The sequence below is a fragment of the Aeromonas sp. R5-4 genome, from assembly GCF_040908215.1.
GTDB classification, from domain to species: domain Bacteria; phylum Pseudomonadota; class Gammaproteobacteria; order Enterobacterales; family Aeromonadaceae; genus Aeromonas; species Aeromonas veronii.
This window is the reverse complement of the sequence record NZ_JBFODG010000022.1, coordinates 56,271-238,747: the sequence shown is the minus strand read 5'-3', so window position 1 is coordinate 238,747 and position 182,477 is coordinate 56,271. Positions and strand designations below refer to the sequence as shown.

Sequence of the window (182,477 nt, the reverse complement as noted above, 5' to 3'; positions counted from 1 at the left end):
GCATCGGTCAGCACGGTAGAGAAGAAGTGCTCCTGCTTGCCTTCAACGGAGGTGCGGTACCACTTCAGGGTCACTTTCGGCAGCATCTCGCCGGACGCCAGTGCGTTGTACATCAGCGGCACGGCTTTGTTCAGGGCAACGGTGAACTTGAACGGCTTGTGGACACGCTGACCAGCCGGCTGACCGGATTGCGGGTCGGTCGGGACGGTGACGACGTGCTGGAACTCTTGTACCAGCATCTCGTCTTCGTGGCCTTGTACGAAGATGTTGCCGACGGAGTCAGAGGTGAAGGCACCGGCGGTGATATTACCCTGGGTTTTACCTTCGATGCTGATATAACATGGAGTTGGCATGGGTATGCTCCTAAATAGATTGGTTAAACGAGATAGCACTCGACCAACCTTTAGCAGCGACCATGCCACTTTTTTATTCCTTATTTATCAAACAATTACATTCCGCCAGTTCTCGCTCAACGCACGAGCACGCAATAAGTTGCCGAGAGTAGTGAATTTAATCGTGATTACTTGCCTAATCCGTATAAATCACCAGTTGGCGAGCAAGAAGTTGCTCTAAATAGATCATTTCTTCTTTTCAGGGCAAACTTCCAATCCTTTGCCAGTGCTAACTTTCCACTGGCTAAGCATTCTCGGACAGAACAACCAACTTGCAAGTCATCGCCCGCCTCGAAACTGTTTGTCGGTTGTCACTCTGTTAGACTGCACAATTTTCTGTTGCTCATTCATCTTGCAAAGGAGTGTTGGATGTCCGGATGTTCCTGGTGGGATAGATCCACCGGTTTTGCCTTGCTGACCATTGTGCTGTGGGCTTCACTGGCGGCGCTGACGTCACGGGTCACCACCGTGTCACCGCTAGTGCTGGTCGGGCTGGTGCTGTTGTTCTGCGGGGTCGGGGCTTTGCCGTTCTGGCGCCAATGGCGCGCTCGCCCGATTACCTGGCTGGTGACGGTTACGGCATTGCTGCTCTACCATCTGCTGCTCTTTATGAGCTTTCGCCATGCCCCGGTGCTGGAGGCAAACCTCATCAACTACCTCTGGCCGCTCTGCATCATTCTGTTCACCCCGCTGTTGTTGCCCGGCCATCCACTCCATGCCCATCACCTGCTGGCTGGCGCCTTTGGTCTGGCGGGTTCCATGCTGGTGATGGTCGATGGCGAGCTGCAACTGCAGCAGGCCTATCTGCCGGGATACCTGTTGGCGCTCGGTGCAGCTGTCGTCTGGGGAGCCTACTCGGTATTATCACGCCGTCTGCCGCCAGCCCCCGCCGTGGTCACTGCGGCAGCCTGTCTGCCCGCGGGTTTGCTGGCGCTGCTGCTTGCCCGTCTGCTGGAGGGACCCCTGCCGCTCGCGCAGATCCCCACCAGGGACTGGAGCCTCATCATTGGGCTGGCGCTGGGCCCGATGGGGGCGGCCTTTGTGACCTGGTATCTGGCACTGCGAGACGGCGATCCACGCCGGATCGGTGCCCTTGCCTACCTGACACCGCTGCTGAGTACTTTGCTGTTAGTGGCATTGAACGGAGAAGAGCTGACCTCGCGCCATCTGCTGGCCGGTGCACTTATTATGGGAGGCGCCCTGCTCGGTATGCTGGGCCAACGCAACAGCGCTCAGGTATCCCCTGCCAGTTAAGCCGGCAAGATAGGGCTACCTGACCATGCTGTCATAAAAACGCCATCATCCCTGTTTAGGCTCTGGCCACGCTCCCCCATGGTCTGTGCTGACAGGAATTACCCCGTGAAAATCGCCCATTACGCCACCCTATCCTCCCTTGTTTTGTTACTGGTTGCGGGAGGACAGGCGCTGGCCCTCTACCACGGCTGGCAACAGCTTGCCCATACCAATCAGGCCCAGCATCAGCACGAGACGCTGCAACAACTGGTGACAGTGACCCTGCAAAACAGCCTGCGTGACTATCTCAACAGCGGCGATCCACAACAACTGACCGCGGCGGAGAAGATCCGCCAGCAAGCGCTCTCCTCGCTGGTCGCTCAGGATGATGCCGTGGCGGCTCCGCTCAGACAGCAACTCGAACAGATGGCGCAGCGCATCGCGCACGACTATCAGGCCGCAGGCAAGCTCTCGGGCAACAGCCAGTTGCTGCTGCAAAACGCTGAGAGTGAGCTGGGCAGCCAGGCCATGGCGCTGATCCGCTATGGGGAGCAAGGCGCCAGCACGGAACAATCTGCCGCGGCACAACAATATCGCAGCAGCGCAGCCGAGATCCTGGCGGGCCTGCCGCGCCTCGCCCATTTGCGCCAAAGCTATATGGAGCAGGGCAATGAAAAGCTGCTCGAAGGGATCCGCTTCGAGCTGGAGGCACTGCAAAAACAGGCGCAAGCGCTGCAAGCCTTGCCGCTGCTCGGCCTGTATGAAGAGGCGCCCGCCGATGAGTTCACGCTGGGGGAGCCGGTGCGCAAGGAGCTGGGAGAGCAACCACGCAGCGAATTACGCTCGCTGCTGGGCCGCTATCCACAGGAGCTGGCCAACAGCCGCACGGCGCTGCAACAGCAACAGGCTGGCCGCCAGACCGTGCAGCAAGACATCATGGCGATGTTGCAAGCGACCAGACAGATGGGGGAACAACTTGCCCGCGAACGGCAAGCCGTCAATCAGGAGCTGGCCACCATCCTCGGCACGCTGGCGCTCTGTCTGGTGATAGTCGCCCTGCTGTTTGCGCTGGTGCAACGACGCTGGCTGCTCGCCCCCTTGTTGCGACTGCGCGGAGCCTTTCTGCAGCTCGATCAGACGGGGCAGGCCGAGCCGTTGCCTAGCGGGCGCGATCGCAACGAGCTGGCCGATATTGTTGCCAGCTACAATCGGCTGATCGGTCGTCTGCAACTGGACCAACAACAAAAAGAGGGGCAGCTATCAGCGGTATCCCTCAGTCTGCAAGGGATGGTCAGCCAGGTTGACGAGATCCACCACAGCACCCGCACCACCGAACAGGTGGTCGACGAGAGCGGTCAGATGATGGATGAGCTGAACCAGCTGGCCGGAGAGGTCCATCAGGTCGCCGCCGACATCGCCCAGCATGCCCACCATAACGAACAGGCGATGAGCCAGAGCGAAGATCTGGTGGGGAGCATGCTGCACGCCACTCATCAGACCGGACTGGCGATTGACGAAAGCGATGAGGCGCTGCAAGCCCTCACCCGCTCGGTTGCCGATGTGACGGCCATTGTCGATGTGATCGGTCATATCGCTCAGCAGACCAACTTGCTGGCCCTCAACGCCGCCATCGAAGCGGCCCGCGCAGGGGAACAGGGACGCGGTTTTGCCGTGGTCGCCGATGAAGTACGCCACCTCTCGGCCAATACCCAGCAATCCCTCAACCAGATCACCGATATTCTGGGGCGCCTGACCCAATCCGGCGAACAACTTGGCACTGTACTGAACCGGATCACCAACGAATCAAGCCGCCAGCGGGCGCAGGCGGAACAACTGCGCCAGACCACCCAAGCAGTGCGGGAGATCGCCCGCAACACCGCAGTGATCGCCCTGCAGGGGGCCGACAACGCCAAAAGTCAGGAACACAAACTGGCCAGTTTTGCCGATCTGATCGCCCGTATCCATCAGCATGCCCGTCAGGTGAGTCAACTCTCGGTGCAGGTCTCCTCCCATATCCACCATCAGGCGCAGCAGATCCCCCGCATCCTCGGCCAGCAAGGCTGAACCCTATTCGCCCCGCCTCCCCACCAGATCACTTTCCCTCAATCAGAGGGAAAGTTTTTTTGTGGCACAAAATTATCTGTTATCGGCAGGTTAACCGACACCTCTTCCGCCGTACCGGATGAAAACCCGCACGGGCGCTGGCTGCGGCCTCAAGAAAACGCTCTCATCACCGTAATACCTGCCATGAGGCTGTTTACGACCTTGCCCATGATTATTTGCACTCGGTCATACTTTTGAAACGTTGAGGGAACTTTTCATTGATATTTCGCACCGCGAACGTACTCTTGGGGTTGTCCGATAGCCAAGAATCGGAACATAAAAAAACAACATGTGATGATCAGGACTGCCAACTACAGATGTGCCAAGACATCCGGGTTTGCAGGTAGCCAAGACAAGATTTTTTGCCCTTCGGGGTTTTGATTGCAATGCCAATACCGAGCGGTAGGCCCGATGCCAACTGCCGGAAAAAAAAGCTAAGTCCATAAAATCAGGAGCAATAAAAATGGAAAAAGTGATCTTCAAGCGCGCCGCTTTGAGTGCCGCTGTGGTAGCCGCTCTGGTCGCCCCCGGTATGGCGTTGGCAGCTCAGGATATGATGAGCCCGGAATACGGCCAGTCCTATGAAACCTTCGTTAAAGACTCCAAACTGACCGGCGGTCTGTTCTACTTCCAGCGTGATCGTCAGCGCATCGATGGTGACCCGACTGCAGCCAAGAAAGAAGGCAAATACCAGTCCAACCTGAGCCATTCCACCGTTCAAGCCGCTCTTAACTTCAACTCCGGTTATGCCTGGGATACCGTAGGTCTGGATCTGGGCGGCTTCGGTGCCTATGACCTGGCCGTTACCGAAAATCACCCGGTCAACCAGGAGAACGAATTCTCCTTCGCTGGCCGTTCTTGGGGCAACAACGCCAAAGATGGCTCCCCTGAAGGTGGTTTCAGCCTCTCCAACGCAGCGATGAAGCTGAAATTCCTGGACGGCGGCATCACTGCCAAGGGTGGTTATACCCAGCTGTATGTCCCTGGCCAAATCGGTGTTAACTGGTCTTATCAGCCGGGTACCTATCGTGGTGGTCAAGTTGAAGGTAACTTCGGTGGCCTCTACCTGACCTACGCCATCGCTGACGAATACAAGGCCCCCTGGTACAAAGAGACTCAGGTCTTCTCCCGTGCCAAAGCGTGGATGGATCCGTTCGCTGATGAAAACGTCATCGACTACATCCACGGTATAGCAGCCCGTTACACCTTCGAAAATGGCACTGCTGTGACCGGTTCTTTCGGTCAGTCCGAAGGCTACATGGACAGCTACCACTTCAAACTGGCTCACAAGTTTGACGTACTGGGCGGCCTCTCCACCAGCTACCAGTTCTACGGTTCCGAGACCGAGACCTACACCAAGGGCGCTTCCCAGATCGAAACTTATGACGGTCTGGCATGGCAACAAGCTCTGACAGCTGCCTGGGGCATGGGCCCTTACGGCTTCCGTCTGGAAGGTCTGTGGACCAAGGCTGAAGGTGCGGAAGGCAACTACCTGCCTCGCCTGACCCGTGGCTACGCCAACTCCCAGGGCGCCAACGAAATTTGGTGGGATTCCCGCTCCGACTGGAACGCCAACAACGAAAAAGCGCTGTTCTTCGGCGTGACCCGTTCTCTGGATGACCTGGTTGGTGCGCCTGGCTGGTCCGTCGGTGTATCCGGTGCTTACGGTTGGGATATCGAAACCGGTCAAGGCAAGAAAGCAGCCAACGGTGAAGATACCGAATGGGCAGCCAACTTCGATGTCACCTATACCGTGCAGGATGGCAAGCTGAAAGGCACCCTGTTCAAACTGCACTACACCGACTACAACAACGACATCAGCCAGGGCGGCGGTTGGACCGATTACCCCAACATCTTCGCCTCCGAGCACGACGTCAAGTTCCACATCATCATGCCGCTTACCTTCATGTAATCAGGCAATACGATGTCAGCAAACCGGGCCACTTGGCCCGGTTTTCTTTTTACCGGTTGGCAGGCTAACATGCGAACCGGATAAGGGTTTTATCCGCTCACCAGCCCGCACGCTTTTGTCAGCAGTCACAAGGACGCCATCATGCCCCGTTTTGTTCTGATCACCGGTTGTTCCAGCGGTATTGGCCTCGCCGCCGCACAGGCGCTCGGGCAGCACGGTTTTACCGTGATCGCCTCGGCGCGCAAGGCGGAAGATGTGGCCCGTCTGCAGCAACAGGGATTGCTGGCAGTACAGCTGGATCTGGCGGATTCTGCCTCCATCGAGCTGGGTGCCAGTGCGGCGCTCCATCTGGCAGGCGGGCGCCTCTATGGCCTGTTCAACAATGGCGCTTATGGCCAACCCGGGGCGCTGGAAGATCTGCCCACCGAAGCGCTCAGGGAGCAGTTCAATACCAACCTGTTTGGCTGGCACCATCTGATCCGTCAGGTGCTACCGCCGATGCTGGAGGCCAAAGAGGGACGGATAGTGCAGAACAGCTCGGTTCTGGGACTGGTTGCCATGAAGTATCGCGGCGCCTACAACGCCAGCAAATTTGCGCTGGAAGGTTATAGCGACACTCTGCGCCTCGAACTGGCGGGTAGCGGGGTATATATCAGCCTGATTGAACCGGGCCCCATCGATACCCGTTTTCGTGTCAATGCCCGCAGCGCCTTCTTGCGCCACATCGATCCGGCCCAGAGCCGTCATCAGTCGGCCTACCGCCAGACCCTGACGCGGCTGGAAAAAGAGGGGGCCACCAGCGGCTTTACCCTCCCAAGCGAAGCCTGCATCCCGCCGCTGCTCCATGCGCTGACCCACGCCCATCCCAAGGCGCGCTATCCGGTGACCACGCCGACTCGGCTGTTTGCCTTCTTGCGACGGGTATTGCCCACTCGCTGGCTCGATAAACTGCTGGCTAAATCAGCCTGATCCCGTGATTGGCGACCAAGTACCCGGTCGCCCAGGTGGCGTTAGCCGGGTAGCGGCGTCACCTGTCCCGCCAACCTGGTTTGTCCCTCTCTTCAATAGTGCTCGCCATTGCTGTAGTAGGCGCTCTTGACCAGAGGGATCACCTGCACCACCACATAGGTCTGCTCCCCCAGCACCCGTTTCAAATGGCGCGTGATAAGGCGCGCGGCGGCGTCCTGCATCTCTTGTGGCCGCTCGAACCAGTGCAGCTCGACAAACGGAAAACCCGCCTCGGGCTCGCCGTTGCGTATCCAGCAGCTATCAATCCGCTCCATGGTGACAAACTCCGGCTTGCCGCCGGTCAGCTCGCAAAGCTCGGCCAGCAGCGGGCCGCTCAGCTGTTGCAGGGTCTCGAGCGTCACGGCGCGAAAACGAAGATGGGGCATGGCAAACCTCTTGGTTATCTGAAATGAGGACTTATCATAGGAGTTATTGTCAGCAAGAGAAGTCACCCGGCGCACATTAAGGATCCCCATGAGATTTCATCGCACCCTCTTTGCCTTCCTGCTCTGCCTGCTGCTACCGCTGCACGCCTTTGCCGATCCCGCCTTCTATCGGGTGAGCAAGGGCAACCAGCAACACTGGCTGCTGGGCTCCATCCATGCAGGTAAACCAACCCTCTATCCTCTGCCCGAGCCGGTCGAGCGCGCCTGGCTGCAGAGCCGCTCACTGGTGATGGAGGTGGACATGAACAGCATCACGCCGGATCAGTGGCAACAGACCGGCTCCCTCACCCGGCTGGTGGATGGCAAACCGCTCAAGGATCATCTGCCTGCCGAGCTCTATCAACGCACCCTGATGGCGGGGGCCCGCTATGGCATCGACGAGGCGACCCTCGCCACCCTGCGCCCCTGGTTTGCCGCCATTACCCTGACCCAGGCCGCCATGGCCCGCTCCGACTTCAAGAGTGAACTCGGGATAGACCAGCACTTTGCCGTCCGGGCCGCCAAAGAGGGCAAACCGGTGGTGGGCTTTGAGACCCTGCTGGAGCAGCTAGGTTATCTGGCCAGCGTGGGTGATAACCAGACCCTGATGCTCGCCAGCACCCTGGATGAGCTACCGATGCTGGAGAGTGGTTTCGCCGCCGTGATGAAGGCATGGCAGCAGGGGGATGAGGCGACGCTGATCAATCTGCTCAAGGAGGAGATGGCCCCGCCCGCGCTACAAAGCTGGATGGAGCAGACCCTGCTGGCCGAGCGCAACCACAACTGGCTGAAGAAATGGTCCACCCTGCCCAACGAGAGCTTTATCGTGGTAGGCGCCCTGCACCTTTATGGCGAACAGGGGTTGCTGGCGTTGCTGGAGCAGCAAGGGTGGCGCATTACCCCGCTCACCACACCGGGCCCTGTGCAGGTTCGGTAGCAAGGAGTCCAGTGAGAACGATCACAGATCACACTGGTCATTAAACAACCTGCAAGGGAGTTGATCGGGATCATCCCGGACAGGGCAAAGAGGTATTTATCATGCTTGTCATCAACCGGGTGACAGGAGCAATAAAATGGACTTTTGGCTGGACCTGATGTTTGGCAACAGCGTGGGATTGATGTCGATGCTGGTGATTATCGGCACCTTCTTGCTCATCAGCTCTTACGCGGCCTACTTCATCTACAAGGTGATGCACTCGCAACCGCCTCATTCACAGCAACCCCATTCTCAACAACCCAAAGAGGGCAAATAATCCTCTGACCACAGGCGGCAGTTCACACTGACCGCCTGTGCTGTTTTATGGTTCGCGACTGTGATTCCCGGGCCAGGATGCACCAGTGTCCATGCCGGGTGCCCCTTATCCCCTCCCCCTTTCCCCGTTTTCTGTGCCGGTTGCGGCCGTTATAATGGCCCCCACTTTTTCTTATGGGGAGCCTGCCGTGTCTCATAACGACGAACTCTCGCTATTCATGAATGAAGTGGCCGACGTGCGGCCCATTCGCAGCGACAACATCCATCCCCATGCGGCCAAATCCGCCCCGACCGAGGCGCAGCTCGCTCGCCGTCAGGCTGCCACCGCCGAGCAACTCGCCCTCGACCACCTCACCATGGAGGCCATCGAGATGCGCGATCCGCACGAAATCGTCGGCTTCAAGCGTGATGGGGTGCAGGAGGGGGTCTACAAGAAGCTGCGGCTCGGCAAATACGAGCTGCAAGCCAGCCTGGACTTGCACCAGAAAACCCTCAACGAAGCGCGCCAGACGCTGGTGCAGTTCATTGCGGATTGTGAAGTCCGGGATATCCGCTGTCTGCTGATCCTGCACGGCAAGGGGGAGCGCAGCACCCCGCGCGCCCTGCTGAAAAGCTATGTCAGCGCCTGGTTGCCGCAACTGCCCGCCGTCATGGCGATCCACAGCGCCGAGCGTCGCCACGGCGGCAGCGGTGCTCTATACGTGCTGCTGCGTAAAAGCGAACGCAAAAAAGCGGAAAACCGCGAACGGCACCAGAAGCGGCTCGGCTAATCCGCCTCTCGCCCCCACGCCTTTGGCCCGCCTGCATGATGGTGGTCAACGATGCTGCGGCGGTGTTAGCATCGAACGGCCCCGAGCATGCCAGGTACGGGGCGGTATACCATCAGGGACGATAACAAGGACAATCCCATGTCATATCAAAAGCTTGAACAACATCAGCAGCAGATCCACCGCTTTAGCCACCTCGCCGCCATCTGCGGCTGGGATCAGGCGGCCATGATGCCGGAGGGGGGCAACGATGCTCGCGCCGAAGCGATGGCCGAACTCGGTCTGCTGATCCACCAGAAGCGCTCCGCTCCCGAGCTGGGCGACTGGATTGCCAAGGCAGAGAGTGAGCCGCTCGATGAAGTGCAACGCGCCAACCTCGGCGAGATCAAGCGCCAGTGGCAAGATGCCAGCCTGCTGCCCGGTGAGCTGGTCGAAGCGCTATCGCTCGCTGGCAGCAAGTGCGAACACGCCTGGCGCAGCCAGCGCAAGAACAACGACTGGGCCGGTTTTGCCCCCAATCTCGAGGAGGTGGTGAAACTCTCCCGTGAAGTAGCGCAGCTGCGGGCCGATGCGCTTGGCGTGCGCCCCTACGACGCCATGCTGGCCCTCTATGAGCCGGGCATGACCAGCGCACGGCTCGATCAGATCTTCGGCGATCTCGCCAGCTGGCTGCCGGCTCTTATCCAGACCGTGAGTGAACAACAAAAGGGAGATGCCCTGCTGCTGCCGCAAGGCCCCTTCCCTATCCCCACCCAGCAGGCGCTCGGTCAGGAGGTAATGGGGCTGCTCGGCTTTGATTTCGCCCACGGTCGCCTCGATGTGAGCAGCCACCCCTTCTGTGGCGGCGTGCCGACCGACGTGCGGATCACTACCCGCTATAACGAGCAGGAGTTTGTCTCCAGCCTGATGGGCATAGTGCACGAGACCGGTCACGCCCGTTACGAGCAGGGGCTGCCGCGCCATCTGCTGGGTCAGCCGGTGGCCGAAGCGCGCTCCATGGCGATCCACGAGAGTCAGAGCCTGTTTTGCGAGATGCAGCTGGGGCATCATCCGGCCTTCCTCGCGCTGCTGGCACCACGCATTCGTCACCACTTCGGCGAACAGGCGGCGTTTGCGCCGGACAATCTGGCCAAGCTCTACAGCCGGGTCAAGCCGGGCTTTATCCGGGTCGATGCGGACGAGGTGACCTATCCGGCCCACGTTATCCTGCGCTACGAGCTGGAGCGCGATCTGGTGGAAGGGAAGATCGAGGTGGCCCACATCCCCGAGCTGTGGGATGCCAAGATGCAGCAGTGGCTGGGGCTCTCCACCAAGGGCAACTACCGCAATGGCTGCATGCAGGATATTCACTGGACCGACGGCTCGTTTGGCTACTTCCCGAGCTACACCCTGGGCGCCATGTATGCCGCCCAGCTGCGTTTTGCCCTCGAAAAAGAGCTGGGCAGCATGGGTGAGGTGATCGCGGCGGGCCGCCTGCCGGAGATCTTCGGCTGGCTCGGACGCAACATCTGGTCACAGGGGAGCCTGCACAGCACCGACGAGCTGGTGCGCCGCGCCACCGGTGAAGCGCTCAACCCGCACTGGCTGCGCCAACATCTGGAACAGCGTTACCTGAAGTAATGAGCGCAGTAAGCTAACAGCAGAACGGGGCCCTTTTTAGTTGACCACTACAGGGCCCCGTTTTTATGGCGGTCACCGTCACAGCAATGCTGAACAAAGAGAGGATTCAGAGAGGATCAGGGGAACCCAGCAACTCGCGCAGTTGCAGGATATTGCCCTCCGGGTCGAAGGCGTTGCGCACCACAAAGCCGGGCCCCATCCACTGCTGTGGCAGCAAACCGCCGCCGAGATCCGCCGCCTTCGCTTCCGCCCAGGCGAGGCTGGAGACGGTGAAGAACAGCTTGATGGCCCCCTCTTCCCGCAATTCCGGCGGCCGCTTGATAACAACTTGCCCGGAATAAGGCTCGGGAATGCCATGGATCAGCAGCTGGATATCGCTGTTTTCCAGCACCACCAACTGCTCATCCTGACTGCAGACCACCATCTGCAGCAATGTACGGTAAAAGTGGGTCAGCAGGCCCGGATCCTTGGCATAGATCAGGGCACCGGCGCGAGCGGGGCCTGGCATGGAGCTCTCCTCAACAGTGAACGGCTGGGTGGACAGATCTCCACCTTCTCACAGTTGCGCGCCCCGTTCGATCCTTTTTAGCCGCTCGCCAGCCTCACTGCACAAAGTGCCACTGCCGCAGCGCCAGTGTCGGCGGCGGCCCCTGATCTTCGCCCATATCCGCCATGCCCAGCGCCTCGTCATAGTGCACCCCGCCCGCACCGCTCTCGGTCAGGTGCTTGGCACGCACCGCCCCGTACAAACCGCCACTTCCGCTGATCTTCATCTCGGTCAGCGGGGCATAGAGGGCGGCATAGAGCGGGGTATTGCCCGACAGCTTGATCCCATCCTTGCCGCTATACGCGGAATAGATGGAGATAGCGGGCGTACCGCCAGCGGTCAGCCCCTGCTTGACTGCCGTCACCTCGGCACCGGCCCCGAGATCAACCTTGCCGCTGACGATCAGGGTCAGACTGCTCCCCTCGCTCACCGTCAACTTGTTGCTGCCAGTCATGGTGAAATCCTTGTCGATCAGCAGCACCACATCCCCCTTGATGGTGAGCTTGGCATCGGCCCCCATATTGAGGCTGTCGAGCTGATAAATGGTCTGATCCTTGCCAAACACCTCCCCCTTGCCGGGTAGCGGCAGCCCGGGCTTGTGCTGGTTGCTGCTGGTGACCGAGCCGGTGGCGGGATCCGTGGTCAGCACCATCTGCTGGGTGGCGCCCAGCGTCAGCGGGCCATTGATGGGCAGCGTTGCAGGGGGGAACGATTTGGGCAACGCGGCCACATTGAGCGGGTCACACACCTGCCCGGCCACCGGTGGCAACCTGGGATCGTTGCGATACTCGGGATCCAGATACTTCTGGTTCTCCTGATCTTTAAAAAAACCAGCACCACCATAACTGAGTTTGCCGCTGTCGATGCTGGTACCCCAGTCCATGGAGACATTGCCATTGACCGCCACCTGACCACCGATGCGCCCCCCTTTCAGGGTCAAACTACCGCCACCTTTCACATTGCCGGAGACCCGGACAATCTTGTCCGAAGAGGGGGAGATAATGACGTCACTCCCGGCATTCACGTTGCCGGAGATGGGAGAAGATCCGTTCAGGGTCACGGAGCCGGTCGCCCGTACATCGCCCCAAATTGGCGAATTGCCATCGAGCACCACATTGGCCTTGTCGCTGACGGTCGCCACCTTGGCATTCTGGTTAATGTTGGTGCCGCCATATTTGCCCTTGCGCGAATCATAGCTGTCGATAAAACCACTACCGGAGAGGCTCAACCCTTCACACGCCACCACCGAATCCTGAAAGATGAGATTGCCGGGTTCGCGCTTGAGGGCAAACAGGGCGTTGAGGCTGGCATTACCCTCCAGATAGCGGCCATGGCTCTGCAACGCCAGCTTGCTGCCTGTGGAGGCATCCAGCTGTTCGATGCTAAAGCGGCTGCCCGCCATGGCTCCTTCCCCCTTGCCAGGCACCTTCTGCACCAGCCGCTCCCACTCTATCCGCGGTTCGGCGCCAAGGGCCTGATGCAGGGCTCGATAACTCTCGTTCATCCCCTGCTCGGCACTGAGCTGCGCATTGATCTTCTTGTGAAAATTGCCGCTCAGGCGAGCCTGCAACTGGTTCTCCTGAATGCTGGTAAACACCAGCAGACTCGACAGCAGGCTCACTACCAGCACCACCAGCAGTACGGCTCCCCGCTGCCCCTGCAATCCCTTGTTCATCCCGCCCCCCCTACTGTGGCGTTGGCACCGGATGTGGCCAACGCTGCCGCCCAGACCGCCTTGCGGCGGGCCACCTGCACCTCGACTCCCGGCGCCAGATAGCTGGGCAGCCCTTCGGGCAAGATGCGGATATTGACCAGTGCACCCTGCTGGCCGAATTCAAGATCCTGAAGATGTGCCAGCAACAGGCGCGGGCCATCCCCGTCATCGCAACTGAGTACCGGCGGCGTGAAGCGGTACTGCTCGGTAAAATCGGCGGTTTTCTGGTTGCCAAGGCAGGAGAGCACCTGACTGCCCCCCTCTACCTTGAAGGCCAGCGTCAGGCGATCAGGGGTGACCGCTATCAGCTGATCCGCCTGCTTGATACTGTTGGTAAAGGTGAGAGTGGCAAAGCGCAGCACTTCGTTTGCCTGCTCCAGCGCCTTGCTCTGCTCGACCGTGCTCTTGATCGGGGCATAACCGGCAAAAATCGCCAGCATCAGCATCAGACCGAGCACCATGGAGATCATCAGCTCGACGAGACTGACGCCTCGTTGCCGTGAGGGGACGCTCAGCATAAAGGCGGAAATCCTGCGTTCAGCTCCACCCGCTTGGCGCCGGAGACCCGCTCATCCTGCCACTCGATAGCGACCACAAAGTTGTCGCTATAACGGTTCGGCAGCACCAGCCGGTGGCCATCCTGCAGGATGAAGCGGGCAAGAAAATCGGCCTGGGTGAACCGCTCGGGCTTGCGCTGCACTTCACACAGCGAGCTCCAGATCTGCTCCACGCTGTTGCTCGCCTCGATCGTGGCCAGCGTGCTCTGCAAGCTGTAATGCGCCTGCTGCAACGAGACCACCTGCCCCTTGGCGAGACCGAGAAACACCATCACCGCCAACACCATGGAAAGCATGATCTCCACCAGATTGAAGCCCTGCTGGCGGGCAAGTGCGGCGTGTCTCATGAGCAGCTCCCTTGCAGCAGCTGGCCGCTCGGGGCAACGCAGAGCACCCGCTGCTCACCGAGGCGATTGGCCAGAATGATCTCGGCGTGGCTGCTGCTGCCGGTTGGCGCGATCTGGATGGGGTCAAACGGCTTGATCACCACTCCGCCAGCAGGTGCTGCCGCCTTACGCAGCAACTTGCTGTCAGCCATCACCTCCCAGCCACCGTTCTCGGTGCCCTGCAGTACCACCGGCAGGGTCAGCTTGACCGCTTCGCTGCGGGCAAAGCGGAAGGCTGAAGCGAGTTCGGTCGCACTACGATCGAGCCGTTCGGCCGCGAGGCGCTGACTCATGGAGGGCAACCCGACCAATAGCAAGATGGCGGCGATGCCGACCGTGATCATCAACTCAATCAGAGTAAATCCGCGCACATTCATCTTATGATCCCCAGCAGTCATGGCGATTGGCCGCGCGATAACCGGTCTGATCGAGGGTCAGTGTGCCGCACTCATCCTGTTGACGCGTCGTTGGAATGGCTTTGAGCAGGTAGTCGCCAGCATCTTGCTGGCTGTAGCTGAACTGGTAGAAATCCGTGTTGGAAGGGGTGGCAAACGTGTCAGGATAACGGCCCTGTTGGGTATAGATACGTTCGAGGGCGAGCGCTTGCTCCAGCAATTGCTGTTGCGCTTCGTAACGACGTCCCTGTTGCAGATAACCCTGATATGCTGGCAACGCGATGGCCGCGAGAATGCTGACAACCGTCATGGCGATCAACAACTCGATCAGACTAAACCCCCGGCAATGGGGCCATGCCTTACAGTCGTTCACTTATCATCCTTGGCAAGTGTTGTTGTTATTGGTCGGCCCTGGGCCGCAAATGCGATGACTTAATAATCATCAAAAATTAACTGACTCGATTGAACAACACAAAATCGCCACACTCAATGTAAAAAAGATAGTTATGTGATCTGTTATTAATTTTTAAGCAGTTTTCACCGCCACTAATCTCGCTAAGCAAATAAAGCTAGGCCAATCGACATTCGTTATGCCCCCTTCTGTCGAGCCGCGATACATGGACAACAACGGAGCGAAGAGTGAAACCCAACCGTGCAACGAAAGAGTAAAAAAACCTTTCGCCAATTTTTGCTATCCCTGTCCGTTTCTGGCTAGTCACAGCCCCCGAGCCCCCTTACTCTCTTGCCATCTATTCCAGCAAAGCCGCCAACACCATGAATGCAAAGCACAGCCCTGAGTCGTCACCGGATGAGGTGATCAACACCCTCAGCCGCGAACAGTGTCACGCCGCACGGCTCGCCCGCGACGCGCGCTTCGATGGCCGCTTCTTTACTGGCGTGCTCTCGACCGGCATCTACTGCAGGCCAGTCTGCCCGGCACGGCCACCCCACGAGCACAATGTGCGCTACTTCCAAAGCGCCGCGGCCGCCGAGCAGTATGGGCTGCGACCCTGCCTGCGCTGCCGCCCAGAGCTGGCCCCCGCAGCCCGTGGCAATCTGCCGGTTGAACTGGCACGTCTGCTGGCGCGCATCGATCGCGGCGAGCTGGCTGACGGCACGCTCGCTGAACTCGCCGCTGAGGCAGGGATAAGCGAACGCACCCTGCGCCGCCAGTTCGAGCAGCACCTCGGCGCCTCGCCAAAACAGGTGGAGCAAACACGCCGCCTGCTGCTCGCGAAACGGCTGCTGACTGAAACCGGGCTGCCCATTACCGACATCGCGTTTGCCGCCGGCTTTGCCAGCATCCGCCGCTTCAATGACGCCTGGCTCAACGCCTACGGGCTGGCCCCACGCACCCTGCGCCAGCAGGGGCAGCACGCTGACGCGCCAGAACACATAAGTGCGCAGCCGCGCGGCACCCCCCTGACGCTGCAACTGCCCTATCGCCCCCCGTATGACGTAGCGGCCATGCTGGCGTTCTACCGGATGCGGGCAATCCCGGGGCTGGAGCGGGTAGATGGCGAGGTGTATGAGCGGCGCTACCGGGTAGGCGATCGGGTCGCGCTGGTGCGCATCGCGCAGGGCAAGGGGCATAGCCTGCAGCTTACCGTCCATGATCTGCCGCTCGCGGCGCTGCCCGATCTGCTCTATCGAGTGCGCCGGATGTGGGATCTCGATGCCGATATGCAGCGGATCGGTGATCTGCTCGGTCAGGATCCGCTGCTCGCCCGCTTGCAAGCGCGCTGGCCCGGCGTACGGCTGCCTGGTGGTTGGGATGAGTACGAAGTAATGCTGCGCGCCATCGTCGGCCAGCAGGTGTCGGTCAAGGGAGCCATCACCATACTCGGGCGACTGGTAGCCCGTACCGAGGCGCAATTCGGGGTGGCGCAACTACCGGCCCCCGCCCAGTTGTGCGAACTCGATCTCGACGGCATCGGCATGCCCGGCAGCCGCATTCGTACCCTGCGTGGAGTGGCGAAGGCGCTGGCCAGTGGCGAGCTGACCCTCACTACAGCCAGTGATGAGCAGTTGCTGGCACTACTGGGCATAGGCCCCTGGACGGTCTCTTACTGGCGGCTGCGCTGCGGGATGGATACCGATGCCTTCCCCGCCTCCGATCTGGTACTGCAAAAGGCACTAGGAGGCGGCACCAAGCTGCCGGTGAAGGAGGTGTTGACGCAAAGCGCAGCATGGCAGCCATGGCGCAGCTATGCGGCCAGCTGGCTGTGGCATGCCATGAGTGAAGCGCCCGATTTGCTGATCCATGCCACCAGCAATGAACAACAGCCAGATACCCAACAACAGGAGATAACCCCATGATCCGCTACGATATCCTGCCGACCCGCTGCAGCGAGCTGCTGGTTGCCATCAACAAGCATGGTCTGGTGCATGTGGACTTTGTGGCGGGCCTGCGGGCACTGCCCGATATGAGTGGCTGGCAGCAAGATCACGAAGCGCTGGCTCCCTTCCTCGCCGAATTTGACGCCTATTTTGCCGGTCGCTTGCAGCGCTTCTCCCTGCCCCTTGCCGCCCGTGGTACCGCCTTTCAGCAGGCGGTGTGGCAAGCATTGTGCGACATCCCATACGGCGAGACCCGCAGCTACAGCGATATCGCTCGCACCATCGGTAAACCCGATGCGGTGCGGGCAGTGGGCGCGGCGAACGGCCGCAATCCGCTCTCGATCATCGTTCCCTGCCATCGGGTGATCGGCCAAAACGGCAGCCTGACCGGCTATGCGGGGGGATTGGAGATTAAAAAAACGCTGCTGGCGCTGGAGAGGGGCAATTAAAGGAGGGTAGGCAGAGAACCTGCGATAAAAATTGCCCCTTTCCGGATGGAGAAAGGGGCTCATTGATCAGCGTTTCAGGCTGCCCATCACATGCATTTCGCAGCGGTTGCAGTCAAAACGCAGGCGGAAGGTGTCCTTACCCATCTTGAGCGCCAGCGGCTCGGCCTTGAGACCTGGCACCTCGTTCGGGCAGAGGTTCTGGCTATAGCGGATGCAATGCTTGGTGATCATCAGCACCACTTCCCGCTCCTCCTTGTTCGCCTCATAGGCGGGAGCGATGCGCTCCACCCCGTGCTCATGGAAGAACTTTTCGGCCGCGCTGTTCAGCACGTTGCCAAGGTAGGAGAGACGGTGCTGGGGATAGTTGATATCCCGCAGGGCGATGCGTCGCTCGGGGCGCTGATAACTGGCCACCCGCGCCGCCTCCAGCGCAGCGATGCCATCCCGGCGCAAGCCGTTGAGCTGTGATGCGGCGATAAATAGCGGCCTCGTTACTACCAACTCAATCTTGCGCGCCACAAACAGGGTATTGCCGAGCTTGCCAAGTTGATCCCGCGCCTGTTGCAGCGCCCGCTCCGGGTTATCGGCAGGCTGTTTGTCACAGGGAAGCGTCACCGCAGCGCTGATGCCCTGCTCGTCGGTGAGCGTGAGGATCACGCCCTCATCGCACTCTGCCAGCACCATATCGACCCGGATGCGACGATCCGCGCTCGCCTTCTCCAGCATCTTGCTGAACGCCTGATCGTGGTTGCGGTAGATTTCGGTCCCCACCTTTAGCCCCGGCATGCGTTCAGACAGGAGTAACTGCTTACCTTCGACCTTGTTGAGGCGCATCCCCACCAGCTCGTTGTTCGGCTTGAAGAAGCCGAGTCCGTCGCCGTTGTTGAGGGTGACCTGTTTGCCGTCGATCTCGATACCGTCACGGGTCACCTTGGTGACCCGTCCCAGCGGTTCGCCCACGTATTTCGGGCTTTTGGTGGAGTCGATCCCCTGCTGGCGGCCATGGAGGAAGTAATCGGTGCTGCCGCGGTTGAAACTCTTCTTGGGGTCAGGCGTGAAGCTGTAGTTGCAACGGCCAGCAGAGGCAGCCACCAAATCGGAGCGACTATCCAGAATGGCGTCCAGCTTCTGCCGATACCAGGCAGTGACGTTTTTGACGTAGTCGAGCCCCTTGAGACGCCCTTCAATCTTGAAGGAGCGGATCCCCGCCTCGATCAAGGCCTCCAGGTTGTCGGTCTGATCCATGTCCTTGAGGGACAACAGGTGGCTGTCGGCCACCAGCACTTCGCCATCCGGCTTTTGCAGCGAGCAAGGCAGACGGCAGAGCTGGGCACACTCACCGCGGTTGGCGCTGCGACCGGTACGGGCATGGCTGATGTTGCACTGGCCGCTGTAGGAAACGCAGAGCGCGCCGTGGATAAAAAACTCCTGCTGCACATTGGTCGCCGCACTGATCTCGCGGATCTGCGCAAGAGACAGTTCGCGCGCCAGCACCACCTGAGAGAAGCCCACATCCTGCAGAAACTTCACCTTCTCCGGCGTGCGGTTGTCGGTCTGGGTACTGGCATGAAGCGCGATGGGTGGCAGATCGAGCGCCAGCAGCCCCATATCCTGGACGATGAGCGCATCCGCTCCCGCTTCATAGATTTGGTGGGTCAGGCGCCGGGCCTGTTCCAGCTCGTGATCGTGCAGCAGGGTGTTGAAGGCGACAAAGACCTGGGCTCCGAAGCGATGGGCGTGGCGCGCCAGCGCTTCGATATCTTCGATGGTGTTGCCCGCAGCGCTGCGGGCGCCAAAGGCAGGGCCGCCCATGTAGACGGCATCGGCGCCATGGTTGATGGCTTCAATGCCGTAGGCGAGGTTCTTGGCCGGAGCCAGCAGCTCCAACCGGTTGTTGTGGCTTAACGGGTGCTTGTTCTGGTGCATGGTCTCGGGATCAGGGCGGACAGCAAATGGGCGCTACTCTAGCCCATTCACCACCCACATGCCTTGATCCTGCTTAAGGTATCTGCAAAATACAGGATTAGATAACCACCTTGAGTGCCAGCCCGAGCAGAACCAGCCCACTCACCTTGTCGATGACAAAGGATTTGGCTTTAAGCCACGCCAGCACAGGCCCGCGCGAGAGCACCAGCGCCACCAGCACGTACCAGACTGCGTCGATCCCGCCAGCTGTGAGCATCATGATGCCCCCTTCGATCCAACCGGTATCGGCCCGCACAAACTGGCTGAACAGAGCGATGAAGAAGACCGCCAGCTGGGGATTGAGGAAGGCCACCATAAAACCTTCAAAGGCCCCTTGCCTACCACGCAGCTGGTGCGCCTCTTCACTCGCTTCACCACTGGCTGGTTTTGCCAGCAGGGCTTTCACCCCGAGCCAGGCAAGAAACGCTGCACCGCCGTAGCGGATCAGATCAAACAGGATAGGGGTCTGGGTGATCAGGATGGAGAGGCCAAGCGCGGTAACCAGCGCATAGATACCAACCCCGAGGCCGTGGCCAAGCGCGGTGGCGACGCCATGCCCCTGCCCACCCTGCACCGTGTTGCGGATGATCAGCGCCAGGCTCGGCCCCGGGCTGATGGCGCCCATCACGCAGATTGCGGCCAGTGCCAGCCAACTCGTCAGTTCCATGCTTTTCCTCTTTTGTGCTCGATATGATGACCTGCACTCAGGGTACGGGCTGAGCCATTATGCCAGTAGTGAAAGTTATGAATAGAACCCATAACCCATGGCTATAACGCCACACAACTGACCGGGGCTAACCGCCGAGATCGAGCTGCTTGTGACTCTCGCCAACGGTGCGTTGCAGGTGATCCCGCAGGAAGGGGTAGGCCAGCTCGCGAAACCAGCGGTGGGCCGGATCCTGATGGTGGCGCTGATGCCACAGCAGATGATACTGCTGGTCGCGGGTAGCAAATGGCAGATCGACAAAGGTGAGCTCATGGCCACAGGAGAGCTGCCAGGCGATATGAGCCGGAGTGGTCATCAGGCAATCGGTGCGCAGCAACACCTCAACCGCAGCCTGAAAGAAGGGAACTCTGGCAAACCAGCGCCGACTCAGTCCCTGCGGCGCCAATACCTGCTCCACCGGGCTGTCCTTGTCACCACCGCCACTCACCTGCAGGTGAGGCCAGGCGAGATAGTCATCGAGACTCAGCGCCTTGCCTGCCAGCGGATGGTGACGTCCCATCAGCACCGCTAGCCGATCTTCCCCCTGATGCAGACCGCGGATCTGATCCGGTACCTGCTCGGTGATGGTGGAGACCAGATCCAGCTCGGACTGCCACAACTGCGGCAGCTGACGTTTGTCCCACAGGCTGTACTCCAGCGCCGCCAACGGCGCCTCTTTGGCGAGCGCGGCACAGATATCGGGCAGGATATGCTGGGCCACATAATCGGAGGAGGCGAGCTGAAATACTCGCTCGCAGCGGCTCGGGTCAAATCCGGGCGCCTCGTAGAGCCGCTCCAGCGCCCCGAGAGAATCCGCCAGCTGGGCGGCCAACAGTTCGGCCCGTGGCGTCAGCAGCCAGCGTTGCCCCTCCCGCACCAGCAACTCGTCGTCAAACTCGCTGCGCAACTGGGCAAGCTGCTTGCTGATGGAGGGCTGGCTCAGGTGCAGCAGCTCGGCGGCGCGGCTGATATTGCGGGTCTCCAGCAGCACCTTGAGGGTCGGCAACAAGTTGAGATTGGCTCTGAGCAAGGAGATACCCTCATCGGTGGCGAAATGCCTATCTTAGGGCAGAGGAGTCCCGCGCTTTAAGCGAAATTTCCTGCCATGTTCAGCGCGTTGCAGCCCTTTGCGACCAGATGGCGCAGCCGCTCGCCCTGCACATAACCATGACCACAAGATGACAGTGGTTGTCTCGTACGGCATAATTGCACGATTTTCCGCCCGCGGGCGATCCACTTTGAGAAGCGGTAACAAGATGAAATACGCCAATATCACCGGCTGGGGCAAATGCCTGCCTCCCTCCGTGCTGACCAACGACGACCTCAGCACCATCATGGATACGTCAGACGAGTGGATCTATCCGCGCACCGGCATCAAGGCCCGCCGGATCTCCCATGTCAGCACCTCGGATCTCGCCACCCTGGCCGGTCGCCGCGCGCTGGCCTGCGCCGGTCTGGAAGCTAGCGATCTCGATGGCATCATCCTGGCTACCGCCACCCCGGACAACCTGCTGCCAAGCGCCGCCTCTGCGGTGCAAAAGAAGCTGGGCGCAGTCAACGCTGCCGTATTCGACCTCAACGCGGCCTGCACCGGTTTTGTCTACTCCCTCTCCGTCGCCACCTCGCTGGTGCAGACCGGCATGATGAAGAAGGTGCTGGTGATCGGCGCCGAGCGCCTCACCTACCTGCTGGACTGGGCGCGCCGCGATACCGCCGTGCTGTTTGGCGACGGGGCAGGTGCCGTGGTGATCGAGGCAAGCGAACAGGAGTGTGGCCTGATCGCCAACAAGCTGGGCTGTGACAGCGAAGCCCGGGAGATCCTGCACGTACCGAACTTCGGTACTGATCGGGTGCGTTTTGCCGATATCGATGGGCTGTTCACCTTCAACTTCGAAGGTCCGGAGATCTTCAAACGCGCCGTACGCGGCATGGGTGAAGCCACCAGCACAGTGCTGGCGCAGGCCGGTATTGCGCCGGAGCAGGTCGACCTGATCGTGCCGCACCAGGCCAATATCCGCATCATCGAGACCCTCGCCAAGCGGATGAATGCGCCGATGGAGAAGGTGATGGTCAACATCGAAAACTATGGCAACACCTCCGCAGCCACTGTGCCCATCGCCCTGTGCGAAGCGCTGGAGCAGGGCCGCGTCAAGCCGAACTCCTATCTGCTGACCGCTGCCTTCGGTGCCGGTCTGACATGGGGAGCCGCCATCATCAAGTGGGGCGATCGCGTCACCCCCATCAAGGCGTGCGATGCTGAACTCCCCCCATGCGACAAGAGCGCGCTGGAGCTCATCGCCCACGCCGTGGAAGGTTGCCAGAAGGCTCACGCCAACGAGGCGTGATCCTCATCAGGAGCCTGAATCCTCAGGCTCCTTCTCTCCTTTTCATCCCCACCTAGCTCTGCTCCCCACTTCGCAAGCCGCTTGATACGGCAATCGCTGATACAAACAACTCCGATTTGCAGCCAATTAATTTTTTTCCGCTAACCTTATTGTGCCAACTATAAATAAAGAAAAGAGCGTCAAGGGGCACCATGACTGTTTCGGTCCCGCGCCTTTACCTCTTACCAAATAATTGCACAGGGATAAGCTACGTATGGCACAACACAAAAGTGGCGTGAACACACCGCTTTGGGAACCGGTTTGCTGGATTTGCTGCATCGGGCTTGCTCTGCTGAGCTGCCTGTTGCTGCAGCTCGCCGATGCGCTGTCACCTCTCTACCTGCTGCTCAATGTGCTGGTTGGTATTGCCGCCGCGCTCTGGACATCGAGTCACTTCCACCAGCACACACTCCGACATCTTGCAGGAGAGGAACAAACCGTCGCGACCGATCCTCTCGCCCACTCCATCATCGGGCTCGAACAGGTGTGTGAGAAGGCTCTACCTATCTGGTCCCAGCAAATTGAAAGCTCTCGTCAACAAACCGAAGCCGCGATGATTGACCTGACTCAACGCTTCAGCGGCTTGGCCAACAAGCTGGAAGAAGCAGTCAATGCTTCTCATCTGGCAGCCGGAGAATTGGGTGATGCCAATTCTCGTGGCATGGCTGGAGTCTTGAGCGAGAGCCAGCAGCAGCTCAATGAAGTGGTTGCCATCCTGCATTCCGCCCAGGCCAATCGAGACGCCATGCTGGGTGAGATAAAAAGCCTGACCACCTACACCATAGAGCTCAATACCATGGCCATGGATGTGGCCAAAATCGCCTCCCAGACCAACCTGCTGGCCCTCAACGCCGCCATTGAAGCGGCTCGTGCAGGGGAAGCAGGCCGTGGCTTTGCTGTGGTCGCTGATGAAGTGCGCAACCTCTCCCGCCTCTCCAGCGAAACCGCCCAGAAGATGACCGACAAGGTGGATACCATCAATACTGCTATCGGTCGCGCCTTCCAGATTGCCGAAAATGCTGCCGCACGGGATCACGCCTCGGCGCTCAATTCGGAGCAGACAATCGAACAGGTGCTGGCCCGTTTTCGCCATGCCACTGACAGCCTGGCGGAATCCGCCTCCCTGCTGCAAAACGAGAGCACCGATATCCATCGCGAAATCTCCAGCGTCATTGTCTCGCTGCAATTTCAAGACAGGGTCAGCCAGATCCTCAGCCACGTCAGACAAAACATGGAGAGCCTCTCAAGCCATCTGGTTGCTTCGGAGCAGAGCAGCAATGCGACAGGGCCAATCCAGATCGATGCCAATCGCTGGCTGGCAGAGATGGAACTCTCATACGCCACCGACGAACAGCGCAATATTCACCATGGTCGCACCACCCGTTCTGTCAACGCGCAACCAAGTAGCGCCGACATCACATTTTTCTAGGAGAGAGATATGGGCAAAACGATCCTGATCGTGGATGACTCGGCAACTATTCGCCAAGTCGTGGGCATGACCCTCAAGGGCGCCGGTTATGAGGTCATGGAAGCCTCTGACGGCAAAGATGCGCTCAACAAACTAGATGGCAAGAAGATCAACCTGATCATCAGTGACGTCAACATGCCGAACATGGATGGCATCACCTTCGTCAAAGAGGCCAAAAAGCTGGCCAACTACAAATTTACCCCTGTCATCATGCTGACCACCGAGTCTCAGGACAGCAAGAAGCAGGAGGGACAAGCCGCAGGAGCCAAAGCCTGGGTGGTCAAACCCTTCCAGCCCGAACAGATGTTGGCCGCAGTCGCCAAGCTCATCATGCCGTGATCCGGAGCACATCATGCAACTACAGAGTGAGCTACTCGACAACAAGGTAGTGGTGACCATGCCGGACGAGATCACCATTTATACAGTCAGCGAGCTGAAAGATGCTCTCTCGCCCTTATTGCATCAGGGGAACGAACTGGAGCTGAATCTGGCAGCGGTATCCGAGATAGACAGCGCCGGGCTGCAACTGCTGCTGGCAGCGAAGAAGACCGCTCTGCAGCAGGGCACCTCCCTGGCGCTGGTCTGGCACAGCCATGTTGTGCTTGAACTGCTGGAGCTCTGCCAGCTCTCGGCCTTTTTTGGCGACCCCACCCTCATCACCCATGGCGAACGGCCCTGAGCCACCATGACAAGGAGTCACCGTGAGCATCGATCTTGATCAGGCTTTACAAACCTATATCGCCGAGGCACGCGAGTTGCTTGAAGAGATGGAGTCAGCCCTTCTATCACTGGAATCTGACCCTGACAATAGCGAGCTGATTGGTGCCATCTTTCGTGCTGCTCATACCATCAAGGGGTCGGCTGGCCTGTTTGGTCTGCAACCCATCGTCGGGTTTACCCATATTGTCGAGGATCTGCTAGACCAGATCCGCAATCAGCAGCTCACCGTCACCTCTCCTCTGATTAAGGATCTGCTGGAGAGCTGTGACCATATCCAGACGCTCATCAATGTCGTTGCAGAACAGGGCAGCACGTTAAGCGAGGGCGATGCCAACCAAGATGAACGGCTGAGGCTCACCCTCACTCGTCATCAGTGCGTCCCCCATGCCACGCTGCCAGATACTGTGCATACGCCGGAACCCAAGATCGAAAAAGAGGGAGGAATTACCAGCTCCGCCTCCCTGTGGCATATCTCCCTGCGTTTTGGTCCCGATGTGCTGCGCAATGGCATGGATCCAGCCGCATTTCTGCGCTATCTCGGCACTCTCGGAACCATATGCTCGGTGGAGACCATCCATCAGGCGCTACCGGATTGGGAACAGTTCGATCCGGAGAATTGCTACCTAGGCTACGAGATAGACTTCGACTCGCAGGCAGACAAGACGGCCATCAGCGATGTCTTTGAATTTGTCAGAGATGACTGCCAGATCACCATCTTGCCGCCCCACAGCAAGATCGCCGAGTTCATCAACCTGATCGAGTCGCTGCCTGAAGATAGCTCCATGTTGGGGCAGTTGCTGGTCAACACCGGCGCCCTGACGGCAGAGGAGTTAGCAAGCGGTCTGCAGGCACAACAAGCGACCCCGGCAGAACAAGCGCCCAAACTCGGGGAGATCCTGATTGCGCAGGGAGCTGTCAACGAAGCCGTCGTCGATGCCGCCCTGAAAAAACAGAACCAGACCAAGGAGAGCAAGAGCAAAGAGGGCCGTTACGTCAGGGTGCATGCCGACAAGCTGGACGATCTAATCAATCTGGTCGGGGAGTTGGTAGTCGCCAGTTCAGGAGCCAATCTGCTGGCCCAACGCACCCGCGAAAGCCAACTGCAGGAAGCCACCTCGGTCATTGCCATGCTGGTGGAAGAGATCCGTGACAGTGCACTGCGCCTGCGAATGGTGCCTATCGGCGATACCTTCAACCGCTTCCAGCGGGTGGTGCGCGATGTCAGTCAGGAACTGAACAAGGATATCACTCTGGTGATCTCCGGAGCCGAGACTGAACTGGACAAGTCGGTGGTAGAGAAGATCGGCGATCCGCTGATGCATCTGGTCAGAAACTCGATGGATCATGGCATTGAATCGGCAGAGCAACGGCTGCTGGCAGGCAAATCCCCCCGTGGCACCCTGAATCTTAATGCCTATCACGACTCCAACAGTATCGTCATCGAAATTCGGGATGACGGTGCAGGTCTCAACAAAGCCAGGATCCAGCAAAAAGCCATCGAGCGCGGTCTGATCAACCCAACCACCACGCTGACGGATCAGGAGATATACAACCTGATCTTCGAGCCGGGGTTCTCTACCGCCGAGGCGATAACCAACCTCTCCGGTCGCGGGGTTGGCATGGATGTCGTCAAACGCAACATCACAGCCCTGCGCGGCACGGTCGATCTGGACAGCATCCCGGGAAAAGGAACCCGTGTGCAGATCCGCCTGCCGCTTACCCTTGCCATCATCGACGGCTTCCTGGTGCGAGTCTGCGACACCCACTACGTCATTCCCCTCGATATGGTGATCGAGTGCGTTGAATTGACCCAGAGTGCACTGTCCGATACCCAGGGTCGCAATTACATCAATTTGCGTGGCGAGGTGCTGCCCTTTATCCGCCTGCAACACTACTTCGATACCAATGGCAGCAAAGGGAGGCGCGAGAACATTGTCGTGGTCAGCCATGCAGGCAAAAAATCCGGACTGGTGGTGGATGAACTGCTGGGAGAATTCCAGACCGTCATCAAACCGTTGGGGAAATTGTTCCAGCGCCTGCAGGGCATTAGTGGTTCAACCATTCTGGGGGGGGGAGAGGTCGCCCTGATCCTCGACATTCCTTCGCTGATCCAGCACGCAATCACTCAGGAATCCTGTCAGCTCAACAGGTTGACAGTGTCGCGCAACCTGCCTCAATCCAGCATCAACTGAGGGGACCATCATGTTAAAAAATTCCACCATCAAATTGCGTCTTATCGTACTGCTCTGCATGCTCTGCCTGCTGCTGCTGGCCGTTGGCAGCCTCGGGTTATACAACATGCAGAGCAGCAATACCGGGTTGCAGCGCGTTTACAACGACAGGGTGGTTCCCCTCAAGCAGCTGAAGACTATCTCCGACAGCTATGCCGTCTCGATCATCGACAACCTCAACAAGGCCAATGCGGGGCTGATCCCGGCAGAAGAGGCTTTGAAGCAGATACAACAGGCACAGCAGACAATCAAAAACGAGTGGCATCACTACCAGTCCACCACTCTCACACCAGATGAACAGCGTTTGTCAGCCGAGGCGACAACCCTGTTCAACGCGGCCGATACCGATATTGGCAAGCTGGAGAAATACCTCGCCACCCAGCACGGCATGATTACTGGCATGCTGGACACTTTTGACGGTGCCCTCTATGGCTCCATCGACCCGATAGGCAACAAAATCACCGAGCTGGTCAACCTGCAGCTCAATGTGGCCAAGTCGGAATATACCGCAGCGCAATCCTGGTATGACGTGATGCTGCTAACCATGGCGGTGGTTATCGCGGTCGGCATCGCACTCGCAGCCTGGTTTGGCACCCTGCTGATCAAAAGCATCATCACCCCCATCGAACAGGCTCTACGCGTGGCCAATAGTCTGGCCGATGGCAATCTGGATGTATCGATCCAGATAGAGTCCAACGATGAAGCGGGTCAGCTCTTGATGGCGATGGATAACATGGTCAAGAAACTCGGGGCCTTGATCACGGATATCGAGACCTTGGTTACTGCCGCTGTCGAACAGGGCGACTTCAGCCACAAGATTGCGCTGGAGGATCGTCAGGGATATATCAAGCGGGTATCCGAGCTGCTGAATCGCCTCTCCCACGTGACAGATACCAGCCTGGAAGATGTGATGCGCATTGCCACCGCGCTCTCCAAGGGTGACCTGACCCAACGGATCGATGAGCCCTATCCAGGAATTTTTGGCCAGACCAAAGACGGCCTCAACCGGACCATCACTGCGCTGACCAATATCATCGAAGAGGTACGCAACGCCGCCGACAACCTGACCAATGCCTCCAATCAGGTGAGCAACACGGCGCAGGCATTGAGCCAGGCCACCAGCGAGCAAGCGGCCAGCGTTGAAGAGACCAGCGCCTCTATCGAGCAGATGAGCGCCAGCATCAATCAGAACACCGAGAACGCCAAGATCACCGACAGCATGGCCAGCAACTCGGTGCTGGAGGCAACCGAAGGGGGCCAATCCGTTCAACAGACGGTGACCGCCATGCAGCAAATCGCCAAGAAAGTCAGCATCATCGACGACATTGCCTACCAAACCAACCTGCTTGCCCTCAACGCCGCCATCGAGGCGGCTCGCGCCGGAGAGCATGGCAAAGGCTTCGCGGTGGTTGCTGCCGAGGTGAGAAAACTGGCAGAGCGCAGCCAGATCGCAGCGCAGGAGATTGGCGAGCTCTCCTCCGACAGCGTCAGCAAGGCAGAGCGGGCTGGCAACCTGCTGGAGAGGATCGTCCCCTCCATTCGCAAAACCTCTGATCTGGTACAAGAGATCAATGCTGCTTCCGGGGAACAAGCCAGCGCAGCCAACCAGATCAGTCTGGCCATGAACCAGCTTAATCAGGTGACACAGCAGAATGCGGCCAGCAGCGAGGAGCTGGCGGCCACGGCCGAAGAGATGAGCTCGCAAGCCAGCGAACTGCAGCAAACCATGGCCTTTTTTGCTCTGGAGAAAAGTGCGCAGCTCAACACCAGGCCCAATGAAACCGGCCACAAGGGCATGCCTCCCAGAGGCAGTTTCATCGCCCCCCCACAACGGGCCAGCCAGCCCAATCAACCATCATCCCATTCCATTGATGACGCGGATTTTGTCCGCTTTTAACCGGAGGCGACCATGCATACATCCACCGACATCACGGTGCCATCAGCGGCCGCTGACGAGAGCAGTGGCGATGCCCAGTACCTGACATTTCTGATCAACAACGAGATGTTCGCCATCAATATTCTGGGGGTCAAAGAGATCATCGAATACGGCAATATCACTCCGGTTCCGATGATGCCGGGTTTTATTCGTGGCGTAATCAACCTCAGAGGAGCGGTAGTGTCGGTCGTAGACTTGAATGCCCGCTTTGGCAATGCACCTTCGGTCATCACTCGCCGCAGTTGCATCGTCATTATTGAGGGGATGGCCCCGCAGGGCGATGAACCTGTAGGTCAGGATATTGGCGTTGTGGTGGATTCTGTATCGGAAGTACTGGGTATCCCACAAGCAGATATCGAGCCCCCACCCAGTTTTGGTGCCCGCATCCGGGCCGATTTCATCAGCGGCATGGGCAAGGTCAACGGCAAATTCGTCATCCTCATCGATACCGGGAAAGTGTTGTCACTCGATGAGATGGCTCAACTCAACGAACTGGCCCAGCCACAGGCAAGGTTGCCACAAGGCAACCTGCAACCCTCCTGAACAGGCCTACATACTCCACGACATGCAGCATAAGGAAACGCTCATGACCCAATCACTCTTAGGAAAACTCTTCGGAGACAATGCCACCGAAGTGAGGCAGCGGACCCAGTTACTCGACGCAATCGGCCAGCTGCAACACGCAGTCCTGGCAGAGCAGGTTCCAGCACCACTCGATCTTTCCGGTATGGATAGCCCCTTGCGTGAAGTAGGACATGCCATCAACGAGGTGGTCACCTTGCTCAGTGACAAGCTGGAACAGAGCCGCAACGACATTAAAAAGAACCAGATGTTGCTCCATGAGAACCAGCTGGTTCGCAAAGCCCTCGACTGCGCCAGCACCAACGTGATGATTGCCGATACCAACCTCGACATTATCTATATGAACGAGGCTGTGACCGGCATGCTCAATCAGGCTGAGACCGACATCAAGAAAGAGCTCTACAGCTTCAACGCCAATCAGCTGATGGGCGCCAACATCGACAGCTTTCATAAAAATCCCGGCCATCAGCGCGCCATGCTGGCCAAACTCAACAGCACCTACCGCACCCAGATACAGCTGGGGGGGCGCACCTTCTCCCTGATCGCCAATCCGGTCTTCAACGATACCGGAGAACGGTTGGGATCCGTGGTCGAATGGGCCGACAGAACCAAGGAGGTAATGATAGAGAAAGAGATGTCCGACATTGTGCAGGCCGTGATCAATGGCGAGCTGCACCGCAGGATGGAACTTGCTGGCAAGAGCGGCTTCTTTCAGGCGATGGGAGAAGGGATCAACCAGATTGCCGAAGTGATCGACAGCACCCTCAACGACGTCATCCGGGTCGTGCAATGTCTGGCAAAAGGTGACTTGACCCAACAGATTGAGGCGGACTACCCCGGCGTGTTTGGCACCACCAAGGATGCGCTCAACAAAACTATCGCTTCGCTCACCAACATCGTCACCGAAGTGCGCGGCGCCTCTGACAACCTCTCCAGTGCCGCCGAGCAGGTAAGCGCGACCGCCCAGTCGATCAGCCAATCCAGCAGTGAACAGGCCTCCAGCATGGAGGAGACCAGCGCCTCCATCGAGCAGATGAGCGCCAGCATCAACCAGAATACCGACAATGCCCAGGTCACCGATGGCATGGCCAGCAAGGCAGCCAAAGAGGCCGTAGAGGGAGGAGAAGCTGTCAAACTGACTGTGGATGCCATGAAGCAGATCGCCAGACGGATTGGCATCATCGATGACATCGCCTACCAGACCAATCTGTTGGCACTCAACGCAGCTATCGAAGCGGCGCGGGCTGGCGATCACGGCAAAGGCTTTGCTGTAGTGGCGGCGGAGGTGCGCAAACTGGCCGAACGCAGCCAGGTGGCAGCACAGGAGATCGGTGAGCTGGCCTCCAGCAGTGTCGAGATGGCAGAAAAAGCAGGTCGCCTGCTCGATCAAATGGTGCCCTCCATCAACAAGACCTCGGATCTGGTGCAGGAGATCAGTGCCGCTTCGGTTGAGCAATCCACCGGTGTCAGCCAGATCAACCAGGCCATGAACCAGCTGAGTCAGGTTACCCAGCAGAACGCTTCTTGCAGCGAAGAGCTGGCTGCCACAGCAGAAGAGATGAGCAGCCAGGCTGAACAGCTGCAACTGGCCATGGAGTTCTTTACCCTGGAGGCCCACGCCAAAGAAGGTAAAGCAGCCACCTCGCATCTTCACCCCAATACCCGAGGTCGCTTTATGAACGAGAGCACTGCCAACAGTCGGGAACGAGCCGCCACAGCCCAACGCCCCATCGGCGATGGCGATTTTGTCCGGTTCTAGTCACGGGAGAGGCGTTGCCTCTCCCATCTCCGACAACACAGGTAGAGGGACAGTTTTTTGTATCAAACCCAGCTGCATGATGATGAGTTCTCCCGTTTCCAACGCTGGCTTCATCAAACGGCGGGGATAGAGCTGTCTCCAGCCAAAAAGGCGCTGGTAGCCAGCCGCCTGGCTAAGCGACTCTGCCACTATGAGCTGGATAGTTATGACGACTACTTCCAGCTCATCATGAACGATCGCAGCAGCGAACTGCAGCTGGCGCTTGATCTCCTTACCACCAACGAAACCTACTTTTTCAGGGAGCCCAAACACTTCGAGTTTCTGACGCGGGAGATAGTCTCAGCGCTCCCGCCCGAGCAACCATTGCGGGTCTGGAGCGCTGCCAGCTCATCCGGCGAGGAGCCCTACAGTCTGGCCATGACCCTCGCGGAAAAACGCAGTACCTTCAACTGGGAGATCCTGGCCTCCGATATCTCGTCCCGGGTGCTGGAACAGGCGATGAGCGGTCGCTACCCCATCGAGCGGGCGCAAAATATTCCACTGCCCTTTTTGATGAAATATTGCCTCAAGGGTGTGGGCCTGCAGGAGGGCATCTTCATCATCGATCGCAAGTTGCGGGACAAGGTGCAGTTCATGCAGATCAACCTCAATCAGGATCTGCCGGACATAGGCATGTTTGACGTCATCTTCATCAGAAACGTGATGATCTACTTCAATAAGGAGACCAAAGGGCAAGTATTGCAGCGGCTGGTACCCAGACTCAAACCCGGTGGCTACCTGCTGGTGAGCCACGCCGAGAGCCTGCATGGCCTGCACCACGGCCTGCAGCTTGTCTCTCCTTCCATCTATCAGAAGAGATAAGTCATGGCACGGGAGGTGATCCTGCAACCGGGAGAGCTCTTCTTTGGCAAGGAGGATGTGGTGGTCAGAACCGTACTGGGCTCCTGTATTGCCATCACCTTGTGGCATCCGGAGCAGAAGCAGGGAGGAATGTGTCACTACATGCTGCCAAGTCGGCGCAATCCCTCTGCCAAGCTGGATGGGCGCTATGCCGATGAGGCCCTCGCCTTGTTGCTGCAAGCGGCCAGTCACTATCCCGCCCCCATCCATGAATATGAGGCCAAGTTGTTCGGGGGGGGCAACATGTTTACCGAGCCTCAATACGCACAGAGCGACAACAATGTCGCCGCCAAAAATATTCAGGCAGCCTGGCAGCTGACCCGACACCTTGGCCTTGATATCAAGGCTCATCATCTTGGCCATAGCGGCCACCGAAGCTTGCTCTTTGAGCTCAGTAACGGCAGTGTCTGGCTCCGCCATCATCGTCTGCCACATCAACGGGAGTCGCGAGAATGAAGCAGATCCGGGTCATGCTGGTGGATGATTCCGCCGTGGTCAGACAGGTATTGCAAGCGGTGCTGGAGCAGGAGCCTGATATCCGGGTGATCGCCACGGCATCGGATCCCCTGTTTGCCCAGGAAAAACTGAAGAAAGAGTGGCCTGACGTCATCGTGCTCGATGTGGAGATGCCCCGTATGGATGGCATCACTTTTCTCTCCAAGATCATGGCAGAGCATCCCACCCCGGTGGTGATCTGCTCCTCCCTCACCGAAAAGGGGGCCGAGACCACCTTGCAGGCAATGGCTGCCGGCGCGGTGGACATCATCACCAAGCCGACCATGGGGATAAAAAGCTTTCTGCAAGAATCTGCCCACGACCTGGCTATGGCGGTACGTGCTGCGGCCCAGGCCAACCTCAAGCGCGTGGGCAAGCCCTCCTCTGTACCGGTCAGCACCAAACTCAACGCGGATGCCATGCTGGCGCCCAACCAGCACGCCATGGCACAAACCACCGAGCGGCTCATCGCCATCGGCACCTCGACCGGCGGCACCCAGGCACTGGAAGCAGTGCTGACTGCCTTGCCCCGGGTCAGCCCCGGCATTGTCATCGTGCAGCACATGCCGGAGAAATTTACCGCCATGTTTGCCGAGCGGTTGAACGGGGTCTGCCAGATAGAAGTGCGGGAGGCGAGGAACAATGACCGGGTGATCCCGGGGCTGGCGCTGATAGCCCCCGGAGGCAAGCATATGCTGCTCAAGCGCAGCGGTGCCTACTATCACGTCGAGGTAGTCGACGGGCCGCTTATCAATCGCCATCGCCCCTCGGTGGATGTGCTGTTTCGCTCCGTCGCCAAATATGCTGGCAAGAATGCCACCGGCATCATCATGACCGGCATGGGGGATGACGGAGCCCGGGGATTGCGCGAGATGCTGGATGCGGGTGCCAACACCTATGCCCAGGATGAGGCCTCCTGCGTGGTCTTCGGCATGCCCAAGGAGGCGATCAAGCTGGGAGCAGCCCGCCATGTACTTCCCTTGCAAGAGATGCAGTACGCCATCCTCGGCAAGTAATCCCTTATTGCGCGTTTTGACCATAAAAAAATCCGGCTCCCATTGGGGAGCCGGATTTTTTACATCAACCGGAACCTATCCGGTATCAGGCGAGCAGATTACTCTGCAGCAGGCGCTTCTTCTGCAGACGGAGCGGCGTCAGCAGCAGGTGCAGCTGCTTCGGTCGGGGCGTTCGCTTCCTTGATGGAGAGACGTACGCGGCCCTGACGGTCCACTTCCAGTACCTTCACCTTGACTACGTCACCGATGGTCAGGTGGTCAGCCACGTTCTGCACGCGAGCGTCGGTGATCTGGGAGATGTGTACCAGACCATCTTTGCCCGGCAGAATGTTGACGAATGCACCGAAATCGGCCAGACGGACAACTTTACCTTCATAGATGCGGTTCACTTCGATCTCGGCGGTGATGGCCTCGATGCGACGGATCGCTTCCATGGCGGCTTCGTTGGCCACGGCGGAGATACGTACAGTGCCGTCATCATCCAGCTCGATGTTGGTGCCGGTCTCTTCGGTCAGCGCACGGATCACGGAACCACCCTTACCGATCACGTCCTTGATCTTCTCAGGATTGATCTTGATGGTGTGGATACGCGGTGCAAAATCGGAGATCTGGGCACGGGGAGCCTGGATTGCTTCATCCATCACTTTCAGGATGTGCAGACGAGCGCCACGAGCTTGCTTCAGAGCAATCTCCATGATCTCTTTGGTGATGCCTTCGATCTTGATGTCCATCTGCAGCGCGGTCACACCTTCGGTGGTACCGGCTACTTTGAAGTCCATGTCGCCCAGGTGATCTTCGTCACCCAGAATGTCGGACAGCACGACGAAACCTTCTTCTTCCTTCACCAGACCCATGGCGATACCGGCAACGGAGGCCTTGATCGGCACACCGGCATCCATCAGCGCCAGAGAGGAACCACAGACAGATGCCATGGAGGAGGAACCGTTGGATTCGGTAATTTCAGAGACCACGCGCACCACGTACGGGAACTCGGCGGCGCTCGGCATCACGGCAGCAACGCCGCGCTTGGCCAGACGGCCGTGACCGATTTCACGACGCTTCGGGCTACCCATCATGCCGGTCTCACCGACACAGTATGGCGGGAAGTTGTAGTGCAGCATGAAGCGATCGGCACGGTTGCCGGTCAGCTCGTCGATGTTCTGGGCATCACGCTCGGTCCCCAGAGTGGCGACCACGATGGCCTGAGTTTCACCACGGGTGAACAGGGCAGAACCGTGGGCACGGGGCAGAATACCGGTACCTACGCTCAGAGCGCGGATCATTTCAGGATCGCGACCATCGATACGCGGCTCACCACGTACTACGCGACCACGAACGATGCGGCTTTCTAGGCTGTGGAACTCTTCGCCGATCTTCTTGGCATCTTCTTCCACACCGGAAGCGATAACTTGCTCAACCACACGACCCTTGATGGCTGCGATGGTTTCGTAACGGACAGCCTTCTCGGTGATGCGGTAGGCTTCACCCAGTTCGGCGCTCGCCAGCTCGGCAACCTTGGCTTTCAGCGCTTCGTTGACGGCAGGCGGAGTCCAGTCCCACGGCTTGGTGCCGACGGCAGCGGCAAACTCGTTGATCGCATTGATCACGGTCTGCATCTGCTCATGACCGTATACCACGGCACCCAGCATCACTTCTTCAGAGAGGATGGCCGCTTCGGACTCAACCATCAGCACGGCATTGGCAGTACCGGCAACCACCAGATCCAGATCACTCTGCGGCAGTTCGGTAGTGGTCGGGTTCAGCACATACTGACCGTTCATGTAACCCACGCGAGCAGCACCGATCGGGCCGCCAAACGGGATACCGGAGATGGCCAGTGCGGCAGAGGCACCGATCATGGCAACGATGTCGGGGGATACGGCCGGATTCACGGACATTACGGTCGCAACGACCTGAACCTCATTGAGGAAGCCTTCCGGGAACAGCGGACGAATAGGACGGTCGATCAGACGGGAGATGAGGGTCTCGCCTTCGCTCGGACGGCCTTCACGACGGAAGAAACCACCCGGGATACGACCAGCAGCATAGGTACGCTCCTGGTAGTTGACGGTCAGCGGGAAGAAATCACGGCCGTGATCGGCCTCTTTCTTGCCGACTACGGTCACAAATACGCAGGTATCGTCCATGCTGACCATAACGGCCGCAGTGGCTTGACGGGCCATCACACCGGTTTCCAGAGTGACGGTGTGTTGACCGTACTGGAATGACTTTACAATAGGATTCACGTGAATTTCCTTTTTACAATTTGGCTCTTTAAATTCGCGCACAAGTATACTTGATTCGATGCAAAAGGTAAGCGGCGACGCGAATTCTGTGAGGCAGGCAACGGCTTGAAGAGCAATAAAAAAGGGGAACCTGACGGTTCCCCTTTTTCGCGAAATCTGATGGTCGATTAACGACGCAGACCCAGCTTGGCGATCAGAGCAGCATAACGCTCGGAATCTTTACGCTTCAGGTAGTCCAGCAGCTTACGACGCTGGGAAACCATGCGCAGCAGACCGCGACGACCGTGGTGGTCCTTGGAGTGCTCTTTGAAGTGACCTTGCAGATGGTTGATCTGGGCAGTCAGCAGGGCAACTTGCACTTCGGGGGAACCGGTGTCGTTGGCGCAACGAGCGTTGTCAGCAACGATTTGAGCTTTGATCTCAGCATTTAGAGACATGGTAATACTCCAGTAGAGTGTTTAAAGGTTCACAGCCAATCTCTAATTCAGCCGTGAAATGAGGGCGGTATCATAATCCCCCCCGCCCCTTTTCGCAACGATAAAGAGGCGAAACGGGAAAGACGCGCTGATACGCCTGAGGATCACTCCTCGTCGTGATAACGCACCAGTCGCTTGGGAGCGACGCGGCCATCGTCATCAATCTCGCCAACCCCGATGAACTCGCGCTCCGGGCCGACCGTCATGCGAACCTGACCGCTTTGCGGCGCACCCGCCACCTGCACGGCCTGGCCCTGATTCACATAGGCAGCCACAACCGCCAGCATGTTCACCTCGGGCAAGCTTGCCACGGCGGTATCCATCGGCAGCAGCAGCGGATCCAGCTGCTCGCGCGGCGGGATGCTCTCGGCCTTGGCCTGCTCGAAGATGCACTCGAGTTGCTCCAGCGTCAGCATCCGCTCGTACGGATAGCTGGCCACCTGGGTACGGCGCAACTGGGTCACGTGGGCACCACAGCCCAGCACTTCACCCAGATCATCCACCAGAGAGCGGATGTAGGTGCCTTTGCTGCAGTGCACTTCAAGGCGCACCTCATCACCTTCGAAGCTCAGCAGTTTGAGCTCGAATACGGTGATGGGACGGGCTTCTCGCTCGATCTCGATGCCTTCGCGGGCATATTCGTAGAGCGGACGGCCGTTGTGCTTGAGCGCGGAGTACATGGAGGGCACCTGCATGATTGGGCCGCGGAACTGGTCCAGCGCCTCGATCAGGGTACCGACAGCCACTTTCACCGGACGGGTGGAGACCACCTCACCATCGGAGTCGCTGGTGTTGGTGCGCTCGCCCAGTTTGGCGGTCACCTCATAGCGTTTGTCCGCTTCCAGCAGATACTGGGAGAACTTGGTGGCCTCGCCGAGGCAGATCGGCAGCATGCCGGTCGCCAGCGGATCCAGTGCGCCGGTGTGACCGGCCTTGGCGGCGTTGTAGATGCGCTTGACCTTCTGCAACACATCGTTGGAGGTCAGGCCGGTCGGCTTGTCCAGCAGCAGAATGCCGTGCACATCACGGCCCTTGAAACGACGTCTTCGGGTCATCTCAGGCTTTATCCTCAGTCGTGTCATCCGGTGCGGATTCAGCTTCTTCGTCACGGCCGGATTCGGCCATGCGACGCTTGTCTTCACGCACAGTGTTGGTCACCAGGTTGGAGAGACGCATCCCCTCGACCAGGGTCTGGTCGTAGTAGAAACGCAGCTCGGGCACCACGCGCAGACGCATGGCACTGCCCAGCAGACTACGGATATATCCGGCTGCTTCGGTCAGACCCTGCAAGCCTTCCTTGATGCGCTCGGCATCATTTTCCAGCTGCAAGAAGGTGACGTAAATCTTGGCATAGTTGAGGTCACGGGACACTTCCACATCGGAAACGGTCACCATGCCGATGCGCGGGTCTTTCACCTCGCGCTGCAGGATCAGCGCAATTTCACGCTGGATCTGCTGTCCGACCCGACGGGTCCGGCTGAATTCTCTGGCCATATTCTATCCTGCGATAAAAGGGGGCCGCGGCCCCCTATTTTGTCTAACTCTCGGCTTACAGAGTCCGTTGGATTTCAACAGTCTCGTAAACTTCGATCTGGTCGCCTTCGCGCACGTCGTTGTAGTTCTTGACCGCGATACCACACTCGTAGCCGTTGCGAACTTCGTTGACGTCATCCTTGAAGCGGCGCAGGGATTCCAGCTCGCCTTCATAGATAACCACGTTGTCACGCAGAACGCGGATACGGTTGGAACGCTTGACCACACCTTCGGTAACCATACAGCCGGCAACGGCGCCGAACTTCGGAGACTTGAAGACGCTACGCACTTCAGCAAGACCGATGATTTCCTGACGATACTCAGGGGCCAGCTTGCCGCTCATGGCCTGCTTCACTTCGTCGATCAGGTCATAGATGACGGAGTAGTAACGCAGATCCAGGCTCTCGGATTCGATGACCTTGCGCGCAGATGCGTCGGCACGGACGTTGAAACCAACCAGGATGGCGCTGGAAGCAGCAGCCAGGGTCGCGTCGGTTTCGGTGATACCACCTACGCCGGAACCCACAATCTTCACCTTCACTTCGTCGGTGGAGAGTTTGACCAGCGCATCGCAGATCGCTTCCACAGAACCTTGTACGTCGGCCTTGATCACCACGTTCACTTCGGACACTTCGCCCTCGGTCATGTTGGCGAACATGTTTTCCAGCTTGGCCTTCTGCTGGCGAGCCAGCTTGACTTCGCGGAACTTGCCCTGACGATAGAGCGCCACTTCACGGGCTTTCTTCTCGTCACGGACAACGGTGGCTTCGTCACCGGCAGAGGGAACGCCGGACAGACCCAGGATTTCCACCGGCAGGGACGGACCCGCTTCCTTGATCTCGCGACCCAGTTCGTCACGCATGGCGCGAACACGGCCGTACTCGAGACCACACAGAACGATGTCGCCCTGACGCAGGGTACCTTCTTGTACCAGTACGGTAGCAACCGGACCACGACCTTTATCCAGGAAGGATTCGATCACGACGCCGTTGGCCATGCCGTCAACCACCGCTTTCAGCTCCAGTACTTCAGCCTGGATCAGGATGGCTTCCAGCAGGTCGTCGATGCCTTCGCCAGACTTGGCGGATACGTGCACGAATTGGCAGTCTCCACCCCAATCTTCGGACATGACGTTGTAACGGGCCAGTTCGGTCTTGACGCGATCCGGATCCGCTTCCGGCTTGTCGATCTTGTTGACTGCAACAACCAGCGGTACACCGGCCGCCTTGGCGTGCTGGATAGCTTCGATGGTTTGCGGCATTACGCCGTCGTCAGCTGCAACAACCAGAACAACGATATCGGTCGCCTTGGCACCACGAGCACGCATGGAGGTAAACGCCGCGTGACCCGGAGTATCCAGGAAGGTGATCATGCCACTGTCAGTCTGGACGTGGTAAGCACCGATATGCTGGGTAATACCACCGGCTTCGCCAGCAGCAACCTTGGCTTTACGAATGTAGTCGAGCAGCGAGGTCTTACCGTGGTCAACGTGACCCATGATGGTAACGACCGGTGCGCGCGGCTTGGCTTCGGAGGTCTCGTCACGATCGGACAGCACCGCCTCTTCCAGCTCGTTCTCACGACGCAGCACAACCTTGTGACCCATCTCCTCGGCGACCAGCTGAGCGGTCTCCTGGTCGATCACCTGGTTGATGGTGGCCATGGCACCCATCTTCATCATCACCTTGATGACTTCAACGCCCTTGACGGCCATCTTGTTGGCCAGCTCGGCCACAGTGATGGTCTCGCCGATGACGACGTCGCGGTTCACCACGGCAGCCGGCTTGTTGAAGCCGTGCTTCATGGCGTTCGGCATGGCAACCTTGCCGCGCTTGCCTTTACGGGCACGCGGGTTGCGAGAGTCGCGATCATCTTCACGACGACCGGCTTTCTTCGGTGCCTTGGCAGCTGCGGCAGTGCGGCGGCTGGTCTCTTCTTTCCGATCCAACTCGTCTTCTGCGGCTTGCGCATGCTTGTTGGTGGTCAGATGGTAGTCGCTGCTCTCTTTGGCGCGAGCGGCCTCTTCTTCAGCCCAGCGGGCTGCGTTCTGTTCCGCCATGAGACGAGCCTCTTCGGCTTTCTTCGCGGCGAGTTCTTCAGCTTTTTTCAAAGCTGTTTGTTCCTGTTGGCGCTTCAGTTCTTCTGCTTCGCGCTTGGCCATCTTTTCTGCCTCTTGCTGAGCTGTGCTACTGGCTGCTTTGGCGGGCTGTGAAGCCTGTCGAGCCTTTGATTGTGCCTCGATCCGCGCCTTTTCCTCAGCTTCACGACGAGCTTGCTCAGCCTCACGGCGAGCCTTCTCTTCAGCTTCGAGGCGAGCCTTCTCTTCGGCCTCGCGACGAGCTTTTTCTTCTGCTTCCAAACGCGCTGTTTCCTCGGCTTCCGCCTGACGCTGTTCATCTTCCAGCGCCGAGCGTCTTACATAGGTGCGAGACTTGCGCACTTCTACCTGCACTTCCTTGTTCTTGCCGCCAGTCCCCTGAACACTGATGGTGCTCTTGGTCTTGCGCTGCAAGGTCATGCGGGCAGGAGCGGCGACCTCGTCACCTCCATGCTGTTTCTTCAGGTGTGCCAGCAGAGCCTGTTTCTCAGACTCGCTGACCATGTCGTCGGCCTTGCTCTTGCTGATACCGGCATCGACAAACTGCTGGAGAAGACGATCAACCGGTGTGTCGATGTCAGTGGCAAGTTGTTTGACTGATACTTCTGCCATTCATTTTCCTCCGTTTGATCTTACTCGGACTGCTCTTCTCCGAACCAACAGATATTGCGAGCAGCCATAATGAGCTCACCTGCCTTCTCGGCAGTCAGCCCTTCAATATCAGCAAGGTCATCGATACCTTGCTCAGCCAAATCTTCCAGGGTGCCCACGCCACGGCCCGCCAGAGCGTAAGCCAGTTCGCGGCTCAGACCGTTCAGATTGAGCAGCTCTTCGGACGGCTCAACGCCATCGAAAGACTCTTCTTTGGCCAGTGCCTTGGTAGTCAGGGCATCTTTGGCGCGCTTGCGCAGCTCTTCGACCATGTCTTCATCCAGACCGTCGATAGCCAGCAGCTCGTTGACCGGTACAAAGGCGATCTCTTCCAGGGTAGAGAAGCCCTCTTCCATCAGCAGACCAGCGAAATCGTCGTCGATATCTAGGGTGCTGGTGAACAGGTTCATGATGCGGTCGTTTTCGGCCTGGTGCTTGGCACGCATGTCCTCAACGGTCATCACGTTCAGCTCCCAACCGGTCAGCTGGGAGGCCAGACGCACGTTCTGACCATTGCGACCGATGGCCTGAGCCAGGTTGGCAGCTTCCACGGCGATATCCATGGTGTGGTTGTCTTCATCAACGATGATGGAGGCCACATCGGCAGGTGCCATGGCATTGATCACGTACTGGGCCGGGTTGTCATCGTACAGCACGATGTCGGCGCGCTCACCGCTCAGCTCGGCGGAGACTGCTTGCACACGGGCGCCACGCATACCGATACAGGCACCGATCGGGTCGATACGACGATCGTTGGTCTTCACCGCGATCTTGGCGCGGGAACCCGGATCACGGGCAGCGCCCATGATTTCGATCATCTCTTCACCGATCTCCGGTACTTCGATACGGAACAGCTCTTTCAGGAAGTCCGGGCTGGAACGGCTGACAAACAGCTGGGAACCACGGGCTTCCGGACGCACTGCGTAGAGCAGGCCACGGACACGGTCGCCCGGGCGGAAGGTTTCACGCGGCAGCATGTCATCACGGAAGATCACGGCTTCAGCATTGCTGCCCAGATCCAGGATGACGTTGTCGCGGTTACTCTTCTTGACCACACCACTGATGATGGTGCCTTCTTTATCTTTAAACTGATCAACTACTTGTGAACGCTCGGCTTCGCGCACTTTCTGCACGATAACCTGCTTGGCGGTCTGGGTAGTGATACGGTCGAAGGTCACAGAGTCGATCTGGTCTTCAACATACTCACCGATCTGGATATCCGGCTGATCAATTTGTGCCGCTTCCAGGGTGATTTCAGCATAGGGGTTCTCCATCGCGGCTTGATCCGCAATGACTACCCAGCGGCGATAAGTGTCGTAGTCACCGGTCTTGCGATCGATTTCGACCCGAACTTCAATCTCGCCTTCATATTTCTTCTTGGTCGCAGTCGCCAGCGCGGTTTCCAGAGCCTGGAAGATCTTCTCGCGGGGTACCGCTTTCTCGTTGGATACTGCGTCAACGACCAGCAAAATCTCTTTATTCATATCCGATAGCCTCGTTAACCAAAGTTCGGCACTATGTTCGCTTTTTGGATATTGGTGAAAGCCAACACGTCGTCCTTACCATCTACTGTCAGGGTGATCATGTCGCCTTGCACAGCTTTGATTACGCCTTTGAACTTGCGGCGGTTGTTTGTTGCCATCCGAAGCGTTACCGCCGCCTCTTGGCCAACGTATTTTTCGAAATGGGCAACCTTGAACAGGGGACGATCCAGGCCTGGGGAGGACACCTCGAGGTAGTACTCCTCAGTGATGGGATCTTCGACGTCCATGATGGCGCCAACCTGATGGCTGACCTCAGCACAGTTCTCGACAGTCACACCCTGCTCGCCGTCGATATAGACACGCAAGGTGGAGTGTTTACCCGCACGGATAAACTCAATACCCCAAAGTTCAAAACCCAAGGCAACGACCGGAGCCTCGAGCAGATCGGTCAAACGTTGTTCCAACGTAGCCAAAGTCACCCTCCGAAAAACAAAAAAAGGGCATAAAGCCCAGATAGATATCGATTCAGAGTAAATTGCACATAACAAAAAGCCCCGATGTCAAATCGGGGCTTGGCGCTTTACCCTGATTGTCGCCTCGCAGCGACCGCCTTCCTGAGCGTAGGAAATGCGTGAAATTTGGTTGCGGGGGCCGGATTTGAACCGACGACCTTCGGGTTATGAGCCCGACGAGCTACCATGCTGCTCCACCCCGCGTCCGAAATCGTGCGAGATTATAGCCACTTCACTCTCTCGATACAAGACTGACTGGCTATAATACACTCGGTTTCCCGAGCTCACTGCTTAATTGGTGCCGTGGGCGGGACTCGAACCCGCACACCCTAGAGCACTACCCCCTCAAGATAGCGTGTCTACCAATTCCACCACCACGGCAAAACTCTTACTCGGGAACGTCAGTATCTTTCTTCACTGGCGCTTTGGTCTGCTCAACCTGTTGGGTTTGTTGCAGATTTTCCCATTCACTACCCTGCTTTACCTTGTTGCTGGACATAGATCCGAGCACCAGGCTGATAACGAAAAACAGAGTAGCCAAAATTGCTGTTGTTCGGGTCAGGAAACTGCCTGAACCACCGGAGCCGAATACTGTGTTCGATGCCCCTGCGCCGAAGGAGGCGCCCATATCAGCCCCTTTACCTTGCTGAATCATCACCAGACCAATCAGAGCCAGTGAAACCAGCAGATAAACGACTAAAAGAATCTCGTACATTTAACTTGCACCCTTTGCCGCTTCAACAATTCCTAAAAACGCATCGCTATCGAGGCTTGCTCCGCCAATCAGTCCGCCATCAATGTCGGGCTGTGCAAACAAATCTCTCGCGTTGCTCGGCGTTACGCTCCCACCATAGATGATTCTAACTTTCTCACCTATTACCGGAGTATCCTCCGCCAAGCGACCACGTATAAAGGAATGAACCTCTTGTGCCTGCTCGGGTGTGGCGCATTTACCTGTACCTACAGCCCAAATCGGCTCGTAGGCGATGATAGCATTATCGAAAGCCATCGCGCCATTTTTCTCTATGACGATATCCAGCTCTTCAGCGATCACCTCGAAGGCTCTTCTCGCCTGCCTCGCCGCACCTGATTCACCTAAACAGAGGATGGGAATCAAGCGTGCCGCTCTGGCTGCCGCAAACTTCTCTGCGACGATAAAACTGGTCTCACCAAAGAGACGCCTGCGCTCGGAGTGCCCTACCAATACGTAACGACACCCTGCCTCAACCAGCATCTGACACGAGATTTCTCCAGTGTAAGCGCCAGCAGCGTGCTGACTCACATTCTGAGCCCCCAACTGTATTACTTTCTGCTCGTTGAGCAGTGAAGCACTAAAGTCGAGATGCACATGGGAAGGACAGAGAACCACATCTACTTTTCCGTCAACGCCGCTTATGCACTGACTCGTAAACTGCTCTAACTGCGACCTACTACCGTGCAACTTCCAGTTGGCTGCTACAAACGGCTTGCGATGTCCCATCGGCAACTCCCTTGCGAAAGCGGGGCTGATAATATCCAGTGGATGCTCAGCTGACAAGTGCTATTTTTAAATTTTTGAATCGTTTGAACAAGATACAACCAGGGCGGCTAAAAAGCCGCCCTGGTTGTTCATTAAAACGCCGATTCAACCTGCTTGGCGATGCGCTGAGCCATGTCACGTACCTGCTGTTCATGCTCCCCTTCGACCATGACCCGGATCAGCGGTTCGGTACCTGATTTGCGCAACAGTACGCGACCACGACCAGCCAGCTCCTGTTCCACCTTGGCAACCTCAGCCATGACAGCATCAGCGGCCAGCGGATCCTTGCCTTCGGCAAAACGAACATTCACCAGCACCTGCGGGAACTTGCTCATGCCGGAGCGCAGCTTGGCCAGCGGCATCTCGGCACTGCGCATGGCGGTAAGTACCTGCAAGGCAGCCACGATGCCATCACCCGTGGTTGTCTGATCCAGACAGATAATGTGGCCGGAGTTCTCGCCACCGATACGCCAGCCCTTCTCTTCCATCATCTCCAGCACATAGCGGTCACCCACCTTGGCACGGGCAAACGGGATGCCCAGGGTTTGCAGCGCCAGCTCCAGACCCATGTTGGCCATCAGGGTGCCGACTACGCCCCCCTTGAGGCGACCATTGCGCAGGGCATCGCGCGCGATGATATAGAGCACTTCATCACCGTCGATGAGATAGCCGGTATGGTCGACCATGATCAGACGGTCACCATCACCATCAAAGGCAACCCCCAGATCGGCCTTGCACTCCAGCACTTTGGCAACCAGTGCGTCAGGCGCAGTCGAACCGACACCATCGTTGATGTTGAGACCATCCGGGGCACAGCCCATGGTGATCACTTCGGCACCCAGCTCGCGGAAAACCGATGGCGCAATGTGGTAAGTAGCGCCGTGGCCACAGTCGACCACCATTTTCACCCCATCCAGATTCATGTAAGAGGGGAAGGTGCTCTTGCAGAATTCGATATAGCGACCGGCGGCATCATCAATGCGCACCGCTTTGCCAAGTTCGGCCGACTCGACACACTTGAGCTCGTGATCCAGCTCGGCTTCGATAGCCAGCTCGACATCATCGGGCAGCTTGGTGCCGTCGGCGGAGAAGAACTTGATGCCGTTGTCGTAGAAGGGGTTGTGGGAAGCGCTGATGACGATGCCAGCTTCGGCACGGAAAGTGCGAGTCAGGTAGGCAACCGCCGGCGTGGGCATGGGCCCCATCAGAATGGCTTTAAGGCCTGCTGCGGAGAGCCCCGCTTCCAGTGCGGATTCCAGCATGTAACCGGAGATGCGGGTATCTTTGCCAATCAGCACCTTTTTGGTGCCCTTCTTCGAAAGCACCTTGCCGGCAGCCCAACCCAATTTCATTACAAAATCAGGGGTGATCGGGTATTCGCCAACCTTGCCGCGTACACCATCGGTACCGAAATACTTTCTTGCCATTGTCTGTTCTCTTTATTATTTGGAAATAAAATCTTGTCCCGTCATTGCCAGCCAACCGACGCGCAATGCGTCCATGGTCTCCCGTACATCGTGTACCCTGATGATGCGTGCCCCATGCTGCATGCCGATAAGGGCGCATGCCAGACTGCCCGCCAGACGCTCATCCACCGGACGGCCCAGCAGGTTGCCTATCATAGACTTTCGCGACATCCCCACCAATAGCGGCAAGCCATAATCAAGCAGTTCCTTTTGAGCAGCCAACAGCTGATAGTTGTGTGCAAGGGTTTTGCCAAAGCCATATCCCGGATCCAGCAACAGCTCTTCACGACGGATCCCGACCGCCAGACAAGCCGCAATACGCTCATCAAAGAAGGCGCGTACCTCCCCGATCAGGTCGTCATAGTGCGGCTCGACTTGCATGGTTCTCGGCTGCCCCTGCATATGCATCAGACAGACCGGAACCCGCGCTTCGGCCGCGGCCTGCAGCGCTCCAGGCTCTTGCAGCGCCCGCACATCGTTGATCAGATGGGCACCCGCCTTGCAACCCTCCCGCATCACAGCCGCTTTGGAGGTATCGAGGGAGATCATCACATCCAGCTCACGAACCATCTGCTCCACAACAGGAATGACCCTGTCCAGCTCCTCCTGCTCGTTCACATCGGGCGCACCAGGGCGGGTTGACTCGCCACCGATGTCGATGAGGGTCGCACCGTCAGAGACCATCTGGCGCGCATGGGCCATTGCCCGTTCAAACTGGTTGAAATTACCGCCATCGGAGAAGGAGTCGGGCGTCACATTGAGGATCCCCATCACATGGGGACGATCGAGGGAGAGGCTGAGCCCCTTGCTGGTTAACTGCATTTTCACGTCCATCTGATAAAGAAAAACCCCGGGCAAGCCCGGGGTTTGGAGAGTCACAATTATTTGGCCGGAGCATCGTTGGCTTTGTCGATAGTGACATCCGCCACCGGTGCAGCCTCATCGGCAGGCTTGGCCTCGGCAGCCACGGTGGAACCGCCTTGCGGGGTATCACCGTGCTCGTCATGCCAGTTGCTCGGAGCACGTACCTCGCGACGCGCCATCAGATCATCGATCTGTTTGGCGTCAATGGTCTCGTACTTCATCAGCGCATCTTTCATGCTGTGCAACACGTCCATGTTATCCAGCAGGATCTGCTTGGAACGGGCGTAGTTGCGGTCGATGACCTGCTTGACCTCGGCATCGATCACGCGAGCGGTATCGTCGGACATATGCTTGGCCTTGGCCATGCTGCGACCGAGGAACACCTCGCCATCTTCTTCCGCGTAGAGCATCGGGCCGAGACGCTCGGACATACCCCACTGGGTCACCATCTTGCGAGCGATGTCGGTGGCACGCTCGATATCGTTGGATGCACCAGTCGATACCTTCTCGGCACCGTAGATCAGCTCTTCTGCCAGACGACCGCCATACAGACTGGAGATCATCGACTCCAGATGCTGCTTGGAGTGGCTCCAGCGATCCTGCTCCGGCAGATACATGGTCACACCCAGCGCACGACCACGCGGAATGATGGAGACCTTGTAAACCGGGTCATGATCCGGAACCAGACGACCAATGATGGCGTGACCGGCTTCATGATATGCAGTCATCTCTTTTTCGGACTCTTTCATCACCATGGAGCGACGTTCCGCACCCATCATGATCTTGTCCTTCGCCTTCTCGAACTCGGCCATGGAGACCACTCGGCGGCTCTCACGGGCAGAGAAGAGGGCAGCTTCGTTGACCAGGTTCGCCAAATCCGCACCGGAGAAACCGGGGGTGCCACGGGCAATCAGCGCCGGATTGACGTCATCCGCCAACGGAACTTTGCGCATGTGCACTTTCAGGATCTGCTCGCGACCACGGACATCCGGCAGACCGACCACAACCTGACGGTCGAAACGGCCCGGACGCAGCAGTGCCGGATCCAGTACGTCAGGACGGTTGGTGGCAGCGATGACGATAATGCCTTCATTGCCTTCAAAGCCATCCATCTCGACCAGCATCTGGTTAAGGGTCTGCTCACGTTCATCATGACCACCACCCAGACCGGCGCCACGCTGGCGACCGACCGCATCAATTTCATCGATGAAGATGATGCAGGGGGAAGATTTCTTGGCCTGTTCGAACATGTCACGCACCCTGGAGGCACCAACACCGACGAACATCTCTACGAAATCGGAACCTGAGATGGTGAAGAACGGCACCTTGGCCTCGCCCGCAATGGCCTTGGCCAGCAAGGTCTTACCGGTACCGGGAGGACCAACCAGCAGCACACCTGTCGGGATCTTGCCACCCAGTTTCTGGAATTTGCTCGGGTCGCGCAGATAGTCGACCAGCTCCTTCACCTCTTCCTTGGCTTCATCGCAACCTGCAACATCAGCAAAGGTGGTCTTGATCTGATCTTCGCTCATCAGGCGAGCCTTGCTCTTGCCGAACGACATGGCACCTTTGCCACCGCCGCCCTGCATCTGACGCATGAAGAAAACCCAGACACCGATCAGCAGCAGCATCGGGAACCAGGAGATGAAGATAGAGGTCAACAGAGACGGCTCTTCCGGCTTCTCGCCCATCACTTTGACATTGTGATTGAGCATGTCGTTGAGCAGCTGGGGATCCGGCGCAGGGATGATGGTGGTGAATCGTTCACCAGTACGCTTGACGCCATTAATGACCTTACCGTCCATCCGCACTTCACGGATCTGCTCTTGGGTCACCTCTTTAACGAAGCTGGAATAGTCCAGCTGGCGACTGGTGGTATCGCTGGGGCTGAAGCTATTGAACACCGACATCAAAACGACGGCGATGACCAGCCACAGGATTAAGTTTTTCGCCATGTCACTCAAATCAGTAACCTCGCAGACTGACAGTTAACGATGAAGGTTAGGGTACTACAGTTTAAAACCGGTAGCCACAATGTAGACTTCCCGTGATCTGGCGCGGGATGAGTCTGGTTTACGAATTTTGACAGCGGAGAAAAGTTTACGAATTTCATTGAGATAGGCATCAAAGCCCTCTCCCTGAAACACCTTCACTACGAAACTGCCGTCACTACGCAATACCTGATTGCACATGTCCAGCGCCAGCTCGACCAGATACATGGCGCGAGCCTGATCCACCTGCTGGGTACCGCTCATGTTGGGCGCCATATCAGACATCACGACATCGACCTTGTCGGGGCCCACTCGTTCCAGCAAGGCGCCGAGTACAGTTTCCTCCCGAAAGTCCCCTTGCAGGAAATCGACACCAGCAATGGGATCCATCGGCAAAATGTCACATGCGATGACGCGACCCGAATCACCAACCTGTTCAACCGCGAACTGGGACCAACCACCGGGGGCTGCACCCAAATCCACTACGGTCATGCCATGTTTCAGCAAGCGATCCTTGCCCTGGATCTCGTCAATCTTGAAAACGGCACGAGAACGCAGGCCCATTTTCTGGGCTTTTTTGACGTATTGATCGTCGAAATGTTCTTTTAACCAGCGAGTTGAACTGGGGGAACGTTTTTTCTGGGTCATGATAATCGACTTTAAAAAACCACAAGGGTTATTAGTATTAAGGGCTAAGTGGGGGTAGAATACGCCCCTTTCAACCCTGACTTATGAAGAAATTGCGATGATTCTCAACAATAAACAGAAACAGTACCTCAAGGGCCTTGCCCATAGCCTCAAGCCTGTCGTCCTGCTGGGTCAGCATGGTCTGACCGAAGGTGTACTGGCCGAGATCGATCTGGCACTGAACCATCACGAGCTGATCAAGGTTAAGGTTGCCTCTGAAGATCGCGAAATGAAACAACTGGTTATGGATGCAATCGTCCGTGAAACCGGTTCAATCAAGGTGCAAAGCATGGGTCATGTGCTGACCATTTATCGTCAAGCCAACGAACCCAAAATCCAGCTGCCCCGCAAGTAAAAGGAAAGAGCATCGCTCTTTCCTTATTCCACTTCTTCCCGAGTCGCTTGCCAAAGTAGTCGCAAAGCCCTTAACCTGCGATGAATACTTCCGGACACGCATTATGGCTCACCATCCTATTCTGACCGACGATGAGCTGGCCATGCTGCGGGACTTGGGGAGCAATCAGGACACCCATGTTCTGAGTGGTCACCTCGATGCCCCCATGCTTGGCTTGCTGCAAAAAGCCGAACACCTTGTACTCGAAGCCCGCTTCGCAGGCCATCAGCTGCGTTTTCCCCTGAGCTTTACCCAAGGGGAAGATGGCTTCGTCGAGCCCCGGTTATCTGCACCGGTCATCAGGGAGCTGGGATTTGCGCAACCGCGCGCCTGGCGTCTCACCCAAAAAGCCAAACTTTGCAGCGAGCTGGGCCTGTTTCAGGTACTCAGCCTCTCCCTCAATGGACTCATCGTGGAAAATTTGCCAACCGACATGGTGGCCGATACCCCCATCAACGGCGAGCTCTGCATCGAGCAAGAGGCCCCTCTTCCACTGCAGGGACGACTGGTAAGGCGCATCAAAACCAATGCCGACCATGCCACCTGGGCGCTGAGCTTTCAAATGAGCGAGAGCAACATAAAACGGCTGCGCCACTGGTTGTTTCAGCGCCATCAGGACGCCTTTACCGAGGCGTATCTGTCCTGATTTTTATCAATAATCACATAGATAAAGACAAACAGGGGAGCGCAAGCCCCCCTGTTTCATCGTCTGTAGCATTCGCTTAGATATAAGCAACTTCCATCACTTCGTATTCCACATCACCGCCCGGCGTCTTGACGATTGCAACATCGTCCACTTCCTTGCCAATCAGGGCGCGGGCAATGGGGGAGTTGACAGAGATGAGGTTCTGTTTGATATCAGCCTCATCATCACCCACGATGCGGTAAACCACCTCTTCCTCTGTCTCGCTCTTGAGCAGAGTCACAGTCGCGCCAAAAATCACGCGGCCGTTGTTGGTCATCTTGGTGACATCGATCACCTGCGCATTGGAGAGCTTGGCTTCAATCTCCTGAATGCGGCCTTCACAGAACCCCTGCTGCTCGCGAGCGGCATGGTATTCGGCGTTTTCCTTCAGATCGCCGTGCTCACGGGCATCGGCAATCGCTTCGATAATCTGGGGACGAAGCTCGGTCTTGAGATAATCGAGCTCTTCGCGCAGCTTCTCAGCACCGCGAACAGTCATCGGAGTATGATTCATAGTCGAAACCTGGGTTGCTTGAAAATAGAAACTGCGGCCATCTGCAAGGAGGCCGCAGCAATCGGTTCGGATGAGGCATCTTAATATGAAGCCAACACAAAATCCACGTCAGCCCCCTGATGCAGATCCCACTTGCGTCATCGATATTACCCTCGCTTACTTCCCTTCCGGTACGGAAATGGGGGCCGAAACAGTCGGTTTGCCCTGCATGATGGCGATCTCCACCCGCCGGTTCATCCGACGATTTTCCGGGGTCGTATTGGGCACCAATGGTTGGGAGTCCGCCATCCCCTGCACCACCAGTCGCCCCTGATCAAAACCGGGGACCTTCAGCATCTGGTGCGCCACCGCAACCGCCCGTTGCGACGACAGCTCCCAGTTGGACTGGAACAGCTCATCTTCGGTCGCCACGTTGTCGGTGTGACCGGAGATGGTAATTTCACCGGGCACATCCTTGAGCAGGGTCGCGACCTTGCGAATGACAGGCCAGAACTGGGGTTGCAGAAATGCCGAACCGGCCGGGAACGACGCTTTTTCCCTGATCCGGATGATGATCTGCTGGCCCAGCGCCTCAATTTCGATGGCACCGTCCTGGATCTGATCTTTCATCTGCTCGGCGAGGGCTTTGGCCAGGGTATTGGACTGTTCTTGCGCCTTCTTCGCATCCTGCGCGGTATCGCCCCCCGTCTGCTTGCCATCACTCTGGTCCTGACCACCGGCCTGATCCGACTCGCCGGGCAGAAACTCCAGTTCGGTCTGGGTCAGATCGATGGTCTGCTGCATCACGGTATCAATCGGCGTGGGCTCAGGGCGACCGGGCCTGAACTCCTGGGCAATCACCGAGGTTCCCTTGGGAATATCTTTCACCTCAAGGATATTCTGCACTCCGAAAGCATTCTTCATAGAGCCCGCGATCTGCTTGAACTTAAGTACATCCATCTCGGCAAAGGAGAGCAACAGCACGAAGAAGCACATCAGCAGCGACATCAGGTCGGCAAAGGTGCCCATATAGGCAGGAAGACCGGGGGGGGGACATTTGCAGCCAGACATGGTGCCTACTCCGCGCCGGTATTGCGTTTGGACTGGCTCAGATAGTTCTGCAGCATGGACTGGATCACCCGCGGGTTCTGACCATCCTGAATCCCCATTATGGCATCAAGGATCAGGGTACGACTGAGCTTCTCCTCCCCGCTGCGCAGCTCCAGCTTGTCAGCAATAGGAATAGCGATCATGTTGGCCTCAATCGCTCCGTACAGGGTGGTAAGCAAGGCCACCGCCATTGCCGGACCGATCGACTTGGGGTCACTCATATTTGACAACATAGCCACCAGGCCCACCAACGTACCTATCATCCCCATGGCAGGGCCCAGATCCCCAAGGGTACGGAAGACCTTGATGGCAATGACATGGCGCTCGGCTGTCAGGTCGATATCCTTTTCCATCACGGCACGCACCACTTCGGCATCGTGACCATCCACCAGCATGTCGATCCCTTTTTTCATAAATGCATTGGGGATCTCTGCAGCCTCCAGTGCCAGAAAGCCACCTTTGCGAGCCGCATCAGCCAGTTCAACGGCTTTGGCGATCAAATCGTCGAGCTTGTCGCCCTTGTACATAAAGGCTTTGCCCGCCACCTTGAAAGCCAGAAAAAACTGCCCGATATTGAACTTCATCATGGCGATAAAGATTGAGCCAAGAATAGTGATATAGACCGATGGCATATCGATAAACATGCTCAACGAGCCACCAAGGATCATGCCGTAAATCACGACACCGAATCCTAAAACGATACCTAACAAGCTCCCTAGATCCACGTCCCTACTCCTGTCACCGGTTCTTATGTCTATTTATAGTCTGTTGAATTTTCTGCTATTGCGACCCATGCGGCAAGCATGCATCCACTGAGAATGATGGCTCATTATCGGCCAGTTTAGCGAGAGTTTGAGGGGGCAATGCTTTTCTGCCTCCCCCCTGTGGACGGTCGATGTTAATATAAGCCGTTTTTTTCAATCCCCGAGGATGGACATGGCCAGTAAAAAAATCGACCGTCTGAGTTTTGATGCCACTCTGGAAGAGCTGGAAACCATCGTTCATCAGCTGGAACAAGGTTCCCTACCCCTGGAAGAGGCACTCAAGCAGTTCGAGCAGGGCGTTCATCTGGTACGGGCCGGTCAGCAGAAGCTGGAACTGGCCGAACAGAAGATCCAGATCCTGCTCAGTCAAGCCGATGGCAGTGACCAGCTCGCCCCCTTCCAGCCAGAACAAGGAGAGGAGTGAGTGGCGCTGGACCATTTTTCCCGTCTGCATCGTCAGCGTATTGACGACTGTCTGTCAGCACAACTTGAATCCTTGCCCGCCATGGCGCCGCGCCTGCGCGATGCCATGAGTTATGGCCTGCTGCTGGGCGGCAAGCGGGTTCGCCCGTTTCTGGTCTACGCGGTCGGCGAGATGCTGGGCGTCAAGAGCGAACTGCTGGATGGCCCCGCGGCTGCCGTGGAGTGCATCCACGCTTACTCCCTGCTGCACGATGACCTGCCCGCCATGGATAACGACGACCTGCGTCGTGGTCAGCCAACCGTTCACAAGGCGTTTGACGAAGGAACCGCCATTCTGGCCGGTGATGCACTGCAGACCCTGGCGTTCTCCATTCTGGCCGATCACCCCATGCCCGACTCCTTGATGGCCAACCGGGTGCGGATGCTGAGTACCCTCGCCCGCGCCTCCGGCTATCTCGGTATGTGTGGCGGCCAGGCGCTGGATCTGCAGGCCGAAGGGCGCCAGATCACGCTTGCCGAACTGGAGCAGGTACACCGCCACAAGACCGGTGCGCTGATTGAATGCGCCGTGGCGCTCGGCGCCCTGTGCAAAGCCGATGTCGATGACGCCACGCTGGCTGCACTGCAAACCTACGCCGCCGCGATTGGCCTCGCCTTTCAGGTGCAGGATGACATCCTCGACATCACAGGTGATACCGCCACCCTGGGCAAGCCACAAGGTTCTGACCTGGCGCTGGAGAAAAGTACCTATCCGGCCCTGCTCGGACTCGAAAATGCCCGTGAGCTGGCTCGCGAACTGCATGGGAAAGCCTTAACAGCCCTGCAATCCTTGCCCTACAATACCGACATTCTGGAAGCGTTTGCCGATTACATCATCGAGCGAACCCACTAAACGCTGGATAACAGTAACAATATGAGCGTTGATATTAGCAATTTCCCCAACCTGGCCCTCGCGGACACTCCGGTCGAGCTGCGTTCCTTGCCCAAAGATCGGCTGCCGGTGCTGTGCAACGAGCTGCGCGAATATCTGCTGCGCTCTGTCAGCCGCTCCAGCGGACACTTTGCCTCCGGTCTCGGCACGGTCGAATTGACCGTGGCCCTGCACTACGTCTACAACACCCCGTTCGATCGGCTGATCTGGGACGTGGGCCATCAGGCCTATCCCCACAAGATCCTGACCGGGCGCCGTGACCAGATCCACACCATCCGGCAGAAGGATGGCCTGCACCCCTTCCCCTGGCGTGGCGAGAGTGAATACGACGTGCTCTCCGTCGGCCACTCCAGCACTTCCATCGGTGCGGCGCTCGGTATGGCGGTCGCCGCCGAGAGTGAAGGGCTGGGTCGCAAGGTCGTTGCAGTGATCGGTGATGGTGCCATTACCGCAGGGATGGCCTTTGAAGCGCTCAACCACGCTGGCGATGTGCACAAAGACATGCTGGTGATCCTCAACGACAACGAGATGTCCATCTCCGAGAATGTCGGGGCGCTCAACAACCATCTGGCCCGGGTCATGTCAGGCAAGCTCTACACCACCATCCGCGAAGGCGGCAAGAAGGTGCTGGCGGGTCTGCCGCCGGTCAAGGAGCTGGCCAAGCGGGCCGAAGAGCACCTCAAGGGGATGGTGGTGCCCGGCACCCTGTTCGAGGAGTTCGGCTTCAACTATATCGGCCCCATCGACGGCCACGATATCGAGGCACTGGTCGAGACCCTGCGCAACATGCGCAACCTCAAGGGCCCGCAGCTGCTGCACGTCAAGACCAAGAAGGGCAAGGGTTACGAGCCGGCGGAGAAAGACCCCATCGGTTATCACGCCGTGCCCAAGTTCAATCCGGACGAGTGCGCCCTGCCCAAGGCGAGCAGCGCCAAACCCACCTTCTCCGCCATCTTTGGCCAATGGCTGTGCGACATGGCCGCCAAAGACGAGAAGCTGGTCGGTATTACCCCCGCCATGCGCGAAGGCTCCGGGCTGGTGAAATTCAGCCAACAATATCCGGATCGCTACTTCGATGTGGCCATTGCCGAGCAACATGCAGTCACTTTCGCCGCCGGTCTTGCCATCGCCGACAAGAAGCCGGTGGTCGCCATCTATTCGAGCTTCCTGCAACGCGCCTACGATCAGGTGATCCACGATGTGGCGCTGCAAGATCTGCCGGTGCTGTTTGCCATCGACCGGGCCGGTCTGGTGGGCGCCGATGGCCCGACCCATCAGGGGGCGTTCGACATCAGCTTCCTGCGCACCGTGCCCAACATGGTAGTGATGACGCCATCTGACGAGAGCGAATGCCGCCAGATGCTCTATACCGGCTATCTCCATCAGGGCCCTGCCGCAGTGCGTTACCCACGCGGCAGCAGCCTGAGCGATGCCCCCATCTCATCAGAGATGCAGGCGCTGGAGCTTGGCAAGGGGCGTATCCTGCGAGAAGGCAAAGGCACCGCTATTCTGGCGTTTGGCACCCTTCTGCACCACGCCAAAGCGGCCGCCGAAGCGCTGGATGCCACCCTGGTGGACATGCGCTTTGTCAAACCGATGGATGAGGCACTGGTGCTGTCGCTGGCAGCCAGCCACGATCAGTTCGTCACCATCGAAGACAACGCCATCATGGGCGGCGCCGGTTCGGCTGTGAACGAACTGCTGATGCGCAGCAAGCAGTGCAAGCCGGTGCTCAACCTTGGCTTACCGGACCGCTTCGTTGAACAGGGTACCCAGCAGGAGATCTATGCCCTGCTCGGTCTGGACGATGCAGGCATCCAGCGCAGCATCGAAAGCTGGCTGAAAGCCTGACCTGCTGCTAGTTAAAGAAGATACAAGAAGGGCGCCTGATGGCGCCCTTCTTGTATCTTCACTTCTGACCGGAGTTAACCCTTGTAAATCTTCGGGTTAAACACATCCCGCAGCCAGTCGCCCAGCAGGTTGATGACCAGCACCAGCACCACCAGACAGATGCCCGGGAAGGCGGTGATCCACCAGGAGCCGGAGAAGATGTAGTTGAAGCCGACGCTGATAAGCGAACCGAGCGAGGGCTGATCAACCGGCATCCCCAGACCAAGGAAGGAGAGCGCCGCTTCACTCATGATGGCGTTGGCCACCTGCACGGTGGAGATCACCAGAATGGGCGACAAACAGTTGGGCAGAATGTGGCGGAACATGATGCGCGGGGCGCGGAACCCCATCACCTTAGCCGCTTCCACATACTCCTTCTTCTTCTCCGCCAGCACAGAGGCGCGCACAGTACGGGCGTACTGCGGCCACTCGGCGATACCGATGATCACCACCAGCATCATGATGGCGAACTTCGAGTAGAACTCGGAGCCAAAGGTTGCCTGAAAGATGGCGGAGATGATGATCGCCACCATCATGGTGGAGAACGACAGCTGCACATCGGCAAAGCGCATCAGCAGGTTGTCGATACGACCACCGAAATAACCGGCAATCAGACCGATGACGATACCGAGCACCAGCTGCAGCGCCACCGCAAACAGGCCGATGGTGAGGGAGATACGGGCGCCATAGAGGATGGTGCTCCAGATATCCCGCCCCTGGTTGTCGGTACCGAGCCAGAAACGCTCCTCGCCGCCTTCGAGCCAGGAGGGGGGCAACTCGGCATCCATCAGATCAAAACTGGTCTGGTCATAGACGTTGTGCGGGGCGAGCCAAGGCGCCAGCAGCGCCGCCAGCACAAATACCACGAACACCGCAAAGCTGAACATGGCTACCTTGTCCCGCAGGAAGTAGTAGACGATGTCAGAGTTCTTGAATCGTGCCCAACGGCTTGGGCTTGCAGTTACAGCGTTACTCATGCTTACCCCTTGGCAGTCAGGTTAACGGTCGGGTTAATCAACCCGTAGAGCAGGTCGACCAGGGTATTGGTCACCACGAAGATCAGTCCCACGAAGATGACGTAGGCGGTGATGAGGGGCGTATCGACCCGGTGGATCGCCTCGAGGAACAGGAAGCCGGTACCCGGCCACTGGAACACGCTCTCGGTCAGGATGGTGTAAGCCACCATGGTGCCGATCTGCACCCCGCCGACGGTGATGACCGGCAGCATGGTGTTCTTCAGAGCGTGCTGATAGTAGACCTTGTTGTTGTCCAGCCCCTTGGCGCGGGCGAATTTGACGTACTCGGAGGAGAGCTGCTCCAGCATCTCGGAGCGCACCAGCCGGATAAACAGCGGCAGCATGATGGAAGAGAGGGACACCGCCGGCAGGATCAGATGCAGGATACCGTCCCAGGTGAAGAAGCCCGACTCCCAGCCCAGCAGGTTACGGGTCTCGCCGCGGCCATAGGCAGGCAGCCAGCCCAGCTGGATGGAGAAGAGGTACATCAGCATGATGGCGGTCAAAAATACCGGGATCGAGATGCCGATACTGCTCCCCGCCATGATGATCTTGGTGGGAATGCTGCGCGGGCGGATCGCCGAATAGACACCGAGTGGAATGGAAACCACCACGATGATGAGCGCGGCAGCAAACACCAGCTCAAGGGTAGCCACCAGCTTGTCGAGGATCACCTCGAGAGCGGGTCGCTTGAAGAAATAGGAGGTGCCCAAATCCCCATGCACCGCATTTTTCAGAAAGCGGCTGTATTTGATGAGGAAGGGATCGTTAAGGCCCATCTTCTCGCGCAACTCGTGACGCTGGGCTTCGGAGACGGATTGTCCCACCAGCTCACGCAACGGGTCACCCAGGTTGTCCTGGATGGAGAAGGCGACCAGGCTGATGACGAACATCACTATCACGGCCTGATAGAACCGTTTCAGCAGGAATGTAAACATGCTTGTCCTTCTACGTGGCCTGTGTCGTGGCACAGGCTTCTGTTAGTGGGCGGAGTGGCCAGCTGACCACCCCGCCCCGTCCTTCCTTGCGACGTTCTCTTACTTGCTGACCACCAGGTCACCCAGGTAAGGGAAGTTCATCACGTTGACCACCGGCTTGATGTCGACGTTTTTCTTGGCGCCATAGGCCAGATCTTCCCAGTGCAACGGCACGTAGGCAGCATCTTCGATCAGCATGGCTTCGACCTTTTTCAGCATCTCGGCACGTTTGGCCGGATCGGTCTCTGCGTTGGCATCCATCACCAGCTTGTCAGCTTCGGCGTTGGCATAACCGGCGCAGTTGTACTGACCCATACCGGTCTTGGCGTCCTTGGTGAAGGTCAGGAACTCGAAGAAGTTCGCGGTATCTTCGGTGTCGGAGTGCCAGCCGATCAGCTGCATGTCCGCGGCGCACTTGTCAAACTCAGGCCAGTACTGGGCCACCGGCATGGTCTTCAGATCCACCTTGATGTTGATCTTGGCCAGCATGGCGGAGACAGCCTGGGCAATCTTGACGTCGTTGACGTAGCGGGCAGCCGGGGAGATGAAGGTCATCTTGAAGCCTTTCTCGTAACCGGCCTCTTTCATCAACTCCTTGGCCTTGGCCAGATCATACTGGGGCACCAGCGCCTCGTTGTGACCGGCATAGCCTTTCGGGCTCAACTGGCCAGCAGGGGTACCGAAGCCCTTGTTGATCTTCTCGACGATACCCACCTGGTTGATGGCGTAGTTGATGGCCTGACGTACACGCTTGTCTTTCAGCGCCGGGTTGGTGTTCTGGTTCAGCTCGATGATGATGGCGCGGGTACCGGACAGGGTGACCAGCTGGGAGTCCTTGCCATTCTTCACGCGCTCCAGATCGTTCGGCGCAACCGGATAGATCATGTCCACGTCGCCACCCAGCAGGGCAGCAACACGGGTCGCATCTTCCTTGATCGGCACCACTGTCAGGTTCTCGACGTTACCCTTGGAGGCCTTGTCCCAGTAGTTGGCGTTGCGGGCATAATCCAGCTTCACACCCTGCTCGCGGAACTTGACGGTGAACGGGCCAGTACCGGAGACGTGGGTAGAGGCGTAGGAGTCGCCGTTTTTGACGATCTCGGCCTTGTCTTTGCCCGCTTCGGTCTTGCCGGTGTAGAACTTGGAGTCCATCGGGAAGATGTAGGTGACGGTCTGCAGCACCAGCGGGAACGGCTTGGCGGTGACGAGATCCACGGTGTAGTCATCGACCTTCTTCACTTCGCTGATGGGATCGAAGATCGCCTTGAAGTCGACGGAGGATTTCAGGCGGTTGACGGTCCACACCACGTCGTCAGCGGTGAAGTCGTTACCGGAGTGGAACTTGACCCCTTTGCGCAGGTGGAAGCGGACGGTCTTGTCATCGACACGCTCGAACTTCTCGGCCAGACGGGGCTCGAACTGCAGGTCCTGGGTGTAACGCATCAGGGGATCGAATACCAGGTGCGACATCTCCAGGGTCTGACCGGAGAGCTGCTCCTGCGGATCCAGCGAAGTGGCGTCAGAAGCGACACCCACCTTGATATCAGCGGCTGAGACACTGAAGGCGAAACCGGCGGCAAACAGCGCCAGGGCAATCTTGGACAATCCTTTCTTCATCTTGTTCTCCATGCTTTTGGCTTTCTTATGACACTTTTTTTGACAAGCAGACCGGCGCACCGGCGCTCTCCTAGCTTGCGATTTCCAGCCCCTCGCGGGACATTCCCTTGAACTCCGGCATGAGGGAGATCAGCTTGCGGCTGTACTCATGCTCGGCATTGGTAAAGAGTTTCTCGGTCTCGGCCACTTCCACCAGATGACCGTGCTGCATCACCCCGATGCGGTCGCACATCTGGCGGATCACCGGCAGATCGTGGCTGATAAACAGCATGGTGAGCTGGAGCTCCTGCTGCAGATCCTTGAGCAGGTTGAGGATCTGGGCCTGCACCGACACATCCAGCGCCGAAGTCGGCTCGTCGCAGATGAGAAAGCGCGGGCGAGTGGCCAGGGCGCGTGCAATGGAGATGCGCTGGCGCTGGCCGCCGGAGAACTCGTGGGGATACTTGACCCCGGCACCACGACCGAGACCCACGTGATCCAGCAGATCGCCGACGATCCCCTCGATCTGGCTCTCGCTGCTCGCCAGCTGATGGAAGCGGATCGGCTCGGCAATGATGTCGCGCACCTTCATCCGCGGGTTCATCGACGAATAGGGGTTCTGGAACACCATCTGCATCTGGCGACGCAGCGGGCGACGCTCGCGCTCGCTCTTGAGGGCGGTGAGATCGATCCCCTCAAAGAAGATTTTGCCGGTATCAGGCGGATAGAGACCGGTGATGGCGCGGGCAATGGTCGATTTGCCGGAGCCGGACTCCCCCACCAGACCGAAGGTTTCACCCTCGAAGATCTCGAAGCTGATGTTGTTGCAAGCGCGTACATACTGGCGGCGGCTCGGGAAGATGGAGTCCTTGGTGACGAACTTCAGATCGACATTCTCCACCCGCAGCAGCGCCCCTTCATAGGCACGCTCGTCCTGACTCTGGCCGAGCCAGTGGGTCTTGAGGTCAATATTGGTATCCGGTGCACTGGCATCCTCGATATAGGAGACCAGCGGGAAACGCACCAGCTTCACATCGGAGCGAGGTACCGCCGAGATGAGGCTGCGGGTATAGGGGTGATTGGGGCTGCCCAGTACCTGTTCGGTCAGGCCGAACTCCACCAGATCGCCGCGATACATCACCGCCACCTTGTCGGTAACGTTGGAGACCACGCCCATGTCATGGGTCACCAGCATGCAGCCCACCTGACGCTCTTTGCAGAGGGCGCGGATAAGCTGGAGGATCTGATCCTGAATGGAGACGTCGAGTGCTGTGGTCGGCTCATCGGCGATGATCAGCTCCGGATCGCAGGAGAGCGCGATGGCGATAACCACCCGCTGACGCATGCCACCGGAAAACTGGTGCGGATACTGTTTGATGCGCAGCTCCGGCTGCGGGATACCCACCGCCCCCATCAGCTCCAATGCCTTGGCAAAAGCGGCTTCGCGAGAGAGGTCGGTATTGGCCAGAATGGTCTCCACCAGCTGATGCTCAACGGTGAACAGCGGGTTGAGGGAGGTCATGGGGTCCTGGAAGATGAACCCGATACGGGAACCACGGATGGCCCGCATCTCGTTCTGGCTCTTGCCGGAGATGAGCTCGCCATTGAGATAGATATCGCCACGGGCGATGCGGCCCGGCGGGCTCAGGAGATCGATAACGGCGTTGCCGATGGTGGACTTGCCGGCGCCGGATTCACCGACCACCCCGACAATCTCACCCTTTTCGATAGAGAAAGAGAGATCCTTCACCGCGGCCAGCACCCCGTAGCGGGAGGGGTACTCGATCCGCAAGTTCTTTACTTCGAGCAAGGACATGTTTACCTCTGCGGGGGACATCCGTCCCAAATAATTCGTCCGTAAATCAGCCGCAGATGCCGGTTGTTACCTTGGGCAATATTTGCTCAATCCATGAGGCAGCGAAACCAGCGATCCGGGCGGGTTTTTTGCATTTTTTTGGAATAACCCGCGAGTAACTTAGACGGTTTGACCACGGGTGTAAATGATTGAGTTATACAATTCCGCAATGTTTTGTGCAGATAACCACCAATTCGGCAGAGATAAATGATGATTTTCATCACACAAATGGCCGGTGCGTCCGTACATCTATTGGTATCATTACTTTAATTTCAACAACAACGCAACAAGCAGCATTTATCACTATTTCCAAAACAACCACCAGCCCCGAATGAGTAGTGAATATTTATGTGAAATGGATGATAAACGGCAGCATATGCCGATGAATGAAAATTAAGCAGATATAAATCGGGGGATGCCAGAACGGTCATCCCCCGGAAGGGGGCTCTCAACCGAGCCAGAATGCCAGTAATTGCATACAAAACAGGGCGAACAGGCCGGCGATCAGATCGTCCAGCATGATGCCCAGGCCACCGTGGATCCGGCGATCAAACCAGGAGATGGGCCAGGGCTTGAGCACATCAAACAACCGGAACAGCGCAAAGCCCGCCACCACCCACTCCCAGCCGGCTGGCGCGGCGATCATGGTGACGCCAAAACCGATCACCTCGTCCCAGACGATGGCGCCGTGATCCGGCATGCCGATGGCATCGGTGGCGCTCTGGCAGATACGAATACCGACCACAAACCCAACCGCCAGCAGGGCGATAAACCAATAGGTCGGCAGCCCGCTCACCAGCAGATAGAGCGGAATCGCCGCCAGGGTGCCCATGGTGCCCGGCGCCTTGGGGCTGAGACCGGAACCAAATCCCACCGCCAAAAAGTGAAGCGGATTTTTCAGATCCAGTCGTGTCAGCTCGGGCTTTATCCTGAACAAACTCATGCGAAGTGATCCCACCCTTTCAGTTGCAACTCGACCGCTTGGTCGCCACGCAGGTAGTCGATGCCCGGCTCGCCCGCCACGATGCGGCCGATGCGGCTGAACTTGACCCCGCTGTGAGCCAGCGCCGTATCGAGCGCGCCGCGATGCTCCTCCGGTACGGTAAAGCAGAGCTCGTAGTCATCGCCACCGGCCAGCGCCAGTTGCCACGCCTCCTGCTCGCTCACCGCATCCTGCAGCACCGGCGAGAGCGGCAGCAGATCGAGATCGATCTGGGCCCGCACACCGGACGCCTTGAGGATATGGCCGAGATCCGATGCCAGACCATCGGAGAGATCCAGCGCACTGCCCGCCAGCCCGCGCAGCGCCTGACCGGCCAGAATGCGGGGATGGGGGTGGTCGAGCCGTGGCAGCACAGCTGCCAGCTGGTTCTCGTTGAGGGTGCGTTTGCCCAGCAGGTGGGAGAGCGCCAGCGCGGCATCACCCAGAGTGCCGGTCACATAGATGCCGTCACCGGCTTTGGCACCGCTGCGCATCAGAGCGCGCCCGGCAGGCACCGATCCCTTCACCGAGATGGTGATGGAGAGCGGCCCGCGGGTCATGTCTCCGCCCACCAGCGCCACATTGTAGTACTCGGCCAGCTCCAGAAACCCTTCGGCAAAACCGGCGACCCAGCCTTCGTTGATGGCAGGCAGGGTCAGCGCCAGCGACACCCAGCGCGGCTCGGCCCCCATGGCGGCGAGATCGGAGAGATTGACCGCCAGCGCCTTGTAGCCGAGATCCACCGGATCCATGTCGGGAAAGAAGTGTACGCCGCTCACCAGAGTGTCGGTGCTCACCGCCAGTTGGGTATCGGGGGGCAGGGTCAGCAGGGCACAGTCATCTCCAGGGCCCATCACCACGTCCTTGCGGGCGTGGGGGACCTTGAAGTACTTATCAATCAGCTCAAATTCACCCATACAGTAAAAAGCCAGCAATAAGCTGGCTCCTCTCTTAGATGCTGACGGACAGCAGGATCAACGCTTGTTCAGCGATTTGATCACCTTGTCCAGTACACCGTTGACAAACTTGTGGCTGTCATCGGCAGCAAAAGCTTTGGCCAGCTCGATCGCTTCGTTGATGACCACACGCGGCGGTACATCATCACGACGGGTCAGCTCGTAGGTCGCCAGACGCAGGATCGCCTTGTCCACCATGTCCACTTCATCCAGCGGACGGGAGAGGAAAGGTGCAAACACCTTGTCCAGCTCGCTGCAGTGGAGGGCTACCCCGAACAGCAGATCGCGGAAATAGTTCAGGTCTACACCCTTGGTGTCCTGATCGATCTTGAACTGCTCTTCGATGTCACCCACGTTAGCCTTGGTCATCTGCCACTGGTAGATGGCCTGGGTGGCGCAATGGCGGGCTTTACGGCGCTCAGACGGTTTCAATGTACTTCTCCTCGTTACACGTCCAGTTCTTTCAGGACGTTGATCATTTCGAGCGCTGCCAGTGCAGCCTCTGCACCCTTGTTACCCGCCTTGGTACCTGCACGCTCGATGGCTTGTTCAATGTTTTCAGTGGTCAGCACACCGAAGGCAACGGGAATTTCATATTCCATCATTACCTGGGCCATGCCCTTGCTGTTCTCGTTTGCCACCAGGTCGAAGTGATAGGTGCCGCCACGGATGACAGTACCGACCGCCACGATGGCGTCGTATTGACCACTCTTGGCCAGCTTCTTGATGACCAATGGCATTTCAACCGCGCCCGGCACTTTTACCAGTGTCAGGTTGCTGTCCTGCACTTGACCTTGACGCTTCAGTACGTCCACCGCGCCGTTCACCAGACTGTCGTTGATGAAGCTGTTGAAACGGGCAACAACAATAGCAACGCGCGCCTCAGGAGCGGCGATATTTCCTTCGATAACCTTCATTGGAAATCCTGTATCTGTGCAATCAAAAGGGCCGGAGTCAAAAGTGCGCACATTCTAGCACAACAGACCCACGACAAAAACTAGCTTCATAACTCCGACAAATTCCATCTATTAACTTTTTTCACAGCCAGCCAATAAGACCCATAATACTCCCCCCCCCACAACCGCATCGTTCCAGTGCGGTAAAATAAAAACACACTGAAAGGAGTTCGAAATGTTGTATTTAAAACGTGCGGCATTGATATCTGCAATCATCGCAGCTATATCGCCTCACGCAAATAGCACACCACGCATTATTGGCGGCAGTGGTACTACCGCTCCAAGCTGGATGGTTGCCATTGGGGAAAATGTTAACGGAACATGGTTCAACTACTGTGGCGGTACTCTTATCGATCGTGAGTGGGTCGTCACAGCAGCCCATTGCGTAGAAAACCCGCAAGTAGGCAAGATGGAAGTCGTCATCGGCGTAACTGACTTGAGCAAATCCCATCAACGGACTTCGATTGATCAAGTTTTGATGAATACCGAATATCTGGTCAATCGCCTGAAATCCCTCGGTTTTGATATTCCAACCTTTGAAAAAGATATTGCCCTGCTGCACTTGGCAACACCCACAGCCAATGCTCCTATCACTGTGGCGCCATTAAATACCAAAGACACATGGGGTGGGCCAACTCAACTACGAACCTACGGTTATGGCGGCATCAATCCGCAGGCCACTATTGACAGTCCAGTACTGCAGACTATTGACCTCCCTTATCAAGGCGACAGGGACAGATGGTATGGAGACACAACCCTGAGCCATATCTTTGCCGGGCAGACCGTGATGCAGGACTCCTGCAAAGGCGATAGCGGGGGGCCATTGGTTTATATGGGACAGCTGGTCGGCATCACTAGCTATGGGGCCTTTCCATGTGCTTCCGGAGCCGCAGGGGGATACACTTATGCACCTGCTTTGGCTGATTGGATAAACGAACAAAAACACAACATTACCATTACATCACTACGCGGACTGAATGTTCCGGCAAATCAGAGCCGCTGGGCAGAATATAGACTAGTCAACCGCACCATGTTCAGCGCAACCCTGAGTGATCTGGTAACTACTGCACCTGGAATAGCCAATAACTGTAATGTTGAACTAAAACCGGGCCAAGATTGCACAATTCGCGTTCGTTTCGATGGCAAATACGCTGTTGACTCTATTCGTGCCGAAATCATTAGTATGAAAAGTACCATTGCTGGACGAGCTTCAACACTTGAAGCAGCACTTATAGGTATCACAACAAAAGAAGAACCAGCCCCCATCCCTGAACCGACACCGCAACCCGCCCAACCCTCCCAGCCGACAACCACATCAGGTAGTGGCGGTGGCGGCGGTGGTTCTATCGGTCTAGCAGCCCTGTTACTAATACCAATAGCCTGGCTGCGGCGTCGCCGTTGAAACCAACGAAAAAAAGATGACGCCATGGCGTCATCTTTTTTATCCTACAAAGATTAATTACTCGCCGATGTACTCAACCACTTCCAGACCGAAACCACCGAGGGCATGGTACTTCTTCGGTGAGCTCAACAGGCGCATCTTGCTTACGCCAAGGGCCTTGAGGATCTGGGAACCCACACCAACCCGGCGCGAGGTGCCCTGCCACTTGGCTCCTTCCGGTGCTAGCCCCTTGTCGGCGGCTTCAAAACCCTTGACCCTAGCCAGCAGCTCGGCGCCATGGGATTCCGCCCCCAAAATCACCAGCACGCCGCCCTCGTCAGCGATGCGAGCCATGGATTTGGGCAGCGGCCAGCTTCGGGCGGCGTGGCGGTCGGTCAGCAGCAGATCGCTCAGCACATCATGCAGGTGCACCCGCACCAGGGTCGGCTGGTCGGCCTGCACCTCACCCTTTTTCAGGGCAAAGTGAACCTGATTGTCGATGGTGTCGCGGAAGGTGATGAGGTCGAACTCGCCAAACTCGGTGGGCAGCTTGCACTCGGCCACCTTTTCGACAGTGGTCTCGTGCTGGTTGCGGTACTCGATAAGGTCGGCGATGGTGCCAAGCTTGATGCCATGCTCCTCGGCGAAGATCTCCAAGTCAGGACGGCGCGCCATGGTGCCATCTTCGTTGAGGATCTCGACGATGACGGCGGCCGCCTCGAAACCGGCCAGACGGGCCAGATCGCAGCCCGCTTCGGTGTGACCGGCACGGGTCAGCACGCCGCCATCCTGCGCCATCAGCGGGAAGATGTGGCCCGGCTGCACCAGATCGGCCGCCTTGGCATTGGGCGCAACAGCGGCCTGCACGGTCACCGCACGATCGGCGGCGGAGATACCTGTGGTCACCCCTTCTGCCGCCTCGATGGAGACGGTAAAGGCGGTGGAGAACTGGGCATTGTTGCGATCCACCATCAGCGGCAGCGCCAATTGCTTGCAGCGATCCTGGGTCAATGTAAGGCAGATGAGGCCACGGCCGTAGCGGGCCATGAAGTTGATATCCTCCGGACGGACGCAGGAGGCGGCCATGATGAGGTCCCCTTCGTTCTCCCTGTCTTCGTCATCCATCAGGATCACCATCTTGCCAGCCTTGATATCGGCAATGATTTCCTGGGTTGTGCTCAGCGCCATGGGCTACTCCATCAGTGTGCTTGGGGGTTGAGCCCGCAGGCTCAACGCAAATGCGTGTGTATGTTGCTCTAGATTGGGGCTAGCGGCTCCATTTCAATCAGAGCGGGATCACAGAAAATCGTTTTGGGGGCCAGATTTAGCGCACACCGTCAGAGAAAACCGGCCTTGGCCAGCGTCTCCATGGTCAGGGTCGAGGCGCTGCTCTCCTGACTTTTTCCCATCATCAGCCGCTCCAGATAGCGGGCGATCTGATCCACCTCGAGGTTGACCTTGTGGCCCGGCTTCCAGCTGGCGATGGTGGTCTCCTGCGCGGTGTGGGGCACGATAGTCAGGCGGAAAAGGTCCCCCTGCACCGCGTTGACGGTGAGGCTGATGCCATCCACAGCAATGGAGCCTTTCTCGGCGATATAGCGGGAGAGCTCGCTCGGCGCCTTGATCCAGTACTCGATGGAGCGGCCGCTGCTGGAGACGCTTTTCACTTCCCCTACCCCGTCTACGTGGCCGGAGACCAGATGGCCACCGAGGCGGGAGGTGGGCATCAGCGCCTTCTCCAGGTTGACCCGATCGCCCACTCTGGCGGCGGCAAAACCGGTGCGTGACAGGGTTTCCAGCGACACGTCGGCGGTATAACTCTTGTCGCCGAGCGCCACCACAGTGAGGCAGACGCCGTTGGTGGCGATGGAGTCGCCCAGTTTAACGTCACTGAAGTCGAGATGCGGCGCATGAACAGTGAGGGCCATGTCGTCGCCCTGACGGCGCAGTTCGGCCAGGGTTCCCACCGCTTCGATAATTCCGGTAAACATGCAGATCACCTTGCTGATGACGGGGCAGATTATGCCCCCTTGAACATTGATAAATCAGGCTATTTTGGCGGTAATGCGAATATCCGGCCCCACCATGCGCACATCCTTGATGGCGAGCTTGGGGGCCTGGAACAGCCGGGTCAGACCCGGCAGATGGAACAGGCCGCGCCCTTCGTCACCCATCAGTTTGGGCGCCTGATAGAGCACCAGCTCATCCACCAGCCCTTTTTCCAGCAGAGCGCCGCACAGCCGTGGCCCCGCCTCGACCAGTACCGAGTTGACGTTCTGTTTGGCCAGCAGCATGAAGAGGCTAACCAGATCCAGCTTGCCATCCAGCAGCGGCAGCTCCAGCTGCTGCACCCACTCGGGCCACTCGCCAGACGCCTTGTGACGGGCCAGCAGCACTGGGCTCTCGCTCTGGAACAGCGGCAAGTCGGGTGTGAGGCGGTTTTGCGAGTCGACGATGACCCGCAGCGGCTGGCGCAGGGTCTCTTTGGGATAACTTGCCTTGACCGAGGGGGGAAGCTCGTCCCAGCGCACGGTCAGAGAGGCACCGTCAGCCAGCACGGTTTCGGCGCTGGAGAGCACCGCATCGTGGCGGGCCCGCAGCCGCTGCACGTCACGGCGCGCATCCGGGGAGGTGATCCACTGGCTCTCGCCGCTCGCCATGGCGGTGCGGCCATCGAGGCTGGCCCCCAGCTTGACGGTCACCCGCGGGAAGGCGGTACGCATCCGCTTGAAAAAGCCCGGGTTGAGCGCTTCGGCTTCACTCGCCAGCAGGCCGAAATCGGTCTTGATCCCCGCTTCGGAGAGCATCCGCAGCCCGCGTCCGCCCACCTGGGGATTGGGGTCAACCATGGCCGCCACCACTCGGGCTACACCGGCCTTGATCAAGGCTTCAGCGCAGGGGGGAGTACGGCCGTGGTGGGAACAGGGTTCGAGGGTCACATAAGCGGTGGCGCCACGGGCGTTGTCACCGGCGGCGCGCAGGGCGTAAACCTCGGCATGGGGCTCGCCCGCCTTCTGATGCCACCCTTCGCCAACCGCCACGCCATCTTTGACCAGCACGGTGCCGACGCAGGGGTTGGGGGCCGTGGTGTAGCGACCGCGGCGGGCCAGTTCGAGGGCCCGACTCATCCATTGGTAATCATCTTGACTAAACATTCGGGCTCCTTTGACAACACATCTCGGCTTTACGCAGTATCGTAGGTTCGATTAGCGCAGCGTAATCGGACGCGGCAACATGGGTGAGAATGGCGGTTTACTTCTCCAGCTTGGCAATCTCTTCACCGAACTCGCGAATATCTTCGAAGCTGCGATAGACGGAGGCAAAGCGGATATAGGCCACCTTGTCCAGACTCTTGAGCTCATCCATCACCAGATTGCCCACCAGCTCGGAGGCGACTTCGCGCTCGCCGGTGGCACGCAGACGGGATTTGATATGGTTGACCGCCTTTTCGATGGCCTCCATGCTCACCGGCCGCTTCTCCAGCGCCCGCAGGATGCCGGCACGCAGCTTGTCTTCGTTGAACGGCTCGCGGGAACCGTTGGACTTGATGACGCGGGGCATCACCAGCTCGGCCATCTCGAAGGTGGTAAAACGCTCGTGACAGAGCAGACACTCACGACGGCGGCGCACCTGATGGCCTTCTGCCACCAAGCGGGAATCGATCACCTTGGTATCAACCGCACTACAGAATGGGCAATGCATCGGACCTCCGGCGTTAATGGAACAGGGACCGGCCCGGCGGGCCAGGATCTAGGTCGGCCAGTGTAGCACGGCCATCCAAAACCGGTAAAAGCCAGAAAAAACAATGCCACCCGCAGGTGGCATTGGTCTCAAACCGGATGGTCTGACTTATCAGCCATAAACCGGGAAGCGGCGGCAGATATCCAGCACCTTCTCGCGCACGGTGGCCAGCACGGCATCGTTATCGTGGTTGTCCAGTACGTCGCAGATCCAGTGGGTCAGCTCGATGGACTCGGCTTCCTTGAAACCGCGGCGGGTAATGGCCGGGGTACCGATCCGCACACCGGAGGTGACGAACGGGGAACGCGGGTCGTTGGGCACGGAGTTCTTGTTGACGGTGATGTTGGCTTTGCCCAGCGCAGCGTCAGCATCCTTACCGGTCAGCTCGCGGCCGATCAGATCAACCAGCATCAGGTGGTTGTCGGTACCGCCGGAGACGATCTTGTAACCGCGCTCGATAAAGGTGGCAGCCATCGCCTTGGCGTTTTTCACGACCTGAGCCTGATAGGTCTTGAACTCGGGCTCCAGCGCCTCTTTGAAGGCAACGGCTTTACCGGCAATGACGTGCATCAGCGGGCCACCCTGACCACCCGGGAAGACGGCGGAGTTGAGCTTCTTGTAGAGCTCCTCGTCGTCAGCGGCGGAGAGAATCAGACCACCGCGCGGACCGGCCAGGGTCTTGTGGGTGGTGGAGGTGACCACGTGAGCGTGGGGAACCGGGTTCGGGTAAACGCCAGCGGCAATCAGACCAGCCACGTGGGCCATGTCGACAAACAGGTAGGCACCGACCTTGTCGGCGATTTCGCGCATGCGGGCCCAGTCAACGATGCCGGAGTAGGCAGAGAAGCCACCGATCATCATCTTCGGCTTGTGCTCGACAGCCTGACGTTCCATGTCGTCGTAGTCGATCTTGCCGGACTCATCGATACCGTAAGGCACGATGTTGTAGAGCTTGCCGGAGAAGTTGACCGGAGAGCCGTGGGTCAGGTGACCACCGTGGGCCAGGTTCATGCCCAGTACTGTGTCGCCCGGCTGCAGCAGGGCCATGTAGACGGCACTGTTGGCCTGGGAGCCGGAGTGCGGCTGCACGTTGGCGTAAGTGGCACCGAACAGCTCTTTGGCGCGCTCGATAGCCAGGGTTTCGACCACATCCACATACTCGCAACCACCGTAGTAACGCTTGGAGGGGTAACCTTCGGCGTACTTGTTGGTCAGCTGGGAGCCCTGGGCTTCCATGACACGGGGGCTGGTGTAGTTCTCAGACGCAATCAGCTCGATATGCTCTTCCTGACGACGGGTTTCGTCTGTGATGGCCTGCCACAATTGCGGATCATAATTGGCGATGGTCATGTCACGTTTCAACATCCGTTTCTCTCCTGAAAATCGTTTGCGCGTTAGGTGAAGTGGGCGCGGGCATTGTAACGTGAGCTGGATCAAAGAGACAGTCCAACCACCTAAAAAAATGTTGAATTTATGTTGTAAAAAGCAAGATTCCCTCCCAGTTCAATACTCTGGCCGCTCCGCCAAACGGCACATTTTTCATCCCGCTGCGGGCGGGCAAAACCCGAAGGGGATCACAACGCCCTCTTTATCCATCCTGTAACATATTCATTCGAAACAAATTTAATGATGATGGAGCTGATTGCAGCCATGCATCCGAGGGGCTGCACCTAACCGGAGGAGTTCAAGATGGACCATCTGCTGACATTCGTGATCCTGGCTGTCTTTTTTCTGTTCTACTGGGTCTACTACACCAGCCAACGCAAACATCTCCCCACCACCTCGTGGGATCAACTCCCCACCAAAGCCGAATATCTGGCGGCCCACCCTGAATCAGTCGATGGCGACATCATCTTCTGTTATCACTGCGGCCACCACGAGTTGCTGGAGGTAGGTATGGTGCACCTGACCGATTTTCGCCGGGAATGGGTCTGCGCCAAGTGCAAGCAGGTGCTATTTCGGGAGATCGAATAACGGCGCAGGGGCTGGCCACCCTCCCTAAACGCCGTACATCGCCAGCAGGGATCAGAACGGCGCATCCCTGTTGGCCACCAGCCACTGCTGCAACCCGCTCAACGCCGCGTCAAATTGCGCCCCGATTGCCGCAGCCTCACCGCCCCCCGCCTCAAGAGCAGCACAGTGGCTGGCAAATTCGGTCAACCCCAGCGCCAGCGCACTCCCCTTGAGCTTGTGCGCCAGCTGACGTTGCTCTTTCCCCTCACCCTGAGCCAACTTATCTACCAACACCCGCCCTTGCGACTCAAACAGCGCGACCAGCTGGCGGATCCGCGCCATGCCGAGCAGGGGCAGATCGGCATCCAGCACCGGATTGGCCCACTCAGGCTGGTTAGTTGGGGGCACGGCTACTGATAACTGCGCCTGCGGCTCGATAGAGGCGCCCTCTTGCCGAAACAGCTGATCGATGGCGTTCGCCAGCACCGCCAGCCGCACCGGTTTGCCGACAAAATCGACGAAGCCGGCGGCAAGGCAGTGGCGGATATCCTCCGGATACATCTGGGCCGAGATGGCGATGGCGGGCAGCGGCCGCTCATGCATCTCCTCGCTGATGGCTGCCAGATCCTCGCGCAGGGTCATGCCGTCCATATCGGGCAGATTGATATCGAGCAGCGCCAGCTCGAAGGGACGCTCGGTCACCAGCGCCAGCGCACTGCGACCATCCTCCGCTAGGGTGACGCGATGGCCGAGGCGGGTCAGCATGCCGTGCGCCACCAGCCGGTTGATCTCGTTATCCTCTACCAGCAGGATGTCACGGGACTGGCCAAGGTGCAGCGGTTGCGCCTCGGCAGGCAGCTGGGCACTCGAGCGTTGCAAGGGCAGGCTGAAGCTGAATTCACACCCCTTGCCCGGTTCGCTGACAAGGTTCAGCTCCCCCCCCATGGCAGTCACCAGCTTGCGGCTGATTGCCAGCCCCAGTCCAGTGCCGCCCTGATGGCCCACGTCCCGCGTACGCTGGCGAAACGCCTCAAACACCGCCGCCTGCTCATCGACCGGAATGCCGGGGCCGGTATCGCGCACCACGAAGCGGATACAGGGCTCGGCGCAAGGGCCGTGGCAGACAAGAGGCGCCACCGTCAGGGTAATCTGGCCACGGGCGGTAAACTTGACCGCATTGCCGAGCAAGTTGCCGAGCACCTGGCGCAGCTTGCCCAGATCCCCCTCGACCACAGGCGCCAGCTCGGGCGCATATTCCAGCGCCAAAGTGACCCCCTTGGCCGCCGCCTTTGGCCGGAGCAACGCGCTCAGCTCATCCACCAGCTGGAACAGGGGGAAGGGTTCGCGGCGCGCCTCCACATGGCCCGCCTCGATCTTGGAGTAGTCGAGAATGTCGTTGAGGATCTCCAGCAGGGATTCGCCGCTGTGCTCGATGGCGGCCAGATAGCGCTGCTGGGTTTCGCTCAGGTGGGTATCTTCCAGCAGTGTCAGGCCACCCAGAATGCCGTTCATCGGAGTGCGGATCTCGTGGCTCATGGTGGCGAGAAAAACCGACTTGGCGCGGTTGGCCTGCTCTGCCTCGGCGCGGGCCTGCCGCTGCTTCTCCACCTCCTCATTGAGCCGCTCGTTGGCGTGGCTGAGCTGGCCGGTGCGCTCCTCGACCCGCAACTCCAGCTCGCGCTGATAGCGGCCCAGCTCCACCGCATTGTCACGAAACACCTGCAAGGCCCGCCCCAGCTCCGCCAGCTCATCGCGCCCGGAGTTGGCGATCGGCTCAAGGGGGGCCAGATCCCCGCGTGCCAATCGGCTCATCCCCGCCACCGCCCGTTGCAGCGGCCAGACGATCCGGCCGTAGACCATGCGCCACATCAACAGCATCAGTAGTAGCAGGGTGAGCAAGCCAATGCCCATCAACGCCTGCTCCAGCAGCCTGAGGCGCTGACTTAGCGCCTGCTGGCTCTGCCCCAGCGAATCGCGGGCACGGCTGACCAGCTCTCCGACCTGCTGGTTGAGGCTGCTCATCAGGGCCTCATTGGCATTGGCCAGCACCCTCAGCGCCTCCCCCTTGCCGAGCCAGTCGCTGCGCAGTTGTACCAGCTTGTCGCTCTGCGCCAGCACGGTCAGCGCCTGCTCCACCGCCTGCCGGCGGGCCGGATCGGTCACCGCCCCGGCCCGCAGTTGCAAGATGGCCAGCTCCCGCTGCCCCTCTTGCAATAGCGTTTGCAACTGTTCCTGCCGTTCGCTGCGCCACATCTCCTCGATGCGCTGCTGCTGCATCAGGGTGCGATGGCGCAGCTCGGTCATCTGCTCCAGCCAGTCGAGATCCTGCTCCAGCAGGCGGTCCAGCGTCCGGGTCGCCTGCGCGCCTTGCTGTTGGTAGAGGGAACCCAATCCCGCCACCATCACGGTTTCGGCGTTCTCCATCTGGCTGCGCGCCAGCTCGGCGATCTGTCCGGCCGCCGCCACCAGACGGGCCCGCTGCGCCTCCCCCTGCGCCATCAGGGTCAACCTTTCCCCCACCAGCCAGCCCTGCTGGCCCAGATTGCCGATAATGCTCTGACTGAGCTGATCGAGGCTTGTTGAACCCTGCCCACGGCCGAGTTGCGCCAGCACCTGTTGCAGTTGTTGCCCCTGCAGGGTGAGCAAGCGTCCCTGATGTTCCCGCTCCTGCTCGCTGGTCGCGGTGGCCAGCAGCCGCGACGCACTCTGGATCTCGCCGCTGAGGCGAGAGAGCGTGCGGGCCAGATCCTGATCGGCCAGCGTCTGCTGCACCCCTTGCTCTAGCTGGCGCAGATGGCTAAGCCCCACCCAACCCAGCAGGGAGGCACTCAGTGTGAGTAATGCCATCAAGGAGAAGGCCAGCAGCAACTTGCCACCCAGGCCGGAAAAGATTCTCACGGGAAGTCCCTTGGTTGTGGTCGGCTTTGACCGGATAATATGGCCCAACACTTTAACAAAACCCCTGACCATGCGAAGCGTCTATCTCTCCCCGTTGTTGCTGATCTGGTTGCTAATGCTTCCCCGCGCCGCCCTCGCCTTTGCGGTCGATATCTGGCCCGGCGGCGAATTCAGCGGCCAGCCGCTGCGCCAGCAGTGGCCGGAACCCGCTGCCGCAACCAAACCGCTGACCCTCTGTGCCCTCTACCCCCATCTGCGCGACGCCTACTGGCTTTCGGTCAATCAGGGCATGGTGGACGAGGCGAAGCGGTTGGGAGTCAAGTTGCAGATCCACGAAGCGGGGGGCTATGGCGCCCTCGCCGAGCAGCGCCAGCAGTTGCTGCGCTGCGTGCAGGAAGGGAGCGACGCCATCTTGCTCGGCGCGGTGAGCTATCAGGGCTTGCGCGAGGCCATCAAGGTCACGCCGCTGCCGGTCTTTGGGTTGGTCAACGATCTGCCGAGCGGTCTGGTGCAGGCGAAGGTGGGGGTCTCCTGGTACCAGATGGGCTGGCAAATTGGCCACTGGCTGGCGCAGCGCCACCCCGCCGGCAGCAAGCCGGTCTCGGTCGCCCTCTTCCCCGGCCCGCAGGCGAGTGGCGGCAACAACTTTGTCGAGCCGGGCTTTGCCGACGCCATCAAGGGGAGCGCCATCAAGCTGGTCACCACCGAGCGCGGCGACAACAGCCGGGAAATCCAGCGCACGCTGGTGCAGCAGACGCTGGCCCGCTATCCCGACCTCGACTATCTGGTGGGGGGCGCCATCGCCGCCGAAGTGGCGGTCAACGAGCTGGCGCAGCGCCATCTCGACAGGCCCCAGGTGCTGAGCACCTACTTCAGCCACGGGGTACAGCGGGGCCTGCGCCGGGGCAAGATCCTGGCCGCCAACAGCGATCAGATGCGGCTGCAGGGGCGCCTTGCGGTCGCTCAGGCGGTCTGCCTGCTGCAACACCCTGATGCCAATGCCGAGCAGTGCCCGCGGGTGATGGGGCCACCCATTCTGACGCTGCCTGCACCGCTGACCGACCCCGCCGATTCCCTCTCGGATGGTGCTTTTCGCCCCGTCTATCGGGTCGAATAGCCGTTCCAAATCCGATCAGCACACTCAAGGAGAAGAGATGAAAGAGTTACATGCCAGCTGCCTGTGCGGCGCCGTCGCCCTGACCCTGCCGGATCAGTTCGACTATATGGGGAACTGCCACTGCAGCGAATGCCGCAAGTTTTCAGGGGGAGATTACGCCTCGGTCGGCGGACTGGATGGCAGCAAGGTCACCATAGTGAAGGGAGAAGAGGCCATCGGCCGCTACCGGAAATCGGCAGAGACCACCCTGGCCTTCTGTCGTCACTGCGGCTCCAGCCTGTTCAGCCAGAAGAGCAGCAGCGGCAAGATCAACCTGCGCCTCGGGGTACTGGACGATGTGCCGAGCCAGCGACCCGCGTTTCACATCTTCGTCGGCTCCAAGGCGCCCTGGCACCAGATTGGCGACGACTGCCCGCAATTTGATACCCGCCCGCCGGTCTGATACCCGGTCAAACAGGTCAAGGCCACCGCAACGAGGTCAGGAGGCTATCTCACCGGCAAACAGATAGCCTTCACCATGGACGGTGACAAACAGCTGGGGATCCCGCGGATCCGCTTCCATCTTGCCGCGCAGCCGCCGGATCAACACGTCTATGGTGCGATCGCTCGGGCCATCGCCGCGATGGCTGATGAGGGTCAGGATCCGCTCCCGACTGAGCACCCGCCCGGCATGGGCGACAAAGGCCACCAGCACTTCATATTCGGCCTTGGTCAGACGCACCGGCACCCCGTCCTTGCTAAGCTGGCGGCGGGGAATGTCAAAACGCCAGGGGCCGAAGCGCACCGCATCGTCAGTGACCGCAGGCTCGCTCGGTGCGGCGGCCGCCAGCGAGATCCGCCACAGCAGATTCTTGACCCGCACCAGCAGCTCCCGCAGCTCGAACGGCTTGGTGACATAGTCGTCGGCCCCCATCTCGAGGCCGACAATCCGGTCCACCGCATCGCTGCGGCCGGTGACCAGAATGATCCCCACCGTGCTGCGCGCCCGCAGTTCACGGGTCAGCAGCAGACCATCTTCCCCCGGCAGGTTGATATCCAGCATCACCAGATCGACTGTTTGTTCCGCCAGCACGGCGCGCATCTCCTGGCCGTTTTCGACCGCCGTCACCCGATAGCCCTCCCGCTCGAAATAGCCGGTCAGCTTCTCGCGGGTAACCGCATCATCTTCAACAACCAGAATGTGGTAGCTCATGGGCAGGGTTCACGATGGTCGACAAGGGAGGATTATTCTATTCACATTTTGTCATAAATACCCCTATTTCATTAATTTGTGGCGGCAGCCCTGTTCACAACGCCTCCCTATCATGGCTCCCATCAAAAAAGTGATGTGAGAGAGCATGATGAAAAAACTGTGGCACTTCCTGCGCACCCCCAGCCGTCGCTGGTCGGTACTGGCGCTGCTTCTGGTGGGCGTCGGCGTCACCCTCGCGGGCACCGTCGGCCTGCACTACGGCTTTGAGAAAACCAGCAGCCTCGAATTCTGTATCTCCTGCCACTCCATGAAAGACACCGTCTATCCGGAGTACAAGGAGTCCATCCACTTCAAGAATGCCTCAGGGGTACAGGCGGTCTGTACCGACTGTCACCAGCCGAAGGATTTCGTCGGCAAGGTGGCCCGCAAGATGGAGGCGGCCAACGACCTCTATCAGGAGTACATAGGCCACAGCATCGACACCCAAGAGAAGTTCGAGGACCGGCGTCTGCATCTGGCCGAGAAGGTGTGGGCACGGATGAGCAGCCAGAACTCCAAGACCTGCAAGTCCTGCCACAGCTACGACAACATGGATCACGCCAAGCAGTCCCCGGCGGCAGCGCTGGCGATGAAAGATGCGGCGGCGAAGAACATGAACTGCATCGAGTGCCACAAAGGCATCGCCCACGAACTGCCCAACATGGCGGGCGGCTTCCGGGCCACTTACGCCACCCTGGTTAACGACGCGCAAGAGGCGCCAGCCGCCGAGACCCTCTACAACCTGGGTGAAAAAGATCTCTACGCCAGCGAACAGAGCACCGACCCGGTCGGCAAACTGCTGCCCGCCTCCCGTATCGACGTGGTGGACCGCAGCGGCGATCGCCTCAAGGTGACCATCGAAGGGTGGCGCGAGAGCGATGGCAAGGGCCGGGTGCTGAGCGAATATATGGGCAAGCGGGTCTTCGTCGCCACCATCCGTGACGAACTGAAAGCGAGCGAGAAAGTGCTCAAACAGGAGACCGACAGCGCCACCCATATCAAGTGGGAACAGGTTCAGGTGCAGGCCTGGGTCGATGGCAAGGGCTTTGAGTCCTCGCTCAAGCCGATCTGGGATTACGCCGGCGAGATGTACAAATCCACCTGCAACTCCTGCCACGGCGCGCCGGATCCCGCTCACTTCACTGCCAACGGCTGGATCTCGGGGCTCAAGGCGATGTCTGCCTACTATCGCCTGAGCAAGGAAGAGGAGCGCACCCTGCTCAAATACCTGCAAAACCATGCCGCCGATACCGGTGGTCAGGGCAGCCACTAAGTCCGGATTCGAAAGAGGAATAACAAGATGATAAATATTTCCCGTCGTGGTTTTCTGGGTGGCTTGCTGGCCAGCGGTGCCTCTGCCCTGATCGGCCCCTCCCTGCTCGGTCGCGCCGTGATGGCCGCCGAGTCTGGCGACAAGCTGGTGCAGTCCGGCTCCCACTGGGGCGCCTTCCGTGCCCGGGTGGTCGATGGGCGCTGGGTCGAGACCCAGCCGTTCGAGCATGACAAGCACCCCACCGACATGCTCAAGGCCTTGAGTGAGGTGGTCTACAACCCCTCCCGCATCCGCTACCCCATGGTGCGACTGGACTGGCTACGCAAGGGCCACCAGTCCGACACCAGCGAACGCGGCCAAAACCGCTTCGTGCGGGTCACCTGGTCCCAGGCGCTCGATTTTTTCTATCACGAGCTGGAGCGGGTACAGAAGACCTATGGCCCGAGCGCCCTCTATGCCGGTCACTCCGGCTGGCAGTCGGTGGGCAAACTGCACTCCGCTGGTGCCATGCTGGGACGCGCCATGAACCTGCACGGCACCTATCTGGCCAAGGCCGGTGACTACTCCACCGGTGCCGCCCAGGTGATCCTGCCCCACGTGGCGGGCGCCATGGAGGTGTATGAACAGCAAACCTCCTGGCCGCTGGTGCTGGAGCACAGCAAAACCATCGTTATCTGGGGCTCCGATCCCATCAAGAACCTGCAGGTGGGCTGGCTGGTGCCGGATCACAGCGTCTACGACTACTGGGCACAGCTGAAAGAGAAGGTAGCCAAAGGCGAGATCCGGGTGATCAGTGTCGACCCGGTCAAATCCAAGACCCAGAAGTACCTCAATTGCGATCAGGTGACCCTGAATCCGCAAACCGACGTGCCGCTGATGCTGGGCATCGCCCACACCCTCTACAGCGAGAAGCGCCACGATGAGGCGTTCCTGAAGAACTACACCACCGGCTTTGACAAGTTCCTGCCCTATCTGCTGGGCACCAGCGATGGTCAGGTGAAGGATGCCGAGTGGGCCGCCGCCATCTGTGGCGTACCAGCCGAGACCATCCGCGAGCTGGCACGCGCCATGAGCAGCGGCCGCACCCAGCTTATCGGCGGCTGGTGCGTGCAGCGCATGCACCACGGCGAGCAGTACGCCTGGATGCTGGTGGTACTGGCCTCGATGATTGGCCAGATCGGCCTGCCAGGTGGCGGTTACGGCTTTGGCTGGCACTACAACGGGGCGGGCACCATCACCTCCAGCGGCCCCATCATGTCCGGTTTCAGCTCGGTCATTCCCGGCGTTAAACCACTCCATGACGGCGACTGGAAGGGCTACTCCAAATTCATTCCGGTGGCCCGCTTCGTCGACTGCATCCTCAATCCGGGCAAGCAGATCGCCTTCAACGGCCAGACCATCACCTACCCCCACATGAAGATGGCGGTGTTCTGCGGCAACAACCCGTTCCACCACCAGCAGGATCGCAACAAGATGGTCGCGGCCTGGCGCAAGCTGGAAACCGTGGTCAGCATCGATCACCAGTGGACCGCCAGCTGCCGCTTCGCCGATATCGTGCTGCCCGCCACCACCACCTATGAGCGGGATGACATCGAGCAGTGGGGCTCCCACTCCAACGCGGGCATTCTGGCCATGTACAAGGTGGTAGAGCCGCTGTTCGAGGCGCGGGATGACTACGACATCTTCGCCGATCTCTGCCGTCGCTTCGGTCGTGAGGCCGAGTTCACCGGCGGCAAGAGCAAGCTGGAGTGGATCCAGAGCATCTATGACGACGCCCGCCTGCAGGGTCGCGGCATCGGCATTCGTCTGCCCCGTTTCAGCCAGTTCTGGCACGGCGAGGGCTTCGTCACTTTCCCGGCGGGCCAACCCTGGGTGCGCCACGAGTCGTTCCGTCAGGAGCCGGATCTGGAACCCCTCGGTACCCCGTCTGGCCTTATCGAGATCTACTCCAAGACCATTGCCGACTACGGCTATGGGGATTGCCCGGGCCACCCGGTCTGGATCGAACCCTACGAGCGCTCTCACGGCGGGCCGGGCAGCAAACAGTACCCGCTGCACCTGCAATCCTGCCACCCGGACAAGCGGCTGCACAGCCAGCTCTGCTCCTCCGACAACTATCGCGCCACCTACACGGTGCAGGGTCGCGAACCTGTCTATATGAATCCGCAGGATGCCAAATCCCGCGGCCTCAAGGACGGCGATCTGGTGCAGGTGTTCAACGGTCGCGGTCAGGTATTGGCCGGTCTGGTGGTGAGCGATGACTACGCCCCCGGCGTGGTGCGCATTCAGGAAGGAGCCTGGTATGGCCCGCAAGAGGGTGGCAAGGTCGGGACTCTCTGTACCTACGGCGATCCAAACGTGCTGACCGCCGACATCGGCTCCTCCAGCCTGGCGCAGGCCACCACGGCCCATACCGCGCTGGTGGAGATCGAGAAGTTCCGCGGACAGGCGCCCGCCGTCACTGCCTTCGGCGCGCCGGAATCGGCCAAGGGCATCGACCCCATGTTCCCGGCACTCTGACCCCTGGGGGACGAAAGCGCCCCCTTGAGTTTCCTTTATTTTTAAAGTCGTTAGAATCGGGAGCCATCAAGGCTCCCGATTGCCATCCACGGAGGAAAAATGCAGGAATTTATGGCTACCAGCGAACGCCGGGCCGAACTCTACTGGTGGTTCTCCACCCTGTTCGCCGCCGAACTCAGTGATGAGCAGATCGCCGAATATGACACCTATGATGTGCGAAGCTTCCTGAAAAGCCTCTCCACCCTGGATCCGATGCGCGAAGCCGTGGCCGAGCTCAACGATGCCATCGCCCGCCTGCTGGTGCGCCCGGATCGCCAGCTGGAACTCGCCGCCGACTTCGCCGGCCTGTTTCTGGTGGATCCCAAACAGGGCGCCCTGCCCTATGAATCGCTCTACCGCGGCGGTGCCAAGCTACTGATGCAGGCCCCGATGGCCGAGATGCAGGCCCGCCTCGATCGCCTCGGCATCAATGTCAGCGATAAATACAAAGAGCCTGCCGACCATCTGGCCATCGAGCTGGATCTGATGGGCAATCTCATCATCCGCGCGGCGGAAGCCAAGAGCGCAGCCGAGCGGGAACGCTGGCTCGACGAGCAGGAAGCGCTGCTGCACGGGCATCTGCTGGGGTGGTTCGACAAGTTCGAAAGCGCTTGTCGCGCCGCCGACCGATTTGGCTTCTACGGCGCCAGTGCCCGTCTGCTGGGGGTCTTCCTCAAGATGGATGCCAACTACCTCTCTCTGGTCAAACCGGCACCGTCTGCCGACTGAGGCCGCGATGAAGACAGCCCTGCTTCTGATTGCATGCTGGCTGCTGGCCCTGATCCCGCTGGATCAGGGCATTACTCCCCTGATCGCGCTGCTGTTCAACCCGGATCGCGAGCTCTACGGCACCGCCCAGCTCACCGGCTTTGCCGGCATCCTGCTCACCCTCTACCTTGCCAATCTCGGCGTCGAGGTGGTGTTGCGCCGCCGCTTCCAGATCGCCGGCATGCTGGCGCTGCTGGCCGCCTGGATCGACTTCATCAACAGCAGTGGCAGCGAGTCGCACTTCCTGCTGCTCTATCTGCTTGCCCTCCCGTTCCATCTGCTCGGCTGGCTGGTATTTGTGCGCGGTATTCAGGCGTTTGGTCGCCAGAAGGGATAACCACTCGCCCCCTTTTTCCATCCTTTTTATCAGGTTTTTCTGCCTATTCTTGCCGTCAAAACAACCAGATAACTCCGCTTGACTCCCGGCCAAACAGTTCGTGCCATACTGACAACTGATGCAAGTGATAAAACAATCAATGCCGAGGTCATCATGGATGGGAAGCTTTTCAACGCCGACACCGAGGCAATGTTGACCCAGCTGTCAGATCACACCGTCCTGGAACAGCTGATGGATAATGCCCCTCTGGGCATCGGCGTCTTTGACTGCGAATTTCGCTACCGTAAAGTCAATCAGGTGCTGGCCGACATCAATGGCAAAAGCATCGAGGAGCATCAGGGCAAGCATCTCCGAGAGGTGGTTCCCAAGCTGGCCCCGACCCTGGAGCCCATGTTTCAGCAGATCATGCGCAGCGGCATGCCCTACGTGGATATCGCCATCACGGGCCAAACCGCGGCGTACGACAGCAGCTCCCGCCGCTTTCAGGCCACCTACAGCCCGATGCGTGATGAGAAGGGAGAGCTGAACGGCATCCTCGCCATCGTACGGGACATCACCGAGCAGTACGAAACCGAACAACGGCTGCAGCTGGCAATGCGAGCGGCCCAAATCGGGGTGTGGGAGTGGCACGTTGCGGAAGACAGACTGCTGTTCGACGGCCAGATTGAGCCGCTGCTGGGCATCGAGGCCAACCAGTTCCACGGCGGGCTGCAAGCGTTCGTCGACTGTTTTGAACCGGAATCTGGCAGCCAGCTCAAGGCCGCCCTGCAAAGTCATGACCCCATCCATCTCACCCTGAGCTACCTCACCGCGCTCAACGAGCGCCACTGGGTCGATATTCATGCCGACCATGTCCCCGCCACCGAGTCGGTCGGCCACCGGGTCATGGGAGTCATTCACAATGCCACCGCCCGCCGCCGTCAGGAGGAGCGACTCCATCAGGCCAACGTGGTATTCGATACCACGGCCGAGGGGATCATCATCCTCGACAGCGAGCACCATATTCTGTCGGTCAACCCGGCCTTCACCATGCTGACCCAATACAATGCCGAGGAGGTGATAGGCCGCACCCCGGATATCATCATGCATCCCAGGCGCTACACCGACCTCGACTATCCCTGGTATCACCTGCGCCCCGGCAACAACGCCTGGCATGGCGAGATGGTTTGTCTGCGCAAGGATGGCAGCTACTTCTCCTCCTGGCAGCAGATCAGCGCTGTCTATGACAACTTCAACAACACCACTCACTATGTGATCGCCCTCTCCGACATCAGCGCCATTCGCAAGGTGGAGGCCGAGCTGAATCACCTTGCCTATCACGATCCCCTGACCGAGCTGGGCAATCGCCATCTGTTGCAGGAGCGGCTGGCCCTTGAGCTGAAAACCGCGCAGCTCAATCGCAAACGGTTGGGGCTGCTCTTTATCGATCTGGATGGCTTCAAGCTGATCAACGACAGCCTGGGCCACGGGGTCGGCGATGAGCTGCTCAAGCGGCTGGCAGAGCGGATCCGCGGCTGCCTGCAGCACAACGATTTGGCGACCCGCCTCGGGGGAGACGAGTTTCTGGTGCTGATCCCCTATCTGGAGGAGCCTGACGAGCTGGCAGCCCTTGCCAATACCCTGCTGACCGTGTTGCGTGAACCGGTTGAGCTGGCCCATGAGCTGGTGGCAATCTCGGCAAGTATCGGTATTGCCATCTATCCGGATCATGCTGACAGCCCGGAAACCCTGGTCAGTGCCGCCGACAGCGCCATGTACGAGGCGAAAAGTCAGGGGCGCAACGGATTCCAGTTCTATACCCCCTGCATGGCGGCTCGAGCCCGCGAGCGAATGCAGATTGAGCAGGGTCTGCTCAAGGCCCTGGAGCTCGAACAGCTCTGCATCTTCTATCAACCCATGACCAATCTGGCCAACGGCCACCTGAGTGGACTGGAGGCCCTGCTGCGCTGGCAGCATCCCAATGAGGGAATGATAGCGCCGACCCGTTTTATTCCGGTGGCAGAGGAGTGCGGCCTGATAGAGAAAATTGGGGAGTGGGTGATGCGCAACGCCTGCGAGCAGGGACAAAACTGGCTGGCCGCCGGACTGCCGGTGCCTCGCTTGTCGGTCAATGTGTCGGTGCGGGAGATGCGCTCCCCAGGCTACGTTGAACGGGTCGCCGCTATTCTGGCCGAGACCGGATTTCCGCCAGAACGGCTGGAGATAGAGGTGACGGAGAGCATCATCCAGCGGGTCGAACAGAGTCTGGATCTCTTTACCCGCCTGAAAAATCTCGGCGTTCAGATTGCCATCGATGACTTTGGCACCGGCTTCTCGTCACTGAGTCTGCTCAAGACCCTGCCGATCGATCGCATCAAGATAGACCGGGCGTTTGTGCAGGCATTACCGGAAGACAAGAACAGTCGGGAGCTCTGCCGCACCATCATCAATCTGGCCGACAGTCTGGATATGGAGGTCACCGCCGAAGGGATTGAAACCAAGGCACAACACGCCTTCTTGCAGTCACTCAACTGCGGCGAAGGACAGGGCTATCTGTTCAGCAAACCACTGCATGTTGAACATATGGGAGATCGCCTGCATCAACGCTACGTCTCATAGTGGCAGGCAATCATCATCACCAGCCGGGAGGCATCCGCCTCCTGGCTGCCGACCGGATTACCACTCAATCTGCAAGCGGGATTCCCAACCATCATCACGATCATTGAGCATACGCGTCAACGGTGATTCGCCAGCATAACGGGGGGCTGGCTCGCTGAAGGTAAGTCTGGTACCAGGCTCTTTGGCCTGCCATGCATGACCAAGCTGATCGGCCACCCGATCCCGCAGCGCAGGTGAGGCCTCCTGATGGGTGAGCGCAAACTCTTTCGGGGGTTCGCCAGCGGGCACTGGCGCATCAAACTGCCAGAGGGATGCACAGAGCAACAAAGAAAACATCATGACCTCCAATTAATCGACACGCCCCCTTTTACCCACTCGCCGATTAATTGTCACTCTTTGTCCTGTAACCAACTGTTGCCGCCTATCCAAAAGTCTAATTGCCCCCCGCCACCAAAGGTATAAGTTGTTAAGAAACCATTAAAAGATCTATTCAAAGGAGTGACAGATGAGCGAGAGCAAGGTCTACCCGGTCAAACCCCACATCAGCAGCAATGCACTGCTGGACAAGGGCGACTACGCCGCCATGTATCAGGCCTCCGTCGAGGATCCCGATACCTTCTGGGGAGAGCAGGGAAAAATTCTCGACTGGATGAAACCCTATAGCAAGGTCAAGAACACCTCCTACGATCCGGGCCATGTCTCCATCAAATGGTTTGAAGATGGCCAGCTCAACGTCTCGGCCAACTGTCTAGATCGTCATCTCGCCGAACGTGGCGACAAGGTCGCCATCATCTGGGAAGGGGACAACCCCACCGAAGATCGCAAACTCACCTACCGCGAACTGCACAGCGAAGTGTGCAAGTTTGCCAACGTATTGAAAGCCCAAGGGGTTCACCGTGGCGACGTGGTCTGCCTCTATATGCCCATGGTGCCCGAAGCCGCCATCGCCATGTTGGCCTGTACCCGCATCGGCGCGGTACACAGCATCGTATTCGGCGGCTTCTCGCCGGAAGCACTGGCTGGTCGCATCATCGACTCGGGCTCGCGCATCGTGATCACCGCCGACGAGGGACTGCGTGGCGGCCGTCCGGTACCGCTCAAGAAAAATGTGGATGAAGCGCTCACCAACCCGGATACCCAGGTCAACAAGGTGATCGTGCTCAAGCGCACCGGCGGCAATGTCGCCTGGCACAACCACCGCGACATCTGGTGGCATGAAGCGACCGCCGCCGTCAGCAGCGACTGCCCGCCCGAGGCGATGAACGCCGAAGATCCGCTCTTTATCCTCTATACCTCCGGCTCCACCGGCAAACCCAAAGGGGTGCTGCACACCACCGGCGGCTACCTGGTCTATGCCACCCTCACCTTCAAATATGTGTTCGACTACCACGAAGAGGATATCTACTGGTGTACCGCCGATGTGGGCTGGGTTACCGGTCACTCCTATCTGGTCTACGGGCCGCTTGCCAACGGCGCCACCACCATCATGTTCGAAGGGGTGCCCAACTACCCGGCCACCAACCGCATGAGTCAGGTGGTGGACAAGCACCAGGTCACCATCCTCTATACCGCCCCTACCGCCATCCGCGCCCTGATGGCCAAGGGTAACGAAGCGGTCACCGGCACGTCACGCCAGAGCCTGCGCATCATGGGTTCGGTGGGTGAGCCGATCAACCCGGAAGCCTGGGAGTGGTACTACCGCACCATTGGTGACGAGCGCTGCCCCATTGTCGATACCTGGTGGCAAACCGAAACCGGCGGCATCCTGATTACGCCGCTGCCCGGCGTCACCGACCTGAAACCGGGCTCGGCGACTCGTCCCTTCTTCGGGGTGCAACCTGCGCTGGTGGACAACATGGGCGAGCCGCTGGAGGGAGCCACCGAGGGCAACCTGGTGATCACCGACTCCTGGCCGGGCCAGATGCGCACCGTGTTCGGCGATCACGAGCGGTTCGAGCAGACCTACTTCTCCACCTTCCCGGGCCGCTACTTCACCGGCGACGGTGCCCGTCGCGACGAGGACGGCTACTACTGGATTACCGGTCGGGTGGATGATGTACTGAACGTCTCCGGCCACCGCATGGGTACCGCTGAAATTGAATCGGCGCTGGTGGCCCATCCCAAGATTGCTGAAGCTGCAGTGGTGGGGGTTCCTCACGAGATCAAGGGTCAGGGTATCTATGCCTATGTCACCCTGATCGCCGGGGAAGAGCCGAGCCGCGAGCTGCACAAAGAGGTGAAGGAGTGGGTGCGCAAGGAGATTGGCGCCATCGCTACGCCGGACGTGATCCACTGGGCGGAGGGGCTGCCGAAGACCCGTTCCGGCAAGATCATGCGCCGCATCTTGCGCAAGATCGCCACCGGTGAGACCGACAGCCTGGGGGATATCTCCACCCTGGCGGATCCGGGCGTAGTAGACAAACTCATTCGCGAGAAGTCGGAAGCAGCCTGATCCCGCTTCGTTTGTTGCCCAACAAAGCCGGCCCTGTGCCGGCTTTATCGTTTCTCATCCGCCAGCAAACAGCAAGGTGGCAGCCACGGAGCCTTGTCGACCGAAACGTGCAATAAACAGCCAGATGTAGAGATTAGACCAGTAAAATGCTGCTAATTTTCACGAAATCAATATAATTGCGAAATCTGTGTGCCAGGGCACACCGATTTGCGCAGAAAATGGCTAGATTTCTGGTAGTCCACAAGATAGCTGATAGATAGCAGCATTATCATCGAGGATGTACTCAATATGTCGCAAAATCACCGAATTCTCCTGCTCAACGGACCAAACCTGAATCTGCTGGGCAAACGGGAACCGGGTATCTACGGCAGCAAGACGCTTGATGAGATCGTCGCCGATCTGAAGCTTAACGCCAGCGAACTCGGTGTCACTCTGGAACATCTGCAATCCAACGCCGAACATGAGTTGGTCGGCCGCATCCATCAGGCCATGGGCCAGGTGGATTTTATCATCATCAATCCAGCCGCCTTCACCCACACCAGCGTCGCCATTCGCGATGCGCTGCTGGGTGTCGCCATCCCTTTTATTGAGGTTCACCTGTCAAACGTCCATGCCAGGGAGCCGTTCCGTCATCACTCCTATCTGTCTGATGTCGCCAAAGGGGTCATTTGTGGTCTGGGGGCCGATGGCTACCAATTCGCTTTAACCGCGGCCGTGCACCATCTGCGCGCGGCTTGATAATCACTGATCAGATAAAGAAGAAAGAGAATGCTAATGGATATCCGCAAAATCAAGAAGCTGATTGAACTGGTTGAAGAGTCCGGCATCGCCGAACTGGAGATCTCCGAAGGTGAAGAGTCCGTTCGCATCAGCCGCAACTTCTCCGGTCAGGTGACCACCGCCATGCCGCAGATGATGATGCAGCAAGCCGCTCCGGTTGCCGCACCTGCCGCTGCCGCCCCGGTTGCCGCCGCACCGGCCGCAGATGCCGCCCCGAGCGGTCACCTGATGCGCTCCCCGATGGTTGGCTCCTTCTACCGCTCCTCCAGCCCGGATGCCAAGCCGTTCGCGGAAGTGGGTCAGCAAGTCAATGTCGGCGACACCCTGTGCATCGTCGAAGCCATGAAAATGATGAACCAAATCGAGTCTGACAAGGCCGGTGTGATCAAAGCGATCCTGGTTGAAAATGGTCAGGCCGTCGAATTTGACGAGCCGCTGTTCATCATCGAATAAGGGAAATCGCCACCCATGTTGGACAAAGTAGTCATCGCCAACCGCGGTGAAATTGCCCTGCGGATCCTGCGCGCCTGTAAAGAGCTCGGGATCAAGACAGTGGCCGTTCACTCCACCGCCGACCGGGAGCTCAAACATGTGCTGCTGGCCGACGAATCCATCTGTATCGGCAGACCGGCCAGTACTGAATCCTACCTCAACGTCCCGGCCATCATCGCCGCCGCCGAGGTAACCGGTGCCGTGGCCATCCACCCGGGTTACGGCTTCCTCTCCGAGAACGCCGATTTCGCCGAAGTGGTCGAAAAATCCGGCTTCATCTTCATCGGCCCGCGCGCCGAGACCATTCGCCTGATGGGTGACAAGGTCTCCGCCATCGAAGCGATGAAGAAAGCGGGCGTACCGTGTGTGCCGGGCTCTGACGGCCCCGTCGACAACGACGCCAAGCACAACGCCGCCATTGCCAAGCGCATCGGCTATCCGGTGATCATCAAGGCCGCCGGTGGCGGTGGTGGTCGCGGTATGCGCGTGGTGCGCAATGAAGCGGAACTGGCGGGCGCCATCGCCCTGACCAAATCCGAAGCAGGCCAGTTCTTCAAGAACGACATGGTCTACATGGAGAAGTACCTGGAAAACCCGCGCCACATTGAAATTCAGGTGTTGGCAGACGGCCAGGGCAACGCCCTCTATCTGGGCGAGCGTGACTGCTCCATGCAGCGTCGCCACCAGAAAGTGGTGGAAGAGGCGCCGGCGCCCGGCATCACCGCCGAAATGCGCAAGTTCATCGGCGAGCGCTGTGTGCGCGCCTGTATCGAGATCGGCTACCGCGGCGCGGGTACTTTCGAGTTCCTGTACGAGAACGGCGAGTTCTATTTCATCGAGATGAACACCCGTATTCAGGTTGAGCATCCGGTCACCGAGATGGTCACCGGTATCGATCTGATCAAGGAGCAGCTGCGCATCGCCGCCGGTCAGCCCCTGTCGATCACCCAGCAGGATATCCGCATCCGTGGCCATGCCATCGAGTGCCGGATCAACGCCGAAGATCCGGCCACCTTCATGCCCTCTCCGGGTCTGGTGCAGCGCTTCCACGCGCCGGGTGGTCTGGGCGTGCGTTGGGACTCCCACATCTATGCCGGTTACAAGGTACCGCCCCACTACGATTCGATGATCGGCAAGCTGATCTGCTACGGCGAGAATCGTGACATTGCCATCGCCCGCATGCGCCATGCGCTGGACGAGCTGGTGGTGGAAGGGATCAAGACCAACGTACCGTTGCAAAAAGAGATCATGAAAGACGAAAACTTCCAGCACGGTGGCACCAATATCCACTATCTGCACAAGAAATTAGGTCTGTAAGGATCGCTGATAGAGACCGGACTTCCGGTGGAAGTCTGCTCCGCAAGGAGCCTCTGCTGAAAAAGGGCCATGGCGACATGGCCCTTTTTTGTTATCCTTGCGCCCCTCAAATTTGTCGGAGGCCAAGGTGAACCGTTTTGCTCTCGCCCGCCGGGAAGCAGCTTTCTGCCTGCTGCTGACCCTGTTCTACTTCTTTGCCTGGTATGGCACCGCCTATTTTATCCCGCTCCAGCTGGAGTTGTGGGGGCTGCCACTGTGGTTCCTGCTCAGTTGCATGGTGATGCCGCTGCTGTTCATTCTGCTCTGCGCCCTGATGGTGAACCGGCTGTTTGTGGAGATCCCCCTCGATACCCACGCCCCTTGCGGCAAGGAGTCATCCCATGAATCTTGAGTTGATGCTGCCGCTCGTCATCTATCTGGTGCTGGTGCTGGGGGTGGGTTTCTGGGCTAGCCGCCATCGCGCAGAAGGCAACTTCGTGCAGGAGTACTTCATCGGCAACCGCAGCATGGGCGGGCTGGTGCTGGCGATGACGCTGGTGGCCACCTACACCTCGGCCTCCTCCTTTATCGGTGGGCCGGGCGCGGCCTACAAGATCGGTCTGGGCTGGGTGTTGCTGGCGATGATCCAACTGCCCACCGTCTGGCTCACTCTGGGGGTGCTTGGCAAGAAGTTCGCCATCATCGCCCGCCGGGTCAATGCGGTGACCATCAACGATATGCTGTGGGCCCGCTACCAGAGCAAGGCGGTGGTGATCCTCGGCTCCGTTACTATCATCCTCGCCTTTATCGCGACTATGGTGGTGCAGTTTATCGGCGGCGCCCGCCTGCTGGAGACCGCCACCGGCCTCTCCTACCAGCAGGGGTTGATGCTGTTTGCCAGCTGTGTGCTGCTCTACACCATCATCGGCGGCTTTCGCGCGGTGGTGATGACCGATGCCCTGCAAGGGATCATCATGCTGATCGGCACCGGCGCCTTGCTGGCGGGAATTCTGATTGCCGGTGACGGCCTGCCGAACCTTATCCACCAGCTCAGGGAGATCGATCCCAAGCTGGTGAGCCCGCAAGGGGCCGGCGACATGTTGACCCAGCCCTTTATGCTGAGCTTCTGGATCCTGGTCTGTGTCGGGGTGGTGGGGCTACCCCACTCGGCGCTGCGCTGCTTTGGCTATCGCGACAGCAAGGCGCTCCATCGCGGCATTCTGATCGGCACCGTGGTCAGCGCCCTGCTGATGTTCGGCATGCATCTGGCGGGTGCCCTTGGCCGCGCCATCCTGCCCGGCATGGACAGCCCGGACAAGATCATGCCCTCCCTGATGATGGAAGTGCTGCCCCCCTGGCTGGCCGGAGTCTTTCTGGCGGCGCCGATGGCGGCCATCATGTCCACCATCGACTCCCAGCTGATCCAGGCTTCCGCCACTCTGGTGAAGGATCTCTACCTCAACTATCTGAGTCCAAAGCAGGAGAAGCTGGAGGTGCGCATCCCCCGCCTTTCCCTGCTCTGCACCCTGATCCTCGGCACTCTGGTGCTGCTGGCGGCGTTGCAGCCCCCCGAGATGATCATCTGGCTCAACCTGCTCGCCTTTGGCGGCCTGCAGGCGGTGTTCCTCTGGCCGCTGGTGCTCGGTCTCTACTGGTCACGGGCCAACGGCCCGGGCGCGCTGGCCAGCATGGTCAGCGGCATCGTCAGCTATGGGGTTCTGAGTCAGTGGGGGATCAAGCTGGCTGGCCTGCACGCCATCGTGCCAAGCCTCACGCTGGCGCTGATGGTCTTTATCACGGTGAGCCTGTTAACGGCACCGCCCTCGCGGGAAGTGCGCGAGCTTTTCGGGCAGAAATAATAAAAATATAAATTAGGGGTTCCAAAACTATCCCCAAATAGGTGTTTTCCGGTTAAACTGTGCGCCAAGTCACAGAACGTAGCCGCTGTATGCCCGTTAAAGCCACTCGACAAGTCGTTACTCAAGCCCTGCAGCGGCTCGGTTATGCCCTGCTGCTGCCCGTCTCCATCCTGCCGATGGCGGCGTTGATCTACCGGCTTGGGCAACCCGATGTGCTCGATTTGGCGGTGCTCTCCCTCACCGGTCAGGCGATCTTCAGCCAGATGCCGCTTATCTATGCGGTGGCGATCGCCTTTGGCCTGAGTCGGCAAGAGCTGGGCGGACAGACGCTGGCGGGTGCGGTCAACTTCCTGCTGCTCAGCACCGCCTTCAATACGCTAGCCCCCAACCTGCACGCCGACATGATCTGCGGTCTGCTGGCGGGGCTCACCACTGCCATCATCTACCCCTGGGTTCACCAGCAAACACTGCCCCGCTGGCTGCAGATCGCCAAGGGGGAGTTTCCCAGCCTGCTGGTGTCGGCCTTGGCCTGCCTGCTGATCGCCATCCCCCTCTCGCTGCTGTGGCCGCCGCTGGAGCGCGGGCTGACCCTGCTCACCTCCGAGCTGCTTACCACGCCGTTTGGCGCCTTCTGCTACGGCACCCTCAACCGCTTGCTAATCCCGCTCGGGCTGCATCAGGTATTGGGTAGCGTCATCGGCCTTGGCGAGAGCAACCTGCAGGCGCTGGCCACCGCCCAGCCCCTTCATGAAGGGTATGTGGCCGGTCTCTACCCCATCATCATGTTCGGCCTGCCGGGCGCCTGTTTTGCCATCTGGCTGCACCGCCAGCGGATGCAGCGGCTGCCGCAGGGCGGGCTGCTGCTCACCCTGGCGCTCACCTCGGCACTGGTGGGTATCACAGAGCCCATCGAGTTTCTGTTCGCCTTTACCGCCCCCTGGCTGTTTCTCGCCCACGCCCTGCTGACCGGGCTATCGCTCGCTGTCTGTAGCGGGCTGGGGATCAAGGTGGGCAGTTACTTCTCCGCCGGTCTGCTGGATCTGGTGCTGAGCTATCAGGCAGGGGAGCACAGCTTCTGGCTCATTCCGGTCGGTATCCTGTTTTTCGTTGCCTACACCCTGCTGTTCTATCAGCTGCTGGAGCGCGCCCCCCTCAGCATGCCGAGCAAGCCCATCGCGGTGGAGCATCCGCGCCTTGCCAGCGTTGCCCCCTCAGACCCGCAGATGCTGGCGATCCAGTACCTCAAGGTGCTAGGCGGGATGGACAATCTGGTGGCGATGAGTGTCTGTATCACCCGCCTCAGCCTGCGGGTGCGCGATATTTCACTGGTGGATCAGTCACGCCTGCTGGGCCTGGGCTGCCTCTCCTGGATCCAGCTCAACGACCACCAGCTGGTGCTGGTGCTGGGTCCCAGTGCCAGCCTGATTGAAGGGCAGATCCGCATGCTGGCGGAGCGCCAGTCGGTCCCCCTCGGCCTCAAACCCAATCAGGAGTCGGCCAGCCAGAGCAGCTGGTAACTCAGGCGAACGGCAACCGCTCGGCCACGAAATCCATCAGGGTGCGCAGGGCGGGGGCCAGATGCTCCCGACTCGGATAGATTAGGTAGAACGGGTTGGCCGGTATGGGCTGATCCGGCAACACCTTCTGCAGCCGCCCCGCCGCCAAATCCCCTTCACAGACATGGTGGGGCAACAGGGCAATCCCCCCGTCATGAAGCGCCATCTCCCGCAGCGCCAGCAAGCTGTTGCTGACACAGGCCCCCTGTGGCCGCCAGCCCCCCTCCTGCAATGGCCACACCGGCATGGCCGAGTGCACCAGACAGGCATAACGGCCCAGCTCGCTCAGCTGTTGCGGCATGCCGTGGGCCGCCAGATAGGCGGGCGCCGCCACCAGATGGCGCGCCACCTCACCGATACGCCGACAGATGAGGCTGGAGTCTTTCAGCGGCGCCGCCCGCAGCGCCAAATCATAACCTTCCCCCACCAGATCGAGCTGTTCATCGCTCAGGGTCAGTTCCAACACCACCTCGGGATAGAGGGCGCGAAACTCGGCGAGGATCCGGCCAAGCAATAGAGTACCGGTCGCCTCGGGGGCAGTGATCCGCACCCGCCCCGCAGGGGCAGATCGCAGCCGTGCCATCGCCAGATTGGCGCTGCGGGCCAGTGCCAGCAGCCCCTGACAGTGCTCCACATAGAGCTCCCCCTGCGGGGTCAGGCTCAACCTGCGGGTGGTGCGCTGCAACAGCCGCACCCCGAGCTGGGATTCGAGCCGCGAGATCTTCTGGCTCACCGATGACTTGGGCATACCAAGCAGCTCGGCGGCTCGGGTAAAGCTCCCCTGCTCCACCACGGTGGCGAACAGCCCCATCAACTCCAGATCGACATTGTTCATATATTCAAACAGTCTTTACCGATTACCCATCTTAATCTTGATAATCAACCAGACTAGAGTGAGTGGCAATCCCGAACACAGCGATTTGAAAGGAAAAACCATGAAAGCCATTGCCCTGACTCACTATCTGCCAAGCGACCACCCCGACTGCTTCATCGCCGCCAACCTGCCCGATCCGGTCCCGGGCCCGCGGGATCTGCTGGTACGGGTCACCGCCACCTCTGTCAATCCGGTAGATACCAAGGTGCGCTCCCCCAAGGCCAAAATTGAAAGCTCGCCTCGGGTACTCGGCTGGGATGCGGTGGGGGAAGTGATCGCCACCGGCAGCGAAGTTACTCTGTTCAAGGCAGGCGACCGAGTCTGGTATGCCGGTGATATCAGCCGCCCGGGCAGCAACAGCGCCCTGCAACTGGTGGATGAGCGCATCGCCGCGATCGCCCCCACCACCTTGAGCGATGTGGAGGCCGCCGCCCTGCCGCTCACCGCCATCACCGCTTGGGAGACCCTGTTCGAGCGCTTCGCTCTTACCCGCGAAAGCCGTGGCAAACTGCTGATCATCGGCGGCGCCGGTGGCGTGGGCTCCATCGCCATCCAGCTGGCCCGCCAGCTCACCGACATGGAGGTGATTGCTACCGCCTCCCGCCCAGAGAGCCGCGAGTGGTGCCTCGAGATGGGCGCCCATCAGGTCGTGAACCACCACAAGTTGCAGGAGGAGCTGACCGCCCTTGGCATCACTCAGGTCGATGCCATCTTCTGCACCAACGCCACCGCCGAGCACTGGGCCACCATGGCCGGGCTGATCCGCCCGTTTGGCCATATCTGCACCATCGCCGAATCGAGCGAGCCGTGGGATCTCTCCTTGCTCAAGAGCAAGAGTGTCACCTTCAGCCAGGAGTTCATGTTCACCCACTCCCTGTTCCAGACGCCGGACATGATCGAACAGCACCGCCTGCTCGGCCGGGTGGCGGCACTGGTCGATGAAGGGGTATTGCAGACCACCCTGACCAGAACCATCCCGTCGCTGACCCCGATCACGCTGGCTCAGGCCCATGCCGAGGTGGAAGCGGGCCGTATGGTTGGCAAGCTGGTGATCGACATGAGCGACTTTGCCAACTAAGCCCTCCAACGCACCATGATGGGATAAGTTCACCAAGGAGATGCCCCAAACGGGCACAATCAGCGGCACTCATGACAGCCTGTGGCAGGCCAACGTCCGACAATCAGCCAAAAAAGAGGCCATTTCGCGAGAAATGGCCTGAATACCTGAACATTGGGGTAACAATCACACACATATCCTTATGCAGGACATATTAGTCTTTGCATCTGGCGTGCCAACAGCAGCATGAATGCGCCAAAACGGCGTCAGCCCGTCCTTGAGCAAGGTGCCGACCTTGCTCTTTTTTTATCTGGCAGACTGTTTACCAGGCAAACAAGTGCAGATAAAAAAATGCCACCCGAGGGTGGCAGTGAAAGATGACGGAACTTGAGCAAAGCGTTCAGCGAAAACCGGTCGTCTTCGCCTGCATAGAGCAATACAGGAACCGTGCCAATCCGGCAAAAGCCCCCGCATCCCTCCACGTCATGGGCAAACCACGACAGCACTGCCCCATGATGGTAGAATCTCGCGGTTTCACATTTATGAAGAGTCGACGCCATGCCCTGGATACAAATTCGAATCAACGCCACTGCCAAGACCGCAGACAAGGTGAGCAACATGCTGCTGGGGCGTGGAGCCCAGGCGGTGACCTTTATGGATGCCAAGGATGTGCCCGTCTACGAACCCATGCCCGGTGAAACCCCGCTCTGGGGCGAGACCGAAGTGATGGGTCTGTTCGATGCCGAAACCGACCCGGCTCCCACCATCGCCTTCTTCCAGCAGATCTTCGGCGAAAACGTCGGCTACAAGGTCGAGCAGCTGGAAGACAAGGATTGGGTGCGCGAGTGGATGGATCACTTCCACCCGATGCAGTTTGGCGAGCGCCTCTGGATCTGCCCGAGCTGGCGCGATGTGCCGAACCCCGATGCAGTCAACGTCATGCTGGATCCGGGTCTGGCCTTCGGTACCGGTACCCACCCCACCACCGCCCTCTGCCTGCAGTGGCTGGACGGCCTCGATCTGACCGGTAAAACCGTGGTCGACTTTGGTTGCGGCTCCGGCATTCTCGGCATCGCCGCCCTGAAACTGGGTGCCGCCCGCGTCATCGGCATCGACATCGACCCGCAGGCCATTCAGGCCAGCCGCGACAACGCCGCGCGCAACGGTGTCGCCGACCAGATTGAGCTCTATCTGCCAGCCGACCAGCCGCAAGATGTCGAAGCGGACGTGGTGGTTGCCAACATCCTGGCCGGCCCGCTGCGCGAACTGGCTCCACTTATCGCCGGCCACGGCAAGCCGGGCAGCCTGATGGCTCTCTCCGGCGTGCTGGAGAGCCAGGCTCCGGAGCTGGAAACTATCTACGGTCAGTGGTTCGAGATGGACCCGACCGCCGTCAAGGAAGAGTGGTGCCGCCTCTCCGGCCGCAAGCACGGCTAAACATAGCTCCCGCTCTCAAGGCGGCAAGTCAGCATCTTTATTAAACAAGAGCACCCGCGGGTGCTCTTGTTGTTTCTCCCTCCTTTCCCACTCTGGGGGACGGTTCACGCTTCTCTGGCCAATGAGGGATTAACATCGTTCTTCCACATCATTGGGGCCCTGCCATGATCGAATACCAGAAGATGATTTGCAGCCAACCGTACAACTGCATGACACCCGAGTTGGCCCAGTTGCGCCGGGAGGCGGCACGGCGCTATCGCCGTTTCAATCAGGCGGAAGAGGAAGCAGAGCAGCGGGCACTACTGGCGGAGCTGATTGGCGAATTGGCTGAGAATGCCTTTATCTGCCCGCCCCTCTACTGCACCTATGGCCGCCACATCCACCTGGGCAAGGACTCCTACATCAATATGGGGGCCACCCTGCTGGACAATGCCCCCATCCGCATCGGCGCCCATGTGATGATTGGGCCAAATGTGCAGATCTATACCGCAGCCCATGCGCTGGAGGCCGACAAACGGATTCAGGGCACAGAGACGGCGCTGCCGGTCACCATTGAAGACAAGGTCTGGATTGGTGGCGGCGCCATCTTGCTGCCCGGCGTCACCATAGGGCGGGAGGCGATCGTCGGCGCGGGCGCCGTAGTCACCAGAGATGTACCGGCCGGTATTCGGGTTGTCGGCAACCCGGCCCGGATCCTGCCAGCCAAAAACAGGTCATAAGGCTGCCAACCGGGCTGCATTTTGATGCCGCCATCAACTCACAACAACCCCGCCTTCCCATAAAAAATAAAGCCCAATGTCACGAAGACGTTGGGCTGTTAAAAGGTGCTACGGAATTGCGACTCTCATCGCAGAAAAATTAGAAGGAGTGCCCTTCTAAACTGGCCGGGAGATATTAGCGAATGCGCAAACGTTTTACATAGTGAAATACAACAGGATTGCGAGGTACATCGCACTATTTAAATAATTACCTGCTATGGCGCGCGAAGCCTCTTTGACCCATTTATTTTCCCCAATCACTCTGGTTACTATTCACGGTTAAACAGAAAAGCCCCGATTTCTCGAGGCTTTGCTTCTCTCAACCGCAACGTGGCCGAGGAGTCAGAAACGGCGGACAAACTCATCGAGCGGCAGCTCGCGCAGTTTGCGTGCTTCCAGCATGGGAGTACCGAGATAGAGGAAACCCACCAGCTGATCCTCTGCCGCCAGTCCCAATCCCTTGTTGATCTGCTCATCGAAGATAAACCAGCCGGAGCGCCAGATGCCGTTGAAGCCCTGCGCCTGCGCCGCCATCTGCATCGCCATCAGGGCACAACCTGCAGAGAGCTCCTGCTCCAGTTTCGGCACCTTGGGGTGATCCTGATAACGGGTTGCCACGGCGACGACCAAGGGCGCCCGCAGTGGCGCTTCGCTGCACTTCTTGATGCTCTCTTCATCTTCGCCACGGGCACGGGCCGCCTCGGCCAGCAGCTTGCCCAGCCGTTCGCGCCCATCCCCTTCAAACAGAATGAACTGCCAAGGGGTCAGGGTGCCGTGATCCGGCGCGCGCAGGCCCGCCTTGAGGATATTGTCGAGCACCTCACCGCTCGGGGCGGGATCGGCGAGACGGCCACAGGAGTGGCGATTGAGCAACAGGGTGAGGGCATCCATGGGCAATTCCTTCTCTGGGGCAATGATGGCGCTACCTTAGCACAGCACCGAATGAAGAAAACCCCTGAGGCTCAGGGGTTTATCGCACTATAAAGGACAAGAGAGCACAGTTGGCTAGATGACCGCAGCCAGTTCGGCGCCCTGTCTGATCGCTCGCTTGGCATCCAGCTCGGCAGCCACGTCGGCTCCGCCGATGATATGCACCGGCTTGCCTGCCGCCTGCAACCCGGCCTGCAGTTCTTTAAGGGGCTCCTGCCCGGCGCAGACGATAACCTGATCCACCGGCAGACACTGCTTGGTCTCGCCCACCTGAATGTGCAAGCCCTCGTCATCGATCCCCAGATATTGCACCCCGGAGAGCATCTGCACCTTGCGGTTCTTGAGCACAGTACGGTGGATCCAGCCGGTTGTTTTGCCAAGTCCGTCACCCACCTTGCTCTCCTTGCGCTGGAGCAGCCAGATCTGGCGCTCGGGGGCGTCGATTTCAGGAGCCGTGAGGCCACCGCGCTCGCCAAGCTGTTTGTCGATGCCCCACTCCTTGAGCCAGTGATCACGGTGCCCATCGGCATCCATCTCCACCTTCTTCTCTACCAGATACTCAGCCACATCGAAACCGATGCCGCCAGCGCCGATCACCGCCACCTTCTGGCCGACCGGTTTGTGATCCCGCAATACATCGAGATAACTCATCACCTTGGGATGCTCGATCCCCGGAATATTGGGGGTGCGCGGACGAATACCGGTAGCGAGGATCACCTCGTCAAAACCGCCGCCGAGCAGGCTCTCGGCACTCTGGCGCTGGCCGAGATAGAGCTCGACGCCGCACTTCTCCAGCCGTTTGGCAAAATAACGCAGAGTCTCGTGAAACTCCTCCTTACCCGGGATCTGCTTGGCAAAATTGAACTGGCCGCCGATTTCGCTGGCCTGATCGAACAGGCTCACCTGATGACCGCGCTCGGCAGCGTAACAGGCGAACGCCAGGCCAGCCGGGCCCGCCCCCACTACCGCCAGCTTCTTGGGCTGGGGCACGCGGCCAAAAGTCAGCTCGGTCTCGAAACAGGCGCGAGGATTGACCAGACAGGAGGCTCGCTTCTGCTTGAACACATGGTCGAGGCAAGCCTGATTGCAGGCGATGCAGGTGTTGATCTCGTCCGCACGGTTCTCGGCCGCCTTGATGACAAACTCGGGATCCGCCAGGAAGGGGCGCGCCATGGAGACCATATCCGCCTCGCCCCCCGCCAGAATCCGCTCGGCCACCTCGGGGGTGTTGATACGGTTGGTAGTGATAAGCGGCACCTTGAGATGCTTTTTCAGCTCGGCGGTCACCCAGCTGAAGGCGCCGCGCGGCACGCTGGTGGCGATGGTGGGAATGCGCGCCTCGTGCCAGCCGATGCCGGTGTTGATGAGGGTCACCCCCACCGCTTCCAGCGCTTTGCCAAGGGCAATCACCTCTTCCAAAGTCGAGCCCTGCTCCACCAGATCCAGCATGGAGAGGCGGAAGATAATGATGAAGTCGGTGCCGACCCGCTCGCGGATGGCGCGGACAATCTCCACCGGGAAGCGCATCCGGTTTTCACTGCTGCCGCCCCAGCCATCGGTGCGCTTGTTGGTGCGCTCGCAAATGAACTGGTTGATGAGATAACCTTCCGAGCCCATCACCTCGACGCCGTCATAACCGGCCGCCTTGGCCAGCGCTGCTGTAGCCGCGAAGTCGCGAATAGTGCCGCGGATCTGCCGCTCGCTCATGGCGCGTGGCTTGAACGGGGAGATGGGGGCCTTGAGGGCACTCGGCGCCAGACTGAACGGATGATAGGCGTAACGACCGGCATGGAGGATCTGCAGCGCAATCTTGCCCCCCTCCTGATGCACGGCGCTGGTCACCTTTTTGTGCTTGCTCACCTGCCAGGGGAAGCTCAGCTGGGAGCCGTGAGGTACCAGCCGACCGCGCAGATTGGGGGCAATGCCGCCGGTGACGATAAGGCCTACTCCACCACGGGCGCGCTCGGCATAAAAGGCAGCCAGCTTGTCAAAACCGCCCTTCTCCTCTTCGAGGCCGGTGTGCATGGAGCCCATCAACACACGGTTGCGCAGTTGGGTAAAACCAAGGTCGAGCGGGGTCAGCAAGGTCGGATAGCGGCTCACGATGCCTCCAGTTAATTTTTTGTTATCAAACTGAGGCTAGAGTAAAGAATCGAAAATTCTTTTTCAAACAAATGTTTGGACAATTTTTCAGCGAACAGCCGTGCCCTGAACGAAGATAGGCGGGATCCGCCAGTCGGAAATGGCAATTTCGCCCGCAACTGGTTAATAATGGCTCTTCTCTACCCATTAACAGGGCGATAACGCGACTATGTCTATTTTCAAAGGTCTGGGTTGGTTGTTCCGCAGCCTGTGGCGCCTGCTCAATTTCACCCGGCTGATGCTGGTCAATCTGCTGTTTCTCATCGTAGTGCTGGTCATCGTCTTCAGCGTCAGCCAGAAAGAGGCCCCCAAGGCGCCCATCGAAGGGGCGCTGACCCTCAATCTCATCGGCGTGCTGGTGGAGCAACGCTCCCAGACAGATCCCACCGTACAACTGCTGCGCCAAATGGACAGCAGCGATGAGCAGCCGAGCGAGATCGTTCTCTCCGACCTGCTGTGGGCCATCAAGAGTGCCAAGGATGACGAGCGCATCAAGGCGCTGGTGATCAAGCCACAAGGGCTGCAGGGAGCCAACTTCACCAAACTGCAGGAGGTGGCGAGCGCCATCGACTCCTTCCGGGAGAGCGGCAAACCGGTGATCGCCATGGCCGACTTCTACACTCAAGGCCAGTACCTGCTGGCGGCCCACGCCGATCACGTGCTGCTCAACCAGAGCGGCGCCGTGGTGATTGAGGGGCTTGGTGTCTACCAGACCTACTTCAAGTCGGCGCTGGAGAAGCTCAACATCACCCCGCATGTATTCAAGGTCGGCACCTACAAATCCTTCGTCGAACCCTATACCCGCGACGAGATGTCCCCCGAGAGCAAAGAAGCAAACCAGCGCTGGCTGGATCAGCTGTGGCAATCCTATGTGGCTGACGTAGCCGAGCAGCGGGAGATCGAACCCGATGCGGTCGCACCGGGCAAGGAGCGCTTCCTCGAGCTGCTGCGCAAGGCCGGTGGCAATGCCGCCAACTATGCCCTCGACAACGGTCTGGTGGATCAGCTGGCCACCCGCGACGAGATGACCCAGGCGGTCATTAAAGAGGTGGGTGAAGCGGACGATCATGGCTGGAAAGGGGTCGGCCTGAAAGAGTATCTGGCTGCCATTCCGGAACAATATCCCCAGAGCGGCAAGGATGAGGTGGGTCTGGTGGTCGCCAGCGGCGCCATCATGGATGGCGTACAGCCTGCCGGTACCATCGGCGGTGATAGCCTCTCCGATCTGCTGGCCGATGCCCGCCGCGATGACAAGGTTAAAGCCGTGGTCCTGCGGGTTGACAGCCCGGGCGGCAGCGCCTTCGCCGCCGAGCAGATCCGCGCCGAGCTGCTGGCCCTGAAACAGGCTGGCAAACCGGTTGTGGTCTCCATGGGCAGCTATGCCGCCTCCGGTGGCTACTGGATCTCCGCCGATGCGGACAAGATCTTCGCCTCCCCGACAACCCTCACCGGCTCCATCGGGGTATTCGGCATGTTCGCCACCATCGACAAGGCGTTGGCCCAGTTCGGCGTGCATACCGACGGGGTTGGCACCACAGATTACGTCGGCGTCGGCCCGACCCGCGCCCTGCCGGAGCACGTCAGTCAGGCTATCCAGCTGAGCGTGGAAGATACCTACCAGCGCTTCATCGGTCTGGTCAGCAAGGGCCGTGGTCTGAGCCCGGACGAGGCCGAGAAAGCGGCCGAAGGGCGAGTCTGGACCGGCGAAGATGCCAAGGCCCTGGGGCTGGTGGACGAGTTCGGCAATCTGGATGACGCCATCAAGGCCGCCGCCGAACTGGCCAACCTCAAAGAGTGGCAGGTGACCCCCATCGAGCAGGAGGAATCCACCAAGGACAAGTTCCTGCGCCAGCTGTTTGACAGCAGCGCCCAAGTGCTGGCCCCTCAGTTGCAGAGCTGGCTGCCGGCAGGATTTGGCAAGGCATTGGTGGAAGTGAACCGCAGTCTCGACCCGCTCACCCGCTTCAACGATCCGCAAGGCACCTACGCCTTCTGCCCGGTCTGCGTGCAGTAAGCAAGCGGTGACTCCCCCATAAAAAACGGCGACCATCTGGTCGCCGTTTTCATTATTCAGCCAGTGCGCGCGGCACCGCCAACTTGCTCAATCAGGGATTGAGGCGGGTCGGCATACCACTGCGCTGTTCCAGCACCTGCTTGACCACGTTGGAGTCAGACTCGGCGTGAGCGATGAAGCGGGTGATGGCCGGTGTCATCGGGAGCGGCACGGAGGCGGTGGAGTTGAACTCCTCCTCGGTGCGCGACAGCGGCTCGTGTACTTCCATGTAGCGACCGCCATCCGGCTCGACCGTGGTCTTGACCGGCTGGTTGACGAACTGGACGCGGGTGCCGACCGGCACGTTGTCGAACAGATACTTGATGTCGTCAGCGCGCAGACGCACGCAACCGCTGCTCACCCGCAGACCGATACCGAAGGTGGCATTGGTGCCGTGGATGGCATAGAGGTTGCCGATATAGAGGGCGTGCAGACCCATGGGGTTATCCGGACCGGCTGGCCATACTGCCGGCAGAGTCTTGCCCTGGGCGGCATAGCGGCGACGGATGTTCTCGGTCGGGGTCCAGGTCGGGTTGGCGCGTTTGCGCTCTACCTTGGTGATCCAGTTCTCCGGGGTGTTTACCCCCAGCTGACCGATGCCGATGGGCAGCACTTCCACCACGTTCTTCCCTTTCGGGTAGTAGTAGAGACGCATCTCGGCAACGTTGATGACGATCCCTTCGCGGGGCGCGTTGGGCAGGATCAGCTGGTGGGGAATGATCAGGGTGCTACCCGCCTTCGGCAGATAGGGATCAACGCCCGGGTTGGCTTCCATGATGTTGGTCAGACCCAGCTGGAAGTCAGCAGCGATCTGCTCCAGCGGACGGTTGTCCGCAGGCACCACGTATTCCTGGTTTTCACCGATCAGGCGGCTGTTGGCCGCAGGCAGACGGTACTCGACGGCGGCAGCCTGCTGGCTGACCAGCGCAAAAGTGCATAAAAGGGCCGAAGCGGCAGTGCGAAGGGGATTCATAAAATTCCTGTGTGGTTTCCTGTACCAAATGGGCCGGGGGCCGTCTCATCCTCGGTCTGCCGGTGGCGGGTCAACCTGCCCCACGACGCCAATAACCGAGCGCGCATTCTTTCCTGAGTCGGCCAAAATTTCAACTTCCATATGTTGCTTTTCTTGTTAAAAGTAGCCGTTTTCGATGTGACGCTTATCAACAGGGCAAAAGCCACACTGGCAAGTCGCAGCAAAGAGAAAGATGAATGGCACGGCCCGCCTGGCAGCGAGCCACCCAAGCCCCCGTCAACCACAGCGCAGCGCCACCTTGCTTCACGGTTGCAGCAGTGGTTAAAACGTTTGTCGCATCTGGGGAGATAGACCAATGTCGACGGAGGCTCTTTATTGGCATGAAGAGGGATAAAACCGTGCGTCGGCCACCCGCCGGTGCTGGCAGCCACCATAAAAAAACCGCTCCGAAGAGCGGTTAATGGAGCCACCAGGCAACCATAAAAGGGACTACAGGTAGTTGTCATTGGAATTACTGGACGGCTGCCTCTCCGGTGCCACTCTGCTCTTTGAGGAAGCTGATCCACGGAGATGCCCGACCGCTGACGTTGCCATTCTGAGCCGCCTGGGTGAAGGCGTTGAGGGCCTCCTTCGGCTTTTGTTGCTCAAAATAGGCGACCCCGGTCAGGAACTTGAGATCCGCACGCTGTTCACCATTGGCATTGGCTGCCGGTTTGGCGGCCAGCGCCACCAGATCCTGATAGCGCTTGCTCTGGATCATCATGCGCGCCATTTTCAGCTGCAATTCGGCGCTCGGGGCCAGCTGGTAGGACTTGGCCAGGGTGTCGATGGCCGGATCCAGCTCCTTGGCCTGATGCCAGTAGTTGGCCAGGGTCTTGTAATTGCTGGCGCTCTGCTCAATCACCCCGTCCTTCATCCCCTTCTCCATCACCCGTGCGGCGCGATGGGGAATGCCGGTGAAGGCGAGGTAGTTGGCGAGGCGCTGCAGCTCGGCGGCCTCGGTCAACATGCCGAGGTTGTAGGCCGACTCCAGCGCCGCCAGCGCCTTGGCATCGTTGCCTGCCTGCATATGCATGGCCGACAGCTGGGTCCAGTACTTCTTCTTCTCCGGGAACATGTTGACCAGAGAGGTCAGCACCTCGGTCGCCGGTTTGTACTGTTTCAGCTCGTAGTGAGCGCCCATCTTCAGCAGATACCAGGACTCCGGCGCTTTACCTGCCGACAGCTTGATCGCCTGATCCACCGCCGGGATCGCGTCACGGTACTGCTTGAGCTGCACGTGGGCGTTGGCCAGCGTGATATAGGCATGGGAGTTGGGCTTGTCATCCTTGCCCTGGTTGGCAAACCACTCCTTCATGGTCTTGATCGACCCCTGATAATTACCCTCCGCCATATAGAGCTGGGCCAGGTTGTAGCGCACCTGCTGGGCCACCGGTGGCGGCAAGCCACCTGTCGCGATGGCATCGGCAAAGTACTTGGTCGCCTGACCGTATTTCTCCTGCTGGGCGGCTACGAAACCGAGAGTCTGCAATATGACCCCCTTGTCGTAGACCCGCTCGCCCGCGCCGGAGAGCGCATCTTGCAGCTTGGCATTGGCCTCACCGTATTTCTTCTCGGTGATCAGCTCCTGCGCCTTGTTGACCGCCCGATAGGCCCGATCCGACAGGGCCGGCTGCTCGGCGGCCCAACTGGCGGTGCTGAGCAGCACCGCCATGGCGACCGGGGCGAGGATCATCTTGTGTAACTTGTTCATCGCCACCTTCCTTAGTTGACCGCAAACTCGATCTCTTGCTGCATACGGCTCGCCTGCGGCTTGCCATCCACCATGGCCGGTTTGAACGTCCACTTGGCGATGGTTTTGCGCGCCTCTTTGCCTAGGTCATAGCTGCGCGGCTCTTCCTTGACGATCCGCACGTTGCTGACGGTGCCGCGCTCGGTGACGGTGAACTCCACCAGCACCTTGCCGGAGGCCAGCCCCGCCAGAGCCGCCTTGCGGGGCATCATGGGCTCGAAGGTTGCCAGCGGAATAGCGCCGTTGTTGCCACCAACGCCGCCACCACCGCCGCCGGTGCTGTAGGCACCCAGCGCGTTGCCACCACCGATGTTGACCGGGATGTCGAGCTTGGGCATGTCCATCGGCGCGCTCTCCATCTTCGGCCTATCCGTGCTGGCCACCTCCATCTCGGGAGGCGGCGGCGGACGCTTGGGCGGCGGCGGTTTGGGCAGCTCCCGCTGTTTCTCTTGCAGGGTCTCCTGGGGCTTGAGGCGGATGAAATCGGTCATGGTGACGTCATCCTTCTCCACCAGCTCCCGGTGATCCGGTGTGATCAGCTTGTTCATTCCCAGAAACAGAAAGAACACCACCACACAGGAGACCGCCAACGATATCAGGTATCTCATAGGTCTCTCTCCGGCATCAGCTGCTCTTGTCTGCCGCGATGGAGATGTTCTGGACACCGGCCATGCGGATCTGATCCATGACCTGCACCACCAGACCGGAACGGGATTCGTTATCGGCCTGGATCACCACGGCGCTCTCCGGGTTTTCGGCCCGCAGCCGCTCGATGTTGGCGCGCACCGCACCGACCTCGACCACCCGCTTGTCGACCCAGACCTGACCGTTTTCGCGCACCGCGACCATGATATTGCCCTTCTTCACCGTCTCGGCCGTGCTGGCACTGGGACGGTTGATCTCGACACCGGATTCCTTGACGAAGGAGGTGGTGACGATGAAGAAGATCAGCATGATGAACACTATGTCCAGCATGGGGGTCAAATCGATAGCCGCCTCGTCAGCACCGCTGTCGCTGTAACGTTTTCTCATAGCAGAAACTCCTTGCTTGTTCTGTGCCCCCGGCAGGCCATGCCTCGCCGGGGGTATGCATCCTGCATCAACCGTGTTTCAGGTTGTCTTCCAGCTTTTGCACCGCCAGTTTGGCCTTGTGATCGAGCTGGTTGACAAAAAACAGGCCGGAAAGGGCGGCGATCATGCCCGCCATGGTCGGTACCGTTGCCTTGGAGATCCCCGATGCCATCGCCCGCGGCGAACCGGTGCCGGTGATGGCCAAAGTGTCAAACACCTGCACCATCCCCACCACGGTCCCGAGCAGCCCCATCAACGGGCAGAGAGCGATCAACACCTTGATGACCGGCATCCCCTTGTCCACCGCCATGGCGACCCGTGAGACCAGCTCGCGCCGGATCTGCTTGGCAGACCAGGAGAGATGATCGGTGCGGGCCAGCCAGGTGGCCTTGGTCTGCTTCACCTGCTTGGGGTAGACCGCCATGAAGTAGAACCAGCGCTCCAGCAACAGGGCCCACATCATCAGGGTCAGGAAGAACAGGGCGACCAGTACATCGCCCCCCAATCCCAAAAACCGGCGGACCGACTCGACTTCTTCAATCAACCAGAACCACATGGGTGACTCCTTACGCTGCGGCTTTGGAGGCGTGCAGACGTTCCTGATAACGGGCGACGAAACCGGCGCTCTGCTCTTCCAGCACCTGGATCAGACGACGGCTCTGGGTCTGCACTATGGTGTAGAGGAACAACATGGGCACGGCGACGACCAGCCCCTGCATGGTGGTCACCAGCGCCTCCGAGATACCGCCCGCCATCAGCTTGGGATCGCCGGTACCGAACAATGTGATGGCCTGGAAGGTGGCAATCATCCCCACTACGGTACCGAGCAGGCCCAGCAGCGGCGCGACCGAGGCGATCAGCTTGATGATGCTGATGCCCTTCTCGAACTTGGGCACGTTGCGCAGGATGATCTCGTCGAGCTTGGACTCCAGATCCTCGATGTTGTCACCGCGATGGCTCTGGTAGGCTCCCAGCATGTCACCAATGGGGTTGCCCTTGATGATCTGATCGGATTTCAGCTGCTTGCGCATGGACGAGCCGATCAACGACAGGCGGATACCGCAGAAGATGGCCAGCAGGGTACCTATGACCCCCAATGCCAGGATCACATAACCCACGGAACCACCCTGATCGATACGCTCCTTGAGGGTCGGGGACTGTACCAACAGGGAGAGGATCACGCCGCGAGACGGGTCGATAAAGATGGGTTTGACCCCGTCACCGCCCTGTTCAAACTCGGCGATCGGTTCCAGCACCCCCTTGTCAGGTTGACGGGAAAGCTGCTCGAACTTGCCGGTCTCCGGCACGAAGGTGAGGTACTTGCCTTCGGAGACCGTGTTGAACTCACCGATCTGGGTGACCGTCTTCTCGGCCTGGTTGCCTTCGCCGTAGACCACGGTCGCCGGGATCTGGCTCACCTTGCCACCGTCCACCATGCGGCTGAGGGTGGTGGTCCAGAACGCTTCCAGATCGTCGCTGGAGGGGAGCTCTTTACTCTCGGCCAGACGGGTCAGCAGCGCGGTCTGTTCCGGATGCTCGACCCGACGGGCGGAGGCGTTGAAGATCCCCTTGAACTCACCGGCGAACTGACGCAGTACGCCGAACATCTCGCCCATGTTGCCGGAACGCTGGCGCAGGGTTTCGGTCAGTTCGGTCAGCTGCTTGTCGTTGGCATCAAAGGTCGCCTTGAGCTGCTCGCCCTTGGCGGTTTCGGCTGCCAGCTCGGCCTTGGCCTTGGCCAGCAGCGCCCCCTGCTCGTTCTTGTCAGCCAGGAAGCGGGCTTCCCGCTCCTTGTTGAGTTGGGATTCGCTCAGGCTGGAGGCCTTGACCTGGTTCAGCAGCGCATTGAGATCCACCGGTTTTTCGGCGGCGGTCACCGGCAGGGTGACCAGGGTTGCTCCCGCAATCAGGGAGGCAATCGCAAGTTTGATTCCTTTCATGATGCTTTCTCCGCAGTTTGAACCGGCAGCTTGATCAGCGCGGGAGGCGCCTGCTTCTTGGCGATGCGAAGGCCCTGTTCAACCGCACTGCGATACTCCTGGGGCAACTCTTCCCACTGGCGAGTCTTCTTGTTCCACATCCCGGTTTCATTGCCATCCGGGGATTGATAAAGCAGCGCGATGCGGCCAACGCGCAGGAACTCGTAGGTCTTCTCGCTGCCATCCTTGTCCAGGCTCGCCTTGTAGGCCTCGATGGTGCGGCTGAAGCCCTCCTCGATCTGGTAGGCCTCCAGGATCTTGCGGTATTTCTCGGAGATGGTGACATCGGCCCGGTTCATCAGGTCGGTCAGAGCCGCCACGCGGTCCTCGCGCTCGACCTTCTGGAACGGCAGATCCAGTGACACAAACTGCTCGAGGGAATCGATCATCTTGAGCATCAGGGGCACCACTTCGGTGCTGGTCTGGTCGATCTGGGCGATCTGCTTTTGCATCGACGCCAGCTCGGCGCTCTGGGACTCGACCATCTTGCTCACCTGCTCGTTGTAGGTGCGCAGACTGTCGACCTGACGCAGGGCGGCCTTGTACTGGGCCAGTGCGGATTCGGCAGATTCGGCATAGCTGTCGATCTTCTGCTGGGAAACTTTGGATGCGTTGTCGGTGGCGGCTTGAGCGTCCACGGCCTGACCGGCAGTGGCGGCACTCAGATTGAAGCTGGTCAACAAGGCGGCCGAAACCAGGCTGCCAAGGAGCGCTTTCTTCATTGTAATGGTCCTTGTCTTCATAGGATTACCCTATCTCCGTAACTTCCTTGGACGTTGGGCACAGCCGGCCCGACCGGGCCGGCTGAGGTTGTATATCAACAGGGTTGATTAGAACTTCTGGGTGTAGTCGATGTAGTAGACGCGACCGTCGATGCCGTAGAGGTATTCATCGTAAGTGAAACCATCGTTGGACAGGGAAGGCCCGCGGTTGAACATGTTCTTCACACCGGTCTGGATCTTGGCATTCCAGCTGGTATCAACCGCCACGTTCAGGTTCCAGATTGTGTTGGAAGCGATATGGCCCTCTTCCTTGTCATCCACATAGTCCTGACTCTGGGAGTCGATATAGTTGGTGCTCAGGTAGGTATCCAGATTCCACAGCTGCGGGAAGTTGGCACCGATCCCGGAGTTGAAGCGGAAGTCGGGTTTGCCATTCCAGCCCTTCTTGTCGACCATTGGGCCACCAGCAAACAGGCCTTCCTCATATTTCAGGATGTAGCTGCTGCCAAAGTCGTAACGCAGGGTGAAGGAGTTGAAGTCGTACTTGTAGTCCGCCTTGAAGTCGATACCACTGGTCTTAAGCTGCCCCAAGTTGACCATGCCGGCATAGACCTTCTCGACATCGCCGTTGGCATCACGGATGACGTTCGGGTTGCTGCCGGTATTGAGCTCCTGATAGAACTGGGTCTGGGTGTTAGCCAGCTGGATCACGTCATCAATCTTGATGTAGTAGTAATCGAGCGACAGGTTCAGGTTGTCCAGCGGGTTGTAAGCAGCACCGATGGTAAAGGTGTCAGCCGTCTCTTCCTTCAGGTTCTTGTTGGATTGACGTGTTGTCTCGTACTGCGCTTCGGAACAGTTGGCAATGCCATTGGCCTGGCAGTAGACATAGTCCTTGGCAAAGTCCGCTGACTGGGCATCCGCCGCATAGAGATCGTTAAGACCCGGCGCGCGGAAAGACTGGGACCAGGAGGTACGGAACATCAGCTGGTCGAGCGGTTGATAACGCAGACTCGCTTTGGGCGAGAAGGCGCTGCCAAAGTCGCTGTACTTGTCATAACGACCCGCCAGGTTCAGTTCGATCTGCTCGGTGATGGGGATCAGACTCTCGATATAGGTGGCAAACACATCGCGCACACCACCACCGGAGTTACCGGATGAACCCAGTACGTTACCCGCTTCGGACTGGCTGTCATAGGTATCGGAGTAAACCCAATCGTTATACTCGGCCCCAAGATACCAGCTGACCGGGCCAGCGGGCAGTTCGCCCATATCCCAACCTACACCGCCGTACCACTGGAAGAAGTCCATCTTGGAATTGCGGCTGGTGGTATAGGAGAGATCCTTGGTAGCCGCATCAGAGAAGCTGCCATTAACGAACTTGCCGGTATTGACCTGAGTTTCCACAGCGGGGGCCAGCACATACCCATTACCAGTACTCTGGTTATCTGTTTTGGAATACATGTAACCGGCATTCCATTCCAGATCGCCTACCGCTTCGGTCGGCACCACCCCTTCAAAACCCAGGTTCAGGGTACCGGTCAAGTCAGTCACATCGTTGTCACGGGGACCGACGTTGTTAAAGCGGTAGTAAACGGTCGCGGCCTTGGCGGTGCTGAAGTTGTTGGCAGACAGCACTGCTGCGCTTTCAGGGGTGGAACCATCCACGGTAAAGGCACCGGCAGCTGGCGCGAAGCGGCCAAAACTGGTGACGCGGGAACCAATCATCTGTGGCACGAAATCCACATTGTCGTTGATATGGTAGCGCCCGTTGAGATAGACGGTATCGCGGGTACGAGAAGCAGTCTTGGCAGCGACCTGGGCAAAGTCGAAGCGGCAAGCCGTGCCCTTGGTGACGAAACCGGTGCCGGTACCTTCACAGTCAACTCCCTTCAGGGTACGGGTAACCGTCTTGCCGGTAGTGGCATCCACTCCCTTGATATTGCGGCCATAGAGACTCGGAGCAGTTGCCCCCTCTTTCGCCAGATAGTCGCGATCCTTGTAATAGATCTCGTCTTTCACATCGTGCTCGTAGACCATCATCAGGGAGCCTTTCTCACCCGAGATGCCGCTAACGATGGAACCACTCTGCTCGTCACCACCCTCTTCGGTCGGTGAACCAATACGTCCCTGGAAAGTCAGCCCTTCGAAACCCTCTTTGAGGATCACGTTGATAACGCCGCCAATGGCATCAGAGCCATACAGGGCGGAGCCACCGTCCAGGTTCACTTCCACCCGCTCAACCGCCGCCATGGGGATGGTGTTGAGGTTGATGGCAGTGCCGCCCATGGAGGGAGAACCGGCGATACGCTTGCCATTAAGCAGCACCAGCGTGCGATCTTCACCAAGGCCACGCAGCCCTACTGTGGCTTGTGATTGGGCGGAACTACCGGAGGATGGGGAGAAACCACCAAAGGAGTTGTAGGAGGCCTGTTTCAGATAATCGGCCACAGTCTGCTGACCAGACTGTTCAATTTGGGCCTTGCTGACAGAGACAACCGGAGTCGCCCCCTCAACATCAACACGGGAGATACGGGAGCCAGTGACTTTGATTTTCTGCAGTTTTTCGACGTTCTGCCCTTCTTCGGCAGATACGGATGGGGCCGCCGCAAGGCTCGCCAAGGCGAACGCAATCGCAGCAGAGATTCTGCTCTTCCTAAGCATCGCTTATATCCTTCCTGGTTGTTTATTGTTTGCTTCCTGATACCGCCCTCTTTGGAGCGATGTGTAAGGCTTATCAATCTTTGACTAGCGACGTCAATGGAGCTGGGGGGCGGCGAGGTCGGACGTAGAATAAGCGGAGTGTATTAATTTTGACCGGCATAATTAGTGAATAATTCTGCCAAAAACAGCTTGCGCAATGTAAAGACATTGTTAAATGGCGTAAATGGCGCTGAATTAAAATTTGATGAACTTATTAGTTAACGTGCTGTCCGTTTATATCTTATTTTGATTTATCGGCATTAATAAGAATAAAACACTAACTTCATGAGGGTTGCACCTGACCGCTCCCATGGGGATAACAGATAAAATCGTCGAGATGATATCGTTTTCCTTCAATTTCACCGCTCAAACAAAAACACTATTAATCAATAACTTAAAAACACCAAAAACTCAAACAAACAGCTGTTTATATTTTTTAAAATAATGTTGAGCAGTAGCGTTTTGTTTTGATTTTCACTTTTCAGATAAAAAACGTCATTTTTCGGTGCTTTTGGTCTCAGCGGGTCATTTGTCCCAGTTTTCCATTTCCTTGTACTTGATTTTTGTTGCAGAGCTTTTACAGTGGCCAAGCGGATTGTCTGCTGTTTGGCAACCAATCCAGCGCGTAATGCCAGGAAGGACAGGCCCGTCACCGGATTTGACTGGCCGCAAAAAAGAACAACAAGGACGAGGTTCCACCATGCTGTCGTATTTCCTACGCCGGATGCTTTTGATCATCCCGACGTTTCTCGGTATCACCCTGCTCGTCTTCACCATCACCCGTTTCGTGCCGGGCGGTCCGGTCGAACGCATGCTGCTGCAAGCCCAGGTTTCCCAGAATGAATCCGGCCGCTCCAGCGGCAGCAAGGGGGCGCAGGCCCTCTCCGATGAACAGATCGAGGAGCTCAAGGCCTTCTATGGCCTCGACAAGCCCATGCTGGTCGCCTACTGGGAGTGGCTGCAGAAGCTGGCGGTGCTGGATCTGGGCGAATCGACCCGCTACTACGAGCCGGTGTGGGATCTCATCAAGGAGCGGCTCCCCGTTACCGCCTTCTTCGGGCTGGCAACCTTTCTGCTGAGCTATGCAGTCTCCATTCCGCTGGGGGTGGCGAAGGCGCTCAGACACAACAGCCGCTTCGACTCGTTGAGCTCCATGCTTATCTACATGGCCTATGCCCTGCCCGCCTATGTGGTGGGGATCTTCCTCATCACCGTCTTCGCCTTCCATCTGGAGTGGCTGCCGATGGGCGGTTTTCCGGGGGATGATTTTGAGTACATGGAGAGCAGCTGGGATCAGATCCGCACTGTCTTTGCCCACGCCCTGCTGCCGCTTATCGCCTACGCCATCGGCGATTTCGCCATCCTTACCATGACCATGAAAAACAGCCTGATGGAGAACCTGTCGGCCGATTATGTGCGTACCGCCGTGGCCAAGGGGTTACCGTTTCGCAAGGCGGTCACCGACCACGCGATGCGCAACAGTCTGATCCCCATCGCCAGTCACCTGGGGTCTGTGCTCACCGTTTTCTTTGGCGGCTCCTTCCTCATCGAGACCATCTTCAACATCGACGGTATCGGCCTGCTCGGTTACGAGGCGATCGTCGAGCGGGATTACCCCACCGTCATGGGCATTCTGGCCATCACCTCCATGCTGATGCTGATTGGCAATATCGTCTCCGATATCTGTGTTGCCCTTGTTGATCCGCGCGTGCGGTTTGGAGACTGACCATGAAGCTCAATCCGGTTACCTTGAAAAAACTCAAGCGCTTCAAGTCGATCAAGCGCGGTTACTACTCCTTCATCATCTTCACCACCCTGGTGCTGCTCTCCCTGCTGGCGGAGCTGCTGGTCAACAGCCGGGCACTGATGGTGAGCTATCAGGGCCAGCTGCATTTCCCCACCTATGGCGATGTGATCCCCGGTCAGCAGTTCGGGCTCGATTACGAGTACGAAACCAACTACCGCCAGCTCAAGGCCAAGTTTGCCGCAGAGGGCCAGGGCGACTGGGTGCTGCTGCCGCTAGTCCCCTGGAATCCCTACGAGCAGGATTTCAAGGAGGATGCCTACCCACCCTACGCCCCCAGCGCGGCTGAGCGCCACTTCCTCGGCACCGACACCAGCGGCCGAGACGTGCTGGCGCGACTGGTTTACGGCTTTCGTATCGCCATCGGCTTTGCCTTTATCGCGCTGGCGGCCAGTTACGCCATCGGAGTCACCATCGGCTGTCTGATGGGCTTTCTCGGCGGCCGCTTCGACCTCATCCTGCAACGCTTTATCGAGATCTGGTCCCAAGTGCCGTTTCTCTACGTCATCATGATCCTGGTGTCGCTTGCCAAGCCCAACTTCGGCCTGTTTGTCGCCATCAACGTGCTGTTCGGCTGGATGGGGATCACCTGGTATATGCGTACCCTCACCTACAAGGAGCGGGCGCGGGACTACGTGATGGCGGCGCGGGCGCAAGGGGCGACCACCGGGCGGATCATCTTCAACCACATCCTGCCCAACACCCTGATGATGATCGTCACCCTGGCGCCGTTCGCCGTGGTGGGCAATATCTCCACCCTGACGGCCCTCGACTATCTGGGCTTCGGGCTGGCACCGCCGACCCCGAGCTGGGGGGAGCTGCTCTCCCAGGGCATCAACAATCTGGATGCCATCTGGATAGTCAGCTCGGTGGTGGCCGCGGTGAGTCTGGTGCTGATCATGGTCTCCTTTATCGGCGAGGCGATCCGCGAGGCGTTCGATCCACGCAAATTTACCCGTTACCAATAAGCCAGCCGATGCCAGCGCATCGGCAGGCGCCGGATAACGAACAGTGATAAATGAAGGACGGGCCGCCGCCATCGGCGGTCCCGGGAGCAAGGGATAATCCCGTTATCAATCAAGACCCCCAGTGCAGGGGCCAGACCTGGAAGTCAAACATGAAAAATAAAATCAAATGGATAGGTGCTCTCTTTGTGCTGTTAAACGGATCCTGGGTCTGGGCGGCCAGCCTGCCCGCGGATCTCAAATGGGAGACCAACGACACGGATCCTGTGTTCGCCTCCCCCAAGGCGCTGCCGGGCGGCAACCTCAATATGTTTGTGGAGAGCTTTCCGCTGACGTTCCGCACCGTGGGGCCTGACTCCAACGGATCGTTCCGTTCCTTTATTCTCGATAACCAGTTGCGACTCATCAGCTTTCACCCCAATACCGGCAACCCCATCCCCTCGCTCGCGACCCACTGGGCCATCGCGCCAGACAGCCAGACCGTCTACTTCAAGCTGGATCCCCGCGCCAAATGGTCGGATGGCAAGCCGGTCAATGCCGATGACTACACCTTCGGCTACGAGATGATGCGCTCCAAACACATCAAGGGGCCCTGGTTCAACAACTACTACACCACTGAAGTAGTGGCGGTAGAGAAGATCGATGATCACACCATTATGGTCAAAGCGGGCAACCGCAAGGCCAAGATGGACCTGCTCAACACCACCGAGCTGTGGCCCCAGCCCAAGCACTACTACAAGCTGACCCCCAACTGGGTGAAGCAGTACAACTGGGCCGTGGTGCCCACCACAGGTCCCTACGTGATCAGCGACGTCAAGAAGGGCAAGTCGGTTACCTTCAGCAAGCAGAAGGATTGGTGGGCAAAAGACGATCGCTATAACCAGCACAGATTCAACATCGACACCATCAAGGTGCAGGTGATCCGCGACCACAACATCGCCTTCCGCCACTTCCTGAAAGGGGAGATCGATACCTTCGAGATGATCCTGCCCAACTGGTGGCATGAAAAAGCGGTCACCCCGGAGTACAAAAAAGGCTACGTGCAGAAGGTAATGGCCATGACCGATACCAAACAGGGCGGTCAGGGTGTGCACCTCAATGTGGCCAACCCCAAGCTGGCGGATGTGAACGTGCGCCTCGGCATCCAGCACGCCTTCAACATCGACAAGATGATCGAGACCGTGCTGCGCGGCGATTACGACAGAGCCACCACCTTCGACTCGGGCTTTGGCGAGTTCACTGACATCACGCTGCCGGAGCGGGCTTATGACATTGGCAAGGCGCGGGAGTACTTTGCCAAGGGCGGCTACAACAAGCCGGGGCCGGACGGCATCCTGCAAAATGAGAAGGGTGAGCGGCTGACGCTGGCGCTCACCTACACCAGTCAGGAGCACTCCAAGCGACTGACCGTGCTGAAAGAAGAGGCCAAGAAAGCGGGTCTGGATCTGGAGCTCAATCTGGTGGATGGCGCCACCGGCTTCAAGGTGATGCTGGAGAAGAAACACGAGGCGGCCTGGCTCGGTTGGGGCGGCGGCGGTCTCTATCCGCAATATTGGGAGTTTTTCCACTCCGCCAACGCCAACAAACCGCAGACCAACAACCTGTTCAACGTGGCTGACAAGGAGCTGGACGCGCTGATCGACGCCTACAACGTCGAATTCGACATGGCCAAACGGGCCAAGCTCTCCCAGCAGATCCAGCAGCGCATCTATGACCTCGCCATCTTCGTGCCCGGGGTGCAGCTCAACTATGTGCGGGCCAGCAGCTGGCGTTATGTGATGCTGCCGGAAGTTCCTGCCACCAAGAACACGCCGGATCTGCTCTACTGGCCGATGGACGGTTATCCTCACAGTAGTGGCGGTCTGCTCTGGCTCGATCCCAAGGTGAAGGAAGAGACCCGCAACGCCAAGGAGGCAGGGGAGGCGCTGGCGCCCATCAACCTGCTCGACAAGACCTATGCACGTCATTGATATTCAGGCCATTGCGAAGGGAGCAGCCGTTATGCCCAACACTCAGGCCCCCATTCTTGACGTACCGGATAACGGGGGGGAGTTCGCCGTTGATCACGGCCAGCACCAGGCCCCAATCCTCGAAGTACGCGATCTCGAGGTGGAGTTCGCCGTCGATGACGGCAAGATCAAGGTGCTCGACGGGGTCAGCTTCAAGGTGGCCCCCGGTCAGACGCTGGGGATCGTCGGCGAGTCTGGCTGTGGCAAGAGTGTCACTTCACTCGCCATCATGGGGCTCTTGCCCAAGCCCCATGGTCAGGTGGTAGCAGGCTCCATCCGCTTTCAGGGGGAGGAGCTGCTGTCGCTTGCACCAGATCAGATGTACAAGGTGCGCGGCAACCGCATCTCGATGATCTTTCAGGAGCCGATGACGGCCCTCAACCCGGTGCAGACGGTGGGGGAGCAACTGATGGAGGTGTTTCGCCTCCATCGCCCCGAATATGACAAGGCCCAGCGCAAAGCCGCGGCCATCGCCATGCTGCAGAAGGTGGGGATCCCTGAGCCGGCCCAGCGCTTTGCGGTCTATCCCCACAACCTCTCCGGCGGCATGCGCCAGCGGGTGATGATCGCCATGGCACTCTCCTGCGAGCCGGACCTGCTTATCTGTGACGAGCCGACCACGGCCCTGGATGTCACCATTCAGGCCCAGATCCTCGAACTGATGAAAGAGCTGCAGGCCCAGACCGGGATGGCCATCATCTTTATCACCCACGATCTGGGGGTGGTGGCGGAGCTGTGCGACGAAGTGGTGGTGATGTATGCCGGGCGGGCGGTGGAGCAGGCCGACGTGTTCGAGCTGTTTGACCACCCCCGTCACCCCTATACCCACGGCTTGATGAGCTCGATCCCGCGCCTTGAGGATGAGCCCAAGAGCCTGCTCAAGACCATCAAAGGACAGGTGCCTGCCCTGCACGAGATGCCCGCAGGCTGCCGCTTCTCCAACCGCTGCCCCCATGCGACCGATCTCTGTATCAGCGCCATTCCGGCGGTGGAGCAGTTAAATCTGCGCCACCATGTCGCCTGTCACTACTGGAAGGAGTTGACCGCATGAGTACTCTGTTATCGGTCAGGGATCTGAAACAGCACTTCCGGCTGGGAGGCGGGTTCCTGCGCAAACAATATACGGTTCACGCGGTGGATGGCATCAGCTTCGATCTCAAGCAGGGGGAGACGCTGGGGCTGGTGGGTGAGTCGGGCTGTGGCAAGTCCACCCTCGGGCGCAGTCTGCTCAAGCTGTTCGAGCCGACCGCGGGCACCATCACCTTCGAGGGGCGCGACATCACCGCCCTCAGCCCGAAGGAGATGCGCTCCCTGCGTCAGGAGATGCAGATGGTGTTTCAGGATCCTGCAGAATCCCTCAACAGCCGTCACACTGTGGGCCAAATTTTGGAGGAGCCCTTCATCATCCACGGTAAAGGCAACACTGAGCAGCGGCGCGGCTGGGTGCAGGAGTTGCTGGCAAAAGTGGGCCTGCCGGGCAGCGCCGTGGATCGCTACCCCCACGAGTTTTCCGGCGGTCAGCGCCAGCGGATCGGCATCGCCCGCGCCATCGCCCTCAAGCCTAAGCTGCTTGTGTGCGACGAGGCGGTCTCGGCCCTCGATGTCTCGGTGCAGTCACAGATCGTCAACCTGCTGCTCAGCCTGCAGCGGGAGATGAACCTCTCCATCATCTTCATCGCCCACGATCTGTCGGTGGTCAAACACATCTCGGATCGGATTGCGGTGATGTATCTGGGACGGATCGTCGAGCTGGCGGATGCCCAGTCGCTCTATCTGGCGCCGCGCCACCCCTATACCCAGGCGCTGATCTCCGCCATTCCGGTGCCGGACCCGCGCAGGCGCAGCCAGCGCATTCTGCTGACCGGCGATGTGCCCTCCCCCATCTCGCCGCCAAGCGGCTGCCACTTCCACCAGCGCTGCCCCCATGCGACCGAGTTGTGCAAAAGCAAGGCGCCCAAGCTTGAGGCGTGTGATGAGTCCCATCATCAGGTGGCCTGTCACACCCCGCTTGCTGTTGGTGGTCACGCCATCAGTGACAACGCCATGAGCAGCGACAGCAGGCTGGAGCAGGCGAGCTAGGCGCAGCGAACAAACATCAGGGTAGAAACAGACGAGGCGGCCATCAGGCCGCCTCGTGCTATCGGGTCACGCTTGTCTTATCGAGCCACTGCCGCAGCTTGTCAGGCAATCTGGTAACGGCCCGGCTTGTGGTTGAGTGTCAACACCAGATTACAGATAACCGCCGCCACGATGGATAGCGCCAGGATCCAGAGCTGCACCACGAAAAACGAGGCAACAACAATGGCGCAATCGAGCCCCATCTGCAGCTTGCCCGCCCGGATGCCAAAGCGATCCTGAATAAAGAGCGCCAGAATGTTGAAGCCCCCCAGACTCGACTTGTGACGGAACATGATGAGCAGACCCATGCCAATCAGGGTACCGCCGATCAGCGCCGCATAGAGGGGCTCTATCTTGCCGATCTGCAATACACCGTTGAGGTGATCGGTCATGTAGGAGACCGCCGCCACCGAGACAAAGGTGTTGAAGGTAAAACGTGGCCCCATCCGCAGCCATGCCAGCGCATAGAAGGGCAGGTTGATGCCGAAGAAGAGCAGGCCGAAGCTGATGCCGGTCACCTTTTGCAGCAGCAGCGCCAGCCCGGCTGTGCCGCCAGTGAGCAGACCAACCTGATGAAACAGAAAGATGCCGAGGGAAACAAAGCCGGCCGCCGTCAGCAGGGCCAGCACATCCTCATAAATAGGATGGGCAGTGCGAATCGAGGTGTTGTCCATAACCTGTATCCAAGCGAAGTAAAGAGAGAGTGTCTGTCGCCTGCCGTTGCGGGCGGGCTGCGAGCCCTGTCCACAGGGCTTCGTTATGGGGTCCAGTCTATTTTTTGTGAAAAGGATCACAACAGTCAGGCTGAACGCCCCATTCTGGTGCCTGTCATCTGGCATTGACACTCGCTGCACCAAGATGCAGCATGCCGCGGTTTAAGCGCGCCATCCCCCCATTCACAGCACGAGGCACTTTTCATGAAGGTCACCATTTTTGGCACAGGCTATGTCGGGCTGGTGCAGGCCGCCGTTCTGGCCGAGGTGGGCCATCAGGTCTGCTGCGTGGATGTGGATGATGAACGGATCGCCGCCCTCAGGCTGGGGCAGATCCCCTTCTATGAGCCGGGGTTGGCCCCGCTGGTCGAGAGCCATCTGGCCAGCGGCCGCCTGAGCTTCACGGTCGATCCCGCCATTGCCGTGGCACACGCCGACCTGCTGCTGATCGCAGTAGGTACACCAGCTGATGAGGATGGCTCGGCCGACCTGCAACATGTGCTGGCGGTGGCCGACACCATAGGCCGACTGATGAGCCGCCCCAAGCTGGTGGTGACCAAGAGCACAGTACCGGTCGGTACCACGCAGCAAGTAAGGGAACATATTGAGCAGCAGTTGGCCATGCGTGGACTGACACTCACCTGCGAGGTGGCCGCCAATCCCGAGTTTCTCAAGGAGGGAGCGGCGGTCAACGACTGCATGCGGCCGGACCGCATCATCATCGGCTGTGACAGCAAGCGGGCGCTTGAGCAGTTGCGCGCCCTCTACGCTCCCTTCAACCGTAATCATGACCGGATCGTGGTGATGGATCTGCGCAGCGCCGAGCTCACCAAATACGCCGCCAACGCCATGCTGGCCACCAAGATCTCTTTTATGAACGAGATGGCGGCCCTCGCCGAGCAACTGGGGGCCGATATAGAGGCGGTGCGCCAGGGGATGGGGGCAGATCCCCGCATCGGTTACCACTTTATCTACCCGGGCTGCGGCTACGGCGGCTCCTGCTTCCCCAAAGATATCAAGTCGTTGCGCCATACCGCGGCGAGTGTCGGCTGCGACGCCCCGCTTTTAGCGGCGGTCGAGCAGGTCAACCAGCGCCAGCAACAGAAGATGGCGCAAACCCTGCTGGCCCGCTTCGGCCCGGATCTGCGCGGCCGCACCTTCGCCCTGTGGGGGCTGGCGTTCAAACCCGGCACCGACGATATGCGCGATGCGCCGAGTCGCCCGCTGCTGGCCGCCATCTGGGCTGCCGGTGGCCGGGTGCAGGCCTTTGATCCCAAGGCGATGGGGCGTGCCCGCCAGATCTACGGCCAGCGGCCGAATCTGCTGCTCTGCCCGACTCAGGAGGCGGCACTGGAAGGGGCCGATGCCCTGCTGATCTGCACCGAGTGGCAGGCGTTTCGTGCCCCCGATTTCCAGCAGCTAAAGGCCCTGCTCAACCAGCCCGTCATCATCGATGGCCGCAACCTCTATGACCCCCGCCAGCTCAGTGAGCTCGGGTTTGACTATCACGCCATCGGGCGGCCACATCTTCCCGCCAAAAAGCAGCCTGCCAACACCAGTTGCAACCCGGAGACTCAACCATGATCTATCTGATCACCGGCGTCGCCGGTTTTATCGGTTTTCATGTAGCCAGCCAGCTGTGCGCCGCAGGTCATCAGGTGGTGGGGATCGACAACCTCAACGACTACTACGAGGTGAGTCTGAAAGAGGCGCGGCTGGCCCAGCTGGCCAGTTTCCCCCATTTTCACTTCGAGCGGCTGGATCTGGCGGATCGCGAGGCGATGGCGGCTCTCTTTGCCAGCCACCGTTTCGAGCGGGTGATCCATCTGGGGGCGCAGGCGGGGGTGCGTTACTCCATCGAAAATCCGTTCGCCTATGCCGACAGTAACCTCACCGGCATGCTGACGGTGCTGGAGGGGTGTCGTTACCACGGGATTCAGCACCTCATCTACGCCTCCTCCAGCTCGGTCTATGGCATGGGGGATCAGATGCCCTACTCCACTGCGCAGCAGGTGGAACACCCGGTCTCCCTCTACGCCGCCACCAAGAAGAGCGGCGAGCTGATGGCCCACGCCTATTCGGCGCTCTATGGCCTGCCAACCACAGGGCTGCGCTTCTTTACCGTCTACGGCCCCTGGGGCCGCCCCGACATGGCCATCATCAAGTTCACCCGCGCCATCCTCGCGGGTGAGCCCATCGACGTATACAACCACGGCGATCTCAGCCGCGACTTCACCTACATAGACGACATAGTCGCGGGAATCCTTGCCGTCGCCGATCAGCCGCCCCGCCCAAATCCCGATAGGCACGCCAGCGAGCAGAGCGCGGCCGAGAGCGCCGCCCCCTACCGCATCCTCAATATCGGCAACGGCCAGCCGGTGCGGCTGCTCGATTTTATCGAGGCGCTGGAAGAGGCCATCGGCAAACCCGCCATCAAGCGGATGCTGCCGATGCAGGCAGGTGACATGCACACTACCTGGGCCGACAGCGAACCGCTGCACACCCTCACCGGCCTGCGCCCCGCCACGCCCCTCAAGCAGGGGGTTGCCGAGTTTGTCCGCTGGTATCTCGACTACTACCAGCCCGACCGCTGACGAGCGCGGGTAGCCCCTCGGTCATTGATGAGTTAATCAGATACCACTGATGCCCCGCGGGTTTTAGGATGGCTGAACGCACTGTCTGCGCACCATAGCGAGGATTTGAGATGCAATCACAGGAACAGGGTCTGATCGATGGACTGTTCGACCGCCTCAAGCAAGCGCAAGCCAGGGATAGCAAGCGAGACCAACAAGCGGATCAGCTGATCCGCCAGCATCTGGCCCAGCAGCCCGATGCCCCCTACTACATGGCCCAGGCTCTGCTGATCCAGCAAGCAGCCCTTACCCGTCTCAACGAGCGGGTCAAGGAGCTGGAAGCCAGCCAGAGCGCACCGAGCAGCGGCAGTTTTCTCTCCGGCCTGTTTGGTAGCGAAAGCAGCCCGCCCCCGCGCTTTACGCCTCCACCGGCAACCGCTCCTGCCCAGCCCGCATCACGTGCCAGCTCATTTTTAGGGGGCGCCCTGCAAACCGCCGCGGGTGTGGCCGGTGGCGTCATGTTGGCCGATATGATCGGCGGACTGTTTCACAGCAACCGGCCCGAGGAGATCATCGACATCATAGAGCCAGCGCCCATCGTCAATCCGGTCGATGCGGAACCGGTACGCTGGGACGGCTGGGATTCACCTCCCGATGTTGGCAGCAGTTTTCTCGACGACGATAGCCAGAGTGGCGGCTGGACCGACAGTGACGATAACAACGGCGGTTTCTTCTAACCGTCAAACCATTACTGGCCCCGCATCTGGCGGGGCCCAACTCGATACGAAACCCATGACTATGGAAAGTGTGATGACACCACGGACCGGCAGCTGCATGACGCGATATAATCACTTCGCTTCGTGCCACCCGGGAGATACTCCCGACCCCAGGCGCTCTGTCCGTGGCCATGCAACACCCCCATGACGACAAGGAGCCACCTCATGATCCGAACCCTTCTCCTGATTGGCGCCGCCATCGCGGCCTATGCCCTGGCCCAGAACCACACCCTGCTTCCCCTTATCAGCATGTTGATCCTGCTTTCGCTCTGGGTTGTCAGCGAAATTGGCAGCTTCTATCGCGCGCTTCCTCCCGCCGACCTGGATGAGCATGAGTATCACCACGACTTCTAACCCGATGAAAAATGGTATGAAACTCTCGCAATGCCGTTAGTTCCATACCATTTTGCTCTCTGAAATCCCCCCGCTATAACAACAGGATCCACTGCCTTCATGGCGATGGCAGCCATGTTCCTCTATATCTTCTGTACTCAAACAGGAGATAACCCATGAGGCACATCAGCGAAAACGGACTGTTTTTGCTGCTTTTTTTGTCGTTGTTACTGGCAGGTACGCCGCGGGCGATGGCACAAGGCAGGGATTTCAGACAGGCTCCCAAGGCGCTAACAGCGATCAAGCAGGGTCAAGTTGCCCAGCAACACGGTCATCTGCAAAAAGCCATCGCCCTCTATTGCGTGGCCGCCAGTACCGGCAACCCGGAAGGATATTTCCGGATCGGTCGCCTGCTCGCCACCGGCCCTGCCTCGGTGCGCAGCGCGAAAATGGCCAACAGCTATCTCGCCATGGCGATGCGCCTTGGCAACCAGCAGGCCAGCCGCTACTACAACCCGCGGGTCGGCAATGCCCCCATGGGCGATCAGTGCGGTGTCGGCATGCGCGGCGGACAAGGGAGTTATTTCGCCCTGCCCAGCACATCGTTCAATGTCGAGGCCTATCTGGCGCGCCAGTCACCGGGCAAACAGAAGCTGGCCACCATGCTGCGCCACGCAGCCAAGCGCCATCAGGTCGATGTGCGGCTGGTGCTGGCCATCGCCATTGCCGAATCCAACCTCGAAAGCCGCGCCGTCTCCGCCAAGAATGCGCAGGGGGTGATGCAGCTGATCCCCGAAACCCAGCAGCGTTTTGGTGTCACTCAACCCTTTGATCCGGCCCAGAACATCAAGGGTGGAGTCAGTTATCTCAAATGGCTGGATCGCTGCTTCGATGGCGACTGGGTACTGATCTCGGCGGCCTACAATGCCGGGGAAAAAGCGGTGGAACGCTATGGCGGGATCCCACCCTATGACGAGACCCGGGAGTATGTGAAACGGGTGCTCTACTTCGCTGGCCACAAGCAGCCCTGAGCGGGGGGTCAGGAGCTCGCCCGATCGGAAGGCGGCACACGCCTCTTTCTGCGGCCACTGTGGCGGCCACGCCCCCAATAATCGAAGCCATAGTGGCGGTAGTAACCCACCAGATTGCTGACCAGAAACAGCCCCTCCATCAGCGCGGCGACCGGTGAGCCCACCAGCAGGTTGTTGACCAGCCAGCAGAGGGTGCCAAGCAGCATCCAGCGCCGCAGTTGGCGATCATCCGGGCAAAACGCGGCCCGGGTTTGCAGCAGGCTGGCCAGCAGCCCGATCAATGAGAGCAGGCCCTGATAGGTCGCCAGCGCAGCCGCACAGGCCAACCCCATGAAAAACCACATCAATATGCGGCGAACCAGCCAGATACTCACCAGAAAGCGCACGCTGGCCAGCAGCAACAGGCAGGCGGCCGACCACTGCCCGAGCAGGGCAAAGTGACCGGCATTGAGGGCACAGGAGAGGGCCAGACAGGCCAGGATCCTGCGGCGATCCCGCAACTGAAACGACAACAGATCGAGCAACAAGGCCAGGCTCACCACCAGTTGCGACCACAGAAACAGCGACATCATCCACACCTCGTCTGTCATTTGGATGACGCAGCATGAAGTGGCAACCAGCAGGTGGCATTAACCCGTGTTAATGCGCCTGCGGATCCGTGACAGGGTGACCGGGCTGATGCCGATGTAGTTAGCAAGCTGCACTTGGGTCAGTCGTGCAGGCCAGTGGGGGAAGGTGTGGCAGAGCTCCCGATAACGCTCTTCGGGGGAGTGGAGCAGCAAAAACGCCTCCTTGCGCTCCTTGTAACCGAGCTGCTGACGCAGCAGGGCCATGCAGACCGGCTGCCAGATGGGCTCATCCAGCAGGGCGATTGGCACCCGCACCACCTGCAACTCCGTCAGCGCCTCCAGCTGGTAGCGGGCGGGCGACCCCGTGAGCCAGCTGTCGTAAAGCAGGCAGAGCTCCCCCTCGAAGTAGAACTCCTTGCAGCGCTCCTGCCCATCCCGGGTGTAATGGCTGGCACGGGCGATGCCCGCTTCGATATAGAAGGCAGCCTCCTGTTCGGCCCCTTGCGCCAACAGCACCTGACCGGCGCGCAGCGTCTGCCGTGGCAAACGCTGACAGAGGGATTCGCTCAAGGCAGCGTCCAATCCCATTGCACACAAAAAGGTGGCAAGCAGGGGGGCTTGAGGAGATGGGTTCATGAGGGCTCCGGAACAAAACGGCAGCCCACATCATGCCCAAATTGCACGACTGATGCAGCAAGGCGTGACCCTGTTGGCAAAGGGGGGACATAGCCGGGTGCCGCCTTTGCCCCCCCTCGTCCGTTGGTTTACAATCGACGGGTTTTTTGGAACCCGGTTGACCTGTGTCGACCTGGCCCCACCACGACATCAGTCTGTTAATGCCAAGACATTAACCTGCTGAAAAGGAAGAGAATTAGCCAATGGCTCAATTTATTTACACCATGAACCGGGTCGGCAAGGTAGTGCCGCCCAAGCGTCATATTCTCAAGAACATCTCCTTGAGCTTCTTCCCGGGCGCCAAGATCGGCGTGCTGGGTCTGAACGGCGCCGGTAAATCGACCCTGCTGCGCATCATGGCAGGCATCGACACCGAGATCGAAGGGGAAGCCCGTCCGCAGCCCGGCATCAAGATCGGCTACCTGCCGCAGGAGCCGAAGCTGGATCCGGAGCAGACCGTACGCGAAGCGGTCGAAGAGGCCGTTGGCGAAGTGAAGCGCGCCATGGCCCGTCTGGACGAGGTCTATGCGGCCTACGCCGACCCGGATGCCGACTTTGACAAGCTGGCCCGCGAACAGGGCGAACTGGAAGCCATCATCCAGGCCCAGGGTGGCCACAACATGGAAAACCAGCTGGAGCGTGCGGCCGATGCCCTGCGCCTGCCGGCCTGGGATGCCAAAATCAAGCACCTCTCCGGTGGTGAGCGCCGCCGTGTGGCGCTGTGCCGTCTGCTGCTGGAAAAGCCGGACATGCTGCTGCTGGACGAACCGACCAACCACCTGGATGCGGAATCCGTGGCCTGGCTCGAGCGCTTCCTGCACGACTACGAAGGCACTGTAGTGGCCATCACCCACGACCGTTACTTCCTCGACAACGTGGCGGGCTGGATCCTGGAGCTGGACCGCGGCGAAGGTATCCCGTGGGAAGGCAACTACTCCTCCTGGCTGGAGCAGAAGGACGCCCGTCTGGCGCAGGAAGCCAGTTCCGAAGCGGCCCGTCGCAAGTCTATCGAGAAAGAGCTGGAGTGGGTTCGTCAAAACCCGAAAGGGCGTCAGGCCAAGTCCAAGGCCCGTATGGCTCGCTTCGAAGAGCTCAACACCAACGACTACCAGAAGCGCAACGAGACCAACGAGCTGTTCATTCCGCCCGGACCGCGCCTCGGTGACAAGGTGGTGGAAGTGGCCAACCTGCGCAAATCCTATGGTGATCGGGTGCTGATCGACGATCTGTCGTTTGCCATTCCAAAGGGTGCCATCGTCGGCATCATCGGTCCGAACGGTGCCGGTAAGTCGACCCTGTTCCGCATGATGTCGGGTCAGGAGCAGCCGGACTCCGGTTCCATCACCCTGGGTGAAACCGTGGTACTGGCCTCTGTCGATCAGTTCCGCGACAGCATGGATGACAAGAAGACGGTATTCGAAGAGGTCGCTGACGGTCAGGATATCCTGCGCATCGGCAACTACGAGTTCCCGAGCCGCGCCTACATCGGCCGCTTCAACTTCAAAGGTTCCGACCAACAGAAGCGGGTTGGCGAACTCTCCGGTGGTGAGCGCGGTCGTCTGCATCTGGCCAAGCTGCTGCAGACCGGCGGCAACGTGCTGCTGCTGGATGAACCGACCAACGATCTGGATATCGAAACCCTGCGCGCCCTCGAGAACGCCCTGCTGGAGTTCCCGGGTTGTGCCATGGTCATCTCCCACGACCGCTGGTTCCTCGACCGTATTGCCACTCACATCCTGGACTATCAGGATGAGGGCAAGATCGAGTTCTTCGAAGGTAACTTTACCGAATACGAAGAGTGGAAGAAGAAGACCTACGGCGCCGAGGCGATCCAGCCCCATCGCGCCAAGTACAAGCGCATCGCCAAATAAGGCTGACTGCGTGTTGAGGGGAGCTTCGGCTCCCCTTTCTCTTGCCTTTTGACTTACAATCCTAGACGGATGCCTTTGCATGGATGTAGCACGATGACGACCCCCATAGAGAAAAAACTCACCATCCAGATCCGGGTTGAACCGGGTTGCCTCGGGCCGGATGGCAAGGAGCACATAGAGACCTTCTGTGCCGCTGCCGCCAAGATTTTTGCCGCCGTGGAGCCCGAGCTGGTGAGCTGGGTGCTGATCCCCCGCTACGACAAGCAGTTGCCGGAGCAGGAGTTCTTTCTCAACGATCTCAAGCTGAGCGAGGAGCAGGCCAGTCTCTTTCTGCGCCGCTTCGGTCGCGAGCTGGGTGAGGTACAAGACCGGCTCGATTCTGTGCTGGCCCAGCTGGTCGAGCGCTACTTCAAAACCCTGTAAGCCCCCCATTTTCGATAAAAGGTTCTCTGCTGAGAACCTTTTTTCATGCTCAAAAAGCAAACGTTTGAATTTTTGCTCTATTCATTGATCTGCTTCGCAGATCCGGGGTTTGTAAACGGCGTCGCCTGTGTAAAAATGTGCGCGCTGTCACGGTATCAGGACGAGTCTGGTTACTTAACCGCCAGAAACAGGGCAATTTACCCCGCATGGATGGGATAGCCCGTTCCCCTGCTGCTTATTTCACGTCACCTATTGGAATCCAACATGAATCAACAACACCAAGCTGCCAATCAGGCCGCCGGGCAAGGATTGCTTGAGCGCCTGTTTGCCCTGCAAGGCCATGGCACTACCGCCCGCACCGAAGTGATCGCCGGTATCACCACCTTCCTGACCATGGTCTATATCGTGTTCGTCAACCCGCAGATCCTCTCTGCTGCGGGCATGGACACCCAGGCCGTGTTCGTCACCACCTGCCTCATCGCCGGTATCGGCAGCATCCTGATGGGCCTGTTGGCCAACCTGCCGATCGCGCTGGCCCCCGCCATGGGCCTCAACGCCTTCTTCGCCTTCGTGGTGGTCGCCGGCATGGGTTACTCCTGGCAAGTGGGTATGGGCACCATCTTCTGGGGCGCCATGGGTCTGTTGATCCTCACCCTGCTGCGGGTGCGCTACTGGCTGATCGGCAACATCCCGCTCACCCTGCGGGTTGGCATCACCGCCGGTATCGGTCTGCTGATCGCCCTGCTCGGCCTGCACAACGCCGGGATCGTCGTGGCCAGCCCCGCGACTATGGTGACCGTGGGCAATCTCACCTCCCTGCCCTGCCTGCTGGGTCTGCTCGGTTTCTTCCTGATCTGCATCTTCTCCGCCCGCGGCGTCCACTCCGCCGTACTGATCGCCATCGTGGTCACTACCGGTCTGGGCTGGCTGTTTGGCGATGTCACCTTCAAGGGCTTCGTCTCCATGCCCCCCAGCATCGAACCGGTGTTCGGCCAGCTGGATCTGATGGGCTCGCTCGATATCAGCCTCGCCGGGATCATCTTTTCCTTTATGCTGGTCAACCTGTTCGACTCCTCCGGCACCCTGATCGGCGTCACCAACCGCGCCAAGCTAGCCGATGACAAGGGCCACTTCCCGCGCATGAAACAGGCGCTGATGGTGGATAGCGTGAGCTCCGTCGGCGGCTCTTTCATGGGCACCTCCTCGGTCACCGCCTTTATCGAGAGCAGCTCCGGCGTCGCCGTCGGCGGCCGTACCGGTCTGACCGCCATAGTGGTCGGCCTGCTGTTCCTGCTGGCGATCTTCTTCTCTCCGGTCGCCGCCATGGTGCCGGCCTACGCCGCCGCTGGCGCCCTCATTTATGTGGGCGTGCTGATGTGCTCCGAGCTGACCCGGGTGAAGTGGGAAGATCTGACCGAAGCAGTACCGGCCTTTATGACCGCCGTCATGATGCCGTTCAGCTTCTCCATCACCGAGGGGATCGCCGTGGGCTTCATCTCCTACTGCGTGATGAAGGCAGGTACCGGTCGCTGGCGCGAGATCAACCCCTGCGTGCTGGTGGTAGCCCTGCTGTTCGTCCTGAAGTTCGTCTGGGTCGACAGCCACTAAGCGGCACTCTGTCCCAATAAAAATGCCAGTCAGCTGACTGGCATTTTTTTATCCGAAACTATTCTCGGCCTGTGCGCTGGCCATAAAAAATCCGAAACCAGTGGTTTCGGATTTTTGCTATTCAGCATATGGCAGAACAGGGTTATCTCCTCGTCTGCCACATCGGCAGCACTTACTCGGCAGCCATACGGGCTTCGATGTAAGCAAGCGCACGGTCGATACGAGCGAGAACACGCTCTTTACCTACCAACGCCATTACGGCGTCGATGGCAGGGGACTGGCCCAGACCAGTGACGGCCACACGCAGCGGCATACCAACCTTGCCCATGCCCTGACCCAGCTCGGCGGCGGTCGCTTCTATCAGCTCGTGCAGCGCTTCGGTGGTCCAGCTATCCAGTGCAGCCAGCTTGGTCTTGGCCAGAGCCAGCGGCTCGGCAGCAACGCCACGCAGGTGCTTCTTGGCTGCCGCTTCGTCGATCGCCTCAAAATCTTCGAACAGATAGCGGCTCTGGGCGGCCATCTCGACCAGGGTGTTGCAGCGCTCGGCCAGCAGGGTGACCACGTCGGCCAGCGCCGGGCCATTGCTGGTGTCGATCTTCTGGTTTTCCATGTGCCATGCCAGATGCTTGGCCACATAGGTCGGATCCAGGCTGCGCATGTAGTGGTTGTTCAGCCACAGCAGCTTGTCGGTGTTGAAGGCAGAGGCGGACTTGGAGATGGCATCCAGGCTGAACAGCTTGATCATCTCGTCCAGGGTGAAGATCTCCTGATCGCCGTGGGACCAGCCCAGACGTACCAGATAGTTCAGCAGCGCTTCCGGCAGATAGCCGTCGTCGCGGTACTGCATCACAGAAACGGCACCGTGGCGCTTGGAGAGCTTGGCGCCGTCGTCACCCAGGATCATGGAGACGTGGGCAAACTCCGGCACCGGCGCGTTCAGCGCCTTGTAGATGTTGATCTGGCGCGGGGTGTTGTTGATGTGGTCTTCACCACGCACCACGTGGGTGATCTCCATATCCCAGTCATCGACCACTACGCAGAAGTTGTAGGTCGGCGCGCCGTCGGTACGGCGGATGATCAGATCGTCCAGCTCGGTGTTGGCGAACTCGATGCGGCCACGGACGTGGTCATCGAACACCACGGAACCTTCGGTCGGGTTGCGGAAGCGGATCACGTGCGGCGCATCGGCCGGGTGATCGTGGGCGTGGTCGCGGCACTTGCCGTCATAACGGGGCTTCTCGCCGTTGGCCATCTGGCCTTCACGCAGCGCTTCCAGACGCTCTTTGGAGCAGTAGCACTTGTAGGCGCGGCCATCGGCCAGCATCTCGTCGATCAAACCGTTGTAGCGATCGAAGCGCTTGGTCTGGTAGTAGGGGCCCTCATCCCAGTTCAGCTCCAGCCATTCCATGCCCTCAATGATGGCGTCGATCGCCTCCTGAGTGGAACGTTCCAGGTCGGTATCCTCAATACGCAGCACGAACTCACCGCCCTGGTTCTTTGCAAACAACCAGGAATAGAGTGCGGTACGGGCACCGCCGACATGCAAAAAGCCGGTCGGGCTGGGAGCAAAACGGGTTTTGACTTTCATCTTTAAGCCTTGTGTAGAGGGCCTTGGGCCAATTCGTTAAAAAAACCGTCGCATTTTAGCACCGACAATCACGGATGGGAAAACCATGACGCCATTGCGGGCTAAAGTAGGGGATTAAATCTGTCGCCATTTGTATCTGTAACCCGATATTTGAAGAGGATCGCAAAACAGAAGCCCCGTTTCCGATTTGCTATGCACAATGCTGGAGAGCTGCCTCCTCCGGTCGATACCCAAATAACGCTCACCACACTTCTCACGAACAAGGAAGAGACGATGCAGTTCCGTTCTATCCAGAATCGCATTCTAGTGATGGCCGGGATCGCCATGACCGCAGCCCTGGTCATCCTGATCCTGCTCAACCAATACTCCGGCCAACAGACCCAACAACTCACCATCAGCTCCAGCCGTGAAGCGCTGCAGCAGGAGGCATGGCAGAAGGTCAGCGCCAATGCCCGCGCCGAGGCGGCCACCATCACCCAACTGCTGCAAAAAGGGCTCTCCTACACCCAGCAGATGGCCAGCGCCCTCGCCCTGCAACAACAGGGCAAACTGCCGCTGGATCGCCAGCAGGCCACCGACCTGCTCAAAGCACAGTTGGCGTTGGAGCCCCAGCTTTATGGCGCCTTTGCCGGCTTCGAGCCCAACGGTTTCGACGGTCAGGATGCCAGCTTTGCCGGTCAGACCGCGCTCGGTAGCGACAGCAAGGGGCGCTTCGTGCCCTACTTCTATCGCGACAAGGATCAAATCGGCACCGATCTGCTGCTCTCCATCGAAAAAACCGACCCGGACGAATTCGGCAATCCCGCCAACGACTACTACGCCTGCCCGAAACGGGAAGGGCGCTCTTGCCTGATCGATCCTTTCAAAGTGGATATCAACGGTCAGCAGGTGCTGGTGAGCACTATCACCACCCCCATCATGGTGGATGGTCAGTTCAAGGGGATCGCCGCGCTGGATCTGGCGGTGGACTCTATCAGCCGTCAGGCCAAGAGCCTCAACAGCAATATCTATGACGGCAAGGGCGAAACCCTGATCGTCAGCGCAGCCGGTGTCATCACCGGCACCAGCGGCGATGCCAGCCTGCTCGGCAGCAGCGCAAGTAAGGTGCTGGGCAACCAGTGGCAACAGTACCTGAAACCAGAAGTTCAGCGTCAGGAGCTGGACGAGTCATTTCGTATTTCCGTCCCCATCATGGTACCGGGAATGAGCCGCAACTGGGCCATCATCGTCACCCTGCCCTACAAGGTGGTACTGGCGGGCGCCGATCAACTGGAAAGCCAGCTCAATGAGATGAACCGGGCCGCGGTGACCCAGCAATTGGTGGGCGCCGTTATCGTACTGGCGCTGGCGCTGGCCACCATGCTGGTGATTGCACGCAGCATCACCGGCCCCATCCGTCAGATGGTCAGCCTGGTGGATGACATCGCCGATGGTGAAGGGGACCTCACCAAACGCCTCACGACCCGCTCGGTGGATGAGCTGGGGGATCTCGCCAAGGGGATCAACCGCTTTATCGACAAGCTACAAGGGTTGCTCGGGGATGTGCTCAAGACTGCCAGCGAGGTGAACCGCTACGCCGGTGACACCGATCGCATCGCCGGTCAGACCGACAACAACCTACAGCACCATCAGGCGGAGATGGAGCAGATGCTGACCGCGGTACAGGAGATGTCCTACGTCAGTCAGGAGGTCGCCACCCACGCCAACAATACCGCCGACTCGGCCAAACAGGCGCAAAGCGCCGCCGATCAGGGCAAGGAGCGCTTCCAGCAGGTGATCCAGTCGATGCACAAGGTCGCGGCAGAAGCCGGTAAAGGGGCCGAAGTGGTGGAAGGGCTGGCTCACGACAGTGCCCAGATCACCAGCATCCTCACCGTCATTCAGGGGATTGCCGACCAGACCAACCTGCTGGCCCTCAACGCCGCCATCGAGGCTGCCCGGGCTGGCGAACAGGGCCGCGGCTTTGCGGTAGTCGCCGACGAGGTGCGCAAACTGGCGGGCAATACCCAGCAGGCGGTACAGAACACCCAGGAGTTGATCGAGAAGATCCGCCTCAGCTCCACCAATGCAGTCAACGCCATCACCCAGAGCCAGCAGCTGACCCATCAGGCGGTGGGCGAGGCGGATCTGGCGGAAGAGGCGCTCGGCAGCATCTACCAGGCCATCTCCACCATCAACGACATGACCTATCAGATCGCCTCCGCCGCCGAAGAGCAGAGCTCGGTCTCAGAAACCGTCTCCGGCAACCTGTCAAAAACCAACGCACTGGCCAACGACATTGCTCAGGATGCGACCGAAACGGCCAAAGCCAGTCAGGCATTGCGTCAAGCGGCCGACAAATTGCAGCAATTATTGGGTCAATTTCGTCTCAGCTGATAATTTTCCGCCTCAGGACTCTCCCCCTCGGGGGCGAGTCCGTTTACCATAGGCGACGAATTTGCCTGATGGCAGGCAATGTAGTGAGAGGTAAATGCCGTGCCCACCCCGGACCGTCGCCCACGAGGCCATAACAGACGAGCCCAGCAGCGTCGCCAAGACGAATCACAAGGATCCCTGCTCCATCGCATCAATGCCGCGACCCTGTCCCTGCGCCAACGTTTTGGCCAAGGGATGAGCAACCTCGGCCAACGCCGCCAGGATGCCAAAGCAGGCAAATTCAAGCAGTCCAGCCCGCTGCCCCGCAAAAACACCATAGGTCTGCTGATCCTGCTCCCGCTCTGGTTGCTGGTGCTGGCCTGGGAGCCAGCGCCATCCGCCCCCAAAGCCGCCCCTTCCGGCTCGCTGGAAGTGCCGCTGGCCGTGCCTGCTCAAGCTCTAACTGTCGGCAGTGGCGCTGCAGGCAGTGCGCCCGCGGCAGCCAAGCCGGTCGAAGAGAAGGTCAACGGCACCTGGCTGCAACACGATGTACAGGCGGGTGAGACCCTCTACTCCATCTGGCGTAAATTCGAGTTGCCGGGTGCCGAGCTGAGCCGCCTGATCGCCATCGAGGGGCCGGATCGTCCCCTGACCCGCCTGCAATCGGGCCGCTCTATCTTCATCCTGGTGGACGACACCCGCCGCATCCAGCGGGTGGAGATCCGCTCCTACGGTCAGGCGGTTTACCGCTACGACCGGCAGGGCGAAGGGTTCGCCCTCAAGGAATAACAAAAACGGGAGGCGCTGGCCTCCCGTTTTTTTCAGTCAAATATCTTCAAATAAGCTACTGACTTCACAATATTTTTAGCTTGTTCAAAAAACGAAAGGGGTCAAATTGACAAGGATCGGCGCTAACGTACAATCGTTTGTGCTTTAGACAGGGATTGTTCTGCGTGCTACTGGGACAAAGAGACGTGGTCAGTCATGAGCCAACCCCTGCTTGCAAGGCAAATGCAGCCCAGCACGGGCTTAGTTTCATTTTGTTATTGATAGGATTTAGCACATGTCTGACATTCGCACCGGCCAGGTAAAATGGTTCAACGAAACCAAGGGTTTTGGCTTTATTGAACAATCCCAGGGTCCGGACGTATTCGTTCACTTCTCCTCCATCCAGAGCACCGGTTTCAAAACCCTGGCTGAAGGTCAAAAGGTCCAGTTCACTGTGACCCAGGGCAAAAAAGGCCCTCAGGCTGAGAACGTTACTCTGGTCTAAGCCCGCGCCAGTGAATCATGCAGGAGGAGCCAAGGCCCCTCCTCTTTTTTGCCCGCAATTCTTCCTGCCAACCACCTTTCCCTCGTAAAACCCGCACAATGAACCCGTACCACCTTCCTGTTCGCAGGAGGTGGCAGAGACACGCTGAGTAAACACCAGATACGACAAAGCATCGCAGTGCGATGTGAGGGGCAATTCAGAGGGATTATGAAAACGTCGAAGAGAGATTGGAGCGGGAAACGAGACTCGAACTCGCGACCCCGACCTTGGCAAGGTCGTGCTCTACCAACTGAGCTATTCCCGCAACAGAATGTCATTTACAAGTGATTGGAGCGGGAAACGAGACTCGAACTCGCGACCCCGACCTTGGCAAGGTCGTGCTCTACCAACTGAGCTATTCCCGCAACGGAATGTCACTTACAAATGTTTGGAGCGGGAAACGAGACTCGAACTCGCGACCCCGACCTTGGCAAGGTCGTGCTCTACCAACTGAGCTATTCCCGCAACAGAATGTCATCTGCAAGTGATTGGAGCGGGAAACGAGACTCGAACTCGCGACCCCGACCTTGGCAAGGTCGTGCTCTACCAACTGAGCTATTCCCGCATCGGAATATCACTTACAAATTTTTTGGAGCGGGAAACGAGACTCGAACTCGCGACCCCGACCTTGGCAAGGTCGTGCTCTACCAACTGAGCTATTCCCGCAACAATTTGGTTGTCTTGAGGCTGGCTGATGATTGGAGCGGGAAACGAGACTCGAACTCGCGACCCCGACCTTGGCAAGGTCGTGCTCTACCAACTGAGCTATTCCCGCATCGGGCTGGTTTGCACCAGTGCCATCATCAGATTTTTGGAGCGGGAAACGAGACTCGAACTCGCGACCCCGACCTTGGCAAGGTCGTGCTCTACCAACTGAGCTATTCCCGCAACTACCTTAAAACAGGCCGTACAGCATTTGGTTGCTTGCGCTACTGTACGGGAGCCGAATTATAAGAGCAGTCATTCCAATTGCAAGGGCTTTTTTGTCTGGTTGCGCGCGTTCGCTCAAAAGCTGGCCGAACTGTCGATTTTAGCAGCCAGTGTATGACAACCCCTTGCCGGGGAATCAGATCTTGAAGACGTGGCTGCGATAGAACTGCAGCTCGGCGATGGATTCGCGGATATCGTCCAGCGCCTGGTGGGTGCCGCTCTTCTTGAACTGATCCAGCAGTTCCGGCTGCCAGCGGCGTACCAGCTCCTTGATGGTGCTGACGTCGACGTTGCGGTAGTGGAAGAAGGCTTCCAGCTCGGCCATGTGCTTGACCATGAAGCGGCGATCCTGACCGATGCTGTTGCCGCACAGCGGGCTGGTACGCTCCGGCACCCACTGGCGAATGAACGCGAGGGTCTCGGCAATGGCTTTCGCCTCATCGTGCTGACTCGCCTTGACCCGGGCGACCAGACCGCTCTTGGTATGGGTGTTGACGTTCCAGTCGTCCATCTTGGCCAGCTCTTCATCACTCTGATGAATGGCGATGACCGGCCCTTCGGCCAGTACGTTCAGATCCTTGTCGGTGACGATGGTGGCAATCTCCAGTACCACGTTCTCTTCGGGGTCGAGACCCGTCATCTCCATGTCGATCCATACCAGGTTCTGCGCGCTGACTGTCATGATTGCTCTCTCTATTGGGAGGAATGGCGGAATTTTGCCAATTTGCATGTATCATACTGGCTTTGGATCTGTTCATAAACTGGCGAATCGAGTGGCAAAGAAAGCAAAACTCAATCTGGGTCAACAAAGGCGCGTCCAGGCCAACCGCGAACGGCGGCTGCAAAAAGATCACACCACAGTGGTGGATGACACCCTGTTTGGCCCCGCCATCGAAGGGGTGGTGATCAGCCGTTTCGGTCAGCACGCAGACGTGGAAGCGGTCGATGGCACCATCCACCGCAGCAACCTGCGGCGCAGCAGCATCAGCAGTCTGGTGTGCGGCGACAAGGTGGTGTGGCGTCCCGGCCTCAATGCCGCGACAGCGGGCGTCATCGAGGCGGTGCATCCGCGCCACTCGGTACTGACCCGGCCGGACTTCTACGACGGGGTCAAACCCATCGCCGCCAACATCGACCAGATCATCATCGTCTCGGCGGTGATGCCCGAGTTCTCCACCAACATCGTCGACCGCTATCTGGTGGCCGCCGAGGATGTGGAGATCCGCCCCCTCATCGTGCTGAACAAGGTCGACATGCTCGATGATACCGCCAGAGCGCGCATCGAGAGCCAGCTCGAAACCTACCGCAAACTCGATTACGAGGTGCTGCTGGTGAGCTGCGAGAGCGGCGAAGGGCTGGATGAGCTGAAAGCCGCACTGACCGACAAGATCAGCATCTTCGTCGGCCAGTCCGGGGTGGGCAAGTCATCGCTCACCAACGCCCTGATGCCGGGGCTGGATGTACTGACCGGCGAGATCTCCGAAAACTCGGGGCTCGGCCAGCACACCACCACCACGGCGCGGCTCTACCACTTCCCGAGCGGCGGCGATCTCATCGACTCCCCCGGGATCCGCGAGTTCGCCCTCTGGCATCTGGAGGCCGACCGCATCACCTGGTGCTTCGTCGAGTTTCGCGACTACCTGGGTGGCTGCAAGTTCCGCGACTGTACCCACAAGGACGATCCCGGCTGTGCCCTGCGCGCCGCAGTCGACGCGGGCGCCATCAGCGCCGATCGCTTCCACAACTATCACCGCATCCTGGAAACCATGCAGGAAGCCCGTCACGGTCGCCAGCAAGCGCGCCTGTGACCCTAATAAACCTACGTTGATGATGAACATGAGCATTACTGACAACCTGAAAATTGCCGGTCAATACTGTCTGCCCAAGCACGCCCTCTCCCGTCTGATCGGCAAGTTTGCCGCCGCCGAAGCGGGCAACATCACCACCAAGGTGATCGAGGCTTTTATCAAGCAGTACAAGGTCGACATGAGCGAGGCGCTGCACGAGAGCCCGGCCCACTACAAGAGCTTCAACGAGTTCTTCACCCGCGAGCTCAAGCCCGGTATCCGTCCCGTGGTAGAAGATGCCATGACTCTGGCCCTGCCGGTGGATGGCACCGTCAGCCAGCTCGGCCCGATCCAGCAGGGTCGCATCATTCAGGCCAAGGGCCACGACTACAGCGCTCGCGAGCTGCTGGGCGGCTATGAGGATCTGGTTGCGCCATTCAAGGATGGCGACTTCGCCACCATCTATCTGGCGCCCAAGGATTACCACCGCATCCACATGCCGCTGGACGGCGTGCTGGAGAGCATGGTGTTCGTGCCGGGGGATCTCTTCTCCGTCAACCCGCTCACCGCCGAGAACGTGCCTAACCTGTTTGCCCGCAACGAGCGTGTGGTGGCCACCTTCCGCACCCCGCACGGCCCGATGGCGCTGGTGCTGGTCGGTGCCACTATCGTGGCCAGCATCGAGACCATCTGGGCCGGCAATATTGCGCCGACCAAAGAGAAGAAGGTGGTGCGCTGGGACTACAGCGGCGACGAGGCCATTACCCTGCAAAAAGGCGCCGAGATGGGCCTGTTCAAGCTGGGCAGCACCGTGGTCTGCCTGTTTGGCCCGGGCATGCTGGCCGGTTTCGAACCCCATCTGGCCAACGGGGTCACTACCCGCATGGGTCAGCCCTTTGCCAAGCTGGCGGAGCAGGCATGAGCGAGCAACCGAACGCCTCGCAGAAGAACAACCCGCTGCACGGGCTGACACTGGAAGCCATCGTCACCGCGCTGGTCGAATACTACGGCTGGGAAGAGCTGGGGCAGCAGATCAATATCCGCTGCTTCACCGATAATCCCAGCATCAAGTCCAGCCTGAAGTTCTTGCGCAAGACCCCCTGGGCTCGGGAGAAGGTCGAAAGCCTCTACCTCTACGTCCAGCGCAAGCAAGCCAAATCGAAGAAGGAAGGGCAAGATGGCCTTTAAGATTACGTACACCTATAAAAAACAGGCCAAAGAGATCGGCTACGCGAACGACAAGTTCCGCAGCATCTACGACGCCATCGCCGCTGCCGAAGGGCTGGATCTCACCAGTTTTCACGCTATGGAGGCCCAGCTGGCTCAGGTTTGTCGCCGTGACAAGAAAAGCGTGAAGGATTACCAGGAGAACTACTTCAAAGAGTTGGGATTCTCCAACATCGTCATCGAACGGGATCTTCAGGAGTAACCATGCGCACCTTGACCCTGATGGCCGCCTCTCTGCTGCTGGCGGCATGCAGTACACCGGAACAACATCTGGTTGGCAGCGATCGCGACAGCCACGGCTGTATCGGCAGTGCGGGCTATCAGTGGTCAGCACTGACAGGCAAATGTGTGCGCCTGTTTGAAGAGGGTATCCGGCTCAATCCAACCGATGCCAGCCAGACCAGCAGCGCCTTCGTGCTGTTTAATGCCGATCAGACGCAGGCCGAACTGCATCTACCAAGCGGCGAGCTGCTTGCGCTGACCCGTCAAGGTGCAGAGGGCAACTGGTCGTGGCAGGGTAGCGGCTACACCCTCTTCATCTGGAAGGGTTATGTGCTCAAATCAGGTGACAAGGCGCTCTATCACGGGGAATAACCCCGAGGAATAGCGCACGGCGTGGTATCGGCGCGATGCCAGCGAAAAAAATGCCGACCCTGTGGTCGGCATTTTTGTTTTTGCAACAGCCTGTTATCAGGCACGGCTGAGGTAATCGGCCTGCCCTACCCACTTGTAGCTGGTGAGCTCGGTGAGCCCCATGGGGCCACGGGCATGCAGCATCTGGGTCGAGACCGCCACTTCGGCGCCCAGACCAAACTGGCCACCATCGGTGAAACGGGTGGAGGCGTTGACATAGACAGCCGCCGAACCGGCCCCGTTGACGAAACGCTCGGCGTTGGCCAGATCGTTGGTCAGGATGGCATCGGAGTGGCCGGCGTTGTGTTCGCGCATATGGGCCAGCGCCTCGTTCACATCCGCCACCAACTTGACCCCCAGGGTCAGCCCGAGCCACTCGGTATCGAAATCCTCCGGCCCCGCCTCGCACAGGTTATCGGCACCCGCCAACTGCGTCATGGCGTTGGGCGCGGCCACCAGCGTCACCTTGCGCTCGTTCATCAGCGTCACCAGCTGCGGCAGGAAAGCCGAAGCGACTTTCTCGTGTACCAGCAGAGTATCGAGGGCATTGCAGGCGGAGGGGCGTTGCACCTTGGCGTTGTCGATGACCGCCAGAGAGCGCACCAGATCGGCACTCTCGTCGACGAAAATATGGCTGATACCGAACCCGCCGATGATGACCGGGATGGAGCTGTTCTCCTTGCACATCTTGTGCAGGCCGGCACCGCCACGGGGGATGATCATGTCCACATAGCGGTCGAGGCGCAGCAGCTCGCCGACCAGCGCCCGATCCGGGTTGTCGATGTACTGCACCGCCGCCTCGGGCAGACCGGAGGCCGCCAAGGCATGCTGGATCACCCGCACCAGCTCCAGATTGGAGTGGAAGGTCTCGCGCCCGCCACGCAATATGCTGGCGTTGCCGGTCTTGAGGCAGAGGCTGGCGATATCGATGGTGACGTTGGGGCGCGCCTCGTAGATGACGCCGATAACCCCGATGGGCACCCGACGACGGGAGAGCCGCAGGCCATTCTCCAGCACCCGGCTATCCATTTCGGCGCCGACCGGATCGTCCAGCGTGATCACCTTGCGCACATCTGCCACGATACCGGCCAGCCGGGCCGGATTGAGCAGCAGGCGATCCAGCATCGCCTCTGACAAGCCTGCCTCACGGCCGGCGGCGATATCTTTCGCGTTGGCGGCGAGGATCTGCTCACTGCGCGCCTCCAACTCGTCGGCGATGGCGGCCAGCGCCCGATTCTTCTGCGCCGTGCTGATGGTAGCCAGCTGATAGGCGGCTTCACGGGCCGCCAGCCCCATTTTCTCCAGACTCATCTCATTTCCCTTTGTTCATGCCGTGCCGCCCTGATTAGAGCAGCACCATATCGTCTCGATGGATGGCTACTGAACCATATCCATAGCCCAGTACCTGCTCAATCTGATCCGAGTGGACGCCACGCAACTTCTCCAGCTCCAGATGGTCGTAACGGCAGATACCGCGCGCCAGCTCGGCGCCCTTGGGATCAAGAATTCGCACCACATCGCCTCGAATAAAGTCACCCTTGACGGCGACAATCCCCTTGGGCAGCAGGCTGGAGCCTTTATCCTTCATGGCGGCGACAGCCCCCTGATCCACATGTACTTCGCCGTGAGGGGGCGGGCCTGCCAGGATCCAGCTCTTGCGCCCTTCCAGCGGGGACGCCAGCGCCGGGAACAGGGTGCCAATCCGCTCGCCCTTGGCGAGACGGCCGATCACCTCCGGCATCTGGCCGGTCGCGATCACCACGTTGACGCCGGCGCGGCGCGCCACATCGGCGGCCTGCAGCTTGGTAGCCATGCCGCCGGTGCCGAGGCCGCTGACACTGTCACCCGCCAGCGAGCGCAGGGTATCGTCGATGGTCTGTACCTCTTCAATGAGCTGGGCGTCGGGATTGGTGCGCGGATCGGCGGTAAAGAGCCCCTTCTGGTCGGTCAGCAGGATCAGCAGATCCGCATCCGCCAGAATGGCGGCCCGTGCGGAGAGGTTGTCGTTGTCGCCCACCTTGATCTCGGCGGTCGCCACCGCGTCGTTTTCGTTGATGACCGGAATAATGCGGTGATCAAGCAGGGTGCGCATGGTATCGCGGGCGTTGAGGTAGCGCTCCCGATCTTCCAGATCGGCGCGGGTCAGCAGCATCTGGCCGATATGCAGACCGTAGAGGTTGAACAGATCCTGCCATACCCGAATAAGCTGGGTCTGACCAACCGCCGCCAGCATCTGCTTGTTGGGCAGGGTTGGCGCCAGTGGCGGGTGACCCAGATGTTCACGCCCGGCGGCGATAGCCCCTGATGTGACGACCACGACCCTGTGGCCGTGACGGTGCAAGGCCGCACACTGTCTGACCAGCTCGACCATATGGGCACGATTGAGCTGGGAAGACCCCCCTGTGAGCACGCTGGTGCCCAACTTGACGACTATGGTTCTGTTTTCCATGGGAGCATAAAGGCTAAAAAAGTAAGGAATATCTTTATACCCACGGCTATGGAGGCCTGCAAGGCAATTAACGCAGGGGTGAGGAGATGGGGCAAAGCCCGGATGATTGCGGTCGGAAGGGAAGATAGCTGACTGATGGCCCGGCAAACAGCGGGATGCTGCTCGCCGGGCATCAGGGATCAAGCGGCGGTCACGGTCAACTCATTGGTGACCTGATCCGCTGGCGCTAACTGGCACTCCAGTGCCGTCAGTTTGTCGCTGATGAGCTTGTAGAAACGGTTGAGAGTCCGCTCCACTTCGACCTGGTGCTTCTTGGGGATCGGCTTGTCCAGCCACTCACCATCAGCATTGTAGAAACCGAGCTGATAGTGGTAACGGAAATGGTGATCGTCCTGCTCCAGCACCAGCCACCAGCCCCAGAACTCCCGTTTGTCCGGCGCCGGCTTGGCGCTGACACAGACCGACAGGCAGTCGAAACGATAACGCCCCTCTTCGCAGAGATCTTCGCGCAAATAGGGGCCAATGGCAGCAAACTGCCTCAGCAGTCGCTTGTAGGTCACTCTTTCAGACATGTTAACCTCCCTGTTAAACAAGCCGCGCCACCTCGGGATGGCGTCAGTTCTTTAGCGCAATGTCAGGTACACAAATGCTGTTTCAGCCACTCGACGATTTCGTCCAGTGCCTTGTCATACACCTCCAGCAAAGGCTGTTTGTCGAATACGATGGCCTTGCCGTTACGACTGGCCGCCGCCAATGCCCGTACATCCTGCTCGGGACAAATAAAATCTCGCTTGTGTCCAATACTCAATATCGGCACTGAGGTGCGAGTCCCCAGTAATCCTTGTGTTTTAAGTGAAAATACCTGGCACTTGGTACGCATGCCATCCCACTGCGCCGCATCCGCCCCCAACCGGTTGGCCAGACTGTCCCGCATCATGCGCGGGCACTTGGCAAACTGCTCCTGATTGGTAAACACCTGATTGACCCCGGCGCCGACACAAACCACGGTGCGCAGCTTAAAGGGTTCGATAAAGGCCAGTCTGGCTGCGATATTGCCCGCCAGACGCATCCCCACCATGGCGATACGCTGATGATCGACCCAGGCCACTTCGGAGAGGTAATGGAGCACCGCCTGATGGAGACGGCTGGTATCCTGCACCAGCGGCCAATGCTCGGCATAGCCGACCCCGGGCATATCGAGGGAGAGCATGCCGATACCGTTGGGCTCGAGCCGTTTGAGATAGAAGTTGAGGAAATCGAGCTGCAGGGAGTCGATCCCGCCGCTGATGATCACCAGCGGCACCGGTTTTTCGGTCGTCGGCAGGTGGAGATAACCCTGAATATGCTTGCCGCGAAAAGGCACCTGGATTTCTTTGAGCGGCACCTTGAACAGGCGGCCCGCCTCGCGATAGGCCATGTTGCCAAGCAGCTGGGCCTGATCCGCCAGCTCATCATCCTTGAGATGGGGATAGCTGGCGATGGAGTAGTAGCGCACCGCCTTGAGCAGCTGCTTCAGGGCGCCAGAAGTATCCCCCGTCTCGTGCAGTTCGCGGCCCTGCTTGAAATAGTTGCCAGCCACCTGGCTCCATTCGTAGATCCAGTTGCCGGGCACATAGCCCTTGATGGTATCGAGATAGCAGTCATGGGTGCGCTCGCCGGTCGCCATGGCGATGCGGGCCAGGGTCTGCTCCACTTCGATGGGATCAGCCCCCTGCCAGGTCCAGGAGGGGCGGCGCAGCAGGCGATACCAGCTCTTTGACATGGAGCCGTCGATAAACATCTCGTCTGACTCGGCTTGCGCCAGATCAGCCGCACTGGAGTTGGAGATCTCGGATGTTTCCAATACCTTCTTGACGCGGGTAAAGAGCTGTTCGGTCAGGTTTAGGTCTTCGTTCAAGTCCAAGATAGTGTCCCATTCATATCAGGCAATAGCTCATCTTAACCACTTTTACTGCCCATCAGCCACCCTGCAACAGATTGATACACAAAAAAACAGGGCTCCAAATTGGAGCCCTGTGAAACCATTATTGCCGGTTGCGACCAATGGACGCAGCGAGCGTCACATCCCGATCCTGTTACTTTTCGTCGCAGATCGGTGTGGCGAACTCCAGTGCCATATCCCACGGCTGTTCAATCCAGGTATCCTGCGGGATCGCCACTTCGAAATCGTCCAGCAGCGCTTCGCCCATCGGCTTGGCAAAGATCGCGATGAACTTGGCTTTAGGGTAGAGCTCGCGGATCGCCTTGGCGGTAGTGCCAGTGTCCACCAGATCTTCCACCACCAGCCAGCCTTCGCCGTCACCGGCGGTGGTGGCAGCCTTCACGACCACCAACTCGCGCTGGCTGTCATGGTCATAGCTGGAGATGCAGAGGGTTTCCACATTACGAATGCCAAGTTCACGGGCCATCAGGGCTGCGGGCACCAGACCACCACGGCTGACCGCGATGATACCTTTCCACTGGCTGACAGGCAGCTGACGACGAGCCAGACGGCGAGCTTCACGTTGCAGGTTGTCCCACGACACATAGAACTTTTTCGGCATGTTATCTATCTCGAATAGTTATTTAAAAACAATCACTTAAAATAACAACATCCGCAATTATCCCTGCGGATGCCAGTAAATGGCGGCCCTTGCCCGACTGAATTCAGATTGCACTTCGGCTGCCTCAGGGCTAAGCCTCGGCAGCAAATCTGATAACAATGGAAGCAAGATGGGCTTATCCGGCGATCGGTTAGATGATGTGTCCAAACCGCGGACAGGCTGTTGGGCCGATATGATAGCACCGTTTGCAGAGAAAATGCCTGGCAAACGTATGCCAAAAACAGGAAAAATCGGCATCCCCCTCTCCATTCGGCACATCTCGAGCGCCAAACGACTAACCTGCCGTCCCTGCTGCCGAGTCCAAATGGGCCGTGCGGCAAATCGCAGATAAAAAAATAGCAGGGGGAGGATTTACCTCACGCACCTGCTGCTTTCTCGCCTCTGCCTGGTTGGGCAGCTCGTCTTAGCGACGAGTGACGAAGGGGTTAGGGTAGCTGAAACCCTGGGTATACAAAGAGGGGGCAAACCAATAGGTTGAGTTGCTGCCTGGCATATTGAAACTCCTGATTGCTTAACAAGTTACGTACCTTTAATGCGGGCTCAAATCCTTGAACGAACACTCGGTTCCATGGAGGCGCACTTGCTTTGCTTCGGTTCCCTGGAGGCTTTCATCGTCATCCTGACGGGTGGCGAACCACGGGAGCTAATTTACCAGTCGGTGCGTTAAATTCAATATTTTTGTGATATCGGTCACACATTTTCTTTTCTATCGGTCAGCGTCGTCCGAACCTGACGATCGTACTGCCTGGTTGCCATCAGCCAGCACAAGCTGCCTGCGATTTGCGCTGATTGCTCACATTTTTGTGTGATTGACTGTATTATCGTTATCCTCTTCCCCGGCCCGCTGATGGGGCCCTGTTAATTCCGTGCTGGTAAGGAGTCCCGACGTGGCACAGCTTAGCTCTCTCTCTCCCAAACTGATTTGGCATTTCTTCGAACAGATCTGCTCCATCCCCCACCCTTCCAAACATGAAGCCAAACTGAGCGCCTGGATCATCCAATGGGCTCAAGGGGAAGGTCTGGCGGTCAAGCAGGACAAGGTCGGCAACATCATCATCAAGAAACCGGCCACCCCGGGGATGGAAAACCGCAAAGCCGTGGTACTGCAAGCCCACATCGACATGGTGCCGCAGGCCAACGCAGACACCAAACACGACTTCGCGACAGATCCCATCGATGCCTATGTGGATGGCGAGTGGGTCACTGCCCGTGGCACCACCCTGGGTGCCGACAACGGCATCGGTATGGCCGGTTGCCTGGCAGTACTGGCTGACAAGACCATCAAGCACGGCCCGCTGGAAGTGCTGCTGACCACCGACGAAGAGACCGGCATGACCGGCGCATTCGGTCTGGAAGCGGGCTGGCTGGAGGGCGAAATTCTGCTCAACACCGACTCCGAAGAGGATGGCGAAGTCTATATGGGCTGCGCTGGCGGTGTGGATGCCAATATCCGCTTCCCGCTCGAGCTGGTTGATGCTGCTGAAGGTGAAGCGTTCGAACTGGCGGTCAAAGGGCTGCGTGGCGGTCACTCCGGTTGCGATATCCATCGCGGTCGTGGCAACGCCAACAAGCTGCTGGTGCGTCTGCTCAAAGCAGCCGAGCCGCTGGGTGTTCGTCTGGCCGAGATCCACGGCGGCACTCTGCGCAACGCCATCCCGCGCGAAGCCCGTGCCACCCTGCTGGTGCCCGCTGCCAGCGTAAACGAGTTCAAGGCGCTGGTTGACCGCTATACCGGGATCTACCAGACCGAACTGGCCGCCACCGAGCCGAACCTGACCGTGCTGGTCAACAGCGCCGCCAAACCGGCCAAGCTGATGAGCGTCTCCCTGCAGCAGCGCCTGCTGGATGCCCTGATGGCCTGCCCGAACGGTGTGATGCGCATGAGCGATGCCATGCCCGGCGTGACCGAAACCTCTACCAACCTGGGGGTCATCAAGACTCAGGATGGCGAAGTGTACGTCCAGTGCCTGATCCGCTCCCTGATTGACTCCGGCCGCGAGAGCATCGAGCAGATGACCCGCTCCCTGTTCACCTTGGCAGGCGCCAGCTGCGAATTCACCGGTGCCTACCCGGGTTGGGCGCCGAACGTGGACTCCCCCGTCATGGCGCTGGTACGCAACAGCTACCAGACCCTGTTTGGCACCATGCCCAACGTGATGGTGATCCACGCTGGTCTCGAGTGCGGTCTGTTCAAGAGCGCCTATCCGGAGTGGGACATGGTCTCCTTCGGCCCGACCATCCGCGGTGCCCACTCCCCTGACGAGAAGGTACATATCCCGGCGGTCGAGCGTTTCTGGCAACTGCTGGTGCACGTGCTGGAAGCGATTCCGGCCAAATAACCCGGCCTGCGCCACACGGCAAAACAAAGCCCCGCACTGCTGCGGGGCTTTTTTATTGTCTGTTCCAACCTGACGTTGGCGCTTACCGGATGCCGCGGGCCTCGCGGATCCACTCCCAGGCTTGCTGGATCTCCTGGGTCTTCTCCTTGGCCATCTCCATCATCTCCGGCGGCAACCCTTTGGCGGCCAGCTTGTCCGGGTGATGCTTGCTCATCTCCTTGCGGTAGGCGCGCTTGATATCCTGATCGCTGTCGCTCTCGCTCACCCCCAGCAACTGGTAGGCATTCTTGAGGCGATCCGCAGAGGGTGCCGCCTGCCGATACTGCTGACCACCGGAATGGCCCCCCTGATACTGGCCATGGGCCTGATTGAAGAAGTTCATCTGCGCTTCGGCCATCGCCAGAATGCGGGCCAACTCGATGCGGCTGAAACCCAGCTCGTCGGCAATGGTATGCAGAATGGCGCGCTCGCCCTCCTCCACCTGCCCGTCGGCAAAGGCCGCCTGCAACTGCACTTCGAGGAAGAAGCGCAGGATATCGCGCTGCCCCAGACTGGCACGGCGGAACTCGGCCAGGGTCTCGCGCAGCGGGAAGTCGGCCTCCTTACCGAGACGAAACGACTCCTGCGCCCGGGCACGCTGTTCGCCCGCCAGCCGCATCCGATCCATCAGGTTGGAGGCAACCCGGATCTCCTGCTCGGTCACCTGGCCGCTTGACTTGGCGATATGGCCCATCACCGAGAAGGTGGCATGGAAGAAGACGGCTTGCTGCTCCTGACTCGGACCACGACGAAACGCCCCCTGCAGCCCCATGCCACGGTCGAAACGGTGGCCGATCCAGAGGCCAATCAGTGCACCGATGATATTGCCGAGCAGAAAACCGAAGAAGGCGCCCAGCACCTTACCCCAAATACGCATGGTTCAAGACCTCTTGAAGTTAATGAGTGCGGGCCTGGAGCTGGTCATCCAGCTCGCGCAGTCGATCGACCGTGCCGATATCACGCCACTCGCCAGCGAGCAGGCTGCCGCCCACCCGCCCTTGCGCCATCCAGTCACGGAGCAGGGGCGCCAGCTTGCGGGCGCCGCCCGCGAGACCGGCAAAGGCCGCCGGATCATATAGTCCGACCCCGCTGAAGGTAAACGCTGGCGTATCCATGACTCGCCCCCCTTGCAGGGCAAAGTCCCCGTTCGGGTGCTGGGGCGGATTGGGCACCAGCCAGAGGTGGGCCAAATCATCGCCAAGGGGCTGGCTGACCAGAGTGTGATAATCGAGATCGAGCCAGGTATCGCCGTTGATCACCAAAAAGGCTTCAGAGCCCAGCAGCGGCAGCGCCTGCACAATGCCGCCCGCGGTCTCCAGCGCACTCTCCTCGGCTGACCAGTGGATGGTCACGCCAAGCGCACTGCCATCACCAAGGCTATCGACCAGCTTGTGGCCAAGCCAGGCGTGGTTGATGACCAACTCGGTCACGCCAGCGGCTTTGAGTTTTTCGATGTGATGAACGATGAGCGGCTTGCCCCCCACCGCCAGCAGCGGCTTGGGCAGCAGGTCAGTCAGCGGGCGCATTCGCTCGCCACGGCCAGCGGCCAGGATCATCGCCTTCATGATTTAACTCCAGCATTGGCGATCCCCGGCAACACCACCTGCTCCAGCCACTGACCAAAACGGGCCAATACCGGATAGGCACTACCGTGAGTGCGACAGACATCCACCACGTAGCCGAGGGTGCGGGGAATATCCTTGAGATAGCCGGACTTGCCGTCGCGATGATAGAGCCGGGTGAAGATCCCCGCCGCTTTGAGGTGGCGCTGCATGCCGGTCAGGTCGGCATCACGACGGAAACTGGCATAATCGAGCTCGCCAAGCAGACCCGCCTGTTGCAGGGTGGCAAAGCCGTGGCGCATACCTTCATCGATCACCTCGTCAGGCCAGCGTATGTAGCAATCTTTAAGCAAGGAGACCAGGTCATAGGTGAGCGGCCCGATGACCATATCCTGAAAATCGATGATGGCCAGCCGGCTGCTCTCGGGAGTATCCCCGCCACACACCATCAGGTTGCGACTGTGGAAATCTCTATGCATCACCCCCTGCGGCTGGGCCAGATTGCAGGCGGTGAGGCAGGCAAAGGTCTCGTCCAGCAGTTGCTGCTCTTCATGGCTCAGGGTCAGTTGCAGATGATGACCCAGCAGCCACTCGGGGAAAATGCTGTTCTCCCGCGCCATAAAAGCTGCATCGAAGGGTTCAAGCGCCAGTTCAACCGCCCCCAGGCGGGGCAGCAAATCAATCGCCTTGCCATACCAGGCCAGCACATTGTGTTCGTTCAGGCAGCTGATCAGCTGGGTATCGCCCAGGTCACTGACCGCCAGCAGCCCCTGTTCGTAGTCCACCGCCTTCACCTCTGGCGCCAACAGCTGACGCGCCTGCAAGGCCGCAGCGTTACGAACAAACTCATGATTTTTTTCTGTTTTCGGATTGGCATCCACCCACACAAGACCACCACCACGAGAGTAGCGGCGGAAGCTGGCATCACCGGAAATGAGGGTCAACTGAAGATTGGCATCACCGGAAATACGGCGTGCCCACTGCAATAGCAGGGAATCGCGATCGTGCATAAGTAGAGGACCAAGGTGGAAAGCAGCACTTGGCTGTTAGCCCTGGCCGCAATAATGCTTTATCATTGCCGGCTAACATAAAGCAATGACATGCAATGTCAACTCGATGAAACCTGTCGTAAAATGCATGCCTTGGATCAACCGTATCTATCACGGATTGCACGAGTCTTTCACATGACAAAATGGACACTGGGGTACCGCTATCCCATCGCCCTGACTATCAGCCTGGCCCCCGCACTCACCTCTATGATGGTGCAGGCGGCCCCGTTCGAAGCGCCGCCAGCCACCGGCATTCTAGATAGTCTCTGCTATGACTATGTTCCCAAGATAGAGAAGCCTGCATCGGATCAGGATGCCAACGCACAGCCGGTCGAGGTTGATGCTGACCGTCTCGAGGCCAAACAGGGCGGCACCGCCGTCTATGAAGGTGACGTCAAGGTTCGTCAGGGTGTTCGCAAGTTTGACTCCGACTATGCCCAGCTCGACCAGAAGAGCCGGGATGTCATCGCCATCGGCAACATCTATTACAACGACGGTCAGGTGACCGTCACCAGCGACAAGACCCTCAAATCCAACCTGGATACCAAGAACTCCGAACTGGAAGAGGGCAAGTATCAGGTGCATGGCTCACCGGTGCGCGGCTTTGCCAAGCGCGTGGTGATGACCAACAACAACCAGAACATCACCATGGAGGGGGCCCAGTACACCACCTGCCCCCCCGGTCAGGAAGTGTGGACCCTCAAGGCGGGCAGCATCGACATCGACCAGAAAGAGGTGTTCGGCGAAGCCTGGAATGCCAGCCTCTGGCTCTATGATTACCCGGTGTTCTACTTCCCCTATATCAACTTCCCCATCAAGGATGAGCGGAAGACCGGTCTGCTCTACCCGGGTTACAAGCAGAGCTCCAGCAACGGCATGGATATCACCCAGCCCTTCTACTGGAACATAGCTCCCAACTACGATGCCACAATCACCTCCCGTTTTATGGATAAACGCGGCCTGATGGAACAGGTGGAGTTCCGCTATATGCCGGACCCCGCCCACACCGGCACCCTCTATTTTGAAAATCTGGCGGATGACAAGCAGTACAGCCCGAGCAATCCGAGTCTGGCTGGCCTGTCCGATGGCCATCGCTACCTGATGAACGTCCGCCACGGTTCCGCCCTGATGGATGGCAGCCTGCGTTTTGGTATCGACTACACCCAGGTGCGCGACAAGGATTACAACTACTTCAACGACTTCAGCCCGCAAGTGGGCACTCAGGTCGACAGCCAGTTGCAACAATCCTTTACCGCTGGCTACTACCAGCCTAACTGGAACCTCACCTCCGAGGTGCGCCGCTACCAGATCCTGAGTCCGTATGTGCTACTGCCCCACGAGATGCTGCCGCGTATTGACTACAACTACTATCAGCAAGGCAAGTGGTTCGATCTGGCCTGGAACAGCGAACTAACCAAGTTTGGCTATGACAGCGGCAGTGCCACAGCCCAACAGGCCGGTGAGCGCTATACCGCCACTCGTCTGCATCTGGCCCCCACCCTGACCGTGCCTCTGGTAGATGCACCGGGTTACTACCTGACCAGCCAGTACAAACTGATGTTTACCTCCTATAACCAAGAGGTACCTGATACTTATAAACACCCCAACCTAAGCGGTAACACTGCGTTAGATCGCAATGCCCAGTTGTATATGCAAGGGAATGAATCAGTACTGAAAGACGGCACCATTACCCGAACTCTGCCGTCCTTCCGGCTCAAGGGGGGCGTCAACTTCGATCGGCCGCTCGACTGGTATGATGGCAAGGGCACCCAAACCCTGGAACCCGAGTTCCAGTACCTCTATATCCCTTACAAAAATCAGGACGAGATCGGGATCTACGACTCCACCACCACCCGTCAGGACTACTACAGCCTGTTCAGTGACCGCCGCTTTGCCGGTCTCGACCGCATCAGCGATGCCAATCGGGTCACCGTTGGCCTGACCAGCCGGGTCTATGACAATGTGGGTGATGAACGGTTGCGTCTGGCGGTGGCCCAGGCCTTCGAAATGACACCACCCAAGGTGCGCCTCTACCCTTCAAATCCGGAAAGCACCAACGCCCGCTCCCTGCTCTCGTTCGAGGGGGATGCCCGGATCACCGATGAGTGGTTTGCCCACGCAGGGACCCAGTACGATACCTCCGAGGGTGAATTTACGGCTGGCAACGGTGCAGTCGAGTACCGGACCGGCAAGCTGACCACTCAGGTCAACTACCGCTACATCAAGGATGGCAACCTGGACTATCGCTATCCGACCAACACGGCGCTGGCAGAAGATCTGAGCCAGGCAGGTCTGGTGATGATGGCGCCGATCGCCGATCAGTGGCAGATGTATGGCGGTTACTACCGTGACATCAAGCAGGATGTGAACATTGACCGCAAGATCGGTGTCAAATACGACTCCTGCTGCTGGAGCATCAACATGAGCCTGGAGTGGCACAATCAGCCGGACAACGTCACCCTGAAGCCCACTTCGGAAAAAGTCATTGGTCTGCAGTTTGAAATGAAGGGACTTGGCAGCGTGGGTACCGGTGGCCGCAGCGTCACCCTGGATACCGAGCTGTTGCCCTATGTTCGCCCGTTTAATCTGAAAGGCCAGCAATGATGCTGGCCCAGCCTTGAGAGATGGATATGAAAAAGACCCTGATTGCCCTGCTGACCGCGGGAATGTTCGGTGCCATGAGCCAGGCCGCACTGGCTGCGCCCGAGCTGATGGACAAGGTTCTAGCCGTGGTCAACAAGGACGTGGTGCTGTCCAGCCAACAGGACGCACTGGTCAACAAGGTAAAACTCTCCGCTCAGGAGAGCGGCCAGTCCCTGCCTGACGATGCCACCCTGCGCAAACAGGCGCTGGATCGCCTGATCCAGGAGAGCCTGCAGTTGCAACTGGCGGAGCGCCAGGGGCTGAAGATCAGCGACACCCAGCTGGAACAGGCTATTCAGGGCATCGCTGCCGACAACAAGATGACCCTGGATCAGCTGCGGGCCCAGCTCGCCCGTGAAGGGATGACCTATGCCCAATATCGGGAAGAGGTTCGCCGCGAGATCCTGATGAACGAGGTGCGCCGCAACCAGGTGCGCCGCCGTATCAACATCTCCGAGCAGGAGGTGAAGCAGGTGGTGGAGATCCTGAAGAAACAGGGTCAACAGCAGAACGAATACCACGTCGGCCATATCCAGATTGCCCTGCCGGACAACCCCACTGCCGCCCAGCTGGATGCCGCCAAGAGCAAGATCGAGCGCATTCTGGCCGCCCTCAAGCAGGGTGCCGACTTCCGCAAACTGGCCATTGCCGAGAGTAACGGTCCCAAGGCGCTGGAAGGGGGCGACTGGGGCTGGATGAGCCCGCAAGAGATGCCGACCCTGATGGCGGAAGCAGTACAGGGTGCCAAGAAGGGCGACATCGTCGGCCCGCTGCGCTCCGGCGCCGGCCTGCACATCGTCAAGGTGTTCGACACCAAGGGTCAGCAGCAAGTGATGCAGACCGAGGTGAAGGCACGTCACATCCTGATCAAGCCATCCATTATCCTGAGCGAAGAGAAAGCCAAGGGGATGCTGGATGGTATTCTGCACGACATCAAGAGCGGCAAGGCCAGCTTCGCCAGCATGGCAGAGAAGTACTCCGAAGATCCGGGCTCTGCGGTGCAGGGTGGCGAACTGGGCTGGTCTGATCCCAACGTCTATGTCCCCGAGTTCCGCGACATGGTCAACCGTCTGCAACCGGGCCAGATCAGTGCCCCGTTCCGTACCAGCCATGGCTGGCACATAGTGCAGGTGGAAGATCGCCGCAGCCAGGATGCGACCGACAAGGCTCAGGAGCAGCGCGCCTACCAGCTGATCTACAACCGTCGCTTCGTGGAAGAGTCCCAGGCGTGGCTGGATGAGCTGCGTGACGAGGCCTACATCCAGATCGAAGGAGCCGGTAGCTGATGAGCTGCCGTCGCCTTGCCGTTACCCCGGGCGAACCGGCCGGGATCGGCCCGGATCTGGTGCTGCAGATTGCCCAGCAGGATTGGCCCCACCAGTTGGTGGCGATCGCCGATCCGGCGCTGCTGCGCGAGCGTGCCGCCCAGTTGGGGCTCTCTGTCGAGCTTGAGCCCTATGACGCAACAGCCCCTGCCCACCCGCAGCGGGCGGGCACCCTGACCGTCTGTCCGGTCACCCTCGGCGCCCCCGTGGTGCCGGGCGAGCTGAACGAAGGCAATGGCGCCTATGTGCTGGCAACCCTGCAGCGTGCCTGTGATGGCAACATGAGCGGCGAATTTTCCGCCGTGGTGACCGGGCCGGTGCACAAGGGGATCATCAACCAGGCCGGGGTCTCGTTCAGTGGCCACACCGAGTTCTTTGCCCAGCAATCCAACACCGCCGATGTGGTGATGATGCTGGCAACCGAGGGGCTGCGGGTCGCACTGGCGACTACCCATATTCCGCTGGCCTATGTAGCGATGGCCATCACCGAGGATCGCCTCGGCAAGGTGATCCGGATCCTCAACGAGGATCTCGCCACCAAGTTTGGCATCGCCAAACCCCGTATTTACGTCTGCGGCCTCAACCCCCATGCAGGGGAAGGTGGCCATCTTGGACGTGAAGAGATTGACGTGATCGAACCCGCCCTGGCCACGCTGCGTCAGGAAGGGATCGATCTGGTCGGCCCGTTGCCGGCCGACACCCTGTTCCAGGAGAAATACCTCAAGGATGCGGATGCGGTACTCGCCATGTACCACGACCAGGGGCTGCCCGTGCTCAAATACAAGGGCTTCGGCAGTTCGGTCAATATCACCCTGGGGCTTCCCTTCATCCGCACTTCGGTGGATCACGGCACCGCGCTGGATCTGGCAGGCAAGGGCCTGGCCGATCCGGGCAGCCTTGTCACCGCGATTAACCACGCCATCAAGATGGTAGAGAAAAAAAGATATGAGCAGTAAGGTGCACATGGGCCACACGGCCCGTAAGCGTTTCGGTCAGAACTTCTTGCACGACCGGTATGTGATCGATCAAATCGTCGCCGCCATCAACCCGCAGCCGGGTCAGAATCTGGTGGAGATCGGTCCGGGTCTGGCCGCGCTGACCGAGCCGGTCGCCGCCCAGATGGACAAAATGACCGTGGTCGAGCTTGACCGGGACCTGGCAGCTCGCCTGCGCGAGCACCCGACCCTCAAAGACAAGCTGACCGTCATCGAAGCGGACGCCATGCGTTTCGACTTCGGCACCCTGATGGGTGAAGGCAAGGGGCCGCTGCGAATCTTCGGCAACCTGCCCTACAACATCTCCACCCCGCTCATCTTCCACCTGTGCGAGTTTGCCGACCGGGTTGAAGACATGCACTTCATGCTGCAAAAGGAAGTGGTATTGCGTCTGGCCGCCGGCCCGGGCAGCAAGGCTTATGGCCGTCTGAGCGTGATGACCCAGTACTACTGCCAGGTGGTGCCGGTGCTGGAAGTGGGCCCGGGTGCCTTCAAACCGGCGCCGAAAGTGGACTCTGCCGTAGTTCGCCTGATCCCGCACAAGAATCCGACCATAGTTGCAAAAGATATCCGTTGTCTGAATCGCGTCTGTACCGAGGGCTTTGGCCAGCGTCGCAAGACCATCCGCAACAGCTTCTCCAACTTCATCACCGACGCCCAGCTGACCGAGCTTGGTATCGATGGCAACCTGCGCCCGGAGAATCTCTCCCTCGAGCAGTTTGTCATGATCGCCAACTGGCTGGCGGATCAGCAACAGGCCTGATCCTGTGGCACTCCCGCACATCGAGATCCGCCCATACCCCGTGTATGTGGCGGGCTCCAAAGACCCTTACCAGTTTCACTATCTGATCGAGATTGAGAATCTGGGGCCCGGCCCGGTGCAACTGCTTCATCGGCGCTGGCTCATCACCGATGCCAATGGCAAGATGCAGGAAATGGCAGGCCCGGGCGTGGTCGGAGAACAACCCGTCATTGCCGAAGGTGAGACCTACCGCTACCAGAGCGGCGTGCCGCTGGCGACCCCGCTCGGGGTGATGGAAGGGAGCTATACCCTGCAAGATGGCTCTGGCCAGCAGTTCGAGGCGCCTATCGCCCCCTTCACGCTGGCCATCCCCAATATTATCAACTGAGGTTTCATGGCGAACTGTTTTGTCGGTGACATCCAGGGCTGTTACGACGACTTGCGCCGTCTGCTGGATCTTGCCGCGTTCGATCCCGACCAAGACGTGCTCTGGCTCTGCGGCGATCTGGTCGCCCGCGGCCCGGACTCCCTCAATACCCTGCGTTTTGTCAAAGGGCTGGGCAACCGTGCCGTCAGCGTGCTCGGCAACCACGACCTGCACCTGCTGGCTGTCGCAGATGGCGTTGCACCGCTCAAGAAGAAAGACAAGCTGCAAAGCCTGATGGATGCCCCTGATCGGGATGAACTGCTGGAGTGGCTGCGCCACCGCCCGCTACTGGCCGAACATCCGGATCTCCCCATCATGATGGTGCATGCCGGGATCTCCCCCGCATGGAATGTCCGCACCGCGCGCAACTGCGCCCGCGAGGTAGAGAGCCTGCTGCGCGGTGACCAGTACAGCTGGCTGCTGCACAACATGTACGGCGACCAGCCCGATGGCTGGAAAGATGATCTGGTCGGGATCGACCGCTACCGCTACATCATCAACACCTTCACCCGGATGCGCTTCTGCTACTTTGATGGCCGGCTCGACTTCAAATGCAAGAAGGGGCCGAAGGAGTCGACCCCGGGCCTGCGCCCTTGGTTCGAGCAGCGCGAGCATCACGTGGATGACCCCATTCTGGTGTTCGGCCACTGGGCGGCCCTGATGGGCAACACCGGCAAGAGCGATATCAAGGCACTCGATACCGGCTGTGTCTGGGGCAACAGCCTGACCCTGTGGCGCTACGAGGATGATGCCCTGATTGCCACCCCCTGCCCGGTTCACGCCAGCTAGGGGGGACGCAGCAATCTGGCGGTCGCTGCCGCACGGATGGCCACAACCCGCTCCAATAACAAAGCCCGGCAGGTTGCCGGGCTTGCTGTTTTGTGTTCTCTGGTTCCCTGCGAATAAGGTTACAACTTGCGCCCCAGCCGCTTCTCGATTTGGCGCCGCTCCCACTCGGGGCCAAACAGCTTGAAGGGCTGAAACACCCGAACAGCATGGGAGGCAAGTCCCAGCCCCCAACCCAGGGTTGGCCACCAGGCCCAGATGTACTCCGGATTGCTCAGGTAGTTGATGACAAACAGCCCGCAGATCACCACCACGTAGCTGGCGACATGGTGATAGAAGCCCTTGAGCTCCTCCACATAGCGCATTGCCGCCCGCTCCTCTGCCGATACCTGCACCGCATCCTGCCCCATAGTGTCACTTCCTCTCATCTCGCGCTCCTGTTGCTCTGATCCATCCAGTTGAGCCACATCGAGTTCAAAGACGGCAGCCAGGGCCTTGAGAGATTCCAGTCCGGGTTGCTGCCCCTGCTCGATCCGCTGGATAGTGCGGACACTCAAACCAGTCAACGTTGCCAACTGATCCTGAGACCAACCCCGTTGCAATCTCAACTTCTTGACGATCATCTCGAACTCCTTGTGGTAATTGACAGGGCCAGCATAGGGCTAACGCCGCGAAAGGTGACACGACAGATGGCCGACATACATCTGACAATCCTTTAAAATCAGATGGTTAAGATTTTTATCTTGTCAGTCAGCCGCTCGTTCCCCCAGATATTGCACAAACCGTAACAGATAACCATCGGGATCCTGCAGCAAAAATTCGCGCTGCCCGGCCAGCATCTCGCCCACTGGATACCAGACCTCAGTAGGCTGCCGGAAAAGTGCAATCTAGGCGGCCTGTAATCGGTCGAGTAGCGGCTGGATCTCGGTCAGCTCCATCTGCAGATTGATCCCCCGACCGAACGGTGGCTCCAGCGCCCCGACCTGCCAACCCGCCGGATGTACCTGCTCCAGCATCAGCTGTATCTGTTGCTGCTCAAGATAAGCAAAAGGAGGGTCATCGCGCCGATAGCGGACTGAGAAACCCAACAAACCGGTATAGAAAACCAGAGCTCGAGTCAGATCGGTAACCGACAGCTCCGGTACCATGGGATTCCAATACACCTCATCCACCGCGACAGTAGGGTTCGTCATGGCTTACAGGCTCTGCATCAGCTCGGCGGCAATTTCAAAGGAGCGCAGTCGGGCCTGATGATCGACGATGGGCCCATTGAACATCAGCTCATCGGCACGGGTTTCCGCCAGCAGGGCCTTGAGGCCGTGACGAACCTGCTCAGGGTCGCCCACCAGAGAGCGAGCCAGGGTCTGCTCCATCGCCATCAGTTCACGGGGCGCCCACTCGTCACCAAGCTGGACGACCGGCGTGGGCAGCTTGCCCGCATCACCGCGATGGAGGCGCAAGAACTGCTGCTGCACGGTAGTAAACTGGAAGCGGGCCTCCCGCTCGCTGTCGGCGGCGATCATGTTGATGCAGACCACCGCATGGGGCTTGGGCCAGCGCGCAGAGGGGCGATACTGGCTGCGGTAGATCTCCAGCGCCTGCAGCAACATGGCGGGCGCGAAATGGGAGGCAAAACCGAACGGCAAGCCCATCGCCGCCGCCAGTTGCGCGCTGTAGAGGCTGGAGCCCAGCAGCCAGATGGGCAGATGCAGCCCCTTACCGGGCACCGCCTGCACGGCGCCGATCTCGTCGCCAAAATAGCTCATCAGCTCGCGCACATCGGCTGGGAAATCATCCACCTCGCCACTGCGCATACGCCGTAGCGCCCGCATGGTGCGCTGATCGGTACCGGGGGCGCGACCAAGGCCCAAATCGATGCGGTCGGGATAGAGAGAAGCCAAAGTGCCAAACTGCTCGGCAATCACCAGCGGCGAGTGGTTCGGCAGCATGATGCCACCCGCGCCGATCCGCAGAGTGGTGGTGGCTTCGGCCAGATGGCCGATCAGCACCGAGGTAGCGGCACTGGCAATGCCCGGCATGTTGTGATGTTCGGCCAGCCAGTAGCGCTGGTAACCCCAACCCTCGACATGGCGGGCAAGATCCCGTGAACGGCGAAACGACTCGGCAGGCACGGAACCTTCGGCAACAGGCACCAGATCGAGCACGGAATAGGGGATGGCAGACATGGGTCACTCCATTGATTTACAGGCCAGTAACAAGTAGGGCAATGTAGCACGGGATACCTGAATGAATCACTATCTCCTGCCACACTCTGCCTGCCAAGCGGCAGCAATCGAACGGAACAAATCTCAGGCAAGTATTGTTTGAACGCTCATCCTGCTGGCCGCACAAGCCCGTGGGTGGATCATATTTTCTTACATTTGCGGGCTGGCCTGAGCACCCCCGGCTGGTTATAACGGTGCCCCTATAGCGAAGGGGGAGCAATAGACTCCCCCTCACTTTTTGTCACACCACACTGTTCAGGTTATCTATGTCAAAACATCTCGTTCTGCTGGGCGCACTGATGCTCTCCGGCTGCGCCCTGTTGTCTCCCCCCGTCCCCACCGTCACCCCGGTGCACCTTGCCGATACCAGCCAGCGCGGCTTCTACATCGAGTGCAGCAGCATGAAAGCCTGCTTCCAGCAGGCCAACCAGACCTGCCCGCAAGGTTACAAGGAGACCGACCGCCGCCAGCAGACGCTCTACAGCACCCAGTATCTGGGGGGAAGCTATGACGACGAGAAGAAGGTCTACAAAGCAGCCAAGCCCTATCGCATCGCCAACACGGTCCACTCGTTAACCATCCAGTGTCCGATCTGAGCATAACGTCACGCAAACGCATACTGCGGCCGGTATGGGATACCAAGGCCCAAGCCGGCACGCTACCACCCTTTTCTTGTTCCACTGAGCACAAACCTCTTATGTCACAGAGAATTGTCCTGCTGGGCAGTATATTGCTGTCCGGTTGCGCCCCCGCCACTGTCACTGAGCTCACCTCCGCAGATTCCTCGCAGCAACGATTCCAGATCGAGTGCAGTGCGCCGGATGATTGCCAGCAACAGGCAAGCTTGAGCTGTCCGCAGGGCTATCAGGAAACCGATCGCAGCCAGCATACCTTCACCAAAGTTCAGATGAGCATGGGGGGCTCCGACCCGATGAGGGGATTTAGCCCGAGCTTCCCCCAGATCAGCACCTTCACCATCCATACCCTGCTGGTGCAGTGTCCCCGCAAGCCAGCACAACCCCATCCGCAGGGACACTGATGAGCAAGGGCCCGCGTCATCCATCAAGCCCGGAGAAAAGAGGAAAAGCCATAAAAAAAACGGTCAACCGAGGTTGACCGTTTTTCACTCCGTTGCGCCCTTAGAACAGCAGGTGTGCTACCCCGGCGATAACCGGCAAGGTAACCAGAGTGCGCAGCAGGAAGATAACGAACAGTTCCCACAGCTTGACCGGGATCTTGCTGCCCAGCAGCAGGGCGCCCACTTCCGACATATAGATCAGCTGGGTTACCGACATGGCGGCAATCACGAAGCGGGTCATGTCGCTCTCGATGGTCGAGGCCAGCACCGCCGGAATGAACATGTCGGCAAAACCGACCATGATGGTCTTGGAAGCCGCTTCCGCCTCCGGCAGTTGCAGCAGCTCCAGCAAGGGGACAAACGGGGCGCCAAGCCAGTTGAAGATAGGGGTGTGCTCGGCCAGCATCAGGGCACAGGTACCGATCGCCATCACCACCGGCAGCACGCCAAACACCATATCCAGTGCATTCTTCACCCCTTCCCGTGCGACGGCGCCGAGATCAGTCATGCTGTCAGCCTTGGTGAGGGCACGCTCGAAACCATAGCTCATCACGCTGTGCTGGTGCGGCACTGCTTCCTGCTTGCGGCACAGGGGAGTGCCATCGGCATAGATGTCCTTCTTCCAGCAAAGTGGCGGCAAACGCGGCACCACGATGGCGGCAACCACGCCCGCCAGACAGACGGTCAGGTAGAAGGGAACGAACATGTGCTCCAGCTTCACCTGGGAGATCACCACCAGACAGAAGGTGATGGAGACTGCAGAGAAGGTGGTGCCAATCACCGCAGCTTCACGCTGGGTGTAGAACTTCCCTTCGTACTGCTTGCTGGTCAGCAGGATGCCGACGCTGCCATCGCCAAGCCAGGAGGCAAAGCAGTCCACTGCGGAGCGACCCGGCAACCGGAACACCGGACGCATGATGCGGGTCATCATGGTGCCGACAAATTCCAGCAGCCCGAAATCGAGCAGCAACGGCAGCAGCAGGCCGGCAAAAATGAAGACCGAGAACAGCACCGGCAGCAGATCGTTGAGCACCAGTCCACCGGTTGCGCCGGAGTAAAGCACCTCAGGCCCCACCTGGAAGAAGGTCAGCAGCACGAAGATACCGCCCAATACCCGTACGCAGGCCCAGAAAGGGGAGACATTGAACAAACTGTTGAGGAAAGGACGACGCACCAGAATCGCTGGCTTGAACAGCCAGGCAATCACCGTCATCAGCATGGTGGTGGTGATCACCGCACTGACCATGGCGACCAGATAATCGGCAAAAACGCGCTGCACCAGCTTGGCCAGCACGGCCACCGGGATGGTGACGTTACCGTCATAGACGACCGGCGTCATGAACAGCAGGATCCCGATAAGTGACGGAACCAGAAACATCAACAAATTACGGCGAGTATTGACCGCAGGTGCTTCGAGACTCTTTTCCAACATGATATGACTGCCCTAATGTTACTTTTCCCTAGCCCGGCCAACCTGCGTATTCATGCATTAACCGGCAAAACGGGCGCAAGAATACTCTAAAAAAATGCACAAACAAGCCCTTAAGGCAGAAATCTGCGCATAAATATTTCTACAGGCAAACCTTCCATTAAAACAATAAGATACAGATGCGCATATCGATTCAATCGACATCGCCAGATGATTGTTTCGCTATTGTTAATTTTGGTGGGCAGTATAATCGGTTATCAGTGGCAGGCAATAAGTGACATCACAAATATATCTAATGAGTTGCTGCTCGATAGACATAAAAAAACCGGAGCCTGTTCAGGCTCCGGTTTTCAATGAGAGTGACGGGGATCAGTCACGGACGTAGATGACTTCAACGCCATCATCTTCGTCGTCATCCCAATCGTCATCATCAAGCCCTTCATCGAAGGCAAGAGAGGCAGCCAGTGCTTCCGCTTCAGCCTTGGCCAGCTGGTTCTTGTGGTAGTCGTCCCACTTGAACTCCACCTTCTCGATGGCGTCTTTGGCATCTTCCGCCAGCTGACGGGGCATGGTATCCAGCAGATCCAGAATGTCGTAGCAGACCTTCTTGGTGCCTTCCTTGCTGATGGCAGTGATGGCATAGACCGGACCTTCGTGGTTCAGGGCCGCCTTGACGCGATCCATCACCTCCTGGGCTTCTTCTTCCAGGATCAGGTCCATCTTGTTAAACACCAACCAGCGCGGCTTTCCAGCCAGTTCCGGGCTGTACTTCTCCAGCTCCTTGACGATGGTCACGGCATTTTCAGCAGGATCGGAGCCATCAACCGGGCAGATATCCACCAGGTGGATCAGTACGCGGCAACGCTCGAGGTGTTTCAGGAAGCGGATACCCAGACCTGCACCTTCGGCAGCACCTTCGATCAGACCAGGGATATCGGCGATCACGAAGGAGCGGGAGTTTTCACCACGCACCACCCCCAGGTTCGGCACCAGGGTGGTAAAGGGATAATCTGCCACTTTCGGGCGAGCCGCAGAAACGGCGCGAATAAAGGTAGACTTGCCTGCGTTGGGCAGACCCAGCATGCCGACATCGGCCAGCAGCAGCAGCTCCAGCTTCAGGGTACGCACTTCACCCGGAGTACCGTTACTCTTCTGGCGGGGAGCACGGTTGACGGAGCTCTTGAAGCGGGTGTTGCCCAGACCGTGGAAACCACCTTTGGCAACCAGCAGCTTCTGCTCGTGGTGGGTCAGATCCCCCAGCAGTTCACCGGTATCTTCATCGGTCGCTCGGGTACCGACCGGCACACGCAGGATCTTGTCCTTACCGCGGCGACCGGTACAGTTGGCGCTCTGGCCATTCTCACCGCGCTCGGCAGCATGGAAACGCTCGAAACGGTAGTCGATCAGGGTATTGAGGTTCTCGTCGGCGATCAGATATACGTCGCCACCGTCACCGCCGTCACCGCCGTCCGGACCACCGTTGGGAATATATTTTTCACGGCGAAAGCTTACACAACCGTTACCACCGTCACCGGCATCGACTCGAATCTGGACTTCATCAACAAACTTCATAGGTAACCGTCACCTTAATTCGAAAAACCGATACGCAATTATAGTGGTACAGACCCCTGCGGGCGATACGCATCTTGCCAATCATGCCCGTCAGAGCCAAAGTCAGCTGCGTTCCGTTTTTTCGTCAACGACATCAGAAAGATGTCATAAAAACAAAAGCCCCGCCTGTTGGCGGGGCTTCGGATCCTTGTGGTCCGTAATTACTCAGCAACGATGCTAACGTACTTACGATTCAGAGGACCTTTAACTTCGAACAGGATTTTACCAGTCGCGGTAGCGAACAGGGTGTGATCCTTGCCCAGACCAACGTTGGTGCCAGCGTGGAACTTGGTACCACGTTGACGAACGATGATGCTGCCAGCCAGAACTGTTTCGCCGCCGAAACGCTTCACGCCCAGGCGTTTAGCTTCAGAATCGCGACCGTTGCGGGATGAACCGCCAGCTTTTTTGTGTGCCATTTATCGGACTCCTCTAATTAAGCGCTGATGCCAGTGATTTTGACTTCAGTGAACCACTGACGGTGGCCCGCTTGCTTACGATGGTGCTTACGACGACGGAACTTGACGATAGTCACTTTCTCGCCACGGCCGTGAGCCACAACTTCAGCTACAACCTTGCCACCTTCAACGAAAGGAGCACCTACTTTAAAAGTGTCGCCTGCAGCAACCATCAGAACTTCGTTGAAGTCGATGGTAGCGCCAGTCTCAACGTTCAGCTTTTCCAGACGAACGATTTGACCTTCGGCCACACGGTGTTGTTTTCCGCCGCTTTGGAATACCGCGTACATTTGATTAACTCCGTAAAGGCATGTCTTTTGCTCAAGGCTAGACATGCGCAAAAACCTATAACAATGGGCGGGCATTCTACGCAAATCGATCTGCTCAGGCAAGGCCAATTTAGCAAAAAGTTTATTTTGTGCGCATATCTGCCGCCGTGGATAAACGCCTAACTGTAACCCATTGTGAAATCGTGTAGAATCCCTGCCATTACTAAAATCGCAGTTATTGCTGCTGTCACGTTACGAGACTTATGGACCAACAGACTATCCGTGCGCTCTGTGCCGCCGACATGACGGCGGTCAATGAACTGATCCTGGCCCGACTCCAGTCCGACGTTAGTCTGATTAATCAGCTGGGTTTCTACATTGTCAGCGCCGGCGGGAAACGGATGCGCCCTATGCTGACCGTGATGGCTGCGCGTGCGCTGGGCTATGAGGGTGAGGATCACCTGAAACTGGCCGCCATCATCGAATTCATTCACACCTCTACCCTGCTGCATGACGACGTGGTCGACGAATCCGACCTGCGCCGCGGCCGGGAGACCGCCAACGCCATGTTTGGCAATGCCGCCAGCGTGCTGGTCGGTGACTACCTCTACAGCCGCTCCTTCCAGATGATGGCCGAACTCTCCAACCTGCGGGTGATGGAGATCCTCTCGGATGCCACCAACACCATCGCCGAAGGGGAAGTGTTGCAGCTGATGAACTGCAACGATCCGGATACCACCGAAGAGAGCTACATGACGGTCATCTACTGCAAGACCGCCAAGCTGTTCGAGGCCGCCACTCGCCTTGCCGCCGTGCTGACCCATCAGCCCGAGCCCGTCGAGCAGGCCATGACCGATTACGGCAAGTATCTGGGCACCGCGTTCCAGATCATCGATGACGTGATGGACTACTGCTCCCAGAGCGAAGAGATGGGCAAGAACGTCGGCGACGATCTGGCCGAAGGCAAACCGACCCTGCCGCTGCTGCGCGCCATGGAAGTGGGTACGCCGGAAGAGCGCCAGCTGGTGCGCGATGCCATCGAGCACCGCAACGGCATGGAGCATCTTGAGCAGATCCTTGGCATTCTCGACCGTACCGGCGCGCTGGAGTACTCCCGCATGCGAGCCAGGGAAGAGGCCGATAAGGCCATTGCCGCCCTCGCCATCCTGCCTGACTCCCCGCACAAACAGGCGCTCGAAACACTGGCCCACATGGCCGTGCAGCGCAGTGCCTGAGTAAACGACATGCATGAAAAAAGAGGCCTTCGGCCTCTTTTTTATTGTCTGCTATCTGCTGGACAGTGCATTGCGCCAGACTCAGCGACTCAGCATCCAGAGGATCACGCTACCCGCAACCACTAGCGAGCCGCCGATACGGCGCAACTGCTCCGGTGGCTGATCGCTCAGCAACCGTAACATCTGCTGCCATGCCTTGGGCATCAACAACGGGCCTAGCCCCTCGAACAACAGCAGCAATCCCAACCCCATCAGCATGGATGTCAGCATCCGACCTCCTTCAATGCAACCAGCCCCCTGGGTCGACGGCTGGCGTTGGCACCAAAAACAAAAGGGTCTGACAATGCAGACCCTTTGAATGTAACCTCGTGGCGATTACTGCTTGGTGCCGTGAGGAGACTTGAGGTAACGGAAGAACTCGCTGTCCGGCTTCAACACCATCAGGTCGTTGCCACCGGCAAAGCTCTTGCGATAGGCCTCCATGCTACGCACGAAGCTGAAAAACTCGGGGTCTTTCTTGTAGCTGTCGGCATAGATCTTGGCGGCTTCCGCATCCCCTTCACCACGCAGTTGGCGAGCGTTACTCTCGGCGTCGGCGATCATGACGGTCACCTTGCGGTCGATATCGGCACGCAGGATTTCAGCCTTCTCGCGACCCTGAGAGCGGTGCTCACGGGCGACTGCGGTACGTTCGGCACGCATCCGTTGGTAGATGGAGTTGGAGACTTCCACCGGCAGGTTGATCTGCTTGATCCGCACATCCACCACCTTGATGCCGAGCTCGGAGGAGCGCGCCATCTTCTTCAGGGCATCTTCCATTACGGTACTGCGCTCACCGGAGACGATGTCCTTGATGGTGCGGTTACCAATCTCGGAACGCAGGCCGTTGTTGATCTTGCGCTTGAGCAGATCTTCAGCCTGCAGCTTGTTGCCACCACCGGTTGCCAGGTAGTACTTGGAGAAGTCCTCGATCTTCCACTTCACGTAAGAGTCGATGATCAGGTCTTTCTTCTCGGAGGTGACAAAACGGTCGGCCTGGCTGTCAATGGTCTGGATGCGGGCATCCATCTTGCGAACCTGGTCGATGAGCGGCACCTTGAAGTGCAGGCCCGGCTCATAGAGGCGGGGTTCACCGGAGTCAACCCGCTTCACCTTGCCAAACTGCACCACAATCCCCTTCTGACCTTCATCAACGATAAAGACAGAGGAGAAGCAGACCATGGCCGCGACAGCGATTGCACCAATAGCTAGCTTTTTCATCTATCAGTTTCTCCCTGAGCTGAAGCGGTCACCGCTACGCAGCGGCATTGTCGGGGTAGAGTTGGCGCCCTCGTTGGAAACGGGGACCTGCTCTGTGACCGGGGCGACAGTGGCACGATCAGACTGGGCAGCCTTCGGCTTGCCAGACAGCTTGTCGAGCGGCAGGTAGATCATGCTGTTGTTGCCAGCCGGCATGTCGACCACCACCTTGTTGGCCTGCTGATAGAGCTCTTCCATCGTTTCCAGATAGATACGCTCACGGGTCAGCTCGGGGGCAGCCAGATACTGGGGCAGCAGCTCGTTGAAGCGAGCAACTTCACCCTGGGCTTTCAACACGATCTGGGATTTGTAAGCTTCCGCTTCCTGCTCCAGACGCTTCACCTGACCACGGGCCTTCGGCTCCACTTCACGGGCATAGGCTTCTGCTTCACGAATGAAGCGCTGTTCATCTTCCTGAGCGGAGATGGCGTCATCAAAGGCGTCTTTCACCTCTTCCGGCGGACGCGCCGGCAGGAAGTTGACGTCGACGATCTGCAGACCCATCTGGTAAGGCTCGATGATGCCATCGATCACCTGCCAGGTCTCCTGACGCACCTTCTCACGACCGGTAGTCAGCACATCATCCATCCGGGTATGACCCACCACGTAGCGCAGGGCGCTATCGGTGGCCTGACCCAGACTCTCGTCGGCATTGGTCACGCTGAACAGATACTGCTCGGGATTGACCACACGGTACTGCACGTCCATCTCAACCCGTACCACGTTCTCATCCTGAGTCAGCATGAAACCGGAGGCAGGCAGGGAACGCACGGACTCGACGTCCACCGGGATCACCTGATCGATAAAGGTCGGCTTCCAGCGCAGGCCCGGCTCGACAATATGGGAAAACTTGCCAAACCGCAGCACGGCACCACGCTCCGCTTCGCGAATGGTGTAGAAGCCGCTGACGACCCACACCACCACAGCCACAACCAGCGCGATGGAGATACCAAAGCGACCTACATCGCCGCCAGATTTGCCGCCACCAAACAAGCCACCGAAACGGCGACTCACTTTGCGCAGCATTTCATCCAGATCAGGGGGTCCCTGATTCTTGCCGTTATTCCCCCAAGGGTCACGGTCTTTGCCGTTGTTACCAGGCTCATTCCAAGCCATCAGCGTCTCCATTAATACATGCGGATGGATATCATCTCTATCGGGCCATCATACGTTGAGAAGCCCCTAAGGGGTCACCTTCATCGACGAATCAATGCCTGATAAAGCGTTGTAAACTCTCACCTTCCTGTTTCACGAGGCGGTTCCAGTCGGCCACTTGCAAGCGGACTTCCAGCACGAAATCACCCTCCTCGCTAAAACCTTCCTGCTCAATCCCTTTCAGCTGATAGAGCGCACTGCGCAATCTCGCGGCAGAAGGAGGCAACTGCAGGGTGTGATGCACCATGGAGCCAGCCAGCAATTCGGTCAGCGCCGTAAACAGATGCTCACAACCTTCACCAGTCTGGGCCGACAACCAGACGCGCAACGGGCGCCCCTCGTCATCTCGCTCCAGACCTGCCGGACGATCCGCCAGCTTGTCGATCTTGTTGCAGATCATCAGCTGGGGCCTGTCATCGGCTTCGATCTCGGCGAGCACCTGCTGCACGGAGTCGATATTCTCCTGCATCTGCTCATCGGCACAGTCCACCACATGCAGCAGCAGATCCGCTTCACGGGTCTCCTGCAGGGTCGCCTTGAAGGCCGCGACCAGATCATGGGGCAAGTGTCGAATAAATCCAACTGTATCCGCCAAAATCACATCACCCACATCCCGGATCACCAGTTTACGCAGGGTGGGATCCAGAGTTGCGAACAATTGGTCGGCAGCATACACGCTGGCAGCTGTAAGTTGGTTGAACAAAGTGGACTTTCCGGCGTTGGTATAACCAACCAGTGACACCGTCGGCACTTCGTTGCGGTTGCGGGCGCGGCGTCCCTGCTCCCGCTGCTTGGCCACCTTGTCGAGCCGACGCAAAATCGCCTTGATGCGTTCCCGCAGCAGACGTCGGTCAGTTTCAAGCTGGGTTTCACCCGGGCCACGCAGACCGATCCCGCCCTTTTGACGCTCAAGGTGGGTCCAGCCTCGCACCAGACGAGTGGAAAGATGGCGCAACTGGGCCAGTTCGACCTGCAGTTTACCTTCGTGGGTACGGGCGCGCTGGGCAAAGATATCGAGGATCAGGCCGGTTCGGTCCACCACCCGACACTGGAACAGACGCTCCAGGTTGCGCTCCTGGGCAGGGGTCAGGGCATGGTTGAAGATGACGACGTCGGCATCCAGCATCTGGACTTGGGACGCGATCTCTTCAGCCTTGCCACTGCCGACAAAAAATTTGGCACTGGGCGCACTGCGACTGGTGGTAATTACCCCCAGCGCATTGACTCCGGCCGAGCTCACCAACATCTTGAGCTCTTCCAGATCCTCCCGCTCACCCTCATCACTGAAGTTGACATGCACCAGAACGGCCTGTTCGCCAGCTTCATAACGGTCAAACAAGCGCTTGCTCCTTAACAGGAATCATGATGAATCTGAGTTGGCGAGTCGACTCGCCCAGGGATATCACGCCTCGGCATCACCCTGTTCATCAGCCGCGCCACCCGGAGTGGGCTGGTGATGATTGACGGCACGGGCCGGTACGACAGTCGAGATGGCGTGCTTGTAAACCATCTGGCTCACGGTGTTTTTCAGCAGGATAACAAACTGGTCAAAAGACTCGATCTGACCTTGCAGTTTGATGCCGTTCACCAAATAGATAGAAACAGGAATCCGCTCACGGCGCAGCGCATTCAAAAACGGGTCTTGGAGAGATTGCCCCTTAGCCATTTTTCTTTTCCTTATAGTTTGTTGTTTTTAAACACCGAATATCAATATAACAACCTGATTATACAGGGAGTGTCAAGCCGCACCAGCGCGAGCAAGCACGCGGTCGAGATTGCCAGACTCACCAGATTCCAACCAGGTCACATCGGGCCAGCCGCGCAACCAGGTCATCTGTCGTTTTGCCAATTGGCGTGTGGCAACAATGCCACGATAACGCATCTCATCATACCCCACTTCACCGCACAGGTAGTCCCACATTTGGCGATAACCCACACAGCGAATGGAGGGGAGATCCGGGTGCAGATCGCCGCGCGCCATCAGCGTACGAACCTCCTGTTCAAAGCCACCTTGCAGCATCTTATCAAAGCGCTGTTCGATACGCTGATGCAGCACGGCACGATCGCTCGGAGCGATGGCAAACTGCTGCACCCGATAGGGCAAACCCTCCCCCTGCACTTGTGTCAACTCGGTAAGGGTCTTGCCGCTGATACGGTAGACCTCCAGCGCCCGAGAGAGTCGCTGCGGGTCATTGGGGTGGATCCGCGCCCCGGCCACCGGGTCGATGCGTACCAGCTCATCGTGCAGCGCTTGCCAACCGAGGCGGGCAGCCTCTTCCTCAATCCCGGCACGAATGGCGGGATCGGCAGAGGGCAGCGGGGACAATCCCTCCAGCAGCGCCTTGAAATAGAGCATGGTACCGCCCACCAGCAGAGGAATGCGGCCACGGTCGGCGATCTCTTTCATCTCCCGCAGGGCATCCTTGCAAAAATCGGCTGCCGAATAGCTCATGGCAGGGTCAAGAATGTCGATCAGCCGGTGCGGGGCACGTACCAGTTCATCGGCGGTCGGCTTGGCTGTGCCTACATCCATGCCGCGATAGATCAGCGCTGAATCGACGCTGATGATGTCGCAGGGCAGCGCCTGGCACAGTTCAATGGCGAGATCCGTCTTGCCGGAGGCCGTCGGCCCCATCAGAAAAATTGCGGTCGGCAAGTCACTCGCCATGTTCAAACTCCTCCAGCACGGTCGCCAATGAAAGCGGGCGTACCATGCGAATATCTGTCAGTTGGTCAGCGTGAGCGGCCACAAGTTCCGTCAGCAGACGACTGGCAGTTGAAAAATCGTATATCTTCTCGCGGCTTATCCCCTGCTCCACCAGCCATTGGCATAATACTTCAGCCTGCTGACCAGCATCACTGTCAGATCCGCCCTCGATAATTTGCAGCAATTCGGGTAACAGACGCACCAGATCGGTCTGGCGCAGCAGAGCAGGCACCCGAGTCAGGATCATGGTGTCGCGCCCCCCGCTTTTCAACTCCAGCCCCATCCGTTTCAGCAAACGTTCCTGCTCGGTCACCAGCGCGATCAAATTCTTCGGCAGCTTGAAGGAGACCGGCAGCAACAGTGGCTGGGCCGCCAGCCCCTGACCCCAGGTCTCCAGCAACCAGTGGCGTAGCAGCACCCGCTCGGCGCGTACCAGCGAGAGCAGGGCCAGCTGATTATCCCGCTCAATCAACAGGTAGGCCTGCTCCACCAGTGTCAGGGCGCGACATCCCCCCTGTTTGGGTGACGGCACTGGATCAGTGGGCTGCGCAGGAGCAGCCTCAGTTGCGATAGGCAGCGTAGTGAGCAGAGCGCCCATGCCGCGCATCGCCTCCCGACTCGGCGGCTCAGGTGGTTGATAATTGCTGGCTCGGCCAGCCCCACCGCCCCCCTCCCGCACCTGTGCAGGTGCCCGGTAGCTGTGCTCGGCACCGTACCACTCCGGGCGTGGCGCCTGACCGGGATATTCAATCTGCGGACTGACCGGCAACTCGACCAGAGTTTCGGCCAGCGGAGTGTCCTGATGAGCGGCGCTCATCCCTTCGCGGCGCAGCGCGGTAAACAGCGCCTGAAAGATAAAGTCGTGGATCAGCCGCGCCTGATGGAAGCGCACCTCATGCTTGGCCGGGTGGACGTTGACATCTACCTGACGGGGATCCAGCTCGATATAGAGCACATAAGCGGCGAAGCGATCGGGAGGCAGCAGCTCGTCATAGGCCTGACGAATGGCGTGGTTGATGAGCTTGTCGCGCATCATCCGGCCGTTGACATAGGTGTATTGCAGATCGTTTTGCGGTCTTGCCCCCTCCGGAGTCGCCAACCAGCCCCACAACCGCACGTCGCTATGCTCGCTCTCCACCGCCAGCGCATGGTGCATGAAGGGGGTGCCGCAAACGGCGGCGAGGCGACGCTCCTGCTCCGGCACGGTATTGGCGGCCTTGTACTGGCGCACCACCTTGCCATTGTGGCGCAGGATCAGGGTGGCATCGAAGCGGGAGAGCGCGATGCGGCGCACCAGCTCATCGATATGGGCAAACTCGGTCTTTTCGCTGCGCATGAACTTGCGCCGCGCGGGGGTATTGAAGAAGAGATCCACCACCTCCACCGTGGTGCCTACCGGATGGGCCGCCGGCTTGATGGTGACGCTCATCTCCCGCCCTTCCGCCTGGGCTTGCCAGGCTTCGGACTGCTCGGCGGTACGGGAGGTGAAGGTGAGACGGGAAACCGAGCTGATGGAGGCGAGCGCTTCACCGCGAAAACCGAGGCTGTTGATCCCTTCCAGATCGTCCAGCGTGGCCACCTTGGAGGTTGCATGACGCGACAGCGCCAGTACCAGCTCATCTTTGGCGACACCGCAGCCGTTGTCACGGATGCGGATCAGCTTGGCGCCCCCCTTGTCGATGTCGATCTCGACCCGGTCGGCCCCCGCATCCAGGCTGTTCTCCACCAGCTCTTTCACCACAGAAGAGGGCCGCTCCACCACCTCTCCGGCTGCAATCTGGTTGGCCAGAATGGGTGGCAAAATACGGATCGGCATCATTTACTCCTGAATTTCTATCTTGCGGATGGTCAGTCTCTTAAGGCTCCAGGAGGGCCGCTCCACCACCTCTCCACCAACCGGAATCTGGTTGGCCAAAATCGGGGGTAATATACGGATCGGCATCACTTACTCCTGAATTTCAATCTTGCTGATGGTATTCGCTAACAACGGGAGTGGCATCGCCCAATCCCGCGCGTCAGTTTTGCGGAATGTAGAGCACCTGCCCTACCTGAATATTCCGCGACTTGAGCTTGTTGATCTCTACCAGCCGTGCCTGACTCACCCCATGTTTCTCGGCAAGGCGGGAGAGGCTCTCGCCCCGCTTGACCACATGGCGGATCATCTGCGACTTGTCGTCACTGCGAACGGGGGCAGCAGCGCGGCTCTGCCCCTGCTGAGGGATATAGATAGTCTGACCAATCTGAATATCCCGGCTGCGCAGCTGGTTGATCTCCACCAGAGTGGACTGACTCACTCCATGCTTCTCGGCAAGGCGGGAGAGGCTCTCACCCCGTTTGACCACATGGCGGAGCATCCGCGATTTGTCATAGTCCCCCACACTGCTGACCGGTGCACCGCTCTCCTGCGCTGCCGCCGAGTAAGGCTTGATCACTCCGGCGCCAGAGCCGCTCCCAGCACCGCCGTCGCGGGCGGTGGCGGGCATCTTGTTGGTCACTACCGGCTGCGACTGTGTCTGCCTGGGCTGGCTCACCGGCTGCTGGGCTACCGGTGCAGGGCGAGTAGCGGCAGGTTGACTCACCTGCCCCTTGCCGGTCAGCATGGCCCCCTTGGTCGGGTGGGCGCGGTAGTAGTTGCGGATCCCCTCGAAGATGGCGCGGGCCAGCTGGTCCTGATAGCTGGCGGTGGCCAGCAGCTTCTCTTCCGCATGGTTGGAGATAAAACCGGTCTCCACCAGCACCGAGGGAATATCCGGCGCTTTCAGCACCGCCAGACTGGCATGCTCCGGCGCCTTCTTGTGCAGTCGGGCGACCTTGCCCATGGAGCGCAGGATCTGGCGGCTGACGTCGTACCCTTCGGCACGGGACTTGTCCATGGAGAGGTCGAGGAAGGTCTGTGCCAGATAGGGGTTGGGATCGGATTCCGCCAACACCTTGCCGACACCGCCCAGCAGCTCGCCCTGCTTCTCCTGCTTCTCCAGCCAGCTGCCCATCTCGCGGTTGGCGCGGTTGGTCGACAAGACCCAGACCGAGGCACCGCGCGGGGTCGAGTTATGAAAACTGTCTGCATGGATAGAGACCAGCAGATCCGCCTTGGCCTTGCGGGCGATCTCGGAGCGCTTGTTGAGGTCGACGAAGTAATCGCCACGACGGGTCATCACGGCGCGCATCCCCGGCTCACGGTCGATCAGTGCCGCCAGCTTCTGGGAGACCGCCAGCGTGACCCGCTTCTCGTAGGTACGGCGCGGGCCGATGGAGCCCGGGTCTTCCCCGCCGTGGCCCGGGTCGATAGCAATCACCACTCCCTTGCCCTTGCCACCGACAGGCGTGGATTGCACTGCTGCCGCCGAGCGCTTCTCTTCATAAGGAAGGTCGATGACCAGACGGTGACCATAGGGCCCGGCTGGCGCCAGCGGAAAGACCACCGGCTTGATGGCGGAGCTGAGATCCATCACCAGCCGCAGACCGCCCTTCTCCAGCGGAGTGCTCTGGCGGATCTTGCGCACCAGTTCGCTGTTGTTCTCGATCCGGGCCAGATTGGCGGCGTTGCTCGCCCCTTTCAGATCGATCACCAACCGATCCGGGCCGGTGAGGGTGAAGTAGTTGTAATTGGGGGCGCTGCTCATATCGAGCACCACCCGGGTGTTATCCGGTGATGGCCAGATTCGTACGCTCTTGAGCTGATTCGCCCAGGAGGGTAACGCCATCAAAGAGAGAGCAATAACAAGGATCAAGCGCACGTAGATGACAACCGTTCCAGAATGGCTTCGCCAATAGCAGTGCGAGCCTCTATCAGAACCTCGCGCTGCTCGCCTACATAAGTGAGGGTAATTTCCAGGTCGGGAGCCGGTAACCAGCCCTCACCCTTCTCGGACCACTCCACCAGACAGAGTGTGTTGGCGGCAAAATAGTCCCGAATGCCCATGAATTCCAGCTCTTCCGGACCAGCCAGGCGATAGAGATCAAAATGGTAGACCTGCCAGCCATCGAGCTCATAGGGTTCGACCAGGGTGTAAGTCGGGCTTTTTACCTTGCCCTGATGGCCAAGGCCCTGCACCCAGCCACGGGTCAGGGTGGTTTTACCGGCGCCAAGCGTGCCATGCAAAAACACTGTGGTCGCCTGCTGGCAGGCCTGTGCCAGACGGCCACCCAGTGCCACGGTTGCTGCCTCGTCCGGCAGTGTCATCATCAACTGTTTTGCCATGTTCTTCTTTTTAACTTGTAATGGTGTCGGGATTAACCAGTTTGCGGATCAGCGGCAGCAGATCTGACGCCAGCATGCCCCGCTCTCCGTCAGCGGCGGCCTGATCTGCAGCCTCGCCGTGGATCACGGCGCCCAGCCAGCTTGCCATGGTGGCAGACCAGCCCTGGGCCAAAAGGGCGGCGATTATACCAGATAACAGATCGCCCATCCCGCCACTTGCCATGCCGGGATTGCCTTCACAACAGAGAGCGACCCGCTCGCCGTCATAAATAAGTGTTCCCGCCCCTTTTAACAACACCACACCGCCATAACGCCGCTGCAGCGCCTGCACGGCGGCAAACCGGTCGGTTTCAATCTCGGCAATGGTGCATCCCAGCAGGCGCGCCGCTTCGCCGGGATGGGGCGTGAGCACCCAATTATCCTGATGGCGGGGAGATTGCGCCAGCCAATTCAATCCATCGGCGTCCAAAACCAATGGCAGCCGGTCGGTGAGATAACGGGCGATTTGCGCGCTTCCCCACTCATCCTGACCGAGGCCGGGGCCGATGACCCGCACCGACGCCCACCCCTCGTCATCAGCAGTAGTGAGACTCATCAGTTCGGGTTGATAAAGGCTGACCGGCGAATGTTCCGGATGCTGACACACCCTCACCAGCCCGGCCCCCGCCCGCAGGCAGGCGCGGGCAGCCAGCACGATGGCCCCCTGCATGCCGCGATTGCCCCCCACCAGCAGTACCTTGCCATAAGAGCCCTTGTGGGAAGCGCGCGGGCGCGGGGTCAGCTGCGTGCTCAGCTGCGGATAATCGATACGCCAGGCGGCGGGCAGCATAGTGTCATCAGGCGTGACGCCAAGGGGATCACAGTCGAGTTGGCCGACGCAATCCACCCCGTCGCCGGTGAGCATCCCCTGCTTGATACCGATAAAGGTGAGGGTGCGAGTGGCCTGCACCACGGCCCCCATGGCACGGCCGGTATCGCCGTTGAGGCCGGAGGGGAGATCCACCGCCAGCACGGGCACAGCCAAGCCATTGATTGTTGCGACGATCTTTGTCAGTAGTGGCGAGAGGGGCGTGTTGACACCGGTGCCAAACAGGGCATCAACCACCAGATCCGGGGCGGAGTGCTGGTCCTTATCAAACTGCTCGGCCAGCCAGACCCGGCCACCGGCCGCCAGCCACTCATCGGCGGCCCGTCTGGCATCCCCCTTCAGCTGGTCGGGTGCTCTGGCGGCAATCACCACCACCTCAATGCCAATCTGGCGGGCAAGGCGGGCCAGCACATAGCCATCACCGCCGTTATTGCCGGGGCCGACGAAGATCCACCAGCAGCGACTGTCGGGCCAATGCAGGGTGGCATAGGTGCGCAGCGCGGCACCGGCTCGCTCCATCAGGGCATAGAGAGGTTGCCCCTCACGCGCGGCCCAGTTGCGCTCCAGTGCGCGGATCTGTTCAGTCTGCCACAACCCCTGTGGTAAACTGCTCCCCTCTTTTGTGCCCAACGCGCCCCTGATGATCTCTACCATGACGGCTCCCGCCTCTTATCAATCGACCCACGCCAGCAAACACCGGCCAGGCCAAGCCGCATGAGCGCACCTGACTTCCACCAGCTGGCCCACGATATCAAGCTCTGGGCACGGGAGCTAGGATTTGACCAGGCGGGCATCACCGACACCGACCTGCGTATCGAAGAGCCGAGATTGCAGGCCTGGCTGGATGCGGGCTATCACGGCAGCATGGATTACATGGCGCGCCACGGCATGATGCGCGCGCGCCCCCACGAGCTGCTGCCGGGCACGGTGCGGGTGTTGTCGGTACGGATGAACTACCTGCCGTTCGAGGCGGGTTTTGCCGCCACCCTGCGCGATCCGACCCTCGGCTATATCAGCCGCTATGCCCTCGGCCGCGACTACCACAAGGTGCTGCGCAACCGGCTCAAACAGCTGGGTGATCGCATCGAAGCGCGCTGCGCCGAGCTGTTTCAGGGCACCGAAGATACCTTGGGTGAGTGGCGCCCCTTCGTCGACTCCGCCCCCATCCTAGAGCGGCCGCTGGCAGCCAAGGCGGGCCTCGGCTGGGTTGGCAAACACTCACTGCTGCTCAACGAATCGGCCGGCTCCTTCTTCTTTCTCGGTGAGCTGTTGCTCAACCTGCCGCTGCCGCTCGACCAGCCAGTGGAGAAGGAGCAGTGCGGCAAGTGCGTCGCCTGCATCAACATCTGCCCGACCGGCGCCATTGTCGCCCCTTATGTGGTGGATGGCCGCCGCTGCATCTCCTATCTCACCATCGAGAACGACGGTCCTATTCCGGAAGAGTTCAGGCCCTTGATGGGCAACCGCATCTACGGCTGCGACGACTGCCAGCTTATCTGCCCCTGGAATCGCTACGCAGATGCCAGCCCGGAACCCGATTTTAGCCCCCGCCCCAGCCTGCACCGCCCGCCCCTGCTGGCGCTGTGGTGCTGGAGCGAGAGCGATTTCCTCAAACAGACCGAGGGGAGCCCGATCCGCCGCATCGGCTATCAACGCTGGCGCCGCAATCTGGCAGTCGCCCTTGGCAATGGCCCGGCGACCCCCGAGGTGATCGCGGCTCTGCAACTGGGGCTGACCACCGCCGATCCCATGGTGGCCGAACATATCGAATGGGCGCTGACCACCCTTGCCCGGCGTCAGGATGAAGAGAACAAGAAGACCCGTTTGCTGATCCGCTGCATCGAAAAAGGTCTGTCGGATCACGCATAAGTGATCTGCCCCTTGCCGGATTGCAGCACTTTTTTCATGCTCTGCCGACCTGCAGTGCCCATAACAGCGTGGTCACTGCAAACTGGTCGGCACACAACAAGGACAACACAGATGCATATGTTGGGAGTGGATATTGGAGGCTCAGGGATCAAGGGCTGTCTGGTCGATACCAAAACCGGCGAATTGATTGGCGAGCGCCATCGCATTGCCACACCGCAACCGGCCACCCCGGCCGCCATCGCCCATACCCTCAAGGCGCTGGTCGAACATTTCGACTGGAAAGGACCGGTGGGTTGCGGCTTTCCCGCCACCATCCACAACGGGGTTGCCAAGAGTGCCGCCAACATCGACAAGAGCTGGATCGAAACCGATGCCGAGCATCTGTTTGCCGATGTCACCGGCAAGCCCTGCTATGTGCTGAATGATGCCGATGCCGCCGGTCTGGCCGAGATGCGCTTTGGTGCCGGCAAGGATCGCAAGGGGGTCATCATCCTCATCACGGTCGGTACCGGCATCGGCACCGCCATCTTCGTCAACGGCCATCTGCTGCCCAACACCGAGCTGGGCCATCTGATGCTGGAAGGAATGGTCGCCGAGCACTACTGCTCCGATGCGGCGCGCAAACGGGAAGATCTCTCCTGGAACCGCTGGGGCAAGCGCTTCAACAAATATCTGGCGCGCCTCGAGTTTCTCTTCTCCCCCGACCTCTTCATTCTGGGGGGCGGCAGCGCAGCCAAGCTGGATAAGTTTGTCGATCGCATCGAGACCCGGGCGCCACTGATTCCGGCGGCCAGCCTCAATCAGGCGGGCATTATCGGGGCCGCCCTCTACGCGGCCGAGCAGCAGGGCTAACCGACGCTCACTGCAAGTCAGCAGATATCCAATGGAAAGGGCCCGGTACTGCTGCCGGGCCCTTTTGTTTGGCCGTTATCTTGCGTGTTTGGCACTTATCACCCGTTACATGTCGTCGAGTCGATGCACCCCGTGCACCAGTCGGGTCAGGCGGGTCTGCTCCAGCCCGGCCAGATTCTCGAGCAAAGCGGTGGTGGCCGGTGTCGGGCACTCCCGTGCCAGATGGCTCAGCTCGCCCACCAGCTGCTCTTCCCAGCGGCATACCTGAGTGACGATATCCTGGGTCTGGACTGATGCCGGCAGCTCGAAGCGGGTAATGGCAGGCAGCATGTCCTCGCTGAAACTCTGGTTCAGCCAGGTCTCCCTGACCGCCTCTCCCAGCTGAGCGGCATATTCGTGCAGATGGGCACTGGCCGCATCCTCACGCCCTTGCAGATAGACCAGCAACATCCGGCTCCGTTCGTTGTCCACCTGACTGGTCAAACGCCCGTAACAGAGCCCGAGCTGGTGATGAACCTGTTCAAGATAGTGCAGCAACTCTTTGATCTGTTGGAATCTCATCGCACTGCCCTCCATGCTTGTCGGCATCATCAGTATAAAAAACAAGCGCAACCGACCCAATCCCTATCCGAGCCCCCCTTGCGCTGCATCAAGGTTGACGCCGACAAAGTGGCGATCAGGTGATCCGGTCACGAATAGGGAACGATTTGTGCAGCAATTTGTGCAACGATGGAGGAACATTAAGCTCGACAGCAGATGTAAACAGAAACGGGCTGGCACACTAATAAAACCAGCATATACCCGATATAAACCATCTTTAATTCGGTCATATCCCGTAGGGACGAAACAGGATCTGGAAGAGCAACAATACCATCCTGATCGTTATCCGCCTGACAGAAATCCTTATCACTTTTTTAGACGTCTAGACGTAAAAACATGCGTTGACATGGCCATCCAGACATCTTAGCATCATCCTCCATGATGACAGAGTAACCCAGTGGAACCTCTGCCCAATTTCCCCGCCTGTAGCGCCCTGTGCTTTAAGGCTGTTAGCACGGAAGAATCCATGATTAAGTTGATCGGTCTCAACAAAGTCTACGGTACAGGCAGTGACGCCGTGCACGCCCTGCGTGATGTGAGTCTGCATGTACCCCAAGGCAAAATTTTCGGGGTGATCGGTGCCTCCGGTGCCGGCAAGAGTACCCTCATTCGTTGTGTCAACCTGCTGGAGCGCCCGACAGAGGGCCAAGTCATCGTTGATGGTCAGGATCTGGTCGCCCTGAGCGAACGGGATCTGACCCAGGCTCGCCGCCAGATCGGGATGATTTTCCAGCACTTCAACCTGCTTGCCTCCCGCACCGTCTCCGCTAACATCGCCTTTCCACTGGAGCTGGCGGGCTGGAGCAAAGAGAAGATCCAGCAACGGGTTGCCGAGCTGCTGGCACTGGTCGGGCTGGAAGCCCGTGCCCAGGCCTATCCGTCCGAGCTTTCCGGCGGTCAGAAACAGCGCGTCGCGATTGCTCGCGCACTGGCACCGGCCCCCAAGGTACTGCTCTGCGACGAGGCCACCTCGGCCCTCGACCCGCAGACAACCCGCTCGATCCTGACCCTGCTCAAGGAGATCAACGTCAAGCTGGGGCTCACCATCCTGCTCATCACCCACGAGATGGACGTGGTGAAGGGGATCTGTGACGAAGTGGCCATCATCAGCGACGGCCGTCTGATCGAACAGGGCGAAGTGGCCTGGTTCTTCAGCAATGCCAAGACCCAGCTGGCTCGTGACTTCATCCACTCCACCATCCATCTGGAGGTACCGCAGGAGTATCAGGATCGGATGAGCAGCGAGCGGGTGCCAGGCAGCTACCCGCTGGTGAAGCTTGGCTTTACCGGCAGCACGGTCGATACGCCGCTGATCTCCGAGGCGAGCCGCCGTTTCAATATCGACATCAGCATTCTGAGCGCGGACATCGAGTACGCCGGTGGCGTCAAATTCGGTTTCCTGCTGGCCGAGCTGTTCGGGGATGAAGCCCAGTGCGAGGCGACCCAGCAGTTCCTTATCGACAACCACATTCAGCTGGAGGTAATGGGCTATGTCCGAAGCCATGATTAATCTGCTCATCACGGCCCTGGGCGACACCCTGATCATGGTGTTTGCCTCCGCCCTGTTCGGCTGCCTGCTGGGCCTGCCACTCGGCGTAGCGCTGCATGTGACCAAGGCGGGCCAGATCCTGGCCAACCCCTTGCTCAACCGTACTCTGGGCATGGTGGTCAACGTGGGTCGCTCGGTGCCCTTTATCATCCTGCTGGTCGCCATCATTCCGCTGACTCGGCTGATTGTCGGCACCAGTATCGGCACCATCGCTGCCATAGTGCCGCTGACTGTCGGTTGCATCCCTTTCATCGCTCGTCTGGTGGAAGGGGCCCTGATGGAAGTGCCGGACGGCCTGCTGGAAGCGGCCAAGGCGATGGGCGCCAAACCGCTGCAAATCATCACCAAGGTGCTGCTGCCCGAGGCTCTGCCCGGCATCCTCAACAGCGTCACCATTACCCTCGTCACTCTGGTGAACTACTCGGCCATGGCCGGGGCCATCGGTGGCGGTGGTCTGGGGGATGTGGGTATTCGTTATGGTTATCAGCGCTTTGACCCGACCGTCATGCTGGTGACCGTGGTTATCCTGGTAGTACTGGTTCAACTTATCCAGAGCGCGGGTGAGCGCCTGGTCAACAAATGTGATCATCGTTAATCGTCGATTTCTGACAGGAGGTTTTATGAAATTTGGCATCAAATCCGTTGCGGCTGCGCTGCTGGCTGGTCTGGTTCTGGCCGGTTGCGGTCAAAAAGAAGAGAGCAAGGTTCTGAAAGTGGGCGCTATTGCCGGCCCGGAGACCGAACTGGTTGAAGTGGCTGCCAAGGTAGCCAAAGAGAAATACGGTCTGACAGTCGAGGTGGTCAACTTCTCCGACTACGTCACCCCGAACGTGGCGTTGAACGATGGCAGCATCGACGTCAACGCCTTCCAGCACAAACCCTATCTGGATGCGCAGGTGCGTGATCGCGGCTTCAAGCTGGTGCCGGTTGGCAACACCTTCGTCTACCCGATTGCCGGTTACTCCAAGAAGATCAAGGCGCTGAGCGAGCTGCAAGATGGCGCCCAGATCGCGGTACCGAACGATCCCACCAACCTGGGCCGCTCGCTGATCCTGCTGGCCAAACAGGGTCTGATCACCCTGAAGGATGGCGCCGGTCTGGAAGCGACCGTGCTGGATATCGCCAGCAACCCGCGCAACTTCAAGATTGTGGAACTGGAAGCAGCACAGCTGCCCCGTTCGCTGGAAGATGTGGATCTCGCTATCATCAACAACACCTTCGCCGGTCAGATTGGTCTGACCCCGACTGAAAACGGCCTGTTTGTTGAAGACAAAGAGTCCCCGTACGTCAACCTGATCGTCGCCCGCGACAACAACAAGGATGACGAGAAGGTCAAACAGTTCGTACAAGCTTTCCAGACCGATGATGTTTACAAGAAAGGTCTCGAGCTGTTCAAAGGCGGCCTGGTAAAAGGTTGGTAATTGCTCACTCGGCAAAAAAGGCCACGCAATGCGTGGCCTTTTTTATTGGCGCCGCTATCATATCCGCGAGCACGGCAACACGAACATACTCATAACATGAAAAAATGGTATCTGGCCTACTGCAAGCCAAAAGAAGAGGCCCGCGCCCGCGCCCACCTCGATGCCCAGGGTATCGAATCCTATTACCCCATGGTGGAGATCGAGAAGCTGCGCCGGGGCAAGCGAGTTCCGGTACGGGAACCCATGTTCCCCAACTATCTGTTTATCTTTGTCGATCTGGAAGAGGTGACACCGGTCACCCTGAAATCGACCCGCGGCATCAGCCGGATCATCCACTTTGGCAGTGAATGGACCCCCATCAGCAGCAAGCTGGTCTATCAGCTGATGAGCCGCGATGACAGCGACGAGGCGAGAGCCAGCTACGCCAGCCTGCCCTGCTCGGGCGACAAGGTGCTGATTGAAGAGGGGCCGTTAGCTGGATTCGAAGCCATCTATATGGAGCCGGATGGAGAGAAACGGGCAATTTTGCTGGTCAGCCTGCTCAACCGGGAGACCACCAGCAGCTTCGACAACCACACCTTCAGACGTCTGGACTAAACCCACGGGCCAGACGGCCCAGTGCATGGCATTAGCAATGGCGGGATAATCCCGCCATCTCACGCATCAAGATCAAAGCGGGCGATGACCGCCTGCAGCTTGCCGGTATCGCCAGCCAGTCTGGCTACGATCTCCTCCCCCTGCTGACTACGCTGACAGGATTGCCGACTGAGCGCGGCAATGTCGTCGACCGTCCCGGATACCTCGGCGGCCACCCGCGACTGCTGCTCGGTTGCCACCGAAATGGCCTCCAGCTGGCCCGACAGCGACTGCACCAGCTCGTTCATGGCACTCAGGGTATCTGTCACCAATCCAACAGCATCCCGGCCTTGCTCTACCAACCGGGTACCGCTGCTGACGGTACTCACCGTCTGGCGAGTCTGCTGGGAGATGGCCGCAATAGTCTGGCTGATCTCGGCGGTGGATTGATGGGTGCGGGTCGCCAGCTGGCGAACCTCATCGGCCACCACCGCAAAACCACGCCCCTGCTCGCCTGCCCGCGCCGCTTCTATCGCCGCATTGAGTGCCAGCAGATTGGTCTGCTCCGCAATGGTGGCGATCACCTCGGTGATCTGCCCCACCTGTTCACTCTGATGCTCCAGCAGCCCCATGGCTTCGTTGGCCTGTCCAATCATGGCGGCAATCTGCTGCATGGTATCGCTCATTCGTGCCAGCGCGGCCTCTCCCTGACGGGTCTGCTGCCGCACTTGATGGGCTCCATCCGCCACACCGGCAATGTTGCCAGCCACATCACGAGCACTCACTGACATCTGATCGATAGCCGCCGCCACCGCATCGACCCGCAGATCCTGCTCCGTCAGATCCGCCACTATGGCTCTGGTGGTGCTGCCCACATCGAGACAGGCCACCTCGACCTGCCCCACTGCGCCCTGCAACTCCCCGACCAGATGATGTAACTGGGCAGACATCCGGTTGATGGAACCAGTCAAGTCTCCCAACTCATCCTGCCCTGTGATTGGCAAGGGCTCGGCCGCCAGCCGACCATCTGCAACCTGCCCCGCCCGGTTCACCAGACAGGCAATGTCACGGGTCAGACGGCGACTAAAGAGCCATGCGACCACCATACCAAGCACGATGGCGCTGCCGGTAGCCAACAGCAGAGTCTGGTTAATAGCCCTCCCGGCTCCTGTCATCTGCGCCGAAATCTGATCCACCTCGGCACGGGTTTTCCCCACCTGCTGGACCAGCTGCTCGCTGAGGCTGGACTGCATCGGCTCGATGTCGGTGGCCATCAGGTAGTTTGCCTGATCCCAATCCGGCGCCTGGCGTTTCTCGATCACCTGCCCCACCAGCTCGGAGAAGGGGGTCGCCATCTCTTCAAACAGCTGCCAGAGGCTCTGCTGCGTGTCGGTAAAGAGCGCGGCTTGTTGCTTCACCTCAGCCACCCGCTGCTGGTGAAACTGGTAGTAATCCTGATACTTGCTGCGGTATTCGGGATCGCCTGAGATGAGAAAATCCCGCAATGCGGAGAGGGAATTGGCGAGGCTGTTGTAGGCATCTCCCACCTGCTTGAGCAGCATGCGGCGATCGCCGGAGAGTTGATCCTGCGGGGTGCCAACTTCTTCATTGGCAAAGGATTGCAGCTGATCGAGCGCAGCCTCCGCCAGCGGACCCGCCTCCTGCAGCATCAGGGTGTGAGCGGGCAGATTCTCTTCACTCTGGGCGATGGTCCACACCTTCTCCTGATGGCTTTTGAAGGTCTCGAGAGACTTGGCGAGCGCCGGACTGAAGGCCTGATGGGCGATGGCCTGCCAGGCCGACTCCCACTCCTGCTTGAGGCGGGAAGCCTGAGCCGGATCCTTGCCGAGGATCAGATAGCCACGTAAGGCAGAAACGGTGGCAACCAGCGCCTTCTGGCTCGCCTCATCCCGCTGCAAAGCGGGCAGCGCCTGCTCCAGCAGGGTGTGTTGGGCCTGATTGATCTGGGTCAGCCGGTAATAGACCAGCGTGGAAGAGAGCAGGATCAGCAGGTTGATAAAACCGAAGCTGAGCAGCAACTTGCTTGAGATTTTCATGAACATCCTTGTTCAAACGGAGGGATCCAGCCAACAGAATCAGATAGATATCAGTGTAGGCAATCTATCTTGCCAAGTCCGGTGCCAATTAGCCAATTCACTGCGTAATGACTTGACGGCCCACAACAACATGGACAGATCGCCGAGCATAGAGCTACGG

At 59.1% G+C, this 182,477-nt stretch carries 169 protein-coding genes and 9 tRNA genes; 83 read left to right on the top strand and 95 right to left on the bottom strand.

All coding sequences use genetic code 11. From position 1 onward, the window contains the following. Positions 1-353, bottom strand: a 353-nt coding sequence (hcp1, locus tag AB5Y83_RS11655; protein WP_368174736.1) for a type VI secretion system effector Hcp1, incomplete at its 3' end; no start/stop codon positions are given. Between the two features lie 408 nt (positions 354-761). On the opposite strand from hcp1, the gene AB5Y83_RS11650 reads away from it, so the two are divergent. The 4 genes from AB5Y83_RS11650 to AB5Y83_RS11635 all read left to right on the top strand — a co-directional run bounded on the left by AB5Y83_RS11650 (position 762) and on the right by AB5Y83_RS11635 (position 6,609). Next, complete coding sequence (locus tag AB5Y83_RS11650; protein ID WP_368175199.1) at positions 762-1,646, top strand: DMT family transporter; 885 nt, start codon at positions 762-764, stop codon at positions 1,644-1,646. 105 nt (positions 1,647-1,751) lie between these two features. Beyond that, positions 1,752-3,689, top strand: a complete 1,938-nt coding sequence (locus AB5Y83_RS11645; protein ID WP_252412960.1) for a methyl-accepting chemotaxis protein — start codon at positions 1,752-1,754, stop codon at positions 3,687-3,689. Positions 3,690-4,191: 502 nt separating this feature from the next. Beyond that, on the top strand, positions 4,192-5,640 hold the full coding sequence (locus AB5Y83_RS11640) for an OprD family outer membrane porin (RefSeq protein WP_005338723.1): 1,449 nt from the start codon (positions 4,192-4,194) through the stop codon (positions 5,638-5,640). Between the two features lie 141 nt (positions 5,641-5,781). After that, a complete protein-coding gene (locus AB5Y83_RS11635) occupies positions 5,782-6,609 on the top strand; it encodes an SDR family oxidoreductase (RefSeq protein WP_368175198.1) in 828 nt (275 codons plus the stop codon). Between the two features lie 92 nt (positions 6,610-6,701). Here AB5Y83_RS11635 and AB5Y83_RS11630 read toward each other — a convergent pair whose 3' ends face one another. Next, positions 6,702-7,034 (bottom strand): DUF1904 family protein, encoded by a 333-nt coding sequence (locus tag AB5Y83_RS11630; RefSeq protein ID WP_019446286.1) that lies wholly within the window; start codon positions 7,032-7,034, stop codon positions 6,702-6,704. Between the two features lie 88 nt (positions 7,035-7,122). Between AB5Y83_RS11630 and AB5Y83_RS11625 the strand changes: the two genes are divergently transcribed. From AB5Y83_RS11625 to AB5Y83_RS11610, 4 genes are all read left to right on the top strand, one after another. Then, positions 7,123-8,010, top strand: a complete 888-nt coding sequence (locus AB5Y83_RS11625) for a TraB/GumN family protein (RefSeq protein ID WP_368175197.1) — start codon at positions 7,123-7,125, stop codon at positions 8,008-8,010. A 136-nt stretch (positions 8,011-8,146) separates the two neighbouring features. After that, positions 8,147-8,326: a DUF3149 domain-containing protein gene (locus AB5Y83_RS11620; RefSeq protein WP_005338733.1), complete on the top strand. Its 180-nt coding sequence runs from the start codon at positions 8,147-8,149 to the stop codon at positions 8,324-8,326. A gap of 187 nt (positions 8,327-8,513) precedes the next feature. Then, the gene (gene smrA, locus AB5Y83_RS11615; protein WP_005338734.1) at positions 8,514-9,095 is read left to right on the top strand and encodes a DNA endonuclease SmrA; all 582 of its coding nucleotides are present in this window, start codon (positions 8,514-8,516) and stop codon (positions 9,093-9,095) included. Between the two features lie 138 nt (positions 9,096-9,233). Next, positions 9,234-10,712 (top strand): carboxypeptidase M32, encoded by a 1,479-nt coding sequence (locus AB5Y83_RS11610; RefSeq protein WP_368175196.1) that lies wholly within the window; start codon positions 9,234-9,236, stop codon positions 10,710-10,712. A gap of 106 nt (positions 10,713-10,818) precedes the next feature. Here the strand turns inward: AB5Y83_RS11610 and AB5Y83_RS11605 are convergent, their stop codons facing one another. The 6 genes from AB5Y83_RS11605 to AB5Y83_RS11580 form a co-directional block, all read right to left on the bottom strand. Next, positions 10,819-11,220, bottom strand: coding sequence for a VOC family protein (locus AB5Y83_RS11605; RefSeq protein WP_118854242.1), 402 nt, complete (start codon positions 11,218-11,220; stop codon positions 10,819-10,821). Between the two features lie 94 nt (positions 11,221-11,314). Continuing rightward, positions 11,315-12,934: a hypothetical protein gene (locus AB5Y83_RS11600; RefSeq protein ID WP_368175195.1), complete on the bottom strand. Its 1,620-nt coding sequence runs from the start codon at positions 12,932-12,934 to the stop codon at positions 11,315-11,317. Beyond that, the gene (locus AB5Y83_RS11595) at positions 12,931-13,491 is read right to left on the bottom strand and encodes a PilW family protein (protein WP_058057317.1); all 561 of its coding nucleotides are present in this window, start codon (positions 13,489-13,491) and stop codon (positions 12,931-12,933) included. Before AB5Y83_RS11595 ends, AB5Y83_RS11600 begins: the two co-directional genes overlap by 4 nt. Continuing rightward, complete coding sequence (locus AB5Y83_RS11590; protein WP_335841581.1) at positions 13,485-13,877, bottom strand: prepilin-type cleavage/methylation domain-containing protein; 393 nt, start codon at positions 13,875-13,877, stop codon at positions 13,485-13,487. The genes AB5Y83_RS11595 and AB5Y83_RS11590 overlap by 7 nt, the downstream gene beginning before the upstream one ends. Next, positions 13,874-14,293 carry a GspH/FimT family pseudopilin gene (locus AB5Y83_RS11585; RefSeq protein ID WP_368175194.1) on the bottom strand — a complete coding sequence of 140 codons (420 nt, stop codon included), beginning with the start codon at positions 14,291-14,293 and terminating at the stop codon, positions 13,874-13,876. The genes AB5Y83_RS11590 and AB5Y83_RS11585 overlap by 4 nt, the downstream gene beginning before the upstream one ends. 1 nt (position 14,294) lies before the next feature. Next, the gene (locus AB5Y83_RS11580) at positions 14,295-14,684 is read right to left on the bottom strand and encodes a type IV pilin protein (RefSeq protein WP_005343572.1); all 390 of its coding nucleotides are present in this window, start codon (positions 14,682-14,684) and stop codon (positions 14,295-14,297) included. A 401-nt stretch (positions 14,685-15,085) separates the two neighbouring features. On the opposite strand from AB5Y83_RS11580, the gene AB5Y83_RS11575 reads away from it, so the two are divergent. Continuing rightward, positions 15,086-16,630 carry an AlkA N-terminal domain-containing protein gene (locus AB5Y83_RS11575; protein ID WP_368175193.1) on the top strand — a complete coding sequence of 515 codons (1,545 nt, stop codon included), beginning with the start codon at positions 15,086-15,088 and terminating at the stop codon, positions 16,628-16,630. After that, a complete protein-coding gene (locus AB5Y83_RS11570) occupies positions 16,627-17,100 on the top strand; it encodes a methylated-DNA--[protein]-cysteine S-methyltransferase (RefSeq protein ID WP_368175192.1) in 474 nt (157 codons plus the stop codon). Before AB5Y83_RS11575 ends, AB5Y83_RS11570 begins: the two co-directional genes overlap by 4 nt. A gap of 66 nt (positions 17,101-17,166) precedes the next feature. Here the strand turns inward: AB5Y83_RS11570 and AB5Y83_RS11565 are convergent, their stop codons facing one another. The 3 genes from AB5Y83_RS11565 to AB5Y83_RS11555 all read right to left on the bottom strand — a co-directional run bounded on the left by AB5Y83_RS11565 (position 17,167) and on the right by AB5Y83_RS11555 (position 20,801). Beyond that, complete coding sequence (locus tag AB5Y83_RS11565; RefSeq protein ID WP_368175191.1) at positions 17,167-19,026, bottom strand: U32 family peptidase; 1,860 nt, start codon at positions 19,024-19,026, stop codon at positions 17,167-17,169. Positions 19,027-19,123: 97 nt separating this feature from the next. After that, positions 19,124-19,732, bottom strand: a complete 609-nt coding sequence (locus AB5Y83_RS11560; RefSeq protein ID WP_368175190.1) for a LysE family translocator — start codon at positions 19,730-19,732, stop codon at positions 19,124-19,126. A gap of 127 nt (positions 19,733-19,859) precedes the next feature. After that, positions 19,860-20,801: a LysR family transcriptional regulator gene (locus tag AB5Y83_RS11555; RefSeq protein WP_368175189.1), complete on the bottom strand. Its 942-nt coding sequence runs from the start codon at positions 20,799-20,801 to the stop codon at positions 19,860-19,862. 226 nt (positions 20,802-21,027) lie between these two features. On the opposite strand from AB5Y83_RS11555, the gene AB5Y83_RS11550 reads away from it, so the two are divergent. The 11 genes from AB5Y83_RS11550 to AB5Y83_RS11500 all read left to right on the top strand — a co-directional run bounded on the left by AB5Y83_RS11550 (position 21,028) and on the right by AB5Y83_RS11500 (position 33,262). Then, complete coding sequence (locus AB5Y83_RS11550) at positions 21,028-22,116, top strand: ketoacyl-ACP synthase III (RefSeq protein ID WP_021230362.1); 1,089 nt, start codon at positions 21,028-21,030, stop codon at positions 22,114-22,116. A gap of 253 nt (positions 22,117-22,369) precedes the next feature. Next, complete coding sequence (locus tag AB5Y83_RS11545; RefSeq protein ID WP_279488938.1) at positions 22,370-23,584, top strand: methyl-accepting chemotaxis protein; 1,215 nt, start codon at positions 22,370-22,372, stop codon at positions 23,582-23,584. Positions 23,585-23,593: 9 nt separating this feature from the next. Next, a complete protein-coding gene (locus tag AB5Y83_RS11540) occupies positions 23,594-23,962 on the top strand; it encodes a response regulator (protein WP_005338778.1) in 369 nt (122 codons plus the stop codon). A gap of 13 nt (positions 23,963-23,975) precedes the next feature. Continuing rightward, on the top strand, positions 23,976-24,302 hold the full coding sequence (locus AB5Y83_RS11535; protein ID WP_005349569.1) for an STAS domain-containing protein: 327 nt from the start codon (positions 23,976-23,978) through the stop codon (positions 24,300-24,302). Between the two features lie 22 nt (positions 24,303-24,324). Continuing rightward, positions 24,325-26,535 (top strand): chemotaxis protein CheA, encoded by a 2,211-nt coding sequence (locus tag AB5Y83_RS11530; RefSeq protein ID WP_368175188.1) that lies wholly within the window; start codon positions 24,325-24,327, stop codon positions 26,533-26,535. A 10-nt stretch (positions 26,536-26,545) separates the two neighbouring features. Next, the gene (locus AB5Y83_RS11525) at positions 26,546-28,471 is read left to right on the top strand and encodes a methyl-accepting chemotaxis protein (protein WP_279488937.1); all 1,926 of its coding nucleotides are present in this window, start codon (positions 26,546-26,548) and stop codon (positions 28,469-28,471) included. Between the two features lie 12 nt (positions 28,472-28,483). Next, positions 28,484-29,053 carry a chemotaxis protein CheW gene (locus AB5Y83_RS11520; protein ID WP_043822812.1) on the top strand — a complete coding sequence of 190 codons (570 nt, stop codon included), beginning with the start codon at positions 28,484-28,486 and terminating at the stop codon, positions 29,051-29,053. Positions 29,054-29,096: 43 nt separating this feature from the next. After that, positions 29,097-30,851, top strand: coding sequence for a methyl-accepting chemotaxis protein (locus AB5Y83_RS11515; protein ID WP_335874308.1), 1,755 nt, complete (start codon positions 29,097-29,099; stop codon positions 30,849-30,851). Positions 30,852-30,908: 57 nt separating this feature from the next. Then, a complete protein-coding gene (locus AB5Y83_RS11510) occupies positions 30,909-31,712 on the top strand; it encodes a protein-glutamate O-methyltransferase CheR (RefSeq protein WP_040068586.1) in 804 nt (267 codons plus the stop codon). A gap of 3 nt (positions 31,713-31,715) precedes the next feature. After that, complete coding sequence (gene cheD / locus AB5Y83_RS11505; protein WP_042080650.1) at positions 31,716-32,207, top strand: chemoreceptor glutamine deamidase CheD; 492 nt, start codon at positions 31,716-31,718, stop codon at positions 32,205-32,207. Continuing rightward, on the top strand, positions 32,204-33,262 hold the full coding sequence (locus tag AB5Y83_RS11500) for a chemotaxis response regulator protein-glutamate methylesterase (protein WP_042080649.1): 1,059 nt from the start codon (positions 32,204-32,206) through the stop codon (positions 33,260-33,262). The genes cheD and AB5Y83_RS11500 overlap by 4 nt, the downstream gene beginning before the upstream one ends. Positions 33,263-33,360: 98 nt before the next feature. Here AB5Y83_RS11500 and pnp read toward each other — a convergent pair whose 3' ends face one another. The 15 genes from pnp to rlmE form a co-directional block, all read right to left on the bottom strand. Further along, positions 33,361-35,508 carry a polyribonucleotide nucleotidyltransferase gene (pnp, locus tag AB5Y83_RS11495; protein WP_236768856.1) on the bottom strand — a complete coding sequence of 716 codons (2,148 nt, stop codon included), beginning with the start codon at positions 35,506-35,508 and terminating at the stop codon, positions 33,361-33,363. A 167-nt stretch (positions 35,509-35,675) separates the two neighbouring features. Continuing rightward, on the bottom strand, positions 35,676-35,945 hold the full coding sequence (gene rpsO, locus AB5Y83_RS11490) for a 30S ribosomal protein S15 (RefSeq protein WP_005338797.1): 270 nt from the start codon (positions 35,943-35,945) through the stop codon (positions 35,676-35,678). Between the two features lie 143 nt (positions 35,946-36,088). Then, positions 36,089-37,039 (bottom strand): tRNA pseudouridine(55) synthase TruB, encoded by a 951-nt coding sequence (gene truB, locus AB5Y83_RS11485; RefSeq protein ID WP_368175187.1) that lies wholly within the window; start codon positions 37,037-37,039, stop codon positions 36,089-36,091. A gap of 1 nt (position 37,040) precedes the next feature. Continuing rightward, a complete protein-coding gene (gene rbfA, locus AB5Y83_RS11480; protein WP_005338799.1) occupies positions 37,041-37,478 on the bottom strand; it encodes a 30S ribosome-binding factor RbfA in 438 nt (145 codons plus the stop codon). A 55-nt stretch (positions 37,479-37,533) separates the two neighbouring features. Continuing rightward, entirely contained in the window at positions 37,534-40,227 is a 2,694-nt protein-coding gene (gene infB / locus AB5Y83_RS11475) for a translation initiation factor IF-2 (RefSeq protein WP_005338806.1), read from the bottom strand. Between the two features lie 20 nt (positions 40,228-40,247). Then, entirely contained in the window at positions 40,248-41,750 is a 1,503-nt protein-coding gene (nusA, locus tag AB5Y83_RS11470) for a transcription termination factor NusA (protein ID WP_115544343.1), read from the bottom strand. Between the two features lie 14 nt (positions 41,751-41,764). Then, positions 41,765-42,223 carry a ribosome maturation factor RimP gene (rimP, locus tag AB5Y83_RS11465; RefSeq protein ID WP_005338809.1) on the bottom strand — a complete coding sequence of 153 codons (459 nt, stop codon included), beginning with the start codon at positions 42,221-42,223 and terminating at the stop codon, positions 41,765-41,767. 166 nt (positions 42,224-42,389) lie between these two features. Beyond that, a tRNA-Met gene (locus tag AB5Y83_RS11460) sits at positions 42,390-42,466 on the bottom strand. A 92-nt stretch (positions 42,467-42,558) separates the two neighbouring features. After that, positions 42,559-42,643, bottom strand: a tRNA-Leu gene (locus tag AB5Y83_RS11455). Between the two features lie 7 nt (positions 42,644-42,650). Then, positions 42,651-42,977, bottom strand: a complete 327-nt coding sequence (secG, locus tag AB5Y83_RS11450) for a preprotein translocase subunit SecG (protein WP_005338811.1) — start codon at positions 42,975-42,977, stop codon at positions 42,651-42,653. Beyond that, positions 42,978-43,742: a triose-phosphate isomerase gene (tpiA, locus tag AB5Y83_RS11445; RefSeq protein ID WP_368175186.1), complete on the bottom strand. Its 765-nt coding sequence runs from the start codon at positions 43,740-43,742 to the stop codon at positions 42,978-42,980. 131 nt (positions 43,743-43,873) lie between these two features. Further along, positions 43,874-45,208, bottom strand: a complete 1,335-nt coding sequence (gene glmM / locus AB5Y83_RS11440) for a phosphoglucosamine mutase (RefSeq protein ID WP_368175185.1) — start codon at positions 45,206-45,208, stop codon at positions 43,874-43,876. 15 nt (positions 45,209-45,223) lie between these two features. Beyond that, entirely contained in the window at positions 45,224-46,069 is an 846-nt protein-coding gene (gene folP, locus AB5Y83_RS11435; protein WP_139735747.1) for a dihydropteroate synthase, read from the bottom strand. 59 nt (positions 46,070-46,128) lie between these two features. Next, a complete protein-coding gene (gene ftsH, locus AB5Y83_RS11430) occupies positions 46,129-48,075 on the bottom strand; it encodes an ATP-dependent zinc metalloprotease FtsH (protein WP_005343537.1) in 1,947 nt (648 codons plus the stop codon). A gap of 45 nt (positions 48,076-48,120) precedes the next feature. Continuing rightward, positions 48,121-48,750, bottom strand: coding sequence for a 23S rRNA (uridine(2552)-2'-O)-methyltransferase RlmE (gene rlmE / locus AB5Y83_RS11425; RefSeq protein ID WP_005338828.1), 630 nt, complete (start codon positions 48,748-48,750; stop codon positions 48,121-48,123). A 97-nt stretch (positions 48,751-48,847) separates the two neighbouring features. Between rlmE and yhbY the strand changes: the two genes are divergently transcribed. After that, a complete protein-coding gene (gene yhbY / locus AB5Y83_RS11420; protein ID WP_005338829.1) occupies positions 48,848-49,144 on the top strand; it encodes a ribosome assembly RNA-binding protein YhbY in 297 nt (98 codons plus the stop codon). A gap of 103 nt (positions 49,145-49,247) precedes the next feature. Beyond that, positions 49,248-49,829, top strand: coding sequence for a PilZ domain-containing protein (locus AB5Y83_RS11415; protein ID WP_368175184.1), 582 nt, complete (start codon positions 49,248-49,250; stop codon positions 49,827-49,829). A gap of 76 nt (positions 49,830-49,905) precedes the next feature. Here AB5Y83_RS11415 and greA read toward each other — a convergent pair whose 3' ends face one another. The 3 genes from greA to pomA form a co-directional block, all read right to left on the bottom strand. Further along, positions 49,906-50,382 carry a transcription elongation factor GreA gene (gene greA / locus AB5Y83_RS11410; RefSeq protein WP_279488930.1) on the bottom strand — a complete coding sequence of 159 codons (477 nt, stop codon included), beginning with the start codon at positions 50,380-50,382 and terminating at the stop codon, positions 49,906-49,908. A 156-nt stretch (positions 50,383-50,538) separates the two neighbouring features. After that, on the bottom strand, positions 50,539-51,432 hold the full coding sequence (locus AB5Y83_RS11405) for a flagellar motor protein MotB (protein ID WP_368175183.1): 894 nt from the start codon (positions 51,430-51,432) through the stop codon (positions 50,539-50,541). Positions 51,433-51,437: 5 nt separating this feature from the next. After that, positions 51,438-52,196, bottom strand: a complete 759-nt coding sequence (pomA, locus tag AB5Y83_RS11400; RefSeq protein ID WP_005338837.1) for a flagellar motor protein PomA — start codon at positions 52,194-52,196, stop codon at positions 51,438-51,440. Between the two features lie 211 nt (positions 52,197-52,407). Between pomA and xseB the strand changes: the two genes are divergently transcribed. The 3 genes from xseB to dxs are packed head-to-tail and all read left to right on the top strand — an operon-like array spanning position 52,408 to position 55,440. Then, positions 52,408-52,659 (top strand): exodeoxyribonuclease VII small subunit, encoded by a 252-nt coding sequence (gene xseB / locus AB5Y83_RS11395; RefSeq protein ID WP_005338838.1) that lies wholly within the window; start codon positions 52,408-52,410, stop codon positions 52,657-52,659. Next, positions 52,660-53,550, top strand: a complete 891-nt coding sequence (ispA, locus tag AB5Y83_RS11390) for a (2E,6E)-farnesyl diphosphate synthase (protein ID WP_064338656.1) — start codon at positions 52,660-52,662, stop codon at positions 53,548-53,550. A 21-nt stretch (positions 53,551-53,571) separates the two neighbouring features. Then, positions 53,572-55,440 (top strand): 1-deoxy-D-xylulose-5-phosphate synthase, encoded by a 1,869-nt coding sequence (gene dxs / locus AB5Y83_RS11385; protein ID WP_368175182.1) that lies wholly within the window; start codon positions 53,572-53,574, stop codon positions 55,438-55,440. Positions 55,441-55,514: 74 nt separating this feature from the next. Here the strand turns inward: dxs and AB5Y83_RS11380 are convergent, their stop codons facing one another. From AB5Y83_RS11380 to ribE, 8 genes are all read right to left on the bottom strand, one after another. Next, on the bottom strand, positions 55,515-56,456 hold the full coding sequence (locus tag AB5Y83_RS11380) for an ABC transporter permease (RefSeq protein ID WP_040068611.1): 942 nt from the start codon (positions 56,454-56,456) through the stop codon (positions 55,515-55,517). A 2-nt stretch (positions 56,457-56,458) separates the two neighbouring features. Next, complete coding sequence (locus AB5Y83_RS11375) at positions 56,459-57,433, bottom strand: ABC transporter permease (protein ID WP_005349514.1); 975 nt, start codon at positions 57,431-57,433, stop codon at positions 56,459-56,461. 99 nt (positions 57,434-57,532) lie between these two features. Next, entirely contained in the window at positions 57,533-59,089 is a 1,557-nt protein-coding gene (locus AB5Y83_RS11370) for an ABC transporter substrate-binding protein (RefSeq protein ID WP_021230378.1), read from the bottom strand. Positions 59,090-59,159: 70 nt separating this feature from the next. Continuing rightward, on the bottom strand, positions 59,160-60,884 hold the full coding sequence (locus AB5Y83_RS11365; RefSeq protein ID WP_368175181.1) for a dipeptide ABC transporter ATP-binding protein: 1,725 nt from the start codon (positions 60,882-60,884) through the stop codon (positions 59,160-59,162). Between the two features lie 487 nt (positions 60,885-61,371). After that, on the bottom strand, positions 61,372-61,866 hold the full coding sequence (locus tag AB5Y83_RS11360) for a phosphatidylglycerophosphatase A (RefSeq protein ID WP_021230380.1): 495 nt from the start codon (positions 61,864-61,866) through the stop codon (positions 61,372-61,374). Then, the gene (gene thiL / locus AB5Y83_RS11355; protein ID WP_026034998.1) at positions 61,863-62,822 is read right to left on the bottom strand and encodes a thiamine-phosphate kinase; all 960 of its coding nucleotides are present in this window, start codon (positions 62,820-62,822) and stop codon (positions 61,863-61,865) included. The genes AB5Y83_RS11360 and thiL overlap by 4 nt, the downstream gene beginning before the upstream one ends. Positions 62,823-62,879: 57 nt before the next feature. Continuing rightward, a complete protein-coding gene (gene nusB, locus AB5Y83_RS11350; protein WP_043822847.1) occupies positions 62,880-63,293 on the bottom strand; it encodes a transcription antitermination factor NusB in 414 nt (137 codons plus the stop codon). 14 nt (positions 63,294-63,307) lie between these two features. Next, a complete protein-coding gene (gene ribE, locus AB5Y83_RS11345) occupies positions 63,308-63,778 on the bottom strand; it encodes a 6,7-dimethyl-8-ribityllumazine synthase (protein ID WP_005338866.1) in 471 nt (156 codons plus the stop codon). Between the two features lie 214 nt (positions 63,779-63,992). On the opposite strand from ribE, the gene AB5Y83_RS11340 reads away from it, so the two are divergent. Then, complete coding sequence (locus tag AB5Y83_RS11340) at positions 63,993-65,219, top strand: trypsin-like serine protease (protein WP_041236048.1); 1,227 nt, start codon at positions 63,993-63,995, stop codon at positions 65,217-65,219. A gap of 57 nt (positions 65,220-65,276) precedes the next feature. Here the strand turns inward: AB5Y83_RS11340 and ribBA are convergent, their stop codons facing one another. The 5 genes from ribBA to glyA all read right to left on the bottom strand — a co-directional run bounded on the left by ribBA (position 65,277) and on the right by glyA (position 70,304). After that, positions 65,277-66,386 (bottom strand): bifunctional 3,4-dihydroxy-2-butanone-4-phosphate synthase/GTP cyclohydrolase II, encoded by a 1,110-nt coding sequence (gene ribBA / locus AB5Y83_RS11335; RefSeq protein WP_368175180.1) that lies wholly within the window; start codon positions 66,384-66,386, stop codon positions 65,277-65,279. Positions 66,387-66,535: 149 nt separating this feature from the next. Then, positions 66,536-67,189: a riboflavin synthase gene (locus tag AB5Y83_RS11330; RefSeq protein WP_368175179.1), complete on the bottom strand. Its 654-nt coding sequence runs from the start codon at positions 67,187-67,189 to the stop codon at positions 66,536-66,538. 54 nt (positions 67,190-67,243) lie between these two features. Then, complete coding sequence (ribD, locus tag AB5Y83_RS11325) at positions 67,244-68,353, bottom strand: bifunctional diaminohydroxyphosphoribosylaminopyrimidine deaminase/5-amino-6-(5-phosphoribosylamino)uracil reductase RibD (protein WP_368175178.1); 1,110 nt, start codon at positions 68,351-68,353, stop codon at positions 67,244-67,246. 97 nt (positions 68,354-68,450) lie between these two features. After that, positions 68,451-68,900 (bottom strand): transcriptional regulator NrdR, encoded by a 450-nt coding sequence (nrdR, locus tag AB5Y83_RS11320; RefSeq protein ID WP_005338880.1) that lies wholly within the window; start codon positions 68,898-68,900, stop codon positions 68,451-68,453. A gap of 150 nt (positions 68,901-69,050) precedes the next feature. Then, on the bottom strand, positions 69,051-70,304 hold the full coding sequence (gene glyA / locus AB5Y83_RS11315) for a serine hydroxymethyltransferase (RefSeq protein ID WP_005338884.1): 1,254 nt from the start codon (positions 70,302-70,304) through the stop codon (positions 69,051-69,053). 324 nt (positions 70,305-70,628) lie between these two features. Between glyA and AB5Y83_RS11310 the strand changes: the two genes are divergently transcribed. Beyond that, on the top strand, positions 70,629-70,913 hold the full coding sequence (locus AB5Y83_RS11310) for a hypothetical protein (RefSeq protein WP_100654434.1): 285 nt from the start codon (positions 70,629-70,631) through the stop codon (positions 70,911-70,913). Positions 70,914-70,964: 51 nt separating this feature from the next. Here the strand turns inward: AB5Y83_RS11310 and torS are convergent, their stop codons facing one another. After that, positions 70,965-73,790: a TMAO reductase system sensor histidine kinase/response regulator TorS gene (gene torS / locus AB5Y83_RS11305; RefSeq protein WP_368175177.1), complete on the bottom strand. Its 2,826-nt coding sequence runs from the start codon at positions 73,788-73,790 to the stop codon at positions 70,965-70,967. Positions 73,791-73,860: 70 nt separating this feature from the next. Between torS and torT the strand changes: the two genes are divergently transcribed. Both torT and AB5Y83_RS11295 read left to right on the top strand, forming a co-directional pair. Then, positions 73,861-74,907 carry a TMAO reductase system periplasmic protein TorT gene (gene torT / locus AB5Y83_RS11300; RefSeq protein ID WP_368175176.1) on the top strand — a complete coding sequence of 349 codons (1,047 nt, stop codon included), beginning with the start codon at positions 73,861-73,863 and terminating at the stop codon, positions 74,905-74,907. A 37-nt stretch (positions 74,908-74,944) separates the two neighbouring features. After that, the gene (locus AB5Y83_RS11295) at positions 74,945-75,349 is read left to right on the top strand and encodes a GFA family protein (RefSeq protein ID WP_139732875.1); all 405 of its coding nucleotides are present in this window, start codon (positions 74,945-74,947) and stop codon (positions 75,347-75,349) included. A 36-nt stretch (positions 75,350-75,385) separates the two neighbouring features. Here the strand turns inward: AB5Y83_RS11295 and torR are convergent, their stop codons facing one another. Next, complete coding sequence (torR, locus tag AB5Y83_RS11290; protein ID WP_204385129.1) at positions 75,386-76,099, bottom strand: two-component system response regulator TorR; 714 nt, start codon at positions 76,097-76,099, stop codon at positions 75,386-75,388. 145 nt (positions 76,100-76,244) lie between these two features. Here torR and torC point away from each other — a divergent pair, with 145 nt between their 5' ends. From torC to AB5Y83_RS11265, 5 genes are all read left to right on the top strand, one after another. Further along, on the top strand, positions 76,245-77,411 hold the full coding sequence (gene torC, locus AB5Y83_RS11285; protein WP_005343495.1) for a pentaheme c-type cytochrome TorC: 1,167 nt from the start codon (positions 76,245-76,247) through the stop codon (positions 77,409-77,411). 27 nt (positions 77,412-77,438) lie between these two features. Beyond that, on the top strand, positions 77,439-79,931 hold the full coding sequence (gene torA / locus AB5Y83_RS11280; RefSeq protein ID WP_368175175.1) for a trimethylamine-N-oxide reductase TorA: 2,493 nt from the start codon (positions 77,439-77,441) through the stop codon (positions 79,929-79,931). A gap of 99 nt (positions 79,932-80,030) precedes the next feature. Then, positions 80,031-80,699, top strand: coding sequence for a molecular chaperone TorD (torD, locus tag AB5Y83_RS11275; RefSeq protein WP_368175174.1), 669 nt, complete (start codon positions 80,031-80,033; stop codon positions 80,697-80,699). Positions 80,700-80,706: 7 nt separating this feature from the next. Then, positions 80,707-81,075, top strand: a complete 369-nt coding sequence (locus tag AB5Y83_RS11270) for a hypothetical protein (protein WP_042080620.1) — start codon at positions 80,707-80,709, stop codon at positions 81,073-81,075. A 189-nt stretch (positions 81,076-81,264) separates the two neighbouring features. Beyond that, positions 81,265-83,673, top strand: a complete 2,409-nt coding sequence (locus AB5Y83_RS11265; RefSeq protein ID WP_335818412.1) for an EAL domain-containing protein — start codon at positions 81,265-81,267, stop codon at positions 83,671-83,673. Between the two features lie 57 nt (positions 83,674-83,730). Here AB5Y83_RS11265 and AB5Y83_RS11260 read toward each other — a convergent pair whose 3' ends face one another. Continuing rightward, positions 83,731-84,012: a hypothetical protein gene (locus tag AB5Y83_RS11260; RefSeq protein ID WP_234781322.1), complete on the bottom strand. Its 282-nt coding sequence runs from the start codon at positions 84,010-84,012 to the stop codon at positions 83,731-83,733. 166 nt (positions 84,013-84,178) lie between these two features. Here AB5Y83_RS11260 and acs point away from each other — a divergent pair, with 166 nt between their 5' ends. From acs to AB5Y83_RS11225, 7 genes are all read left to right on the top strand, one after another. Next, the gene (gene acs / locus AB5Y83_RS11255; protein WP_279488918.1) at positions 84,179-86,125 is read left to right on the top strand and encodes an acetate--CoA ligase; all 1,947 of its coding nucleotides are present in this window, start codon (positions 84,179-84,181) and stop codon (positions 86,123-86,125) included. 288 nt (positions 86,126-86,413) lie between these two features. Continuing rightward, a complete protein-coding gene (aroQ, locus tag AB5Y83_RS11250) occupies positions 86,414-86,863 on the top strand; it encodes a type II 3-dehydroquinate dehydratase (protein ID WP_005338907.1) in 450 nt (149 codons plus the stop codon). A 36-nt stretch (positions 86,864-86,899) separates the two neighbouring features. After that, positions 86,900-87,358 carry an acetyl-CoA carboxylase biotin carboxyl carrier protein gene (gene accB, locus AB5Y83_RS11245; RefSeq protein ID WP_005338908.1) on the top strand — a complete coding sequence of 153 codons (459 nt, stop codon included), beginning with the start codon at positions 86,900-86,902 and terminating at the stop codon, positions 87,356-87,358. 15 nt (positions 87,359-87,373) lie between these two features. Continuing rightward, positions 87,374-88,714, top strand: a complete 1,341-nt coding sequence (accC, locus tag AB5Y83_RS11240; RefSeq protein WP_005338910.1) for an acetyl-CoA carboxylase biotin carboxylase subunit — start codon at positions 87,374-87,376, stop codon at positions 88,712-88,714. Positions 88,715-88,841: 127 nt separating this feature from the next. Next, entirely contained in the window at positions 88,842-89,105 is a 264-nt protein-coding gene (locus AB5Y83_RS11235; RefSeq protein WP_118854259.1) for a YhdT family protein, read from the top strand. After that, entirely contained in the window at positions 89,095-90,552 is a 1,458-nt protein-coding gene (gene panF, locus AB5Y83_RS11230; protein WP_368175173.1) for a sodium/pantothenate symporter, read from the top strand. Before AB5Y83_RS11235 ends, panF begins: the two co-directional genes overlap by 11 nt. Before the next feature lie 89 nt (positions 90,553-90,641). After that, positions 90,642-92,069: a PTS transporter subunit EIIC gene (locus tag AB5Y83_RS11225; protein WP_043822878.1), complete on the top strand. Its 1,428-nt coding sequence runs from the start codon at positions 90,642-90,644 to the stop codon at positions 92,067-92,069. Position 92,070: 1 nt separating this feature from the next. Here AB5Y83_RS11225 and AB5Y83_RS11220 read toward each other — a convergent pair whose 3' ends face one another. Continuing rightward, on the bottom strand, positions 92,071-92,943 hold the full coding sequence (locus tag AB5Y83_RS11220) for a LysR family transcriptional regulator (protein WP_005338917.1): 873 nt from the start codon (positions 92,941-92,943) through the stop codon (positions 92,071-92,073). A gap of 100 nt (positions 92,944-93,043) precedes the next feature. Between AB5Y83_RS11220 and AB5Y83_RS11215 the strand changes: the two genes are divergently transcribed. The 3 genes from AB5Y83_RS11215 to AB5Y83_RS11205 all read left to right on the top strand — a co-directional run bounded on the left by AB5Y83_RS11215 (position 93,044) and on the right by AB5Y83_RS11205 (position 96,195). After that, positions 93,044-94,060, top strand: coding sequence for a zinc-binding alcohol dehydrogenase family protein (locus tag AB5Y83_RS11215; protein ID WP_368175172.1), 1,017 nt, complete (start codon positions 93,044-93,046; stop codon positions 94,058-94,060). Between the two features lie 537 nt (positions 94,061-94,597). Further along, complete coding sequence (gene prmA / locus AB5Y83_RS11210; RefSeq protein WP_005358410.1) at positions 94,598-95,476, top strand: 50S ribosomal protein L11 methyltransferase; 879 nt, start codon at positions 94,598-94,600, stop codon at positions 95,474-95,476. Positions 95,477-95,640: 164 nt separating this feature from the next. Continuing rightward, positions 95,641-96,195: a sugar O-acetyltransferase gene (locus AB5Y83_RS11205; protein ID WP_368175171.1), complete on the top strand. Its 555-nt coding sequence runs from the start codon at positions 95,641-95,643 to the stop codon at positions 96,193-96,195. A 381-nt stretch (positions 96,196-96,576) separates the two neighbouring features. Here the strand turns inward: AB5Y83_RS11205 and AB5Y83_RS11200 are convergent, their stop codons facing one another. After that, positions 96,577-97,125 (bottom strand): NAD(P)H nitroreductase, encoded by a 549-nt coding sequence (locus AB5Y83_RS11200; RefSeq protein WP_139432473.1) that lies wholly within the window; start codon positions 97,123-97,125, stop codon positions 96,577-96,579. Between the two features lie 114 nt (positions 97,126-97,239). Further along, a complete protein-coding gene (locus AB5Y83_RS11195) occupies positions 97,240-99,267 on the bottom strand; it encodes an NADPH-dependent 2,4-dienoyl-CoA reductase (RefSeq protein ID WP_139432475.1) in 2,028 nt (675 codons plus the stop codon). A 208-nt stretch (positions 99,268-99,475) separates the two neighbouring features. Here AB5Y83_RS11195 and sppA point away from each other — a divergent pair, with 208 nt between their 5' ends. Further along, entirely contained in the window at positions 99,476-101,320 is a 1,845-nt protein-coding gene (gene sppA / locus AB5Y83_RS11190) for a signal peptide peptidase SppA (RefSeq protein WP_368175170.1), read from the top strand. Between the two features lie 91 nt (positions 101,321-101,411). Here sppA and AB5Y83_RS11185 read toward each other — a convergent pair whose 3' ends face one another. From AB5Y83_RS11185 to AB5Y83_RS11150, 8 genes are all read right to left on the bottom strand, one after another. After that, positions 101,412-102,332: a L,D-transpeptidase family protein gene (locus AB5Y83_RS11185; RefSeq protein WP_199415950.1), complete on the bottom strand. Its 921-nt coding sequence runs from the start codon at positions 102,330-102,332 to the stop codon at positions 101,412-101,414. 511 nt (positions 102,333-102,843) lie between these two features. Next, entirely contained in the window at positions 102,844-104,085 is a 1,242-nt protein-coding gene (locus AB5Y83_RS11180) for a lipopolysaccharide assembly protein LapB (protein ID WP_021230403.1), read from the bottom strand. Between the two features lie 11 nt (positions 104,086-104,096). Further along, positions 104,097-104,732, bottom strand: coding sequence for an energy transducer TonB (locus tag AB5Y83_RS11175; protein ID WP_005343441.1), 636 nt, complete (start codon positions 104,730-104,732; stop codon positions 104,097-104,099). 16 nt (positions 104,733-104,748) lie between these two features. Then, positions 104,749-105,156 (bottom strand): biopolymer transporter ExbD, encoded by a 408-nt coding sequence (locus tag AB5Y83_RS11170; RefSeq protein WP_005338933.1) that lies wholly within the window; start codon positions 105,154-105,156, stop codon positions 104,749-104,751. A 67-nt stretch (positions 105,157-105,223) separates the two neighbouring features. Then, the gene (locus AB5Y83_RS11165) at positions 105,224-105,751 is read right to left on the bottom strand and encodes a MotA/TolQ/ExbB proton channel family protein (RefSeq protein ID WP_005338936.1); all 528 of its coding nucleotides are present in this window, start codon (positions 105,749-105,751) and stop codon (positions 105,224-105,226) included. A 10-nt stretch (positions 105,752-105,761) separates the two neighbouring features. After that, positions 105,762-107,135: a MotA/TolQ/ExbB proton channel family protein gene (locus AB5Y83_RS11160; protein WP_350237090.1), complete on the bottom strand. Its 1,374-nt coding sequence runs from the start codon at positions 107,133-107,135 to the stop codon at positions 105,762-105,764. Then, complete coding sequence (locus AB5Y83_RS11155; protein ID WP_100654455.1) at positions 107,132-107,896, bottom strand: DUF3450 domain-containing protein; 765 nt, start codon at positions 107,894-107,896, stop codon at positions 107,132-107,134. The genes AB5Y83_RS11160 and AB5Y83_RS11155 overlap by 4 nt, the downstream gene beginning before the upstream one ends. Positions 107,897-108,004: 108 nt before the next feature. Next, positions 108,005-110,560: a TonB-dependent receptor gene (locus AB5Y83_RS11150; protein WP_368175169.1), complete on the bottom strand. Its 2,556-nt coding sequence runs from the start codon at positions 110,558-110,560 to the stop codon at positions 108,005-108,007. Positions 110,561-111,299: 739 nt separating this feature from the next. Between AB5Y83_RS11150 and AB5Y83_RS11145 the strand changes: the two genes are divergently transcribed. From AB5Y83_RS11145 to AB5Y83_RS11125, 5 genes are all read left to right on the top strand, one after another. Next, on the top strand, positions 111,300-112,325 hold the full coding sequence (locus AB5Y83_RS11145) for an ABC transporter permease subunit (protein ID WP_031227629.1): 1,026 nt from the start codon (positions 111,300-111,302) through the stop codon (positions 112,323-112,325). Between the two features lie 2 nt (positions 112,326-112,327). Beyond that, complete coding sequence (locus AB5Y83_RS11140) at positions 112,328-113,371, top strand: ABC transporter permease (protein ID WP_005349432.1); 1,044 nt, start codon at positions 112,328-112,330, stop codon at positions 113,369-113,371. A 149-nt stretch (positions 113,372-113,520) separates the two neighbouring features. After that, positions 113,521-115,338 carry an extracellular solute-binding protein gene (locus AB5Y83_RS11135; RefSeq protein ID WP_368175168.1) on the top strand — a complete coding sequence of 606 codons (1,818 nt, stop codon included), beginning with the start codon at positions 113,521-113,523 and terminating at the stop codon, positions 115,336-115,338. A 31-nt stretch (positions 115,339-115,369) separates the two neighbouring features. Beyond that, positions 115,370-116,428, top strand: a complete 1,059-nt coding sequence (locus tag AB5Y83_RS11130) for an ABC transporter ATP-binding protein (protein WP_368175167.1) — start codon at positions 115,370-115,372, stop codon at positions 116,426-116,428. Beyond that, positions 116,425-117,456, top strand: a complete 1,032-nt coding sequence (locus AB5Y83_RS11125; protein WP_368175166.1) for an ABC transporter ATP-binding protein — start codon at positions 116,425-116,427, stop codon at positions 117,454-117,456. The genes AB5Y83_RS11130 and AB5Y83_RS11125 overlap by 4 nt, the downstream gene beginning before the upstream one ends. A gap of 101 nt (positions 117,457-117,557) precedes the next feature. Here the strand turns inward: AB5Y83_RS11125 and AB5Y83_RS11120 are convergent, their stop codons facing one another. Continuing rightward, the gene (locus AB5Y83_RS11120) at positions 117,558-118,169 is read right to left on the bottom strand and encodes a YitT family protein (RefSeq protein WP_088870052.1); all 612 of its coding nucleotides are present in this window, start codon (positions 118,167-118,169) and stop codon (positions 117,558-117,560) included. A gap of 243 nt (positions 118,170-118,412) precedes the next feature. On the opposite strand from AB5Y83_RS11120, the gene AB5Y83_RS11115 reads away from it, so the two are divergent. The 5 genes from AB5Y83_RS11115 to AB5Y83_RS11095 all read left to right on the top strand — a co-directional run bounded on the left by AB5Y83_RS11115 (position 118,413) and on the right by AB5Y83_RS11095 (position 122,921). Then, entirely contained in the window at positions 118,413-119,792 is a 1,380-nt protein-coding gene (locus AB5Y83_RS11115) for a UDP-glucose/GDP-mannose dehydrogenase family protein (protein ID WP_236397108.1), read from the top strand. After that, on the top strand, positions 119,789-120,802 hold the full coding sequence (locus AB5Y83_RS11110) for an NAD-dependent epimerase (RefSeq protein ID WP_236397106.1): 1,014 nt from the start codon (positions 119,789-119,791) through the stop codon (positions 120,800-120,802). The genes AB5Y83_RS11115 and AB5Y83_RS11110 overlap by 4 nt, the downstream gene beginning before the upstream one ends. A gap of 110 nt (positions 120,803-120,912) precedes the next feature. After that, positions 120,913-121,518, top strand: coding sequence for a DUF2076 domain-containing protein (locus tag AB5Y83_RS11105; RefSeq protein WP_368175165.1), 606 nt, complete (start codon positions 120,913-120,915; stop codon positions 121,516-121,518). 204 nt (positions 121,519-121,722) lie between these two features. Then, positions 121,723-121,911 carry a hypothetical protein gene (locus AB5Y83_RS11100; protein ID WP_335820505.1) on the top strand — a complete coding sequence of 63 codons (189 nt, stop codon included), beginning with the start codon at positions 121,723-121,725 and terminating at the stop codon, positions 121,909-121,911. Between the two features lie 155 nt (positions 121,912-122,066). Continuing rightward, the gene (locus tag AB5Y83_RS11095; protein ID WP_368175164.1) at positions 122,067-122,921 is read left to right on the top strand and encodes a lytic transglycosylase domain-containing protein; all 855 of its coding nucleotides are present in this window, start codon (positions 122,067-122,069) and stop codon (positions 122,919-122,921) included. A gap of 8 nt (positions 122,922-122,929) precedes the next feature. On the opposite strand, the gene AB5Y83_RS11090 is transcribed toward AB5Y83_RS11095, so the two are convergent. Both AB5Y83_RS11090 and AB5Y83_RS11085 read right to left on the bottom strand, forming a co-directional pair. Continuing rightward, complete coding sequence (locus tag AB5Y83_RS11090; protein ID WP_335841540.1) at positions 122,930-123,493, bottom strand: YgjV family protein; 564 nt, start codon at positions 123,491-123,493, stop codon at positions 122,930-122,932. A 57-nt stretch (positions 123,494-123,550) separates the two neighbouring features. Then, complete coding sequence (locus AB5Y83_RS11085; protein ID WP_368175163.1) at positions 123,551-124,126, bottom strand: Crp/Fnr family transcriptional regulator; 576 nt, start codon at positions 124,124-124,126, stop codon at positions 123,551-123,553. 242 nt (positions 124,127-124,368) lie between these two features. Here AB5Y83_RS11085 and ettA point away from each other — a divergent pair, with 242 nt between their 5' ends. From ettA to AB5Y83_RS11070, 3 genes are all read left to right on the top strand, one after another. Next, complete coding sequence (ettA, locus tag AB5Y83_RS11080) at positions 124,369-126,036, top strand: energy-dependent translational throttle protein EttA (RefSeq protein ID WP_058059460.1); 1,668 nt, start codon at positions 124,369-124,371, stop codon at positions 126,034-126,036. Positions 126,037-126,129: 93 nt separating this feature from the next. Next, positions 126,130-126,459 carry a hypothetical protein gene (locus tag AB5Y83_RS11075; RefSeq protein ID WP_058059461.1) on the top strand — a complete coding sequence of 110 codons (330 nt, stop codon included), beginning with the start codon at positions 126,130-126,132 and terminating at the stop codon, positions 126,457-126,459. A 264-nt stretch (positions 126,460-126,723) separates the two neighbouring features. Beyond that, the gene (locus AB5Y83_RS11070) at positions 126,724-128,067 is read left to right on the top strand and encodes an NCS2 family permease (protein WP_139405653.1); all 1,344 of its coding nucleotides are present in this window, start codon (positions 126,724-126,726) and stop codon (positions 128,065-128,067) included. Between the two features lie 172 nt (positions 128,068-128,239). On the opposite strand, the gene gltX is transcribed toward AB5Y83_RS11070, so the two are convergent. Beyond that, entirely contained in the window at positions 128,240-129,655 is a 1,416-nt protein-coding gene (gltX, locus tag AB5Y83_RS11065; RefSeq protein ID WP_368175162.1) for a glutamate--tRNA ligase, read from the bottom strand. Between the two features lie 273 nt (positions 129,656-129,928). Here gltX and AB5Y83_RS11060 point away from each other — a divergent pair, with 273 nt between their 5' ends. From AB5Y83_RS11060 to AB5Y83_RS11050, 3 genes are all read left to right on the top strand, one after another. Beyond that, a complete protein-coding gene (locus tag AB5Y83_RS11060; protein WP_368175161.1) occupies positions 129,929-132,031 on the top strand; it encodes a methyl-accepting chemotaxis protein in 2,103 nt (700 codons plus the stop codon). A gap of 99 nt (positions 132,032-132,130) precedes the next feature. Beyond that, positions 132,131-132,799 carry a LysM-like peptidoglycan-binding domain-containing protein gene (locus AB5Y83_RS11055; protein WP_368175160.1) on the top strand — a complete coding sequence of 223 codons (669 nt, stop codon included), beginning with the start codon at positions 132,131-132,133 and terminating at the stop codon, positions 132,797-132,799. 274 nt (positions 132,800-133,073) lie between these two features. After that, entirely contained in the window at positions 133,074-133,283 is a 210-nt protein-coding gene (locus AB5Y83_RS11050; RefSeq protein ID WP_005338972.1) for a cold-shock protein, read from the top strand. A gap of 228 nt (positions 133,284-133,511) precedes the next feature. Here AB5Y83_RS11050 and AB5Y83_RS11045 read toward each other — a convergent pair. From AB5Y83_RS11045 to orn, 8 genes are all read right to left on the bottom strand, one after another. Then, positions 133,512-133,587: transfer RNA gene (locus AB5Y83_RS11045), tRNA-Gly, on the bottom strand. A gap of 24 nt (positions 133,588-133,611) precedes the next feature. Further along, positions 133,612-133,687: transfer RNA gene (locus tag AB5Y83_RS11040), tRNA-Gly, on the bottom strand. Between the two features lie 24 nt (positions 133,688-133,711). After that, positions 133,712-133,787, bottom strand: a tRNA-Gly gene (locus tag AB5Y83_RS11035). A 24-nt stretch (positions 133,788-133,811) separates the two neighbouring features. Continuing rightward, positions 133,812-133,887 (bottom strand) — tRNA-Gly (locus AB5Y83_RS11030). A gap of 25 nt (positions 133,888-133,912) precedes the next feature. Further along, a tRNA-Gly gene (locus AB5Y83_RS11025) sits at positions 133,913-133,988 on the bottom strand. Positions 133,989-134,021: 33 nt separating this feature from the next. Continuing rightward, positions 134,022-134,097: transfer RNA gene (locus tag AB5Y83_RS11020), tRNA-Gly, on the bottom strand. A 37-nt stretch (positions 134,098-134,134) separates the two neighbouring features. After that, a tRNA-Gly gene (locus AB5Y83_RS11015) sits at positions 134,135-134,210 on the bottom strand. A gap of 178 nt (positions 134,211-134,388) precedes the next feature. Next, positions 134,389-134,934 (bottom strand): oligoribonuclease, encoded by a 546-nt coding sequence (orn, locus tag AB5Y83_RS11010; protein ID WP_111900716.1) that lies wholly within the window; start codon positions 134,932-134,934, stop codon positions 134,389-134,391. Positions 134,935-135,025: 91 nt separating this feature from the next. On the opposite strand from orn, the gene rsgA reads away from it, so the two are divergent. Genes rsgA through AB5Y83_RS10985 form a run of 5 tightly spaced genes read left to right on the top strand, consistent with a single transcriptional unit; the run spans position 135,026 to position 137,860 of the window. After that, positions 135,026-136,060, top strand: a complete 1,035-nt coding sequence (gene rsgA / locus AB5Y83_RS11005; protein ID WP_058059465.1) for a small ribosomal subunit biogenesis GTPase RsgA — start codon at positions 135,026-135,028, stop codon at positions 136,058-136,060. Positions 136,061-136,088: 28 nt separating this feature from the next. Continuing rightward, positions 136,089-136,961: an archaetidylserine decarboxylase gene (gene asd, locus AB5Y83_RS11000; protein ID WP_021231920.1), complete on the top strand. Its 873-nt coding sequence runs from the start codon at positions 136,089-136,091 to the stop codon at positions 136,959-136,961. After that, positions 136,958-137,227, top strand: coding sequence for a VF530 family DNA-binding protein (locus AB5Y83_RS10995; protein ID WP_005338981.1), 270 nt, complete (start codon positions 136,958-136,960; stop codon positions 137,225-137,227). Before asd ends, AB5Y83_RS10995 begins: the two co-directional genes overlap by 4 nt. Next, positions 137,217-137,468 (top strand): DUF2960 domain-containing protein, encoded by a 252-nt coding sequence (locus tag AB5Y83_RS10990; RefSeq protein WP_005338984.1) that lies wholly within the window; start codon positions 137,217-137,219, stop codon positions 137,466-137,468. Before AB5Y83_RS10995 ends, AB5Y83_RS10990 begins: the two co-directional genes overlap by 11 nt. 2 nt (positions 137,469-137,470) lie before the next feature. Next, complete coding sequence (locus tag AB5Y83_RS10985) at positions 137,471-137,860, top strand: hypothetical protein (protein WP_120414855.1); 390 nt, start codon at positions 137,471-137,473, stop codon at positions 137,858-137,860. A 96-nt stretch (positions 137,861-137,956) separates the two neighbouring features. Here the strand turns inward: AB5Y83_RS10985 and AB5Y83_RS10980 are convergent, their stop codons facing one another. From AB5Y83_RS10980 to gpt, 5 genes are all read right to left on the bottom strand, one after another. After that, positions 137,957-139,210: a glutamate-5-semialdehyde dehydrogenase gene (locus tag AB5Y83_RS10980; RefSeq protein WP_368175159.1), complete on the bottom strand. Its 1,254-nt coding sequence runs from the start codon at positions 139,208-139,210 to the stop codon at positions 137,957-137,959. A gap of 34 nt (positions 139,211-139,244) precedes the next feature. Further along, positions 139,245-140,348, bottom strand: coding sequence for a glutamate 5-kinase (proB, locus tag AB5Y83_RS10975; protein ID WP_042080580.1), 1,104 nt, complete (start codon positions 140,346-140,348; stop codon positions 139,245-139,247). Positions 140,349-140,527: 179 nt separating this feature from the next. Beyond that, complete coding sequence (gene crl, locus AB5Y83_RS10970) at positions 140,528-140,920, bottom strand: sigma factor-binding protein Crl (RefSeq protein WP_005339003.1); 393 nt, start codon at positions 140,918-140,920, stop codon at positions 140,528-140,530. A gap of 62 nt (positions 140,921-140,982) precedes the next feature. Beyond that, complete coding sequence (gene frsA / locus AB5Y83_RS10965; protein ID WP_368175158.1) at positions 140,983-142,251, bottom strand: esterase FrsA; 1,269 nt, start codon at positions 142,249-142,251, stop codon at positions 140,983-140,985. Between the two features lie 172 nt (positions 142,252-142,423). Next, positions 142,424-142,891 (bottom strand): xanthine phosphoribosyltransferase, encoded by a 468-nt coding sequence (gpt, locus tag AB5Y83_RS10960; protein WP_005339007.1) that lies wholly within the window; start codon positions 142,889-142,891, stop codon positions 142,424-142,426. Positions 142,892-143,838: 947 nt separating this feature from the next. Between gpt and AB5Y83_RS10955 the strand changes: the two genes are divergently transcribed. Further along, positions 143,839-145,290 (top strand): aminoacyl-histidine dipeptidase, encoded by a 1,452-nt coding sequence (locus AB5Y83_RS10955; protein WP_124930147.1) that lies wholly within the window; start codon positions 143,839-143,841, stop codon positions 145,288-145,290. 82 nt (positions 145,291-145,372) lie between these two features. Here AB5Y83_RS10955 and djlA read toward each other — a convergent pair whose 3' ends face one another. The 3 genes from djlA to AB5Y83_RS10940 are packed head-to-tail and all read right to left on the bottom strand — an operon-like array spanning position 145,373 to position 147,901. Beyond that, positions 145,373-146,206: a co-chaperone DjlA gene (gene djlA / locus AB5Y83_RS10950; RefSeq protein WP_201911586.1), complete on the bottom strand. Its 834-nt coding sequence runs from the start codon at positions 146,204-146,206 to the stop codon at positions 145,373-145,375. Positions 146,207-146,225: 19 nt separating this feature from the next. Beyond that, positions 146,226-146,894, bottom strand: coding sequence for an N-acetylmuramate alpha-1-phosphate uridylyltransferase MurU (murU, locus tag AB5Y83_RS10945; RefSeq protein ID WP_368172046.1), 669 nt, complete (start codon positions 146,892-146,894; stop codon positions 146,226-146,228). Next, positions 146,891-147,901, bottom strand: a complete 1,011-nt coding sequence (locus AB5Y83_RS10940) for an aminoglycoside phosphotransferase family protein (protein WP_368175157.1) — start codon at positions 147,899-147,901, stop codon at positions 146,891-146,893. The genes murU and AB5Y83_RS10940 overlap by 4 nt, the downstream gene beginning before the upstream one ends. Before the next feature lie 174 nt (positions 147,902-148,075). On the opposite strand from AB5Y83_RS10940, the gene lptD reads away from it, so the two are divergent. The 6 genes from lptD to AB5Y83_RS10910 are packed head-to-tail and all read left to right on the top strand — an operon-like array spanning position 148,076 to position 154,861. Then, positions 148,076-150,544 (top strand): LPS assembly protein LptD, encoded by a 2,469-nt coding sequence (lptD, locus tag AB5Y83_RS10935; protein ID WP_368175156.1) that lies wholly within the window; start codon positions 148,076-148,078, stop codon positions 150,542-150,544. A 26-nt stretch (positions 150,545-150,570) separates the two neighbouring features. After that, positions 150,571-151,869 carry a peptidylprolyl isomerase SurA gene (surA, locus tag AB5Y83_RS10930; protein ID WP_005349338.1) on the top strand — a complete coding sequence of 433 codons (1,299 nt, stop codon included), beginning with the start codon at positions 150,571-150,573 and terminating at the stop codon, positions 151,867-151,869. Next, positions 151,869-152,864 carry a 4-hydroxythreonine-4-phosphate dehydrogenase PdxA gene (pdxA, locus tag AB5Y83_RS10925; RefSeq protein WP_368175155.1) on the top strand — a complete coding sequence of 332 codons (996 nt, stop codon included), beginning with the start codon at positions 151,869-151,871 and terminating at the stop codon, positions 152,862-152,864. The genes surA and pdxA overlap by 1 nt, the downstream gene beginning before the upstream one ends. Further along, positions 152,854-153,666: a 16S rRNA (adenine(1518)-N(6)/adenine(1519)-N(6))-dimethyltransferase RsmA gene (gene rsmA, locus AB5Y83_RS10920; protein WP_005339016.1), complete on the top strand. Its 813-nt coding sequence runs from the start codon at positions 152,854-152,856 to the stop codon at positions 153,664-153,666. Before pdxA ends, rsmA begins: the two co-directional genes overlap by 11 nt. Positions 153,667-153,670: 4 nt before the next feature. Then, positions 153,671-154,033 carry a Co2+/Mg2+ efflux protein ApaG gene (apaG, locus tag AB5Y83_RS10915; protein WP_368175154.1) on the top strand — a complete coding sequence of 121 codons (363 nt, stop codon included), beginning with the start codon at positions 153,671-153,673 and terminating at the stop codon, positions 154,031-154,033. 6 nt (positions 154,034-154,039) lie between these two features. Continuing rightward, the gene (locus tag AB5Y83_RS10910) at positions 154,040-154,861 is read left to right on the top strand and encodes a symmetrical bis(5'-nucleosyl)-tetraphosphatase (RefSeq protein ID WP_368175153.1); all 822 of its coding nucleotides are present in this window, start codon (positions 154,040-154,042) and stop codon (positions 154,859-154,861) included. Between the two features lie 119 nt (positions 154,862-154,980). On the opposite strand, the gene AB5Y83_RS10905 is transcribed toward AB5Y83_RS10910, so the two are convergent. The 3 genes from AB5Y83_RS10905 to AB5Y83_RS10895 all read right to left on the bottom strand — a co-directional run bounded on the left by AB5Y83_RS10905 (position 154,981) and on the right by AB5Y83_RS10895 (position 157,044). Continuing rightward, positions 154,981-155,481, bottom strand: a complete 501-nt coding sequence (locus AB5Y83_RS10905; RefSeq protein WP_107682676.1) for a 2TM domain-containing protein — start codon at positions 155,479-155,481, stop codon at positions 154,981-154,983. A gap of 264 nt (positions 155,482-155,745) precedes the next feature. After that, complete coding sequence (locus tag AB5Y83_RS10900) at positions 155,746-156,051, bottom strand: VOC family protein (RefSeq protein ID WP_368175152.1); 306 nt, start codon at positions 156,049-156,051, stop codon at positions 155,746-155,748. A gap of 3 nt (positions 156,052-156,054) precedes the next feature. Further along, positions 156,055-157,044 (bottom strand): luciferase-like monooxygenase, encoded by a 990-nt coding sequence (locus tag AB5Y83_RS10895; protein WP_368175151.1) that lies wholly within the window; start codon positions 157,042-157,044, stop codon positions 156,055-156,057. 305 nt (positions 157,045-157,349) lie between these two features. On the opposite strand from AB5Y83_RS10895, the gene AB5Y83_RS10890 reads away from it, so the two are divergent. Beyond that, on the top strand, positions 157,350-157,679 hold the full coding sequence (locus AB5Y83_RS10890) for a hypothetical protein (RefSeq protein ID WP_368175150.1): 330 nt from the start codon (positions 157,350-157,352) through the stop codon (positions 157,677-157,679). A gap of 101 nt (positions 157,680-157,780) precedes the next feature. After that, positions 157,781-158,122: a hypothetical protein gene (locus AB5Y83_RS10885; RefSeq protein WP_252656853.1), complete on the top strand. Its 342-nt coding sequence runs from the start codon at positions 157,781-157,783 to the stop codon at positions 158,120-158,122. 100 nt (positions 158,123-158,222) lie between these two features. On the opposite strand, the gene AB5Y83_RS10880 is transcribed toward AB5Y83_RS10885, so the two are convergent. From AB5Y83_RS10880 to rplU, 4 genes are all read right to left on the bottom strand, one after another. Beyond that, a complete protein-coding gene (locus AB5Y83_RS10880; RefSeq protein WP_005339025.1) occupies positions 158,223-159,593 on the bottom strand; it encodes a YjiH family protein in 1,371 nt (456 codons plus the stop codon). Positions 159,594-159,959: 366 nt separating this feature from the next. Continuing rightward, positions 159,960-161,162, bottom strand: coding sequence for an Obg family GTPase CgtA (gene cgtA, locus AB5Y83_RS10875; protein WP_005339026.1), 1,203 nt, complete (start codon positions 161,160-161,162; stop codon positions 159,960-159,962). 200 nt (positions 161,163-161,362) lie between these two features. Beyond that, complete coding sequence (rpmA, locus tag AB5Y83_RS10870) at positions 161,363-161,620, bottom strand: 50S ribosomal protein L27 (protein ID WP_005339028.1); 258 nt, start codon at positions 161,618-161,620, stop codon at positions 161,363-161,365. Positions 161,621-161,637: 17 nt separating this feature from the next. Beyond that, the gene (gene rplU, locus AB5Y83_RS10865; RefSeq protein WP_005304210.1) at positions 161,638-161,949 is read right to left on the bottom strand and encodes a 50S ribosomal protein L21; all 312 of its coding nucleotides are present in this window, start codon (positions 161,947-161,949) and stop codon (positions 161,638-161,640) included. 242 nt (positions 161,950-162,191) lie between these two features. On the opposite strand from rplU, the gene ispB reads away from it, so the two are divergent. Next, positions 162,192-163,163 carry an octaprenyl diphosphate synthase gene (ispB, locus tag AB5Y83_RS10860; RefSeq protein WP_019444890.1) on the top strand — a complete coding sequence of 324 codons (972 nt, stop codon included), beginning with the start codon at positions 162,192-162,194 and terminating at the stop codon, positions 163,161-163,163. Positions 163,164-163,244: 81 nt separating this feature from the next. Here the strand turns inward: ispB and AB5Y83_RS10855 are convergent, their stop codons facing one another. The 10 genes from AB5Y83_RS10855 to AB5Y83_RS10810 all read right to left on the bottom strand — a co-directional run bounded on the left by AB5Y83_RS10855 (position 163,245) and on the right by AB5Y83_RS10810 (position 174,047). After that, positions 163,245-163,433, bottom strand: coding sequence for a DUF2065 family protein (locus AB5Y83_RS10855; protein WP_058059476.1), 189 nt, complete (start codon positions 163,431-163,433; stop codon positions 163,245-163,247). A 105-nt stretch (positions 163,434-163,538) separates the two neighbouring features. Further along, entirely contained in the window at positions 163,539-164,423 is an 885-nt protein-coding gene (hflC, locus tag AB5Y83_RS10850) for a protease modulator HflC (protein ID WP_005339038.1), read from the bottom strand. A gap of 3 nt (positions 164,424-164,426) precedes the next feature. After that, the gene (gene hflK / locus AB5Y83_RS10845) at positions 164,427-165,578 is read right to left on the bottom strand and encodes an FtsH protease activity modulator HflK (RefSeq protein ID WP_005339041.1); all 1,152 of its coding nucleotides are present in this window, start codon (positions 165,576-165,578) and stop codon (positions 164,427-164,429) included. 91 nt (positions 165,579-165,669) lie between these two features. Further along, entirely contained in the window at positions 165,670-166,956 is a 1,287-nt protein-coding gene (hflX, locus tag AB5Y83_RS10840; RefSeq protein ID WP_005339043.1) for a ribosome rescue GTPase HflX, read from the bottom strand. A gap of 63 nt (positions 166,957-167,019) precedes the next feature. Then, positions 167,020-167,283, bottom strand: a complete 264-nt coding sequence (hfq, locus tag AB5Y83_RS10835) for an RNA chaperone Hfq (RefSeq protein ID WP_005339045.1) — start codon at positions 167,281-167,283, stop codon at positions 167,020-167,022. Positions 167,284-167,355: 72 nt separating this feature from the next. Then, entirely contained in the window at positions 167,356-168,285 is a 930-nt protein-coding gene (gene miaA / locus AB5Y83_RS10830) for a tRNA (adenosine(37)-N6)-dimethylallyltransferase MiaA (RefSeq protein ID WP_368175149.1), read from the bottom strand. Continuing rightward, positions 168,275-170,140, bottom strand: a complete 1,866-nt coding sequence (gene mutL, locus AB5Y83_RS10825; protein ID WP_368175203.1) for a DNA mismatch repair endonuclease MutL — start codon at positions 170,138-170,140, stop codon at positions 168,275-168,277. Before mutL ends, miaA begins: the two co-directional genes overlap by 11 nt. Before the next feature lie 199 nt (positions 170,141-170,339). Continuing rightward, a complete protein-coding gene (locus tag AB5Y83_RS10820; RefSeq protein ID WP_368175148.1) occupies positions 170,340-172,028 on the bottom strand; it encodes an N-acetylmuramoyl-L-alanine amidase in 1,689 nt (562 codons plus the stop codon). Between the two features lie 23 nt (positions 172,029-172,051). Beyond that, positions 172,052-172,525 (bottom strand): tRNA (adenosine(37)-N6)-threonylcarbamoyltransferase complex ATPase subunit type 1 TsaE, encoded by a 474-nt coding sequence (gene tsaE, locus AB5Y83_RS10815; protein ID WP_368175147.1) that lies wholly within the window; start codon positions 172,523-172,525, stop codon positions 172,052-172,054. Between the two features lie 10 nt (positions 172,526-172,535). Further along, the gene (locus tag AB5Y83_RS10810; protein WP_368175146.1) at positions 172,536-174,047 is read right to left on the bottom strand and encodes an NAD(P)H-hydrate dehydratase; all 1,512 of its coding nucleotides are present in this window, start codon (positions 174,045-174,047) and stop codon (positions 172,536-172,538) included. A 60-nt stretch (positions 174,048-174,107) separates the two neighbouring features. Here AB5Y83_RS10810 and queG point away from each other — a divergent pair, with 60 nt between their 5' ends. Then, positions 174,108-175,262: a tRNA epoxyqueuosine(34) reductase QueG gene (gene queG, locus AB5Y83_RS10805; protein ID WP_257687179.1), complete on the top strand. Its 1,155-nt coding sequence runs from the start codon at positions 174,108-174,110 to the stop codon at positions 175,260-175,262. A 111-nt stretch (positions 175,263-175,373) separates the two neighbouring features. Further along, a complete protein-coding gene (gene ppgK / locus AB5Y83_RS10800) occupies positions 175,374-176,114 on the top strand; it encodes a polyphosphate--glucose phosphotransferase (protein WP_005339062.1) in 741 nt (246 codons plus the stop codon). 105 nt (positions 176,115-176,219) lie between these two features. Here the strand turns inward: ppgK and AB5Y83_RS10795 are convergent, their stop codons facing one another. Then, positions 176,220-176,675 (bottom strand): hypothetical protein, encoded by a 456-nt coding sequence (locus AB5Y83_RS10795; protein ID WP_021231947.1) that lies wholly within the window; start codon positions 176,673-176,675, stop codon positions 176,220-176,222. A 505-nt stretch (positions 176,676-177,180) separates the two neighbouring features. On the opposite strand from AB5Y83_RS10795, the gene metN reads away from it, so the two are divergent. The 4 genes from metN to rfaH all read left to right on the top strand — a co-directional run bounded on the left by metN (position 177,181) and on the right by rfaH (position 180,281). After that, positions 177,181-178,224, top strand: coding sequence for a methionine ABC transporter ATP-binding protein MetN (metN, locus tag AB5Y83_RS10790; RefSeq protein WP_204419570.1), 1,044 nt, complete (start codon positions 177,181-177,183; stop codon positions 178,222-178,224). Further along, complete coding sequence (locus tag AB5Y83_RS10785; RefSeq protein WP_005339070.1) at positions 178,205-178,858, top strand: methionine ABC transporter permease; 654 nt, start codon at positions 178,205-178,207, stop codon at positions 178,856-178,858. The genes metN and AB5Y83_RS10785 overlap by 20 nt, the downstream gene beginning before the upstream one ends. A 25-nt stretch (positions 178,859-178,883) precedes the next feature. After that, positions 178,884-179,684 carry a methionine ABC transporter substrate-binding lipoprotein MetQ gene (metQ, locus tag AB5Y83_RS10780; RefSeq protein WP_005339072.1) on the top strand — a complete coding sequence of 267 codons (801 nt, stop codon included), beginning with the start codon at positions 178,884-178,886 and terminating at the stop codon, positions 179,682-179,684. Between the two features lie 96 nt (positions 179,685-179,780). Continuing rightward, the gene (gene rfaH / locus AB5Y83_RS10775) at positions 179,781-180,281 is read left to right on the top strand and encodes a transcription/translation regulatory transformer protein RfaH (protein ID WP_005339074.1); all 501 of its coding nucleotides are present in this window, start codon (positions 179,781-179,783) and stop codon (positions 180,279-180,281) included. A 59-nt stretch (positions 180,282-180,340) separates the two neighbouring features. Here rfaH and AB5Y83_RS10770 read toward each other — a convergent pair whose 3' ends face one another. After that, positions 180,341-182,317: a methyl-accepting chemotaxis protein gene (locus AB5Y83_RS10770; protein WP_368175145.1), complete on the bottom strand. Its 1,977-nt coding sequence runs from the start codon at positions 182,315-182,317 to the stop codon at positions 180,341-180,343. Positions 182,318-182,477 lie beyond the last annotated feature (160 nt).

What these genes read in the sequence shown, in the direction of transcription:
- AB5Y83_RS11625 (WP_368175197.1), top strand. Translation starts at nt 7,123, where the DNA reads ATGAGATTTCATCGCACCCTCTTTGCCTTCCTGCTCTGCCTGCTGCTA.
- AB5Y83_RS11215 (WP_368175172.1), top strand. Translation starts at nt 93,044, where the DNA reads ATGAAAGCCATTGCCCTGACTCACTATCTGCCAAGCGACCACCCCGAC.
- glyA (WP_005338884.1), bottom strand. Translation starts at nt 70,304, where the DNA reads ATGTTGAAACGTGACATGACCATCGCCAATTATGATCCGCAATTGTGG.
- greA (WP_279488930.1), bottom strand. Translation starts at nt 50,382, where the DNA reads ATGAATCATACTCCGATGACTGTTCGCGGTGCTGAGAAGCTGCGCGAA.
- djlA (WP_201911586.1), bottom strand. Translation starts at nt 146,206, where the DNA reads ATGCGTATTTGGGGTAAGGTGCTGGGCGCCTTCTTCGGTTTTCTGCTC.
- AB5Y83_RS11145 (WP_031227629.1), top strand. Translation starts at nt 111,300, where the DNA reads ATGCTGTCGTATTTCCTACGCCGGATGCTTTTGATCATCCCGACGTTT.
- AB5Y83_RS10770 (WP_368175145.1), bottom strand. Translation starts at nt 182,317, where the DNA reads ATGAAAATCTCAAGCAAGTTGCTGCTCAGCTTCGGTTTTATCAACCTG.
- AB5Y83_RS10895 (WP_368175151.1), bottom strand. Translation starts at nt 157,044, where the DNA reads ATGTCTGCCATCCCCTATTCCGTGCTCGATCTGGTGCCTGTTGCCGAA.
- AB5Y83_RS11085 (WP_368175163.1), bottom strand. Translation starts at nt 124,126, where the DNA reads ATGAACCCATCTCCTCAAGCCCCCCTGCTTGCCACCTTTTTGTGTGCA.
- AB5Y83_RS11640 (WP_005338723.1), top strand. Translation starts at nt 4,192, where the DNA reads ATGGAAAAAGTGATCTTCAAGCGCGCCGCTTTGAGTGCCGCTGTGGTA.
- AB5Y83_RS11630 (WP_019446286.1), bottom strand. Translation starts at nt 7,034, where the DNA reads ATGCCCCATCTTCGTTTTCGCGCCGTGACGCTCGAGACCCTGCAACAG.
- prmA (WP_005358410.1), top strand. Translation starts at nt 94,598, where the DNA reads ATGCCCTGGATACAAATTCGAATCAACGCCACTGCCAAGACCGCAGAC.
- AB5Y83_RS11075 (WP_058059461.1), top strand. Translation starts at nt 126,130, where the DNA reads ATGACGACCCCCATAGAGAAAAAACTCACCATCCAGATCCGGGTTGAA.
- AB5Y83_RS11515 (WP_335874308.1), top strand. Translation starts at nt 29,097, where the DNA reads ATGACCCAATCACTCTTAGGAAAACTCTTCGGAGACAATGCCACCGAA.
- AB5Y83_RS10885 (WP_252656853.1), top strand. Translation starts at nt 157,781, where the DNA reads ATGTCACAGAGAATTGTCCTGCTGGGCAGTATATTGCTGTCCGGTTGC.
- torD (WP_368175174.1), top strand. Translation starts at nt 80,031, where the DNA reads ATGCAGGAATTTATGGCTACCAGCGAACGCCGGGCCGAACTCTACTGG.
- AB5Y83_RS11165 (WP_005338936.1), bottom strand. Translation starts at nt 105,751, where the DNA reads ATGTGGTTCTGGTTGATTGAAGAAGTCGAGTCGGTCCGCCGGTTTTTG.
- torA (WP_368175175.1), top strand. Translation starts at nt 77,439, where the DNA reads ATGATAAATATTTCCCGTCGTGGTTTTCTGGGTGGCTTGCTGGCCAGC.
- AB5Y83_RS11570 (WP_368175192.1), top strand. Translation starts at nt 16,627, where the DNA reads ATGATCCGCTACGATATCCTGCCGACCCGCTGCAGCGAGCTGCTGGTT.
- AB5Y83_RS11545 (WP_279488938.1), top strand. Translation starts at nt 22,370, where the DNA reads ATGGCACAACACAAAAGTGGCGTGAACACACCGCTTTGGGAACCGGTT.
- AB5Y83_RS11175 (WP_005343441.1), bottom strand. Translation starts at nt 104,732, where the DNA reads ATGAGATACCTGATATCGTTGGCGGTCTCCTGTGTGGTGGTGTTCTTT.
- AB5Y83_RS11540 (WP_005338778.1), top strand. Translation starts at nt 23,594, where the DNA reads ATGGGCAAAACGATCCTGATCGTGGATGACTCGGCAACTATTCGCCAA.
- AB5Y83_RS11225 (WP_043822878.1), top strand. Translation starts at nt 90,642, where the DNA reads ATGCCCGTTAAAGCCACTCGACAAGTCGTTACTCAAGCCCTGCAGCGG.
- ribD (WP_368175178.1), bottom strand. Translation starts at nt 68,353, where the DNA reads ATGTTTAGTCAAGATGATTACCAATGGATGAGTCGGGCCCTCGAACTG.
- miaA (WP_368175149.1), bottom strand. Translation starts at nt 168,285, where the DNA reads ATGGCGAGTGACTTGCCGACCGCAATTTTTCTGATGGGGCCGACGGCC.
- torC (WP_005343495.1), top strand. Translation starts at nt 76,245, where the DNA reads ATGATGAAAAAACTGTGGCACTTCCTGCGCACCCCCAGCCGTCGCTGG.
- AB5Y83_RS11265 (WP_335818412.1), top strand. Translation starts at nt 81,265, where the DNA reads ATGTTGACCCAGCTGTCAGATCACACCGTCCTGGAACAGCTGATGGAT.
- torT (WP_368175176.1), top strand. Translation starts at nt 73,861, where the DNA reads ATGCGAAGCGTCTATCTCTCCCCGTTGTTGCTGATCTGGTTGCTAATG.
- AB5Y83_RS11110 (WP_236397106.1), top strand. Translation starts at nt 119,789, where the DNA reads ATGATCTATCTGATCACCGGCGTCGCCGGTTTTATCGGTTTTCATGTA.
- rpmA (WP_005339028.1), bottom strand. Translation starts at nt 161,620, where the DNA reads ATGGCACACAAAAAAGCTGGCGGTTCATCCCGCAACGGTCGCGATTCT.
- metQ (WP_005339072.1), top strand. Translation starts at nt 178,884, where the DNA reads ATGAAATTTGGCATCAAATCCGTTGCGGCTGCGCTGCTGGCTGGTCTG.
- rlmE (WP_005338828.1), bottom strand. Translation starts at nt 48,750, where the DNA reads ATGACCCAGAAAAAACGTTCCCCCAGTTCAACTCGCTGGTTAAAAGAA.
- AB5Y83_RS11270 (WP_042080620.1), top strand. Translation starts at nt 80,707, where the DNA reads ATGAAGACAGCCCTGCTTCTGATTGCATGCTGGCTGCTGGCCCTGATC.
- xseB (WP_005338838.1), top strand. Translation starts at nt 52,408, where the DNA reads ATGGCCAGTAAAAAAATCGACCGTCTGAGTTTTGATGCCACTCTGGAA.
- crl (WP_005339003.1), bottom strand. Translation starts at nt 140,920, where the DNA reads ATGTCTGAAAGAGTGACCTACAAGCGACTGCTGAGGCAGTTTGCTGCC.
- surA (WP_005349338.1), top strand. Translation starts at nt 150,571, where the DNA reads ATGAAAAAGACCCTGATTGCCCTGCTGACCGCGGGAATGTTCGGTGCC.
- AB5Y83_RS11155 (WP_100654455.1), bottom strand. Translation starts at nt 107,896, where the DNA reads ATGAAGAAAGCGCTCCTTGGCAGCCTGGTTTCGGCCGCCTTGTTGACC.
- AB5Y83_RS10905 (WP_107682676.1), bottom strand. Translation starts at nt 155,481, where the DNA reads ATGATCGTCAAGAAGTTGAGATTGCAACGGGGTTGGTCTCAGGATCAG.
- infB (WP_005338806.1), bottom strand. Translation starts at nt 40,227, where the DNA reads ATGGCAGAAGTATCAGTCAAACAACTTGCCACTGACATCGACACACCG.
- AB5Y83_RS10980 (WP_368175159.1), bottom strand. Translation starts at nt 139,210, where the DNA reads ATGAGTCTGGAGAAAATGGGGCTGGCGGCCCGTGAAGCCGCCTATCAG.
- cheD (WP_042080650.1), top strand. Translation starts at nt 31,716, where the DNA reads ATGGCACGGGAGGTGATCCTGCAACCGGGAGAGCTCTTCTTTGGCAAG.
- AB5Y83_RS11050 (WP_005338972.1), top strand. Translation starts at nt 133,074, where the DNA reads ATGTCTGACATTCGCACCGGCCAGGTAAAATGGTTCAACGAAACCAAG.
- rpsO (WP_005338797.1), bottom strand. Translation starts at nt 35,945, where the DNA reads ATGTCTCTAAATGCTGAGATCAAAGCTCAAATCGTTGCTGACAACGCT.
- hflK (WP_005339041.1), bottom strand. Translation starts at nt 165,578, where the DNA reads ATGGCTTGGAATGAGCCTGGTAACAACGGCAAAGACCGTGACCCTTGG.
- accB (WP_005338908.1), top strand. Translation starts at nt 86,900, where the DNA reads ATGGATATCCGCAAAATCAAGAAGCTGATTGAACTGGTTGAAGAGTCC.
- truB (WP_368175187.1), bottom strand. Translation starts at nt 37,039, where the DNA reads ATGACCCGAAGACGTCGTTTCAAGGGCCGTGATGTGCACGGCATTCTG.
- hflC (WP_005339038.1), bottom strand. Translation starts at nt 164,423, where the DNA reads ATGAAAAAGCTAGCTATTGGTGCAATCGCTGTCGCGGCCATGGTCTGC.
- AB5Y83_RS11585 (WP_368175194.1), bottom strand. Translation starts at nt 14,293, where the DNA reads ATGAATGTGCGCGGATTTACTCTGATTGAGTTGATGATCACGGTCGGC.
- AB5Y83_RS11095 (WP_368175164.1), top strand. Translation starts at nt 122,067, where the DNA reads ATGAGGCACATCAGCGAAAACGGACTGTTTTTGCTGCTTTTTTTGTCG.
- folP (WP_139735747.1), bottom strand. Translation starts at nt 46,069, where the DNA reads ATGCAGTTAACCAGCAAGGGGCTCAGCCTCTCCCTCGATCGTCCCCAT.
- AB5Y83_RS11605 (WP_118854242.1), bottom strand. Translation starts at nt 11,220, where the DNA reads ATGCCAGGCCCCGCTCGCGCCGGTGCCCTGATCTATGCCAAGGATCCG.
- AB5Y83_RS10880 (WP_005339025.1), bottom strand. Translation starts at nt 159,593, where the DNA reads ATGTTGGAAAAGAGTCTCGAAGCACCTGCGGTCAATACTCGCCGTAAT.
- AB5Y83_RS11180 (WP_021230403.1), bottom strand. Translation starts at nt 104,085, where the DNA reads ATGAACAAGTTACACAAGATGATCCTCGCCCCGGTCGCCATGGCGGTG.
- mutL (WP_368175203.1), bottom strand. Translation starts at nt 170,140, where the DNA reads ATGCCGATCCGTATTTTGCCACCCATTCTGGCCAACCAGATTGCAGCC.
- AB5Y83_RS10820 (WP_368175148.1), bottom strand. Translation starts at nt 172,028, where the DNA reads ATGGCGTTACCCTCCTGGGCGAATCAGCTCAAGAGCGTACGAATCTGG.
- AB5Y83_RS11370 (WP_021230378.1), bottom strand. Translation starts at nt 59,089, where the DNA reads ATGAAGAAAGGATTGTCCAAGATTGCCCTGGCGCTGTTTGCCGCCGGT.
- AB5Y83_RS11310 (WP_100654434.1), top strand. Translation starts at nt 70,629, where the DNA reads ATGGACCATCTGCTGACATTCGTGATCCTGGCTGTCTTTTTTCTGTTC.
- ppgK (WP_005339062.1), top strand. Translation starts at nt 175,374, where the DNA reads ATGCATATGTTGGGAGTGGATATTGGAGGCTCAGGGATCAAGGGCTGT.
- aroQ (WP_005338907.1), top strand. Translation starts at nt 86,414, where the DNA reads ATGTCGCAAAATCACCGAATTCTCCTGCTCAACGGACCAAACCTGAAT.
- AB5Y83_RS11595 (WP_058057317.1), bottom strand. Translation starts at nt 13,491, where the DNA reads ATGCTGAGCGTCCCCTCACGGCAACGAGGCGTCAGTCTCGTCGAGCTG.
- nrdR (WP_005338880.1), bottom strand. Translation starts at nt 68,900, where the DNA reads ATGCATTGCCCATTCTGTAGTGCGGTTGATACCAAGGTGATCGATTCC.
- glmM (WP_368175185.1), bottom strand. Translation starts at nt 45,208, where the DNA reads ATGGCAAGAAAGTATTTCGGTACCGATGGTGTACGCGGCAAGGTTGGC.
- AB5Y83_RS11565 (WP_368175191.1), bottom strand. Translation starts at nt 19,026, where the DNA reads ATGCACCAGAACAAGCACCCGTTAAGCCACAACAACCGGTTGGAGCTG.
- AB5Y83_RS11500 (WP_042080649.1), top strand. Translation starts at nt 32,204, where the DNA reads ATGAAGCAGATCCGGGTCATGCTGGTGGATGATTCCGCCGTGGTCAGA.
- acs (WP_279488918.1), top strand. Translation starts at nt 84,179, where the DNA reads ATGAGCGAGAGCAAGGTCTACCCGGTCAAACCCCACATCAGCAGCAAT.
- AB5Y83_RS10785 (WP_005339070.1), top strand. Translation starts at nt 178,205, where the DNA reads ATGTCCGAAGCCATGATTAATCTGCTCATCACGGCCCTGGGCGACACC.
- AB5Y83_RS11115 (WP_236397108.1), top strand. Translation starts at nt 118,413, where the DNA reads ATGAAGGTCACCATTTTTGGCACAGGCTATGTCGGGCTGGTGCAGGCC.
- yhbY (WP_005338829.1), top strand. Translation starts at nt 48,848, where the DNA reads ATGATTCTCAACAATAAACAGAAACAGTACCTCAAGGGCCTTGCCCAT.
- dxs (WP_368175182.1), top strand. Translation starts at nt 53,572, where the DNA reads ATGAGCGTTGATATTAGCAATTTCCCCAACCTGGCCCTCGCGGACACT.
- pdxA (WP_368175155.1), top strand. Translation starts at nt 151,869, where the DNA reads ATGAGCTGCCGTCGCCTTGCCGTTACCCCGGGCGAACCGGCCGGGATC.
- AB5Y83_RS11125 (WP_368175166.1), top strand. Translation starts at nt 116,425, where the DNA reads ATGAGTACTCTGTTATCGGTCAGGGATCTGAAACAGCACTTCCGGCTG.
- AB5Y83_RS11160 (WP_350237090.1), bottom strand. Translation starts at nt 107,135, where the DNA reads ATGAAAGGAATCAAACTTGCGATTGCCTCCCTGATTGCGGGAGCAACC.
- AB5Y83_RS11070 (WP_139405653.1), top strand. Translation starts at nt 126,724, where the DNA reads ATGAATCAACAACACCAAGCTGCCAATCAGGCCGCCGGGCAAGGATTG.
- AB5Y83_RS11090 (WP_335841540.1), bottom strand. Translation starts at nt 123,493, where the DNA reads ATGATGTCGCTGTTTCTGTGGTCGCAACTGGTGGTGAGCCTGGCCTTG.
- AB5Y83_RS11200 (WP_139432473.1), bottom strand. Translation starts at nt 97,125, where the DNA reads ATGGATGCCCTCACCCTGTTGCTCAATCGCCACTCCTGTGGCCGTCTC.
- AB5Y83_RS10940 (WP_368175157.1), bottom strand. Translation starts at nt 147,901, where the DNA reads ATGCACGATCGCGATTCCCTGCTATTGCAGTGGGCACGCCGTATTTCC.
- AB5Y83_RS10810 (WP_368175146.1), bottom strand. Translation starts at nt 174,047, where the DNA reads ATGGTAGAGATCATCAGGGGCGCGTTGGGCACAAAAGAGGGGAGCAGT.
- orn (WP_111900716.1), bottom strand. Translation starts at nt 134,934, where the DNA reads ATGACAGTCAGCGCGCAGAACCTGGTATGGATCGACATGGAGATGACG.
- AB5Y83_RS11360 (WP_021230380.1), bottom strand. Translation starts at nt 61,866, where the DNA reads ATGAGTTTGTTCAGGATAAAGCCCGAGCTGACACGACTGGATCTGAAA.
- hfq (WP_005339045.1), bottom strand. Translation starts at nt 167,283, where the DNA reads ATGGCTAAGGGGCAATCTCTCCAAGACCCGTTTTTGAATGCGCTGCGC.
- AB5Y83_RS10795 (WP_021231947.1), bottom strand. Translation starts at nt 176,675, where the DNA reads ATGAGATTCCAACAGATCAAAGAGTTGCTGCACTATCTTGAACAGGTT.
- AB5Y83_RS11650 (WP_368175199.1), top strand. Translation starts at nt 762, where the DNA reads ATGTCCGGATGTTCCTGGTGGGATAGATCCACCGGTTTTGCCTTGCTG.
- AB5Y83_RS11130 (WP_368175167.1), top strand. Translation starts at nt 115,370, where the DNA reads ATGCCCAACACTCAGGCCCCCATTCTTGACGTACCGGATAACGGGGGG.
- AB5Y83_RS11100 (WP_335820505.1), top strand. Translation starts at nt 121,723, where the DNA reads ATGATCCGAACCCTTCTCCTGATTGGCGCCGCCATCGCGGCCTATGCC.
- AB5Y83_RS11140 (WP_005349432.1), top strand. Translation starts at nt 112,328, where the DNA reads ATGAAGCTCAATCCGGTTACCTTGAAAAAACTCAAGCGCTTCAAGTCG.
- AB5Y83_RS11525 (WP_279488937.1), top strand. Translation starts at nt 26,546, where the DNA reads ATGTTAAAAAATTCCACCATCAAATTGCGTCTTATCGTACTGCTCTGC.
- AB5Y83_RS11185 (WP_199415950.1), bottom strand. Translation starts at nt 102,332, where the DNA reads ATGAATCCCCTTCGCACTGCCGCTTCGGCCCTTTTATGCACTTTTGCG.
- ispB (WP_019444890.1), top strand. Translation starts at nt 162,192, where the DNA reads ATGGACCAACAGACTATCCGTGCGCTCTGTGCCGCCGACATGACGGCG.
- AB5Y83_RS10890 (WP_368175150.1), top strand. Translation starts at nt 157,350, where the DNA reads ATGTCAAAACATCTCGTTCTGCTGGGCGCACTGATGCTCTCCGGCTGC.
- ettA (WP_058059460.1), top strand. Translation starts at nt 124,369, where the DNA reads ATGGCTCAATTTATTTACACCATGAACCGGGTCGGCAAGGTAGTGCCG.
- rplU (WP_005304210.1), bottom strand. Translation starts at nt 161,949, where the DNA reads ATGTACGCGGTATTCCAAAGCGGCGGAAAACAACACCGTGTGGCCGAA.
- sppA (WP_368175170.1), top strand. Translation starts at nt 99,476, where the DNA reads ATGTCTATTTTCAAAGGTCTGGGTTGGTTGTTCCGCAGCCTGTGGCGC.
- tpiA (WP_368175186.1), bottom strand. Translation starts at nt 43,742, where the DNA reads ATGGGACATCGCAAGCCGTTTGTAGCAGCCAACTGGAAGTTGCACGGT.
- AB5Y83_RS10995 (WP_005338981.1), top strand. Translation starts at nt 136,958, where the DNA reads ATGAGCGAGCAACCGAACGCCTCGCAGAAGAACAACCCGCTGCACGGG.
- murU (WP_368172046.1), bottom strand. Translation starts at nt 146,894, where the DNA reads ATGAAGGCGATGATCCTGGCCGCTGGCCGTGGCGAGCGAATGCGCCCG.
- AB5Y83_RS11220 (WP_005338917.1), bottom strand. Translation starts at nt 92,943, where the DNA reads ATGAACAATGTCGATCTGGAGTTGATGGGGCTGTTCGCCACCGTGGTG.
- ribE (WP_005338866.1), bottom strand. Translation starts at nt 63,778, where the DNA reads ATGAAGGTTATCGAAGGAAATATCGCCGCTCCTGAGGCGCGCGTTGCT.
- panF (WP_368175173.1), top strand. Translation starts at nt 89,095, where the DNA reads ATGAATCTTGAGTTGATGCTGCCGCTCGTCATCTATCTGGTGCTGGTG.
- AB5Y83_RS10990 (WP_005338984.1), top strand. Translation starts at nt 137,217, where the DNA reads ATGGCCTTTAAGATTACGTACACCTATAAAAAACAGGCCAAAGAGATC.
- AB5Y83_RS11635 (WP_368175198.1), top strand. Translation starts at nt 5,782, where the DNA reads ATGCCCCGTTTTGTTCTGATCACCGGTTGTTCCAGCGGTATTGGCCTC.
- metN (WP_204419570.1), top strand. Translation starts at nt 177,181, where the DNA reads ATGATTAAGTTGATCGGTCTCAACAAAGTCTACGGTACAGGCAGTGAC.
- thiL (WP_026034998.1), bottom strand. Translation starts at nt 62,822, where the DNA reads ATGGGTGAATTTGAGCTGATTGATAAGTACTTCAAGGTCCCCCACGCC.
- gpt (WP_005339007.1), bottom strand. Translation starts at nt 142,891, where the DNA reads ATGCCGAAAAAGTTCTATGTGTCGTGGGACAACCTGCAACGTGAAGCT.
- AB5Y83_RS11260 (WP_234781322.1), bottom strand. Translation starts at nt 84,012, where the DNA reads ATGATGTTTTCTTTGTTGCTCTGTGCATCCCTCTGGCAGTTTGATGCG.
- AB5Y83_RS10855 (WP_058059476.1), bottom strand. Translation starts at nt 163,433, where the DNA reads ATGCTGACATCCATGCTGATGGGGTTGGGATTGCTGCTGTTGTTCGAG.
- AB5Y83_RS11150 (WP_368175169.1), bottom strand. Translation starts at nt 110,560, where the DNA reads ATGCTTAGGAAGAGCAGAATCTCTGCTGCGATTGCGTTCGCCTTGGCG.
- proB (WP_042080580.1), bottom strand. Translation starts at nt 140,348, where the DNA reads ATGGAAAACAGAACCATAGTCGTCAAGTTGGGCACCAGCGTGCTCACA.
- AB5Y83_RS11365 (WP_368175181.1), bottom strand. Translation starts at nt 60,884, where the DNA reads ATGTCCTTGCTCGAAGTAAAGAACTTGCGGATCGAGTACCCCTCCCGC.
- accC (WP_005338910.1), top strand. Translation starts at nt 87,374, where the DNA reads ATGTTGGACAAAGTAGTCATCGCCAACCGCGGTGAAATTGCCCTGCGG.
- AB5Y83_RS10910 (WP_368175153.1), top strand. Translation starts at nt 154,040, where the DNA reads ATGGCGAACTGTTTTGTCGGTGACATCCAGGGCTGTTACGACGACTTG.
- lptD (WP_368175156.1), top strand. Translation starts at nt 148,076, where the DNA reads ATGACAAAATGGACACTGGGGTACCGCTATCCCATCGCCCTGACTATC.
- AB5Y83_RS11135 (WP_368175168.1), top strand. Translation starts at nt 113,521, where the DNA reads ATGAAAAATAAAATCAAATGGATAGGTGCTCTCTTTGTGCTGTTAAAC.
- AB5Y83_RS11330 (WP_368175179.1), bottom strand. Translation starts at nt 67,189, where the DNA reads ATGTTTACCGGAATTATCGAAGCGGTGGGAACCCTGGCCGAACTGCGC.
- AB5Y83_RS11405 (WP_368175183.1), bottom strand. Translation starts at nt 51,432, where the DNA reads ATGTCTGGCTGCAAATGTCCCCCCCCCGGTCTTCCTGCCTATATGGGC.
- AB5Y83_RS11535 (WP_005349569.1), top strand. Translation starts at nt 23,976, where the DNA reads ATGCAACTACAGAGTGAGCTACTCGACAACAAGGTAGTGGTGACCATG.
- AB5Y83_RS11170 (WP_005338933.1), bottom strand. Translation starts at nt 105,156, where the DNA reads ATGAGAAAACGTTACAGCGACAGCGGTGCTGACGAGGCGGCTATCGAT.
- AB5Y83_RS11560 (WP_368175190.1), bottom strand. Translation starts at nt 19,732, where the DNA reads ATGGAACTGACGAGTTGGCTGGCACTGGCCGCAATCTGCGTGATGGGC.
- queG (WP_257687179.1), top strand. Translation starts at nt 174,108, where the DNA reads ATGAGCGCACCTGACTTCCACCAGCTGGCCCACGATATCAAGCTCTGG.
- AB5Y83_RS11550 (WP_021230362.1), top strand. Translation starts at nt 21,028, where the DNA reads ATGAAATACGCCAATATCACCGGCTGGGGCAAATGCCTGCCTCCCTCC.
- AB5Y83_RS11340 (WP_041236048.1), top strand. Translation starts at nt 63,993, where the DNA reads ATGTTGTATTTAAAACGTGCGGCATTGATATCTGCAATCATCGCAGCT.
- AB5Y83_RS11060 (WP_368175161.1), top strand. Translation starts at nt 129,929, where the DNA reads ATGCAGTTCCGTTCTATCCAGAATCGCATTCTAGTGATGGCCGGGATC.
- AB5Y83_RS10900 (WP_368175152.1), bottom strand. Translation starts at nt 156,051, where the DNA reads ATGACGAACCCTACTGTCGCGGTGGATGAGGTGTATTGGAATCCCATG.
- rbfA (WP_005338799.1), bottom strand. Translation starts at nt 37,478, where the DNA reads ATGGCCAGAGAATTCAGCCGGACCCGTCGGGTCGGACAGCAGATCCAG.
- tsaE (WP_368175147.1), bottom strand. Translation starts at nt 172,525, where the DNA reads ATGGCAAAACAGTTGATGATGACACTGCCGGACGAGGCAGCAACCGTG.
- AB5Y83_RS10985 (WP_120414855.1), top strand. Translation starts at nt 137,471, where the DNA reads ATGCGCACCTTGACCCTGATGGCCGCCTCTCTGCTGCTGGCGGCATGC.
- AB5Y83_RS11205 (WP_368175171.1), top strand. Translation starts at nt 95,641, where the DNA reads ATGATCGAATACCAGAAGATGATTTGCAGCCAACCGTACAACTGCATG.
- AB5Y83_RS11105 (WP_368175165.1), top strand. Translation starts at nt 120,913, where the DNA reads ATGCAATCACAGGAACAGGGTCTGATCGATGGACTGTTCGACCGCCTC.
- AB5Y83_RS11380 (WP_040068611.1), bottom strand. Translation starts at nt 56,456, where the DNA reads ATGAGTAACGCTGTAACTGCAAGCCCAAGCCGTTGGGCACGATTCAAG.
- ribBA (WP_368175180.1), bottom strand. Translation starts at nt 66,386, where the DNA reads ATGGCGCTGAGCACAACCCAGGAAATCATTGCCGATATCAAGGCTGGC.
- AB5Y83_RS11295 (WP_139732875.1), top strand. Translation starts at nt 74,945, where the DNA reads ATGAAAGAGTTACATGCCAGCTGCCTGTGCGGCGCCGTCGCCCTGACC.
- AB5Y83_RS11375 (WP_005349514.1), bottom strand. Translation starts at nt 57,433, where the DNA reads ATGTTTACATTCCTGCTGAAACGGTTCTATCAGGCCGTGATAGTGATG.
- nusA (WP_115544343.1), bottom strand. Translation starts at nt 41,750, where the DNA reads ATGAATAAAGAGATTTTGCTGGTCGTTGACGCAGTATCCAACGAGAAA.
- rsmA (WP_005339016.1), top strand. Translation starts at nt 152,854, where the DNA reads ATGAGCAGTAAGGTGCACATGGGCCACACGGCCCGTAAGCGTTTCGGT.
- cgtA (WP_005339026.1), bottom strand. Translation starts at nt 161,162, where the DNA reads ATGAAGTTTGTTGATGAAGTCCAGATTCGAGTCGATGCCGGTGACGGT.
- torR (WP_204385129.1), bottom strand. Translation starts at nt 76,099, where the DNA reads ATGAGCTACCACATTCTGGTTGTTGAAGATGATGCGGTTACCCGCGAG.
- AB5Y83_RS11575 (WP_368175193.1), top strand. Translation starts at nt 15,086, where the DNA reads ATGAATGCAAAGCACAGCCCTGAGTCGTCACCGGATGAGGTGATCAAC.
- asd (WP_021231920.1), top strand. Translation starts at nt 136,089, where the DNA reads ATGAGCATTACTGACAACCTGAAAATTGCCGGTCAATACTGTCTGCCC.
- gltX (WP_368175162.1), bottom strand. Translation starts at nt 129,655, where the DNA reads ATGAAAGTCAAAACCCGTTTTGCTCCCAGCCCGACCGGCTTTTTGCAT.
- secG (WP_005338811.1), bottom strand. Translation starts at nt 42,977, where the DNA reads ATGTACGAGATTCTTTTAGTCGTTTATCTGCTGGTTTCACTGGCTCTG.
- AB5Y83_RS11620 (WP_005338733.1), top strand. Translation starts at nt 8,147, where the DNA reads ATGGACTTTTGGCTGGACCTGATGTTTGGCAACAGCGTGGGATTGATG.
- rfaH (WP_005339074.1), top strand. Translation starts at nt 179,781, where the DNA reads ATGAAAAAATGGTATCTGGCCTACTGCAAGCCAAAAGAAGAGGCCCGC.
- AB5Y83_RS11520 (WP_043822812.1), top strand. Translation starts at nt 28,484, where the DNA reads ATGCATACATCCACCGACATCACGGTGCCATCAGCGGCCGCTGACGAG.
- AB5Y83_RS11590 (WP_335841581.1), bottom strand. Translation starts at nt 13,877, where the DNA reads ATGAGACACGCCGCACTTGCCCGCCAGCAGGGCTTCAATCTGGTGGAG.
- AB5Y83_RS11600 (WP_368175195.1), bottom strand. Translation starts at nt 12,934, where the DNA reads ATGAACAAGGGATTGCAGGGGCAGCGGGGAGCCGTACTGCTGGTGGTG.
- AB5Y83_RS11610 (WP_368175196.1), top strand. Translation starts at nt 9,234, where the DNA reads ATGTCATATCAAAAGCTTGAACAACATCAGCAGCAGATCCACCGCTTT.
- AB5Y83_RS11120 (WP_088870052.1), bottom strand. Translation starts at nt 118,169, where the DNA reads ATGGACAACACCTCGATTCGCACTGCCCATCCTATTTATGAGGATGTG.
- AB5Y83_RS11415 (WP_368175184.1), top strand. Translation starts at nt 49,248, where the DNA reads ATGGCTCACCATCCTATTCTGACCGACGATGAGCTGGCCATGCTGCGG.